Genomic DNA, 177,881 nt, shown 5'->3' with positions numbered 1-177,881 from the left:
CAAGAGTTTGCTTACAGCTTCCTTCAGATTCCACCTCACGATGGACACCCTTGCTGTTCGGCTATACACTTCCTCGTTGCCTAGGCGTGTTCGGGTAGGGTCAAGCAATGGCGCGGTAGTTTCCGTTTCCATCGCCTGCCACCTCAAACCGTGCATGAGGTTCTCCCTCACACGGCTTTCCGATAATCTTCTTCCTGTAACATTCAAAGGACTGTCTCATATCTTTTCTTATTTGGATAATAAAAGTACTCTATTCCACTGTTAGCATACCACTTCCGAAATCCATACAGCACATGTTCTCTGTATTTCTTCTGTTTTCGTCTGTAATACACCCGTCTCCATAGCTTCATCCACACGTATTCATCAAGCTGTTTAAACCGTTTTGTTGAGTTGCCGTGCTGAAAGTAGTTTCTCCATCCTCTTATGAGCGGATTTAATTTCTCCACTTTTTGCTCCAGACCCTCATAGGACGATTTTCTGCAAGTAATTACTCTGATTGCATCCTTTACCTTTTTCATCGCCTTTTTACTTGGCATCATGTAAGGCAACTTCCGCCCACATTTGGTTTTCCCAAACTTCTGATAACGGAATCCAAGAAAGTCAAAGCTCTCCTTATTCATATCTACAATCTTTGTTTTCTGCGGATTCAGCGTCAGTTTTAACTTGGTCATTATTCTTTTCAGATGTTCAAACGCTAATTCTGCATCTTTTCTTGTTCTGCACACAATCACTGCATCATCTGCATATCTGACTATAACGCCCAGTTCCTTATGATTCTCCCAGTAGGAGTCCAATACATGAAGATAGACATTTGCTAACAACGGACTAATGACTCCTCCTTGTGGTGAACCTTTTTCCGTTGGATAATATTTCCCATTTTCAATGACTCCTGCTTGTAACCATTGTCTGCATAACTTAATGACCCTTCTATCACTGATGCGACGATTTAATAATCCCAGTAGTATTTCATGATTGATGTTGTCGAAGTATCCCTGTATGTCTGCATCTACTACATACCAGTTTTTATACAATTCTTTTTTCACTTTTTCTGTAGCCTGTTTTGCATCTCTTTTAGGGCGGAATCCATAAGAACTATCTAGAAAGTTTGCTTCAAAGACAGGTTCTATCACTATCTTACAGGCTTGTTGCACAATCCTGTCTCTAATAGTCGGTATTCCCAATGGTCTTTGCTTCCCATCCGGTTTTGGAATGTATACTCTTTTTACCGGCTGAGGCCTGTATTTCTTATTCTGCAAATCTTCTTGAATATCCAACAAGTATTCTTCTACTCCGTATTCCTCAATCATTTCAAAGGTAATGCCGTCAATCCCGGCACTCCCCTTGTTTTCTCGCACTTCTTTCCATGCCCGCCACAAAATATCCAGGCGAAAGATACGGTCATACAACGCATGAAATCTGCGTTGCCTATCCTTTTTGGCTGCCAGGTATAGATTACGTTGAAGTTGTCGTGATTTTCCAATTGAGTGTTGTTGTCCAATATTTGGCATGCACTATCCCTTACCTTCCCGTTAATCTTGATTAAAGCAGAGCCCCTTTTCTCCCATTGTTTTTCTTACCAATAGTTCATAGATACTATGGGCTCCTCCGACTTCTCGTACCACTTCCCAAGGAACTTCGCATGCGTGCTTATATCCTCAGTTACATACTTGTGGTTATATGATGATATGAGACCTCTTCTGTTCCGTTATCAACTTTCATAACATTCCGCTCCCTCTACACCGAAGGGTTCTTCAATGCTGTACTCCAGTATCTGCACATCTTCCATGGTCTTCGTCAGAAAGTCAGTGACTCGACTCCCTCTTGTCCCCTTACAGGGCTAACGTAACGATGCTACAGGATTCACTTTATGTTACGGACTGCTATTTTGCACCTGTTTCTCACAGGCATACCTCGCTTCAACACAATCGGTCACCCAAAAGCATTGGAGGCTCGCTACAAGGCTCACTGGCGATTACCTTGACCAGACTTTCACTGGCTAGCTGATAACAGCTTGCAGAACACACGACTTGCACCCGTTAGAGCGCGCCCATGGCGCGCAAACAAAAAGAAGGTATTCGGAAAAACCGGATACCTTCTCTTCTATTTACATGATTTTGAACAGCTCACGCATCCACAATCGCTGCAATCACTGCAATTGCAAAACTTTCCTGACCGAAACTGGCGAATCCTTCGTAGAATGATCCACAACACATAAAGCATCAATAGTATTCCAATAATTACAGACCAAATCATCGAAACATCAACCTCCAATCAACACAGATCCCACCTGGAACACCATAACAGCCATTCCCCAGGCTACGAGTAACTGCATCAGTATCATTCCTATTGTCCACCGCCAGGAGTTTGTTTCTTTTCGAATGGTTGCAATAGTAGCCATACACGGTATGTAAAGCAGACAGAACACCATCAATGCATAAGCATTAATCGTCCCAAATCCCATATTTTCCAAAACATAGTGAAAATTTTCAATACCAATATCCGAATTGATATTCATTGCAAACAGAACGCTGCAGCTCGAAACAACCAGCTCTTTAGCTGCAATACCTGAAATCAGTGCAACCCCGATCTGCCACAGCCCCAAACCTGCCGGAGCCAGTACCGGAACGAGAAAATGTCCGATAGAAGCTGCAAAGCTGTCAGAAATATCCGACACCATACCTGCCGCTCCGAAATTCATAATGAGCCACAGGAGAACCGAACCAACAAAAATCGTTGTTCCTGCTTTTGTCAGATAGTCCTTCACCTTTTCCCATACATAAATGATGATGGTCCGGGCATTTGGCGATTTATATTCGGGAAGTTCGATCAAAAGGCAATTCTTCTCCTCATTTCGACAGACAATTTTACTGTAAATCAAAGCCACCAGAATAGCCATGATCAGTCCGATCACATACATGGAAAAGGCGGCAGCCATCGCAAATTTCCCAAAAAACATTTTAGAAAACAGAACATAAATCGGAAGCCGGGCGCTGCAGGACATAAATGGTGTCACCATAATGGTCCGAAGCCGGTCTCTTGTATCTTCCAGTGTTCTGGCACTCATAATAGCCGGGACGGTACATCCAAAGCCAAGCAGCATCGGAATAAAGGCTCGTCCGGAAAGTCCCATTTTCCCCATCAGTCCATCCATGACGTAAGCCACTCGGGACATATATCCACTATCCTCCAGAAAGGCCAATGCCAGAAACAGCATAAAAATATTCGGAAGGAACGTCAATATGCCGCCAACGCCGGCAATAATACCGTCACAGACAAGAGAAATCAATGTGGGGCTCAGATGCAAAAGTTCCATACCATACTGAATGCCATTGGCTACACCGGCAATAAAAATTTCAAATCCCCCCGCAATCCAGTCTCCGACAACAAAGGTCAGAAGAAAAACAATGGCCATTATTCCGAAAAATATCGGCATGCCCCAGACCGGATGGGTCATCCACTGGTCAACCTTTTCTGTCCACGCTTCCTTCTGAGCCTTATTCATAAGAACTTCGTCGATAACTTCTTCAATAAAGTCATACTTCTGGTTGATAATTTCATGTTCATAATTCTTATCAACGATATCTTCTGTACGTATCGGATAGTTCTTCATGACTTCCGGGTCTTTTTCAAGTATTTTAATTGCATGCCACCTCGGATTGACAATATTCGGAAACTCAGTCAGCAGCCGCTCTTCCAGGTCGTCAATCTTATCCTCGATATCATCCGAATACACCATCGCAAACTCTTTGTGATGATTGTGACGATGGACACTCTGACACACCAGATCGTGATGATGTTCCACTGGCACGCTGTTACCTTTTCCCTGATGATGGGCCACAGCATGCATCAGTACCTCGAGACCTGTCCGTTTTCTCGCCGAAACAGGCACGACCGGAATCCCCAGCATTTCAGGTAAACGATGGATGTCCAATTCCATGCCCCGCTCCTCAACGATATCCATCATATTCAGAGCCAGCACGACCGGTTTTCCAAGTTCGATAAGCTGTAAAGTTAAGTAGAGATTTCTCTCCAGGTTTGAAGCATCCGCCACGTCCACCACCACGTCCACCTCATCCCCAAGCAAATACTGTCGGGACAAAATTTCTTCCGTAGAATAGCAGGTCAAACTGTAAATTCCCGGAAGGTCTACCAGCTTGTACTGATATTCATGAAACTTAAAGGCACCTTCCTTTTTCTCTACCGTGACCCCCGGCCAATTTGCCACTTTCAGTCTGGCACCCGTATAAGCATTAAATAAAGTGGTTTTTCCACAGTTCGGATTTCCTGCAAAGGCAACATTAATTACCTGTTCGTTCATAATGACCCTCCCTTACATAAATACCCATAGAAATTTCCTTTCCGACAGCCATCCGAGTACCTCTGACCTTAAAGATCATTGTTCCGTTTTTCTTTCTATTTAAAACCTCCACCTGCGTTCCATGAATCAACCCAAGGGCCTCCAGCCTGCGACCAACTTTTTCATTCAGTCTGGTCGATTCAACAACATATTCCATTCCCGGAATACCTTCCGATAAAGTCATTTTCAATTCCTCCATCTATCATTCATATTATATTCTCATTTACCCCATACATATTACCCCGATTAGAATTAGTTGTCAATAACCTGCTATTACACTTGTTTTGGAATCATAAAAATCCCGTCCAATCGATTTTAGTAACCGTTGGACGGGACCGCCTGTCTGCCTGTCATATTCTTTAATTGAAATAAACCATATCCTCTTCCGGTTTTATTGCCTTTTCGATACGTTTTGCATAAAGTACCGGACCAATACCATGATATTCATCCCTGTGCTCCAATCGCACTGTCGCCGTCACCCGAACCCACTGCTTATTCTTTAAACGTGACGCAAACTTACTTTTACATAAAAAACCAAGGAAAGTAATATCATCGGCACAACAGGTCATGGCCATACGTCCCGGCACAAAATATCCATCCTCAAAGTTTTTCGAACGGAATACCATCCCTTTGATGATAACATCCTTACCCTCATACCGCTCACCGTGATCCAAAGCATCCAGATACCAGATACCGTAATTATCATCGTCAATCTCGATAACATCCTGGTTTACATCATAAGGCAGAATGTCTTCACCCGGGTCCAGAATATCTCCGTTTTCCGCTTCAAAAATAAGTTCGGCTTTGCTGTTGAGCACCTTTACATTACGAATCAGGTACGAAATATCTGTCGTTTCTTCATTACATCGGTTAAAAATCGCCATCTGAGTACAGGTCAGAATATCTGCCATCAGAGAACGCATATTGTTCATATATAATTGGAATGTGGATGCATCTACTGTGGTAACCACCTGAAAAAGCTCCCAACGATACGGAAGCTGCATGCGGATAAACTCACTGACCGGCCACATGCCGTTATATTCAATAATAACCTGCTGTGGGCGATGTTCCCGGCGACATTTTTTAAGGAAGTCCAGGGTGAACTCCTCTTTATCCTCTACGGTCACCACATCCACATTGTACTGTTCAAGTAATTTGGGTTCAATCTCCGCTTCGCCTTCCTCAGTGAGGATCAACAGGGTTTTTTCATCTTCTACAAAATTTCCTTCCAGAATGACCTGTTCAATGAAGGTTGTCTTACCGCTCTCCAGAAAACCGGTAATTAAATAAACAGGAACCTGCATTTGTCTTTCCTCCGTTCTAGTTCAGACCGAATAATTCTGCCAGTTTGTCTTCCTTTAATTCAGAACCGATCACACAAAGACGTCCGGTAACATCCGGTTCACCGTCCCGCAATTCAAACTCGCCCGGAACAAGGTCAAAATAAATCCAGCCGCCCTTTGTATCCGGGACCATACCCTTCGCTCTTAAAATCATACCATAATCTTCGGAATGGGCCAGCACATCCAAAGTCATCTGCATCTGATCGCGGTCATATTTCTTCGCCGTCTCCTGACCCCAACTTGTAAATACATCATCTGCATGATGATGGCCATGTTCGTGGTCGTGATCATGACAGCCACAGGTACAGTCCGGGCCATGATCATGATCGTGATGATGATGATGCTCGTGCTCATGGTCATGATGATGCTCATGCTCATGGTCGTGATGATGATGCTCATGCTCTTCTTCAAGAAGTTTCAAAACAAAATCATTTTCTCTTTCCATGGCATCCAAAATCTTTGTGCCGTCAATATCATCCCATGCCGTTGTGACAATTGTTGCTTTTGGATTATGCTCTTTGATCATTTCAAGACACTTTGTCAGTTTATCCTCGGACATCTTCTGAGTGCGGCTCAAAACGATCGTTTTTGCATGTTCAATCTGATTATTAAAGAATTCTCCGAAATTCTTCATATACATCTTACATTTCTGGCCGTCAACGACTGCTGTATAACTGTTTAAACAAATATCTACTTTTTCTCCAACACCTTCTACCGCCCGGATAACATCCGACAATTTTCCTACACCTGACGGTTCAATGATCACCCGGTCCGGTGCATAATCATGAATAACCTTTTCCAGTGCCGTACCAAAATCACCAACCAGTGAACAACAGATACATCCGGAATTCATCTCTGTGATCTCAACACCTGCATCCTTTAAAAAACCGCCGTCAATACCAATCTCACCAAATTCGTTTTCAATAAGAACAACCTTTTCATCTGCAAAAGCCTCAGATAACAGTTTTTTTATCAATGTGGTTTTGCCAGCACCTAAAAATCCAGAAATAATATCAATTTTAGTCACTATAGTCACTACCTTTCCAGTTTTAAAAACACCTTGTAAAAAAATTCCGTCTGAGAATGACGGAATTACCATCTCTTAGTGTAACACACCAGATTTGGTTTATCAAGATTTAAATCCAGTCTTTTGTTTTCAAAAAAGTCTCATAGCATTTTTCAGCCTCATAAATATCTGCCTTGCTTGTTACTTCCCACGGTGCATGCATGCTGAGTACCGGAACACCACAGTCGATGACATCCATGTCGTAAGCCGCCGGAATCCAGGCGATGGTGTTGCCGCCGCCAGCATCTACTTTTCCCATCTCAGCCATCTGATATGCCACTTTGTTCTCATCCATAATCCGGCGGATACGAGCAACATATTCAGCTCCGGCATCATTTGAGCCAGCCTTTCCGCGGGCACCTGTATATTTATTAAATACGACACCATGCCCAAAATAAGCCGTATTATTTTTCTCAAATACAGAGGAATAGGCCGGGTCATAGGCTGCATTCACATCCGAGGAGATCATTTTTGAATTTGCCAGAGTCCGTCGAAGGGTAATATCATTTAATTTGCCCATTGCCTGAAGGACTTCGGCAATGGTATTCTCAAAGAATCTGGAACCCATACTGGAAGCGCCCACGCTGCCGATCTCTTCTTTATCCACGAAAACAGCGACACTGGTCCGCATCACCTCAACTACAGACAGCATCGCCATCAAAGATGTATAGGCACATACCCGGTCATCCTGTCCATAACCCATGATCATGCTCCGGTCCAGGCCAAAATCTCTGGATTTTCCGGCAGGCACAACTTCAATCTCACCGGAGACAAAATCTTCTTCTTCAATGTCATATTTTTCTTTCAGGAGTTTTAAGATATTTGCTTTGACCTTATCCTTAGTATCTGAATCTTTCAACGGTCGGCTTCCCACAAGAATGTCCAGATTTTCCCCCTCCACAACAACAGCACCTTTTTTGTCAAGCTGTTTGGCTGACAGGTGGACAAGGAGGTCCGTTACCCCGAATACCGGGTCGTTTTCATCTTCACCGATATTGATTTCTACATGACTGCCGTCTTTTTTGACAATGGTCCCATGAAGCGCCAGCGGCAATGTTACCCACTGATATTTTTTAATACCGCCGTAATAATGAGTATCCATATAGGCCAGCTCTGTATCCTCATAAAGCGGATTCTGTTTTAAGTCCAGGCGGGGGGAGTCAATATGAGCGCCAAGAATATTTAATCCTTCTTCCACAGGGAATAATCCGATATTGATAAACATCACAGCTTTTCCTTTTGTCTGTGCATAAACTTTACTTCCATGTCTCAATATATGTCCGCCCCGGATGACATCTTCCATGGAAACATAACCGTACTGTTTGGCCGCCCCAATCATCTGGCGTACACATTCTCTTTCCGTTTTTCCATTATCCAGAAAAAATTTATATCCCTGAATCAACGCATCCATCATTTCCAAATCTTCATCTGTATAAGTATTCCATGTATTTTCCTTCATTCGTATAATCCTCCTACTGACCTGAACCTAAAAAGGAAAGCTCTTTTTCGATTCCCTGAATATCTGACATGATCGCACTCTGACGTTCGCCAAGTAATAATCCCTGATTGTACTGATAATATTTCTCACAACCATTTTCTCCGATAAACCAGAGCGCATAATGGCTTGAGTTCAATTCGGTGATAAAGACAACCATCTCCTGGCTTTCGCCGAAAGCGCCTTCCACAAAAGTAAAGGAATTATCAAAAGCTGTTTTCCACTGTTCCAGCATCGATTGACGTCCGGCAACCGCTTCATTAAATTTATTTTTAACCGTCTCAAAATCCGCACCTTCCCGGACAACCCTGAGATATTCCTCTAATGTATTCATTAAGCGGAGGGCTACACGAATCTCTGATTTTTCCATCGTCTTTCCATGCTCACTCTTCTCCCACTTATCCTTTTCCTGACGGAAGGCTTCTGAAAGTCCTTCCAGCAAATCCGGCTGGCCTTTCACAAATTTCAAAATGCCAAACAAGCGCTCTACATAAATATCCCATTCGTAACAATCCCTGGCGCCATCGCTCAAAGCACTGACAAGAAGTCCAAGGACACTCAGTTTTTCATCAAAGGGCGCTGAAGAGATCCGTTCCTCAGCTCCTGGATAAATTTTCCCATGCAAAATATCTTCCACATTATAGTCAGCCGCATATTTTTTATAAAGATCCATATACGCCGAAAATTCTCTAGCAATCCGTGGATGCTGCAAATATTGACCGATCACGCCTTCGGTCACAGGAATATCCAGTTTTTCACAGGCACGAATCATCTGGGACAAATCCTCCCAGCCACGGGCTGTCACGAAACGCTTGCCCTCCACTGTTGTTTCAACCGTATAAAAGTTTTCTTTCTTTACATCCAGATAAGAAATGATACTTCCGTGAACGCCGGCTTTATAAGCATATTCTTTCCAGACCGGAAGATTCTCCGTCACATCGATCCGTTTCACACGGTCCAGGGTAACAATATCAAACTCTTTAACCGACTTGTTATATTCCGGTGGGTTTCCTGCAGCTACGATAATCCATCCATCCGGCACTTTATGGTTACCGAAGGTCTTTCCCTGCAAAAACTGAAGCATGGTCGGCGCCAGCGTTTCAGAAACACAGTTAATTTCATCAATAAATAAAATTCCTTCTTTTAAGCCGGTGCGTTCCATTTGCTCATAGACAGAGCCAATGATCTCACTCATCGTATATTCGGTGACCGGATACTCTTTTCCCCCGAAGTCCTTATGTTCAATCATCGGCAGACCGATCGCCGACTGGCGAGTATGATGCGTAATCGTATAGGCCACCAGACCAATACCGCATTCTCGAGCCACCTGCTCCATAATGGCTGTCTTTCCGATTCCCGGTGGTCCGATCAAAAGCACCGGACGCTGATGCGTCATGCCGATCATATAGTTTCCGAATTCATCCTTCGCCGTGTAGGCCCTCACTGTATGAATAATTTCTTCCTTTGCTTCTTTAATGTTCATTTTACTCACTCCATGTTAATATATCATCCGGTTCAAGGATTACCTTCATCGCCCAGGCCGGAACCTTGATATCCGTGTAGTCTTCTTTGACAAATATAAATGCGGTGTCAAATCCCGGTTTCTTTGCCGGAAACTCACCATAACCATCGGTAAAATAAAGAACCCCTTTCAGATTTCGGAATTCGCCATCCTGCACAAGCTTTTCCACATAGGAAATACCCGCTTTAAAATTCGTCCCGCCGCGGCCCCGGATAACAAGATGCTTCATACATTCTTTCAATTCTTCTTCATTTTGAATCTTCATATCCATCTGGACCTTGGAATCGCACTGGACAATATGCAGATTCATGTTCTTAAAGAAACTGTCCATACTGTGAAGAATCTGAAAAGTTTCATGGAAAAACCGTTTCAGTATTTCATCACCGCAGGATTCGGATGTATCCACGATAATCGCCAACTCCTGTATTTTTTCCGACTCCTTATATTCCAGCGGTTCCACCAGCGGCACATTGCCATAGGTGTTCAGACCGTAAGTATAAAATATATAATCAAAGCTGTCCAAGTCCAGCTTAATTTCCTCATTCACCACAGCAAACTTTCTTAAAAACTTCCGATAATCATAAGTTTCATGCAGACTGATTTCCATTTGGAGAAGCAGATCTCCAGCCTTCTCGCCCATACTCTTTGAAAAGGTGGAGAGGTTGGTCTTCATCTTCTCGCTGATATCTTTCCACTTATTATCGTTTTCCTGCTGTCTCTGCTTTCCCTCAGGCGTATCCTCCTGGCCCTGCCAGAAAGAATGGTCATCCAGAGTAAAAATCCGTTCTGCCGCCATCAACTCCCGCGGCGACAACGGATGATTCATCATCCACCGGTAAATCGACTGGGCATTGAGAACCTTTGTCTCCTGACCAATTCGGTAATACCAGGCTTCCCGCTCATCGCTGACCACCCGTTTGACACAGACCGCATCAAACCGGTCCACCAGAGATTCGGCCGAAATATCACAGGACAGATTCCAGAGACGCTCATCCCGCTCCATCCGTCCCGTCATATGGCGGAAAATATTGTGCATGAGCATATGGACATAGACCCGGTTGATATCCTGGGGCCATTCCTTATAGGCCGATGTCAGCCAGGACGGATTAAACAAGATTTTAAACCCATCCGTCCCGATGGTCTTTGTACTCAGATTCAGTTCATAGTCCAGCGCACTCAACGCAATGTCAAAATAACGCATCGACATATAAATTTCATTCCGGGATGCTGTCAGGATCTGCAGACCGACCCGGTTGATTCTTTCTCTTATTTCATTCATTTTCAACAATCCTACAAATCAAAGGTTTTCTTCATCGACGAATAATGGACATTTTTATACTGCATCAACATACTGACAAACTCAGGTACCTGATTCTTCTGCCCAAATTCAATCCCGGCATCCAGCATTTCCTTCGGCAGCGGCTCGCCTTCTGTCAACAGAGAAAACAAAGACCACCGCTTTGTCTCAACCATATAAAAAAGTACCTGAGCTCCCATGGATTTTAAATAGTCAATATAAAATCGGCGTGCCTGAGAAGCCAGCTCATATGGATAACTCAAACGTTTCAAAGCCAGATCCATCACTGTCGTCGGCTCATCCCGGTGAATCGTCAATTCAAAAATCTCATCATATTTCATATAATCGATACCTGTACTGCTGATACAGTTCCGGTAGAGACTTCCTGAGCCGTAGGTCTTATGATTAAACTGACGGGCCTCCTCATTGGCCGTCTCTTCATAAAAGAAATCTGTAAAGACAAGCTGGGATACATTGCCATCCTTATAATGAAAGGTGACGGTCAGTTCAAAATTTGTATCACTCAAAATCGTATTAATCTGACTTTCCATTCCCTGCACCGTATATAAATGGATGTCTCTCAAATCCGAGTCATTACGAAAAGCGCCATATCCCATGTGGGTCAGCGTTCCGGGCAAAACGACACGTGCCAGCCGGGTACAATTATAAAAGGCATAGTCATCGATACGCTCTGTCCCTTTCGGGAACTCAATCTGTTCCAGAAAACGACACTCGGCAAAGGCATGATCTCCAATCACTTTCATTGACCGGGGCAAACGAATCCGCGTCATTTCCCGCTGTTCATAAAAAGCATATTCGCCGATGGCTGTCACCGGATGGTCATTCCATACATCCGGCAAAGAAACAACCTTATCCTTCCCTTCTGCCTTCACCAGACGGGCGCTGCCATCTGTCATTATCTCAAATTTGAACTCCATGAATCTTCTCCTCACACATTTTCCTGTATCTCAGCAAGTAAATCTCTCACCACGGCCGAAGCGATCAAAAGCCCCGCACTTCCCGGGACAAAGGACATGCTTCCCGGTGTCCTGTGATTCGCCACAGGCTCTTCCGTCGAAAAAACCACTTTCTGATGTTTCACACCCCGGCTTTTTAACTCCCGGCGCATCACGCGAGCCAGCGGACAGACACTTGTCTTGTAAATATCCGCCACCTGCAGTCTGGACGGGTCCATCTTGTTTCCTGTTCCCATTGAGCTGATGACAGGAACGCTCAATTCCTGACATTTCATAATAATTTCTATTTTAGCCGTCACCGTATCGACCGCATCGACCACATAATCATAATTTTCAAAAGGAAAGGTATGACTGTTTTCCGGCAGAAAAAAAGTTTCACGTGTATGCACCAGAGCTTCTGGATGAATCTCCCGGATTCGTTCCTTCATCACCCGGGTCTTCATTCGTCCTACTGTCGATTCCAGGGCAATGATCTGACGGTTCAGATTGGACATACTGACCACATCTTTATCTACCAAAGTAAATTCTCCAATACCACAGCGAGCCAATGCTTCTGTCACGTAACCGCCCACACCGCCAATGCCAAAAATTGCCACATGACACTCGGACAACCGCTTTAAACCCTCTTCACCAATCAGCATTCCTGTTCTCTGAAATCTCTCTTCCAAAAGCTTTTCCTCCTAAATTACATCGTTCCTATCATATCATATTTGAATCCAAAAATAAAGGGACACAGCAAAAAGCTGCATCCCTGAAACTATACTTAAATTAATGATGGAAAAGACGAATACCTGTAAAGGCCATAGCCATGCCGTATTTATTACAGGTTTCAATGACGTTATCGTCACGAATGGAACCGCCCGGCTGAGCCACATACTTCACGCCGCTCTTATGGGCACGTTCAATATTATCACCAAATGGGAAGAAAGCATCCGAACCAAGAGCCACATCCTGCATGCCGTCCAGCCATGCCCGTTTTTCTTCTCTTGTGAAGACTTCCGGTTTTACTTTGAAGATTTTCTCCCATTCACCATCGGCCAGAACATCCATATAATCTTCGCCGATATATAAATCGATGGCATTATCTCTGTCAGCCCGTCCGATCTTATCAACAAATTCCAGATTCAGCACCTTCGGACACTGACGCAGATACCAGTTGTCGGCTTTGCTGCCAGCCAGACGGGTACAGTGAATTCTGGACTGCTGTCCTGCACCAATACCGATGGCCTGTCCGCCTTTAGCAAAACAAACGGAATTAGACTGGGTATATTTTAATGTGATCAGAGAAATGATCAGGTCGATTTTTGCCAGTTCCGGAATTTCCTTATTCTCTGTAACAACATTGGCAAGAAGTTCATCATCCACTTTCAGTTCATTACGTCCCTGTTCAAAAGTAATACCGAACACTTCTTTATGCTCGATCGGCGCCGGAATATAATCCGGATCGATCTGAATGATATTGTAATTGCCTTTTTTCTTTGCTTTTAAAATTTCCAGAGCTTCCGGTTCATATCCCGGCGCGATCACACCGTCGGACACTTCTCTTTTGATAATTTTTGCGGTGGAAACATCACAAACATCGGAGAGAGAAATAAAATCACCAAAAGAAGACATACGGTCTGCTCCCCTGGCTCTCGCATAAGCACAGGCCAGCGGTGAAAGTTCACCCAGATCGTCCACCCAGTATATTTTTTTCAGTACATCGTCCATTGGCAGACCAACCGCAGCGCCTGCCGGAGATACATGTTTAAAAGATGTTGCCGCTGGAAGTCCGGTAGCCTTTTTCAGTTCGCTGACAAGCTGCCAGCCATTAAAAGCATCCAGAAAATTAATATAACCCGGCTTGCCGTTTAAAACAGTAATCGGCAATTCACCTTCATTCATATAAATACGGGATGGTTTCTGATTTGGATTACAACCATACTTTAACTCCAATTCTTTCATGATGTTCCTCCTATTTATTTTTATTTACAATACGTGTTTCCCAAGTACCATCTTCGAGGTTGATATAACGCACAAACAACGATACTTTGTTTTCTTCGTTCAGACTGTTCCAGATCCGATCGGTAAATGTATCGATATCTCCTTCAATATCCACCCATTCCGGTTCACCTTCAAAACTTGGCAATGGATTGCCGTCGCCCATATAAGTGTGGATAAAATGTCCCTCACCATCAAATGGGTTATTATAAGCAAATGTATAACGGTTACAGCCTTCCGGACGTCCGTTATTGCTCTTTAAAATGGACAAAGCATAATTAAAAATTCCTTTATCCTGATGGATGATTCCGGAAATCCTAGGTGTAAAGTTCGGTGCGTCCGGCTCGAACTCTCTGGTACGCAGAGACTGTTCAAAGGTCTGCTGTTTGTCCATCAGATCATAGATCGTGTCTGTCTGATCGCCGTTAGTCACAATAGTCTTATTTCCAAGAACACGTACCGGGGCATAAATGATCAGGCTCGGATCTGTCAGTTTGGACGGATCAAAGGCTTCTGTGCGGATACCGTCACCATCTTCCACAAAGACACGGTTACGGCTGTTTTCACTGCGGCCCATAATAAAATAAGCCGTTACGGCACAGGTACCGTCAGCGGACTTACCAATAATAATTCCTCTGCCAGGATAAGCATTCGCTTTCAACTGTTTTTCGATTGACAACTTTTCCATCAGTATTCCTCCTTATTAATCACCTGAATTATATCATCGATACTTATATTTGGCAACTCATTTTATTGACACTAAAAAACTTATTTGCTAGAATGTAGCTAATTATTTTCTTACAGAAAGGGACGACACAATGCCAAAATTAAATGAAAACTATCAGAATCTGAAAGAAAGCTATCTTTTTGTGGAGATTGCCCATCGTGTGGCAAAATATGCCGAAGCAAACCCGGATAAAAAAATCATCCGTCTCGGTATCGGCGATGTTACTCTTCCTTTAGAACCCCTGGCTGTAGCAGGGCTCCATGAAGGCGTGGATGCCATGACTTCCACTGAAACCTTCAAGGGCTATGGTCCGGAACAGGGTTATGATTTTCTCCGTCAGGCCGTTGTTGATTACTATGCTGAAAACGGCATATCCATCCAGGCGGATGACGTCTTCATTTCCGACGGCGCCAAGAGCGACACAGGAAATATTGGCGACTTGTTTGCTAAAGATAATATTGTCCTTATCCCGGATCCGGTATATCCGGTTTATGTGGACACCAACGTTATGACAGGCCGTGAAATTATTTATATCGATGCCAATGCGGAAAATAACTTCCTTCCAATGCCGGATAAACACGTCCATGCCGATCTGATCTACATCTGCTCCCCGAATAATCCAACGGGCGCTGCTTACAACAAAGAACAGTTAAAAGCATGGGTAGATTACGCCCTTGAAAATGATGCTGTGATCTTCTACGATTCCGCTTATGAAGCTTTCATCACAGACCCAGAACTGCCTCGCAGCATCTTCGCAGTTGAAGGCGCTAAGAAATGTGCGATTGAATTCTGCTCCCTTTCTAAAACAGCCGGATTCACAGGCACCCGCTGCGGTTATACGGTTGTTCCTCAGGAGCTTGTATTCAAAGCTTCCAATGGCGAGGAAATGTCTGTAAACGCCATGTGGAAACGCCGTCAGACAACCAAATTTAACGGAACTTCTTATATTGTTCAGAAAGGCGCCGCCGCCATCTTTACAAAAGAAGGTATGGCTCAGTGCCGTGAAAATATTGCCTACTATCAGAAAAATGCCAAAACCATTTCTGATGTTCTTTCAAAAAAAGGCATCCGCTTCTTCGGGGGTAAAAATTCCCCATACATCTGGTTTGAATGCCCGAAGGGCATGGATTCCTGGGACTTCTTTGACTATCTTCTGAATAACGCTCAGGTTGTCGGAACGCCTGGCGCCGGATTCGGTAAGAACGGTCAGAACTTCTTCCGGCTCACTTCTTTCGGTACCCATGAAAGCACCAAAGAAGCTATGGAACGTTTTGAAAAATTATTCTAAACAAATTTTTAAACCCTTCGGAAATGAAAACTTCCGAAGGGTTTTTATTCTTACTTTATATATCCTTTCCAACACTCGATCAACTGTTCCAAACTCCAGGCCGCATTGGCCGGGCTTGTGGAAGGCAGCTTCACTGCATCCATCCCCGTCGATGGCTTCACATATTTTTCATAGAGCTTCCATGCTGTCGCACCGTTGGCACAGATTCGTTCAATACAGGCAGATGAAAGTATTTTTTCAAAATCATTGGGAACCACGTCTTTGATACTGCTGTCACTGGAACCGGTAATCCGACAGGAAGCGATCACATCCCACACTGCAATGGAATGGCCCAGAAGCATCGCCTTTTTCTCATTGATCGTCACCGGAACAGGAATGCCTAAAATTCCCGCCAGGACCTTCCAGAACCGATTCTGGGGATGGCCGTAAAAGAAGCCGCTCTCCCTGGATTTAATCGATGGAAAGCTCCCAAGAATCAACACTTTTGAGTTTTCATCATAAACCGGAGCGATTTCATGAAGCACCGGTTCTTCATTTAAATTTTTATTTGCTTTCATTTCATTTTTCTCCCAATCACTCTATATAACAAATCGAAATGGCTTAAGAACCAGACCGATAAGGCGCATGATCATATATTGTCCCACAGGAAGCTCTGTCACATTCAAATGCTCTGGTACTTCATCCTTTTCGGCATCCACAACATGACGGCAGTCCCTTTCCAGAATATCCATATTGGACTGAAGCTCTGCAGCCAGTCCCGGGCTTTTGACAACAAGCATCATCTCCGTATCCATATAACTGCTCCGCAAATCAAAGTTGTAAGAACCGACAATAGCGATATCATCATCGATCACAATAGACTTCCCATGGGTCGATGTTCCGCCGTCATATTCATACAGATCAAAGCCAATGTCTATAACCGACGGTTTGTTCCACAAATAGTCGCTGGAGGCCACAATATTGTCTCCATTCTCCACCGAGTTAATCACCATCCGTGGATTTTGAACGTCATCCGCCACTTCTGCCAGTTTTTCATACATATAGTCATTGCAGACGATATAAGGCGTGTGCAGATCCACACGTTCTCCCGCCCCTTTCATCAATTCGGATATGATGTAAAAAACGACTGGCTCCTTCGCATAAATCCCTGTCGGATTCGTCACCAGCTTTACGCCATCCACCGGACAGGTGACCTCTGCATAGTCATAATCCTCAAACAGCTCGGGATGATTTTCTCTCAGGCAGGTATAACGCTCTTCTAATATCTTTCGTTGTTCCACTACCCTGGGATGTGCCGCCAGCCTGGAATCATCATGAAACAGACGGCAGATACCCATATACCACACCGAATCAAAATAGGTTTCCAACTGTTTTATAGAACCATTTGAGCCCGGGTTATAAACAAGCACTTCCCTGTCCAGACTGTTATTTTCCGTTTCATAATTCCCGATAAAATAATCAAAACTGTTCCGGCCGCCAAGTAGATAGGCTTTCTCGTCAACCATCATATATTTATCATGCATCCGTCCCTGAAGCCGCCAGGGTAATAAAATATTCACCGGGTTATAAATCTTTATTTCCACATTTGGATGGGTAGACAGTGCATAAAAAACGGGCCTTCCTTCCATCCTGAGAAACACGCTGATACCGTCGATCAGTATTTTTACTGAAACGCCTTCATCTGCTTTGTGTAAGATGACCGACAATACATCCTCTGTACTCTGTCCTTCTCGCATGTCAAAGGTCGTCAGTACGATTCTTTTTTCAGCCTTATCTATTAAACGAATACGTTCTTCCCAAGCGCTCTGTCCGGTCTCCAGAATCATGGCCCTGTCTCCCGAAGCTGTATTTTCAAAAAAATGTTCTGTACTGACCATTGCTTTTGTTTGTTCCGAGATTTCCGGATATATAGCAAAAGGCGCCATCGCCCCCACAAAAAGATACAGTACAGCGGCAATGATCAGACATCCAAATCGATGCTTTTTAAAAAAATCCAAAATTTCAATCTCCTTTTCATGAAAGACATTCTACCATGATTTCAAAGAAATTTTTATGAATAATTATCTTTTTCTTGAACTTTTTGCCATAAGCTGTTAATCTTTTCTATAGAAAAACACTTTATTACAGGAGACAAAATCATGGATAAAATAACCGAAGAGGTATTAATTCCTTTTTTATTTGAAGATATCAAAACATCCGAACGTCCGGAAATTATCCTGGCGAATGTTCCGGAATTCAAAGAGTTGATGATGCAGTATGAATGTGCGATCATGGAAGTCAATACAAAGCTCCATGTATTAAACAATGAATTCTCCCATATGTATCAACGAAATCCAATTGAATCAATTAAAACCCGCATTAAAACCCCGGCCAGTATTCTTGAAAAACTGAACCGCCGGAATCTTCCGATTTGTATCGATTCACTGGAAAATGGTCTGACCGATATAGCCGGTATCCGGGTCATCTGTCCATTTCCTGACGATATCTATAATGTGGCTGAACTATTGACAAATCAAGATGATGTAATGACCGTTGCCCGAAAAGATTACATTAAAAATCCAAAGAAAAACGGTTATCGCAGTCTCCACCTGATCATTGAGATTCCTATCTTTCTGGCCAGCGGAAAGAAACATATGAAAGTGGAAGTTCAGCTAAGAACGATTGCCATGGACTTTTGGGCCAGTTTGGATCACAAGCTCCGTTACAAGCAGAACCTGAAGAATTCCGAAGAGATTGCTCTCGAATTGAGGGAATGCGCGGATATCATCGCGGGTGTGGACCTGAAGATGCAGAACATCCGTAAAAAAATCCAATAAAATTCAATCCCCTGTTCCACTATTATCATGGCAACAGGGGATTTTTTGACACGATTTGCGTTTAATCAAGAAAAGCATCCACAATGACCGCCTCGGCCTCTTCTTCCGTCATGCCAAGCGTTCTGAGTTTAATAAGCTGTTCGTTGTTAATTCTTCCAATGGCTGCTTCATGGATAATGGAAGCATCGATATGCCGTGCATTGATTTCAGGTATAGAACAGACTTCCGCTTTATCCATAATGATCGAATCACACTGGACATGCGCATGACAGGCTGCATTTCCAATGGCCTTCGGATGAAAGGTCTGAGAAGATTGACCTTTTGCCACAGAACGTGAAGCAATCTTTGCCGAGCTGCCGTCCCCGTTCATCTGAATTTCCATATTAGATACTGCATTCTGTTTATCATGCGTCATAAGACGTTCTGTAACAAAAAGCTTCGCTCCGGCTTCCATCGTGATCTCCGTTTCACGAATACTGGAATCCACGCCTTTAATCTGAGCCGTGTCGAGAGTAAACACCGAATTTTCATCCATATAAATTTTTGTTACCGGATTTAATATACGTTCTCCTGTACCATCGCCTTCGCCGTAATGTTTTTCTTCATAACGGACATTGGCGCCTTTACCCACATGAAAGCTATGGATACCGTCATGACGGGCATTATCACAGCCCGCATTGTGAATACCACATCCGGCCACGATCACCACTTCCGCGCCTTCCGCAATATAAAAATCATTATAAACTACATCCGTCATACCGGAAGCCGTCACAACAACAGGAATGTGGACCTGCTCTCCTTTTGTGTTTCCGTCGATAAAAACATCAATACCATTTTTGTCTGTTTTACTCTTTATCTTAATATGTTCACTGTCTCCATGACAAAGGGGCTGGCCATTGTAACGGAGATTGTAAGCGCCTTCCTGCTTAAATGTGCCATTGTCAATAACATTCAGCACGCCCTGTGTAATCTTATCAATTTCCATTTTCAAAATCTCCCTTCTTAATGCTTCATGTACTTGCATCCGGCATCGCCATCACCCTCAAGCAACAGCGGCATAACTTCCTCTTTCGTTCCAATCTGCTGAACCCGTCCATCGCGGATGACCATGATGCGGTCAGCCATCTGAATGATGCGTTCCTGATGAGAAATAATGATAATGCTCTCTTTTTTCTTTTTGTGAATCTCTTCGAACTGCTGAACAAGCATCGAAAAACTCCAGAGATCAATTCCCGCTTCCGGTTCATCAAAGATACAGAGTTTATGCGGTTTAGAGAAGGCCGTAGCAATCTCTATACGTTTCATCTCACCGCCGGATAAGGAGCTGTCAACCTGACGGTCCAGATATTCTCTGGCACACAGGCCCACATTGCTCAAAAGCTGACAGCTCGCATCCTCAGATAATTCACCGCCGGAAGAAAGCTGAATCAAATGTTTGACCGTCATTCCTTTAAAACGGGGCGGCTGCTGGAAAGCAAAACCGAGTCCGGCTTTTGCTCTGTGATCGATATCATAACCGGTAATGTCCTCTCCATCCAATATAATCTGGCCAGCCGTCTGAGGTTTGATTCCCATAAGGAGAGAAGCCATCGTTGATTTACCTCCGCCATTCGGTCCGGTGATCACAAGAAGTTCACCATCCGCCACATCAAAACTGATATCATCTATAATCTTTAATTTCTGTCCATTCTCAACAACTTCATAAGACAGATTCTTTACTTGAAGCATCCTATCAACCCTTTCTTTACATCATCCGTAAATGTTCACATGTTTATATATTCACATATGTGTATTCCTAGTATCATATTATATCATTTACTTTAGATTTCTCAATAGTTTTTTTCAGATTGTCACTTTTATGAAAATCAAGTATAATAAATAAACGTGGCTATGTACCATAATCTAAAATAAAGGCGGCAATACATAATGAATAAAAAAGAAATCAGTGAAATAAAAAAACAGTTTACTCCCTCCCATTGTGCCATTACCCGTATCTGCGGCTGCTATGTGGACGGTGAAAAGGAGAAAAAATCTCAGATGAAGGAAATGTTCCTCTCTCTTCCAGAAGAAGAAATGTTTAAATACTTTGATATTTTCAGGAAAACCCTGTCCGGGACTCTCGGAAAGAATCTTGTCAATATGGAATTTCCTATGGAAAGCGAAGATTTCGGCGGCGCCCAGGCCTTTTTAATGTCTCTTCGTGAAAGCCAGCTGAATGACCCGAATCTCCTCAATGAGTTTTATGATAAGGTGATTGAATCCTATGATTATGGCGAGAATTATTTGATTCTTCTCATCCATTCAGTTTACGATGTCCCTGGTAAAACAACAGATGGTCTGGAAATGGAAGATGCTTCCGATGAAATTTACGACCACATTTTATGCGCTATCTGCCCGGTCAAGCTGTCCAAGCCCGGCCTTTCCTATCAGGCCGAAACAAACAGTTTCCACGACCGCATTCGAGACTGGATCGTCGAGCTTCCGGAAATCGGTTTTCTATTTCCTGCCTTTAATGACCGAAGTGCAGACATCCACAATATACTTTATTACACAAAGAATCCGGAAGATTTACGTTCCGGTCTGGTTGACCAGCTTCTTGGCTGCGTCCTCCCTATGACGGCAAAAAACCAGAAAGAAACCTTCCAGACGATCATCGAAGATACCCTTGGCTCTGATTGTGATTACGAAACGATTCGAAGCATCCACGAAAATCTTCACGAAATGATGGATGAGAAAAAAGAAGAACCAGAACCACTGGTTCTTGATAAAACAGACATCAAAAATCTGCTGGTCGGCAGCGGCGTTCAACCAGAAAAGCTTAAAGACTTTGAAAAGCATTATGAAGCTTCTGCGCCGGATCCAGTTCCTTTTATGGCCTCCAATATTGCCAATACACGAAAATTTGAAGTCAAAACCCCGGATGTCGTGGTTCAGGTCAATCCGGCCCGTTCTGACCTTGTTGATACTCGTATGATCGATGGTCGCCGATGCATCGTTATTGAAATCAATGACTCGGTGGAGGTCAACGGGATTCCTGTGCGCTTTCACCAGAAAGATTCCGCTACAAATAGTATTTAAAAAAATTTAAAACACGGTATACTGTTTTCTATCCAACAATATACCGTGTTTTAATACTTTTTAGTTATTGCCCCTAGTTCCCATGTCCATATCCATGGCCCTTACCACGATGTCCTTCTCCCTGATGACCAATGTCATTTTCTTCTGCATCATAATATGGTTCATCGGACAAAGCCTCTATATAATTGCGTATTTCTTTCATTGTCATCCCCTGTACCTCATCTACAGTTATATCCGGATCAAGGACTTTTAATTCCTGATAAGCTCTGTATTTTCCACAGGATAATCCCATCTCATGCGCTGAATGTGCATCCTCACTGCTGGCTGTATAGCAGTATATCCCTCTGTTTCCTTCGGTATAGGTTTCAATGTCGGAAAGTATTTTCCCGCATCGGGCTGTATCTGAACCAACGACAGTGATCGATAATTCTTCATCAGAAGACAAACAGGCCTGAATACTCTCGCTGCACAATATCCGCTCCAGGGCTTCCGTATATTTAATAAATTTCACATCCAGTGAAGCAGCCAATTCCCTTCCATCGGTATTGTAACCTTTAACAGAAATCACCCGATCGAAACGATTGATTCCTAATTCAATCGATGGATTTATATCGATACTGATTGCAGATGTTGGTATGAAATAAACCTGATAACTTCCAAAAACAATTAATATAAACAGCAGGCAGACCGCTGCCGGAACAAACCGGGATGAACTAAAGAACCGGTTTTTTTTATGATCATTTCTCTGATGCAAAAGAAATTCTTTTGTTTTTTCTTTTAACTCTTCTTCCGCATGAATTTCATCAAAGGCCTTCTTCAATCGTTCATTCATCCACATCACCCCCTAACCTTTCCTTTAGCACTTGTCTGGAACGCGTCAGGAGCGTATAGACTGTATTTACATTTTTCCCAAGAATATCGCTGATTTCCGGAGCCGTATATCCCTCATAGTAATGGAGATATATCACATCTCTGTATTTTTGCGGCAGCGACAGGACAGCTTTTAAAACCTCTCCGTACTCTGAAGACATATTTGGCGGCTGCGCCATATCCATGATTCGTTCCAGTGATACGAAATGGCTTCGAAAAAAATTTTTAAGCAAATCCTTGCAGGCATTTATTGTCACCCGGATAAACCAGGCTTTTTCATGCTCCCCATTTTCAAAGGTATTCTCATTAAGGATATATTTTAAAAATACCGTCTGAAATATATCCTCCGTATCCGCATGATTCTTCAAATAGATCATGCAAATTCGGCGTATGGTATCTGAATAACGTTCAACCGCCGCATTGACCTCTTCTTCGCTCCGCATAGTAAATCCTCACCGACTACCTTCGATGGCATCCTTGATGATGCCCCTGCCCCCGGCCTGTGCCACCCATTGTTCCTACTCTCCCGGCATAATTATCACAAACGCCATCTTTATCTGCATCCACATATTGGCAGACATTGCCCGAACAGTCACAAAGACCGTCACCATTCACATCCGTAAAGTGTCGCCCACATCCCCATCCTGATGCAAAAGTAGTTGTCACTCCAACCATAAAAACCAAAGCCGCTGTCATAACACCTGTTAGCATTTTTTTCATATTCATTTCCTCCTTTTCTACCTATAATACGATTGAAAATGAACAATCCATTCAAAATTTTTATTTTTTATTTTCAAACATACTTTCTTCCGCATTTTTTATAAGATGACCAATTTCTATCTCGCTCAAATGAAAGGTATCTGCCAACAATTGTAATTCACGCCGGACCGTCGTATTCGATACCGTCATGTTGTCTGTATTAATTGTGACTTTTATACCTTCGTCAAGAATTTTTAAAATCGGATAGTCTGTAATATTTTTAAATACTTTAGTGTTTATATTGCTTGTTGGACACAATTCTAACGGAATTTTATCTTTTTCAAGGCGCCGAACCAGCGTCCTATCCTCTAAGCACCGTATACCATGACCTATTCGTGAAGCACCGAACTCTAAAGCCGCCCATATACTCTCCGGTCCGTCAGCCTCTCCGGCATGAATTGTAAAGGGAATTCCTTTTCTTCCCGCCTCCCGAAATATACTTTCAAATTTTTTTGTAGGAAAGAGCGTCTCAGCGCCGGCCAGGTCCAAAGCCACAACACCCTTTCCCAGATATTCTCTGGCAACTTCTACTGTTTCCAAATTCAAAGCCTGATTATCTGCTCCCCTCATACAGCACAGGATAAGACTGGAAGAAAAGCCCTGCAATCCCCGGACTGCCGCCGCCACCACCTGTTCCTGCCTGAGCCCTTTTCGAATATGGAGCTGAGGCGCGAAACGAATTTCCGAATAGGTCAGCCCCTGAGCCTTTTGGATTTTTAATAATTCACAGACGCTATACGTAATGGCCTTTTCCGTCTGTAAAAGTTCCAAAGAATAATCAAACTTTGTCAGATAGTCATTTAAATCCTGACAATCTGACGGTACCACCATCAGACGTTTTAAAGCTTCTTCAGACTTTATCTCCATCCCCTGCATTTTTGCAAGTTCCCTGGCCATATCAAAGCTCAATGAACCGTCCAAATGTACATGCAAATCTATAAGTCCTTTTTTTGGAATCTCCATAAAATCCCCCCTGGATTAATTAATTTTCAAATGTCCATTCCGCTTCTTTAAATCCGACCAATACCCGATCGTCTTCCACAATGATGGGACGTTTTACGAGCATACCGTCACTGGCCAGCAGTGCAATTTGCTCTTCCTCATTCATCTCAGGCAATTTATTTTTTAATTCCATTTCTTTATACTTTTTCCCGCTTGTATTAAAAAACTTCTTCAACGGAAGGCCGCTGCGGCTAATCCACTCTTTCAATTCTTCCGCTGTCGGATTGTTTTCAATAATATGTCTGTCCTCAAAGGCCACCTGATGTTCCTCTAAATATTTCTTTGCCTTTCTGCATGTCGAGCATTTTGGATATTCAATAAACAAACGATTCATAGTCTTCCTCCTAAATATTGTTATTATCCCTATGATACCATTCATTTCTTCCCTTGCAAAGCCTGAACTTATTCGATATAATAAAGTCCGTAATTTTGCAAAGGAAAAGGTGCTTCTATGATTCTAAATGTAAAAAATCTGAGCCACGGTTTCGGTGACCGGGCTATATTTAATAATGTATCCTTCCGTCTGCTCAAAGGGGAACACATCGGTCTCATCGGCGCCAACGGCGAAGGAAAATCCACGTTTATGAATATTATCACAGGAAAACTCATGCCCGATGAAGGAACTGTCGAATGGGCGAAAAATGTCCGTGTCGGCTATCTGGACCAGCATGCTGTACTCGAAAAAGGGATGACGATCCGGAATGCGCTTCAGTCTGCTTTTCAATTTTTATATGAAATGGAAGAAAGTATGAATCAGATGTTCGAAAGCATGGCAGAAGCTTCACCAGAGGTAATGGAAAAGCTTCTGGAAGAAACCGGAACCATTCAGGACCTGCTGGAACAACATGACTTTTATCAGATTGACACAAAAGTTGAAGAAATCGGCCGTGCCCTCGGCCTGACAGAAATCGGTCTTGACCGGGATGTTACAGAACTATCCGGCGGTCAGAGAACCAAAGTCCTTCTCGGAAAACTGCTTCTCGAAAAACCGGACATTCTTCTTCTCGACGAGCCGACCAACTATCTGGATGAGCAGCACATTGAGTGGCTGAAACGCTATCTGAAGGATTATGATAATGCTTTTATTTTAATTTCTCACGATATTCCATTTTTAAACAGTGTCATCAACCTGATTTATCATATGGAAAACCAGAGCCTTGACCGCTATCCGGGAGATTATGACAAGTTCCGGGAAGTTTACGCAATGAAAAAAGCTCAGCTCGAAGCCGCTTATAACCGCCAACAACAGGAAATCAGCGCTCTGAAAGACTTTGTCGCCCGCAACAAAGCCCGGGTCTCCACACGCAACATGGCCATGTCCCGTCAGAAAAAACTGGATAATATGGACATCATTGAACTTGCTAAAGAGAAACCGAAACCGGAATTTAACTTTAAGACGGCCCGGGCCTCCGGCAAAATGATCTTTGAAACGGACGATCTTGTCATCGGTTATGACGAGCCTTTGACCTGTCCGTTAAACATCCGAATGGAACGGGGCGACAAAATTGCCCTCACCGGAGCAAATGGCATCGGTAAAACAACCCTCTTAAAGAGTATTCTTGGGCTGATCCCGGCTTATTCGGGAAAAGTCCAGCTTGGCGATTATCAATATATCGGTTACTTTGAACAGGAAGGAGAAAAGGACAATCGGACAACCTGCATCGAAGAACTCTGGAAAGACTTTCCTTCCTATACTCAGTATGAAATTCGCTCTGCCCTCGCCAAATGTGGTCTGACGACAAAACATATTGAAAGTCAGGTCCGCGTTTTAAGCGGCGGCGAGCAGGCCAAAGTCCGTCTCTGTAAGATCATTAACAAAGAGACAAACATCCTTCTTCTGGACGAACCTACCAATCATCTGGATGTGGATGCCAAAGACGAATTAAAACGAGCCCTTCAGGAGTACAAGGGCAGCATCCTGCTCATCTGTCATGAACCGGAATTCTATCAGGATGTGGTCACCCAGGTCTGGAACTGCCAGGAATGGTCCACAAAAATCATCTAAAAAAACAGGGATATTGAAGCTTCAATATCCCTTGATTATGTAGCAATTACAATGTTAAAGATGGTGCAGAGTATACGCGGGCGCCCAGTTCAGAATTCAGCATATATAATCCTTTGGCATCGGAACCAAAAAGTTCCATCTTAGTAATCATATCGCTGGCATTTTTCTCTTCTTCGCCCTGTTCTTTTACAAACCAGTCAAGAAGCTGCATTGTACGGAAATCTTTTACTTCATGAGCAGCCTCGTAAATATTGTTAATAAGAGAAGTTACATACTTTTCATGTTCAAGACCAGCTTCCAGCGGAGCCATATGACTGTCAAGCACCTTATCTGGTTTGGCAATTGCCTCCAAAGTGATCTTTTCACCGTTATTCTCTAAATACTGGAAGAAAAGCATCGCATGATCGCGCTCTTCCTGAGCCTGAATCTTATACCAGTTTGCAAAGCCATCCAGGCCGACAGAACCATAATAGTTTGCGAAATCCAGATAAAGATATGCGGAATAAAGTTCTTTGTTGATCTGATCATTAATCAGTGCTGCTACTTTTTTATCCATTTTAATTATCCTCCTGTAATTTAAATTCATTGGTTATGATTATATCCCTTAGTCATTGTCTTTGTCAATATAATAACCCCATCAGACATTTAATTTCCTGTATCTATTAAAACATGCGAAGATTTCCTGTTTTCTCGGCATAGCTAGTCCTGACGGAAGATAGCTGCTTTCACATATTTTATCCAAACCATTTTTATTGAGAATATCTGTCAGTTCATCCACGATCTGCACCATCGAACGCTGACCATCCATCAAATGTTTTTGTGCATAATTCAGTAAATATCCCAAAGCCGTTAACTGCTCACTGTCCACAAGCTGTTCCACATATCGCAGATCGATATTGTCCCGATTCAATTGGATACTATCTTTTCCCAGAACCTTTATTTTTGTCCGCTCACCCGGACGTTCTCTGACGCCTTTCGGTCTTCTGTCAAAGGATGGTTCTCTGCAGGACGGTGCTTTATCCATTTTTAATGGATATTCTGCCGCTTTAACTTTGGCAAAGTTGGTAATCTCCTCTGGTATATATTGACGCATCTGGATAATATGGTCCGCCTTGTGAAAATAAGAACCGGAACTTCCAGCGACAATAATCGAAGATATACCGTAATTTTCATACAATTCCCGCAATCGGTCAATATAGGGAGTAATTGGCTCCGATTCCCTGCCGACCACCGACTGCATTAATTCGTCCCGGATCATAAAGTTGGTCGCACTGGTATCTTCATCGATAAGAAACACTCTGCTGCCCGCTTCCATTGCTTCAATCACATTAGCCGCCTGAGAGGTACTGCCACTGGCATCATCCGTTTCAAAATGCTCCGTATTCTTACCATTCGGAAGACCATTGATAAACATTGAAATATCAATGCCCCGAATGCTCCGGCCATCCTCGGCCCGAATTTTCACAGCCGTATCATTCGTTATAACGTATTCCCTGCCATCATCCATAATATGGTTATATACGCCGCGTTCCAAAGCTTCTAGGAGGGTAGATTTTCCATGATAACCTCCGCCAACAATCAAAGTCACCCCTTTAGGAATTCCCATTCCCCGAATGTTCCCGCCATAGGGCAGATTCATCGTTACAGCCAGCGACTCGGGCGCTTTAAAGGTCACCGCCCCCCGCATTGGCTTCTGAGAAATTCCCGATTCTCTTGGAAGAACAGCGCCATCAGCTACAAAAGCACACAAGTTCCTTTCTGTCAGTATATGTCGAATATAATCCTGGTCATCCGCCAGCTCTGCGATTTTTTCCAAACGTCGTTTATCCAGGGGCCGATAGTATAAGGATTTCTGCACGCAGACGGGAATCAGTTCAAAAAATATTTTCACAGCCTCACGTCCATTAATCGTACGTCCGTTTGCAGGAAGACCTACCTCCATACGAAGTAAAATATCTCCACTGGAAGGATTTATTTCGCATGCACTTCGTTCCAGAATTTCCTGACTGCATCGACTCACTGAAATCAGCCCGCTTTTTCCCGAACCCTTTGCTTTAAAGGCCGCCTTCTCGGCCTGATGTCCAAACTGCCGAAGAAGTTCATCCTGCAAGGCAATACGCCGACATGAATTTATATATAAACTTTTTGGAAAACCAGAAACTTTCCCCTGAACTTCCACACTCACCTTTGACGGTGACGCAAAAGGATCTCCCTGGACATGATTGATTGAAAGTACATAACCACCAAACTGATAGCGTCCCCGAATATCTTTATATGCCGGATATCCCCGATGGTCAATACGTTCCAATAATTCCTTTAAATCTTCTAGTGATTTCATATAATTACGCCTTTCCTATATTTTATTTATTAAGTATATCACATTTTCGGAATCTATTTTGTCATGCGATGATCATCTCTAAATCCTCTTCCTTTTTCTTTTAAAAATCAAAATCCAGCTTAAGATGGAATAAAAAGACACTTCCTATAAAAATTTAACGATAGCGCCTTTTTATGGCTGCTATCGTTAAATCTGCATCCTCGAAATCAAAAATGCGCCAAAAATGAAATTACCAAACCTTATTTCCGAAATTCTTACCTATTTTTATGTTTCTTTCTTTTACCTTGCAGTATGAAAACTACCAGTATAGAGATTACAGTAAAGCAAGAACATCCCATGAGTATTATCCACGGAACCAGATCTGTCTCATCGCCGGTCCTCGGCATAGCATCCGTGTGATTCGTTGGTGGGTTTGAATTCGTTGACCCTCCCGGACCGATTGGCTTGTTCGGTTTTTCAGCATCCGGATTATCGCCGTTCAGGCTGCGCCACTGAGCAATCAGATTCAGGTCGCCATCCACAGTCACTTTTTCTCCCGGCTGATGCATTTCACCATTTTCATCCTTCCATCCGGCGAAGATATGATCGCCCCGCGAAGGTGCTGCCTTTACCGTATGCACAGCTCCATTCTTCACCGTTTCTGGTCCGTAAAGCTCGTTTTCAGCAGGAATGCCGTCGTTCAAATCATAAGTCACCGTATATTCCTTTTCATCGCCATCCTCATTATATCCCCAGACTGCATAGACTGTTATATCTCTGTCGCCAAGCATAACCTCGCTAATGTATTCAGGTGTCTTATCGTCCCGGCTGTAGATTTGATCCGTTGCCTGTGCTGTCCATCCAAGGAACACTACCTTTTTGCCATCTACATCACTGTGGATTGGCTTTTGGATGCTCAACGTGACCTTATCCCCGGATATATGGACGCCATCGTCGGCCGGTATGCCACTGACCGTGCCGCCCTTCTTTCCGTTTCCGTCATACAGAACTTTGACCGTTTCCATATAATCTGCGGTTCCGTTTCCGTTTCGGTCCTCTGCCCACACAGCGTATAGAATGATATTCTCCGTCTCCAAGGTAATCTGCGTTCCGGTGATCAGGATTTTCTGCATATCGTTTTCCTGACCAGCCGTAAAGGCATTTTCACATTTCGTCCGGCTCCAGCCCACAAAGACTTCTTTGTCCTTACGGGTAAAGTCTGTCTCCTGAGTCAGCGTGATACTCTGGTTCTTTTCTATGTTGCTTTCACCTTTCGGCACAGTACCTTTTCCGCCGTTCAGGTCATAGCTCAGGGAATAGGTCTCCAACACATCAGCCATACTATTACCATTTTCATCATAACCCCATGCTGCATAGACTGTCACGTCTTTTTTGCCAAGGGTGACCTCTCTGATCGTCTCAGGAGCAGTGTCTGACCGGCTGTAGATTTGATCTGTTGCCTGTGCTGTCCATCCAAGGAATACCACCTGCTTGTCGTCTGCTTCGCTGTAAGTTGGCACATCTTCGCTCAATGTGACTTTATCCTCAGGTATATGAACACCGTTGTCGATCGGTATTCCGCTGACCGTGCCGCCCTTCTTTCCGTTTCCGTCATACAGGACTTTGACCGTTTCCATATAATCTGCGGTCCCGTTTCCATTTCGGTCCTCTGCCCACACAGCGTAAAGAATGATATTCTCTGTCTCTATGGTAATCTGCGTTCCGGTGATCAGGATTTTCTGTATATCGTTTTCCTGACCAGCCGTAAAGGCATTTTCACATTTCGTCCGGCTCCAGCCCACAAACAACTCCTTGTCACCGCGGGTAAAATCCTTGTCCTTCGTCAACGTGACGATCTCGCCTTTTTTAATATCGGTTCCCTCCGCCGGAACAGTCCCATTTCCACCGTTCAGGTCATAGCTGAGGGAATAGGTCTCCAGCACATCGGCCATATCATTACCATTTTCATCATAGCCCCATACTGCATAAACGGTTATATCCCCATCGGTAAAGGTGACTTCCGTGACCGTCGCGGGTTCTTCGTCCTCCCGGCCGAGTATCTTGTTCACTGCCTTTGGTGTCCATCCGATAAATACCACGTTTTTACCATCCACACTGGCATGTAAAGGCTTCTGTTCACTCAGGGTGAGCTTATCTGTTGGGATGTAGGCATTTTTATCCACCGGTACTGTGCTACTCTCGACAGTGCCTTCACAGGCGTTCCCATCGTATGTAATACGACGTACCTCGTCATAATCCGCTGTTCCGTTGCCGTTGCGGTCCTCCGCCCAGACGGCATAAAGGGTGATATCCTCCGTTCCGAAAACGATACTGTTGCTTTCCTTCTTAATGAGGATATTTTCGATATCATCCTTTTCCCCGGCAGTAAATGCGGCAGAATGCTGTGTGGTGCTCCAACCTGCAAACAGCGCCTTGTCGCTGCGGGTAAAGCTCTTCTCCTCTGTCAGCTTGACAGTGCTGCGTTTTTCAATGCCGGTTACCTGAGCCGGGATAGTCCCCTCGCCGCCGTTGAGATCATAGGTCAATGTATACGTCTCCAGCACATCGGCAATACCATTACCATTTTCGTCATAGCCCCATGCCGCATAGACCGTCACGTCCGCATCAACAAAAGTGACCTTTGTAATCTTGTTTACCGGTACGTTGTCCGAACGTTCAAAGACATCTTCCACCGCGGCCGAGGTCCAGCAGATAAAGACCACTTTCTTGCCGTCGACATCGCTGTGGGTCGGTACCTGCGTGCTAAGGTTCACCTCGTCTTGAGGAATATAGATTGTGTTATCCGAAGGCAGATTATTAATCGTACCGCTGTCTCTGGCGTTCCCGGCATAGGTAAGTCCATAACTCTCCAGATAGTCGGCTGTTTTGTTCCCGTTGCGATCCTGCGCCCAGACAGCATACACGTTGGTGTTGCCGTCTGCATCGGCGTATTTACTGGTGTCAGAAGCATCAATATTGGAAACGTCTGCCCCCGCCTTGTCCAGCATTTTGACCTCCGTATGTATGCTGCTCTTCAAATTCTGGTAATCCTCTGGTGTAACGATAATCTTGTCCAGTATCGGTGTTGTACTCCAGCCTACAAATATGTTCGTACCGTAGGTAAATGTATGGGGTTTTATTTCGTTGTCGGCATCAGATGCAGGAGCATCATGATTTAGCATCTTACCGTAAACCTCACCGCTTGTTGAAAGCGCAGCTTTGCTGCCTGTCACATGGTGATGGGAGCAGATTACATCCCTGCGGTCATTGTTATTGCCGTGGTAACGGACATGGACAGCATCATCATTGTAATCCGGCTTACCATTGTAATTAGCATCTACCGCCCATACCGCGTAGAGGGTAACATCATGGTCGGGCATTTCGTGCTCGTCGTTGGTAATGATCTTAGCAATCGTCTCCTGAGCCGCGTCCGCCTGAAGAACAGTCGTGATCTGCTCCAGACTCCAGCCGGCAAAGATTGCAGCATCTTTTTTCAGAGCCTCCGTACCAGTATAAACCGGCGTGACTTTTTCTCCTTCGATATGCATTGAAGTTTCCGGCACGGCGCCCTCCGTATTGCCGTTGCCGTCATACCTTACGGAATAGAGCTGCTTTACCTCTGCGGTGAAGGTCTTATCCTTCGTTATGGTCGTATTCTTCAGCTGCTCGGTAGTATACGTGCTTGTTCCGTCCGACCAGTTATCGGTGAATTTATAGCCGCTGTCGGCGGTGACGCTCGGCACATCGTCATTCAGCTGATCATTGTGCCAGACATTCACCGAATATTCCGCGTCTGCCGCGAAGGCTGTGACCGAACCGCTGCCGAGGGCGGCATTGGCTGCCACAAACCTGACGGAGTGAGGCTGCTGAAGGCCGATGTCCAGCACTGCACTGCCATCGCCCTTTTTGAGCGTGACGCTTGCGGTGACCGTTTTGGAATCGCTGCTCGCCGTGAACTTACTTCCGATTTGCGGGAGAGAAAATTTCAAGGGCTTATCGGAAGCCCGATCCGGGTTGCCGGGGTTGGTGACGATGACGTGATACAAGTCCGCCATCCGTCCGGTAAACTTATAGTTTCCGTCCATCGTGGTAGTCCGGTGGCTGTCCGTATCGCCGCCGGGCGTTATCTCCGTATCCTCCACGTTGTTCCAATGAGGCGCATATATCCCGACCTCACCCTTATATAATTCATCCACAGTTTCATCATATGTGCCGTTAAAGTTCTTATCCAAAAAGACCTTGCCCTCGATAACGCCGGTCTGGAACTCCACCTGAATCCGTGGGAGCGGGTTATGCCCCTGATTGGTCGTATTTCCCACTGAGTATGGCGACACACCGCAAGGTCCAAAGTTGACAGTGCTGCCCACCAGCTCCGCGTTACTTTTGAATGCCGGTACATAGTGCAAGCAGACCTGCAATTCGGCATCTTGCCGAATGCTGGTAACATTGTCCTTAGCCGCAATCCGGATCATTTTCACCTGGCTCCAGTCAGTGATTTCACTTGCCTCCACATAGTTATCCGGATTGCTATAGTGGAGCTGATTGCCTGAAGCCGCTTTTGAATCAATCGTGGTGCTGTATTTTACCGAAATTCTATCCCTGGATTCACCTGAGAGCGTCGGCTCTCCGGTCAGTTTCATGTCAAAGTCAAAAGCCTCGTCCTGCATATGGCTGTCCCAGAAGTCACCCGCCTTGGGTACCGGGATAAAGTAATAGAAAGCCTTTGCTTCCGCCTCGGTAAAATCTCTGCCAGTTTCATTCTTGAGAGTAAACAGCATGTCAACACCATGATTTTCATCTGTCAGAAAGACCTTCTTCCCATCAACCTCATAGTTGGAATAGTCCCCCGGATTATAGTCCGGTGTTTGAGACAAATCCACCATTCTTGCACCAAAGGTGAAGGTCAGGCCCAGCCGGGCCGCCACCACAGACAGTTTCGAGCCCTTTGCGTTGACATTGAAGGTGCTGAACCGCTCCGTCATATTGTTATCTCCGTCCATATCATAGGTATCCACAACCTGATATTGGCTCAGTGTGCCGGTATTACTTGTGGATTCCAGCGACGCGCTCTTAAATCGCACACAGTCCCGCATATCCAGGGTCATGGCGTCGGCGTCCCTGGCAATCTCCATATCAAAGGAAATCCCGATCTGGTACTGCCCCAGCCCGTCCGTAAACCAGCCAACCTTTACGGGGTTACCCAGATTCGTAAATGTAATCTTGTACAGCTTGTAGGCAGTGGCGGTAGATGTTACTTCCTCTAACTTGTATGCTCCATCGGATATTTCTTCTCTTGTGGGATTCAGTTCCGTCTCCGTAACCACATCAAAGAGGAAAACCTTATCCGCCATTCTTCCGACCTCTTGGTAAAGCTTGAGGTTTTTGACCGTTATCTTTTCCGGCAGGCGGATATAGATTTCCTGGTCCGTTGTTATATTGTTGGAGGAATAGGGATAAGCGGATGAACTGAGCAGGCCGTTGAAGGTAATCGTGTCTCCCGCCGTTGCAGCGGTCTTGCTCTCCCCGGTTTCTGGATCGCTCAGGATTGGCAGCCGCTCCAAGGAATTCTCCTTGTACGCCTGTTCCATGGCCAGGGGTATCTCACCTCCGGTGCTTGTAACCTTTACGGTATACTTGGCTGTTGTGGCTGTACTCACATTGGAATCAGTGTCGTACATATTCATGAAAGCAAAGTCATTATAAGTACCCGCATCTGCGGTCAGCAGCTTGCCGAAGGTGGTGGCGTATCCAGACGTAGGGTCCTGGGCTCGGGACGCCACATAACCCACATAGTCCTTCTCAAATCCACCTACGTTGGCACGAATCTTGGTGAAATAGTCGTTCTCGCCAAGGCCTGCCATCTGGGCGGTAAAGGTGACGAAACCACCGCTACTAATGAGCGTGCCGTCATACTTTTGCTCGTTTGTATTTTGGTTGGTTGTGTACCAGACTTCCACAACATTGCCGTCATTTGCCGGAATCTTCTGGGCGGTGACGCCGATTTTGTCATTGATTGCGTATGTGAATTCCACAGTCTTTTCAGCGCTCTTATCACCACCGTGGTTGACCACGTGGAACTGTCCCAAATAATAGATAATATTGGGATCGCTTGTGTAATTATTATATATTGGATTATCGTTCGCTTTTCCGGTCACGCTCATACTCTCGCCTTCATACGCCGTGAAGCTGAGCGTATTAAACGGATTATTCCACGGATACCACATACTGTCATCCTGCCAGGTGATTTTTCCGCCCACCGCGGCGGCGGCAGCGCCGGTAGTGGGTTCCTTACCTTCGAAACATCCAGGGGCTGTATTGCCGGTGCTTAAAATCGATCCGCTGCCCCACTTGACAGCCTTATTAGTCGTAACGTCGCAATCAGACGTCCATTTAAAATAAGGGGTAAAGTAGTCCTGCCCGTATTCCAAATACAGGTTTGTCCATTTCAGCGTGACGGTATGATCGGTATCATTTCTAGTTTCCGTAAAGTTAAAGCCATTCAAATAGTTGTCGTTTTCATCTTTATGATTCTCCGGATTCAGCAGGTTAGCCCTGGTCGACATTCCCGCGGGGTCATAGGTTATGTGATCGAATTCCGCATAGACATTGCTGCCATCTTTTTCGTAGTACGGCAGGGCAATGGTGATCTCCAGCTTCTTAAAGAACTGGGGCATGTCGATGTAGTCCTTATCTGGGTTCAGCCATACCTGCCGCAGGGCAAAGGGCTGGCCTGCCGCCGTGGGCACGCCCGTCTTCACGCCAACGCTTGACAATCTGGGACCGGTTTGGATGGCTCTGGTAGCATCGTAGCTGCCCGTGATCTTGGCATTGGCAGAAACCGTCTGATATCGCGTCTGATTGGCTGTATCACCAACATCTCCGGTGTAAACCCTGATATTCAGCGGCTGGCTCAGCGGCTGCTCCTTCCGCCTGTTCCAGAGGACCGTATCCGGCTCCAGAATGATATTGAAGCTGTTCTCTTGTGCCGTGCTTTTGAGGGAATAGGTTATGGTGCCGGACTTCGGGCAATAGCCGCCGTAATTATTGCTGCTGTTCAGCTGATCAATGCTTTCAGGCGTTACGCTCTCAGCCATACCGCCTCTCTCAGGTATCGGGTACTCCACCACGGTAAGGCCGTCGGGCACGGTGATCTCCACTTTCTTATTTTGCAGGTTCAGCGTGCTCTTCACCACAATGTGCAGCGTTACCTGCCTTGAGTAGTCGACCGTAAAAGTACCGTCACTGAGCAACGATTGCTCATTCCCCTCGGCATCCCTGATCAGAGCAGTCTCAATCTCCATTGTCGCATCGCCGTCAGCCAGCAACTGTGTTTCCAATTGCTCCATCATCGCTGTAAGATATTCCGCCCCTGCAATCTGTTCCTGTTCCTCCGGCTTCAGAGCCTGATATGCCTCAAAGACAGTACGGACCTGAGCATATATTTGCTCCATACTTGCTTCATCAAGTTCATCCATCTGCCACTGCTCCATCTGAAGAAGGAGATCATCAATCTGATTCTGTACCGGGCAGACGGCACATACAAACGTACATACCGGGTTCTCCTCCGTGTAACCGCAGGCCTCGTCATGCACCGGATGATGTTTACAAGCTTCCGTCTGGGACGGCTCCTTTGATTCCAATTCTTCTGTCTCTTTATCGGATTCACCACTGACATCTTCTAAATTGCCAGAATCCTCTGTTCCAGACGATACATTTTCAACGCTTTCTGTCTCAATGCTCTCTGTTTCATTCTGAACAGGCGTTTCAACTACAGACCCGGTCTCCTGTTCTGTCTCTCCGAAAGCATCAACATCCGATAACAGGTTTGCATCATCTTCACCCGTATCTGCTACAACGCTGGTCTGGTCATTTATGGCAGCCTCGACAGTTAAAGCGCCTCCCATATTTGTACCGATCAATGCAATGCAGAGTGCTGAACCAATGATTCTGTGCCATATTTTTTTTCTGCTCTTTTGGCTGTATTTTCCTGCTGATGTTTCAATTCTTTTTTTCTTCATCCAAAAAAACACCTATAATCCCCCTTTTTAATATATGTCACGGCTGGAATCAATCAACCATATTTTCGCTGACATTGCAGAGTTTTTTCATTTTAAACATCTGCTCTGCAGCCGCTGATAATGGATAATATTCTGCCTTTTATTGTAAGGGATTTTTCTTGGATAATCAAGATATATCCGCATTATTTTACATATTCATTCCGGTTAAATACACATTTTTTTCCAACTTCAATCCTTTGTTTGTCTCCTGCATCCTTCTGCTAAAAATCCAGTTTCCGCCGCTGAATATTCACATATAAAACGGCGGTCAGGATCGCAAGAATAACCATAACCGACAAAAAAACAATCATCGCCGGAAGCTCTGGAAAAACGAGCAAAACTCCTGTTGGAATCAACCAGACGGCAAAAGCCACAAACAAAACAATAAAAGCGGCACCGCTCTGTTTAACGACCTGAACCTCGCTGTCCCATTTGAGCAATGGCAGCGCCATATTCACTCTCAATCCGGCTATCACAGAAAATACCATATAAAAAGCCGGTACAAGAAGAATAAAAATAAGTTCCTCCGGCCCCGATCTAAGGGCTGTGACGCTCAAAATGACGGACGCAACATAAAATGGCGCCGCCAGAGACAGATTGGCAAGTATTTTTCCATCGTACACCTCCTTCGCATGCAGCGGCAGAGACTGTAATCTCCAGAATTTTTTTCCTTCCATAGAGATACTGCAGGCCGTCGTCGGCATCATCGCCATCATAAATCCAAGAAGCAAAGGCCACAACCGGTACACCATTCCCGGAATTCCCACCATGGCCTCCACCTTATCCGGCCCCCAAAAAAGCAGGGCGGCCGATGCGATGACTGCTAAAATATAACCGATCAACGTATTGCTGACATAGGTACTTGAAGCAAAATACCGCCGCAGTTCCCTTTGCCATAAAGCTTTGATTCTGGACTGCTGATGCTGGGCTCCCATCTTATAATCATTTTTAGCAGAAGTTGCACTCAACAAGCTGCATATGGTGACAAAATATTTCTGTAAAATTCCTACAATGCACAGAAACAGAACCAGCATACCCGCACATAAACCCATAATCCACAGGAATCGGCCTTCCACGACAGCCCTCCCAAAAACCCAGGCCGGAGGATAGACTTTACGCAGCGCTTGTGAAACCAGCACCGCCATCCCTTTTACCATGGACATATCCATATTCCCCACCTTATTGGAAAATATTATGCTGACGGCCACGATGACGGTCGAAAATACCAGAGTCAGCAAAGCAATTCCAACGCTCTTATGTTTCATTCGGGAACCGATCGCCCGGATGACCGCGCCTATGAGAAGGGCTATGCACAAGGGCAGCATAGGCAGGAACAGGGTTCCGATCATTCCGTAAATATAAAATGAAATCGCGGGATGAAGTTTGATACCATAGATGATAAATCCCGGAATCATCACCAACAGGCTGAACATGAGGTTCGTCGCATACATGACCGTAAATCGGCTGACAACAATCGCCGCCGTGGATACGGGCCAGGAAGCCTGGAGTTCGAAACTCCTCAATGAAAAGACCAGGTCTCCCGCTTTAAAAAATGAAAAAAACAGGATGACCATACTGGCCGCCGTATAAAAATACATCGGAAGTACGTCTGCCAGCCCCATGCTGATATAGGCAAGAGATAATAAGATCATATAAAATATAAACAGCAGCCCAATGAGAATCCAGACAACACTCAATAAAGCAAACCTCTGTTTTTTTCCTGAATCTCTTGTGTGACGCACCTCATTTATCCCAAATAGATTGTACAGCCCCATACGCGTCAATAATTTAATCTGTTGAAACATCACTGACCACCTCCATGAATACAGATTCCAGAGACTCTCCCTTTGTCAGTTCATCAATATGTCCGCTGACGATCAATTGTCCCTTTTTAATGATCGCTACCTTATTGCAAAGCTTCTCCGCCACATCCAGTACATGGGTCGAAAAGAAAATTGCCGCTCCTGCATCGCACATCTGATGCATTTTATTTTTCAGCATCAGCGTCGCCTTCGGATCCAATCCCACAAAAGGTTCGTCGAGTATCAACAATTTTGGCCGATGAATCAGGGCCCCTATGATCACAAGCTTCTGCTTCATTCCATGAGAATAGGAAGAAATCAAATCTCCCAGGGCTTCTGTTATTTCAAAGTCCTCTGCTTCCTTACGAATCCGCTCTTCCCGTTCTGCGGCGGATAATCCAAAAATATCTGCCATAAAATTCAGGTATTGAATTCCGGTCAGATATTCATAGACATCCGGGTTATCCGGAATATAAGCCATCATTGATTTACAGCGAATCGGATCCTCTTTAATCGATATACCATCAATCAAAATATCTCCCGCATCAAATTCCTGAATACCGACGACACACTTGATTGTTGTCGTCTTACCGGCGCCATTGTGACCAATAAATCCGTAAATATCTCCCGACTGAACATCCAGGCTCAGATTGGACACTGCAATTTTTCCTCCATGATAGGTTTTTGTTAAATCTTTTATTTCCAGCATTCTTTTTACCTCCCTGCAATATGTGATATAAAAAACATATACCTTCCACTCTGTGGAATGTCAACCCTCATATCGGATATTGAACATAGGATTGACAATCAAAAGTCTGAAAGAGTATACTATATTATACTACATATGTAAGATTTGGAGGAAATAAAATGAATTGCCTGCCACAGATATCCGAAGCAGAATATGAAGTAATGAAAGTGGTCTGGAAAGAATCGCCTGTAAATACCAATGTTGTGACGGAAATATTAACTAAAACAACCAACTGGAGTCCGAAAACCATTCAGACACTGTTAAAACGACTGGTCAATAAAGGCGCTCTGACCTATGAAAAACAAGGCCGGGTCTTTGTCTACATGCCGCTGATTCAAGAGTCGGCCTATGTCCGCCAGAAAAGCCGCTCTTTTCTGAAACGTTATTTTGACGGCGACATGTCCCGCATGCTCTCCGCCTGTCTCGATGAAGAGACTTTGACAAAAAACGAAATCGATACACTAAGGGAAATTCTGGCAAAACACGAAAAATAGTAAGGAGGCTTATCATGACATCTTTTGGCCTGCATTTTATCCTGTGTAACCTTTTTATCGCATTCAGCATTCTGGCTGTGATCGCCATAAAACACTTGTTTAAAAACCATTTGTCGGCCCAGGCTGTTTATCGGCTCTGGTCTGTTCTTTTTTTGCTCATGGCGCTGCCCTTTGTCCCGGTGAAACTGCCCAAAACGCTCACCACTGCATCTGCCAGCCAGGGCAGATACATTTTTCCGGAAACTCCGGTTCAAACATCCGGAGCCCTGCAGACGATCATGGGCACTTCCCGGGACTGGATGAATGATTTTACTGTTTCTGTAAATAAAAAAACACCCACATTTTTTGGAATGTTCTGTCTGGTCATATGGATGACCGGTATTATTTTTATGCTGAGCATCCAGCTCAGAGCCCACCGAAAACTGTTCCTCATGAAACAGTCAGCCGTCACCGTACACCATCCTGCACTTTGCCGGCTCTTTGAACAATGCTGCACCGAACTGGGAATAAAAAAGATGCCTTCTCTTTACAGTACACTACTTTTAAAATCACCGGTAATGACCGGCATCCTCTGCCCGGCCATCTATCTTCCGTCTCATCTGATCGATGATATGGCGGACACTTCCCAGGACCTGTACCAGTCCCTGCGCCATATGCTTCTGCATGAACTGGTTCATTATAAACAAAGAGATGCACTGACCAACGCCCTGATAAATTTCTTCCACCTGCTCTACTGGCCAAATCCTCTGGTATGGTTTGCCATGGACGAGATACGGAATGATCGGGAAATTGCCTGTGATACATCGGTTCTTAACAGGCTCGGTGAAGAAAATGTTCTGGCTTACGGAAACACTTTGATTCATCTGGCTGAAAGAATGTCTCCGGATATATTTTCATCGGTCTCCGGTATCAGCGGCAATATGCGTCAGCTGACCCGGCGTATCCGTCGCATTGCCGCCTACAAAAAACCGACAAGGGCTGACGGAATAAAAAGCACCTGTATTGGGCTGAGCATTGCCGCCCTGCTTCTCTCACTGTCCCCTGTATTGGCGACTTACGCTCTTTATCCTGCCTTTTCAGCCTCCGGAAAAATCGAAGATGAAAGCTCCCTGGAGAATACAGATAAAGCATCCATTTTTGATGAAAACTCTAAAATTTCTGAAATAGATCTGTCCGCCTGTTTTGGAGATACAGAAGGAAGTTTCGTACTCTATGATTTGTCCCGGAACACCTGGCAAATCTATAATAAGGAAAAAGCTCTCGTCCGGGTATCCCCTGACTCGACCTATAAAATCTACGCAGCGCTCTTTGCTCTGGATGCCGGCTTCATCACGCCGGAAAATTCTGAGATGACATGGGACGGTGAGATTCGGGCATTTGATGCCTGGAACCAGGATCAGGATTTACATTCTGCTATGAAAAATTCTGTCAACTGGTATTTCCAGACATTGGAAGAAGGCATGGGAAAGGCCAGAACCGGGCAATACCTCGATAACATTGGCTATGGAAACCGAGATTTAAGCGGCGGTTTTCCATCCTGTTGGCTTGAATCCTCTTTGAAGATATCCCCGGCAGAACAGGTTTATTTATTAAAAGAAATTTTTGCCGATTTGACATCCCAGGATTCATCCGCCGGACAGATGTTTTCCACTTCCCATATCGCTACCGTAAAAGATGCCCTTTATCTATACAACACTCCTGGCGGCGCCCTCTACGGCAAGACTGGTACCGGAAATGTAAACGACCACAACATCCGCGGATGGTTTATTGGTTTCACAGAAAGCAACGGACAGATGTACTTCTTTGCCACTCACATAGAAGATTTGGACAATGCCTCTGGCAGCCGGGCCGCTGAAATTACCCAGGTCATTTTATCTGACCTGGGCATTATCCATTAATTTATTCATTGACTGACACGATACCGGTAAAGGGGAATCCGGCTTGCCCCTTCATTTAGAATATGATTTCCCAAATACCGGATCGTACCTTCTTCCGGAAAATCCACCGTCAATTCATGACTCAAGATTCGGTCAGTACCCTTTCTTTTACATACGGCATCCACTGTCACCGTCCACGTCCCATCCCCATTTTCATACATATCCACAACTTCCGGGATGGAAGTCCAAAAAGCGTCCGCTGAGTAATTGCCACATCCCAGATTGGCACATCCATAGCTATTTGCCGCTTCATTGTAAGCCGCATATTCTCTAAGACTTTCCCGCGTTATCGGAAGATATTTCAGCATCCGTTCCTCGAACTCTTCTGCCGGAATTCCCTTCGGAAAATCATCGCTTTCAAAAACTTCACCGCAGGAAAGCATATAGAAAGCTTCGTAAAGTCCGTTAAAATCCAGTTTTTCCATATGTTGGCTGTCCCATTCAATGCTGAACATATTATTTCGCTGATACCCGACGGGGACAAGCCACTCTTCGGTAAAATTTCTGTAATCCTCCCGCATCGGGCGCACCCGCATCATCACCTGATCCTGAATGACTTCCGATACTTCCGGCGGTTCGGGCACATCCAGAGTATAGCTAAACCATCCTTTCTCCGTATAAGACCAATTTTCTATCTGATATTCGTAATTTCCCATACTTATCGGTCCCTGTGTATCCCAGGTGACAACATCAAGGTCTACCCGCATATTTTGTCCATCAAAATGAAACCGATATTTGCCGTAGCCGCCGTCAGCATGGATTTCATAAACCTCCGCTTCACATGCCTCTCCTGCCTCTGCTTTTTCAAGAAAAGCTTCCATTCTCTCATAATTTGCCATTCCGTCATAATCACTGACTCCAAGTAGGATATTTCCTTCATCCGCCAATACTTCCCTGTCTGTTCCTGTTTTTTCGACTTTATTCGATAAATATCTGCAACTTCCATCGTCAAATGGCTCCACCAGAATTTCGTTTTTATAGGCACAGTCCGTATTATAATCGGGCCACACTGCCTCTACGAAAAGTGTCAGCGTACCGTCGCCGTTCTCCCGGTAATCCACCACCTCACCAAAAGGTGCAAACTGCTTAGCACATGCGCGCTGCAATGGATAGCTTTCACTTTCCTCCTCATAATGACAGTTGTTTCGAAGCTGTTCCACAGTTACCGGAAAGGCTTCCGTCATCACCGATTCAAAAACTTCTGCCGGAATCCTCCCATTTTCTAACTCGGGAATTCCTCCTGTCTTTATTCGGTAAATATCCAAAAAAAGAGACGTATTTACATATGCAGCAACTCGCTCCTGATCCCAGTTATTCAAAAGGAGTTCATAATCCACATAACTTAAACCAGATATGTATTTTTCTGTCAATTCCCGGCATTTCTGCGGCAACGGTTTCAATCGGAAATATTCCCTCAGACTTCCGTGCATGACTGTAAATTCATTCGTATAGATAAAATAACCTTTTTTCGTCAGATTTAAATCTACAATATTGCCATCGCCTGTCTGATAGACTTCCGCTGTCCCTTTCCGGTTCCAGTGAATCCCCACAAAGCAGGTTTGAAGCCGTCCTTCCCTGTAAGTAAATGTGATCGCACCAAATATTCCATTGTTATAGGCCCGGTACAGAGTCACCTGCCCGTCTCTTCCCTCTTTATAGGCATCATAAAACTTAACTGCGTCTTCGTACCTGTCTGCATTCATTTCATCGACCTTACTGCAGATATCTTTGTCAGCGGCGGCCAGAGCCAAGGCCTCCTCTCTCAGCCTGTTTCGCTCTTCTTCTGTCAATATACTGATGGCTGTCCGCTCCGTATACCAGTTTGGTTCTACAGCATTTTCCAGAGGAATCCCCCTATTGGACACATACTGGAAACTTCCGTCTTCCATAGGCCGAATCATGACCTGATGAGAAAAAGCACGATCCATCATCTTTGCCGGCCAGATTGCATCCACTGTCAACGTAAATGTGCCGTCGCCATTCTGAATACAGTCCACCACCTCAGGATAGGGGATATCCGTAATACGTGCCGCGTCATGCATCCCCCTCGGCCGATATTGGTATACCTGCCCCTCTTTCTGATAGACCGTACGCTTTCGGAGTGTATCTGCATCCATATTGAAATATTTTAAAAACAATCCTTCGAACTCATCTCCCGGGATTTCATAGCGGTCATCTTTCACATTGACACCATAAGGAGAATCACAGTCATAATTCATACGATACAGTGGTTCAAACAAATCATAAAAGTTCAGCGTATTAAAATCCATCTCGTCCCAGTCGCAGATGAACATATTATTGAGATAGTAATTCACCGGTATGATATATTCCCGGCAGGCTTCCCGGCACTGAGCATCTAACGGCTTTACACGGATACCCGTATACCCCATGGTTTTTTCATATCCTGCCGGTAAAGAACGTTCAAAAAACAAATATCCTTTATCCGTATATAGCCAGGACACCGCCGAAAATTCCTCTTTAAATCCGGCTTCCGGCTGATTTTCATTCCAGTTGACGACACATTTGGTAACTTTCACATCGTCACCATCGCAGGAAAATTCATAACAACTAAAGCTGGCTGTGGACATGACCACAATCAACCGCATTTCCCCTGGCTGCCCATCACTGACCTTCTGGCAAAATGCTTCCACCGGTTCCGGGTGGGTCATATTAAACTGATTTTTCTCATCCACAGCGCTGTAACCCTCGCTGCCAAGACGTTCCAGAATTGCTTCCATGGTTTCCGGATCTGTCAACTTTCCCGAATCTGAGGCCGATGCATAAATATCCTGAATACATTTGCCTGTTTCCTGACCGACTTCCAATATATCTTTTTTATCTTCCCGGACTTTTTCTGTGCATCCTGTCACACTGAACATAAGTATGAGAATGACCAGGATCAATCTTTTTTTCATGGTATATGACCTCCTTTTATCTTACAAGTGTAGGATTTATATTTTATAATATTACACTTGTAGGATAAATAAGTCAACACCCTATTTTGCTCTCCCTCTCTGAAAAAATTTAACGGTGAAATCATATGTATGACACTGACTCCACCGTTCTATCTTTTTTATTCTATAAATTTATTTCTCTGCCAGTTGGCAAATGATATCTACACAGGTATCGACGCCCAATGTGGATGAACTCAAACAGAGATCATAATAATCAGCTACACCAAACTCCGTGTTTGTGTAATAAGAGCAATACTTTCTTCGGGTCTTATCCACGGCCCGCATACGTTCAATAATCTTTGATTCTGACGAATCCGGCATTTTTTCCTTGAGATGCATGATTCGGAAATAAGGTTCCGCATGGACAAAGACATGGAGCGCATTATCAAACTCTCTCAAGATGGAATTGGCATTTCTTCCGACAATGACACAATTACCTTTTTCGCCAATGCTCCGAATCACCTTTTTCTGAGCCGCAAACAGCTTTTCATTTAAAGGTTTATTATAAAAGTCAAATAAGCTCTGGGCGAAACCGAAATTGGCCGGCACTTTCTCATCCCACCTCTGCAGACTGTCCATATCCACGTTCGAATATTTGGCAGCCTGTAAAATAATTTCTTTATTGTAAAACTCATAACCCAATCTCTCTGCGATTTTAAGGCCGATCGTCCCGCCATAAGCGCCAAACTCACGGCTGATCGTAATAATTTTCCTCATAAGGACCTTCTCCTTCCGGTTTATAAAACTTTATTCAGGAAATCAATGGTTCTTGCTTCCTTTGGATTCTTGAGAACTTCTTCCGGTGTTCCCTGCTCCACAATATAACCGCCATCCATAAAAACAATTCGATTTGCGACCTCTCTGGCAAATCCGATCTCATGAGTAACCACGACCATGGTCATGCCGCCCCTGGCCAATTCTTTCATGACCTCCAGAACTTCGCCGACCATCTCCGGGTCCAGAGCGGATGTCGGTTCATCAAAGAGCATAATATCCGGATTCATCGCCAAAGCTCTGGCAATGGCCACACGCTGTTTCTGACCGCCGGAAAGCTGCGGCGGATAAGCATCCGCTTTCGCTTCCATACCAACACGGGTAAGAAGCTGCATACTCTTTTCTCTCGCCTCTTCCTTCGTCATCTTTTTTAATTCCACCGGCGCCAGCATGATATTCTCTATAACCGACATATGAGGAAACAGATTAAAATGCTGGAATACCATTCCGATATTCTCACGGACTTTATTAATATCCACATGTTTATCCGTCACATTAAAACCGTCCACAATGATCGTACCGTCTGTCGCCACCTCAAGCTGATTCAGGCACCGCAGAAAGGTGGATTTACCGCTCCCGGAAGGCCCGAGAAGAACAACAACCTCGCCTTCCTCAATATCCATACTTATATCTTTTAAAACTTCTAACTTACCGAAGCTTTTTTTCAGATTCGCCACATGAACTTTAATATTCTTCTGTTCCACGTTTTATCCTCCTTTCCATATACTTGGCTAACTTACTGAGCAATGTAATAACAACCAGGTAGAAAAGGGCAATGACCGCCCACGTCTGTATGAGAGCCATTGTATTGCTGGCCACCGTCTTACCTGTGTTCGTAAGTTCAGGAAATCCAATCGCAGAAAGAATGGATGTATCTTTCAGTGTGATGATAAACTGATTAATAATAGAAGGAATCATCGTGCGAATCGCCTGAGGAAGAACAACGCGACGCATACTCGTCCCATAAGGAAGTCCAAGACTCCGGGCAGCCTCCATCTGACCTTTATCCACACTTTCAATACCGGCACGGATAATCTCCGCCATATAAGCGCCACAGTTCATCGCCAGTGCAGCAACACCGGCCTGCAGAGCTGTCAATCTGAAATCTGTAAATCCCAGAGATTTCACTCCCTGAGGTATGCCAAAATAGATAAAATATGCCAATACGATCAACGGCACGCCGCGCACCGCATCCACATAAATCGTGCCTATCAAATTAAATACCCGATTCTTGCCAACATTCATCAATGCAAAAATCAGACCGATGACCAGGGCAAAAACCAACGCCAGCAATGTCAGCAGCATCGTATTGCCGAGAGACTTCAACAACATGTTGAAATAAGTATTAAGTATCGCGCCCATTCACACTTCTCCTTCTGTATATATTTATTGAATACTAATAATTCTATCACATGGATAATAAAAAAACAAGAATGCCGGAAATTCTTTCAGAATCCCCGGCATTCCCCTTTAAAATATCCAATTATTATTCACCTAAATATTTTGCGATAATTTCATCGTATGTACCGTTTGCTTTAATGTTTGCAAGACCGGCATTGAACATATCCAGTAATTCCTGATCATTTTCATCCATAATAGCAAAACCATACGGCGCGCCTTCGCTCTCCATGCCTTCCGGAATCTTAAGCGCAAGTCCGCCTTCTTTAATATTGGAAGCCATAATTGGTGTATCCTCAACACATGCCGCACTGTTTCCGAGAATAACATCCTGATACATGGATGGTGAATCTTCAAATACAGTTACTGTAAAGCCATATTCATCTTTCAGGCTGTTCGCAAAATCCGCACCTGCTGTACCCTGTTTTACAGCAACATTCTTGCCGCTCAGATCTTCATAGCTTGCAATGTCACTGTCTGCTGCAACAGTAAAAGTCTGTGTTGCATTATAGTAGCCTTCGGAGAAAATCCATCCGGAATCAATACGTTCCTGTTTGATCGTTGCACCGGCAATGATGGCATCTGCCTGTCCGGCCTGTACAGCCATAGCAGCCGCATCAAAACCAAGACTCTGTAACTCGTACTTGAATCCCTGATCTTCTGCGATCGCTGCAAGAATGTCCACGTCAATACCTACAAAGTTACCGCTTTCATCGGTATACTCAAAAGGTTTAAAAACCGTATCTGTTGCGATGATCCACTCTTTATCGCTGCCTGCTGCTGCTTTGCTTTCACCGGTTTCCGCTGTTGTTTCAGCAGTCGTTTCAGCAGCCTTTGTTTCTTCTTTCTTGGAACCGCATCCAACAAGGGCACCAACGACCATAGCGGAACATAATAATAATGCTAATGGTTTTTTCATTTTATAATTCCTCCTCAAAATGATTTAAAAGCGGAACACAAGGCACACCAAACGTATCTTTTGACGCCATCGTCTTCCGCTGATTTCACTTTATTATTATAGTAAACTGAAACTCTGTTGTCAAGGAATATTACGTACAACTATTCTCACTTATTCCACTTTCATCATTCGATACCCAACGCCGATATGTGTCTGGATATACTGGGGCGAATCACTGTCCGGTTCCAGCTTCTTTCGGAGTGTCGCCATAAAAACACGCAGGGACGCAACATCATTATCCCAACTCCGCCCCCAGATATTCTGTGTGATAAAGGTATGGGTGAGTACTTTTCCGACATTCTTTGAGAGCAGACACAACAGTTTATATTCAATCGGTGTCAGATGCATTTCCTGCTCATCCAGATAGGCGCATCCACCCGCATAATCCACCCGCAGTTTTCCATTGACGAATACGGAGCTGGCCGTCAGCATTTCTGCTGTCATGATTGAAAGTCGGCGTTGTGTCACTCGCAGTCTTGCCAGTAGTTCCTCCACAGAAAAGGGTTTGGTCAAATAATCATCTGCTCCCGCATCCAGCGCCTCAATCTTGTCATTATCCTCACTTCTGGCGCTGATAACAATGATCGGAAGATTTGACCAGGTACGGATATTTTGGATTACCTGTACGCCATCCATATCCGGCAATCCCAAATCAAGTAATACAATATCCGGGTTATGCGAAGAAGCTTCCAAAACTGCAGTTTCTCCATTGGCTGCAATTAAATATCGATAGTCATTTGTTTTTAATGTTGTTGTGATCAGGTTACGTACCGGAGGATCGTCTTCCACGACCAAAATCAAAGGTTTATTCATTCAGTTCAACCTCCCCTGCTGGCAATGTAAATGTAAAAATAGCACCTTTTGGCTGGTTATCCGATATGGAAATCGTACCACCGTGGGCAGTAACGATGGATTTGCACAAAGAAAGTCCCAGGCCAAGACTTCTGCGGCTGTCTGCAATTTTATTTGTTCCGCTGTAAAACATGTCGAAAATCCGAGACTTCTGATCATCAGGAATTCCAGGGCCGTCATCGGAAACAGATACAACAATCCACTGATCTTTTTTGTCTGTACAAATTTCTATGGTTGATCCGGCCGGTGTGTATTTAATGGCATTATCCACCAGATTAATAATCACCTGAACGACCAGTTTCGCATCAATATGGGCCAAAAGAAAATCCTGTGAGAAAGAGGTGCGAATGATATGTTCTTTACTCTTGCGGTTAATGTGCCGCAGAGCTTCTGTGATCACCTCATCCATCAGTTCCACAGATTTTGTCAGATTGACCCGGCCGCCTTCAATTCTGGTAACGGCCAACAGATTTTCCACCAGATTGATCAGCCACATGGAATCGTCATAAATATCTGTAAACGTCTGTACTCTGATAGCATCATCCATTTTCTCATAGTTCGTCAATAAGTTGCTGGCACTCCCGGAAATAGATGTCAGCGGCGTACGCAGATCATGAGAAATTGCCCGAAGCAGATTCGCCCGGAGCTGTTCATTTTCAGCCATTATGGCCGCCTCTTCTTTTTCTTTGGCATTTTTTACATTTTCCAGAGCGAGAGCGCATTCGCCAAGAATTGACAAAAGAACACTATTTTCGAAAGAATCCAGGGGTACTTCATCCATAGCAATGCCCACCACGCCATATACCTGTTGGTTGACCCGGACAGCCAGATACCGGCATCTGGCATTGGATAAAGTGTCCGTTGTGGCCCCCGCATGTTTGTTATTTCGAAAAACCCATGCCGCCACCGCCTTTTCATTTTCAGAAGTCAAATCATACGTATCGCCGTGTCCCACCCGATATATGACCGGGTCAGCCAGATTCTTTCCCTCAGAAGGATAGATCACCAAATCCCGTTTCAGCAATTTTATAAGCTGTTCTGCTGTTGCGTTTAAGATGGATTGTTCATCCGTTTCTTTTTGAAAAAGCTGATTTGTTTCAAACAAAATCTTCGTTCGAAATGCCGCGCGGGCAGATTGCTTTGCATTGTCCTTTAACTTGGTAGCCAGCGAGCCTGTCAAAATTGCTACCATGAACATAATGGTAAATGTCACCAGATAATCCGGATCATAAAAATGAAATGTAAAGCGCGGGATGGTAAAAAAGAAATTAAATACCAGCACGCTGACAAACGAAGTCACAAGACTGCACAGACGATTTGTCGTAATGATCGAAGTGATCAGAACACCGAAAATATAGACAGCAATAATATTTGCTTCCGTAAATCCGAGAGAATAAAAAATATAACCAATCAATGTAGCGATCAACAGCACAAGTAGGCTGTTCCCTATATCGCGCACCGGCATAGCACCGGACATTTTTATTTTTAAATCCGAATATTTGTTTTCAGCATTGGCATCCGGAATCACATGAATATCCAGATTGGGAGCAGCATCAATCAGACGTTCCGTTAGAGTCGGCTTGCCAAATACACTTTTTCGGGTTGCTGTGCTGCGTCCGATCACAATTTTGGAAACACCGGATAGTCTCGCAAACTCGGCAATCTGATAGGGGACATCCTCTCCATAGCTGGTCTCAATAGCTGCGCCAAGCTGTTCCGCCAGACGCATATTTTCCCGCAGTCTTTTTTTATCGCTTTCATTCATGAACTTCCCACCCGGCGTCTCCACAAAAAGAGCTGTAAAGGTTCCTCGAAAGGCCCTTGCCATCCTTGCGGCTGTGCGAATGATTTTTGCATTAGAGGGCGATGAAGAAAGACATACCAGAATATGCTCATCGGTATGATATTCACTGCGGCCATGAATCCGGGCACTTTCTGTCAGAAGGTTTACCCGGTCGGCACAACGCCGCAGGGCGACCTCGCGCAAAGCAGTCAGATTTTCCGCAACGCATTCTGCCTGCTCTCTCTGACTGACACTTTCCCTTGCCATTCGTTCCAGCAGCTCTTCCGGCTCTATATCCACCAGTTCCACCTGATTCGCCTGGTCGAAGACGGAATCCGGGATACGTTCTTTTACCATTGTTCCGGTAATGGAAGCAACCATGTCATTCAGACTCTCGATATGCTGGACATTGACCGTTGTATAAACATTAATGCCGGCATTTAATAGTTCTTCCACGTCCTGATACCGTTTGGCGTGGCGGCTGCCTTCGGCATTGGTATGGGCGAACTCATCCACCAATATGATCTGAGGTCTCCGTTTCAGAGCGGCATCAATGTCAAATTCCCGTAAAATAATTCCATCATGCTGGATTTGTTTTGTCGGAATCTGTTCCAAACCGCAAAGCAAGGCCATCGTCTGCGGACGTCCATGCGGTTCTATATATCCCGCCACCACATCCATTCCGCGTTCTTTTGCCTGATGAGCCGCCTGCAGCATCGCATAGGTCTTTCCGCTCCCGGCCGCATAACCAAAAAATATTTTCAGCTTCCCCCGGCTTTCAGTGGGCGTATCCTTACGAATCGGACGTAATAATGAATCTGGATCTTGTCCTGACATTTTCATTTGTTTTTCTCCTTTTCTGACAGCAATCCCCTGAACTTTGTTCCACATATTTCCTCTTATTATAGCATGAGATGCCGATAAAAAGCCATATCGTAACTGAGGATTCAGTGTCTGACAGTGATTTTCCAGAAAAAAATCCAGTTTTTTCATTAATATCCAGCCAAGACCAAATGTTGCTGCTGCCGCTGCCAACAATAACATATCCTGCATATTTTCACCTTCTGTTTTCCTGATCTGCTCCCCGCCTTATATGCGGAAGCATTTTTGCAGATTCTTATTTCTTCCAAGCACCAGCATGGTATCTTCGGCTTCCAGTACCGTGTCGGGAGAAATTGACAATACCAGTTTTCCGCTTTTTTTAATACCCATAATATTGATATTAAATTTTTTTCGAATGTCAATTTGTCCGATCGTTCGACCGGCCCAATCTTCCGGAACTGAAACTTCAAACATTGCATGGTCTTCATCCAGCTCTATATAGTCCAGAATATGATCGGCACTATAACGTATTGCTGTCCATTTGGCAAGCTGTTTTTCAGGATAGACCACCTCATCCGCCCCATTGCGCAGGAGAAACTTGGCCTGCACATCTCTGGCTGCTCTGGCCACGACCATTTTGCCCCCAAGTTCTTTAAGCAGAGAGGTCGTCTCCAGAGAACTCTGAAAATCATTTCCAATGGCCACTATGCAGACATCATAATTGCTTATGCCCAGGGATTCAAGAAAATACGCATTTGTGCTGTCACCAATTTGGGCATTGGTCACAAACGGCAGTACCGCTTCTATGCGCTCCTCTTCATGATCGACTGCCATGACCTGATGTCCCAACTGATTCAGATGCATGGCAATATGTTTTCCAAATCGTCCCAATCCGATTAAAAGTATTGATTTCATATAACTGTTTCCTCCTTTATCCAACGGTTATTTTTTCCTTCGGAAGTTTTGCAACCCTCTTTTTCGTACTGGACAGGGCAGCAAATATCAACGTCAGCCCGCCGACTCTGCCAAAAAACATGAGCAGAATCAGAATTATCCTGGATAATATACCAAGACTCGGTGTAACCCCCATGGAAAGTCCTACTGTACCCACTGCTGAAGCAGTCTCAAACAGACAAGTGAGCATAGGAAGCCCTTCAACCATACTGATGACCAGCCCGCCAAAAAAGAATAATATAAGATACATAAGCAGAATGGTTGCCGCATTTTTGACCACATCATCACCGATTCGTCGGCCAAAAAAGTGTGTATGTTCTTTTTTGCAAAATGTAGCGATTGACGCGGCAAACAACACTGCAATCGTCGTCGTCTTCATTCCTCCTGCGGTAGAACCCGGACTTCCTCCGATCAACATCAACATGATGATTATATACTGCCCTGCTTCGTGCATAGCGGTCAGATCCACCGTATTAAATCCGGCTGTTCTTGGTGTCACTGACTGAAAAAATGAAGCTAATATTCTTTCTGACAACCCTAGATCGGCAAATTCACAAAAGAAAAAATAAATGGCTGGAACAACCAGCAAAATCACTGTTGTGCAAAGAATGACTTTGCTCTGCATCCTGTACTTATGTAAGTGAAGCCTGTTTGTCCGGATATCGTCCCACGTCAGAAAACCAATGCCGCCCACAACGATCAATGACATGATCGTCAGATTAATTACCGGATTGGCGGCATAACCGGTCAACGACGAAAATACCGCTTTCGTTCCCATCAGGTCAAATCCCGCATTACAGAATGCGGATACGGAATGAAACAACGCCATCCAAAGTCCTTTGATTCCAAAATCCCGGCAAAACACAGGAGCCATAACAACGGCTCCCGACACTTCGATTAAAAGCGTCATCTTTACAATAAAATTAGTCAGCCGGACAATGCCTCCCACCTTTGGCGCTGAAATAGCCTCCTGCATCGTGCTCCGCTGCATTAAGGAAATCTTTTTTCCTGAGATCATCGCAAAAGAAGCAGCCACTGTAATCACCCCCATGCCTCCGATCTGAATCAAAAGCATGATGACTACTTGTCCGAAGGTGGACCAATAGGTGGCAGTATCATGGAGTACAAGTCCCGTAACACATACGGCGGAAGTCGATGTAAACAATGCATCTAAAAACGATGTTGTCATTCCCGCACGATTCGAGATCGGCAACATCAAAAAAACTGCTCCTAATAGAATCACACCGGAAAATCCAAAAATAATAATCTGAGACGACGTCAATCTTTTCTTTCTTGAACAAATGTACTCATACATATACTACTCCTTTACAACACTTTATCTGCTCTTTATCATACGTCCGCCTGGATTAAGAAGGTAAAAGAATATTTATGTCCGTATTAAGATGGTCTAAAGATGGCTGTTATGCGTAGGATTCAATTTTTGTGGCTGCTTATATAAAAATAAGCGTACCACTATTTCTAATGATACGCTTATCGTATTTAACTGTTAATTACAATTCAAAGGAAAGAGAACTCCTACCTATTTGCGATAGCTGCCTGTGCTGCAGCCAGTCTTGCGATTGGCACCCGGAATGGTGAACAGGATACATAATCCAGCCCAATCTTATGGCAGAATTCTACGGAAGATGGATCTCCGCCGTGCTCACCACAGATACCGATATGGAGATTTGGATTTACCGGCTTACCTAATGTAATAGCCATATCCATCAACTTGCCAACGCCCTTCTGGTCGAGTTTGGCAAATGGATCGCTCTCCAGGATCTTAGCGTCATAGTAAGCGTCGAGGAACTTGCCCGCATCGTCACGGGAGAAACCAAAGCACATCTGTGTCAGGTCGTTTGTACCAAAACAGAAGAAATCGGCTTCTGTAGCAATCTCATCAGCGGTCAGACAAGCTCTTGGAATCTCGATCATCGTACCAACTTCATATTTCAGATCGATACCGGAAGCAGCAATCTCTGCATCGGCTGTCTCAACAACGAATTTCTTAACATATTTTAATTCTTTAATTTCGCCAACCAGCGGAATCATGATCTCAGGCACGATCGTCCAGTCCGGATGCGCTTTCTGAACATTGAGAGCTGCACGGATAACCGCCTTTGTCTGCATTACAGCAATTTCAGGATAGGTTACCGGCAGACGGCATCCACGATGGCCCATCATAGGGTTGAATTCATGAAGGCCCTGAATGATACCTTTGATCGTCTCAACGCTCTTGCTCTGAGCGGCAGCCAGTTTTTCAATATCTTCTTCCTCTGTAGGAACGAATTCATGAAGCGGCGGATCCAGGAAACGAATCGTAACCGGAGTTCCCTCAAGCGCTTCATATAATGCTTCAAAGTCGCCCTGCTGATATGGAAGAATCTTTTCAAGGGCAGCTTCTCTTTCTTCAACGCTCTCGGAACAAATCATTTCACGGAAAGCATCAATTCTGCCTTCACCGAAGAACATATGCTCTGTACGGCAAAGACCGATACCTTCAGCACCAAGTTCACGGGCTTTCTTAGCGTCAGCCGGAGTGTCGGCGTTGGTACGTACTTTAAGAACTCTGTACTTGTCCGCCCAACCCATGATACGGCCAAATTCTCCTGCAATGGTTGCATCTACTGTCGGAATGATACCGCTGTAAATGTTACCGGTCGTACCGTCGATGGAGATTTCATCACCTTCATGGTATTCTTTACCGGCCAGTGTGAATTTCTTATTCTCTTCATCCATAACGATATCGCCACAGCCGGATACACAGCATGTACCCATACCACGGGCAACAACAGCAGCATGGGAAGTCATACCGCCGCGAACTGTCAGGATACCCTGAGCAGCTTTCATACCTTCGATATCTTCCGGAGATGTCTCGAGACGTACAAGAACGACTTTTTCACCTCTGGCTGCCCATTCTTTAGCATCATCTGCAGAGAATACGATCTTACCGCAGGCAGCTCCAGGAGAAGCACCGAGAGCTTTTCCAACAGGAACTGCAGCCTTTAAAGCAGCCTGATCAAACTGTGGATGTAATAATGTATCCAGGTTACGAGGATCAATCATCGCAACAGCTTTTTCTTCCGTGATCATACCTTCATCGACAAGGTCACAGGCAATCTTCAGAGCAGCCTGAGCTGTTCTCTTACCGTTACGTGTCTGTAACATGTACAGATGTCTGTCTTCAATTGTAAACTCCATATCCTGCATATCTCTGTAATGGTTTTCCAGAGTATTGCAGATACCTACAAACTGCTCATAAACTTCAGGCATAACATCTTTTAACTGGTCGATCTTCTGTGGTGTACGAACGCCGGCTACAACATCCTCGCCCTGAGCATTCATAAGAAATTCGCCCATCAGATGTTTTTCACCTGTTGCAGGATCACGTGTAAACGCAACACCTGTACCGGATGTCTCACCCATGTTACCAAAAGCCATCATCTGTACATTAACAGCTGTACCCCAGGAATATGGAATATCATTATCACGACGATATACGTTCGCACGCGGGTTGTCCCATGAACGGAACACGGCTTTGATCGCACCCATCAGCTGTTCCTTTGGATCTGTTGGAAAATCAACACCGATTTTTTCTTTATATTCAGCTTTGAACTGATTTGCAAGTTCATGAAGATCATCAGCCGTCAGCTCAACATCCTGAGTTACGCCTTTTTCAGCCTTCATCTTGTCGATCAGCTCTTCAAAATATTTCTTGCCTACTTCCATAACTACGTCCGAATACATCTGAATGAATCTTCTGTAGCAGTCCCAGGCCCAACGTGGATTACCGGATTTTGCGGATAAAACTTCAACAACTTCTTCGTTCAGACCAAGGTTCAAAATGGTATCCATCATACCTGGCATGGATGCTCTCGCACCGGACCGAACAGATACGAGCAATGGGTTCTCTTTATCGCCAAATTTCTTTCCGGTAATGGCTTCCATCTTGGTGATAGCTTCCATGATCTGTCCCATAATCTCATCGTTGATCGCACGACCGTCCTCGTAGTACTGTGTACACGCTTCTGTTGTAATTGTAAAACCCTGTGGAACCGGCAGTCCTAAATTTGTCATTTCGGCCAGGTTTGCACCTTTGCCGCCAAGGAGTTCGCGCATATTGGCATTACCTTCTGTAAACATATAGACCCATTTGTTCATTGGTCATTCCTCCTAATTCATTATAATATTTTTGTTTTTTGTATTTTATTAAATACAATTTATATGTTAATTTTATAACATAACCCCGTGTTAGTCAAGGATTAGAACTGCATCTTTTCTTCAAAATATGCCGCCAAGTCCTCAATCTTAATGCGTTCCTGAGCCATACTGTCACGTTCACGTACGGTAACACAGCCATCCTCTTCCGATTCAAAGTCATAGGTTACACAATATGGTGTACCTATTTCATCCTGGCGGCGATAACGTTTTCCGATATTGCCTCTGTCATCATACTCACAGTTATATTTTTTACTGAGCATTTCAAATACTTTTTCAGCGCCCTCATTTAATTTCTTGGATAATGGAAGTACGCCGACTTTCACAGGTGCCAGAGCCGGATGGAAACGCAGGACGGTCCGCATATCGCCGCCTTCGAGTTCTTCTTCATCATAAGCCCCGCAAAGGAAAGCCAGAACAACACGATCAGCTCCGAGGGATGGTTCAATAACATATGGAATATATTTTTCTTTTTTCTGATCATCAAAGTATGTCAGATCCACATTAGATACATTCTGATGCTGTGTCAGGTCATAATCGGTTCTGTCGGCAATCCCCCACAGCTCGCCCCATCCAAATGGGAAAAGGAATTCGATATCCGAAGTTGCCTTACTGTAGAAGGATAATTCTTCTTTATCATGATCGCGGACACGCATCTCTTCTTCTTTCATACCGAGAGATTTCAGCCAGTTGATACAGAAATCTTTCCAGTATGCAAACCATTCCAGATCCGTATCCGGTTCACAGAAAAATTCCAGTTCCATCTGCTCAAACTCACGGGTACGGAACGTAAAGTTACCTGGTGTGATTTCATTTCTGAAAGATTTACCAATCTGTCCAATACCGAAAGGAATCTTTTTGCGGGATGTTCTCTGAACATTTTTAAAGTTAACAAAAATACCCTGGGCCGTTTCCGGTCTGAGATATACCGTATTCTTTGCATCTTCTGTAACACCCTGGAAAGTTTTAAACATCAGATTAAACTGACGGATTTCTGTAAAGTTATGAGCGCCGCAGGACGGACATGGAATCTTATGTTCTGCAATAAAGTTCTGCATCTCCTCATTGGACCAGCCATCCACGGAACTTGTCAGTTCAATGCCTTTTTCTGCACTGAAATCCTCAATGATCTTATCGGCACGAAAACGTTCGTGACATTCTTTACAGTCCATCAATGGGTCTGAAAAGCCGCCCAGATGACCGGAAGCCACCCATGTCTGAGGATTCATGAGAATCGCACAGTCCACACCGACATTGTATGGATTTTCCTGAATGAATTTCTGCCACCATGCACGTTTTACATTATTTTTCAGCTCTACGCCGAGATTGCCATAGTCCCATGTATTGGCAAGGCCGCCGTAAATTTCTGAACCTGGATATACAAATCCTCTTGCCTTTGCCAAAGCAACAATTTTTTCCATTGTTTTTTCCATAATGCTTTTACCTCACTCAATTCTTTTCGCTTGTTTTATTGTATCCTTTATCAGGGCTTTTTTCAAGATTTTTTATAGGTACAAACTCTGAAAATCTATTTATTTTAAATTCCACCTGAATTTTCCATAATATTCAGAATTTCCAGAGATTTAAATGTTTTATCGATATGCTCCCTTATGTAATACTCCATCATCTTCTGCAATTGGCGCAGGACTTCGGATGACACATTAAATGTATAAAGTTTTTCAATGGGGGATGTGATAATATACTGGGCTGCATAGAGAGCCGAAGCGTTTAAAGTCAGCACCTGCCCGGCTTGTGGAAGACATTTCTCACAGACAACACCGTTTCGCATCGGGCTGAAATGCCCCAATCCCTTTTCTTCACCGCAGCAGACACAGTGAAAACATTCCGGATACTCGCCATTAACAACAAAAATCCGCAGCTCATAAATGACCCGGATCAAAGCCTTCGGCACTGAATCCCGGCACAGAATCCGAAGTGTCTGATAAAGCAGTTTTAACAACTCTACTTCGTTATTATTCTCCCTGGCATAATATCCGGCCATTTCCAGAAAATAAGATGCATAACAGGCTCTCAGCGGTTCCTTTGGAATGGCTTCAAAATAATTGGTAATCTCCGCTGAAACAAGGGTATAGGCATTTTTGCCTTCGATCACCCGAAAGGTACCAAAAGCAAAAAGCTGAGTTCCGGCCAGCATAGCGCTGTACTGTCGCCTGGCCCCTCTGGCAAAAGCGGTAATCTTACCCCGTTCTTTTGTCAGAAGTACCACGCGCCGGTCATATTCATTTATGGGAGATGTCCCGATCACCATTCCGGTGACCGCCGTCGATTCTATCACACTATCACCTAATAATCATTCTTATCGTATCCAAAATTCTTTATAAGAAAATCACTGTCTCTCCAGTCTTTCTTAACCTTCACCCAAAGTTGGAGATTGACCTTTGTATCCAGCAGATTTTCAATTTCGAACCGGGCATTCTGGCCAATCTGCTGAAGCATCCGCCCCTGCTTGCCGATGATCATTCCCTTATGGGAATCCCTCTCACATACAATCGTTGCATGAATGTCCATTATATGCCCATGACGGCGCATTTTCATGGATTCCACAGAGACAGCGATGCCATGAGGCACCTCCGCATCCATGAGACGCAGGACTTTTTCCCGAATCAGTTCGGCCACGATCTGCCGTTCAGGCTGATCGGTCACCACGTCATCGTCGTAAAACTTCGGCCCCTCCGGCAGATATTTCATAATCGAAGCAATAACGTCTTTACAGTTTTCACCGGTGAATGCGCAGCATGGAATAATCTCCGCAAAATCCATCAATCCGCCGTATACTTTCATCACTTCCAGCAGTTCTTCTTTTTTTACCATATCCATTTTATTGATAATAAGAAGAATCGGCGTCTTTGTTTTTTTAAGCTGTTCAATGATGTGCTGCTCTCCCGCTCCCACAAAGGTGGACGGTTCCACAAGCCATAATACCACATCGACTTCATTGAGCGTCCGTTCCGCCACATTCACCATGTACTCGCCAAGCTTATTTTTCGCTTTATGGATTCCCGGCGTATCCAAAAAAACGATCTGCCCATCATCACTTGTATACACGGTCTGAATCCGGTTTCTTGTCGTCTGGGGTTTATTCGATGTAATCGCTATCTTCTGTCCGATCAACTGATTCATCAGTGTGGATTTGCCCACATTGGGACGCCCGATGAGCGTGACAAAACCCGATTTAAATTGTTTTTTTTCCATATATTGTATTCTCCCTGTCAGGCCCCAGTCAGTGGTTCAACCTTCTGGAACATCTCTTTATTTTCCTGTATTTTTGATGCGCTGCCCACAACACAGCGAATATTCGAATGCACGACTGCATCCACGATACCGGCGAGACTTCTTATCGTTTCCACATCCGCATGCAGAAGTTCTGTCCGATTCTTTTGTAGTTTTTCGTAAGATGTATGAGTCAGCCATGCGCTTAAAGAGCGGGCGCCTTTATCCGAAGCTCCAAGCGGTACATCAATGCCGCTGACAGCGCCGATAATAAACTTACGCATGGTCCGTTCGTCCGCTTCATAATTCTTCACATAATCTACAGCACCCTCATAAACCTCATAAGTTTCTTTCAGATTCGGATCCCGGTAGGAAGTAAAATATCCGGTACCATTTGGCGAAAAGCCGCACATACATCCGTAAGCGCCTCCCTGAACTCTCAGACGTATCCAGAGATAATCATAGTTCATCATCACTTTGAGAACATTTAATGCGCCATGGTAAGCATATCCGGCCCGGGCAAAGTCTCCCGCACAGGCATCGTACTGGACCATTCCCGCCGTTGCATACGCCTCCGTCGTAACGCCCTCCATGGACTGACGCAGCGCGGAGCCCACCTCCGGCAAAATTCCCTCCTCAAGCCCGGACGGCATTTTATCGGATTCAGCTAAAACCGGTCCAAGAACAGAAACCATCTCACCAACAACGGAATTTAAAGATATTTCTGAACCGGTAATATCCAAAAGAACATTTCCTTTAGAAAAAATGAGTTCTGCCGTCTCTTTAAGCTCCTTAACGATGTGTTCCTTCTGCGTATCAAAATCTTTATTTAATCTCTCGATAAACCGGTAATAAGCCAATCCTTCTTCATATTCCCTATACATACCGGCAAGGGAAATAAAACTGGTGGCCCGGTTTACAGCTACGGTGTGACCGTTGCCATTCATCATCATTTCAATACGGGATTTTAACTGACCGATGATTTCTTTCAGTCGTTTCGTATCGGAAAGTCTGCTCTCCGACATGACCTCTGCCATCAGCCGTATCCCATCGGAAAGCTTAGGGACAAGTACTTTCATCACCACTTCCAGTTTCGGATAAAAGATATTGGCACTGCCCTGCTCCGTATAAATATTGGTGTTCAACCGGATACCGCCGGTATGAATATTGATTTCATCGGCCAATTCGGTATAACTATGACGTTCCGTATCGATGTTTCCAAGCACAGAGGACAACAGACCGATATAAGGTATTTTTTCAAAGGGCACCCGACCCGTATCGAATACCCATTTCACATAGGCGATGCCCCGGCTCTCCACATCATGATAAAGCACCGGATATCCATGAATTTCTTCATACTTATTATAGAACGGCTGAGGTTTCGGCTCAATATCTTCAATTTCTAGAATCGGAATTTTCTCTAAATCCTCCGGTGCCGAAGGTTCCTCCTGATACTGTTTCAAAGCCTTTGTCTGACGCACCATAGCTTCCAGAGTTTCTTCGGACAATCCATCTTTATATTCAGCCAGTTTCTTTTCTGTCTCCGCCTCCGTCTTTTCCGTCAACCCCTTCTCCGGTGCGAGGATGAGCAGAGAACTATGGTTATTATCCAGAAGCCATGTACGAATCAGCTGTTCAAAATAACCTTTATCCACATTTTCTTTCAACATTTGAAAGGTATCGCTGGCCTGGATATGAATAAATGGCTTCGTCTCATCATAGAGCCAGCTGTCCATCATCTGAAGTCCGTACATAAGTCCGGCCGGATAACGACCGAAATCGCCTTCACGATATTTAAATTCATAATAATTAATTGCAGCCATCAATGACTTCCGGTTAATTCCTTCATCGGCAAGTCGGGTAAGCGTTTCCCGAATGATTTTCAGGAAGTCATCCTTCTGACCGGCCTCTGCATTTTTTACAATGATGCTCATATATGGCTGTAAAACACCATTGTCCAGTTCTCCAAAAACATCTTTGCCAATACCGCTCTCCAAAAGTGCTTTTTTAAGTACGGCTCCGGGAGAAGACATGAGCACATACTCAAGTATCTGCATCGCCAGATAAAGTTCCCTGTCGAGACTTGTACCAATGACCACGTTATAACTCAGGTAGGTATTTTCTTTCAATTCATTATCATCCGTAACGGCAAAAGACGAACATACTTCCTGCATTTTTTCAAAAGGTGGCTGCTTCTGAATGGAAGAATCTACGGTCATACTATCGTAATGACTCAAATAGTGTTCATCTATAAATTGGAGTTTTTCTTCCACATCCATATTTCCGTAAAGATATAGCCAGGCATTGGATGGATGATAATATCGTTTGTGAAAATCAAGAAATTCTTCATAACTTAAATCCGGAATATTCGCCGGATCGCCGCCGGATTCCACACCATAAGTTGTATCCGGGTAGAGGGTCTGACTGATTTTGCGATAGAGTACCTGTTCCGGCGATGAGAAAGCGCCCTTCATCTCATTGTAAACCACACCATTATATTTTAAAGGTGCATCCTTACTTTCCAGCTCGTAATGCCAGCCTTCCTGTAAGAAGATTTCTTTACTCTTGTAAATATTCGGACGGAATACGGCGTCCAGATAGACGTGCATTAAATTCTGAAAATCCGCGTCGTTGCAGCTGGCCACCGGATAGACGGTTTTATCCGAATAGGTCATGGCATTTAAAAAGGTATTTAATGAGCCTTTGACCAGCTCTACAAAGGGATCCTTGACCGGAAATTCATCAGAACCGCAGAGAACCGAATGCTCCAGAATGTGAGCCACTCCGGTACTGTCCTTCGGCGGTGTCCGAAACGCCACGTGAAATACTTTATTTATATCCTCATTTGATAAAACAGCAATACGTGCTCCGCTTTTTTTATGTTTTAAAAGCAGGGCCTCTGACTTTAATTCTTCTATATATGTGCTTTTCAAAATACTGTAAGTTTCCGGTATTTTTATTGTCTGATTCATACATCAACCTCCATTTATTATATAAACTGTACCATATTCCCACGATTTATACAACCGGATTACTGACGGCTTTTCTCAGTCCGAATCCACACCTTCACATCATCAATAAAGGTATCCCAGGCATCCTCATGTTCTACATAATATTTCGGACAGATTTTCCCAGTCACATCGTAATGGCGAATCACAGACTTCGGCGAAACATCCAAATACATACAAAGCCATCCTGTCAGATTCACCAGAGAACTATATGTAGAAGCGTTAAATTTACCGTCTGCGGTCTCATGACAGACTTCGATTGAAACCGTGTCAGAATTCCGTTCATTTGAACAGTAGGCAATTTCGTTCGTCGGTATACACTGAATGATCTCACCTTCCAGGCCAACAACAAAATTACTGCTGGCATAGGCCTCTCCGCTATCCTTTAATCCTTCAAAATAATCTCTGTTCGATTGAGCGCTGCTGCCCGGATTTCCCACATAGTGGATCACAATTCCTCGAACACCATCAGATGGTATGCATGGCCTTGAATATTCATTCGGTGTTAAAAGCTGGACATCTATGTACGGCCGTCCATCATCATACGCCGGGTCCGGCTGACAGTATGGACTGATTCTGTCATCTCGGGTACAGGCTCTGAAAATCAACCCGCACAGGGTAATGACAAAGATAAGCAAACAACCAAATATCGCAAAGAAACGTATTTTTTCTTCATTTATATACTTAACTTTTCTTATTTTCTTCTTTTTCTTAATAACTGCCACCCTCCCTCTTTCGACAAAAACATCTTACCATAAAAAGAAGGTGTTGCCAATTGACAACACCCAAAACAAATTTCTTTAATTTATTTTATGCACAAAAACAGATTAATCCACACTGTAGTTCGGCGCTTCTTTTGTAATCTGAATATCATGCGGATGGCTTTCTTTCAGAGAAGCCGCACTGATTTTAACAAACTGACCATTTGTTTTCAGTTCTTCAATGTCCTTTGTGCCACAGTAGCCCATACCGGCACGCAGACCGCCGATGAGCTGGAATACAGTGTCTTCCACAAGGCCCTTGTAAGCCACACGGCCTTCAACACCTTCCGGAACCAGTTTCTTGGCATCTGCCTGGAAATAACGGTCTTTACTTCCGTTTTCCATAGCGGCAATGGAACCCATACCACGGTATACTTTATATTTTCTTCCCTGATAAAGTTCAAAATCTCCAGGGCTTTCATCACAACCAGCAAACATACTTCCCATCATGCAGACATCGGCTCCGGCTGCGATAGCCTTTGTTACGTCACCGGAGTATTTAATACCACCGTCAGCGATCAGTGGAATACCATATTCTTTCGCTACGGAGTAGCAATCCATAACGGCTGAAATCTGAGGTACACCGATACCGGATACGACACGGGTCGTACAGATGGAGCCCGGTCCTATACCAACTTTAACCGCATCCACACCGGCTTCGATCAGAGCGCGTGTTGCATCAGCTGTTGCGACGTTACCGGCAATAACCTGTAAATCCGGGAAAGCATTTTTCAACATCCGTACACAATTGAGAACATTAGCTGAATGTCCGTGGGCGGAATCAACCACGACCACATCAACTTTGGCTTTGACCAGTGCTTCGGCACGTTCAAGAATGTTCTGAGTAACACCCAAAGCTGCACCACAGAGCAGACGCCCCTGAGAATCCTTGGCGGACAACGGATATTTAATCTGTTTTTCGATATCTTTAATGGTGATCAAACCTTTTAAATTGAAATTGTCATCCACGATCGGAAGCTTTTCCACACGGGCCTTGGCCAGAATAGCCTTCGCTTCTTCCAATGTGACGCCTTCCTTCGCTGTAATAAGGTTTTTGGAAGTCATACATTCAGAAATTTTCTTGGAAAAATCTGTTTCAAACTTAAGGTCACGATTTGTGATAATGCCGACCAGTTTGCCATTGTCTGTAATCGGAACACCAGAAATACGGAATTTTGCCATCAACATATCCGCATCTGCCAATGTATGTTCTGAAGATAACGAAAATGGGTCGGAAATAACGCCGTTCTCTGAACGTTTTACCTTATCAACCTCTTCAGCCTGTGCTGCAATAGACATATTTTTATGAATAATACCGATACCGCCCTGTCTGGCCATGGCAATCGCCATGCGATGTTCTGTTACAGTATCCATACCTGCACTCATTAATGGTACATTCAGAACAATTTTCTTTGTTAAATGTGTCTGAATGCTTACCTGATTTGGAATTACTTCCGAATACGCCGGCACAAGAAGCACGTCGTCAAAGGTAATGCCTTCACCGATAATTCTACCCATTCTTATCATCCTCTCTTTCTTACTATTTTATAGGTTTCTAAAGTATATCAACTCTTCCGACAAAAGTCAACATAAGGTTATCATTATAATTACTTAACTCTTTGTTAAGTTTTACTAATAGAGATTATTTTTGTCTAAAATGGTTCATTTGTTTCTTTTTTCTTATATTTTGGATATCATACAAAAAAATCAGGGATACATTCCATCCTGATAGATTTCGGAAATGTCTCCCTGATTTCATGACGCCGTATGGACGGCTTTATAATATCTTAATGCTTACACAAATGGGCACTTGGCCTGAATTACATCATTCCCATGCCGCCCTGTGGCATAGCCGGCATCGGATTGTCGGATTTGATCTCAGCAACAACGGATTCGGTTGTGAGCAATGTGGAAGCAACGCTTGTAGCGTTCTGAAGAGCGCTTCGTGTTACTTTGGCCGGGTCGATGATACCGGCATCGATCATATCCACATATTCTTCTTTCAGTGCATCAAAACCAACGCCTTGTTCGCTTTCACGAACTTTGTTGATGATAACAGCACCTTCAAGACCAGCATTGGCTGCGATGTGGAATAATGGCGCTTCAAGAGCTTTAAGAACCACATTTGCACCTGTCTTTTCATCTCCGCTGAGGTTTGCAGCCAGTTCGGCAACCTTCTTGGAAGCATGGATATATGCGGAACCACCGCCGCAGATGATACCTTCTTCAACAGCTGCACGGGTAGCTGCCAGAGCATCTTCCATACGAAGTTTCTTTTCTTTCATTTCGGTTTCTGTCGCAGCACCTACTTTGATGACACCTACGCCGCCGGAAAGTTTTGCAAGTCTTTCGAGTAATTTTTCTTTATCGAATTCGGATGTTGTCTCGTTTGCCTGAGTCTGAATCTGGCTGCATCTGGATTTAATAGCTTCCGGATCACCCATACCGTCAACGATGATGGTATTTTCTTTTTCAACTTTAACGGATTTTGCACGTCCGAGCATATCCATCGTTGCATCTTTTAATTCATAGCCCAGTTCTTCGGAAATAACGGTACCGCCTGTAAGGATAGCGATATCCTGAAGCATTGCTTTTCTTCTGTCACCAAAACCAGGAGCTTTCACAGCTACAACAGAGAATACACCTTTCAATTTATTTACAACAAGTGTCGCCAGAGCTTCACCTTCCACATCCTCAGCAATGATCACCAGTTTGGAACCTGTCTGTACGATCTGTTCCAGAACCGGAAGGATCTCCTGGATATTGGAGATTTTCTTATCTGTGATCAGGATATATGGATTGTCCAGTTCTGCAATCATCTTATCCATATCTGTAGCCATGTAAGCGGAGAGATAGCCACGGTCAAACTGCATACCTTCTACCAGTTCCAGTTCTGTCTGCATCGTTTTGGATTCTTCAATAGTGATAACACCGTTTGTGGATACTTTTTCCATAGCTTCAGCAACCATTTCGCCAACATGCTCATCGCCTGCGGAAATCGCAGCAACTTTGGCAATCTGGTTTTTGCCGTTGATCGTAGAACTCATATCTTTAATTGCTTCTACAGCACAATCTGTTGCTTTCTGCATACCTTTTCTTAAAATGATCGGGTTTGCACCAGCTGCCAGATTTTTCATACCTTCGTTGATCATGGCCTGTGCAAGAACAGTCGCTGTTGTTGTACCATCACCAGCCACATCATTTGTCTTTGTGGCAACCTCTTTAACAATCTGTGCACCCATGTTTTCAAAAGCATCATCTAACTCAATATCTTTTGCAATCGTCACACCATCATTGGTGATCAATGGTGTTCCGAAGGATTTGTCCAGAACAACGTTTCTTCCTTTTGGTCCTAATGTTACACGTACTGTATCTGCCAACTGATTTACACCGGCCTCCAGAGCTTTTCTTGCCTCTGCACCATATTTAATTTCTTTTGCCATATCTGTCTACCTCCAATATAAAATGAAATTACTCTACAACAGCTAAAATATCAGACTGTCTAACAATAATAAATTCTTCACCTTCAAGTTTCACTTCTGTTCCGGCATATTTGGAATAAATAACCTTCTGACCAACAGAAACTTCCATCTTCACTTCTTTGCCGTCAACAACACCGCCAGGACCTACAGCGATTACTTCTGCTTCCTGTGGTTTTTCTTTTGCCTGACCGGTCAAAACGATACCGGATTTTGTTGTCTCTTCTGCTACAAGCTGTTTTAATACGACTCTGTCGCCCAATGGTACTAATTTCATATCTAAATTCCTCCTGACAATGCATTTTTATTTTATTAGCACTCATTAGGTTCGAGTGCTAACCACTGGATATATAATATTTTATTATGTTCCAATATGCAACCTGTAAAAGGCTCATATTTTTAAATATATTCCGGTAAATCTTTAATTATCTCTTTTTTTCTCTTGAAATCTCTCTTTTTTATTTTATTTACAAAAAAGGATGCCAGGCTTTCGCTTCGCATCCTTTTTGTCTATTGTATATTTTACTTTCCAGGTTTATAAGAACTCTTTAATGAAACGATCCGGTTAAACACCAGCCTTTCCGGAGTGCTGTCTTTTTCATCCACACAGAAATAGCCATTACGAACAAACTGGAAGCTCTCCCCTGGTCTGGCCTCTGCCAAAGATGGCTCCAGATAGCAGTTTTCCAGAACTCTCAGAGAATTCGGATTCAAATTTAAAGAACCATCCTCATTATAAACGCCCTTTTCTTCATCTACCAGATTTTCATAAAGACGCACCGTAGCCTTCACCGCTGTCGGTGCAGCTACCCAGTGAATCGTCCCCTTCACTTTACGGCCGGTGAAACCACTGCCGCTCCGTGTCTCTGGATCATAGGTACAATGAATCTCCGTAATATTACCATCTTCATCTTTTTTGTAATCCACACATTTGACAAAATAGGCGTTCATCAGACGTACTTCATTCCCCGGATAGAGACGGAAATATTTCTTCGGCGGTTCTTCCATAAAGTCTTCTCTTTCAATATAGAGTTCACGGCCAAATGGCACCTGGCGCACACCCATTTCTTCCTTTTCCTGATTATTCATGACATCCATATACTCTATCTGATCTTCCGGATAATTGTCAATAATTAATTTCACAGGATCAAGAATCGCCATCACACGCGGCCGTTTCATCTTCAGATCCTCTCGGATACAGTATTCCAGCATTGCATAATCCACAGAGCTGTTTCCCTTGGATACGCCGACCAATTCCATAAAATTCCGGATAGATTCCGGTGTAAAGCCCCGGCGGCGCAGTGCAGCGATGGTCACCAGACGAGGGTCGTCCCATCCATCTACAATTCCTTCGTCTACCAAACGCTTAATATAGCGTTTTCCGGTAACAACATTCGTCAGATACATCTTTGCAAACTCAATCTGCTTCGGTGGTTCCGGATATTCCAACTCCCGAACAACCCAATCATACAATGGACGATGATCTTCAAATTCCAATGTACAGATGGAATGACTGATACCCTCAATCGCATCTTCAATCGGATGGGCAAAATCATACATTGGATAAATGCACCATGCATCTCCGGTATTGTGATGACTCATCCGGGCCACACGATAGAGTACCGGGTCTCTCATATTCATGTTCGGAGAAGCCATGTCGATTTTTGCCCGGAGAACTTTTGAACCATCCGGAAATTCGCCATTTTTCATCCCTTCAAAAAGTTCAAGATTTTCTTCAATAGAACGGTTTCTGTATGGACTTTCTTTTCCAGGTTCTTTTAAAGTTCCTCGGTACTCACGAATCTGCTCTGCACTCAAATCACATACATAAGCTTTGCCTTTTTTAATCAACTTAATCGCAGCTTCGTACATTTCCTGAAAATAATTGGATGCAAACCGTACTTCGCCGTCATATTTTGCGCCTAACCACTCGACATCACGGATAATGGATTCCACAAACTCTGTTTTTTCTTTTGTCGGGTTTGTATCGTCAAAACGAAGATTAAAATGTCCATGGTATTTCCGGGCCAATCCATAATTTAGTAAAATAGATTTCGCATGTCCGATATGCAGATAACCATTTGGCTCCGGCGGAAACCGTGTCGCCACCGTATGGGTATGGCCTTCCTCCAAATCCTTATCAATGATCTGCTCTATAAAATTTTTAGATACCACTTCTTTTTCTTCCATAACATCTGCCTCCTGTTAATTCTTAAATATTGATTTTATCATATTACGACACTTTTGTCTGCCATTTATTCCCATATTTCGCGTCATTTTCCCCCGGTCATTGTCCGATGTTCTTCCTGAATTTCCTGAAAAAGCTGCCAGGAATTCCAGCGGCAATTTGTCGGCGTCAAAACAGCCTTCAAATCCACACGCTCAATCCCCTCTTTGCGCATTCCCTGTAAAAGTGCATCCAGACGCTTATCAGAAAATCTGTACAAAACCATCATTTCATCATTAAAGTCTTCCACCGGCGCATTTTCATTCTCCAGCGTCACGTCCTTCATCCCGGCCAGCACGCCAAGGGGCTTGCCATAGTCTTCTTTTTCGATGACCCGGATACGCATTCCCAGACGGACAAGAAGAAAGCGAATCTTTCTGCCCTTTTCGTTATTCAGATTATACAGGAGTACCGTTTCTCCGCCCACTTTAATCATACAGAACATCTCCCTTACCAATATCATTTTCAGCCGGCCCCGAAGAAGCCTAAAACGAAATAAAGACTTTTCGAAATTATGTATCGAAAAGCCTTTATTATCGCTATTCCTTAAAGCTGATGACGGGAATTGAACCCGTGACCCCTTCCTTACCAAGGAAGTGCTCTACCTCTGAGCCACATCAGCGTGGTCTCAAATCTGTAAACCGCTTAATTAATATAATATATAAACGCTTTCTTGTCAACTGTTTTTTGAATTTTCCCCTGTCGGAAAAGATGAAACTAAACCTGATTCATGCCTTCCAGAATATCCTGAAGTTTCCCTTTGATCCGGCGCAGCGCGTTATCAATAGACTTTTCTTTTTTCCCGAGCTTATCCGCCATCTGGGCATAACTATATCCCTCAAGAAATAATTTTAAAACGGACCACTCCAGAGGACTGAGACCCTTGCCCAGTTTCTCCTGAATCATCTCCATCCGCTCCCTGTTGATAAGCGTTTCTTCCGGGCTGACTTCGGAAGCCGTCGTCTGATGCCATCGTTCTTCCCACTCTATTTCTTCCGAATCACTCAGGGAAACATAGCCATTTAACGGACTATGTTTCTTTCGTCCCGCGCTGGTCACCGCCGAATATATCTGACGATCAATACACAGCTTGGAAAATCGGTAAAATGAAGTCTCCCTGTCCGGGTCAAAATCCTGCACCGCCTTAAAAAGGCCGATCATTCCCTCCTGAATCAGGTCCTCAGTCTCCCCGCCGATCAGAAACATGGAACGGGCCTTTTTTATGACCAGCGGTTTATATTTTTCCATAATACGCTCCAGCGCCGTCCGGTCTCCCTGACGGCACCGGCTGATGAGTACTTCATCCTTCTCTCGGTCATCTGTCATTTATTTCATCCTCTGCCGAACAATTTCATAAGCCAGAATGCCTGCTGCCACCGACGCATTCAGAGAATCAATATCCCCTTTCATCGGTATGGAAGCGATATAGTCGCATTTTTCCCGTACAAGACGGCTGACGCCTTCACCCTCATTTCCAACAACAAGGCCAATCGGTCCTTTGAGATTCAAACGGTACATCATATCTCCGCCCATATGTCCGCATACAAACCAGAGTCCTTCTTTTTTGAGCTGATCAATGGTCTGCCCCAGATTGGCGACCTTCGCCACCGGCGTATAATTTAATGCTCCGGCGGAAGTTTTTGCCACAACGCCGGTCAGACCAACGGCACGGTGTTTCGGAATGATCACACCGTGTGCACCGGCCAGATTCGCTGTACGGATGATTGCTCCCAGGTTATGAGGGTCTTCAATGCCGTCCAGAAGAAAAATAAAAGGCTCTTCATTTTTCTCACGGGCAATGGCAAGAATATCCTCCACCGTACTGTAGCTGTAGGCCGCTGCCATGGCTATGACGCCCTGATGCTGATGGGTCTCCGACAACTGGTCCAGCCGCTCTTTTTTTACAAACCGGATATATGTATCCTGTTTCTTGGCCGCACGGATGATGGACTTCACCGGCCCGTCTTCGCATCCGTCCAACACAAATAATTTGTCAATCGTTCTTCCCGAACGGAAGGCTTCCATGACCGGATGCCGTCCTTCGATTTTGAATTCTTCATATCCCATGCTTTATTCTCCTAACTTATCGCCGATTCCAAGATGAATGAGGGTCACCATACGCTCATAATCCTGTTTTAAATGCAGATATCCCATGACGGCCTCAAAACCTGTCGCCATCCGGTAATCTGTCATCTCCGCATTTTTAGCCATCGTATGGGAACGGGCATTTCTTCCCCGCTTATAGACTGCCAGCTCCTCTTCCGTAAAAACATCTAAAAGTTTCACTGCCGCCTCGGCCTGGGCCTGAGCCTTCACCAGACGACTGGAACGCTTATGGAGCTTATTTACCGGAGCGTTTCCCTGCTCCACGACAAGGGAACGGATAACAAGCTCATAGGCCGCGTCGCCAATATAGGCCAGCGTCAACGGAGAATAGGTTTTGAGATCCACCGGCTCCAGATCAAAAGTCTCCCGGAATTTTTGGTTAAGACCGCTTATGCTCTCTTCCATTTTACACCTTCTCTTGTATCTTCCAGCAAAATACCCTGGGAAGCCAGCTGGTCACGGATTTCATCTGCCCGTGCGAAGTTCTTTGCCTTACGGGCTGCCTGACGTTCCTCGATGAGTTTTTCAATATCTTCGTCCAGAAGCTCCTCTTCCCGTTCGGTAATAATACCAAGGACATCGCAGAGCTTTTTGATCGTAGACCGAACTGCTTCCGCCAAGTCCGAGGAAGATTCTGCTGTTACATGAACATTGGCCAGTTTAACTAATTCAAAAATAGCCGAAACCGCATCTGCCGTATTAAAGTCATCCTCCATGGAATCTTCAAATTTTTTAACAAGGGCTTCTACCTGTGCCATCACTTCTTTTTCTGCATCACTCACAGGAAGATCCGTGCCCTGAATGCCGTCCAGACGTTCCACAGCTGTAAGGATTCGTTCCAGGCCATTTTTCGATGCTGCCATCAGATCTGCACTGAAATTCAGCGGACTGCGGTAATGAGCGCTCAGCATAAAGAAACGCAGCACCTGAAGGTCATATTTTTCACTGATTTCACGAACTGTAAAAAAGTTTCCAAGGGATTTGGACATTTTTACATTATCAATATTCAAAAAGCCGTTATGCAGCCAGTATTTTGCAAACGGTTTGCCATTGGCCGCCTCACTCTGGGCAATCTCATTTTCATGATGCGGGAAAATCAAATCCTCACCGCCGGCATGGATATCAATCTCTTCACCGAGATATTTTTTCGACATCACGGAACACTCGATATGCCATCCCGGACGTCCGTCTCCCCAAGGCGACGGCCAGGACGGTTCCCCTTCTTTTTTCGGTTTCCAGAGTACAAAATCCATCGGATCTTCCTTTTCATCGCTGACAGCGATACGGATACCTGCCGACAGATCATCCAGATTCTTTTTGGACAGCTTGCCATAGCCTTCAAACTTCCGGGTCCGATAATATACGGTGCCATTTACCGCATAGGCATAGCCCTTATCGATCAGCGTCTGAATCATCTCGATCATACCGTCAATTTCTTCCGTTGCCTTCGGATGAGTCGTTGCTTCTTTTACATTCAGCCCCGCCATATCTGTCTGAGCTTCTTTAATATAACGCTCGGAGATGACGGAAGCCGGAACGCCCTCTTCGTTGGCCTTTTTAATAATTTTATCATCTACGTCTGTAAAATTGGATACATAGTTCACATCATAGCCCTTATACTCAAAATACCGACGCACCGTATCAAAAACGATCATCGGTCGGGCATTTCCGATATGAATATAGTTATATACGGTCGGTCCGCATACATACATACGCACCTTTCCCTCTTCTACTGGAACAAATTCTTCTTTTTTCCGTGATAATGTATTATAAAGTTTCATAATCCCTGTACCTCCTCGTCAATATAGCGGGTTGCAACTGTTTTTTCATTATATTGGGTGGAAATGATGCCGCCGTCCGACATTCGGGAGTAGACTCCCTGAAACTTTCCATTATAAGTATATAATCCGGTCAGGTTACTGTAAAGTTGAAATTCATAAGGTTTGATACCAAAATTTATATTTTCCGTTTTATAAGGCCGACAATATTCCTGGGCGATATACTTCTGCCCCAGACAGCTTTCAGCAATCCGTCTCCATTCTTTATGACTATAATCTATGCCGGCATAGACACCCTTGGCCGCATAAGAATCCACGGGTTTAATAATCCATGAATCTTTATCCTCCCACAGCCCTGCCATCTCTTTCCGGGTCAACTTATCCAATTCAACCGTTTTGGGTAAATGCGCCTCAATAAATTGATTTTCCTCCGGTGTTAAGACAGCCTTTGTCATCGGATGGACAAGCACCTGACAGATGGCCTTATGATGAACGATCTGAGTCTTAAAGGCACCGATCAGACACACGCCGCCTTCCTTCACCGCCCGGATAAAATCCTGAATCTCATCATAATAATTCATCACATCACTGGTCACGGCCCGTCGATAGACCACATCCACCGCGTGACCTGTCGGTGAATAAAGTCTTCCATCTCTATAAGTCATATGACGGATATCACAAACTTCTGCCTCGATACCTCTGCTCCGAAAATGCCGCTCAAACACATAAAATTCCCGAAGATAAGCCTTATCCAGAAAGTCCACAATTGCCACATAAGGCTTCTCTCTGGCATTTTCACAGCCATGATAGGTTGCCAAAAGCGCATCGATCCAGGAATCTATCAGTTCAAACCGTTTAGCCGAAACTTCTTTTTCAAAATGTATCCAGGCATTATTCATATATAAAATATCATCCAGTACCTTATTTTCATTCATGGCGCTGGTGCCGTCCGTATTAAATTCGCAAAACTTAAAATCACCGGTTTCTTCATTAAAAAAAATATCGATCCGGCAGATCGGAACCGACACCGGATAACCAACGGGAAGCAGAATCAGTTCTTCTAATTCCTTTGAAAAGGGAAATAATCTCCGATATTCCGGATCATCCAAATATTTCTGAATGACTTTCTCAAAAATCCCATAGGTCCTATCCACGATTGCTGAAAACACATCAATGGTTTTCTTATCATATATTTTCGGAATCTGAAGCGTTCGAGTGTAATTATTGCCGCCCGCATTCAAATCCGAATGTTTAATGTACTCTTCCATACGCATGGCGGATTTCTCACTCTCTGACATATGCTCCCGAATGTAGGCGCCGATATTTTCAGTTAATTCCCGTGCCCTCATTTTTCTGTCACTCCCTGCATGTTTGTTTCATTTTCAATCAGCGGATACCAGAGTTCCAACGCTTCACGAGCTTTACCCTCCAGGTTTGCTGACGCTTCATTTAACAACCAGTATAACATAAGACGCACGTCCTGACCATAAGCCCGTCCTTTATGACCATTGGCTTTCAGACTTGTTTTCGTGTCCCTGATGGCAGATATATCCTGGGGCAATAAAGATAACACCTTAACGACAGTCTCTTCATTTCCGAAAATCCCCTTGATCAGCGCACAGTATGCCTCCACATAATTTTCCGGCATACTGTCGCCGGAACGGATTTCAATAAACTGTTTCAGCCGTACATCCGGAAAAGCCATGGATAAATAATGTTTTATCAAAGCTTCCTCTCCGCCATAAGTCTCAAAGCACTGCCCAATCGTTTTTTCCGGCTCATAGCGATAGATATCTCCATCCTTCACCACAATGACCGGGACCTTCATGAGCCATCGGGCATAGGATGCGAATCCGAAATCTTCTTCAAAGATATCCGGACATATATCTGTCCTTCCTGGGTCAACTCCCTGCCAGATCGTGTCTCTCAAAAGATGTCCGTGAAAATCTTCTCCTTCAAAATGGGAAACATTTTCCGTCAATAATGCAAACAGCGGGTCCAAAAGCCAGGCCAGACGATATTTATTGACAAAATCTTCCTCATCAAAATAATCCACGGACACATGACAGGCCGCCGTGGCCCGCATCATATTTTTCCCATATTTTCCTGTTCGTTCAAAGTACCGATCCATACACCGGTAACGCTCTTTGCCGATCAACGGAATATCCTCAGCCTTTCCATATGGCAGATAGCCCTCAGTAACCAGATCGTATTCCCAGGAATCCAGTACTTCTTCCACTTTTTTTCTGGCACTGCGATATACCTGCATCACCTTTTCCACAGAATCAAAGGGGGCCGTACTGATCTCAAGCTGACATCCCGGTTCCAGAGTGATCAGAATATCTTCGCTTTCCAGAGAAATAACAGCGCCATCTTCCATATGTTTTTCAGGATAGTCGTCAAAAATCTGTTCCATCAATGCGCCGACACCATGCTCGCCGTCAAAAACCATTGTCTTATGGGTTTTCCGGTTCAAAATAAAATGTTCCACTTCCAGACCGATGTGAAACTCCCGGTTTTCTTTACATCCCTGTATAAAATAATCCGTTAAATTTTTAATTCCTTTATTCATGATCTCCTTTTTCTTTCTCAACGAGACAGATAGCACTGGATGCAATCCCAAGTCCCCCGCCGGTGAATCCAAGTCCTTCTTCCGTCGTCGCTTTTACATTAATTTGCTGAATGTCTATATTTAAAGCTTTTGCAATATTTTCTCTCATATTCATAATGTAAGGGGCTAATTTCGGTCGCTGAGCAATAATCGTGGCATCGATATTGCCAATTTTAATTCCCTCTGCTTCAAGGAGCTGCCCTACATGCTCCAACAGCAAAATGCTTGATATTCCTTTATATGCCGGATCCGTATCCGGGAAATGCTTTCCGATATCTCCCAGCGCCGATGCGCCGAGCAGGGCATCCATGATTGCATGTAACAGTACATCCGCATCTGAATGTCCCAACAATCCTTTTTCAAAAGGGATTTCCACACCCCCAAGAATTAATTCTCTATCTTCCGTAAGACGATGAACGTCATAACCCATGCCTATTCTCATATTATTCACTCCTGACTCTTAATAATCTACCAGAAACAGGGAATATTTTCAAGTAGATGCACGAGCAATTGAAAAGCTGCCAACAACACTGTCAGCAGCCTTTATTATCACATCCTATCCGGCAACTATGGAATTATTGTAATATACAGATAAGTATGAGTGACAATATTTTATAGCAAGAAAGTCCAGAGCTCTTGAATTCACAAGATTTCTGGACTTTATCGTGTAGCGAGGAAGGGATTTGAACCCCCGACACTGCGGGTATGAACCGCATGCTCTAGCCAACTGAGCTACCTCGCCATATGAAATTTATTCAGTCTCTCGACTGAATGGGACCTACAGGGCTCGAACCTGTGACCCTCTGCTTGTAAGGCAGATGCTCTCCCAGCTGAGCTAAGATCCCAGATAAAACAACTTGCTACGACAGATTATCGCAGTTACGACCCAGAAGGGACTCGAACCCTCGACCTCCGCCGTGACAGGGCGGCGCTCTAACCAACTGAGCCACTAGGCCATCGTAGTGAACAACTCTTGTCGCCCGACTGCATAAATGATTCTACCTTAGTAATGACAATTTGTCAACCCTTTTTTTACATATTTTTCATGTTTTTTCTTTTATCTGTTTTTCATGTATTTTTCTATAATATGTGCAACTCCATCATCATCATTTGTGTCGGTAATAATATCCGCCACAGCCTTCACATCATTCTGCGCATTTTCCATGGCAACACCCAGTCCTGCGAACTGAATCATGGAAATGTCATTATAGCCATCCCCACAGCAGATCAGTTCTTCTCTCTTAATACCCGTATACTCCAAAAGCTGTTCCAGGCCAAAGGCTTTGTCAACTCCCGGCGGTGTAATTTCCATGAAATATGGCTCCGAACGGAAAATATTTAAAATATGTCCGAATTCCTTACGCATTTCAGGTAAAATCTGTTCCAGATACCATCCATCACCGACCATCAGACATTTTGTCACCGGAAAATTAATTTCTTCAGAGAAATTATTCAGTTCACGAATCTTCATTTTATTGATTCCGGCTTCCAGACGCACATATTTATCTGTTGTATCCTCCGTCAGAATATCATCCCCCTGATAAGTGACAATTGGCACTTGAAACCGCCGACTCGCCGCCCCGAGTTTTGGAATGTAAGCCGCCGGAATCTTCTGCTGAAAAATAATTTCCTTTGTTTTACAATTTTGAATAATTCCCCCGTTAAAAGAAAGTATATAGCCACCGTAAACATCCAGCTCCAACTCCCGGCTGATCGACAGTGCCCCGTTGATCGGCCGTCCCGTAGCAAGCACCACAACGACGCCTTTTTTTTGTATATCGATCAACACATTTCTCGTATGCGCTGACACTTCTTTTTTGGAATCCGTCAATGTGCCGTCCAAATCCAAGGCTATCATTTTATATTTCATCTTTGTCCCCCGTAAACGTTTTCGTTTTATATGATTAATTATATAAGATTTTCCCTTATATAACAACTGGTAAAATGCTGAAAATAGCCTATAAAGCCGGGTTTCCGCTTGCAATGCTTTTAAAAATATGCTAGTCTATGAGAAGTGATATTTAGGAGGAATGAAGATGTCAAGTGTATATGATACACTCGTGGAACGTGGTTTTATCGAACAATGTACCCACGAAAAGGAATTACGCGAATTACTTGAAAAAGAAAAAGTAACTTTTTATATTGGTTTCGATGCAACGGCCGACAGCTTAACTGCCGGACATTTTCTTACAATTATGGCGATGATGCACATGCAGAAAGCCGGTCATCGTCCGATCGCTCTTCTCGGCGGCGGAACAACTATGATCGGAGACCCTTCCATGCGCTCCGATATGCGTCAGATGATGACCATCGAACAGATTCAGCACAACGCAGACTGTTTTAAAGAACAGCTCTCTCATTTTATTTCTTTTGATAATGACCAGGCTATTCTGGCTAACAATGCTGACTGGCTGCTGGATTTAAATTATGTCTCATTTTTAAGAGATGTGGGCGTTCATTTTTCCGTAAACAAGATGCTCACAGCCGAATGCTATAAATCCCGTATGGAACAGGGCCTGACATTCTTTGAATTTAACTATATGCTCATGCAGTCCTACGACTTTCTGGAATTAAACCGCCGTTACGGCTGCTGTCTCCAGATGGGCGGCAATGACCAGTGGAGTAATATTCTCGGTGGTGTGGATCTGATTCGCCGTAAAGAACAAAAGCCAGCTTACGGTCTGACCTTTAAACTGCTCACGACCAGTGACGGCAAAAAGATGGGCAAGACTCAAAAAGGTGCCGTATGGCTTGATCCTAACCGGACATCTCCATACGAATTCTATCAATACTGGAGAAATATCGAGGACGTCAAAGTTGAAGAATGTCTCGGTCTGCTGACTTTCCTTCCAATGGATGAAGTTCACCGTCTTGGTGCTCTGGAAGGCGCCGAAATCAACAAGGCCAAAGAAGTTCTTGCTTACGAAATCACCAAAATCGTTCACGGCGAGGAAGAAGCTAAAAAAGCTCAGGAAGCGGCAAAAGCCCTTTTTGTTTCCGGCGGTGTGGCAGGCTCTGTACCAACTTTCACCTATCCAAAAGAAACTCTGGATGCAGGTGTAGATATTGTTTCCATTCTCGTGGATACAAAACTGGCGCCAACCCGTTCTGAAGCCCGTCGTCTCGTAAAACAGGGCGGCGTTACAGTCAACGATGTAAAAGTCCCTTCCTTCGATGCCGTATATGGTTCCAAAGATTTTAATGATTCCGACGCCTTTATGGTAAAGAAAGGTAAGAAGGGATTTTATCAGATTAAAGCCCAATAAATTATTTATACACTAAAAAAGCCATTATGAAAATCCAATAAAAGATTTCATAATGGCCTTTTTTATATTTACGGAAACACTTCCAGAGACAGCTTTTTAAGCTTTCTGGCTGCCGCTTCCACATCCGGCTGGGCAAAAATACCGGAAACCACAGCGGCTCCCTGAGCGCCCGAACCTTTCAGCTCACAGATATTTTCCGCGTCAATCCCGCCAATTAATACGATCGGAACGGACACTGCCTGACGAATCGCTTGAAACTCCTCCAATGTCATCGATCGGGCCTCCGTCTTGGTCGAAGAGCCAAACATGGCACCGCTGCCGAGGTAATCCGCTCCCTGACGCACCGCTTCTCTGGCCTGCTCCACCGTCTTTGCTGTAACACCGATGATCTTATCCGGACCGAGCAATGCACGGGCCTTTTCCGCACATAAATCCTCCTGTCCCACATGAACACCAGCCGCATCACAGGCCTGACAAACCTTCAGATTATCATTGATGATGAGCGGAATGCCATAGGCGTCCGTGACCTTTTTTACCTCAAAAGCCTCCTGAACAAATTCATCATCTCCCATGGCCTTTTCCCGAAGCTGCACAAGGGTAACGCCGCCCTTTATGGCCGCTTCCACAACCTCTGCAAGGCTCTGCCCTTCCCTCAGCCATTGACGGTCCGTCACAGCATACAACTGTAATAAATTTTTATCCATTTTCTTATCCTCACTGTATTTTCTCTTAAAATGCCACGTTCTCACGGACAAAGTAAACATCATACCACATCAGGAACATGTATACGACCCAGATTTTCTTGCTGTTGTCCAGTTTTCCGTTTTTATGCTGATCGAGCATTTTCACCAGTTCATCTGTATTAAAAAATGTCTTTGCGGCAGGGCTTGTAAACGCTTCCTTTACCTGGTTATAATATTTATCCTCTTTCAGCCACAGAGTGATCGGCACAGGGAAACCAAGCTTTTTTTTCATCGCTGTCGCTTCCGGAATATGCCGTTCCGCCGCCTTGCGCAAAGCATATTTTGTCGTACCGCCGGCCAGTTTATACCTGGTCGGAATCGTTTTTGACAACTTATACACTTCTTTATCCAGAAACGGCACACGGGTCTCCAGGGAATGCCGCATACTCATCTTGTCCGCCTTTAAGAGAATATCTCCCACAAGCCAGAAATTCATATCAATATACTGCATCTTTGTTGTGTCATCCACATGTTTTACTTTATCATAAAAAGGCTTCGTCAGCTTCCACGGGGACTTGGCCTGTGTGGCATTTTTAAGAATACGTTTCCTCTCTTTTACTGAAAAACGTTTCGCATTTCCAATGAAACGATGTTCCACATCCAGGGCGCCGCGCATCAGAAAGCTTCTTCCCCGCATGCCTTCCGGCAGCACCGTTTCTGCAAATTTGCCAATCATTCGACGCAATACACGCGGCAATCTCTGATAACCCTTTAAGGATACCGGCTCATGGTAAATATTATAGCCCCCGAAAAATTCATCGGCGCCTTCTCCGGAAAGCACAACTTTCACATGTTCTGCCGCCGTCTGATCTACAAAATACAGAGCCACACAGGAAGCATCCGCCAGAGGTTCATCCATATAATACTGGATTTCCGGCAGCACACTCCAATATTCTTCCTCCGTGATCAATTTACTGAAATTCTGGGTACCGATTTTTTCCGACAAATCCTTTGCGTAGGAAATTTCATTGAATTTATCATAATCAAAACCAACGGTAAATGTCTTATCCGCCTTGGAAATCGTAGCAATATAGCTGGAATCAATGCCACTGGAAAGAAGGGAGCCAACCTCCACATCACTGATCATATGGGTTTCAACAGATTCGGCCATCTGGGCATCGATCTTATCCACCAACTCATCAAAATCCACATTTTCATCAATATCATAATCCGGCTCCCAATAACGCTGAATATCGACCTCACCGTCTTTAAACAAGATACTGTGGGCCGGAGGTAGTTTAAAGATACCCTTGAAAAATGTCTCCGGAAGAACCGAATACTGGAAAGTCAGATATTCTTCCAGGGCTTCTGTATTCACTTTTTTCTCATATCCCGGGTATTCCAGAATCGACTTGATTTCAGAACCAAAAACCAGATTACCATTGACAAGGCTATAATAAAATGGCTTAATACCGAAATAATCTCTGGCACCGAAGGCAATGTCTTTATTCGCATCATAAATCATAAATGCAAACATACCACGGCAGTACTTCGGTAAATCTGTTCCATATTCTTCATATCCATGAACAAGCACTTCTGTATCCGAATTATTGCGGAACACATGTCCTTTGGCAATTAAATCCTGTCTGAGAGTTTTATAATTATAAATCTCACCATTAAAGACAATGACGATACTATTATCTTCATTAAACATCGGCTGAGAACCATGATCCAGATCAATGATGCTCAAACGCCGAAATCCCCAGGCCGCTTTATCCGTGATAAACTGACCGGCGCTGTCCGGTCCTCTATGTTTAATACGGTCCATCATCCGTGTCAATACTTCTTTGCTGTCCGGTAAATTTCCTGTAAAACCGCATATACCACACATTTTTATCGCCTCCAAATTTTGTATTTATTTATTGTAGTCTCTTTTAATTCATTTTGCAACATAAAAGTCTCATTAAATCCTCCGGCTTTTCCGCCAGTGCATGGGCATGATGCTCTATCAATTCTTTTCTGTCACGAAATCCCCAGAGAACACCAACAGTAAACATTCCTGCCCGATTTCCGGTCATCATATCGACGTTTGTATCGCCCACATACATACACTCTTCCGGTTTTACACCAAAAGCCTTCGCGATGGCCAGAGCCCCCGACGGATCCGGCTTCTTTTCAATACCTTCCTGCTGCCCCTGCACCCAGTCAAATAATTCATCTCCGAAAAGATTTGAAATAACCTTTTTGGTCTGGGCATGGGGTTTATTTGAAAGAACCGCCAGTTTTATCCCCATCGACTTTATTTTTTCAAGAGTCTCTTCCATCCCGTCATATACCGTAACTTTATAGGTACAGTCCTGATCAAAAATCGCACTGTAGGCCTGGTAAACTTCTTCAAGATGTATCAAGTCCTGATCACCCGCATCCCGCAGTACCCTTTCTACCAGGATCCTTGCTCCGTCTCCGGCATAATACTTAAAATTCTCTGTCGGCAATGGAGCATATCCAAAAGGTTCAATGACCTGATTCGCACTTACAGACATGGACTCCAGCGTATTTGCCAAGGTTCCATCCAAATCAAAAATACAAGCTTTCATTTATTTAATCTCCTGATTCTTCTATACTATATTTACCCATAGAATTATAACCCTTCCTCGCCGCATAGAGCAAGAATTATCTTGTCGAATTGTACAAAAAGTGCTACTATGAAAATAGAATTTATCTGTTAATTCAAAGGAGAAAGATGTTATGTTTAAAGAAAAATTACGCACTCAAATCCTTGGTGGCTGCCTTCAGGATTACAAAAATCATTTATCCGGTCTCTATAAGGGATTTTACATTACACTGGATGGCCTTCAGGGACAGTATCTTGTAAAAATCAGTATCAATCCTGCAAACGATGCAGATATGGCCACATTGATAAGTTTTCTGGATAATCATAAACTGAACCAGAAAAAGCTGATCAATGCTGTCACTGGCTCTCACAGCATTTCACTCACTATTAAGATGCCTTCTCTAGGCAAAAATATTCCGGATACGATCAACAGTATCGTAGACCCGGTGATTGATTATCTGATCAGTTATACATTTACTTCCGGCTGCTCTGAATGCGGAAGCACGATGGACCAGATTGACTGTTTTGAAATCAATGGCGGTCACTATTTCCTCTGTAATACCTGTAAAGATAAGATTCATGCCTCCCTGCAGACCAGTCAGCAGGAAATCCGATCCAAAAAGAGCAGCCTTGTGGCCGGACTCGTCGGTGCCTTCCTCGGTTCTCTGATCGGTGCCGCTCTCTGGATTCTCATTTATAAATTAGGTTACATTGCCGGAATCGCCGGAGCCGTTACCGCCATCTGCGCCATGAAAGGGTATACCATACTCGGAGGCCATCTGGATAAAAAAGGTGTTATCGGCTCTGTCATTATCATGTTTATTGCCATCTTCTTTGCAAACAAAATGTCCTGGTCCTGGGACGCTTACAGCGCATTAAAGGATTATGGCTGGACTTTCACAGATGTCTATAAAGAACTCGGCTATATCCTCGAAGAAACCGATCTGGTGGGCAGCTACTATGGCGAACTGGTCATCGGTTATATTCTGACGATCGCCTGCAGCGCCAGATCCATTATCAATGCTTTCCGCCAAAGTACAGGAAGCTACAGTATTAAAAAAGTCAACTAGTCTAAAAAAAGCGACGGAGCCTCATGTAAGCTTCGTCGCTTTTCAATACCATCTTATTTATCTTTAATTTCTGCATGCAAATCCTGAAGGGATTTTACTTCACTGTTTCCAAACTGTTTTATAGACTTGATACCGCTCACCGTTGCCCGGCCTGCTGCCATTGTTGTGAAGTAGGAAATCTTCTTCTTAATAGCTGCTTTCCGCAGATAGCTGTCATCCGCTTTCCGCTCCTGACCGACCGGCGTATTGATGATCAGATCAATCTTACCGTTTGTGATCAGATCAAGCATATTCGGACGGCCTTCGCTCAGTTTATTGACCATCTCAGCTTCGACACCTGCCTCACGAATCACTTTACATGTATTCTTTGAAGCAATGATCTTAAAGCCAGCTTCAGCAAATTCTCTGGCAAGTTCAGCTACTTCCGGTTTATCCTTATCGCTGACAGAAATCAGCACTGTACCTTCCAATGGAATCCGTGTCTGAGTTGCTTCCTGAGCCTTATAGAAAGCTTCTCCCCAGGATTTGGAAAGTCCGAGGACTTCACCTGTAGAACGCATTTCCGGTCCGAGTACCGGGTCTACTTCCTGGAACATATTAAATGGGAATACGGCTTCCTTAACCCCATAGTAAGGAATATGCTGTTCCTTCAATGCTGGAACCGGCGATGGTCTTCCCGTTAATTCGGATGTCACAATATCAATAGCCAAAGGCACCATACGGATATTACATACTTTTGAAACAAGCGGCACGGTTCTGGAGGCTCTTGGATTTGCTTCCAGCACATAAACCTTACCATTTTCAATCGCATACTGCATATTCATAAGGCCTTTAACGTGCATCTCTTCTGCAATCTTCCGTGTATATTCTTTAATGGTCTTTACATTTTCCTCAGAAAGATGCTTGGATGGAATAATGCAAGCCGAGTCACCGGAATGAACCCCCGCCAATTCGATATGTTCCATAACTGCCGGCACAAAGGCATGGATACCATCGCTGATGGCATCAGCCTCACACTCCGTTGCATGGTTCAGAAAACGGTCGATCAGAATCGGCCGATCCGGTGTCACGCCAACTGCTGCCTTCATATAACCAACCATACTTTCAGCATCATAGACAACTTCCATACCACGTCCGCCAAGAACATAAGACGGACGTACCATCACCGGATAACCAATCTTATCAGCAATTGCCAGTGCATCTTCTACCGTAACAGCCATACCGGATTCCGGCATAGGAATTTCCAGTTTATCCATCATGGCACGGAACAAATCCCGGTCCTCTGCCAGATCAATGACCGCAGGTGCCGTTCCGAGAATCTTCACGCCATTCTTTTCAAGAGCGCTGGCCAGATTTAACGGTGTCTGTCCGCCGAACTGGGCAATGACGCCTACCGGATTTTCTTTCTTATAGATGCTTAAAACATCTTCCAGAGTCAATGGTTCAAAATAAAGTTTATCAGACGTATCATAGTCTGTGGAAACCGTTTCCGGATTACAGTTCACAATGATCGTCTCAAACCCAAGTTTTTTCAAGGCCAGAGAAGCATGAACACAGCAATAGTCAAATTCAATACCCTGGCCGATTCGGTTTGGACCACCGCCAAGGATCATAATCTTCGGTTTATCATTGCTCACCGGATTTTTATCTTCTGCATTATAGGTGGAATAATAATAAGCACTATCCGGAGTTCCGCTGACATGAACACCCTCCCAGGCTTCCTCAACGCCAAGGGATATCCGACGTTCACGTACTTCGTCTTCGGAAATTTCAAGAATCTGGCTCAGATACTTATCCGAAAAACCATTCCTTTTCGCTGCGATAAGTGCTTCATCGGACGGCAAATGTCCCTTATTGGCTGCCAGCGCCTCTTCTTCTTCCACCAGTTCCTTCATCTGTTCGATAAAATAATGTTTTACTTTGGTGATTTCAAAAATTTCTTCAACCGTGGCACCCTTCCTCAACGCTTCATACATGATAAAATGACGTTCACTGGATGGTGTGATCAGCATCTTCAAAAGCTCTTCTTTAGACTTTGTATCAAAATCTTTTGCATGGCCAAGACCATAACGTCCGGTCTCAAGGCTCCGAATAGCTTTCTGGAAAGCTTCTTTATAGGTTTTACCAATGCTCATAACTTCGCCGACAGCACGCATCTGAGTACCAAGCTTATCTTCTACACCTTTGAACTTTTCAAAAGCCCATCGTGCAAACTTGATAACCACATAGTCACCGTCCGGTTTATATTTGTCCAGTGTGCCATATTTACCACATGGAATATCTTCCAATGTCAATCCGGCTGCCAGTTTTGCAGATACGAGAGCAATCGGGAAACCCGTTGCCTTGGAAGCCAATGCGGAAGAACGGGATGTTCTTGGATTAATTTCAATAATAATATCTCTGTCTGTTACAGGATCATGGGCCCACTGTACATTCGTCCCGCCAATAACCTCAATGGCTTCGACAATCTTGTAGGATTTTTCCTGAAGGCGCTTTTGTACTTCTTCCGAAATGGTCAGCATCGGTGCAGAACAAAAAGAGTCACCAGTGTGCACACCCAAAGGATCAATATTTTCAATAAAACAAACGGTGATCATATTGTTTTTTGCATCACGTACAACTTCCAGCTCCAGTTCTTCCCATCCGAGAATAGACTCCTCAACAAGAACCTCTCCTACAAGGCTGGCCTGAAGTCCGCGGGCACAGACAGTTTTCAGTTCATCTACGTTATACACAAGACCGCCGCCGGCACCGCCCATCGTATAGGCCGGACGAAGAACTACCGGATAACCTAATCGATCCGCAATTTCAAGCGCTTCCTCTACAGTATAGGCAACTTCGCTGCGGGCCATCTCGATTCCGAGACTTTCCATCGTCTTTTTAAATTCAATACGGTCTTCACCACGCTCGATAGCGTCTACCTGAACACCGATAACTTCCACATCATACTTATCAAGAATGCCTGCCTTAGCAAGTTCTGAGCATAAATTAAGACCTGATTGTCCTCCAAGATTTGGTAATAAAGCATCCGGTCTTTCTTTTGCAATAATCTGCTCGATTCTTTCAATATTTAATGGTTCAATATAGGTAACGTCAGCGATCTCCGGGTCTGTCATAATCGTCGCCGGATTGGAATTTACTAATACGATTTCATAGCCCAGGTTCTTAAGAGCTTTACACGCTTGTGTTCCTGAATAGTCAAATTCACATGCCTGTCCAATAATAATAGGACCCGAACCGATAATCAGCACTTTATGGATATCTTTTCTTTGAGACATCGTTATTCCTCCCGTTTGTTTAATCTTCTTAAAAATTTCCACCAAATATTATACATGAAAACGATTTGAGTATCAATGCTGTAATTCATCTTTCTTCAAAAAAATTAGACAAAATTTTCCAAAAAGAGCTTTAAAACTTTTTCATATACTATTTATGATAAGGTTCTCCCTGTATGATTCGATAGCTGCGATAAATCTGTTCCAGCAGAATCACACGCATCAATTGATGGGGAAAAGTCATTTTGGAAAAGCTCAAAAGCATATCGGCCTCTTTCACCACTTTGTCGGATAATCCCAGGGAACCGCCAATAATAAACTGAATATGGCTTTTCCCGCCGACACCTAACTGGTTGATTTTTCCGGCGAGCTGTTCCGAGGAAAGCATTTTACCATCGATGGCTAGAGCGATCACCATCGCCTCTCCTCGGATACTTTTAAGAATTCGCTCTCCTTCTTTATCCTTGATCAAAGTTTCTTCATGTTCACTGGCATTATCCGGTGTTTTTTCATCCGCCACTTCAATAATTTCCAATTTACAGTATCTTCCAAGTCGTTTCACATATTCATCAATGGCCATCCGGTAAAACTTCTCTTTTACTTTGCCGACACATATGATTGTAATCTTCATAATTCCCGCCTAACGTCCGCTCAATCTGTTTATAATCCATACAATACAGGCAATGACAATAATTGAAGGAAGCAGCCATATGATGAGTTTCGTGACCAGGGCAATAATCATAAATAACACGACAAGTACTAAAGCAATAATTCCGTATACTTTCATCTTCGTTTTCCATGTCGGTTCAACACCTTCTGCATCTCCTCCGCCGCTATAAGTCACTGTTGTCCGTCGATAAGTGTCTCTTTCTTCCTCTGCACCATCAATAATATTATGGGCTATGATCCGGGCATCACCAAGTTCCTCCAAAACATCCGCTTCTGAACGCCCTGAGGCAATCTGTTCCTCGATATACTGCCTATAATAATTTATCTGATCACTCACCTGGGCCCCACTCAATTCTTCTGAAAGTGCTTCCCGCAAAGCTGCCAAATATTCCTGTTTCGTCATGGTACCTCCTTAATAAAGTCGGGTATCACCCACAATTGCAATACCGCATCTGTCTCTTTGTAAATATTTCTCTAAAAATTGACGAATATCCTCGCCCTTCACCTGTTGAATCCGCTGCAAATCCTCTTCCAACGGAATGGCTCGATCACGAATCAATAATGATTTACCCAGTCCGCTCATCCGGTTATAACTGCTTTCATACCCTAAAATCAGTTCTGCCTGAATCTGCTGAATAGCAATGTCTAATTCCCTGTCTGTTATTCCCTCGCAAATCGCCCGGGATATCTCTGAAAACACAGCCTCCATAACCTGCTCTGTCTGAGAAGGCTGCATTGCCGCATAAATCTGAAACAGCCCCGCCTGCTCATAGGAACTTCCATAAGAATAAATGGCATAGGTCAGACCTAATTCATCACGGATTTTCATAAAAAGTCGGGAATTCATATTTCCGCCGAGTAAATTATTGGCAACCGTCAACACATAACGCTCATCGCTCAGCAAGGTACAGCAGTCAAAGGCCAGACAAATGTGGTTTTGTTCAATGTCTTTTTCTTTCTTCCATATAACTGGCCTGAATACAGGCGCTATTCCCCGATCCGAACGCTGACCCTGAGGTATACCATCGAAATAATGACTGATCCAATCCATCATCTTTTCCTCGTTAAAATGTCCGGCTACAGAAATAACAATATTTTCTCCAACATAAAACTGATTAAAAAATTCCTGAATCTTCTCTCTTGTAAAACCGGAAACGATTGGCTTTTCCCCGGAAATGAGATACCCCAACGGATGGTTCTCCCACACGGCCATTTGAAGATGCTCGTGAACCAGATCTTCCGGCGAATCCTCGTACATATCTATTTCTTCAAGAATCACACCCAGTTCTTTCTTTAATTCTTTTTCATCAAACAGGGAATTACAAAGCATATCCCCAAGTATATCCAACGCCTGTTCCGCATAAATGTCTAATGTTTTCGCATAATAACAGGTACAATCTTTGCACGTAAAAGCATCCATATTACCACCGATCGCTGTCATCTCATTGGCAATATCCGCTGCTGTTCTCCGGGATGTCCCCTTAAACAGCATATGTTCGATCACATGAGCCATACCATTATTGGCCGTATTTTCATACATCGAACCGACACGCACCCATACACCAATGGATACCGAACGGTAAGTCGGCATTTCCTCCATCACGATACGGATACCATTATTTAATCTTCGCAGAAGTGTCATTCCAATCCCTCTTATAAATTGAATTCAATAATTATGAGTATACTATAAATTTTATTAAAATAACAGTATAATTTTCACCGACACTTGTGTTATACTGATAAAGAATGTAGAATAATGTCATTTAGATAAAGGGGAGAATGTTATGAAAATCGGATTTGACCCAGAAAAATATATTCTTGAACAATCAAAATATATTTTAGAACGTGTCAATAACTATGATAAACTATACCTGGAATTCGGTGGCAAACTGATTTCAGATTTACATGCCAAACGTGTCCTTCCAGGTTTCGACGAAAATGCCAAGATTAAATTACTTCAGCAGTTAAAAGATAAATCCGAAATCATTATCTGTGTTTATGCCGGAGACATTGAACGAAATAAAATCCGTGGTGACTTTGGAATCACCTACGATATGGATGTACTCCGCCTGATTGACGACCTGCGCGAATATGGTCTTGAAGTTAACAGTGTGGTCATCACCCGCTACAGCGGTCAGCCGGCCACCACCGTGTTTATTAATAAACTGGAACGCCGGAATATCAAAGTGTATACCCATGAAGCGATTCTGGGATATCCAACAGATGTTGATACCATTGTCAGCAGCGAAGGTTATGGCCGCAATCCTTATATCACCACAACAAAACCTATTGTCGTTGTGACCGCACCGGGGCCTGGAAGCGGTAAGCTGGCAACCTGCCTGAATCAGCTCTACCACGAACACCGCCTTGGAAAATCTGCCGGATATTCCAAGTTTGAAACCTTTCCGGTATGGAATATTCCATTAAAGCATCCGCTCAATGTGGCCTATGAAGCAGCCACTGTGGACTTAAAGGATGTCAATATGATTGATTCTTTCCATCTGGATGCCTATGGTGAAATGGCTGTCAATTATAATCGGGATTTGGAAATGTTCCCTGTCATTCGAAGAATTATTGAACGTATCACTAATGAAACATCTGTCTATAAATCTCCGACAGATATGGGTGTTAATCGGATTGGATTCGGCATTATTGACGATGATGTCGTACAGGAAGCTTCCCGCCAGGAAATTATCCGTCGGTATTTTAAGACAAGCTGCGAATACAAAAAGGGGCTTATTAATGAAGATGCTATGCAGCGCATGTACCTCATTATGGAAAATATGGGGCTGAAACCCGAAGAACGTAGTGTTGTCATGCCGGCCCGGCAATTAGCAGAAAAATATAAGGGTATATTAATCAATAATGATATTTGTTCCGTTACTGCTATTCAGATGGAAGACGGTCAGATCATTACCGGAAAAAAATCCGAACTGATGAGCGCCTGCGGCGCCATGATATTAAATGCTATCAAATATCTGGCCGGTATTTCCGATGAGATTCCACTTATTTCTCACAACATCCTGGAACCAATGATTCATCTGAAGAAAAACCATCTGCACAACAAATACACCGCTTTAAACAGCGAAGAGATTTTAATTGCTCTGAGTATCAGTGCCGTAACCAATCCGGTGGCACAGGTTGCCATGGATAACTTAAGTAAACTTCGTGGTCTGCAAGCCCATTCAACAATTATGCTTACCCGAAACGATGAGCAGACGCTTCGTAAGCTGGGCATCGACGTAACCAGTGATCCTTTTTATCCGTCGGACAGCCTGTCCTATAACTAAGATTTAAGAATACTATACCCATGCAGAGCATCTGACATACAGTATACCTGAATGGGTATATTTTTTGTCCAAAAGTTCATACTAGGATTATCTTTTAATTATTCAGGAGGTAATTACTATGAAAACACATCGGACATATTTATTCTGGGTTCTTTCTCTCTTCACAGTTCTGCTGATCACCGGCTGTTCCAGTGCAGACAAAGCCGGTACGCAGGCCCGAACCGATTTAACGTCTGACCACGTTCGAGGATTGTATTCCGGCATGGCCCGGAAAGACGTCGAAGACTTACTTGGTACGGGCGATAAAAGTCTGGCAGACCATGAAAAAATTGATGTATATAGCCTTTCTGACGGTTCTACCGCCGTCCTTCGTTATCGTGATGACATATTATTAGGCGCATATCTCCGCGATAAAGATAATGTTGAAACGTCTATTTTCGGTCAGGACACAACCAATATGAGTGGTGTAAATGGCGTAACAGATACAAGCAGTTCTCTGGATAAGGACAACAAAGACAATGGAAACGTAAATAACGGTTCCTCATATGATGGAAATGCAAATAATGGTTCAGACAATAACATCGGTCTTGAAAATTCTGATTTAAACAATGCTGCAGATTCTGCCACAGAAGCCGAAAGCGAAACTGTAAAACGATAATTTAAAAACGCCGCCTGGAAAACCAGACGGCGTTTCATTATTTATTCAGATTATTCTGCTGCCATTTTAATATAACCAGCAAGTCTTTCTTTAGCGTCTTCTTCATTCTTAACAAACATTTCTTCAGCGATTTCTGGGAATGTTCTCTGTAAGGAAGAATAACGTACTTCATTCATGATGAAGTCTCTGAAGCTTCCTGTTGGTTCTTTTGTAGAATCAAGGATAAATGGATTCTTTCCTTCTGCTTTCAGCAATGGATTGTATCTCCACATATGCCAGTATCCACAAGCAACAGCTTCTTTAATTCTTGTCTGAGCACCGCTCATACCACCCTTAATACCATGGTTGATACATGGAGCATAACCGATGATCAGGGATGGACCTGGATAGCTTTCAGCTTCTTTCAAAGCTTTAACTAACTGACCCTGATTTGCACCCATAGCAACTTCTGCTACATATACATAACCATAGGAAACAGCCATCATACCAAGGTCTTTCTTCTTCTGTTTCTTACCAGAAGCAGCAAATTTAGCAACGGCACCTGTTGGTGTGGACTTAGAAGCCTGTCCACCTGTATTGGAGTAAACTTCTGTATCATATACGAATACGTTGATATCTTCGCCGGAAGCTAATACATGGTCTAATCCGCCGTAACCGATATCGTATGCCCATCCGTCACCACCGAAGATCCACTGAGATTTCTTAACGAGTAAGTCAGCGTTCTTTTCGATAGCTTCGCAAGCAGCTTTAACTTCGCCATCACACTGGCAATCTTTAACAGCTGCTAACAATGCTGCTGCAGAAGCTTTGGATTCTTCACCTAAATCCATAGTTGCAATCCAGTTTTCCATAGCTTCTTTAACAGCGCCTGTGGCTTTTTCAGCTGCAGCTTTAACTGTGTCACGAAGACCAAGTCTACGCTGTTTCTGGCCTAAGTACATACCTAAACCAAATTCTGCGTTATCTTCGAACAGGGAGTTACACCAAGCAGGACCCTGTCCTTTTTCATTTGTTGTATATGGCATAGATGGTGTGGAAGCACCCCAAATGGAGGAACATCCTGTAGCGTTTGCGATCTGCATACGATCACCAAATAACTGTGTCATCAATTTAGCATAAGGTGTTTCACCACAACCTGCACAAGCTCCTGAGAACTCGAATAATGGCTGTTCGAACTGGCTGCCTTTAACCGTAAATTTATCCATCGGATTAGCTTTCTTGGAAACGCTCATTGCATATTCCCAATTTTCTGCTTCTGCTTCCTGAGTATGAGCAGGAACCATTGTCAGAGCTTTTTCCTTAGCCGGGCAGACATTAGCACAGCTTCCACATCCAAGACAGTCAAGTGGAGATACCTGCATCTTGAACATGTACTGATCAACACCTTTACCTTTACCTGCTACTGCACCAAATCCAGCAGGAGCTGCTGCATTTTCTTCAGCTGTTAACAGGATTGGACGGATAGTTGCATGAGGACATACATAAGAACACTGGTTACACTGAATACACTTGGAAGCATCCCATGCTGGAACCATAGTTGCAACACCACGTTTTTCATATGCAGCTGTACCTAATTCAAAATGTCCATCTTCTCTTCCAAGATACATGCTGACCGGAAGGTCATCACCTTTACAAGCGTTCATCGGCTGTACGATATTCTTAACGAAATCTGGTACTTCTTTAACGTTTGTAGCTTCTGGATCAACGGCGTTAGCCCATTCAGCCGGAACAGCAACTTCTACAGCACCGTCAACACCAGCATCTACTGCTGCGTAGTTCATGTTAACGATAGCTTCACCCTTCTTACCATAGGATTTGTAGATAGCTTCTTTCATGTATTTAACTGCATCGTCAATCGGGATAATGTTAGCCAGTTTGAAGAATGCAGCCTGAAGTACAGAGTTTGTACGGTTACCAAGGCCGATTTCTCTTGCAATCTTAGTAGCATTGATCGTGTAGAATTTAACATGTTTCTGAGCAAGAGCTCTCTTAACACTTGCTGGCAGTTTCTCGTCTAATTCTTCTGCTGTCCATTCAGTGTTGAACAGGAATGTACCGCCTTCTTTAACATCTCCTAACATATCATACAGGTTAATGTATGCTTCGTTATGACATGCAACAAAGTCAGCTGTTGTAACAAGGTATGTAGAACGAATTGGTTTTTTACCAAAACGTAAGTGGGACTGTGTAACACCACCGGATTTCTTGGAATCATAGTGGAAGTATGCCTGAGCGTACATATCTGTATGGTCACCAATGATCTTGATGGAGTTCTTGTTAGCACCAACAGTACCGTCAGCACCAAGACCCCAGAATTTACAGCTTGTTGTACCTTCGCCGGCAACGTCAACCTCTGGAAGAACTGGCAGAGACAGATGTGTAACATCATCTACGATACCGATTGTGAAGTTGTTCTTCGGAGCGTCAAGTTTCAGGTTTTCAAATACAGAAATAATCTGGCTCGGAGTAACGTCTTTGGAACCAAGACCATAACGTCCGCCTACGATTGTAGCCTGTTTTCCAGCTCTGTAGTATGCAGCGAGAACATCAAGGTATACTGGTTCTCCGATGGCACCATTTTCTTTATCTCTGTCGAGAACAGCAATCTTAGTAGCTGTTTCAGGAATAGCTGCAAGGAATGCATCCTCTTTGAATGGTCTGTAAAGGTGAATCTGAACTAAACCAACTTTTTCGCCTTTAGCCATCATGTAATCAATTGTTTCTTTAGCGGCGTCACAAACAGAACCCATAGCAATGATAACGCGGTCAGCCTGTGGATCACCATAGTAGTTGAATAATTTGTAGTCGCGGCCAGTCATAGCGCTGACTTTTTCCATGTATTCTTCAACAACTTCCGGAAGAGCGTCATAGAAACGGTTACGAGCTTCACAACCCTGCATGAAAATATCCGGGTTCTGAGCAGTACCACGAACAACTGGATGTTCTGGGTTCAATGCGTTCTTTCTGAATTCAGCCAGTGCGTCGTAATCAACTAACTTAGCTAATTCATCGTAATCTGTACATTCAACTTTCTGAATTTCGTGAGATGTACGGAAACCATCAAAGAAGTGAAGGAATGGTACACGGCCTTTGATAGCTGACAAATGAGCTACTGCAGCTAAATCCATAACTTCCTGAACGGAACCGGAGCACAGCATAGCGAAACCTGTCTGACGGCAGGCCATAACGTCTGTATGGTCACCGAAGATGTTCAGCGCATGTGTCGCAAGAGCTCTGGCACTTACATGGAATACAGTAGGTAACTGCTCACCAGCAATTTTGTACATGTTCGGAATCATCAGAAGAAGACCCTGAGATGCTGTATATGTTGTTGTTAAAGCACCTGTGGAAAGGGAACCGTGTACAGTACCAGCGGCACCTGCCTCGGACTGCATCTCAACAACTTCTACAGTCTGTCCGAAAATATTCTTTCTGCCGTTTGCAGCCCATTCGTCTGTAACTTCGGCCATTGGTGAGGATGGTGTAATTGGGAAAATACCAGCTACTTCTGTAAACGCATAGGAAGTCCATGCAGCAGCAGTATTACCATCCATGGTTTTCATAACTTTTGCCATTTTGAAATAATCTCCTTTCATTTGTGTAGCATATCATAATGCAAAACGCATTATATTCCAATGATTATTTTAATACAAGTTGAACAATTACGTCAAGGAATAAACGAGTAAAAATTGTTCATATTTCAGAACAACCCTTCAGGCTGATCACATGGTTTTGACAATCGAGACATAATAAGACTCCGAATAGCCTTTGTAATAGTTAATGTATATCTCATATCCTTCTGTCTCAAAAAATACATATTCATCCTCTTCGGCAGTCTCCCGCTGCTTTCCGAATTCTTTTCTGAATTTTTCACCGTCGCCGGTCAACGCCTGCATCGTTGCTGCATAAAAAGCTTCCGCCCGCTCGCTGTCACAAACATTATAACTGACTTCATGAAGCTTTTTGCTGAACGTATCCCAGGACACATTATAATAATACCCGATATCCATATCCATGTCATACATTCGCTCCTGGACAAAATATGTATAAGAATAGTCATCATCATATTCATATGCGTAATTATTTGATTCATCCGAAAAAGATCGAATATCTACGCCAAGTGCTGATAATTCAGGTTCTACAGCCGCAATAAACGTATCTTTTGTCACTTCCATATGGGCTATGCCTGTGCATTCCTTTCCTCCGGCTATCACCTCCTCGTCGGTATACTCTCTGCGTTCTTCTCCGCCAGCGGATATATCTCCATCATCTTCATCATAAATCCACTGTGTCTCGCTGACCACGCTGTCAGCCCCTGCCCCGGTGATGTCAAAAGATACTTTTTCGGTAAAACTTTCAATCACCTCGATCGCCGTAGAGATAATCCCAAAAACCACCAGCAGAATAACGATCAGCTTCGCTTTGCCGGAAGCATTCCTCTTTCCAACTGGCGTCTCGCTCCGATATGTTTTTTGATAATCTTTATAGGATTCTTTTTCCTTCTGTCCAAAGTTCTGCGTCTGCTGCTCTTTCTTTAGTCTTTTCCTCGAAGGCATCATCGTTACAGAACCATCATCATGATACGCATAGTCATGGGGCTTCGAATCGTAGGAACAATCCTTACCATGCACCGTGTCCGTATTATAATGAATATCCATGTACTGAGGTTTCCAGACGAAGGAATGACAGTTATCACATCGATGAGCCTTTTTCATCGGCTGGTCACATAAAGGACATATACGTACTTTCATTTCATTGTTCTCGCTTTCTCTTCCAGATACTTATATTTTACAGTAAATATGCCTAAGAAACAAGAGGATTTCTCTGGATAATTTCGACAATTCGACAGTGTTTCCGCCGCAATTTACATTAAAGGAGAATGAGCGTTAACATTTTACCCTTTTGATTCATAGTCGGCCTCCATCACACATTTTTCCTCTCTATTTTCTATTATTATATCATACATCGCGCAAATTGAGTACATGCTTTTGATAAATTTCTGACAATTTTTCAAAAAAAACAGACGCATTCCTCTGTAAAATCCTTTCAGATTTTTTCAGGGGAACACGCCTTATTATTACTCAGCGTCTTTTTTACTGAAGCTGATACGTCCCATCTTGTCTTTTCCAAGACATTTAACTTTAATCACATCGCCAAGAGTAAGGACATCTTCCACGCGATTGACACGCTTCTTGTCCAGTTTGGAGATATGGACCATACCTTCCTTGCCCGGTGCAAACTCAAGGAATGCGCCGAATTCTTTGATGCTGACAACCTTGCCGACATAAATCTTGCCTTCTTCAAATTCAGAAGCGATCATCTGAATCATTTCGATAGCCTTATCAATGCCCTCTTTTTCAACGCCGCAGACGGCCACAGCGCCATCATCGGTAATATCGATCTTTACACCGGTCTCGTCAATGATCTGGTTGATGATCTTACCCTTGGAACCAACAACGTCGCCAATCTTCTGAGGATCGATCATGATCTGCTTAATCTTCGGCGCATATTTGCCAACTTCCTTACGCGGTTCGGCAATGGCCGGAGTCAGCACTTCATTGATAATATATTCTCTCGCCTCTTTTGTGCGGCGAATGGCTTCTTCAATGATCGGACGGGTCAGGCCATGAATCTTAATATCCATCTGAATTGCAGTAATACCATCATGGGTACCTGCCACTTTGAAATCCATATCGCCGAAGAAATCTTCAAGGCCCTGAATATCTGTCAATACAACATAGTCGTCATCCGTATCTCCGGTAACAAGTCCGGCAGAAATACCAGCCACCTGCTTTTTGATCGGAACACCAGCCGCCATCAGGGACATGGTAGATGCACAGATACTTGCCTGAGATGTAGAGCCATTGGATTCAAAGGTTTCGGAAACCGTACGAATCGCATATGGGAACTCTTCCACACTTGGAAGCACAGGAACCAAAGCTTTTTCAGCTAAAGCGCCATGGCCGATTTCACGACGTCCCGGTCCTCTGGAAGGTTTTGTTTCACCAACAGAGTAGGAAGGGAAATTGTAATGGTGCATATAACGTTTGGATGTCACATTGACATCGATGCCATCAATACGCTGTGCCTCGGACATTGGAGCCAATGTGGTCACTGTACAGATCTGAGTCTGACCACGGGTGAACATGGCAGAGCCATGAACTCTCGGAAGCAGATCGATTTCTGCAGCCAATGGACGGATCTGATTCAGTGCACGACCGTCCGGACGTTTATGATCCTTCAAAATCATCTTACGAACCGTCTTTTTCTGATACTGATATACAGCTTCATCGATCAGTTCCAGCCACTCTTCATTTTCGGCAAAAGCTTCGGCGAGTTTCTCTTTGATCTGACGGATATTTTCCTCACGCACCTGCTTCTCATCAGTGAACACAGCTTCTTCCATAGCTTCCTGAGGAACAATTTCTTTAATTGCTGCGAATAATTCATCCGGAACAGCACAGCTTGTATAACTGTGTTTTTCTTTTCCACATTCAGCTACGATACCGTCGAAAAATTTAATGATTTCCTGATTTAATTCATGAGCAGCAAAAATAGCTTCAATCATCTTATCTTCCGGCACTTCATTGGCTCCGGCTTCAATCATGATGACCTTTTCACGAGTAGATGCTACAGTCAACGCAAGATCCGAATGTTCTTTTTCCTCAGCCATTGGATTAAATACAAGCTTGCCGTCCACAAGGCCAACCTGTGTAGCAGCAATCGGGCCATCAAACGGAATATCTGAAATAGACACGGCAATGGCAGAACCAAGCATGGCAACAACCTCCGGATTGGCATCCGGGTCAACACTCATGACCAGGTTATTTAATGTCACATCATTCCGGTAGTCCTTCGGGAATAACGGACGCATCGGACGGTCAATAACACGGGAAGTCAGTACCGCATGCTCGCTGGCCTTTCCTTCTCTCTTGTTAAATCCTCCGGGAATCTTACCAACGGAATACATTTTTTCTTCAAATTCCACGCTCAACGGGAAGAAATCAATGCCTTCTCTTGGTTTTTCAGAAGCCGTTGCTGTGGAGAGGATAACTGTATCTCCATAATGAATAAATACGGCACCATTCGCCTGTTTAGCGACACGGCCCACATCGACACGCAGGGTCCTTCCTGCCAGTTCCATCGAATAACTCTTGTACTCTTTTGACATATTCAATCTCCTTATAAAAATATTGATAATTTTCACAGGAAGCCAATCGAAACTACTGAAAAAGACATGCCCCGCACAATTTTCCGGGGAAATTCCCGGCAGCGGCATATACTTTTCAGTGGTCTCGAGTAGAAGATTCCTGTGAAAGTTTGGATGCAAATAGTGGGATGGAAAGCTCCATCCCACTGTTTAAAATTATTTTCTTAAACCTAACTTCTGGACGATAGCTCTGTATCTTTCGATATCTGTCTTCTTGAGATAGTCGAGCATACCACGTCTCTGACCAACCATTTTTAACAGACCACGTCTGGAATGATGGTCTTTTTTGTGTACTTTCAGATGCTCTGTCAAATCACTGATTCGAGCTGTTAATAAAGCGATCTGAACTTCCGGTGAACCTGTATCTTCCGGTGTTCTTCCATAAGTAGCGATGATTTCTTTCTTCATCTCTGATGTAATCATAGTGTATTTCCTCCTAAATTTTGAAATGCCTCGTGCTAAGAACGGGTTGGAGTCTCCCACATCCGAACACGGGTTATTACTCATACCGCCATATTATATCATAGACAATTTTTATTGTAAAGATGTAATTTTACTCTGAATATTTCTTGCATTTTCATGCAAAATAAGCTAATATTGTGAAGACATACACTATATAATAGAAAGAAGTGAATCCAATATGGAATTAAAATTATGGGGCGGACGCTTTACTAAGCAGACAGATAAACTTGTACATAACTTCAATGCATCGATTTCCTTTGACCAGAAATTTTATAAACAGGATATTGACGGCAGCATCGCTCACGTGACTATGCTGGCCAAACAGCAGATTTTAACAGATGAAGAACGGGATACGATCATTGCCGCTCTGAAAGATATAAAAAACGAAATTGCCGAAGGTGCACTGGTAATCTCCCCGGCCTACGAGGATATCCACAGCTTTGTGGAAGCCATGCTCATTGAACGCACCGGCGAAACCGGCAAAAAGCTTCATACCGGACGGAGCCGCAACGATCAGGTTGCTCTTGATATGAAGCTGTATACCCGGGATGAGATCAAAGAATGTGACGCGCTCCTCCGTGATCTGCTCACCGTTATTTTGTCCATTATGGAAAAAAACACATCAACCTTCATGCCCGGATTTACTCATCTTCAAAAAGCTCAGCCATTAACACTGGCCCACCATTTCGGCGCCTATTTTGAAATGTTCAAACGGGACCGGAGCCGTCTGGCTGATATTTATAAACGTATGAACACATGCCCTCTCGGCGCGGGCGCACTGGCCGGAACAACTTATCCATTGGACCGGGCCTGCACAGCGGAACTTCTCGGATTTGATGGTCCAACCTTAAACAGTATGGATTCCGTATCGGACAGAGATTACCTTATCGAGCTTTTAGGCGCTCTTTCCACCATAATGATGCATCTGAGCCGTTTCTCTGAAGAGATCATTGTCTGGAATACCAATGAATATCAGTTTATTGAACTGGATGACGCCTATTCCACAGGAAGCAGTATTATGCCTCAGAAAAAGAATCCGGATATCGCTGAACTTGTCCGCGGGAAAACTGGCCGGGTTTACGGTGCTCTCATGTCCCTTCTCACAACAATGAAAGGACTGCCGCTGGCTTATAATAAAGACATGCAGGAAGATAAAGAACTGACCTTTGACGCCATTGACACGACCAAGGGCTGTATCAAACTGTTTACCGGCATGATTCAAACAATGAAAATCAACAAACCTGCCATGGCAAAAAGTGCCCGCAACGGTTTCACCAACGCCACCGATGCCGCCGATTATCTTGTTAAACATGGCGTACCTTTCCGTGACGCTCATGGTATCATCGGCCAGCTCGTTCTCTACGGCATTGAAAATAATAAGGCCCTGGATGATCTGACACTGGAAGAATATAAGATGATCAGTCCGGTATTTGAAGAGGATATTTATGAAGCTATCTCCCTTGAGACCTGCGTCAACACCCGAAATACCATCGGCGCTCCGGGTGTGGAAGCTATGAAAAACGTGCTTGCTCTTGAAAAGGAATATCTTGACAGGACACCGGCTTTGTGATATTTTATTTTTTGGAAAAATAATATGGATTCGTTAAGTTTATTTAGCAAATGCTTTATAAAAGGGGTACACCACCGCGGGTGTATCCCTTTTTGTGTTTAAAAAAGGATAAAGGAGGTATTTCTATGAAAGTCAACGGAGAAATCGTTACCCTTACCGAACCCGTTTCATTGAAAGAGTTTCTGGAGAAATCCGGTTATTCAACCGGACGTATTGCCGTAGAACGCAATGGGGATATTGTCCCGAAACAGACCTATGACGCCATCATGCTTACTGAGGCGGATACACTGGAAATTGTTCATTTCGTTGGAGGTGGCTGATGATCACTAAAAAAGATTATGACGCCATGCTCATTGAACGGCATGGACAGCAGGTGTTTGATACACTGGCAAAAGCTCATGTGGGTATTGCCGGCCTTGGCGGTTTAGGTTCCAACATTGCCATGATGCTGGCGCGCAGCGGTGTTGGTCATCTCCTGCTGATTGACTTTGACCGTGTAGAGCCAAGCAATCTAAACCGGCAGCACTATATGGTTTCCCATCTTGGAATACCAAAATCAGAAGCCCTTAAGGATTTGATTTTACAGGCTAATCCATTTATTCATCTGGATACACGCTGTATGCGGATTACCGGAGAAAATGCGCCGAAGCTCTTTAAAGACTGTGACTTGGTCTGCGAGGCTTTTGACAAACCTGAAGCCAAGGCTGAACTTGTCAACAGTCTGCTGGAAAACTGTCCGGGACTTCCCATTCTTTCCGGTTCGGGAATGGCCGGTTACGGAAGTTCCAACACGATTCGAACAGAAAAGGTGATGAAAAATCTCTATCTGTGCGGCGACAGGGTATCAGACATCGAATCCGTTGGTACACTTATGGCGCCCCGGGTTCAGATTTGTGCAGCCCACGAAGCCAATATGGCGCTGCGGCTGCTTTTAGGGATTACAGAAGTATAAATTTTTTGACTGGAGGAAACATCAAATGAAAGATACATTAATCATCGGAGGACATGAATTTAACTCCCGTTTTATTTTAGGCTCGGGAAAATTTTCTTTAGAAATGACAAAAGCTGTCATTGAAAATGGCGGTGTCGAAATGGCCACCCTGGCGCTTCGCCGTGCCAATGCCGGCGGAAAAGAAAACATTCTGGATTATATGCCAGAGGGAATCACTCTCCTGCCGAATACTTCCGGTGCCAGAACCGCAGAAGAAGCTGTACGTATTGCCCGTCTTTCCAGAGAACTGGGCTGTGGTGATTTTGTAAAAATCGAAGTCATCCATGAATCCAAATATTTAATGCCGGATAACTACGAAACCATCAAAGCTACAGAAATTCTGGCCAAAGAAGGTTTTATTGTCATGCCATATATGATGCCGGATTTGGTAGCTGCCCGGTCTTTAAGAGATGCCGGAGCTTCGGCGATCATGCCTCTCGGAGCTCCGATTGGCAGCAATAAAGGTCTTTGCACCCGTGATTTTGTAAAAATGATCGTAGAAGAAATCGACCTTCCAATTATTGTAGATGCCGGTATCGGACGTCCTTCCCAGGCCTGTGAAGCCATGGAACTTGGCGTTGATGCAGTCATGGCAAATACAGCCATTGCCACTGCCGGAGATGTGGCGTCCATGGCGAAAGCTTTTAAACTGGCTATTGAAGCCGGACGTCTGGCTTACCTTTCCCGGCCGGGACGGGTTCTTGAATTTCGCGGTGAAGCATCCAGCCCTCTGACGGGCTTTATGGAAAATTAGGAGGCGCAGAATATGAAAGTCACAGCAACAGACCATATGAAGTACCTGGATACAATGGAAGCCGTGGATTCCGACATTATGGACAAAGTTCTGAAGGCTATGGAACATTACGATTATCATCGTTATACCGAAGCAGACGTCCGCTCGGCCCTTGCTAAAGATATTCTGAGCCCGGAAGATTTCGCCGCTCTGCTCTCCCCGGCCGCATTCCCTTTTCTTGAAGAAATGGCTCATAAGGCTCAGTACGAAACCCGGAAACACTTTGGTAATTCAATATGCATGTTCACGCCGCTCTACATCGCCAATTATTGTGAAAACGAATGTGTCTACTGCGGATTCAACTGTAAAAATAAAATCCACCGAGCCAAACTGACCTATGAAGAAATTGACCACGAACTGGCGACCATCGCCAGGACCGGCTTAAAAGAAATTCTTATCCTCACCGGTGAATCCCGCCGTATGTCAGATGTGGAATATATCGGCGAAGCCTTAAAGCTGGCCCGTAAATATTTTTCCACCATCGGTATCGAAATCTATCCGCTGAACTCGGACGAATACCGCTATCTTCACGAATGCGGCGCCGACTTTGTCAGCGTTTACCAGGAAACCTATAATCCGGTCAAATATGAACAAATGCACCCAAGCGGTCCAAAGCGGGTGTATCCATACCGTCTGAATGCCCAGGAACGGGCTTTAATGGGCGGTATGCGGGGTGTATCCTTCGGCGCTCTTTTAGGACTTGATGATTTCCGAAAGGATGCCTTTGCTTCGGGAATGCATGCCTACTACATTCAGCAAAAATATCCTCATGCTGAGATTTCTTTCTCTACGCCGCGTCTCAGACCTTATGTGAATAACGCGGATAATAATCCAAATGACGTACATGAACCACAGCTTTTGCAGGTCATGCTGGCCTATCGTCTCTTTATGCCTTTTGCCGGAATCACTATTTCTACCAGGGAACGGGCCGGCTTTCGTGACAATGTCATCGGCATGGCGGCCACAAAAATCTCTGCCGGCGTCAGTGTCGGTGTCGGCGGCCACGAGGAAGAAGCCAAGGGTGACGAACAGTTTGAAATCTCCGACCCGAGGAGCGTCACCGAGGTCCATCAGGCCATCTTAAATCATGGATTACAGCCGGTATATACCGATTATCTGTGGGTATAAATTTGAAAAAACAAAAGGTGGAACCAAGGATTGATATTTGATTCCACCTTTTTATTGACTAAAACTATCATTTACAAGATTTATTTCTTACGTTTTTTCGCCGGAGCCAATGGGGTGCACTTAAAAATACTGATCCCCAGTGGCGGCACAATTATTTTAATTGAATCGTCCCGACCATCACATTCTTCGGCCTTTGATTGTTTTAATCTTGGATTCACATTACCTTCACCGCCGAATTTCACCGCATCACTGTTAAAGATCTCTTTGAATTTTCCACGGAACGGCACACCAATTTTATAGTTCTTTCGTACGACCGGTGTGAAATTGCAGACTACCAGCAAGGTTTCGTCTTTTTTCGATGTCTTGCGTGTAAATACGACGATGCTCTCATCCGCCGATATATTATTGATCCATTCAAAGCCTTCCGGTTCATCATCCAGGGCATAGAGCGCCGGATATTCCTTATAAAAATGAACCAGTTCCCGCATATAATCCTGCATCTTTTTATGCATTTCATGTTTCAGCATGAACCATTCCAGGCTCTTGCCCTCATTAAATTCCGTAAACTGGGCAAAATCCTGACCCATGAACAAAAGCTTCTTTCCCGGATGGCACACCATAAAACCATAGGCTGCCCGCAGATTCGCAAACTTATCTTTATATTCACCCGGCATTTTTCCAATCATGGAACCTTTGCCGTGAACGACCTCATCATGGGATAAAACAAGCATAAATTTTTCACTGTAAGCATAAATCATGCTGAACAAGAGCTGTCCATAGGCACCCTTTCGGAATAATGGATCCAGTGCCATATAACCAAGAAAATCGTTCATCCAGCCCATATTCCACTTCATATCAAAGCCAAGGCTGTCCTCTTCAACTGCTCCGGTCACCTTCGGCCAAGCTGTCGACTCTTCCGCAATCATCTGAACTTCCGGATTGCGTTTTTTCATCATGGAATTCAAATGTTTCAAGAACTCAATAGCTTCCAGATGTTCCTTGCCGCCATACATATTAGGTACCCATTCACCGTCATTCCGACCGTAATCCAAATAAAGCATGGAAGCCACCGCATCCATGCGCAGTCCATCCACATGGTACTGCTCCACCCAGTACATGGCATTGGCAATAAGGAAATTACTTACCTCTTTCCGGCCATAATCAAAGATCAATGTTCCCCAATGAGGATGTTCTCCCCGCCGTGGATCCGGATGCTCATAGAGCGGGCCGCCGTCAAATCGAGCCAGTCCATTTAAATCCCGCGGAAAATGGGCCGGCACCCAGTCCAGAATAACCCCGATGTTATGCTGATGAAGGTAATCCACAAAATACATAAAATCTTCCGGTGTTCCATAACGTGAAGTCGGTGCATAGTAACCCGTCACCTGATAGCCCCAGGATTCATCCAGCGGATGTTCCATAACAGGCATAAGTTCTACGTGAGTGTATCCCATATCCGTCACATAATCCGTCACTTTTTCTGCCAATTCCCTGTAATTATAAAATCCGGCCGGTTTTACGATCGTCTCATTACCATCCTCATCTGTCTCAATGACAGCATCCGGACGCATAAACCCCGCCAGATGAAGTTCATAGACAAATTCCGGCTTTTCTTTTTTGGCCAGCTTTTTCCTCTGAGACATCCAGGATGCATCCTGCCATTTATAGCGTTTTTCAATATTATAAATAACTGAAGCATTATCCGGACGCATTTGCATCAACGTTCCATACGGATCAGATTTTAAGACAACGGTATCGCCTTTTACCTTGATCTCATATTTGTAAATTTCTCCCTCTTTCAGGCCAGGAATAAATAATTCATGGATATCACCGTCACGGCGCTGCATCGGATGCCGCCTTCCATCCCACTGGTTGAAATCACCGACAACGCTGACACGGATAGCCTTTGGCGCCCATACAGCAAACCGAACACCTTTTACCCCCTGAACCGTCATCGGATGGGCACCGAGAACTTTATAAACTTCATAGTGAATGCCAGCCTGAAACTTCTTAATATCTTCAATCTGGATCGTTGCCGGAAAAGCGTAAGGGTCCCGACATTTTACTGTGTGATCTTCCCCATAAGTCACACGATAATGATAAACGGGAATCGTTTCTTCAGAAAGCAGAACAGCAAAATAATCCTCATCTACTTCCCGCATCTCCACAGCTTCCTGTCCTTTCACAAGAATCTCACACTTTTCTGCCCCTGGAAAATAGGCCTGCACAAGAACACCCTCATCCACCTTATGAGGACCTAAAATCTGCTTCGGTCGGTCATGCTCCGAATAAATGATCGCCTCGATTTCCGGCCATTGCATGTATCCCAGTAATTTATCTTCCATAACAACCCCTCCTTGGTCTCTGTCCACAGCAATAATGCTCAGCACTTATATCCTGTCTAAAATATCTTCGATTCTTCTCTCAAGCTCAGGCGGTAATATTCCCGAAGCAATCATAATTTCCAGTTGTTCAATTAATTCCTCCGGCATACTTGCAAGTATATCATCAGGTAACTCTTCCATAGACTCAATCATTTGCATTAACTGAGAGATATTATGATCAATGGACTCATCATTCCAGAGTTCTTCAATCATACAATCCTGTGCTTCATCAAGGTAAGAAAGGTCTTCCTCAATCCGCACCTCTATGCCCATTTGCTTTCCAAAATTCTCCAGCAAAGCGAAGGTTCGCCCGTCCCTTACCAGAAGCTTTCCCGGTCGTCTCTTATTGGCCTTCAATGCTTCCGCCATCCCTCGAAGAATTTCCTCTGGCTTTTCTTCATAATCCATGACAATATCTATTGGAAGTAATATTCCATCTTTTCTGGATACCATCATGAGCATCATCGGGAAAAACGGCTGCTCTCCTGGCTCATTTTGAACCGGCTCAGGAAGTCGGACAAGCTCGCATTCAAAAACTTCCTTCTTCTTTATTCTTTTTAACATCGATATGGTAAACTCATCGAGATCATCTGATCTTGGAAATTCTTCTTCTTTTTCTTTCGGCAATGTCGTCATTTCCGTTATGATTTTATCATTATCCCTTTTAAAGAGAATAACTTCTTCCGATTTACCATCAATTTCTTTTATACCAAAATCATGCGCTGATCTTTTATTCAATTGATCCGCAATTTCAATGATCATTTCCAGCGCTTCTTTAATATGCACCTCTTCTTTTTCGGATAATATATTCCATGGATATTTGTTTGGGACATATTTTAAAAATTGAGGATAAGCATTTTTTCCTGAAAAACGTATGCCGTGTTTTTTTGCATACGCCCTGGCCTCCGCCAGTTCTTCATCTCTCAGTGCGTCCTTACTTTCAAATGCAACCTGCAAACAATTTTGTTGAATCAAATACTCTCGTCCTTTAAAAAAGGAGCAAAATTCTGCATCATCCTCTCCAATTTTTCTAAAACTTCGAAATCCGTCATCCCCGACATAAATAGCAATCGCTGTATATGTTCCACCTTTTCCCATGATGCTCACATAACCAATTTCTCCGTCTGAAAATTTTATGGCAAACATTTCATTGTCCCAAAGTTTTTTCCAAAGTTTTGTTTTCTTATACACAAATGCAAGTTCATACAATTTATCTGACGCCATAATGTCCTGTCCCTTTCTTCAAATATAAATATAGTATACCATATATCCACGGGAAGAGGGAAAGGTTTTCCAATAAAAATACCTCTGATAAGCATTAACTTTTCAGAGGTATTTAAAACCTTATATTTTTAACTGCATTTTCAAAAAACAGGCTGCAAAATTGGATTTATTTAATCACGCGAACCTTGACAACACCTTCGAGGGCCGCAACAGATTGAATAGCTTCATCCGTAACAGCAGATTTCGTATCAGCCAGAATATACATCCAGTCACCTTTTGTGTCTTTGACAACGTTTTCGGTCTCGCCAATAATTGCAGAAAGTTTTTCTGCAACACCTGCAGAACTTTTACAGCATACGGAAATACGTCCTGCTGCTGTACATACGCCAAGATCCGCCGCCGGATAATTTACAGAATTTTTGATGTTGCCGTTTTCGATAAAATCACGAACTTCTTTTGCCGCCATGATCGCACAGTTATCTTCGGATTCTTCAGTAGAAGCTCCAAGATGCGGCATAGCAATAACGCCTTCCATATTCGCTGTTTTGAAGTTCGGGAAGTCTGTTACATATTTTGCAACCTTTCCGGCTTTGATCGCATCTTCCATTGCATCATCATCCACAAGGACATCTCTTGCATAGTTCAGGACGATAACGCCATCTTTCATCTGGTCAAAAGCAGCTTTGCCAACCATTTTCTTTGTAGAATCCATAGCTGGTACATGAATCGTAATGAAATCACTGTTTTTATAGATTTCATTCAGATCGTCCGTTGTTGCAACCGTTCCGGAAAGTTTTGCTTTCATCGCATCATTCAGGAACGGGTCGTATCCGGTAACAACCATACCAAGGGCATCACAGGCATTTGCCACCATTGCACCAATGGCTCCCAAACCGATAACACCAATCTTTTTACCGAGGATTTCTGTACCGGCAAAAGCCTTTTTAGCCTTCTCCATAGTTTTTGAGATATTCTCATCGCCTTTATTCTCTGTTACCCAGTTTGCACCGGCAACCACATTACGTGTTGCCATGAAAAGTCCGGCAATAACAAGCTCTTTAACACCGTTGGCATTGGCTCCCGGCGTATTAAAAACAACGATACCTTTTTCAGCACATTTATCCAACGGAATATTATTAACGCCGGCTCCGGCTCTGGCCACAGCCAAAAGACCTTCCGGCAGCTCCATGTCATGCATTGCCGCACTTCTTACCATTGCAACCTGCGCATCGGCAAAGTTTTCTGTCTTTTCATAGGCATCGGTAAAGATATTCATTCCGATAGCAGCAATTGGATTCAAACAATTGATTTTATACATTTTAAACACCTCTTATTTATTCTCAGCAGCAAACTTCTTCATAAATTCAACAAGAGCCTCAACACCTTCATATGGCATTGCATTGTAAATACTTGCTCTCATACCACCGACCGTACGATGACCTTTCAGATTTTCAAATCCGGCTTTCTTTGCCTCAGCAACAAATTTATCTTCCAGTTCTTTGTCACCGATAACAAATGGAATATTCATCAATGAACGGTCTTCTTTTACAACAGTGCCTTTATAAAAATCCTGAGAATCCAAATAATCGTAGAAAAGTTTTGCTTTCTTTTCATTCTTCTCTTTCATAGCTTCCAATCCACCATTTTTCAGCAGCCATTTAAACACTTTTCCGCAGATATAAATGCCATAAGCCGGCGGTGTGTTGTAAAGAGAACCATTATCGGAATGAATCTTATATCTCAACATGTTTGGCGTTCCCGGAAGAACATCTTCTGAAATTAAGTCTTTACGGATAATACAGATGACCACACCGGCAGGTCCTACATTCTTCTGAGCGCCTGCATAAATCATACCATATTTAGATACATCCACTGGTTCGGATAAGAAGCAGGAAGACTGGTCAGAGATCAGATCCTTGCCCTTTGTATTTGGAAGGGTTTTATATTTTGTTCCATAAATTGTATTATTTTCACAGATATATACATAATCCATATCGTCTGTAATCGGTAAATCCGAACAATCCGGGATATAAGAGAATGTTTTATCTTTGGAGGATGCCAATTCTACAGCTTCGCCAAAAATAGCGGCTTCTTTCCATGCCTTTGTTGCCCACTGTCCGGTAATAACATAACCGGCTTTACGATTTTTCATAAAGTTCATTGGAATCATCGCAAACTGTGTGTTTGCTCCTCCCTGAAGGAAAAGTACCTCGTAATTATCCGGAATATTCATCAAAGTTCTCAAATCAGCCTCTGCCTCATTAATGATCGTCTCAAAGGCTTTGGAACGATGACTCATTTCCATAACACTCATACCTGTTCCCTTGTAATCCAGCATTTCATCTGCTGCTTCCTGCAAAACTTCCACTGGTAAAACAGCTGGTCCTGCTGAAAAATTCCATACTCTGCTCATTTCTCTTATCTCCTTTTCTTTTAATAATACTTTACTTTCTAATCATATCCTCTTCCGAAAATGCTTCAGAAATTGAAGCTCCCGGGGCTACCATCGGCCACACCTTATCATCACAGTCAATGAAACAGTTAATGACAACCGGACCGTCGGCGGACAACGCTTCTTTAAGCGCTTCCGTCAGTTCTTCTTTATTTGTGACATTCATGCCACGGCAGCCGCAGGCTTCCGCAATCCTCGCATAGTCAAAATCACCATCTAAAATGGTGCTGGAATATCGTCTTTCATAGAACAGTGTCTGCCACTGCCGTACCATTCCCAATACACTATTATTAAAAATCACTTCAATAATCGGAATGTTATATTTCGAAGCGGTAAGTAATTCATTAAAATTCATTCGGAAACAACCGTCACCGGCAATATTGATGACCGTTTTTTCCGGACAGGCCACCTTAGCGCCAATACTTGCGCCGAGACCATACCCCATAGTCCCAAGGCCGCCCGATGAAATAAATTTTCTCGGTGCATCATATTTATAGAACTGAGCTGCCCACATCTGATGCTGACCAACTTCTGTACAGATGACAGCATCTCCGTGGGTCATCTCATAGATTGTTTCTACAATCTGAGGTCCGGTCAGACGGTCCTTAGGATATGTCAGTGGATAACGGGTTTTTAATTCATTTATATACTGCATCCACTCATTATGTTCCATCTGATTCAACTGGGCACTCAGTTTTCTCAAAACCAATTTGGCATCGCCTGCAATGCAATGGGTTACCACAATATTTTTATTGATTTCCGAAGCATCCACATCAATCTGAAGAATCTGTGCCTTGTTGCCGAAAGTTTTTGGGTTTCCAATCACACGGTCAGAAAATCTGGAACCCACGACGATAATCAGATCGCTCTGATTCAACCCATAATTCGCCGCTTTTGTACCGTGCATGCCAAGCATACCCACATAGGCGTCACTCGTTCCATCAAAAGCCCCTTTTCCCATCAGAGAATCTGCCACCGGCGCATCGATTTTTTTCACAAACCGCCGCAGTTCTTCGGATGCATTTGCCAATGTGACACCACCGCCGACAAATACAAAGGGCCGTTTGGAATGGGCGATCATTGTCACTGCCTTTTCCACATCAATCTCATTAATCACAGAGGCGTCCGGCAGAATCGGTTCCGGCTTTTTATATGTATATTCAGTTTTTGTCGCTGTGACATTCTTCGTAATATCGATAACAACGGGGCCAGGACGACCGGTCTGGGCAATCCTGAAGGCCCGTCGGATAACATCCGCCAGTTTTGTAACATCTTTAACGATAAAATTATATTTTGTTACCGGCATTGTTATCCCTAAAATATCTATTTCCTGAAAACTGTCTTTTCCAAGAAGATTTAATCCCACATTACAGGTAATCATGACCACTGGAATCGAATCCATATAGGCCGTTGCGATGCCTGTTACCATATTCGTCGCTCCCGGCCCGGAAGTCGCAAAACAGACGCCGACCTTCCCGGTCGCTCTGGCATAACCGTCCGCCGCATGGGAAGCCCCCTGTTCATGGGATGTCAAATAATGGGTAATCTCATCTCTATGCTTATACAATTCATCGTATACATTTAAAATGGCACCGCCAGGGAATCCGAAAACTGTATCTACGCCCTGCTCTTTCAGACATTCAATCACAATTTGTGCGCCTGTTAATTCCATATAATTACCTCTTTCTAATTCGCTTTAGGTATTTCAAGAATTGCTCCTCGGTTACCGGAGGTTACCATAGAAGCATATCTTGCCAGGTATCCAGTAGTTACTTTTGGCTCCCGCGGCTGCCATTTTGCCCGGCGGGCTTCAAGTTCTTCATCGCTGACATCCACATTAATCGTATTGGCCGGAATATCAATTTTAATGATATCGCCTTCTTCAATTAAAGCGATCGGACCGCCGACTGCAGCTTCCGGTGATACATGTCCAATAGATGCACCTCTGGAAGCGCCGGAGAATCGTCCATCAGTTATAAGCGCTACGCTGGCACCAAGTCCCATACCCGCAATGGCTGAGGTTGGATTGAGCATTTCACGCATACCCGGGCCGCCTTTCGGACCTTCATATCGAATAACGACCACATCTCCGGCAACGATCTGTCCGCCTTTGATGGCTGCGATTGCATCTTCTTCACAGTCAAATACCCGTGCCGGTCCTTCATGGATCATCATTTCTGGTACAACGGCAGAACGTTTAACAACACAGGAATCCGGTGCAATATTTCCTTTTAATACGGCAATACCGCCTGTCGTGCTGTATGGATTGTCAATCGGACGGATAACCTCCGGATTCTTATTGACACATCCTGCAATATTTTCACCAACGGTTTTGCCTGTCACTGTCATCAGATCTGTATATAATAAACCTTTTTTATTTAATTCGTTCATCACGGCATAAACACCGCCGGCTTCATTCAAATCTTCCATGTATGTGTATCCTGCCGGAGCCAGATGACACAGGTTTGGTGTCCTGGCGCTGATTTCATTGGCAATATCCACGTTCAGCTCCACACCGGCTTCATGGGCGATCGCCGGAAGATGAAGCATACTGTTTGTAGAACATCCAAGGGCCATATCTACAGTCAGCGCATTCATAAATGCTTTTTCTGTCATAATGTCTCTCGGACGAATATTTTTCTCAAGCATTTCCATAACCTTCATACCAGCATGTTTTGCAAGACGAAGCCGCTCGGAATAGACAGCCGGGATGGTTCCATTTCCCTGAAGACCCATGCCCAAAACTTCCGTCAGACAGTTCATGGAGTTGGCTGTATACATACCGGAACAGGAACCGCAGGTCGGACAAACCTTATTCACGAACTCGTCGACCTGATCTTCTGTCATCGTACCGGCCGCATAGGAACCTACAGCTTCAAACATACTGGAAAGGCTTCGTTTTTCACCGCTGACACGGCCGGCCAGCATCGGACCGCCGCTAACAAATACCGTCGGAATATTCAGACGAGCCGCTGCCATCAAAAGTCCCGGGACATTTTTATCGCAGTTCGGCACCATGACAAGGGCATCAAACTGATGAGCTGTAGCCATACATTCGGTAGAATCTGCAATCAAATCCCGTGTTACGAGAGAATATTTCATACCAATATGGCCCATAGCGATGCCGTCACATACAGCAATAGCCGGGAAGACGATTGGTGTGCCGCCAGCCATGGCAACGCCCATTTTTACAGCATCAACAATTTTGTCAATATTCATATGTCCAGGTACGATTTCATTATAAGAGCTCACAATACCAACCAAGGGTCTTGAAAGTTCTTCTTTCGTCATACCTAAAGCATTAAATAATGAACGTTGAGGTGCAGACTGCATCCCCTTGGTTACAACATCACTTTTCATTATCATTTTCCTTTCTTAAAGCATTAAAGTGTCACGAACAATGTATTGTTCACAGTATACCACATTTTTCTATAATTGCAATGGTTTTGTATTATTTGATACTTTTTAGTACATTTTGTATCGAATTGGAAATATATTACAACCTTTCCACAATGGCATCGCCCATTTCTTTACATCCGACAAACAGACAACCATCGGACATAATATCCACCGTACGATAACCATCTTCCAATACTTTTTGTACAGCAGCTTCAATGGCATCAGCCTCTGCATCCAGATTAAGAGAATAACGGAGCAGCATAGCTGCTGAAAGAATCGTGGCGATCGGGTTTGCCTTATTCTGTCCGGCAATATCCGGTGCAGAACCATGACTTGGCTCATAAAGGCCAAGGCTTGTTGCGCTTAAGCTTGCAGAGGACAGCATGCCGATGGAACCGGTCACTTCACTTGCTTCGTCGGAAAGAATATCGCCAAACATATTCTCTGTAAGAATTACATCGAACTGACCCGGATTTTTCACAAGCTGCATGGCGCAGTTATCAACCAACATATGTGAATAGGTGACTTCCGGATAATCCCTGGCAACCTCTTCCACGACCTTCCGCCACAGACGGGAAGAATCCAGTACATTCGCCTTATCTACACTGACAACATTTTTGCGACGCTTCATGGCTGTCTCAAAACCTTTAATAGCAATACGACGGATTTCATTTTCATCGTAAGTTAAAGAATCATAAGCTTTCAGGACCCCATTCTCTTCCACTGTTTTCCGTTCACCAAAATAAAGGCCACCGGTCAGCTCGCGCATAATGACCATATCGAAACCATCCCCGATGATTTCATCTTTTAAAGGACATGCAGCTTTAAGTTCTTTGTATAAATAAGCGGGACGGATATTCGCAAACAATCCAAGGGATTTTCGGAGTTTTAAAAGTCCGGCTTCCGGTCTCAGTGACGGCTCCAGCTTATACCAAGGGGAGGTCGTCGTATCCCCGCCGATGGAGCCTAAAAGAACCGCGTCACTTGCTTTACAGGTCTCGATCGCTTCGTCGGTAAGCGGCACTCCTGTGGCATCAATAGAGCAACCACCCATTAACACCTGGGTATAATTAAAGGTATGACCAAATTTTTCCGCTACCTTATCCATCACTTTTATAGCTTCTGTGACGATCTCCGGACCGATACCGTCACCTTTAATGACTGCAATATTAAAATTCATTCTTCTCTTCCTTTCGTTATTGAATCAGTCGTTTTTCAATGACTGATTCATGTAATTGATCAAACCGCCGGCGGTAATCAGTTCCTGCATAAACGGAGGGAAGGCCTCCCCTTTATAAGATTCATTTTTTGTACGATTATAAATCATGCCATTATCAAAATCAATTTCCACCTGATCACCGGCTTCAATCTTTTCAGCCGCTTCTTTACATTCAATGATCGGAAGGCCAATGTTGATCGCATTCCGGTAGAAAATCCGTGCAAAGGTTTCTGCTATTACACAGCTGATGCCAGAAGCCTTAATGGCGATTGGTGCATGCTCACGGGAAGAACCACAGCCAAAATTCTTGCGTGCTACCATAATATCGCCCTCTTTTACCTTTTTAACAAAGTCTGTGTCTATATCTTCCATACAGTGGGCAGCTAATCCCTTCGGATCGGTTGTTGCCAAATGTCTGGCCGGGATAATAACGTCTGTATCTACATTGTCACCATATTTAAAAACTGAACCAAATGCTTTCATTATTCAATGTACCTCCTTAATCTAATTCACATGGGCAGGAAATCTTGCCTGTAATCGCACTTGCTGCAGCAACAGCCGGACTTGTCAGATAAATTTCAGATGTCACATGACCCATACGTCCAACGAAATTACGGTTTGTGGTGGAGACACATCTTTCTCCCTCTGCAAGAATACCCATATAACCACCAAGACACGGTCCGCAGGTCGGTGTACTTACGATAGCACCGGCTTCAATAAAGTCTTTAATATATCCTGCCTCCATGGCATCCAGATAGATTTTCTGTGTGGCCGGAATAATAATCACACGAAGGCCCTTTGCAATCTTGCGTCCCCGCATAATTTCAGCAGCAATTCTCAAGTCCTCAAGACGTCCGTTTGTACATGAACCAATAACCACCTGGTCAATGGCAATATCGCTGATTTCATCGATCGGATGGGTATTTTCCGGCAGATGCGGGAATGCCACTGTTGGTTTTAATGTGCTCAGATCAATGGTATAAATCTCATCATATTCTGCATCCGCATCGGCTTCAAAGACTTTATATGGCTTGTCACTATGTTCTTTTACATAAGCCAGAGCCTTTTCGTCCACAGGGAAAATACCGTTCTTTGCACCGGCTTCGATCGCCATATTTGCAATTGTGAAACGGTCATCCATGGAAAGATACTGAATACCGTCTCCCACAAATTCCAGAGAACGATACAGTGCGCCATCCACACCGATCATACCGATCAAGTGCAGGATAATATCTTTACCGCTGATCCATTTTGCCGGTTTTCCGGACAAAACAACTTGAATAGCAGAAGGTACTTTAAACCATGCTTTTCCTGTCACGATACCACAGGCTGCATCCGTACTTCCCACGCCTGTAGAAAATGCACCGATAGCACCATATGTACATGTATGAGAGTCAGCACCGATAATTGTGTCACCTGCGGTAACAATACCTTTTTCCGGCAGAAGTGCGTGTTCAATCCCCATCTCGCCAACCTCATAAAAATGAGTCACGTCATTAGCTCTTGCAAATTCACGCATACATTTACAATTCTGTGCAGACTGGATATCCTTATTTGGTGAAAAATGATCCGGAATCAAAGCGACTTTATCCTTATCAAAAACACCCTTTTTTTCAAATTTTACCATTTCATTAATGGATACAGGGCCTGTAATATCATTTGCCAATACCATATCCAGATTGGCCATAATCAACTGTCCGGCATGAACTTCCTCAAGTCCGGCAGCAGATGCTAAAATTTTCTGGGTCATCGTCATTCCCATGATAATTCCTCCTTGATTTCTCTTTTTATTTCATAATAGTTATTGATAGAATATCACATTTAAGGCTATAATAGAAATACATATTACGAATATTTATCATGAAATGTAGTTATGGGAGGTATGTTTTATGGAACAACATTTATCCCTGTATCGGATTTTTTATACAGTAGCAAATACAGGGAATATTTCTCAGGCGGCCAAACAGCTTTATAACAGTCAGCCGGCCATCAGCAAATCCATCAGCCGTCTGGAAGAAAGTCTGGGGGTTACTCTTTTTTCCAGGAGCTCGCGGGGTGTGGCGCTGACAGAAGAAGGACGCATTCTCTACCAGCATGTCCGCGCCGCCTTTGAGGCCATTGACACGGGTGAAGAACAGATTCGCCGGATGACGGCTCTGGACATGGGTAATCTGCATATTGGAGTCAGTAACACATTGTGCAAGTTTGTCCTACTGCCCTATCTTCAATCTTTTATCGAAGCCTATCCCCATATTAAAATTTTAATTTCCTGCCTGTCCTCCAACCAGACACTTGCGCTGCTGGATTCAGGAAAAATTGATATTGGCCTGGTAGCCCATCCGGGAAGTCTCCGGACATTGGATTTTTATTCCCTGGGTACCATCCAGGATATTTTTGTGTCCTCTCCGGCTTATCTGGCAAATCTGGACTTAAGACCGGAAGAAATGAACAACGGCCGACAGCTTTTTGAAAAGGGTACGCTCATGCTTCTGGACAAGCATAACATGACCCGCCAGTACATTGATGATTACCTGACCACAAATCATCTCCAGACGCATCATACAATTGAGACCACCTCCATGGAACTTCTCATCGAATTCGCCAAAATTGGTCTTGGAGTCGGCTGTGTCATTAAAGAATTTGTACAGGAAGAACTGAAAAAAGGCCAGCTCATTGAAATTCCGCTGGATATCCCGATTCACCGGAGAGAAATCGGTTTTACCTATATTAAAAAACGACGGCAGGAAAAAGCTGTCCAGCATTTTATCGACTTTTATAAATCTATAAAGGAGAACTAAGCATTATGGAAAATTTTATATTCAGTTTAAACGCCACCATACCCATTTTTTTAATTATTATCCTTGGATGGGTACTGATGCAAGTGGGAATTTTTAACAAAGAATTCACCACTGTTGCTGACCGGTACGTATTCAAAGTGGCCCTGCCGCTGCTCGTCTTTAAAGATATTGCCACCGCAGATATTTATGAAATGTTTAATTTAAAATTTGTTCTTTTCTGCGCCATCGGAACTACACTGATGTTCCTTGGTGTCTGGCTGTTTGCCCACTGGTATTGCAAAGACAAATCCATGGTCGGTGCATTTACTCAGGCAGCCGCCCGAGGCAGTGCAGCCATTCTTGGTATCGCTTTTGTGGAAAATATTTACGGCAATTCGGGCATGGCGCCAATGATGATCGTATCGGCCGTACCTCTCTACAATATTTTTTCGGTTGTGATACTGACTTTCGGCGCTTCGGACGCTGACATGGCAGATCGCGGCGGAAATATTAAAAAAGCCTGCATCAATGTTGCCAAAAACCCAATCATTATTGGTATTCTGGCCGGCTGTATTTTTGCCTTTTTCAGAATTCCGATTCCTTATATTCCACTGAAAGCCATCAACAATATTGCGGCAACAGCAAGCCCGATTGCCCTGCTCGTAGTCGGAGCCACCTTTGAAGGCAGAAAAGCTCTGGCAAAAATCAAGCCGAGCCTCGTTGCGACTCTGATCAAACTTATCATCATTCCTGCCATCTTTTTTCCATTTGCCATCCTTTTCGGCTTCCGTAACAGTGAATTGGTGGCCATCCTCGTCATGCTCGGCTCACCGACCACAGTAAGCTGTTACATAATGGCAAAAAATATGAATAACGATGCGGTTTTAACATCGAGTATTGTCGTTATGGCAACCCTTTTGTCATCGATATCCTTAACCGCATGGATTTTTATCCTCCGCAGTTTCGGACTCATTTAAAAATATTGCTGTCTTTTCTAAACTGGAAATTTTCAAATTGACATGTTAAGATAGACAGGGCAAATGCCCATAAGTATTTAAGGTAAGAAAAGAAAGGATTTTTATATATGGCACAATCAAATCATTATGATGCCGACAGTATTTCGGTGCTTGAGGGTCTGGAGGCTGTCCGCAAACGGCCCGGAATGTATATCGGCAGCGTCTCAAGGAAAGGACTGAATCATCTCATTTATGAAATCGTTGACAATGCGGTGGATGAACATCTGGCCGGCTTCTGCGACCGGATTCATGTCACTCTGAATAAAGACGGTTCAGCCACCATTGAAGATAATGGCCGGGGTGTTCCCGTAGGAATGCATGAAAAAGGACTTCCGGCAGAACGTCTTGTATTTACCACTCTCCACGCAGGCGGTAAGTTCGACGATTCCGCTTATAAAACAAGCGGCGGCCTGCATGGTGTTGGAAGCTCTGTAGTAAACGCATTGTCCGAATGGATGGATGTGGAAATTTCAAGAGAAGGCTGCGTTCATCATGATCACTTTAAACGGGGTATCCCGGATATCGAACTGGAAAACGGCTTGCTTCCAACCCTTAGAAAAACTCGGAAAACCGGGACAAAAATATCTTTCCTTCCCGATTCTGAAATCTTTGAAAAAACGCGTTTTAAAGAAGATGAGGTCATCAGCCGTCTCCACGAAACGGCCTATCTGAATCCGGAATTAACGATCATCTACGATGACTTGCGGGAAAACACACCAGAACATCTGGAATTTCATGAGCCGGACGGTATTATCGGATTCATAAAAGATTTAAATAAAAACAAAGAAACTGTCTGCGATGTTATTTATTTAAAGGGCGAGGCGGAAGGTATTCAGGTAGAAGCGGCCTTCCAGTACGTTAATGAATTTCACGAAAATGTACTCGGTTTTTGTAACAACATCTATAATGCAGAAGGCGGTACCCATATCACCGGATTTAAAACAGCATTTACAACCGTCATGAATGCCTATGCCAGAGAACTCAATATTTTAAAGGAAAAAGATACAAATTTCACTGGTGCGGATATCCGAAATGGGATGACAGCCATCGTATCGATCAAACATCCGGATCCGAGATTTGAAGGCCAGACAAAGACCAAGCTGGACAATCAGGACGCTGCCAAAGCCACTGGAAAAATCACTGGTGATGAACTGCCAAGATACTTTGATAAAAATCTGGAGACTTTGAAAAATGTTTTGGCCTGCGCCGAAAAGGCCGCTAAAATACGCAAAACAGAGGAACGTGCTAAAACCAATCTTCTGACAAAACCAAAGTTTTCTTTTGATTCTAATGGAAAACTTGCCAACTGCGAAAGCCGCGATCCTTCTATCTGTGAAATTTTTATCGTCGAGGGAGATTCTGCCGGGGGATCGGCCAAAACAGCCCGCGACCGTCACTATCAGGCAATTTTACCGATTCGCGGTAAAATTCTAAATGTAGAAAAAGCAAGTATTGACAAAGTCCTGGCCAATGCCGAAATCAAAACCATGATCAATGCCTTTGGCTGTGGCTTCTCCGAGGGTTACGGAAATGATTTTGATATCAGCAAACTGCGTTATAACAAAATCATCATCATGGCTGATGCGGATGTGGATGGCGCTCATATTTCCACCCTTCTTCTCACCCTGTTCTACCGTTTTATGCCGGAACTGATTTTCGAAGGCCATGTGTATATTGCTATGCCGCCGCTTTATAAAGCAATGCCATCCAAAGGTAAAGAAGAATACCTTTATGATGATGAAGCGCTGGCAAAATACCGCAAGACTCATAAAGGCAGTTTTACTTTACAGCGATATAAAGGTCTGGGTGAGATGGATGCCACCCAACTCTGGGAAACAACCTTAAATCCTGAAACCCGTATTTTAAAACAGGTGGAAATTGAAGACGCCCGCATGGCTTCCGATGTCACAGAGCTCTTGATGGGGACGGACGTACCACCAAGAAAATCATTTATCTACCGGCATGCCCATGATGCCGAACTGGATATTTAGGAGGCGAACTCATGGAAAAGAAAACAACAGAAGAACAGATTATCCGTACTGAATACTCAGAAATTATGCAAAAATCTTATATTGACTATGCCATGAGCGTCATCATTGCCCGTGCTCTTCCTGATGTACGCGACGGACTAAAGCCGGTTCAACGCCGGACACTTTATGATATGTATGAATTGGGCATCCGTTACGATAAGCCCTATCGTAAATCAGCCCGTATCGTCGGTGATACAATGGGTAAGTATCACCCTCACGGCGACAGTTCGATTTATGAATCTCTGGTCGTTATGAGCCAGGATTTCAAAAAGGAAGAACCTCTGGTAGATGGTCACGGCAATTTTGGCTCCATTGAGGGCGACGGCGCCGCCGCTATGCGTTATACCGAAGCTCGTCTTCAGAAACTGACACAGGAAGCCTTTTTAACCGATCTGGATAAAAATGTTATCGACTTCCAGCCAAACTTTGATGAAACTGAAAAAGAACCGGAAGTTCTTCCCGCCCGGATTCCCAACCTTTTAATCAACGGCGCGGAAGGTATTGCCGTCGGTATGGCTACCAGTATTCCGCCTCACAATACGTGCGAAGTCATTGATGCGGTTCTTGCCTACATGAAAAATACAGATATTACCACCCAAGAATTATTGAAGATTATGCCTGGTCCGGATTTTCCAACCGGCGGAATTGTAACAAATAAAGACGAACTGATCTCCATCTATGAAACTGGTCAGGGAAAAATTAAACTCCGCGGCAAGGTCGAAGTTGAAAAAATCAAAGGCGGCCGTGAACAGCTTGTTATCACCGAAATTCCTTATACAATGATCGGCGCCGGTATCGGTAAATTTCTAAATGATGTTTATGCTCTGGTTGAGAGTAAAAAAACAAATGATATTGTCGATATTTCCAATCAGTCTTCCAAGGAAGGTATCCGTATTGTTTTAGAACTTCGCCGGAATACGGATGTGGAAAATCTCAAAAATATGCTTTATAAAAAGACGCGCCTCGAAGATACCTTTGGCGTCAATATGCTCGCTGTTGCCGGAGGCCGTCCGGAAACTCTCAGTTTAAAAGCCATCATCGAAAATTTCCTGGACTTCCAGTTTGATATCAACACCCGCAAATACCAGCATCTATTGGTAAAAGAGCAGGAAAAACGGGAAATCCAGGAAGGTTTGATCAAAGCCTGCGATGTCATAGATCTGATCATTGAAATCCTCCGAGGTTCTGAAAACATTAAACAGGCAAAAAGCTGTCTGGTTCATGGCATAACTGAAGGCATAAACTTTAAAACAAAAACTTCAGAACGGGCGGCAAAGAAATTACGCTTTACTGAAAGCCAGGCCACAGCTATCCTGGAAATGCGTCTTTACAAGCTTATTGGGCTGGAAATTGAGGCCCTTCAGAAAGAACATGAAATGACCTTAGAAAATATTGCCAAATATGAAGATATTCTGGAGAATCATTCCAGCATGTCCCGGGTGATCACAAAAGAACTCCAGGCCTTCCGTAAATCTTATGCCCGTCCAAGACGGACTCAAATTATCAATGCCAAAGAAGCAGTTTTCGAAGAAAAGAAATTCGAAGAAATTGAAATTGTTTTCCTGATGGACCGTTTTGGTTACTGCCGTACTGTCGATGTGCCAACTTTTGAACGAAATCGAGACGCCGCACTCACTGAAAACAAATATGTCATTCAATGTATGAACACTGATAGGCTCTGTCTCTTCACTGATGCAGGACATATGCACATGATCAAAGTATCGGCACTGCCTTATGGAAAATTCAGAGATAAGTCCATACCAATCGATAATTTCGGAAACTATAATAGCAGTGAGGAAAGTCTTGTCTATGTCGACTGCCTCACAAATGTCATTGGCAGTCGCCTGCTCTTCGCCACCGGACAGGCCATGTTTAAACAAGTGAACGGCGAGGAATTTAATGTTTCCAAGCGAACCATTGCTTCCACAAAACTCTCCGACAATGATAAAGTCATTGCCGTACTTCCTCTGTCAGATGCCACTCATGTGGCACTACGAACCAAAAATGGAATCTTCCTCCGATTCGACATCAATGAAGTACCAGAAAAGAAAAAAGCTGCTCTCGGCGTTCGTGGAATCAAGCTGTCCGGAGATGATATGGTTGACGAAGTTTATCTGCTTGCCAAAAACGGCGAAATGATCATTACCTATAACGATAAATCCATTTCTCTGAACAAGCTGAAACTTGGTCATCGGGATACAAAAGGGACAAAACTCCGAATCTAAAATACTTTGCCGTACCTACACAGCATTTAACTTTTGTGCAGGTAGGTACGGCAAAAAACATTACTTAAATTTTTTCTTTTTATACAATATTAAAACCATCAAGAATGCCGACATGAAGCATATTCCGACGAAGCCAGCCAAATTGTTTCGATCCCCTGTTTCTGGTGAATCAGGTACAAAATCCTCTGTTTCATCAACTTTATTTACGTCCGTTGTTTCTACTCCCGGCGGTACAATTTCGATACTCTGCTCAATATCATTCATATCTTCATGCATTGCAATTTTCTTGCCCTCATAAATTAACTTTTCAAACACGACTACTGTTTTTCCGCCCAGAAGAGAAGCATCAAAAGTAAAATCGATCTCAACCTCCCCATCCGGTTTTTCAGCAATAAATGTCCTTTCCGAAATTACCTCTTTACCATTCACGAGCAATGGTTTACCTGTAGATTTATCCATCAAAATACCCCTTACTGTATATTCGTGCCCCTGCATCAGATTCGTATAGAATACCTTATCTACGATGGCTGTATCTTCATCTGGAGATATGTTTTTATCACCATCTGCTTTATCTGAAGCCTGAGTCCATATTTCAATCAGTGTATTGGTTATCCTGATTTCACCAATTGCTTTTCCGTCAATCCGTCCATCCTCCGATACAACAAATTCACGAATCCTGTCGTCCGGTGTATACCCATAGCTACTTCCTGTCTCCTGTATACAATATGTCCCGGGCACCAGATACTCAAGCTCAATCCTACCATTTTCATCTGTTTCACGCAGTATCGCCTCTGTTATTCCAGAATCACTCGCTTCTTTATCTATTGTTTTTTTCCAAATCTTAAATTCTACTCCCGGAAGGACTTTTCCGGATTCAGCGTCTACTTTTACAATCCGTACTTTTACTGGTGAATTCGTCACATTGACTGACTTGACAACAACGGGTGTTGTCTGATTTTCATATTCCAATGTAACACTATATACTTCATCATTCAATACATAGCCTCCCGGTTGTTTTGTTTCCCTTACTTCATAGCTTCCCAGGTATAATTTTCCAGATTCGGCAGCCCCGTTCTTCGTTGTTACGTGGTCGGCCACATCCCCTTTTTTCAGTTGACGGGTTCCATCCGGCGTGATAATATCTTCAGCCGCTATCAGGTCAAATTCGGCACCGTCAACCAATTCGGATGTCATCGAATCTCTTTTTTCCAAACGAATCTTTCCCATCACTGGCTCATCGTAATATTCAACAACCAATGGTTTCTCCCATGTTGTACCATCAGTGACCTTAAATTCCAATAATTCCCCTATCAAATATCCATTTGGCGCATGAATTTCTTCCAGAAAATATGTCCCCAATTTTAACTTCTCCGGGAAAGTGAACTGACCTTTTTCATCTGTTTTAAAGGTCTCGGAGATGATTTTATCCGGATAATACGTCGTCATCGTTATTGGATTTTTGTTCGCATCCAGAAGACGGAATTCTGTGTCTGCGACTGGAATCCTATTACCGGTATTCTTATCTTTTTTGATTACAAGCACCGGGCTGACGATCAGCTTATCTTCTTTATAAATTCCTTTTAAAACAACACCTTCTTCGCATATTGTTACTTCAAAGGGTTCTATCGGTTTCACATCAACTGGATATTTCGTTTCTGTGACAATATATGTGTCAAATACTAAACTTCCACGCGGCTGGTCTGAAGACGCTGTTGTTGCAAATCCGTCCTTATCCGTCACAATCTTTTTTACAACTTTCCCGGTTGTTTTTGATGTAAAAGAAAATTCGACACCTCTGATTCCCTGAAGTGTGTCATTCTCATTGTCAATATTCTCATAAAATTTGATGATTTCCACATCCCCCCGGATGATATCTTCACCACTGATGACTCTATATTTAAATACTCTCGTTATTGTATCCTTTGGTTTCGAACCGGCTACCGTATATACATTTTCATCCACCAGATAACCTCCCGATGCGGCTGTTTCCCTGAGTTTATAAACATCTAACGGCAGCTCTTTTGAAATAGCATGTCCAGCACTGTCTGTCACCAACATATCGACTACTTTATCATTAGAATCCAGAATTTCATAAGATGCCCCGACAAGCGCCCCTGCCCCCTGGGCCGTTCCACTGTTTGTCTCACTGTCCTTTTTATCCAGCTCAATCTGAATTTTTTGCGGTGTCTCAGAAATTATAGGATAATTGTAGGTTGATGTCGTTGATGAATCTCCCGGAATTATTTTTCTTACAAATATTTCATTGTTTATCAAATAGCCCTCCGGAGCCTGCTTCTCCTGAATAGTCACTGTCCCGCAAGGCAGCGCCGCATTTCCCGAAAAATCATAGTAGAAATCATCACCTGATATTTTGTAATCATCTTGAAGTTTGCAAAAGCCATCGTCATCAGTTCTCAATATCCACTTTCTCTCAGGTATGTATCCGGATGCCGCCGGATCACTATCCATCTGTACATTATAAAATTTCACTTCAAACTCCGCTTTTTCTAAAGACTTACTCCCTGAAGGTTGATTCGAACCGGTTTCTGCATCTACCTTACTCAAAACAATATCTATTGCTTCCGTCTTTGGCACATCCAGAACGTCTGATACAGTTTTCTGTCCCGAAATAATTTTTACGTTATATGAAGATGTATTCACATAATAACCCTTTGGTGCCGAAATTTCTTTAAGAACATACGTTCCAACAGGAATATCTGTCAATTGTCCCCATCCATCAGCATTTGTGGTAATCCGGCCAATTTCCTGATCTGCAGCATCATACACTCCATAAATAGCTCCGTCTAAAGAGTAGCCATTGTTTTTATCTGTCATTTCTGGATTTGCAGATTTTTTAATAATCTCCAGCTCACCCATTCCTTCCGTTATGACTCGCACATAAGAGTAAACCTGATTCGTTATTTCTGTATATGTTGTCAAATCCTGGCTCCCGTTCTCCCCATCCCAGGTCACGACCGCATTGGCACCGCCATTATTTTCATATACCGCTTCGGCCGTCACACCATCCGAATAAAGATGATCCGTCCAGACGATAAGGGTGTTTCCATCCTTCTCAAAATGAATCCCTTCGTATATATAATTATATTGATCCAGTACACCATTTGTATCTGTGACTGTTGCCTCATATCTGTTGTTTCCTGAATTCCATGTTAACAAAATCGTCGGCGGGTCACTTTCATCACTGCCTGAAAAAGACGGAATAGTCTCGGCCTTTAAAATGGCTTCTTTCAATTGCTGATAATAAACAGCAGCGTGGTCCGGCTCATATGTATTCTGTATAATCTGATGGATAGCCGCCTCTCCTGCATCCGTTCCGAATTTTCCCTGGCTGCATGCCCAGACAACGGCCTGGGTGACTGCATATTCGGTACGGGCCATCGAACTCTCATACTGACTTTCATCGTAAGAGGCTCCCTTCTGCTTCCAACCATAAGCCAGTGCATATCCCATATATTTTTGCTGCTGTTGAGGAATGACCATCTCCGTTGCATGACTGCCCGCCGGTATCGACACGCCGTATTGTACACAATAGGCTGTACGGGTATACTCTGAATAATCAGCTCCTGTCTGAATAATATGAGAAAAGTGGGTCACCGGATTCGGTCCAAATTCAGAAATAAGAATCCGGTTCACAAACACCTCAAACATGGCCCAACTTTGGCCAACTTCGCCTAAATTTAAAGTCATAATACACTCATTTGCCTCAATGGCATTTTCCATTTCCCCGGACAGCTGTAACGCCTGTGCCCGTTCTTTCTCTGACAAAATACCATCCTGAGATGCATCTGTTTCTGATTCGAGGCTGGTTTCTATATCTGGCTCTTCCTCTGTTTGGGATTCAACTTCGGTTTCTGTTATTAATTCTGTCTCGGTTTCCGGTACAATCTCTTCCTTTGTCTCCTTTTGAATCTCAACAAAATTAACCTGTATTTTCAGATTGGATGAAACCTTCATTGTCTTTTCAAACATATTTGAACTATTTAATATATCCTTATCCTCTATTTTTTCAATTATTTCCTCATCGTTTCTGAATTCGACAATGTCTATTTCGTATCCGTCAGCCGGTACTGCCTGCAATACCAACTGGGCCTGTTCATTACATTCAAATGAAACTGCTTCCTCTGCACTTGGTATTTCATAAGCATTACCGAAGTTGTCCCTTATCGTCACTTTGCCCTGACCATGATACATTTCAGATATCACGTAGTGAACGGGTTCCAAAGGAATTCCCGATTCAGATTCACCAGCAGATTCTGCTCCTGTTTCCGCTTCCTGAATGCTCTCCGAATCATCTATCGTCTCTGCAATACTTTCTGATTGAAATTCTCCGGCATTCACATACGCTGTCAGTGACTGTAAAATACCCACGGCCAATAAAATGCCAGACATGAATCCGGCAACATGCTTTCGTCCTTGCATGATCATTCTCTCCTTTTCTGTCAAATAATATGTTTCTAAGGCTCTTTTGCTTTTGATTTTTCATTTATTCCGGATGCATCGCTTTGAATAAAGCATTTGAAAATCAGAACTGTGCTCTGTCCTGTAAAAAGTATACCTGTCCGGGCATACCATGATACATGCAGATTTCTTTCGGTCAGCCAGAATGGCTTTCCGGATATGTTTATTTTATATTATGTGTATTTAAATTTCAATCATCGTCCGTCGACCGTTTTCGTCAAATAAACAGAACGGAATCAACATAATCATTGATTCCGCCCACTTTTTTATATCAACATCTTATTTCTTCGCTTTTGGATTATCCTGTCAAAAAGTTTTCCAGGCAATCATTCGCTGCCATAAGCTTCTACCATAACTTCACTATTTTTCATAAGGCTCAGTACCTGTTGCTGGCGTTTTCTGGCCATGTCCATACTGACGGTCGGCGCATAAACCGACGGAGCATTTGGTACACCGACAAGCAGGGTACATTCATCATCGGTCATGTTCTCCGGCTCTTTTCCAAAATAGCCCAGGCTGGCTTCTCTCAGAGAATAATACCCATCGCCGTAATAAATACTGTTAATGTAAGCTTCCAGTATTTCATCCTTACTGTATTCTCTCTCAATTTTTAAAGCCATAAACATTTCTGCTGCTTTTCTGCTCAGGGTCTTTTCCTGGGTAAAATACATGTTTTTTGCCAACTGCTGCGTAATGGTACTGCCGCCCTCCACAAAGTCCATAGCCTTAAGATCATGGACAAGAGCTCTGCCCGTGGCAATCACATCCACTCCCGGATGTTCATAAAATCTGTGGTCTTCAACGGTAATCAATGCTTCTTTATAAATATCTGGAACCTGCTCTAGCGAAACATAAGATGGTTTTTGCACAATTTCCTCCATGGCCTGAGCCAGAGGTTTTTTTTCCAGTGCATCTCTATAATCAACATAACCTTGAAACAATAAAACTGAAAATCCCAGAAGGCCAATGCCCATCATCAACTTCAGTAATTTACAAAAAAACACCAATTTTATACTTTTCCAAATTATCCTCATGGCCGCTGCCTCCTCTGTTTTATCTTTAATACAAGTATAAAACTCTGGAAATTTTGCTGCCATCGATTCGCCTTACAAAAAAAGAGGCAATCTTACAAGATTGTAAGACTGCCTTAATTAATGGATTACATACTTTCGTGGAAAGTCCGTTTGATGACCTCCTGCTGCTGTTCCCGACTAAGACGGTTAAAGTTTACCGCATAACCGGACACTCGAATGGTCAGCGTCGGATATTTTTCCGGATGCTCCATAGCATCCACCAAAATCTCCCGGTTCATTACATTGACGTTCAGATGATGAGCCCCCTGAACAAAATAGCCGTCAAGAATCGACACAAGATTATTTACTCGTTCATCTTTTGTCCTTCCAAGAGCCTTCGGCACAATAGAGAATGTATTGGAAACACCGTCCTGACACACAGCCCGATATGGTATCTTGGCTACTGAATTCAACGATGCCAGCGCACCATTCATATCCCTTCCGTGCATCGGATTAGCTCCCGGTGCAAAAGGTTCTCCGGATTTACGGCCATCCGGTGTAGCCCCGGTTTTCTTTCCATACATGACATTACTTGTAATAGTCAATGCAGAAAGGGTATGGATGCCATTCCGGTACAACGGATGTTTCTTCAACTCTGCTGAAAAATAGGATACAATCTCCACTGCGATATCATCCACCCGGTCATCATCATTACCATATTTCGGGAAGTCTCCTTCCACTTCAAAATCAATGGCAATGCCCTGTTCATTTCGAATCGGACGCACTTTTGCAAATTTAATAGCAGACAGGGAATCTGCCGCAATGGAAAGTCCGGCAATCCCAAAAGCTGCGATTCGCTCAACCAGTGTATCGTGCAACGCCATCTGACTGGACTCATAAGCATATTTATCATGCATATAGTGGATGATATTGATCGTATCCACATAAAGTTCAGCCACATAAGCCAGCACCTTTTTGTAATTCGTTAAGACCTTAGAGTATTCCAGTTCCTCATCCATATCATGTTCAATATTCGGAATGACATGGGTTCCCTTTTTCTCATCCACACCGCCGTTGATTGCCAACAGCAGGCTCTTTGCCAGATTCGCCCGTGCTCCGAACAACTGCATCTGTTTTCCGACAGCCATAGCGGAAACACAACAGGAAATGCAGTAATCGTCGCCGTACATCGGCCGCATCAGATCATCATTTTCATACTGGATGGAATCGGTGCCGATACTCATTTTTGCACAATAATCTTTAAATGCCTGAGGGAGATTCTGACTCCAGAGTACCGTCATGTTTGGTTCCGGCGCAGTTCCGAGATTTGTCAGGCTGTGCAGATAACGGAAGGTATTTTTGGTTACAAGGGTACGTCCGTCAATGCCCATACCTCCCAGAGCTTCCGTCACCCATGTCGGATCGCCGCCGAAAAGTTCGTTGTATTCTGGTGTACGGAGATGACGGGCCAGACGCAGTTTAATAATAAACTGATCGATCAGCTCCTGAGCCCCCTGCTCGTCAATAAGGCCATTTTCAATATCTCTCTGAATATAAATATCCAGGAAAGTCGCCGTACGACCCAGAGAAATAGCCGCACCGTTATTTTCTTTAATGCCAGCCAAATATGCCATATAAAGGTTCTGTACCGCCTCTCTTGCATTTTCCGCAGGACGGGAAATATCACAATCATATTTGGCTGCCATACTCCGCATTTCTTCCAACGCCCGAATCTGCATCTGAACCTCTTCCCGCAGGCGGATACGCTCATCAGTCATCGGTCCGTCAATCATAATTAAATCTTTTTTCTTTTCCTCAATAAGAAAATCCGTACCATAAAGCGGCACCCGACGATAATCGCCCACGATACGTCCCCGTCCGTAAGCGTCCGGAAGGCCAGTCAAAAGTCCGGCGTGTCTTGCCAGACGGGTCCGTTCCGGATAAGCGTCAAAAACGCCGTCATTGTGGGTTCTGCGGTAAAGTCGGAAATGATGTTCAATTTCCGGATTTAATTTATAGCCATACTGTTCCAGAGCCGAAGTCGCCATACGCATACCGCCGAAAAGATTAACGATCCGTTTCAGCGGCGCATCGGTCTGCAGTCCTACAATAACTTCATTTTCTTTATCAATATATCCCGGTGCAAAATTATCAATGCCGGAAACCACATTCGTTTCCACATCGATAATACCTTTTTTTAATTCTTCAACGATCAGGTCACTGGCCTTTGACCACACCTTCTCCGTTCGTTCTGAAATTGGCGCAAGAAATCCTTCGTCGCCTTCATATGGTGTATAATTTTTCTGAATGAAATTACGTACATTCACCAGATGACGCCATTCGCCCGTCTTAAAACCTTTCCATGCCGTGCAGTTCACATCAATACTCATTTTTTTCGCTCCTCTTCTTAAAGATTAGTTCAGATGATTATTAATAAATGTCTGCCAGTCTGAGAGTTTCTGAGGGTCCATCGGTTCTACGCCCTCTAATGGATAAGGAATTCCAAGTGTTTTATATTTATGAACGCCAAGTACATGATAGGGAAGCAGCTCTGCCCGCTCCACATATTTTAACGTCCCAATATAGTTTTTCAGCCCTTCCAGGTGTTCGTCCCCATCAGTAAGTCCCGGAACGACCACATGGCGAATCCAGAGAGGAATGTGCATCCTCTGAGCTGTCTCCAAAAATGCAAGCGATTCATCCGGCGTCTGCCCGGTCACCTGCTGATATCCCCTACGGGTATAATGTTTAATATCCAGAAGAACCAAATCCGTATACTTGAGTATATCCTCATAATCTCCCATGCCACATCCCGCCGTATCCAGACAGGTATGTATACCGGCTGCTTTACACAGTTGCAGAGCCTCTGTAAGAAAATCCTTTTGAAGCAACGGCTCTCCGCCGGAAAAAGTCACGCCGCCCTTATCTCCATAATAGGGTTTAAAACGAGACAACCTCTTTACGAGAGTTTCCGCCGACATTTCCTGAATATTTTTTCCTGTCATGGACCATGTGTCCGGATTGTGGCAATACTGACATCGAAGACGGCAGCCTTGTAAAAAAACAACGGAACGAACTCCCGGTCCATCGACCAGCGCCATGGATTCAATTGAATGAATTCGTCCGAGTGTCATTGTCATTTTCTCCCTCCTCAACATTCGTACATTAAAACAGCCGACTGCCCGGGCTGTTGCCCAGACGGTCGGCTTAATATACAAACATACTTCATGTGGTTCTTCCACTAAATCCGTCAGTCATATGTTATGATACAGATTCTACCGTGATGATGTATTTTTGTCAAGTATCAAAATTAATTATCGATTAATTTTCCTTCGCCATTCCAGCTGTAAAGTTTACGGATCTCTTCTCCGATAACCTCAGATGGATGAGCTGCTGCTTTTGCACGCATCGCTTTGAAGTGAACCTGACGTCCTGCCGGAGACATATCTAACAGGAAGTCTTTTGCAAATGTACCATCCTGGATATCTGCAAGAATCTTCTTCATTGCTTTCTTTGTATCTTCTGTAACGATCTTAGGACCTGTGATGTAATCGCCATATTCTGCTGTATTGGAGATGGAATATCTCATTCCGGCAAAACCGCTCTGATAGATCAGGTCAACGATCAGTTTCATTTCATGGATACATTCGAAATAAGCATTTCTTGGGTCATAGCCGGCTTCAACTAATGTTTCGAAACCAGCCTGCATTAATGCACAGACACCACCGCAGAGAACAGCCTGTTCACCAAAGAGGTCTGTTTCTGTTTCTGTCTTAAAGGTTGTTTCAAGAACGCCGGCTCTTGCGCCGCCGATACCCAGAGAGTAAGCCAAAGCCATCTCCTGAGCTTTTCCGGTATAATCCTGATATACAGCAACAAGACAAGGGGTTCCTTTGCCTTCCTGGAACTCGCTTCTTACGGTATGGCCCGGAGCCTTTGGAGCGATCATGGTAACGTCTACATATTTTGGAGGTACGATACATCCGTAATGAATATTGAAACCATGCGCAAACATTAACATATTTCCTTCTTCAAGATTTGGCTCGATATCTCTCTTATACATATCTGCCTGTAATTCATCATTGATAAGAATCATGATGATATCTGCCTGTTTTGCAGCTTCTGCTGCTGTAAACACTTCAAATCCCTGAGCTTCTGCTTTTGCCCATGATTTACTTCCTTCATAAAGTCCGATGATAACATGACAACCTGACTCTTTTAAGTTTAAAGCATGTGCATGTCCCTGGCTGCCGTAACCGATAATCGCAATTGTCTTTCCCTCTAAGAGAGAGAGGTTACAGTCTTCCTGATAAAAAATCTTAGCCATTTTAACTTCCTCCTACTGTTAATCTTTTAAAATATGTATCTTCTAATAATACAGAGCTGTACACCTTTTCGTGCATCAGACGGAATATTATTATGGAGCTATAAATACTTTACGTCATCCATACCTCTGGACAAACCGGTCACACCGGTCCGGGCCAGTTCGAGAACTTCATAATCACTGACCAAACGGATAAACGCATCCAATTTTGATTGATTTCCTGTCAGTTCAATAATCATAGAATCAATACCCACATCCACGACCTTCGCCCGAAAAATATCAACCACTGACAGAATGGCCTGACGGTCCTCCGCATTCGCCCGAATCTTGATCATGATCAATTCACGGCAAACGGAAACGCCCTCCTTAAGTGTCTTAACATCAAGTACATCCACCATCTTGCGCATCTGTTTCTCAATCTGTTCAAAAATCAAATCATCCCCGTCAACAACAACGGTAATCCGGGTAAATCTCGGATCCATCGTCACACCGGCGGAAATACTGTGAATATTGTATCCTCTGCGGGTAAAAAGTCCTGATACACGGCTTAAAACACTGGAAGTATTATCCACCAACAGTGAAAAAACTCTCTTTTGTTCCATACCTGCACCTTCCCTTATGATTTAAAACCGGACACTTCGCCGGAGCAAAGTGTCCGCTTGTCTACTTATTATAGTGACTTCATCTAATTTTGTCAATAAAAGGATTTTCAAATCTTGCGCCTTTTAAAAGCTCCTCCTCAATTCGAAGGAGCTGATTATATTTCGCCAGACGATCTGTCCGGGACAGGGAACCGGTTTTAATCTGGCCGCAATTTAACCCGACAGCCAGATCCGCAATGGTCGTATCCTCACTTTCACCGGAACGATGCGACATAATAGCACCATAACCGGCATTTCCGGCCATCTGTACTGCCTGAATCGTTTCTGTCAGCGTACCAATCTGATTCGGTTTAATAAGGATCGCATTCGCCGCCTTCTGACCAATTCCTTCCTGAAGCCGGCGGGTATTGGTCACAAAGAAATCATCACCCACTAACTGGGTTTTCTGCCCCAGACGGGCCGTAAGATTTTTCCAGCCCTCCCAGTCATCCTGATCACAACCATCCTCAATCGACACGATCGGATATTTGCTGACGAGCATTTCATAATATTCACTAATTCCCTGACTGTCAAAGATTTTATTATTTTCTCCATAAAGAATATAATTTCCATCTTTATAAAACTCGCTGCTGGCCACATCCAAAGCCAGACATACATCTTTTCCCGGTTCATATCCGGCTTTTTCAATGGCTTCCATGATCACTTTAAGCCCATCTTCATTACTGGCCAGGTCCGGCGCGAATCCTCCCTCATCACCCACGGCTGTATTTAAACCCATACCGCTCAGAACACCTTTTAATGCATGAAATACCTCACTTCCTATTCGAAGCGCATCGGCAAAACATTTTGCTCCCGTCGGTACGATCATAAACTCCTGGAAATCAATACCGTTATCCGCATGGGCACCGCCATTTAGAATATTCATCATCGGCATAGGCAGCAGTGTTCCCGCCACACCGCCAATATAGCGATACAGCGGCAAATGATAAAATGCCGCACCAGCTCTTGCACAGGCCAAAGACACGCCGAGAATCGCATTGGCTCCCAGATTTTTTTTTGCCTCTGTTCCGTCAAGTTCTAAAAGCTTTTCATCAATCTCCTGCTGCTTTGTCACATCCATTCCACGAAGTGCCTTGGCAATATTTTCATTGACATGTTTGACTGCCTTTTTTACCCCTTTACCACCATAGCGCTTTTTATCCCCATCCCGCAGTTCCAGAGCCTCATAAATCCCGGTGGATGCTCCGGAAGGCACGATAGCCCGTCCGCTGATACCATGACGCAGAATGACTTCTACTTCTACTGTCGGATTGCCTCTTGAATCCAGCACTTCTCTGCCTTTAATTTCCTGAATTTCCTTCATCATCATAAAAAACCTCCTGTTTTTGCTTAGTATGCGCCAACAGAAGGTTTCATATACAAAATTTCAGTATGTAAATAATATCGCCTTTTTAGTGCTTCCGATGACTCAGCCACTGATAAGCCACGTAAGCAATAATACAGATCACGCCGACCACTGCCAATATCACCATAGGCCATGCACTGCCCATCCCTGGCCTGGATGATGTTTCTGTTTCCTCCGGTGCACTTTCCGGTTCGGGCAATTTTTTCCACTGGGCATAAAGTTCAATGTTTTCTTCCGGCATGTTGAACTTTAACCCTGCATCGTAGCTCTGTCCGCTGCCGTCCATCTTCGTATTCCAGCCGATAAACTCATAACCTTCCCGTTTTACCTTGTTTTCACCGAGAATCGTCACCATATCGCCCGTTTCATATTCATTGGTATCTTCCGGCAGATTTTCGACTTTGTTTGCATTGGCACGATAAGTCACCTGATATAACGGAATCCAGCGGCTGTAAAAGGAGATTCCCTGTTCTTTCATCGGTGTATCTGTTTTTGTCGCCGTTTTGATATCCTTTGTTCCAAACAATTCCTCTCCGTTCTGATACAGAGCGTCCTCACTTGACGTCAATGCCCATCCTGCAAAACGATAATGTTCAATGGCCATACTTCCCTGATCTTTGACCTTAACAATCGCACCTTCCTCGTATTTCTCCGTATCCTGAGGCAAAACGCCTGTCAGAATCGTATCCTTTGGAACAGATGCAATATAATTTACCGCATATTTGTCGGTACCGACAGCCCGCCACTGAGCATAAAATGTGATATCCGCATCCGATACCTTCACTTTGTCTCCTGTTTTTAAACGCGTTCCTGAGCCATCCTGATTGACAGACCATCCGTCAAATACATATCGTGTCCCGTCTGAGTCAACTTTTTCGAGGTTTCCCTGAGCTTCGACCGTAACTTCATCCCCCGAATAATATAAATTACTTCCTTCTTTGACCGTTCCTCCGATATCTGCAGGGAGGCTGCCGCCGCTGTTTGTATTGCCGTCATAAGTGACCGAATACACCCGAATCCAACGTCCGTATAAGGTCAGCCCTCCGTCGGTCATCGCCACCTGAGTTTCCACAGGAATTCCATGAATGGACACATCGGAATAAATCTTTTCACCCGCTTTATAGACACCGTCGCCCGCATCCAGAGCCCATCCGACAAACTGCCAGCCATCCGCTGTCATGCCATTTCCTCCCTGAACAGAAACCATGGTCCCCGGCCGATATCGATTCAGATCATAAGGTGGATTACCCACCAGACCGGAACCGCCCGGCAGATTCATGGCATAACTGACGCTATATAAACTTTCCTGATAATTATAAATGATTTTAAAAGGATTCACACCAAGAGGATTTTCCGGATTCTGTCCCTGATACCGAATAATCTCCCAACTATACTGATTATCCACAATTTCACCAATATGGAAGTCCACCCCGGCGCTGCTTCCAGTTCTGGCATTCGGCATCGAATTGTCCTTCCGTTTATCTGTCATCTCTGCAAAATCTTCTTCCGGATTTTCCGGAACCAGCGTATACCATCCGGCCGCAAGCCCATCAATTTTTAAATGCTTTTCTGCCCGGTCGCCATTTGCATCAAAGGTCAGCGAATATTCCGTAAACGGCGTGTCATCATTGATCATTTGATTCGGTTCATCAAACCGATACAGTTTAAACCGAAATGTATGAGCCACTGAATTGTTATATGGAAGCTGTTCAAGGCAAACCGCCGCATCAATACATCCGCTCACCATCTCAGTCTTAAAAGACGCCTCGTCCATCGGCGCATCCTCCGATACCGGAACTTCATGGCCATTACTGGCTTGTCTGGCTTCTTCCGTGGAAGCTTCTCCATTATAATATATTTTAAGCTTATACTCTTTTGCTTCTGTCAGTGTTCGTACTTCACTCTCCGGCAAATGGTATGGCGCCCTGGTAATCATATCTCCAATCGGCTCTTCCATACCATTAACCACCCGATACCACTGGACTTTGAGAGGCAAATCCCTCAGATTTCCATAAACACATTCCAGTTTCACAACCGCTTTATTTAAAAAGTCCGGATGATTTAAATCAATCCCCTCCATAACCGGAAATATCACATCCGAAGCATCGACCTCCGCAGCCACATTCACTTTGAAAGAGTGAGTCTCAAAAGATATATCCGCCATTCCCGAATCCGAATCCAGATAAACGCCTGACATACCATCCAGACCGATCGTCTGATTATTACCACCCACAAAATCACTGTCCGCCTGGACATAAATATTGTGTCTGCTCCATTCCCTCAGGTCGGTATCCTCCCACAGGATAAACCATCCATTAATATCACGACAAACCTCTCCGCCTTTAAAGGTTTCAGTTACATTGCCATCGGCATCAATATATGTACCCTCCGACAAAATATTGCCCTTGCTGTCGGTTATATGGAAATTCTTTCCTGAATATATCCGGATATCTCCGTTTTTGGAATCCTCAGAATCAACTTTACATTTGATCTTGTAAATTCGACGTTTCCAATTTTCCACTTCAACATCATACAATGAACACAACACTCCGTCCGACGGCTTTGCCAGAGTTTCGTTTTTTCCAGAGGTTTCATCGACTACCATAGTGTTCGTCACACCACTTGCTTCCATAGTCGTCCTGCTCTCCGGCTCACTGCCCGTCTCATCAGCGTAGACTGCCATACCTGCGAAGAGCAGGCAAGCCCCCAAACATACTAATCCCCTTTGCAAAATCCCTTTTATCTTCATCCTAATACCTCCCCGGCAGCCTCTCCTGTCAGCATTTCAGTTAATTCACAAACGGACGATACTACCACATCTGCACCAGCCCCTGTCAGTTCTTCTCTGCTGCCATATCCAAACAATACACCGATGGAGGCCAGCCCATTCTTCCTGGCGCCAATTACATCATGCTCCCGGTCACCGATCATCACCATTTCTTCCAACGTATACCTCGCTCTTTCTCCCAGAAGCTGAATCGCCCAGGCGATAACCTCTCCTTTATCGGTCCGTTCTCCATTCAACATGCTTCCTGAAACAAAATCAAAATAGTCATCAAGTCCAAAATGTTCTAAAATCTGCTTCGCATAAATTTCAGGTTTTGATGTGGCAAGGCCGATGACCTTTCCCTGTACTTTCAACGCATCCAAAAGCTGTTGAATCCCATCATAAATCTCGTTTTCAAAAATACCTCTGTCCTGGAAATACTCCCTGTACAAAGCTACGGCCCGCTCTGCCTTATTTTGATCAAATCCATAATATTTCTCAAAAGACTGCATTAAGGGCGGTCCGATAAATTTGTAAAGTTCACTTTTATCCGATACAGTGATTCCATATTTTTCGAGGGCATACATCACTGAGTTTGTGATTCCAACTCCCGGATCCGTCAAAGTACCGTCCAGGTCAAATAGAATTATCTTTTTCTTATTCCATTCTATTAACGACATAAAAATATCACCTTTCCAAATAATACCTACAGTATACCATGATTTCCGTAAAATATCATTGAAAAGGTGATTTTGTTCATAAATTCTTAAATTGAAAAATTATTTTCCTGGGCTCTCTGAATCAGATCCTCCAACGTCACACCATCCACGTAATCATTGATCACATCTGCCAGCCCCTTCCAAAACCCCAGTGTCAAACATTCCGCGGCCCTTGGACATTGATTAATATCATCCTCCAAACAGGCAATCGGTGCCAGACTTCCTTCAGCCGTCCGAAGAATATCCCCGACCGTATAAGCAGACGGCGCTTTTGCCAGGCGATAACCGCCTCCGGCTCCCCGGACGCTCCGAACATATCCCGCTTTGCTCAAAAGATTCATCACCTGCTCCAGATACTTAATCGTAATTTCCTGACGACTGGATATATCCTTTAATGGAATCAAAGTTCCTTCATCGTGCATTGCCAAATCCAACATTGTACGCAATGCATAACGCCCCTTTGTTGAAATTTTCATGATACGCCCCTCTTTATTTCCACTATTTTACAATATTGTACTATATTTTAATTTTTGCCGTCAAGAGCAAACCTCCAATTCCTGCTCATACCCCTTCGGGCATGCCCCATTGGTAAAATGTATGATACTTTTACATAGAACCGGGCGCCAATTTTTTTATCGTCCATAACTTCCTGGGATGCATTCGACAAAGAAGAATTTGAACTGACCCATGTCGAAACATGCATGGGGCCTGTGACCAAAGACTATATCTTTTCTTTTGAGCGGGAGGATTAATTTGTTTCCTTTTTCGAATTTTTGCATAAACTGGTAATGTAACCAGACAAAATTAAATCTCGAAAGGAATTTGTATCATGGAAGAAAATGTTAATCGCAGACCCTGCCCACCAAAACAGCATAATCACGAAGTTTTAGGAAGTGTCCGCATCTCCGGCTGCTGTGATCATGCGCATAACCATAGATTTGCAACTGTTTCAGGCGACGCCATTCCTTGTGATGGCAGTCATGTCCATGAAATTAAATTTACTACGGATTCCTGCAATGGCCATGACCATGAATTTTGCGGCACTTCCGGCCCGGCCATCGAAGTAGGATGTGGACGCCACGTCCATTTCATCAAAGGAACGACAACTCGCGAAGAAGGACACAAACACGACTTCATCGCCGCAACTCTGATTGAAAATCCGATATGTGAAGACTAAACATCTTATATCACTTAACAAAAGAAGGGCGTCCATACGGACGCCCTGACCATTACATATCCACTCTGACTTCTGCCACATCCCCTGTAACCCTGGTAAATATTACATCAAAATACTCTGAATCCCTCTCCAAAACATAAGGTATGCTTCCGCTTGCTTTTTCTCCTGGTTTCACAGTTTCTGCCTTACTGACATCATCGAAATACCACAAAAAAGGACTCAATACTCCTTTTTTACTATCCAGAATTTTGAACAAATCACTTTCAACTTTCACACCCTCAGAAAGAATGGATGAAAAATTAATATTTTCAACCTCATAATTCAGAAGTATCACTGACTTTTTTTGATTGTTGTATTTTCTCTCCCACCAGTCTGTTTTTTCAATACCTGTAATCGTAATAAGATAGCTTCCATACTTGGCATCAACCTGAAATGATTCGCCAACAGCAACTAATTTAAGGCCGTTTGGTCCCATCTCTTCACTTTCTTCATCAACAGCCCCAGAGGCTTCCGCATCGGTCCGGGTCTCCGTTTCCGGTATCTTTGTCTCTTTTTTCTCATTGCTACAGCCAGCCACCGTCAAACACATGGCACATACCAGCAGCAGACTTAATATCTTTTTCATTCTTCTTTTCCTCCTGTATTCTATGATTTATCTGGCAGCTCACTGATCAAAGCGGCTCCCAGTACCATAATCGCTCCTGCAATCCCTCTGATTCCAAATGGCTCTTTGAGAAACAAGGCCGATAAAAGAATTGCGACAATCGGGTCAATATAACTGAAAATAGCGATTGTCTGTGCCTCCAGATTCTTCATTGAGCCAAAGTATAGGGTATAAGAAATCCCCGTATGCAAAATGCCAACAACCGCCAATAAGATCACAGCCATTGGTGTCAGAGACAGAACAGATACTTTTTCTGTTAAAACTGTATAAGGCAATAATACAATAGATGATGCCGCAAGCTGCATCATCGTCTTATCATAGGCTGAAATACCTTGAATCTTTTTATTCAGTAAAATAACACTGGCATAAAACACCGCGGCCCCGATTCCATAAAAAACTCCCCAAAGTTCTCCAGTGCCCGATATTCCTGTATTCCAAATACCTGATACAAGAACCATGCCAACCAGGGCTCCAGTAATACAGAATATTTTTTTCTGAGTCAATCGCTCTTTAAACATAAAAGGCGCTGAAAGTGTGACAAACACAGGCGCCATATAATAACAGAGCGTTGCTGTTGCAACGGTTGTATAATGATAAGATTCAAAAAGTAATATCCAGTTGATTCCTATAAAGGCACCGGATAAACACAAATTTCGCAGATTTCTTTTTATAGCTCCCCATGAAATCCCCGGCCCTTTTTTTAAGATTACAACTGCCAAAAATGCCGTACCGATAAGGCCTCTCGACAACGCAATGACACTGGATGGCAACGGAATGTATCGAACAAAAATTCCGATCGTGCCGAACATGAGCATCGAAAAAATCAGGCTGGCCTTCGCCCTGCTTACTGCACCGGATTCATGTTCCAAAATATTCTCTCCCCCGCTTCAATCATAGTCTCTATAATATTACCACTATATTTGCTATATGATATCCTTCATCGCTCCCATTTCCCTTGTCTTATTATACGACAAAAAGAGGTGATTTCCAACAAATTTTTATCAGCTATATCTACCTGATCCTTTATCACAATAAATGTAGTTGAATCAGGCATACCCAAACGGGTATATTTTTTTAAGATTCATCCAACCTAATATCGAAAGGATGGTGCAAAACAAGGGCGCCCGATTCGGACGCCCTACATTTTTATTTTTCATTAAGTGACACGGGTATGTTCCCTCCACTAACCTCTGCCGTCACCTGTCGGCTCGGCCTCGCTAAGGGTCGGGAACGACTTTCGCACTAAATTCGAACTTCGCCTGACGGCTTGTTCTCATTAAGTGCTCAATGTCAGAATTTACCAGCTTTGGCTGCTTCTTCAACGGAAACAGCTACGGCTACTGTAGCTCCAACCATCGGATTGTTACCCATGCCGATCAGACCCATCATTTCAACGTGAGCCGGTACTGAAGATGAGCCTGCAAACTGAGCATCAGAATGCATACGTCCCATGGTATCTGTCATACCGTAGGAAGCAGGACCTGCTGCCATATTATCCGGATGAAGGGTACGGCCGGTACCGCCGCCAGAAGCAACGGAAAAGTATTTTTTGCCCATTTCGATACATTCTTTCTTATATGTACCTGCTACCGGATGCTGGAAACGGGTCGGATTGGTAGAGTTTCCTGTAATAGAAACATCAACGCCCTCTTTGTGCATGATGGCAACACCCTCAGTAACATCATTGGCACCATAGCAGTTTACCTTGGAACGAAGACCAGTGGAGTAAGCCTTGCGGAATACTTCTTTCACTTCGCCTGTATAATAATCCATTTCTGTTTCTACATATGTAAAACCATTAATTCTGGAAATAATCTGAGCTGCATCTTTTCCAAGACCATTTAAAATAACTCGTAATGGTTTTTGACGAACTTTGTTTGCTTTTTCGGCAATACCGATAGCGCCTTCTGCAGCAGCGAAAGACTCATGTCCGGCAAGAAAGCAGAAGCATTCGGTTTCTTCTTCCAAAAGCATCTTTCCAAGGTTACCATGTCCAAGACCTACTTTACGCTGATCGGCAACGGAACCTGGAATACAGAATGCCTGAAGTCCTTCACCAATAGCTGCTGCGGCATCTGCTGCTCTTTTACATCCTTTTTTGATTGCGATAGCCGCACCTACTGTATATGCCCAACAAGCATTTTCAAAACAGATCGGCTGGATTTTTTTAACCTGTGCATAAACGTCCAGTCCGGCATCCTTTGTAATCTTTTCTGCTTCTTCGATGGAAGCGATACCATAGCTGTTCAGCACAGAGTTGATTTTATCAATTCTTCTTTCATATGATTCAAATAAAGCCATTTCTCTTCCTCCTCGAATTATTCTTTTCTAGGGTCGATAATGCGAACTGCGTCATCGACACGACCATACTGACCTTTTGCTTTTTCCAGAGCCGTATTTGCATCGTCGCCAGCTTTGATAAAATCCATCATCTTACCAAAATTGATGAACTGATAACCAATAATCTGGTCTTCTTCATCCAAGGCGATGCCTGTCACATAACCATCGGTCATTTCGAGATAACGCGGACCTTTCTTCAATGTACCGTACATCGTACCAACCTGGGAACGAAGTCCTTTTCCAAGATCCTCAAGTCCGGCGCCGACAGCTAATCCGTCCTCTGAGAAAGCAGACTGGCTGCGTCCATAAACAATCTGCAAAAACAGTTCTCTCATGGCTGTGTTAATGGCATCACAAACCAGGTCTGTATTTAATGCTTCAAGGATAGTCAATCCAGGAAGGATTTCGGAAGCCATAGCGGCCGAATGGGTCATACCGGAACATCCGATAGTCTCTACCAGTGCTTCCTGAATGATACCGTCTTTGACGTTCAATGTTAATTTACAGGTTCCCTGCTGAGGTGCACACCAGCCGATGCCGTGTGTAAACCCGGAAATATCTTTAATCTCCTTTGCTTTTACCCATTTCGCTTCTTCCGGAATCGGCGCTGCGCCGTGGGCAACACCCTGGGCTACCGGGCACATCATTTCTACTTCATGTGAATAAATCATTTTAGAACTCCTTTCAATATACGGTGAGTATTTATTGTTAAAATGATATCATAGTTATATTTATTGTCTCACAAAACCCAGATTTCGTCCAGCGTTTTGATACAATTTTATTATACAAATTTCTTTTGAATAACCTCGCCCGTATTCTTAAAAATACTCCGGGCCGGAACGAAACCACGCACCATCGACGTCGGATATACGTTGGATTCACGTCCAATGACTGTTCCCGGATTCAGTACTGCATTGCATCCAACTTCTACATTATCGCCAAGCATGGCCCCAAATTTCTTCAATCCGGTTTCAATCCGCTCACTGCCGACCGAAACCTTTACAAGCGTTTTATCGGCTTTTACGTTAGAAGTAATGGAACCGGCACCCATATGCGCTTTATAGCCCAAAACAGAGTCGCCGACATAGTTATAATGAGGCACCTGAACCTTATTAAACAGCACGACATTTTTAAGCTCTGTGGAATTTCCCACTACAGCGCCTTCACCGACAATGGCATTGCCCCGGATAAAAGCACAATGACGGACTTCCGCCTCTTTGCCAATAATAGCCGGTCCATGCACATAGGCCGAAGGAAATACAGTGGCGCTTTTGGCAATCCATACATCTTCGCCAATCTGGTCATACGCGTCCTTCGGCAGTGTCGGTCCTAACTTTAAAATAAATTCTCCGATTTTCGGGAGCGCCTGCCACGGATAATCCAAACCGTCAAACAAATCAGCGGCAATAGTCTCTTCCAGATTATATAAATTTTTAATCATTAAACCTTCCATGATTCTCTCCTATTCTACCGTTACGGATTTCGCCAGATTTCTAGGCTGGTCCACATCACATCCCTTGGCTACAGCCACATAGTAGGCAAAGAGCTGCATCGGGATCGTTGCCATTAATCCGGTAAAGTTTTTATTGGTTTTCGGTATATAGAATACATAATCCGTATTCTTTTCAATGTCTTTGTTATCTTCATTGGTCACAGCCAGCACAAAGGCCCCGCGGGTTTTTACTTCTACAATATTGCTGACGATCTTACCGTAAAGCTGCTCCTGGGTTACCAGAGCCACAACAAGAGTTCCGTCTTCAATCAGAGAAATCGTGCCATGCTTCAATTCCCCGGCCGCATAAGCCTCTGAATGAACATAGGAAATCTCTTTCAACTTTAAAGACGCCTCTAACGCACTGGCATAATCAATTCCCCGCCCCAGGAAAAATACATCCTTCAAGCCGATATACTGGTTGGCAAGATACTGGATTTTTTCCTTATCCTGAAGCATCTTTTCAATTTTATCCGGCAGGGATTTCAGCTCCTGAATCATTTCCAGATAATCACTTCTGGAAATCTTTTCACGAATCTTTCCAAAATGAAGGGCAAGCAGATAGAGTGCGGATAACTGACTCGTATAGCCCTTTGTCGTTGCCACGGCGATTTCCGGTCCAGCCCATGTATATAAAACGTCATCCGCTTCTCTGGCTATGGAGCTTCCGACCACATTGACGATGGCCAGTGTCCGGACGCCATGACGTTTTGCTTCCCGCATAGCCGCCAGGGTATCAGCTGTTTCGCCGGACTGACTGATGATGATCGCCAGGGTATTATCTTCGAGAATTGGATTCCGATAACGAAATTCAGAAGCCAAGTCCACTTCCACAGGAATCCTGGACAGTTCTTCAATGACATATTTTCCTGTCACACCGGCATGATAAGCAGAGCCGCAGGCAATAATAAAAACTTTTTTCAAATCTTTAATCTGCTCATCCGTCATACGAAGTTCATGGATGAATACGTCGTCTTCCTTTATCCGTGGGAAAATGGTATCCCTTACAGCCTTTGGCTGTTCATGAATTTCTTTCATCATAAAATGTTGGTAACCGCCTTTTTCTGCTGCAGATACATCCCACTGGATTTCTGTTACTTCTTTTTCAACGACATCCAGATCCTGATTATAAACCGTCACGTTGTCCCGGGTCAGTTTGACAATCTCACCATCTTCAAGAATATAAATCTTTCGTGTATGTTTCAGTACGGCCGGAATATCAGAAGCAATATAATTACCGTCTTCGGAAAGTCCGACAATGAGCGGACTGTCTTTTTTTACTGCAATGATCTCGTCCGGATTATCTTTATTAATGATTCCAAGAGCATAAGAACCTTCGATACGGCTCATAACCTTCGACAATGTTTTTAATAAATCACCGTCAAAATAGTAATCCAGCAGCAATGTAACAACTTCCGTATCTGTCTCGGACTGAAATATGTAACCTTTAGCTAAAAGTCGCTTTTTTAATTCCAGATAATTTTCAATGATACCATTGTGAACAACGGCAATTGTCTCACTGGCATTTACATGAGGATGGGAATTTGCATCGGAAGGCTCGCCGTGAGTCGCCCAGCGGGTATGGCCGATACCCACCGTTCCCGCCAGATCTGCGCCGTCATGGGTCAATTCCCGCAAATCCTTAATTTTTCCTTTTGTTTTTACTGTTTGAATATTTTCACTATCAAAAATGGAAATTCCTGCCGAATCATAACCTCTGTATTCGAGTTTTGCCAGGCCGTCCAAAAGAATCGGCGCCGCCTGAGCTTTACCAATATATCCAACAATGCCGCACATAATCTACCTCCATACTATATATTGATTCACTAAATACTCTCATTTTAACACTCTGTAATAACAAAGTCCATCTTTTTTCATTTTTATGCATAGTGCTTAGAAATTGTCTCATACTTCTCCCGAAGCATCCACTGATTATTCAGCCGTTTCACGTATTCGGTACGCACAGTCACAAAATGGTCCAGCTTTTCCATATATTCCTCCGGTGTGATGGTGCCCTCCGCCACATAATTCAGGCCTTTTTCCCAACTGGCCGTCAGTTCCGGATTCAAAAGTGGCCGCAGTGAACTGTCCACCACATCATACACCATCTCTCCAAGTTTTGTCGGCGTGATAATCTGAGTTTTTTTGTTCAAAGCCAGATATTTAATCGTCACCAGCTTTTTTAAAATCTCTGCCCGTGTCGCACTTGTTCCGATACCGCTGCCTTTGATCATTGCCCGCAGTTCCTCATCTTCAATGAGCTGTCCCGCATTTTCCATGGCAAGAATCATACTTCCTGAATTATAACGCTTCGGCGGGGTCGTTTCCCCTTCTTTTATATATAATTCTTTCACCGGAAGAGAAATGCCTTTTTTCAATGTTTTCAAAAGTTCTAAAAAGCCCAGGTCAATCTTTTCGCTCTCATCCACAGAAGTATCCGATGGTTTATCTACCGTCTTTCCGATCACGCCTCTGTCCGACGGTTTTCCTGCCACTTTCAAATACCCTTCGGAAAGAAGCACTTTGAAGCCGGCGAAGAACCGCTCCCTATCTTTACTTACGACCAGATTGACTTTCTGATATTCAGCCGCCGGATAAAAAATACTTAAAAACCGTTTTGCAATGACCGTATATACACTCAATCCGATCCTGCTGACAGATTTTAAAGCACCAAGTCCCTGTCCTGTAGGTACAATGGCATAGTGATCCGTAATCTGTTTATCATTCACATACCGTGTTTTTGCGATATTTTTATAGCTTCCCATCTCCAGAACTTCAGCAGCAAAATCCGACACAGGTTGAAAATTCCGCAGACCACGGATATTTTTATAAATCTCTTTTGCAACTGCTGTAGAAAGGACGCGGGCATCCGTTCTCGGATAGGTCACCAACTTCTTTTCGTAAAGTTCCTGGACCACCTTCAACGTCTCATCCGGACTTAACTTAAAGAGCCGGGAACATTCATTTTGAAGCTCCGCCAGATTAAATAGTAAAGGCGGATTTTTTTTCTCCTTTTTCTTTGTCAGTTCTTCAATTGTCATAGCCCGCGGCGGCTCGGCTTCCAACATAGCAATAAGTGCTTTTGCATCCTCTTCATTTTTTAAACCATTTTCTTTATAAAGCGCCGGTGTTCCAAAATAACGGGAGCCTTCCACTGCCCGCCACTCTGCCTCAATCTCCCTTCCCTGAACTTCCAATTTGGCCAATACCCGGTAAAATGGCGTTTTAACAAAAGCCCGGATCTCCCGTTCTCTTCGGACGACCATGCCAAGAACGCAAGTCATTACCCGCCCTACTGAGAGTACAGTCCGCTTTGATTTCATAAAGCTTGAAATGGAAGGTCCGTATTTCAAAGTGAGCAGCCGTGAAAAATTAATCCCCATAAGATAATCTTCCTTGGCGCGCAGATAAGCGGAAGCCGCCAGATTATCGTAGGCCGAAATGTCCTTTGCCTCCCGGATGCCCCGCATAATCTCTTCCTCCGTCTGAGAGTCAATCCAAACCCGTTTTTTTATCTTTCCCTTCACTCCGGCCATCTGATCCACCAGGCGATAAATATACTCCCCTTCCCGTCCTGAGTCGGTACAGACATAAATCGTATCCACATCCGGCCGGTTTAACAGATGACTGACAATATCAAATTGTTTTTTTACCGAGTCAATCACCTCGTATTTAAATTCTTTTGGAATAAAGGGCAGCGTGTCCAGTGACCAGCGCCGCAGCGCCGGATCGTAAACTTCCGGATAACTCATCGTCACCAGATGACCCACACACCAGGTGACCACCGAATCTGCTGATTCCATGTAACCGTCATAACTTTTGCCTTTAATATTTAATGCCCTGGCAAACTCTCTGGCCACACTCGGTTTTTCCGCAATATATAATGATTTTGACATAAATTCTCCTTAAAAACTTTTCATAACTGTTCACAGTATACCATGATTTTGATTGGCACGAAAGTCTGACTTTTTTCTGTACCGCCAAAACAAAAGATGGTATACTATTATCAAAAAATAGAACGGAGTGTGATCTGATGAACCCGAAGAAAAAATTTTACGAAGCTGCTGCAGAAACTCTGATTAAAAATCTGGACAAACGCGGCATGGAAGCCTACTATGTGGATAACGGAGAAGAAGCCCTGAAAATGGCTCTCCGTTTTGTAACTCCTGGCTCCAGCGTATCCTGGGGCGGCTCCATGTCCATTAATGAAATCGGCCTGATTCCGGCATTAAAAGCCTCCGACTGTGTCGTTCTGGACCGCACAGTGCCCAAGACGGATGAAGAGAAGAAAGAATTTTTCAGCAAGGTGGCTGTCTGTGATTACTATTTTATGAGTACCAATGCTCTGACCATGGGCGGTGAACTGGTCAATATCGACGGCAACGGCAACCGGGTAGCCTCTCTCATTTTCGGACCATCCAACGTCATTGTCATCGCTGGTATGAACAAAGTGACCGATAACCTTGAAGCTGCTATTGCTCGTGCCCGCAACACCGCAGCTCCGATGAATACCATACGTCTGGATAAAAACACACCGTGTACTCAGGTGGGCCGCTGCTGTAACTGCATGAGTGCGGACTGCATCTGTAATCAATTTGTCGTTACACGCCGCAGTGCTCCGGCCGGAAGAATCAAAATTATTCTTGTCGGCGAAGAACTGGGTTATTAAAAACTACCCGCCATATTCTTTCATAAAGCTTGAAACGCTTTTTTTCAGAATATGGCGGGTTTTTATCAGGCTTTCTTTCGAAATATCGCCAATTTATTTGACACTTTTCTTCGGAATATACCTGTTTGTCATATGCTCATTCGGACATACCGCACGGGTATTATTTATTCATGTTCTTTATCATATCCAAATATTTTTGTCTCTCGGCTTCCGGCACTTTCAGAGCATTCATCGCCTGCTCCACAGGCCAGTCCATCGTTTCCATTAAATTCTTTATAGATTCCATGCGTTCCGCTTCAAATCCTTCTGCCACTCCAGATTCATGTCCTTCGCGACGGGCCTCATCCAGTTCCTCCCATAACCGCATATACTTAACACCTACTTCCTGACTGTTCTTTAACATCTCAATCTGGTCTGCAAGTTTTCGTACACGACTATCTTGAATATTTTTTTCATATCGGTCAGGATTTTCCACATATTTAAGGAACTCGACCAATCCAGCCGGCACCTCAATATCATTCTTGCCATGAGTATTTAAAAATATTCTTACCGCTCCGTCTTCCATGGACAGCCCCGGCACTTCATCGCAAGTCATACGAAACGTGTACATATACTTGCTTTTTCCAAACAAATCAAATGGCGCAATAAAAATAACATAGACATCATTCATCTTACCAAAATCAATTTCCCCCGGCTCTAAAAGATTTACATCAATTGCAGACTGATACAGACGACTACGTCTCAGCAAAAAACGTTTTCCCTTATTCTCCTTCTGTGCTTCCGCATCATAAATGACATCATTATCATCAATGGCCAGCAAATCCATCCGTACCGCCCTCGAATCATAAAACGGCTCCTGAGTCTTTTCAGCAATCCCCATTCGAATTTTTCCTCCTTCATTGTAACATAAGTTATCTTGCGTCACAATAAAAGATTACCATAAAACCCATGAAAAGCCTGTCGAAACATCATGTAGAAACGTATTTACTTTACGACAAATTTTAAAGATCCAATTCCCATTTTTCTTCAAGAACCGGAACACCCCAGTCTTCGTTTTTGCTTGTTTGAGTTATTTCAAACCCGGCATTTTTATACAATACCCTGGCTGTTTCCTGGGCGCTGACGGTCCACAGAAAAATATGTTTATAGTTTTTCTCCCGGCAGAAATTCAAAGCCATATCCATCAATTTATGACCAGCTCCCAATCCACGCAGTTCAGGTTCCAGAAAAAAGTAACGAAACTGGGCTGTATCGTCCCGGGTATGGGTAATCGCCACACATCCGGCAGGATTTCCGTTAAACTCCAGAATATACATACAGTCTTTTTCCGGATTAAATTTTTCAATCAACGCCATGACACCTTTAACGAGATATTTTTTCCATATTTCTGATGTAAAATGACGTTCCGATTCATATAAAGATAACTGTCTGTCAATGACATACTCGACATCGTCCTCTATATAAGGACGAATTTCGATATTTGATGTGGCCACAGTCAGATATTTCTTAATTGTCCTCATGGCTTCCCAGATTTTTTTCTGTTGTTCATCATCCAGTTTTGTGAGAAGCTCGCCAATCTGCCTGTTTGACCGATTGTTTAACTCGTGAAAAAGTTTCATTCCCTCCTCTGTCAAACGAATTTCCATATGACGATTGTCTGTCGGACTCTGATGTCTGGTCAGCAGCCCCCTTTTCTCAAATTTTGTTATCATTCGACTCATATAACTCCGGTCAACCTTTAAGGAGGAACAGAGCTGATTGGCCGTACACCGCTCTGTTTTACTGATTTCAAATAATACCCGGGCCTCTGTCAGGGAATAACCCGAATCTAAAATATGCTGATCCAGCAATCCTAAAATATTCGTATAAAACCGATTAAAGCCCCGTATCTCTGTAATTAAATCAATTTTCTCTTTCATCCACTTATTCCTCTTTCACAAACATGTTGTATTTGTCCTCAATTATATCAAAACAAGTGGACTCAGTCAACTATAATATCTCTTTTTTTCTTAAAATCCTTTTTTCTTCCACTGACGAAACTCAATCACCGCCAAAGTAAGTGCAAGGATAAACACCAGTGTATCGGTCACCGGCGCTGCCATCAACGCACCGTCCAGACCAAATCTTCCGGATAAGATAAGAGATAACGGAATCATCAATACGGCCTGGCGGACAAGCGAGATGATGAGGGCTCTCGACGGCTTTCCAATCCCCTGAAAAAATGAAGCTGTTGTCATATGAAGACCATAGAGGAAAAAAGCCAGCATATAAATCCGGAAGCAGTGGACCGCACATTCCTTATACAAAGGATTTCCTGATACGAAAAGTCCGGCAATCTGTCCCGGAAGCAGCTGATAAACAGTAAACCATATCACAGAAATAATAATCCCGATTACTGCAGCCGTCTTATAGGTTTTTCGTACCCGGTCATAATGTTTTGCCCCGAAATTATATCCATTGATTGGTTGAGTAGCTGATGAAACACCGACAAACATGGCATGGGCAATCTGGTAAACCTTCATCATCATCCCATAGACAGACAGCGCAATATCGCTGCCATAGACACTTTGCGCTCCATAAATCGTCATCAGATTGTTCATAATGATCTGCACAGTTGCTGTCATAATCTGAGTAATCAGGCTCGGAAAACCCAGGGACAATATTTTCCCTGCCAGTGAACTGGTCAATTTTAGCGCATCTTTTCGAATATGTACGGTTTTCAACTTTCTAAGATAGGCAAAACAAAGGCTTCCGGAAACGATCTGGCCAATGACCGTGGCCAGTCCGGCGCCAAACACACCCATATGGCATGGAAAAATAAACAGCCAGTCCAACACGATATTAATGACCGCGCCTGCCATCATGCATTTCATCGTGTACTGTGGATTGCCATCGGCACGGATAATCGCCGTCAGCGATGTACACACCATTAAAAATGGCAATCCCCAGGCAATCGTCCGGGTATACATCAGAGAATCCTGAAAAGCCGTCTCTGTTGCCCCAAAGAGCTGAACAATTCCCGGTGCAAACAGGCTGCACACAAGCCACAGCGCCGCACCGCAGAGTATGAGCATTGTCACAGCATGGCTGGCTATTTTATCTGCTGTTTCCTGTTCTCTCCGTCCCAGGCACAGACTGATATTGGCAGCCCCGCCATCCCCAATCAGGAGCCCTAAAGCCGTCGCAATGATCGTCAGCGGAAAAGCCACATTCGTCGCCGCCATTCCTGTAATTCCGACGCCCTGGCCCACAAACATCTGGTCGACAATATTGTAGAGATAATTCACCATCAGCGTCAGGGCCGTCGGTACGGAATATTTAAAAATCAATCGACTGATTGGCTCTGTTCCCAACGGGTTTTGATTTTCTTTTAATTGATCCATAAAACTCTTCCTCTCTTTCTTTGAAAAACGATTTTCAGGGATATAACCTCACAATCTTCTATACATACAAAAACATCCAGTAAAAACCTGAACACAGGTTTGATTACTGGATGTCATGTTTATTTTTTATCTTGTTCAGCTGCACAGAAACAGAAGATTATATCCAGTAATTATGATACATCCTCTTCTCCCGTCCAGACCAACTGTTGGCTCCGGAATTACACCGGATTGGCTTTTGCTCGCGGGCTTTACCGCCAGTAGAGAAATTCTCATTTCCGAAGAAAGATTATATTATTTTTATAATACTACACTCAAAGGAAACTGTCAAAGGATAAAGTTTGTTTTAATCTTGGCCTCAATTTCCGGAATGCCAATACCTGCCCTTTTACCGGCCTCAATACAGTTCAGCATCCATGCCATATTTTTTCCCAGGGTCCGCATCGTCTGAAGTCCTTCCAAATCCTTCTCCACATCCTCCGGACATGAACCATGAACCATATTCCAATACTGGGAAGATACAACCGGCATCTGACTGATCGTAAAATACTTCTGAATAATATCCAAAGTCGCTGTCGTTCCTGCCCGACGTGCGGAGGTCACGGCTGCTGCCGGTTTATGATGAAAACAAGCTCCGGCACAAAACATTCGATCCAAAAAAGCACTCAAAGCACCGTTTAAAGACGCATAATAGACCGGAGAACCTACAATCAGGCCGTCCGATTGCTGCATTTTTACAAGAGCTTCATTGACCGTATCATCAAACACACAGTGATTGCTGTTTCCACCACACTGACCACAAGCAATGCAGCCATGAATCGCGCCTTTGCCAATCCAGAAAATTTCACTGTCCACACCATTGGTCTTTAAGGACGCTGCCACTTCCTCCAATGCACGATTTGTACATCCATGCTCATGAGGGCTTCCGTTAATCAACAATACTTTCATTTAAATCACTTCCATTCAGTTTAATGGGTACTTTGCTGTAATTCCATCAATGATTGCTTTTGCCTTCTCTTTATTCGCCTCAAAATCTTTCAACGTCAAGGCAATGGCCTCTGCGATCTGATCCATATCCTCTTCTTTTAACCCACGGGTCGTCGCTGATGGTGTTCCAAGACGAACACCGCTTGTAACAAACGGAGACTGAGGGTCGTTTGGAATCGTATTTTTATTACATGTAATATTCACTTCATCCAGCATCTTTTCAGCCTGTTTTCCAGTCAGATTCAAACTCTTTAAATCAACCAGCATCAGATGATTATCCGTGCCGCCGGATACAATATCCACGCCTCTCTTCATCAGGCCATTCGCCAATGCCTGCGCATTGTCGATGATCTGTTTCTGATAAGCTTTGAATTCATCTGTAAGAGCTTCCTTAAAACATACAGCTTTTGAAGCAATGACATGCATCAGCGGGCCACCCTGAATACCAGGGAATACAGCTTTATTAAAATTAAATTTTTTTGCTGCTTCCTCATTAGCCAAAATCAGACCGCCACGAGGTCCGCGCAGTGTCTTGTGAGTCGTTGTGGTTACCACGTCTGCATAGGGAATTGGACTTGGATGAAGTCCTGCTGCGACAAGACCGGCAATATGAGCCATATCCACCATCAAATAAGCGCCCACTTCATCGGCTACTTCTCTGAATTTTTTGAAATCAATAGTTCTCGCATAAGCACTGGCACCGGCTACGATCAACTTTGGTTTTGCTTCCAAAGCAATACGACGCAATTCGTCATAATCAATGAAGCCTTCATCATTAACACCATAAGGTACAATCTTAAAATATTTACCAGATATATTTACCGGGCTTCCATGAGTCAGATGACCGCCATGGTCAAGGTTCATCCCCATAACCGTATCTCCAGGCTCTAACATGGCAAAAAATACAGCCAGATTCGCCTGTGCGCCGGAATGAGGCTGAACATTTGCATAGTCACAGCCAAAAAGTTCTTTTGCCCGCTCAATTGCCAGATTTTCAGCTACATCAACGCATTCACAGCCGCCATAGTAGCGTTTTCCGGGATAACCCTCGGCATATTTATTGGTCAGCGGGCTTCCCATGGCCGACATAACCGCATGACTTACCCAGTTCTCAGATGCAATCAACTCAATATGAGAATTCTGTCTGGCCAATTCGTCTTCAATCACCTGAGCAATCGCAGGATCTGTGTTTCTCAACTCATCTAATGAATACATTTTGTACCTCCATGATTTATTATTAATAGCACTTTACCGTAACAGAATATCACATCTGTTCTTCTTCGGCAATATCAATTCCAAGTTCTTTTAACTGAACCGCATCTACCACATTCGGCGCATCTGTCATCAGACAAGAAGCATCTTTCACTTTCGGGAAGGCGATAACATCACGAATACTGTCCATACCGGCCATGATCATGATCAATCGGTCAAATCCATAAGCCAGACCGGCATGGGGCGGAACACCATATTTAAAGGCATTTAGAAGGAAACCAAAACGCTCATAGGCATCTTCCTTTTCAAAGCCAAGAACTTCAAACATTTTTTCCTGTACATGGTTCTGGAAAATACGGACGCTGCCGCCGCCGATCTCCGTACCGTTTAAAACGATATCATAAGCTTTGGCACGAACCCGGCCCGGATCACTGTCCAGATATTGCAGATCTTCTTCCATTGGCATTGTAAACGGATGATGCATGGCTGTATAACGGCCTTCCTCATCGGACCATTCTAACAGTGGGAATTCGGTTACCCAGAGGAAATTGAATTTATTCTTGTCGATCAATTCCATCTTTTCTGCCAGTTCCAGACGCAGAGCACCGAGCACATCATAAACTACTTTATTCTTATCTGCTGCAAAAAGAAGTAAATCGCCGTTTTCACCGCCCATAGCCTTAATAAGAGCCCTCATCTCTTCATCTTTCATAAACTTGGCAAAAGAAGATTTCACAGTGCCGTCTTCCTGAATGGCAATATAAGCCAGACCCTTGGCGCCATAATCCCGGGCAAATTTCACAAGAGCATCAATCTTCTTACGAGGCATGCTGCCCTGCCCCTTGGCATTGATACCACGGACAGAACCGCCGTCCTCAAGAGCTCCCTTGAATACGACAAACTCACAGTCTTTTACCACATCGCTCACATCCTGAAGCTCCATGCCAAAACGAGTATCCGGCTTGTCTGAGCCAAAACGATCCATGGCTTCCTGCCAGGTCATCCGAGGAATCGGAAGCTGTACATCCAGATCGATAATTTCTTTAAAAAGCCGGGCCAGGAGACGTTCATTCACTTCGATAACATCATCCACGTCCACAAAAGACAACTCCATGTCCACCTGAGTAAACTCCGGCTGACGATCCGCACGCAGATCTTCATCCCGGAAACATTTTGCAATCTGGAAATAACGATCGTATCCGGAGCACATCAAAAGCTGTTTAAATAACTGAGGTGACTGAGGAAGACCATAAAAATTTCCCGGATGTACACGGCTCGGCACAAGATAATCTCTGGCACCCTCCGGCGTACTCTTTCCGAGAATCGGCGTTTCAATCTCAAGAAATCCTTCTTCCGAAAGAAAATTCCGAATAACCGCCGCAGCTTTGCTGCGCATTATAATATTTCTCTGCAAATCCGGGCGTCTTAAATCCAGATAACGATATTTCAGACGCAGATCCTCTTTCGTTTTACTGTTCTCCTCAATCGGGAACGGTGGTGTCTCCGATTCAGACAAAATACGAAGCTCTGTCGCACGGATTTCAATTTCTCCTGTTTTCAGATTTTTATTGATCCCGCCGGCCCGCTGTTCAACACGGCCGACAACAGCCACAACAAATTCAGCCCGAAGTTTTTCGGCTTTAGCGAAGTTCTCACTTCCGGCATCTGCTTCTTCAAAAATAATCTGGAGAAGACCGGAGCGGTCTCTTAAATCGACGAAAATAATACCGCCCTTATTCCGGCTTTTCTGCACCCATCCCATCACGGTAACAATTTTGCCCACATTGGCACTGTCCAGCTCCGCACAGCGATGGGTTCTCTTTAATCCCTTCATTGATTCAGACATTGTTATTCTCTCCTTATGATTAATCCTTATAGATTTTTCTGAAATTATTAAAGCCTTCATTTTCAAGCTTTGTAATCTGCTGTTTGACATTCTTGCGCATCGGCTGGATCGTAACGACCGTTCCGTCTTCACGCAGAGTCTTTGCTTCCTTAAATAAAGCAATCTTTTTATCCAACGGCACATCCTTTGCGATTAAAATAGCCAGATTATCTGTGCCGAGTTTGGCTCCATTGTCCATTTTATCTTTTAAGATCGTAATGATTCGTTCAAATCCAATAGAAAATCCTGTAGCATGGACATCCTGTCCACTGAATTTACCAATCATTTTATCATATCTTCCGCCGCCGGCAATGGAAAAATTATAACCGTTAATGCTGACCTCAAAAATCGGCCCGGTATAATAGCCCATCCCCCGGACAAGGGTCGGATCAAAAGATATCGTCACCTGATCAGAAATCATCGCTTTGGCACAGGAGATAATCTCCTCGACGTTCTGAATCACCGATCTTTCCAGGAACTTTTCACTGATATTGCTGCAAAACGCCGCACAATCAACAGATTCCGTTGCCTTATATACAGAAAGATAGCACTCTACAATATCCTCTCCGTAACCGTTTTCAACCAGTTCCGCATGAATACCATCCAGACCGATCTTATCAAACTTATCCAGGGAAATCAAAACCGATGGGATTTCTTCTTCTTTGAATCCGGCCTGCAATGCAATCGCTGATAAAATCCGACGGTCATTAATGTGTATCGTAAATTCGGAAATACCGACTTCAGCAAAAATCTGGGACAACATATCTGAAGTTGCGGCAATAAGCTCAATTTCAGCAAGATTGGTATCGTCGCCGAGAATATCAATATCACACTGGGTAAACTGACGGAAGCGGCCTTTCTGCGGTTTATCTGCCCTCCAGACATTGCCGATCTGCAATGCCTTAAACGGTGTTGGAAGATTCTCCTTATTATTCGCATAGTATCTGGCAAGTGGCACGGTCAGATCATAACGCAGACCATTGTCCGCAAATTCCTGATTTCCAGAATCAATGGCCCGCTGTAAATCAGCGCCTCGCTTCATTACTTTAAAAATAAGCTTTTCGTTATCTCCGCCCTGCTTGGATGTCAGATTTTCAATATGCTCCATCACAGGTGTCTCTATCTGCATAAAACCATATTTGGCATAGCTTTCCTTGATCATGCCTAACACATGCTCCCGCATACGCATATCCGCTGGCAGCATATCACACATTCCCTTAACAGGTGTTTTAATAAACTTCATCGTTTTTACTCCTTTTCATCAGATACGTTCTATTATATCGCAAGAAAATCGGCATATCAAGACCGTATTCCGCACATTATACCGCCCCGGAATCGACAATTTTAAATTCTCGTGTCTTCAATATGTATTTATATACATGATCTGATAAAATTTCCTCTGGCAGTACCACCTGACGATTGGCATCTCGAATCATGGCTTCCAACTCACGAATCTCTCCGGCCGAAGCTTCTGTCAACACGAGCCACTCGTGGATGCTGCTTGGAAGTAAAATTAAATCCGAATTTTTTTCCGCCGCAAAATGCTCCAGAACATCCGTATAAAAAATAACAGCCGCTCCCTGAATTCGAAGTTCATTACTGATCACATATATCTCCGGCACGGCATCCGCCTGATTCCCAAAAAGTTTTTGATAGTTTTTTTCGGCATTATCCAAAGCCTGTTCCATGTTATCTTTTGCCGACTCCAAAAATTCTTCCATTAAAAAACCTTTGATCACATCGCTCATCGGCTCCACAATTGGCGACAATTGTTCTCTGGAATCATCACCTGCCCTCCGAAATAGCTCTTCCGGCGACATGTCCCACTGTTTTAACATGTTCCAGGTCACCCGATTTGTCATCATTTCCCGCGGTGTCAGATTCACCAGCAGGCTACAGCTTAAAGCCAGATCCATCTGTCGTATGTAGGGGCCCTCCTCCAGGACTTCCTTATGTCGTTCATAATTTTCTACCTGTACAATAAAATTATTTTTCGTTATCATTCATTCCTTTCTGTATGACAGTCTTTCGGAAAAAACTACTGCTTTTGTATTTATAAACTTTGGAATCCGTTTCTGATCTGAAACGTTTGGAAATGTATCTAAAAATGATATATCATAAAAGATGTTATTATTATAGCATACAGAATAGTAAATTCAATCATTATCCGTTGATGGATTTCGACAAAAAAACTGTTCTCTGCCCGCGCATCAGCGCCTAGGGAACGACAGAGAACAGTTTTATGTGGCAGGGCAATTTTTCAATCCCTCTTGCTTCATTTTATCAAAATATTAAAGATTTGTATAGCCCATCAGATATTTGTCGACCTCTTTCGACACATCTCGTCCTTCACGAATAGCCCAGACGACAAGGGACTGCCCCCGATGCATATCTCCAGCAACAAAAATCTTTTCCTTACTTGTCTTATACTCTCCCGGTACGGTGGCTACATTGGTCCGTCCATCCACATCCACCCCAAATGCTCTGGTAACATATTCCTGACTTCCGAGGAATCCGGCAGCAATAAGCACCAGATCCACATCTTCAATATATTCACTGCCCGGAACCTCGCACATATTCATCCGTCCCGTCTCCGGGTCTTTTTTGAATTCCAGTTTCACAAGTACGGCTTTACATACATTACCCTTTTCATCCGCAATAAATTCTTTAACGGTGGTCTGATAAACCCGGGGATCGTGACCGAAGACCGCGATACTCTCTTCCTGGCCGTAATCTGTCTTGCAGATTTTCGGCCATTCCGGCCACGGATTATTATCCGCCCGTGTATCCGGCGCTTTCGGCATCATCTCCAGCTGGATGACCGACGCGGCTCCAAGGCGGATAGACGTTCCGACACAGTCATTGCCTGTATCGCCGCCGCCGATGACCATCACTTTCTTATCTTTGACCACCGGAATCTTTCCATCCTGAAGGCCGGAGTTTAAAAGACTCTTTGTGACTTTGGTCAGATAATCAACAGCAAAATAGATGCCTTTGCTTTCCCGACCCGGTACTTTGATATCTCTCGGATTTGAAGCACCGCAAGCAAGAATGACCGCGTCATATTCCCGCAGGATACGGGATGGTTTTATATCAACACCCACGTTTGTATTTGTCATAAACGCCACGCCCTCGGCTTTCATAATATCCACACGCCGATCAATGACCTGTTTTTCCAGCTTCATATTCGGAATTCCATAACGGAGCAAGCCGCCAATCCGGTCATTCCGCTCAAAGACAGTCACATAATGTCCACGGTGATTCAGCTGGTCGGCAGCAGCAAGGCCGGATGGACCGGAACCAATCACCGCAATCCGTTTTCCGGTACGTACTTTCGGAGGCTCAGGCTGAATCAGGCCCTTTTCGTAACCATATTCAATAATACCATGCTCATTTTCCTTAACAGAAACCGGAAGTCCGTTAATATTGCAGGTACAGGCAGCTTCACAAAGAGCCGGACACACTCTGGATGTAAATTCCGGGAAATTATTCGTCTTTTTCAGACGTTTGAGAGCCCGCTCCCAGTTTCCCCTGTAGATCAAGTCATTCCACTCCGGAATCAGATTGTTCAGAGGACAGCCGGAGGTCATGCCACCGATCATCTGTCCGTACTGGCAGAACGGTACGCCGCAGTCCATACAGCGACCACCCTGTGTCTGCTGGCACTCTTTGCTCAGAGGAATGTGAAATTCATCAAAATTTTTAATCCGCTCTTCAGGGGCAATGATCGTACTGCTCTGTCTCTCATCGTCCATAAATCCTGTTGGTTTTCCCATGACGCCTTACCTCCTATCCTCTCTTATTGGCATAAAATGCTTCAATCTGTGCCTGGTCAACGCTTAAACCTTTTTCTTCCATATGGGCGATGGCTGTCTGCATCTTGCTGTAGTCATGCGGAAGGACTTTTTTAAATTTCGGCAGATAATCTACAAAATTATCCAGTACCTTTTTACCCATCTCCGATCCAGTCGCCTCCACATGTTCCGTGATCATCTCTTTTAATTCCTGAACATCATATTTGGAAGTAACAGCCTCCAGAGAAACAAGTTCTTTATTTACTCTCGTATAGAAGTCACTCTTTTCGTCCAATACATAGGCAATACCGCCGCTCATACCGGCGGCAAAGTTCTTACCTGTACCACCGAGAATGACAACCCGCCCGCCAGTCATATATTCGCATCCATGGTCGCCGACGCCTTCAACAACCGCCAGAGCGCCCGAATTACGAACGCAAAAACGTTCTCCGGCTATACCATTTATAAAGGCTTTGCCGCTGGTCGCTCCATAGAGGGCCACATTACCGACGATGATATTTTCATGGGGTTTGAACTTCACATTCTTCGGCGGAGCCAGTGTCAACTTACCGCCGGACAGCCCTTTACCGAAATAATCGTTGCTGTCACCGATCAGGTTCAACGTCAGTCCCTTTGGAATAAAGGCGCCGAAGCTCTGACCGCCGCTGCCATTACATTTAACAACAAATGTATCATCTTCCAACGTATCCTGATACCGTTTTGTAATCTCCGAACCAAAAATTGTTCCAAGGGAACGGTCCGTATTCTTTACATTGATTTCAATTTTCTTTTTCTTCTTATTATGAAGGGCCGATTTAAATTCTTTCATCAGCACCTGCATATCCAATGTCTTTTCCAGTTCAAAATCATAAACCTGAGCCGGATCAAATTTCATGCCATTGTCCGTATCCAGATATGGATTATTAATAATCGCTGACAGATCAATCTTATCTGCCCATTTTCCTGCCGCACATTCTTTCACTTTCAGCAGGTCACTTCGACCAACCAGTTCATCCACGGTACGCACGCCCAGTTTTGCCATATACTCCCGAAGTTCCTGAGCCACAAAGTACATAAAGTTAATGACATATTCCGGTTTTCCTTTGAAACGCTTCCGAAGGTCCGGATTCTGTGTGGCTACGCCCACCGGACAAGTGTCCAGATTACACACACGCATCATAACACAGCCCATTGTTACCAACGGCGCTGTGGCAAAACCGAATTCTTCCGCACCAAGCATCGCAGCAATGGCTACATCACGTCCGGTCATCAATTTTCCGTCAGTTTCCAGACGGACTTTCGAACGCAGATCATTCATGATCAGTGTCTGATGGGTTTCAGCCAGACCAAGCTCCCACGGAAGGCCCGCATTATGGATAGACGTTCTCGGGGCAGCACCCGTGCCACCGTCATACCCGGAAATCAAAATAACCTGAGCACCGGCTTTCGCTACACCGGCAGCAACCGTACCCACACCGGCTTCAGATACCAGTTTAACAGAAATCCTTGCCTCCCGATTGGCATTTTTAAGGTCATAGATCAATTGGGCCAGATCCTCGATGGAATAAATATCGTGGTGTGGCGGCGGCGAGATCAGAGAAACTCCCGGTGTGGAATGCCTTGTTTTTGCAACCCAGGGATATACCTTGCCTCCCGGCAGATGACCGCCTTCACCCGGTTTTGCCCCCTGAGCCATCTTAATCTGAATTTCATTGGCACTCACAAGATAACGGCTCGTCACGCCAAAACGGCCGGACGCTACCTGCTTAATGGCGGAACATTTATTTAATCCATCCTTACCGATCGTCAAACGTTCCAGGCTCTCACCGCCCTCACCGCTGTTGGATTTACCATGAATCTTATTCATGGCAATGGCCAGGGTCTCATGGGCCTCCTGGGAAATGGAACCATAGGACATGGCCCCTGTCTTAAACCGCTGAACAATGGAATCCACACTCTCTACTTCTTCCATCGGCACGCCGGTTTCCGGATAATTGAAATCCATCAATCCCCGTAAATTCATCGTACGGGACTCATCATTGATGGCGGCACTGTATTCTTTAAAGAGATCATAATCACCGCGGCGAGTCGATTCCTGAAGAAGGTGAATGGTATTCGGATCGTAAAGATGTTCTTCCTTACCACTGCGGAATTTATGGCTGCCCGAACTGTCCAGAGACAGATCAATTTCCAGATCCAAGGGGTCAAAGGCTTTGGAATGAAGGAAATTAACTTCTTTTGCAATATCTTCCAGACCAATGCCGCCGATACGACTGACTGTGTTTGTAAAGTATTTGTCGATAACATCTTTATGAATACCGATGGCCTCAAAAATCTGAGAACCCTGATAGGACTGGATCGTCGATACCCCCATCTTGGAAGCGATTTTGACAATACCATGAAGCACCGCGTCATTGTAATCATCAACGGCTGCATAATAATCCTTATCCAGCATATTGGAATCGATCAGTTCTTTAATGGATTCCTGAGCCAGATATGGGTTGATGGCCGAAGCACCGTAACCAAGCAGTGTTGCAAAATGATGCACCTCTCTCGGTTCCGCGCTTTCGAGAATCATAGCCAGTGCAGTTCGTTTTTTTGTCCGCACAAGATAATGTTCCAATGCAGAAACAGCCAGTAGTGACGGAATAGCCACATGGTTTTCATCCACACCTCTGTCAGAGAGAATCAACATATTCACGCCGTCCCGGTAAGCCCGGTCAGCTTCTACAAACATATGGTCAATGGCTTTCTCAAGAGATGTATTTTTATAGTAAATGATCGGAATGGTCTGAACTTTAAAACCCGGAATATTCATATTTTTAATTTTCAGTAAATCTGTGTTTGTCAAAATCGGATTTTTAATTTTAACAACCTTACAATTTTCTTCTTTTGCTTCAAGAAGGTTACCCTCCGGTCCGATATAGACAAATGTGGAGGTGACCACCTCTTCTCGAATCGCGTCAATCGGCGGGTTTGTTACCTGCGCAAAACGCTGTTTAAAATATTTGAACAAGGGCTGATGCTTTTCGGATAATACAGGCAGCGGACTGTCAATACCCATGGCTGCGATTGGTTCGCTTCCGGTCTGAGCCATCGGTAAAATGGAAGTCTTTAATTCTTCATATGTATAGCCAAAAGCTTTCTGGAGACGAATCCGCTCTTCTTTTGTATAACTTTCCACCCGTTTGTTCGGGATTTTTAATTTCTCCAGCTCTACAAGGTTTTTATCAACCCATTCACCGTAAGGCTTCCGTGACGCATAATACTCTTTTAATTCATCATCATCGATCAGTTTTCCCTGAACCGTATCTACGAGAAGCATTTTCCCCGGATGTAGACGTTCTTTTAAGACGATCTTTTCCGGCGGAACTTCCAGTGCACCCACTTCGGAGGAAAGAATCAATGTATCATCATCCGTCACATAATACCGGGAAGGCCGGAGACCGTTCCGGTCGAGAATCGCGCCGAGCAGATCGCCATCGGAGAATACGATAGATGCCGGTCCATCCCACGGTTCCATCATGGTCGCATAATACTGATAAAAATCCTTTTTCGCCTGACTCATGTTCCGGTTGTTGATCCAGGGCTCCGGAATCAGGACCATGACTGCCAGCGGCAAATCCAGACCATTCATGACAAGAAATTCCAGCGTATTATCAAGCATGGCTGAATCAGAGCCCGAGCTGTTGATGACCGGAAGGACCTTACCCATATCTTCTGAACGCATGATCTGTGAACACATGGTTTCTTCTCTGGCCAACATACGGTCCGCATTTCCCTGAATGGTATTAATCTCACCATTATGGACAATGAAACGATTTGGATGGGCACGCATCCAACTCGGTGTCGTATTCGTGCTGAAACGCGAATGGACCGTTGCGATCGCAGATTCATAATCTTGATCCTGCAGATCCGCAAAAAACTGGCGGAGCTGGCCGACGAGGAACATACCTTTATAGACAATCGTACGGCTGGACATGGAAACCACATAGGTATTTTCATTTGACTGCTCGAAAATACGACGAGCTATGTAAAGCTTGCGGTCAAAGTCGATGCCCTTGTTCACATTTGCCGGTTTCCTGATAAATCCCTGCATGATATATGGCATACAGTCTAAAGCTTTATGCCCGAGAACTTCCGGAACAATTGGCACTGTACGCCATCCCAGGAATTCCAGTCCTTCTTTTTCCACAACAATTTCCAGCATCTTTTTCGCCTGGTTCCTTTCCAGCTCATCCTGCGGGAAGAAAAACATACCGACTCCATATTCTCTCTCGCCGCCGATTTCGAAACCAAGTTCCTTCGTCACTTTGCTGAAAAAGCGATGGGAAATCTGAAGCAAAATACCAACACCGTCTCCGGTCTTTCCTTCCGCATCTTTTCCTGCACGGTGTTCCAATGTCTCAACGATAGTGAGCGCCTGTTCCACTGTCGCATGAGTTTTGATACCTTTAATATTTACAACTGCTCCGATACCGCAATTGTCATGTTCAAATTCAGGTCTGTATAAAGGCGGCTGAACAGGGATTCCTGTGGTCTCTTTGCTCATCTATGATCATTCCTTTCTTTCAAATTCAAATAAAAAAAGACAAGGATAGCCTCTTTCGACTTCCTTGTCTTAATGTAGATTAGCACAACCCTTTTACTTTTTCAAGTCCTTTTTTCAAATATTCCATTTTTTGGAAAATTATGGTGCTTTCTTTCGATCATTTCATCGATGCGCTCAATATAGTCTTTCACACTTTTCACGTTCTCCACCCGCTCGATTCGGTTCTCGGCCGGATAGAGGATTTTTGACGAGCCGCCGGCGCCGACGGCTACAATACTCTGCTTTTCCTCCATAATAAGAATATTGTACAGGCATTCCTTTCCCGGTTTTGCATAGCCTACATTTTCCAGATTGCCGGCCATATTTTTCTGACGATACAGATAATAAGGCTCCATCCCCATAGCTTCGGCTTCATGCCAGGCCATATTGATCATCTGGTTCACCTCTTCCTGTTGAGCCGGCGGATAGAGTTCCAGATTCTGATTCAGTCGGGATGCCCGCTTCACTGCCAGAGAATGGACTGTCATACTCTCAGGAGCCAACCGCCGAATTCCCTCCAAAGTTCTCTCCACATCCCCGGAGTTTTCACCCGGAAGTCCCAGAATCAAATCCATATTGATATTGGAAAATCCGACCTGACGCGCCATATTAAAAGCCCTCTCCACGTCTTCTACACTATGCCGGCGCCCGATGACATCCAGTGTTTTCTGATTCAATGTCTGAGGATTGATAGAAATCCGCTCAATGCCATGACCTTTCATAACCCTGAGTTTATCCAGATCGATACTGTCCGGACGCCCCGCCTCAATGGTAAACTCCCGGGCAATATTCAAATCAAAATTCTCTTCTAATGTGCACAACAGTCGGTCCATCTGCTCTGCATTTAAAGAAGTCGGCGTCCCGCCGCCCATATAGACTGTCGTCAGACAGCTTTGATCGACCATACGGCTGACCTGACGAATTTCTTTAAATAGAGCTTCCAGATAATGATCCACTTCCTTCGCCCACACATCCAGTGGGTAGGATGAAAAGGAACAATACAGACAGATTGTTGGACAGAAAGGAATCCCCACATAGAGGCTAAAGGAACGTTCCTTATCGATTCCCTCCAAAATCCGTTTTTCATTGGCTGCCACCTTTGTGCAGAGACAAATCTTTTCTTCGGACACCTTATAAGTCCGCCGCAGGTGTTCAGCAGCTTCTTCTCTGGATTGACCGCTATCATAAAAGGCCATGGGGATTTTTGTCGGACGTATCCCAGTCAAAGTCCCCCAGGGCAGTGTCCGGCCTGTCACTTCACTGAGCAGCTCATAGAGAGCTGTTTTCAGGCAGTTTTTCCCGGCCGTATGGTCTTTCGGGAAATCTTCGATCCACTTACTCCCTAAAACCTGTCCCTCATTGTTCTTCAACGTCAGATTCAGATGATTTGCGACATACATCGCTTCCATCGTCTGATAAACCTGTTCCCGGTCTTTTGTCCTCCCGGATACACATGCATTTTCCGGTTTCCGGGCCAAAATTTTCTCCCCATGGTAAAATGCCATGAGGAGAGCCCGAATATCATTTTCATATCTTTCTTCGTTTAATATTAATTCAATCATCGTTTCTTTTAATAAATAAATGGATTATGTGCCTTTTCATAGGCAATGGTCGTTGTTCCGCCGTGTCCTGGAAATACATCCGTATCATCCGGAAGCACAAACAGACGTGTCTTAATGGACTCAATCAGCTGACGACTGCTTCCTGTAGGAAAATCCGAGCGTCCCACCGATGCTTCAAACAGGGTATCGCCGCTGATCAATACCTTCTCTTCTTCCATATAGAAGCATACGCTTCCGATCGTATGTCCCGGCGTGGAAATAACTTTTAACTTCATTCCTGCCAGTTCCAATACATCTCCGTCAGAGAAAAGCTCATCCGCTTTCATCGAAAGATATGCCCCCATCATAGTTGAGACATTAATCTGAGGTTCTGCAAGAACTTCCACTTCGTCTTTGCTGGCATAAATCGGAATATCGTATTCCTTTTTAACTCCCTGTACCCCCATAATATGGTCAAAATGACCATGAGTCAGGAGAATCGCCACCGGTTTCAGACCTTCACTGTTGATCCACTCAATAATTTTCTGTGCCCGGTCGGCCGGGTCAACGATCAAAACCTCTTTGGTATCTTCATTAATCAAAAAATAGCAGTTTGTCTGGACTGGTCCAAGGACCATCATTCGAATTGCAAGATTCATGGATATCAGCCTCCTGTTGTTCGTTCAATATCGTAAACACATTCCAGATTTCGCAGTTTATCAATGACTTTATTCAACTGGGTCACGCTGTGTATGTCAAATGCCGCATTGATCGTCGCCGTATTATTTTTGCCGGAACGGCTGGACATGGCCGTTACATTAATTTCATTTTCCGTAAACACTCTGGCCACTTCAACAAGAACACCCATACGGTCTTCCACGTAAATATTGATATCTGCCTTATAGGCTTTTCCTGTCACTTCATCTGGTGAAGCCATCCATTCGGCTTCCAGAATCCGTGCCCGGTCTTCCTCAGAAATGTGAATCATATTGACGCAGTCTGTCCGGTGAATGGACACACCACGCCCACGGGTAACAAAGCCAACGATTTCATCCCCTGGTACCGGATTACAGCATTTGGAAAAACGCACAGCCACATCGTCCAGCCCTTTGACAATAATGCCGCTCTTACCCTTTTTCTCCCGCTTATCTTCTGTAGTCTTCTTGCTGATCTCCGAAATGTTTTTGAGTACCTGAGTATCTGTGACTTCTTTTTTCTTCTTTTTGTTATCCTCTTCAACGAGTTTATTAACAACCTGGCCCTCTTTCAGACCTCCGTGTCCGACAGCCGCCAATACGGCATCCCAATCCCGGAAACCATATTTGCGAATAACTTTTTCCATATATTCCGGTTTAAGAATCTCACTCAGCACAATGCTCTTTGTCTTACAGTACTTATCCAACTGCTCTTTTCCCCGAAGAATATTATCCTCTTTGTACTGGGTCTTAAACCACTGATTAATCTTATTTTTTGCCTGAGTACTCTTAACAATATTCAGCCAGTCCCGGCTTGGGCCCTTGGAATTCTGGGAAGTAATGACCTCAATACGATCCCCGTTCTGAATCTGATAATCAATCGTCACAAGCTTGCCGTTCACTCTGGCGCCAACCATCTTATTGCCGACCGCACTGTGGATACTGTAGGCAAAATCAATCGGCGTCGAACCGTTCGGAAGATTTTTCACATCACCGGCCGGCGTGAAACAATAAACACTTTCTGAGAACAGATCCAGATCGTTTTTCAGCAGGCTCATAAATTCCTTATTGTCGGACATATCCCTCTGCCACTCCAGAATCTGCCGCAGCCAGGTCAATTTAGCTTCTTCATTATTCTCTATATTCTTTCCATTCGGATCTTCTTTATATTTCCAATGAGCAGCAATACCATATTCCGCAGTCTTATGCATCTCGAAAGTGCGAATCTGAATTTCAAAAGGCTGTCCCGACGGTCCGATCAGCGTCGTATGTAACGACTGATACATGTTCGGCTTCGGCATAGCAATATAATCCTTGAAACGTCCCGGAATCGGCTTATACATCTCATGAATCAATCCCAGGGCCGCATAGCAGTCCTTCACCGAGTCCACGATAATACGTACTGCAAACAAATCATATATCTGATCCAGTGTTTTATCCTGATTGACCATCTTACGATAAATACTAAAAAAATGCTTTACACGGCCGCTGACCTCTGCCTTGATACCGCCATTTTTCATGTGCTGGCTGACTTCGTCTACAATGGAACGCACGAAAGCTTCTCGTTCGCTTTTCTTTGACGCAATATTTCTGGCCAGCTCATAATACACATCCGGCTCCAGGTATCTGAGCGCCAAGTCATCCAACTCAATCTTAATCTTAGAAATACCAAGACGCTGAGCAATCGGCGCATAGATATCCATCGTCTCTCTCGCTTTTTCCCTCTGCTTTTCCGGCTTCATATATTTTAATGTCCGCATATTGTGCAGACGGTCTGCCAGTTTGATCAATATAACCCGGATATCCTTTGCCATGGCCAAAAACATTTTCCTTAAATTTTCCGCCTGAACTTCGACCTTGTCGGAAGAATAGGATAACTGTCCCAACTTGGTTACACCATCCACGATCAAAGCAACCTCTGAACCAAACTCCGCCTCAATATCTTCCCGCGTCATCACCGTATCTTCCACCACATCATGAAGAAGACCGCCCACGATCGTCTCTTTATCCAATTCCAGATCCGCCAGGATCATTGCCACACAGATTGGATGAATGATGTAAGGCTCGCCGGATTTACGCACCTGCCCGTTATGGGCATTAAACGCAATCTGATAAGCCTTCTCAATCTGAGTCACATCCGCTGACGGATGATATTTCTTTACTTTTTCAATAAGTTCATCATAAAGAATCTCCGGGGGTATAAAATCTTTTTTCTCGGACTTATCCCTTTCGTCCTCGATAATGTCCACATCAATGACTTTATCCATCAAATCCCCTACTTTCCATCATATACGATAACAGAATCTACGTTGTATCCCTCAAGCTTTGCCCGTCCGTTCAATCCGGCCAGTTCCATCAGGAAAAGATTTTTCACTACAATTCCGCCCAGACTTTCCACCAGCTGGATCATAGCTTTAGAAGTTCCTCCGGTAGCGATCAGATCATCGATAAGAACGACCTTTTGTCCCGGTAAAATCGCATCTTTATGAATTTCTATTTCCGCAGTTCCATATTCCAGTTCATAAGAAGCAGATACCGTTTCTCTCGGAAGTTTTCCTTTTTTACGCACAGGAATAAACGGTTTATGAAGATTATAAGCCAATGGCATACCAAAGATAAAACCTCTGGATTCGGCTCCGGCAATCACATCAAAGTCCAGACCTTCCAGCTTTTCCATCAATAAATGTATGGCAAGATTTAAACCATCCGCATCCTGCAAAACACTGGTAACATCTCTGAAAATAATCCCGGGCTCCGGAAAATCTGGTATACTGACAACGTAATCCTCTAATTTCTTCATACTTTTCTCCCTCTCTTCTGGAATAATCGATACCAACCATTTTACCACAGGTTACTCTAAAAAAACAACATTTAACGGGGAATTCTCTGGAAATTATGTATAATTATCTGTAAGATCCGCCGTCCGCCGTACTCATTCAGTGATGGATAATAGGTAAATGCCATATCTACCGGATTTGAAAGGCCCGCATACATACGATTTTTCCCGTCTGCACCGTACATCTTTTCCACATAGTCGTCAAACTCCCGGATATCTCCAAAATACAGAGCATCCATACGGACACCGCTGTCGTTACACACCTGCATTTTGAGAACATTCCGATTCTTTCCGATAACAGAAGCCCGAAGTATTCTAAAATGCTTTTCCGCAAATATTGGTTTCGGATTTCCCTTTCCAAAGGGCTCCAGTAAGTCCAGCTCCTGGATAAACCCTTCACTGATATAATCCAAAGGCATTGGAACATCGATATGTACGACTGGTATTAAATCCTCTTCCAACAAACCACAGTTTTCATTTAACCGCTCTCGCAATACCGAAAAATTTTCTTTTTTTAAACTCATTCCGGCCGCCATCGCATGTCCACCGAAGCGTTCAAACAAATTTCTGCATGCACTCAGGGACTCATACATATTATAAGCTTCGATGGAACGGCCGGACGCCTTGATCATCCCGTCTTTTTCTGTACCGGCAATGACCGGCCGGTGATATTTTTCCTTTAATCTTCCCGCAATGATTCCCGCCAGACTTTCATGGCAGTTTTCCAGACAGATAAGAATGATCTTATCCTTGTACAGCCCCTCTTTTTCAATCTGTTCAACAGCTCGTTCATAGCCCAGGGCCGTCATTTCCTTCCGACTCTGATTTAAGGCAACCAAATCCGCCGCCAGCCGCTCCGCCTCTTCCCTGTCGGTTGTCTGTAAAAGACGGATGGCCATATCCGCCCTGTCCAGCCGCCCTGCCGCATTAAAGCAGGGACCAATCACAAAACCGATATGATATGCCGAAATATAATTTTTATTCAAACCGCTATGACGAATCACAGCCTGCAGCCCCGGATGCTCTGTCTTTGCCATCCCATGCAGCCCGTATTTAACGATGATTCGGTTTTCATCCACCAAATCCATCACATCAGCCACTGTTGCCACCGCCGAAAAAGGTAAAAGCTCATAAAATTCCGACTTTGGCACACCATAAGTTTCATATAAAAGTTCTACAAACTTCCAGGCCACTCCGGCACCGCAAAGCCCTTTAAAGGGATATCCACAATCCTCCCGCTTTGGATCGATGACCGCATCGGCCGGGGGCAGCTTATATATTCGTTTTTCTGTCCCATCCTCATCCGTGTCTATCTCATAGACTGGCTCATGGTGATCAGTGACGACCACATCCATTCCCAACCCTTTTGCCATGCCGATCGCATCCATGGCCGCGATTCCGTTATCACAAGTCAGAATACACCCGGCCCCTCTTCTATAGGCTTCCCGTACAATCCGGCTGTTTAAGCCATACCCTTCCTGTATCCGGTCCGGAGCCACCACATAAGCCTGTCCGCCAACCCGATGGATACCACGCCAGAGAATATAGCCGGAGAACACACCATCCACATCAAAATCACTGGCAATACAGATAAGATGCCCGCCATCAACAGACCGTCGGATACATTCAACTCCCCGCTCCATATCCTTCATTTTTTCCGGTCGATGGAGCGCACTTAAGTCTCCATATAAAAACTGCTGAAATTCCTCATCTGTTTTTAATCCCCGGTTGACCATGATTCGAGCCAGAACCGGGCTGATTGAAAAAGTTTTTGCCAAGCGATTAAAATTCGCTTTTTTCGCAGCAACCATCCATTTTTCCATAGTTTCTCCACTCATTCCTATAAAGTTCTTTTTAAATGCAGAAAACTCCACAGGAAAATTTCTTCTCCGGCAGAGTTTCTGACATCCTTGTTTTTAATTCTTTTTTCCAATCTTTTTCAGCAAATACCAGAGTGTGCCTGTAATAAAGATAGAAGACCATGCTCCGGCTATAATACCGGCCATCAACGGCATGGCAAATTCACGAATAGAAGCGACCCCCATAATATACAGTACAAACACACTGATAAAGGTTGTCACAGATGTATTGATGCTTCTCGACAATGTCTGAGTGATACTGGAATTTACAATTTCCTCCAGAGATGCCTTATACATCATCTGACGATTCTCTCGGATACGGTCAAAAATAACAATCGTTGCATTGATTGAATAACCAACAATGGTCAGCATACATGCGATAAATGTGTTGCCGACAGGAATACGGACTAATGCATAAACGGTTAATACACAAAGTACATCATGCAACAGCGCAAATACAGCACTGGCGCCAAATTTAATATCCTTGAACCGGAACCAGATATAAATCAGCATACATATACCGGCAATGACAACTGCGATGACCGCATCTTTCTGCATTTCACCGCTGACTACCGCACTGATACTCTGCTCTTCGATGGATTTTTCATCCACACCGTATTTTTCAACAAGAGTATTCTTTAAATCACCCCGAGTCTCCTTATCCAATACCTGCGTCTTGATGACAATATCATTGGATCCCTGAACATTCTGAAGCTGCACATCGCCAGTACCTATGGTTTCTGTAATCGTCTTCAGCAATTCCGCACCATTTTCACCGGTAACATCAATATTTTCATTAAACGGCACCGTCATAGAAGTACCGCCGGTAAAGTCCAGACTGTAATTCATCGCACCTTTGCCATTGGAATGATTTAATCCCATGCCCACAAAGCCTGCAATAATTACAACGGCAGAAATAATGTAGAAAATTTTTGCCCTCTGAACAAATGGAATAGCCTTTCTCGCTTTCTGTCTTCCATAGTATTTTTCATCGGTAAATCCCAGGCCGTAAAGCACATTGACGATAAAATGAGTCACAACAAGGGCTGTAAGCATGGACAAAACGATACCTAATGCCAATGTGACGGAAAAACCTTTGATAGTTCCTGAACCTTTAATATAAAGGACAGCAGCTGCGATCAATGTTGTGATATTACCATCTAAGATGGCAGAACGTGCCTTTTTAAATCCAGTCTGAATCGCATTCCGCACATTCATACCTCCGGCAATCTCCTCACGAATACGGGTAAAGATAATGACATTGGCATCTACCGCCATACCGATGGACAAAATAATACCTGCGATTCCCGGAAGGGTCAGGGTCACATCCAGACCATTCAGCAGGCACAGCATTACCGCAACATAGAGAACAAGTGCAAGACCAGCCGCAAGACCAGGTACAAGGTACATAATGATCATAAAGATAATAATGATCGCCAGACCAATGGCACCAGCTTTTAAGCTGGTGGCGAGAGCTTCCTCGCCAAGCTTGGCACCGACCACATTGGAACGGATTTCATTCAGATTCAGTTTCAGTGCTCCCAAACGAATATAAGTTGCTAAAGAACTGGCAGATTCATAAGTAAAATTCCCTTCGATGATCGCCTGTCCATTTTCAATGGTCGTATTTACTTTTGGATAGCTGATCACTTCATTATCATAAACAATGTAGATTGGCTTTCCGATATTCCGTGCGGTGGCTTCTTTAAATTTTTCCGATCCTTCCGCATTCATTGTCAGTTCTACCACATACTGGGAGTTACCATAACTGTCATTCTGGGTCATCACCTGGGCATCAACAAGATCATTACCGTCCATGACCAGATTAAATGTAGAACTGTCCGACAGACCAGCGGCTTCTGCAGCTTTCTTTGCCTCAGCCTTTTCTTCATCAGAAATATCGACGGCAGAAGCATCCGTCACCTCATAAAACGCAACTGTTCCCGGATTACCCAATTCGTTGAGAATCCTTTCCGCATCATAAACACCCGGAATTTCAACGTTGATCCGGTTGGTTCCTTCCTGATAAACCTCGGCTTCTGTACTGTAACTTTCAACACGCTTCTGAAGCTTATAAACTGTATCATTCATATCCTCCGCCGAAGGATTTTCTTCATCAGCCTCATAGGTAATGCTGACCCCGCCGGCCAAATCCAGACCGAGCTTTATATTTTTGGCACTTCCCTGTCCGCTCTCATCCACACCTTTCCAGGATACAAACCCGCAGGCAGCGATGATGATCAGAACAAGGAAAAGACCAATCAGACTTTTTCCTTTATTATTCTTCATTTTACAACTCTCCTTCTCTGGCTGCTTTCAGCATGATCGCACATTCCACACGCTTACGCATCATCTCACAGCCAATGTCATATGTATCTGTTATTCTGCCTGTAAAATTGTAAGAATTTGCAGCGCAGCCGCCGCTGCAATAAAATTTTGCAAAACAGTCCTGACATTTCTCGCGGGCATAGACATTACAACATTTGAATTCTTCCTGGAGATCTGTCCGCACAATGCCCTCATCCACGTTGCCCATAAGAAATTCTTCCTGCCCGACAAACTGGTGACACGGATAAAGATCGCCCCATGGTGTCACTGCCAGATATTCTGTCCCCGAACCACAGCCCGAAAGACGTTTGGCAACGCATGGGCCGCCGGAAAGGTCAATCATAAAATGGAAGAAATTAAAGCCGCGGCCCTCTTTCTCCCGTTTCAGCATTTCCTTTGCCAGATAATCATATTCCTCCATAATTTTCGGCAGATCTGATGCTTTAATCGCATAATCCTCCGTCTCCGGTGCCACTACCGGCTCAACAGAAATCTGCTTGAAGCCCTCATCCGCCAGACTCAGCACATCGGAAGCAAAATCCGTATTATAATGGGTAAATGTCCCTCGGACATAATAATTGGTCTGGTTCCGGCTCTCCGCCATCTCCTTAAATTTCGGAATAATATAGTCATAACTTCCCTGTCCGCCCCGGAATGGACGCATAAAGTCATGAACCTCTTTTCTTCCGTCCACGCTTAAGACCACATTCGCCATTTCTTTATTGGCAAATTCCTGAACCTCTTTATTTAAAAGCACGCCGTTGGTCGTCAACGTAAACCGAAACTGCTTGTCGTGAAGCTTCTCCTGTTCCCGTCCATAAGCCACCAACTGTTTTACCACATCAAAATTCATCAAAGGCTCGCCGCCAAAGAAATCCACTTCCAGATTCCTCCGGGAACCGGAATTTGCAATGAGGAAATCCAATGCTTTTTTTCCGACTTCAAAACTCATTAATGCCCGGCGTCCATGATATTCACCCTCTTCGGCAAAACAATACTTGCATGCCAGATTGCAATCATGGGCAATATGCAGACATAAAGCTTTAACAACTGTCGGGCGCTTTTTAAAATCAAATATATAATCTTTGTAAATATCCTCGGTGAAAAGACATTCCTCTTTAACCAGCTCCTTGATTTCGGAATAAGCCTCCCGAATATCTTCCGGAGAATACTTCCCTGCAAGCTTCTCTGCGATCTCATCTTCAGAAGCGGTCTCATATAAAGCAATAATGTCGTATACCAGGTCGTCCACCACATGGACCGACCCGCTGTTCACATCGAGTACAATATTATAACCATTATTTTTATACTGATGAACCACGTTTTATACTCCTTACATTTAATAAGCAGCGACTTAGCTGACTAAATCGCTGCTTATGTATTATTTGTTATTTTCACAGCTCTGATTTCCCACTGTACAGGAAGTTTTGCAGGCTGACTGGCAGGATGTCTGACATTCACCGCATCCGCCTTTAACCATAGAATCCTTTAAAGAACGTGTGTTTAAAGATTTAATATGTTTCATTGGAAAGCCTCCTTTTTCTTTTATTCGCAATACATTGCATTCACGAACAGTATATCATACTTGTTTTTATTTTAAAAGCTATTTTTTTATTTTATCCTGTCAACTCAACATACCGCCCATCATGCCGCTTCCCATGCACAGCAATGCCAACGCCGTTCCCGGCACAATACGTTCCGGCTGCACACCCTCCACGGCGATGACCGCCGCAATATGAATGCTGTAATAAAGGACTCCAACGATCAATCCCCATAGAAACTCTCTTTTTTTTATCTTCCTCCCCACATAAAATCCACCAACGGCACAGGAGCCGATATAGGTGACTATCATACCGATCTGGAGTTGGGCTGCCGCAATGTCCAGCCAACAGAGAAGTCCGGCAAGTGCCAGCAGCGAAGCCGCAGAGATTACATAACTAATGATCAACGCCTTTAATATCGAAATCGTATAGGTCCTCAAAATATATCCCGTCCATAAACCTTTTTTTAACTATATGTTTTTTTCTTTCTGAAAATGCTATACTATTATACAGATATTACGCTGGCCCCAAAGTCCGGCCCATGACAGAAAGGAAAGCTACTTATGAAACAAATAGATCTGCATACCCACTCCAAAGCCTCCGACGGAAGCTGTACACCGACAGAAGTTATGGAAGCCGCTGCGGCTGCAGGACTGGCCGCCGTAGCCTTAACTGACCATGACACGATGAAGGGCATACCCGAAGCCCTTGAAGCTGCAAAAAAATTAAATATTGAATGTATCCCCGGCATAGAACTGTCCGCTGTTTACGGCGGTGACCGGGAAATCCATATCGTCGGCCTTTTTCTTGACCCGAAGGACCCGTTGCTGGCACAGCGCCTTGATGCTTTTCAACAAATTCGAGAAGAGCGAAATCTACGAATGATTGCAAAAATGCAGGCAGCCGGCGTGGATATTTCCATGAAAAAACTCCGGGCTCTTGAAGGCGATGCCGTCATCACCCGAGCAAATCTTGCCCACTATCTTGTGTATACAGGCTATGCGGCTTCTATCAAAGAAGTCTTTGATAAATATCTTTCTCCCGGTATGCCTTTTTATGTCCCGAAAACCGGCGTGACCCCAAAAGACGCCGTTCGTACCATTTGCGACGACGGTGGTGTAGCCATTCTGGCCCATCCCCTTCTTTATGGTTTCACTCCGGCTCAGCTTGACACCTGCATTGAAGACTTAAAAAGCTATGGTCTGCGTGGCATAGAAACCTACTACAGCACTTACTCTCCGGCAGATGAACGAAATATGAAACGACTGGCAGACCGGCACCAATTACTCTGGTCCGGTGGTTCTGACTTTCACGGTTCCGTAAAACCCCACATCCGGATTGGAAAGGGCATAGGAAATCTGGTCATTCCTTATGATGTATTGGAAAAATTGCGGCCATAAAACGACACATCCTATTTTTCAATCTCAGCTGTCTCAATAATGAATTTTACGCTGCCCGTCTGGTTTTCCCGGATTCCGGCAAAATTGTCATACCGGCTATCCGCTTCTTTTAAAGCCCGAATGCGTGTCAGGATGTTTTCAAGATCCCTGCCTGCCAAATCACCGAGACTTTGTATACCTTCCTCATCAAAGGCCGCGACACCTTCTTTCAAAGTCAGAGCACCCTGAGTTAATGTGCTGAAACCGGTATTTAAGGACTCTCCTGCCGTCGTCAGTTCGGAAGCACCGTTGCTAAGTGCGGCAGCCCCTTCATAGAGCTGTGCAATGCCTTCGTTAAACGTCGTAATGCCTTCTGTGTGCTGTCTGCTTCCGGTTTCCAACTGGGCTACGCTGGATTTCATTGTTTCCAATGCACTGCCCATAGCGGCAAATTTTTCCTTCACACCGGACAGGCTGTCCGAATAGGATTTGAGAATTTCCAGTTTGGCTGTCATGTCACTGACCACCCCTTCGATTCCGGCAGCATTAACCGTCAGCTCCGGCACCTCAAAATCCGGAATTCTGGCAAGCTTTTCGGCGGCAGCATCAACATATCCCTGAGCTTCAGAGGCTGTACCGCTCACATCAATACCACCGACAACTGCTGCCCGAATCCCCGCCTTTTCCTCTGCGGAAAGCTGTTCATCCGGAATCGCTGCAAGCGCCGCATCCAGCGCACTGCCTGCTCCCTTGCCGATGCATTGGCGGCTGCCTCCATGTCGGATAAATTCACTAACGATAAATTGTTCTGTGCCGCCCCAATATTTTCCCTGACAGCCGTAACATAGGCCGATGCATTTTCTGTAAAGGCCTGCATCTGAGTCAGGCTTTCCTGAATGGATGTTAAAAGTCCGGCAAGTTTCTCGCCATCCATTGCCAGTGCTTTGGCTGCTTCAGTAACAGCCGTATTATCTATTCCTTCTTCCGTCGGCAGGCATATGCTCCATTCAGGCTTTCCAGCCCGCTCTGTAGCGCCTCTGCTCTGGTTTTTAAAGCTTCTTTATTTTCATTCAAGGTCGCCAATCCTTCTGTCAGTGCATTCGAGCCATCCTTTACCGCACCAACACCCTTGATATACTTGGCCATATAGGTTTCAAAAGTCTTCATTCCTGAAAAAAATTCGGATGTGCCGCTGACGAGCTGGCCGGAAGCATCGGTAAGCGCCCCCATATCATCAATCAGCTCATTCACATCGTTCAGGTCCTCCGTATCCATATCAGCAAAAACTCCCGGTGTAACCACAGTGGCTGTAAATTCCAATTCAAATTCGGACGCATCCGCTGTGATTTCCACATATTCTGGCACAGATATATCCTCCGTTGGACCATAACTTTCCAGTTTCAAACTGGCAGCCAGCCCCGGACTGGCATAGCCGATCACAATATTATCATCTCCACTGGTCATCACCTTTCCATTGGATACCTTAATATTTGAAAATGTATCCGAAGGCAGAAACATCACAGACATCAAAACAAAAGGCGTCTGCACATCCACCGTCTTGCCACCCACCGTCACCGTCTCGGAGGTATGATTTTCATAGTCATGACCACCCGTAAAACGGGTGGCTTGTTCCAGGGCTATAAGCCCATGATACTAGGCCAGCGTCTCAAGGCGCTAGCTTTCTCTTTCGACTGTGGGAATTCTGCTTACGCATTTTTCCCACAGCTCCGTTCAAGCCATACTGCTCTTGACTCGTCGCCACCCCTTAAGGGGTATTGATACTACTTAGCCTTAACCCTTAAAAGGGTCTTCATATTCTTTCACGCTTAACTTATCCATTGCAATATCATGCTTTTCCTGCTCCTGGATATATTTCCTGATAGTGGCTTCATTTAATCCCACTGTACTAACATAATATCCCTCTGCCCAGAAATGCCGATTTCCAA

Annotated in this window: 136 protein-coding genes, 4 tRNA genes and 2 riboswitches; of the genes, 22 read left to right on the top strand and 118 right to left on the bottom strand. The window is 44.0% G+C overall.

Annotated features, from left to right (window positions below):
* Positions 1–203: 203 nt before the first annotated feature.
* The 12 genes from ltrA to EV212_RS07265 all read right to left on the bottom strand — a co-directional run bounded on the left by ltrA (position 204) and on the right by EV212_RS07265 (position 14,725).
* Positions 204–1,508 carry a group II intron reverse transcriptase/maturase gene (ltrA, locus tag EV212_RS07320; protein WP_132091077.1) on the bottom strand — a complete coding sequence of 435 codons (1,305 nt, stop codon included), beginning with the start codon at positions 1,506–1,508 and terminating at the stop codon, positions 204–206.
* 752 nt (positions 1,509–2,260) lie between these two features.
* Positions 2,261–4,318: a ferrous iron transport protein B gene (gene feoB / locus EV212_RS07315; protein WP_132091074.1), complete on the bottom strand. Its 2,058-nt coding sequence runs from the start codon at positions 4,316–4,318 to the stop codon at positions 2,261–2,263.
* Entirely contained in the window at positions 4,299–4,541 is a 243-nt protein-coding gene (locus EV212_RS07310; RefSeq protein ID WP_132091071.1) for a FeoA family protein, read from the bottom strand. Before EV212_RS07310 ends, feoB begins: the two co-directional genes overlap by 20 nt.
* 175 nt (positions 4,542–4,716) lie before the next feature.
* The gene (locus tag EV212_RS07305; protein WP_132091068.1) at positions 4,717–5,661 is read right to left on the bottom strand and encodes a TIGR03943 family putative permease subunit; all 945 of its coding nucleotides are present in this window, start codon (positions 5,659–5,661) and stop codon (positions 4,717–4,719) included.
* Positions 5,662–5,677: 16 nt separating this feature from the next.
* On the bottom strand, positions 5,678–6,727 hold the full coding sequence (locus EV212_RS07300) for a CobW family GTP-binding protein (RefSeq protein ID WP_207669080.1): 1,050 nt from the start codon (positions 6,725–6,727) through the stop codon (positions 5,678–5,680).
* A 109-nt stretch (positions 6,728–6,836) separates the two neighbouring features.
* The gene (locus tag EV212_RS07295; RefSeq protein ID WP_132091062.1) at positions 6,837–8,225 is read right to left on the bottom strand and encodes an aminopeptidase; all 1,389 of its coding nucleotides are present in this window, start codon (positions 8,223–8,225) and stop codon (positions 6,837–6,839) included.
* 13 nt (positions 8,226–8,238) lie between these two features.
* The gene (locus tag EV212_RS07290; protein WP_132091059.1) at positions 8,239–9,744 is read right to left on the bottom strand and encodes an AAA family ATPase; all 1,506 of its coding nucleotides are present in this window, start codon (positions 9,742–9,744) and stop codon (positions 8,239–8,241) included.
* A 1-nt stretch (position 9,745) separates the two neighbouring features.
* Entirely contained in the window at positions 9,746–11,062 is a 1,317-nt protein-coding gene (locus tag EV212_RS07285; protein WP_132091056.1) for a vWA domain-containing protein, read from the bottom strand.
* 11 nt (positions 11,063–11,073) lie between these two features.
* Positions 11,074–12,018 carry a leucine-rich repeat domain-containing protein gene (locus EV212_RS07280; protein ID WP_132091053.1) on the bottom strand — a complete coding sequence of 315 codons (945 nt, stop codon included), beginning with the start codon at positions 12,016–12,018 and terminating at the stop codon, positions 11,074–11,076.
* Positions 12,019–12,029: 11 nt separating this feature from the next.
* Entirely contained in the window at positions 12,030–12,725 is a 696-nt protein-coding gene (locus tag EV212_RS07275) for a tRNA threonylcarbamoyladenosine dehydratase (protein ID WP_207669079.1), read from the bottom strand.
* Positions 12,726–12,825: 100 nt separating this feature from the next.
* Complete coding sequence (locus tag EV212_RS07270; protein WP_132091050.1) at positions 12,826–14,001, bottom strand: phosphoribosylaminoimidazolecarboxamide formyltransferase; 1,176 nt, start codon at positions 13,999–14,001, stop codon at positions 12,826–12,828.
* 10 nt (positions 14,002–14,011) lie between these two features.
* Positions 14,012–14,725, bottom strand: coding sequence for an IMP cyclohydrolase (locus EV212_RS07265; RefSeq protein ID WP_132091047.1), 714 nt, complete (start codon positions 14,723–14,725; stop codon positions 14,012–14,014).
* Positions 14,726–14,855: 130 nt separating this feature from the next.
* Here EV212_RS07265 and EV212_RS07260 point away from each other — a divergent pair, with 130 nt between their 5' ends.
* Positions 14,856–16,052 (top strand): LL-diaminopimelate aminotransferase, encoded by a 1,197-nt coding sequence (locus EV212_RS07260; RefSeq protein WP_132091044.1) that lies wholly within the window; start codon positions 14,856–14,858, stop codon positions 16,050–16,052.
* A 50-nt stretch (positions 16,053–16,102) separates the two neighbouring features.
* On the opposite strand, the gene EV212_RS07255 is transcribed toward EV212_RS07260, so the two are convergent.
* The gene (locus EV212_RS07255) at positions 16,103–16,609 is read right to left on the bottom strand and encodes a DNA-deoxyinosine glycosylase (RefSeq protein WP_132091041.1); all 507 of its coding nucleotides are present in this window, start codon (positions 16,607–16,609) and stop codon (positions 16,103–16,105) included.
* A 21-nt stretch (positions 16,610–16,630) separates the two neighbouring features.
* Positions 16,631–18,049 carry a phospholipase D family protein gene (locus tag EV212_RS07250; protein WP_243115500.1) on the bottom strand — a complete coding sequence of 473 codons (1,419 nt, stop codon included), beginning with the start codon at positions 18,047–18,049 and terminating at the stop codon, positions 16,631–16,633.
* Between the two features lie 141 nt (positions 18,050–18,190).
* On the opposite strand from EV212_RS07250, the gene EV212_RS07245 reads away from it, so the two are divergent.
* Positions 18,191–18,868 (top strand): GTP pyrophosphokinase, encoded by a 678-nt coding sequence (locus EV212_RS07245; RefSeq protein ID WP_132091038.1) that lies wholly within the window; start codon positions 18,191–18,193, stop codon positions 18,866–18,868.
* A 61-nt stretch (positions 18,869–18,929) separates the two neighbouring features.
* Here EV212_RS07245 and EV212_RS07240 read toward each other — a convergent pair whose 3' ends face one another.
* Both EV212_RS07240 and EV212_RS07235 read right to left on the bottom strand, forming a co-directional pair.
* Entirely contained in the window at positions 18,930–19,853 is a 924-nt protein-coding gene (locus EV212_RS07240; protein WP_132091035.1) for a SufB/SufD family protein, read from the bottom strand.
* A 17-nt stretch (positions 19,854–19,870) separates the two neighbouring features.
* Positions 19,871–20,596 (bottom strand): ATP-binding cassette domain-containing protein, encoded by a 726-nt coding sequence (locus EV212_RS07235; RefSeq protein WP_132091032.1) that lies wholly within the window; start codon positions 20,594–20,596, stop codon positions 19,871–19,873.
* 198 nt (positions 20,597–20,794) lie between these two features.
* Here EV212_RS07235 and EV212_RS07230 point away from each other — a divergent pair, with 198 nt between their 5' ends.
* The gene (locus tag EV212_RS07230) at positions 20,795–21,946 is read left to right on the top strand and encodes a DUF4317 domain-containing protein (RefSeq protein WP_132091029.1); all 1,152 of its coding nucleotides are present in this window, start codon (positions 20,795–20,797) and stop codon (positions 21,944–21,946) included.
* A gap of 73 nt (positions 21,947–22,019) precedes the next feature.
* Here the strand turns inward: EV212_RS07230 and EV212_RS07225 are convergent, their stop codons facing one another.
* Genes EV212_RS07225 through EV212_RS07205 form a run of 5 tightly spaced genes read right to left on the bottom strand, consistent with a single transcriptional unit; the run spans position 22,020 to position 24,956 of the window.
* Complete coding sequence (locus EV212_RS07225; protein WP_132091026.1) at positions 22,020–22,778, bottom strand: anti-sigma-I factor RsgI family protein; 759 nt, start codon at positions 22,776–22,778, stop codon at positions 22,020–22,022.
* Positions 22,771–23,259 carry an RNA polymerase sigma factor gene (locus tag EV212_RS07220; RefSeq protein ID WP_132091024.1) on the bottom strand — a complete coding sequence of 163 codons (489 nt, stop codon included), beginning with the start codon at positions 23,257–23,259 and terminating at the stop codon, positions 22,771–22,773. The genes EV212_RS07225 and EV212_RS07220 overlap by 8 nt, the downstream gene beginning before the upstream one ends.
* A gap of 16 nt (positions 23,260–23,275) precedes the next feature.
* Positions 23,276–23,536 carry a hypothetical protein gene (locus EV212_RS07215; protein WP_132091021.1) on the bottom strand — a complete coding sequence of 87 codons (261 nt, stop codon included), beginning with the start codon at positions 23,534–23,536 and terminating at the stop codon, positions 23,276–23,278.
* Positions 23,537–23,596: 60 nt separating this feature from the next.
* A complete protein-coding gene (gene add / locus EV212_RS07210) occupies positions 23,597–24,538 on the bottom strand; it encodes an adenosine deaminase (RefSeq protein ID WP_132091017.1) in 942 nt (313 codons plus the stop codon).
* A 19-nt stretch (positions 24,539–24,557) separates the two neighbouring features.
* Complete coding sequence (locus EV212_RS07205; RefSeq protein ID WP_132091014.1) at positions 24,558–24,956, bottom strand: arsenate reductase family protein; 399 nt, start codon at positions 24,954–24,956, stop codon at positions 24,558–24,560.
* 72 nt (positions 24,957–25,028) lie between these two features.
* Between EV212_RS07205 and EV212_RS07200 the strand changes: the two genes are divergently transcribed.
* Positions 25,029–26,582 carry an ABC-F family ATP-binding cassette domain-containing protein gene (locus tag EV212_RS07200; RefSeq protein ID WP_132091011.1) on the top strand — a complete coding sequence of 518 codons (1,554 nt, stop codon included), beginning with the start codon at positions 25,029–25,031 and terminating at the stop codon, positions 26,580–26,582.
* A gap of 46 nt (positions 26,583–26,628) precedes the next feature.
* On the opposite strand, the gene EV212_RS07195 is transcribed toward EV212_RS07200, so the two are convergent.
* The 5 genes from EV212_RS07195 to EV212_RS07175 all read right to left on the bottom strand — a co-directional run bounded on the left by EV212_RS07195 (position 26,629) and on the right by EV212_RS07175 (position 39,467).
* Complete coding sequence (locus EV212_RS07195) at positions 26,629–27,138, bottom strand: ferritin (protein ID WP_132091008.1); 510 nt, start codon at positions 27,136–27,138, stop codon at positions 26,629–26,631.
* An 81-nt stretch (positions 27,139–27,219) separates the two neighbouring features.
* Positions 27,220–28,920 carry an ABC-ATPase domain-containing protein gene (locus EV212_RS07190; protein ID WP_132091005.1) on the bottom strand — a complete coding sequence of 567 codons (1,701 nt, stop codon included), beginning with the start codon at positions 28,918–28,920 and terminating at the stop codon, positions 27,220–27,222.
* A 254-nt stretch (positions 28,921–29,174) separates the two neighbouring features.
* Positions 29,175–36,917, bottom strand: a complete 7,743-nt coding sequence (locus EV212_RS07185) for an InlB B-repeat-containing protein (RefSeq protein WP_132091002.1) — start codon at positions 36,915–36,917, stop codon at positions 29,175–29,177.
* A gap of 260 nt (positions 36,918–37,177) precedes the next feature.
* The gene (locus EV212_RS07180; RefSeq protein ID WP_132090999.1) at positions 37,178–38,761 is read right to left on the bottom strand and encodes a hypothetical protein; all 1,584 of its coding nucleotides are present in this window, start codon (positions 38,759–38,761) and stop codon (positions 37,178–37,180) included.
* On the bottom strand, positions 38,745–39,467 hold the full coding sequence (locus tag EV212_RS07175) for an ABC transporter ATP-binding protein (RefSeq protein ID WP_132090996.1): 723 nt from the start codon (positions 39,465–39,467) through the stop codon (positions 38,745–38,747). The genes EV212_RS07180 and EV212_RS07175 overlap by 17 nt, the downstream gene beginning before the upstream one ends.
* A 158-nt stretch (positions 39,468–39,625) precedes the next feature.
* Between EV212_RS07175 and EV212_RS07170 the strand changes: the two genes are divergently transcribed.
* Together EV212_RS07170 and EV212_RS07165 are read left to right on the top strand one after the other, a co-directional pair.
* The gene (locus EV212_RS07170; RefSeq protein ID WP_132090993.1) at positions 39,626–40,000 is read left to right on the top strand and encodes a BlaI/MecI/CopY family transcriptional regulator; all 375 of its coding nucleotides are present in this window, start codon (positions 39,626–39,628) and stop codon (positions 39,998–40,000) included.
* 14 nt (positions 40,001–40,014) lie between these two features.
* Entirely contained in the window at positions 40,015–41,898 is a 1,884-nt protein-coding gene (locus EV212_RS07165; RefSeq protein WP_132090990.1) for a BlaR1 family beta-lactam sensor/signal transducer, read from the top strand.
* Between the two features lie 5 nt (positions 41,899–41,903).
* On the opposite strand, the gene EV212_RS07160 is transcribed toward EV212_RS07165, so the two are convergent.
* The 32 genes from EV212_RS07160 to EV212_RS07005 all read right to left on the bottom strand — a co-directional run bounded on the left by EV212_RS07160 (position 41,904) and on the right by EV212_RS07005 (position 77,721).
* Entirely contained in the window at positions 41,904–44,852 is a 2,949-nt protein-coding gene (locus EV212_RS07160) for a DUF6070 family protein (protein ID WP_132090987.1), read from the bottom strand.
* Positions 44,853–45,023: 171 nt separating this feature from the next.
* A complete protein-coding gene (locus EV212_RS07155; protein ID WP_132090984.1) occupies positions 45,024–45,608 on the bottom strand; it encodes a cytidylate kinase-like family protein in 585 nt (194 codons plus the stop codon).
* Between the two features lie 20 nt (positions 45,609–45,628).
* Positions 45,629–46,369 (bottom strand): amino acid ABC transporter ATP-binding protein, encoded by a 741-nt coding sequence (locus tag EV212_RS07150; RefSeq protein ID WP_279221986.1) that lies wholly within the window; start codon positions 46,367–46,369, stop codon positions 45,629–45,631.
* Positions 46,350–47,027, bottom strand: coding sequence for an amino acid ABC transporter permease (locus EV212_RS07145; protein WP_132090981.1), 678 nt, complete (start codon positions 47,025–47,027; stop codon positions 46,350–46,352). The genes EV212_RS07150 and EV212_RS07145 overlap by 20 nt, the downstream gene beginning before the upstream one ends.
* 124 nt (positions 47,028–47,151) lie before the next feature.
* Positions 47,152–47,982 carry a transporter substrate-binding domain-containing protein gene (locus tag EV212_RS07140; protein WP_132090978.1) on the bottom strand — a complete coding sequence of 277 codons (831 nt, stop codon included), beginning with the start codon at positions 47,980–47,982 and terminating at the stop codon, positions 47,152–47,154.
* Between the two features lie 150 nt (positions 47,983–48,132).
* Positions 48,133–48,834 (bottom strand): response regulator, encoded by a 702-nt coding sequence (locus EV212_RS07135; RefSeq protein WP_132090975.1) that lies wholly within the window; start codon positions 48,832–48,834, stop codon positions 48,133–48,135.
* A complete protein-coding gene (locus EV212_RS07130) occupies positions 48,827–51,499 on the bottom strand; it encodes a DUF4118 domain-containing protein (RefSeq protein WP_132091098.1) in 2,673 nt (890 codons plus the stop codon). The genes EV212_RS07135 and EV212_RS07130 overlap by 8 nt, the downstream gene beginning before the upstream one ends.
* Before the next feature lie 246 nt (positions 51,500–51,745).
* Complete coding sequence (locus tag EV212_RS07125; protein ID WP_132090972.1) at positions 51,746–52,393, bottom strand: potassium channel family protein; 648 nt, start codon at positions 52,391–52,393, stop codon at positions 51,746–51,748.
* A gap of 16 nt (positions 52,394–52,409) precedes the next feature.
* Positions 52,410–53,747 (bottom strand): TrkH family potassium uptake protein, encoded by a 1,338-nt coding sequence (locus EV212_RS07120; protein WP_132090969.1) that lies wholly within the window; start codon positions 53,745–53,747, stop codon positions 52,410–52,412.
* Between the two features lie 221 nt (positions 53,748–53,968).
* On the bottom strand, positions 53,969–56,593 hold the full coding sequence (ppdK, locus tag EV212_RS07115; protein ID WP_132090966.1) for a pyruvate, phosphate dikinase: 2,625 nt from the start codon (positions 56,591–56,593) through the stop codon (positions 53,969–53,971).
* A gap of 101 nt (positions 56,594–56,694) precedes the next feature.
* Positions 56,695–58,083: a glycine--tRNA ligase gene (locus EV212_RS07110; RefSeq protein ID WP_132090963.1), complete on the bottom strand. Its 1,389-nt coding sequence runs from the start codon at positions 58,081–58,083 to the stop codon at positions 56,695–56,697.
* Positions 58,084–58,187: 104 nt separating this feature from the next.
* On the bottom strand, positions 58,188–58,946 hold the full coding sequence (gene recO / locus EV212_RS07105; RefSeq protein ID WP_243115498.1) for a DNA repair protein RecO: 759 nt from the start codon (positions 58,944–58,946) through the stop codon (positions 58,188–58,190).
* 8 nt (positions 58,947–58,954) lie between these two features.
* The gene (gene era / locus EV212_RS07100) at positions 58,955–59,863 is read right to left on the bottom strand and encodes a GTPase Era (protein WP_132090960.1); all 909 of its coding nucleotides are present in this window, start codon (positions 59,861–59,863) and stop codon (positions 58,955–58,957) included.
* Positions 59,864–59,880: 17 nt separating this feature from the next.
* Positions 59,881–62,853: an insulinase family protein gene (locus EV212_RS07095; RefSeq protein ID WP_132090957.1), complete on the bottom strand. Its 2,973-nt coding sequence runs from the start codon at positions 62,851–62,853 to the stop codon at positions 59,881–59,883.
* Between the two features lie 59 nt (positions 62,854–62,912).
* Entirely contained in the window at positions 62,913–63,614 is a 702-nt protein-coding gene (locus tag EV212_RS07090) for a peptidoglycan recognition protein family protein (protein WP_243115497.1), read from the bottom strand.
* 102 nt (positions 63,615–63,716) lie between these two features.
* A complete protein-coding gene (gene guaB, locus EV212_RS07085; RefSeq protein WP_132090954.1) occupies positions 63,717–65,168 on the bottom strand; it encodes an IMP dehydrogenase in 1,452 nt (483 codons plus the stop codon).
* A gap of 302 nt (positions 65,169–65,470) precedes the next feature.
* Complete coding sequence (gene groL, locus EV212_RS07080) at positions 65,471–67,093, bottom strand: chaperonin GroEL (RefSeq protein WP_132090951.1); 1,623 nt, start codon at positions 67,091–67,093, stop codon at positions 65,471–65,473.
* A gap of 28 nt (positions 67,094–67,121) precedes the next feature.
* Entirely contained in the window at positions 67,122–67,406 is a 285-nt protein-coding gene (locus EV212_RS07075) for a co-chaperone GroES (protein WP_132090948.1), read from the bottom strand.
* Positions 67,407–67,651: 245 nt separating this feature from the next.
* Entirely contained in the window at positions 67,652–69,319 is a 1,668-nt protein-coding gene (locus tag EV212_RS07070) for a glutamine--tRNA ligase/YqeY domain fusion protein (protein ID WP_132090945.1), read from the bottom strand.
* An 83-nt stretch (positions 69,320–69,402) separates the two neighbouring features.
* Positions 69,403–69,792, bottom strand: a complete 390-nt coding sequence (locus tag EV212_RS07065) for a DUF3783 domain-containing protein (protein WP_165873326.1) — start codon at positions 69,790–69,792, stop codon at positions 69,403–69,405.
* 114 nt (positions 69,793–69,906) lie between these two features.
* Positions 69,907–69,978 (bottom strand) — tRNA-Thr (locus EV212_RS07060).
* Between the two features lie 95 nt (positions 69,979–70,073).
* The gene (locus tag EV212_RS07055) at positions 70,074–70,682 is read right to left on the bottom strand and encodes a sigma-70 family RNA polymerase sigma factor (RefSeq protein ID WP_132090939.1); all 609 of its coding nucleotides are present in this window, start codon (positions 70,680–70,682) and stop codon (positions 70,074–70,076) included.
* Positions 70,683–71,423 carry a 23S rRNA (guanosine(2251)-2'-O)-methyltransferase RlmB gene (gene rlmB, locus EV212_RS07050; protein WP_132090936.1) on the bottom strand — a complete coding sequence of 247 codons (741 nt, stop codon included), beginning with the start codon at positions 71,421–71,423 and terminating at the stop codon, positions 70,683–70,685.
* 3 nt (positions 71,424–71,426) lie between these two features.
* Positions 71,427–71,867 carry a Mini-ribonuclease 3 gene (locus EV212_RS07045; RefSeq protein WP_132090933.1) on the bottom strand — a complete coding sequence of 147 codons (441 nt, stop codon included), beginning with the start codon at positions 71,865–71,867 and terminating at the stop codon, positions 71,427–71,429.
* Entirely contained in the window at positions 71,852–73,243 is a 1,392-nt protein-coding gene (gene cysS, locus EV212_RS07040; RefSeq protein ID WP_132090930.1) for a cysteine--tRNA ligase, read from the bottom strand. Before cysS ends, EV212_RS07045 begins: the two co-directional genes overlap by 16 nt.
* Entirely contained in the window at positions 73,240–74,589 is a 1,350-nt protein-coding gene (locus EV212_RS07035; protein ID WP_132090927.1) for a circularly permuted type 2 ATP-grasp protein, read from the bottom strand. The genes cysS and EV212_RS07035 overlap by 4 nt, the downstream gene beginning before the upstream one ends.
* Positions 74,586–75,812 carry a glutamate-cysteine ligase family protein gene (locus tag EV212_RS07030; RefSeq protein WP_132090924.1) on the bottom strand — a complete coding sequence of 409 codons (1,227 nt, stop codon included), beginning with the start codon at positions 75,810–75,812 and terminating at the stop codon, positions 74,586–74,588. The genes EV212_RS07035 and EV212_RS07030 overlap by 4 nt, the downstream gene beginning before the upstream one ends.
* Positions 75,805–76,293: a 2-C-methyl-D-erythritol 2,4-cyclodiphosphate synthase gene (gene ispF / locus EV212_RS07025; protein ID WP_132090921.1), complete on the bottom strand. Its 489-nt coding sequence runs from the start codon at positions 76,291–76,293 to the stop codon at positions 75,805–75,807. The genes EV212_RS07030 and ispF overlap by 8 nt, the downstream gene beginning before the upstream one ends.
* A gap of 226 nt (positions 76,294–76,519) precedes the next feature.
* Positions 76,520–76,593 (bottom strand) — tRNA-Met (locus EV212_RS07020).
* 30 nt (positions 76,594–76,623) lie between these two features.
* A tRNA-Val gene (locus EV212_RS07015) sits at positions 76,624–76,696 on the bottom strand.
* A 37-nt stretch (positions 76,697–76,733) separates the two neighbouring features.
* A tRNA-Asp gene (locus EV212_RS07010) sits at positions 76,734–76,807 on the bottom strand.
* Between the two features lie 101 nt (positions 76,808–76,908).
* Positions 76,909–77,721, bottom strand: a complete 813-nt coding sequence (locus EV212_RS07005; protein ID WP_132090918.1) for a Cof-type HAD-IIB family hydrolase — start codon at positions 77,719–77,721, stop codon at positions 76,909–76,911.
* Positions 77,722–77,887: 166 nt separating this feature from the next.
* On the opposite strand from EV212_RS07005, the gene tyrS reads away from it, so the two are divergent.
* A complete protein-coding gene (tyrS, locus tag EV212_RS07000; RefSeq protein WP_132090915.1) occupies positions 77,888–79,117 on the top strand; it encodes a tyrosine--tRNA ligase in 1,230 nt (409 codons plus the stop codon).
* Between the two features lie 68 nt (positions 79,118–79,185).
* On the opposite strand, the gene thiE is transcribed toward tyrS, so the two are convergent.
* From thiE to EV212_RS06985, 3 genes are read right to left on the bottom strand one after another with little or no spacing between them, the layout of a single operon-like run.
* Positions 79,186–79,821: a thiamine phosphate synthase gene (gene thiE / locus EV212_RS06995; protein ID WP_243115496.1), complete on the bottom strand. Its 636-nt coding sequence runs from the start codon at positions 79,819–79,821 to the stop codon at positions 79,186–79,188.
* 25 nt (positions 79,822–79,846) lie between these two features.
* The gene (gene asnB / locus EV212_RS06990) at positions 79,847–81,691 is read right to left on the bottom strand and encodes an asparagine synthase (glutamine-hydrolyzing) (protein WP_132090912.1); all 1,845 of its coding nucleotides are present in this window, start codon (positions 81,689–81,691) and stop codon (positions 79,847–79,849) included.
* Positions 81,692–81,734: 43 nt separating this feature from the next.
* Entirely contained in the window at positions 81,735–82,397 is a 663-nt protein-coding gene (locus EV212_RS06985; protein WP_132090909.1) for an HAD family hydrolase, read from the bottom strand.
* Positions 82,398–82,548: 151 nt separating this feature from the next.
* Between EV212_RS06985 and EV212_RS06980 the strand changes: the two genes are divergently transcribed.
* Positions 82,549–83,484 carry a hypothetical protein gene (locus EV212_RS06980; protein ID WP_132090906.1) on the top strand — a complete coding sequence of 312 codons (936 nt, stop codon included), beginning with the start codon at positions 82,549–82,551 and terminating at the stop codon, positions 83,482–83,484.
* Positions 83,485–83,537: 53 nt separating this feature from the next.
* On the opposite strand, the gene carB is transcribed toward EV212_RS06980, so the two are convergent.
* The 4 genes from carB to EV212_RS06960 form a co-directional block, all read right to left on the bottom strand.
* A complete protein-coding gene (gene carB / locus EV212_RS06975; protein ID WP_132090903.1) occupies positions 83,538–86,762 on the bottom strand; it encodes a carbamoyl-phosphate synthase large subunit in 3,225 nt (1,074 codons plus the stop codon).
* A gap of 148 nt (positions 86,763–86,910) precedes the next feature.
* Positions 86,911–87,390, bottom strand: coding sequence for a 23S rRNA (pseudouridine(1915)-N(3))-methyltransferase RlmH (gene rlmH, locus EV212_RS06970; RefSeq protein ID WP_132090900.1), 480 nt, complete (start codon positions 87,388–87,390; stop codon positions 86,911–86,913).
* A 9-nt stretch (positions 87,391–87,399) separates the two neighbouring features.
* Positions 87,400–87,831, bottom strand: a complete 432-nt coding sequence (locus tag EV212_RS06965) for a DUF1700 domain-containing protein (RefSeq protein WP_132090897.1) — start codon at positions 87,829–87,831, stop codon at positions 87,400–87,402.
* A gap of 9 nt (positions 87,832–87,840) precedes the next feature.
* Entirely contained in the window at positions 87,841–89,070 is a 1,230-nt protein-coding gene (locus EV212_RS06960; protein WP_132090894.1) for a M16 family metallopeptidase, read from the bottom strand.
* Between the two features lie 142 nt (positions 89,071–89,212).
* Between EV212_RS06960 and EV212_RS06955 the strand changes: the two genes are divergently transcribed.
* Positions 89,213–90,718 (top strand): DUF1846 domain-containing protein, encoded by a 1,506-nt coding sequence (locus EV212_RS06955; RefSeq protein ID WP_132090891.1) that lies wholly within the window; start codon positions 89,213–89,215, stop codon positions 90,716–90,718.
* Between the two features lie 118 nt (positions 90,719–90,836).
* The gene (locus tag EV212_RS06950) at positions 90,837–91,376 is read left to right on the top strand and encodes a hypothetical protein (RefSeq protein ID WP_132090888.1); all 540 of its coding nucleotides are present in this window, start codon (positions 90,837–90,839) and stop codon (positions 91,374–91,376) included.
* A gap of 50 nt (positions 91,377–91,426) precedes the next feature.
* On the opposite strand, the gene nifJ is transcribed toward EV212_RS06950, so the two are convergent.
* The 4 genes from nifJ to rpsO form a co-directional block, all read right to left on the bottom strand.
* Positions 91,427–94,951: a pyruvate:ferredoxin (flavodoxin) oxidoreductase gene (gene nifJ, locus EV212_RS06945; RefSeq protein ID WP_132090885.1), complete on the bottom strand. Its 3,525-nt coding sequence runs from the start codon at positions 94,949–94,951 to the stop codon at positions 91,427–91,429.
* Positions 94,952–95,098: 147 nt separating this feature from the next.
* Complete coding sequence (locus EV212_RS06940) at positions 95,099–96,127, bottom strand: hypothetical protein (protein ID WP_132090882.1); 1,029 nt, start codon at positions 96,125–96,127, stop codon at positions 95,099–95,101.
* A 326-nt stretch (positions 96,128–96,453) separates the two neighbouring features.
* Complete coding sequence (locus tag EV212_RS06935) at positions 96,454–98,547, bottom strand: polyribonucleotide nucleotidyltransferase (RefSeq protein WP_132090879.1); 2,094 nt, start codon at positions 98,545–98,547, stop codon at positions 96,454–96,456.
* 195 nt (positions 98,548–98,742) lie between these two features.
* Entirely contained in the window at positions 98,743–99,009 is a 267-nt protein-coding gene (gene rpsO / locus EV212_RS06930) for a 30S ribosomal protein S15 (RefSeq protein WP_132090876.1), read from the bottom strand.
* A gap of 217 nt (positions 99,010–99,226) precedes the next feature.
* Between rpsO and argH the strand changes: the two genes are divergently transcribed.
* The 5 genes from argH (at position 99,227) to thiH (ending at position 103,530) form a co-directional block, all read left to right on the top strand.
* Positions 99,227–100,618 (top strand): argininosuccinate lyase, encoded by a 1,392-nt coding sequence (gene argH, locus EV212_RS06925; protein ID WP_132090873.1) that lies wholly within the window; start codon positions 99,227–99,229, stop codon positions 100,616–100,618.
* 125 nt (positions 100,619–100,743) lie between these two features.
* Positions 100,744–100,938: a sulfur carrier protein ThiS gene (gene thiS / locus EV212_RS06920; protein ID WP_132090870.1), complete on the top strand. Its 195-nt coding sequence runs from the start codon at positions 100,744–100,746 to the stop codon at positions 100,936–100,938.
* A complete protein-coding gene (gene thiF / locus EV212_RS06915) occupies positions 100,938–101,570 on the top strand; it encodes a sulfur carrier protein ThiS adenylyltransferase ThiF (RefSeq protein ID WP_132090867.1) in 633 nt (210 codons plus the stop codon). Before thiS ends, thiF begins: the two co-directional genes overlap by 1 nt.
* 25 nt (positions 101,571–101,595) lie before the next feature.
* Complete coding sequence (locus EV212_RS06910) at positions 101,596–102,363, top strand: thiazole synthase (protein ID WP_132090864.1); 768 nt, start codon at positions 101,596–101,598, stop codon at positions 102,361–102,363.
* 12 nt (positions 102,364–102,375) lie between these two features.
* Positions 102,376–103,530 (top strand): 2-iminoacetate synthase ThiH, encoded by a 1,155-nt coding sequence (gene thiH, locus EV212_RS06905; protein WP_132090861.1) that lies wholly within the window; start codon positions 102,376–102,378, stop codon positions 103,528–103,530.
* Positions 103,531–103,610: 80 nt separating this feature from the next.
* Here thiH and glgB read toward each other — a convergent pair whose 3' ends face one another.
* The 9 genes from glgB to leuC form a co-directional block, all read right to left on the bottom strand.
* Complete coding sequence (gene glgB, locus EV212_RS06900; protein WP_132090858.1) at positions 103,611–105,875, bottom strand: 1,4-alpha-glucan branching protein GlgB; 2,265 nt, start codon at positions 105,873–105,875, stop codon at positions 103,611–103,613.
* Between the two features lie 45 nt (positions 105,876–105,920).
* Positions 105,921–107,138 carry a DUF7309 domain-containing protein gene (locus EV212_RS06895; protein ID WP_132090855.1) on the bottom strand — a complete coding sequence of 406 codons (1,218 nt, stop codon included), beginning with the start codon at positions 107,136–107,138 and terminating at the stop codon, positions 105,921–105,923.
* 166 nt (positions 107,139–107,304) lie between these two features.
* A complete protein-coding gene (locus tag EV212_RS06890; RefSeq protein ID WP_132090852.1) occupies positions 107,305–108,456 on the bottom strand; it encodes a 3-phosphoglycerate dehydrogenase family protein in 1,152 nt (383 codons plus the stop codon).
* A gap of 12 nt (positions 108,457–108,468) precedes the next feature.
* Positions 108,469–109,551 (bottom strand): 3-phosphoserine/phosphohydroxythreonine transaminase, encoded by a 1,083-nt coding sequence (gene serC, locus EV212_RS06885; RefSeq protein WP_132090849.1) that lies wholly within the window; start codon positions 109,549–109,551, stop codon positions 108,469–108,471.
* 31 nt (positions 109,552–109,582) lie between these two features.
* Positions 109,583–111,262, bottom strand: a complete 1,680-nt coding sequence (gene ilvB, locus EV212_RS06880) for a biosynthetic-type acetolactate synthase large subunit (protein ID WP_132090846.1) — start codon at positions 111,260–111,262, stop codon at positions 109,583–109,585.
* A gap of 14 nt (positions 111,263–111,276) precedes the next feature.
* Positions 111,277–112,950: a dihydroxy-acid dehydratase gene (gene ilvD / locus EV212_RS06875; RefSeq protein ID WP_132090843.1), complete on the bottom strand. Its 1,674-nt coding sequence runs from the start codon at positions 112,948–112,950 to the stop codon at positions 111,277–111,279.
* Positions 112,951–113,086: 136 nt separating this feature from the next.
* Positions 113,087–114,169 carry a 3-isopropylmalate dehydrogenase gene (leuB, locus tag EV212_RS06870; RefSeq protein ID WP_132090840.1) on the bottom strand — a complete coding sequence of 361 codons (1,083 nt, stop codon included), beginning with the start codon at positions 114,167–114,169 and terminating at the stop codon, positions 113,087–113,089.
* A 24-nt stretch (positions 114,170–114,193) separates the two neighbouring features.
* A complete protein-coding gene (leuD, locus tag EV212_RS06865) occupies positions 114,194–114,691 on the bottom strand; it encodes a 3-isopropylmalate dehydratase small subunit (RefSeq protein ID WP_132090837.1) in 498 nt (165 codons plus the stop codon).
* Between the two features lie 16 nt (positions 114,692–114,707).
* Positions 114,708–115,970, bottom strand: a complete 1,263-nt coding sequence (leuC, locus tag EV212_RS06860; RefSeq protein ID WP_132090835.1) for a 3-isopropylmalate dehydratase large subunit — start codon at positions 115,968–115,970, stop codon at positions 114,708–114,710.
* A gap of 127 nt (positions 115,971–116,097) precedes the next feature.
* On the opposite strand from leuC, the gene EV212_RS06855 reads away from it, so the two are divergent.
* From EV212_RS06855 to EV212_RS06840, 4 genes are all read left to right on the top strand, one after another.
* Positions 116,098–117,006, top strand: a complete 909-nt coding sequence (locus EV212_RS06855; protein ID WP_132090832.1) for a LysR family transcriptional regulator — start codon at positions 116,098–116,100, stop codon at positions 117,004–117,006.
* Positions 117,007–117,011: 5 nt separating this feature from the next.
* The gene (locus EV212_RS06850; RefSeq protein ID WP_132090829.1) at positions 117,012–117,962 is read left to right on the top strand and encodes an AEC family transporter; all 951 of its coding nucleotides are present in this window, start codon (positions 117,012–117,014) and stop codon (positions 117,960–117,962) included.
* Between the two features lie 107 nt (positions 117,963–118,069).
* Positions 118,070–119,992, top strand: coding sequence for a DNA gyrase/topoisomerase IV subunit B (locus EV212_RS06845; RefSeq protein WP_132090826.1), 1,923 nt, complete (start codon positions 118,070–118,072; stop codon positions 119,990–119,992).
* An 11-nt stretch (positions 119,993–120,003) separates the two neighbouring features.
* Positions 120,004–122,256: a DNA gyrase/topoisomerase IV subunit A gene (locus EV212_RS06840; protein ID WP_132090823.1), complete on the top strand. Its 2,253-nt coding sequence runs from the start codon at positions 120,004–120,006 to the stop codon at positions 122,254–122,256.
* A 60-nt stretch (positions 122,257–122,316) separates the two neighbouring features.
* On the opposite strand, the gene EV212_RS06835 is transcribed toward EV212_RS06840, so the two are convergent.
* The 10 genes from EV212_RS06835 to EV212_RS06790 form a co-directional block, all read right to left on the bottom strand.
* Positions 122,317–126,696, bottom strand: coding sequence for a SpaA isopeptide-forming pilin-related protein (locus EV212_RS06835; protein WP_132090820.1), 4,380 nt, complete (start codon positions 126,694–126,696; stop codon positions 122,317–122,319).
* A 365-nt stretch (positions 126,697–127,061) separates the two neighbouring features.
* The gene (locus tag EV212_RS06830; protein WP_132090817.1) at positions 127,062–127,769 is read right to left on the bottom strand and encodes a transglycosylase domain-containing protein; all 708 of its coding nucleotides are present in this window, start codon (positions 127,767–127,769) and stop codon (positions 127,062–127,064) included.
* Positions 127,770–127,894: 125 nt separating this feature from the next.
* The gene (gene pflB, locus EV212_RS06825; RefSeq protein ID WP_132090814.1) at positions 127,895–130,138 is read right to left on the bottom strand and encodes a formate C-acetyltransferase; all 2,244 of its coding nucleotides are present in this window, start codon (positions 130,136–130,138) and stop codon (positions 127,895–127,897) included.
* Between the two features lie 24 nt (positions 130,139–130,162).
* Positions 130,163–130,888 (bottom strand): pyruvate formate-lyase-activating protein, encoded by a 726-nt coding sequence (gene pflA / locus EV212_RS06820; protein WP_330570479.1) that lies wholly within the window; start codon positions 130,886–130,888, stop codon positions 130,163–130,165.
* A gap of 45 nt (positions 130,889–130,933) precedes the next feature.
* Positions 130,934–131,016, bottom strand: a riboswitch (ZMP/ZTP riboswitch).
* A 42-nt stretch (positions 131,017–131,058) separates the two neighbouring features.
* Entirely contained in the window at positions 131,059–132,075 is a 1,017-nt protein-coding gene (gene ilvC / locus EV212_RS06815) for a ketol-acid reductoisomerase (protein ID WP_132090811.1), read from the bottom strand.
* A gap of 98 nt (positions 132,076–132,173) precedes the next feature.
* Positions 132,174–132,674 (bottom strand): acetolactate synthase small subunit, encoded by a 501-nt coding sequence (ilvN, locus tag EV212_RS06810; protein WP_132090808.1) that lies wholly within the window; start codon positions 132,672–132,674, stop codon positions 132,174–132,176.
* Positions 132,675–132,753: 79 nt separating this feature from the next.
* Positions 132,754–134,043, bottom strand: a complete 1,290-nt coding sequence (eno, locus tag EV212_RS06805) for a phosphopyruvate hydratase (RefSeq protein WP_456298270.1) — start codon at positions 134,041–134,043, stop codon at positions 132,754–132,756.
* Positions 134,044–134,125: 82 nt separating this feature from the next.
* Positions 134,126–136,828: an InlB B-repeat-containing protein gene (locus tag EV212_RS06800; RefSeq protein ID WP_132090805.1), complete on the bottom strand. Its 2,703-nt coding sequence runs from the start codon at positions 136,826–136,828 to the stop codon at positions 134,126–134,128.
* Positions 136,825–137,526 carry an HAD family hydrolase gene (locus tag EV212_RS06795; RefSeq protein ID WP_132090802.1) on the bottom strand — a complete coding sequence of 234 codons (702 nt, stop codon included), beginning with the start codon at positions 137,524–137,526 and terminating at the stop codon, positions 136,825–136,827. Before EV212_RS06795 ends, EV212_RS06800 begins: the two co-directional genes overlap by 4 nt.
* Positions 137,527–137,612: 86 nt before the next feature.
* A complete protein-coding gene (locus EV212_RS06790) occupies positions 137,613–138,041 on the bottom strand; it encodes an RrF2 family transcriptional regulator (protein WP_132090799.1) in 429 nt (142 codons plus the stop codon).
* 353 nt (positions 138,042–138,394) lie between these two features.
* Here EV212_RS06790 and EV212_RS13945 point away from each other — a divergent pair, with 353 nt between their 5' ends.
* Positions 138,395–138,742 (top strand): YmaF family protein, encoded by a 348-nt coding sequence (locus tag EV212_RS13945; protein WP_132090794.1) that lies wholly within the window; start codon positions 138,395–138,397, stop codon positions 138,740–138,742.
* A 52-nt stretch (positions 138,743–138,794) separates the two neighbouring features.
* Here EV212_RS13945 and EV212_RS06780 read toward each other — a convergent pair whose 3' ends face one another.
* The 7 genes from EV212_RS06780 to EV212_RS06750 form a co-directional block, all read right to left on the bottom strand.
* On the bottom strand, positions 138,795–139,367 hold the full coding sequence (locus EV212_RS06780; protein WP_132090791.1) for an LptM family lipoprotein: 573 nt from the start codon (positions 139,365–139,367) through the stop codon (positions 138,795–138,797).
* Positions 139,368–139,387: 20 nt separating this feature from the next.
* On the bottom strand, positions 139,388–140,275 hold the full coding sequence (locus EV212_RS06775; RefSeq protein WP_243115495.1) for a DMT family transporter: 888 nt from the start codon (positions 140,273–140,275) through the stop codon (positions 139,388–139,390).
* Between the two features lie 421 nt (positions 140,276–140,696).
* The gene (locus EV212_RS06770) at positions 140,697–141,707 is read right to left on the bottom strand and encodes a GGGtGRT protein (protein ID WP_132090788.1); all 1,011 of its coding nucleotides are present in this window, start codon (positions 141,705–141,707) and stop codon (positions 140,697–140,699) included.
* A 17-nt stretch (positions 141,708–141,724) separates the two neighbouring features.
* Positions 141,725–142,417, bottom strand: a complete 693-nt coding sequence (locus tag EV212_RS06765; RefSeq protein ID WP_132090785.1) for an iron-sulfur cluster assembly scaffold protein — start codon at positions 142,415–142,417, stop codon at positions 141,725–141,727.
* A 110-nt stretch (positions 142,418–142,527) separates the two neighbouring features.
* A complete protein-coding gene (locus EV212_RS06760) occupies positions 142,528–143,199 on the bottom strand; it encodes an acyltransferase (protein WP_132090782.1) in 672 nt (223 codons plus the stop codon).
* Positions 143,200–143,208: 9 nt separating this feature from the next.
* Complete coding sequence (gene glmS / locus EV212_RS06755; protein WP_132090779.1) at positions 143,209–145,035, bottom strand: glutamine--fructose-6-phosphate transaminase (isomerizing); 1,827 nt, start codon at positions 145,033–145,035, stop codon at positions 143,209–143,211.
* 83 nt (positions 145,036–145,118) lie between these two features.
* Positions 145,119–147,134 carry a DNA topoisomerase gene (locus EV212_RS06750; RefSeq protein ID WP_132090776.1) on the bottom strand — a complete coding sequence of 672 codons (2,016 nt, stop codon included), beginning with the start codon at positions 147,132–147,134 and terminating at the stop codon, positions 145,119–145,121.
* A 137-nt stretch (positions 147,135–147,271) separates the two neighbouring features.
* On the opposite strand from EV212_RS06750, the gene EV212_RS06745 reads away from it, so the two are divergent.
* Positions 147,272–147,907: a lactate utilization protein gene (locus EV212_RS06745; protein ID WP_207669078.1), complete on the top strand. Its 636-nt coding sequence runs from the start codon at positions 147,272–147,274 to the stop codon at positions 147,905–147,907.
* A gap of 160 nt (positions 147,908–148,067) precedes the next feature.
* Here EV212_RS06745 and EV212_RS06740 read toward each other — a convergent pair whose 3' ends face one another.
* The 19 genes from EV212_RS06740 to EV212_RS06650 form a co-directional block, all read right to left on the bottom strand.
* The gene (locus EV212_RS06740; RefSeq protein WP_132090770.1) at positions 148,068–148,787 is read right to left on the bottom strand and encodes an Rpn family recombination-promoting nuclease/putative transposase; all 720 of its coding nucleotides are present in this window, start codon (positions 148,785–148,787) and stop codon (positions 148,068–148,070) included.
* 121 nt (positions 148,788–148,908) lie between these two features.
* Positions 148,909–149,826: a bifunctional helix-turn-helix transcriptional regulator/GNAT family N-acetyltransferase gene (locus EV212_RS06735; RefSeq protein WP_132090768.1), complete on the bottom strand. Its 918-nt coding sequence runs from the start codon at positions 149,824–149,826 to the stop codon at positions 148,909–148,911.
* Positions 149,827–149,916: 90 nt separating this feature from the next.
* The gene (locus EV212_RS06730; RefSeq protein WP_132090765.1) at positions 149,917–151,290 is read right to left on the bottom strand and encodes an MATE family efflux transporter; all 1,374 of its coding nucleotides are present in this window, start codon (positions 151,288–151,290) and stop codon (positions 149,917–149,919) included.
* A gap of 178 nt (positions 151,291–151,468) precedes the next feature.
* Positions 151,469–151,577: riboswitch (FMN riboswitch) on the bottom strand.
* Between the two features lie 37 nt (positions 151,578–151,614).
* On the bottom strand, positions 151,615–152,235 hold the full coding sequence (locus tag EV212_RS06725; protein ID WP_132090762.1) for a flavodoxin family protein: 621 nt from the start codon (positions 152,233–152,235) through the stop codon (positions 151,615–151,617).
* Positions 152,236–152,250: 15 nt separating this feature from the next.
* Positions 152,251–153,489 (bottom strand): serine hydroxymethyltransferase, encoded by a 1,239-nt coding sequence (gene glyA, locus EV212_RS06720; protein ID WP_132090759.1) that lies wholly within the window; start codon positions 153,487–153,489, stop codon positions 152,251–152,253.
* A 49-nt stretch (positions 153,490–153,538) separates the two neighbouring features.
* Positions 153,539–155,332, bottom strand: a complete 1,794-nt coding sequence (aspS, locus tag EV212_RS06715) for an aspartate--tRNA ligase (protein ID WP_132090756.1) — start codon at positions 155,330–155,332, stop codon at positions 153,539–153,541.
* Positions 155,333–155,351: 19 nt separating this feature from the next.
* The gene (gene hisS, locus EV212_RS06710) at positions 155,352–156,614 is read right to left on the bottom strand and encodes a histidine--tRNA ligase (protein ID WP_132090753.1); all 1,263 of its coding nucleotides are present in this window, start codon (positions 156,612–156,614) and stop codon (positions 155,352–155,354) included.
* Positions 156,615–156,690: 76 nt separating this feature from the next.
* Complete coding sequence (locus tag EV212_RS06705; protein WP_132090750.1) at positions 156,691–157,374, bottom strand: DUF5688 family protein; 684 nt, start codon at positions 157,372–157,374, stop codon at positions 156,691–156,693.
* 288 nt (positions 157,375–157,662) lie between these two features.
* Positions 157,663–159,147 carry a glutamate synthase subunit beta gene (locus EV212_RS06700; protein WP_132090747.1) on the bottom strand — a complete coding sequence of 495 codons (1,485 nt, stop codon included), beginning with the start codon at positions 159,145–159,147 and terminating at the stop codon, positions 157,663–157,665.
* 13 nt (positions 159,148–159,160) lie between these two features.
* On the bottom strand, positions 159,161–163,717 hold the full coding sequence (gene gltB / locus EV212_RS06695) for a glutamate synthase large subunit (protein WP_132090744.1): 4,557 nt from the start codon (positions 163,715–163,717) through the stop codon (positions 159,161–159,163).
* 101 nt (positions 163,718–163,818) lie between these two features.
* A complete protein-coding gene (gene hemZ / locus EV212_RS06690) occupies positions 163,819–165,318 on the bottom strand; it encodes a coproporphyrinogen dehydrogenase HemZ (protein WP_132090741.1) in 1,500 nt (499 codons plus the stop codon).
* A gap of 8 nt (positions 165,319–165,326) precedes the next feature.
* Positions 165,327–165,956, bottom strand: a complete 630-nt coding sequence (locus EV212_RS06685; protein WP_132090738.1) for an MBL fold metallo-hydrolase — start codon at positions 165,954–165,956, stop codon at positions 165,327–165,329.
* Between the two features lie 5 nt (positions 165,957–165,961).
* Complete coding sequence (locus tag EV212_RS06680; RefSeq protein ID WP_132090735.1) at positions 165,962–168,259, bottom strand: RelA/SpoT family protein; 2,298 nt, start codon at positions 168,257–168,259, stop codon at positions 165,962–165,964.
* An 8-nt stretch (positions 168,260–168,267) separates the two neighbouring features.
* Positions 168,268–168,792 carry an adenine phosphoribosyltransferase gene (locus EV212_RS06675; protein WP_132090732.1) on the bottom strand — a complete coding sequence of 175 codons (525 nt, stop codon included), beginning with the start codon at positions 168,790–168,792 and terminating at the stop codon, positions 168,268–168,270.
* Positions 168,793–168,863: 71 nt separating this feature from the next.
* A complete protein-coding gene (recJ, locus tag EV212_RS06670) occupies positions 168,864–170,651 on the bottom strand; it encodes a single-stranded-DNA-specific exonuclease RecJ (RefSeq protein WP_132090729.1) in 1,788 nt (595 codons plus the stop codon).
* Between the two features lie 93 nt (positions 170,652–170,744).
* Positions 170,745–172,976 (bottom strand): protein translocase subunit SecD, encoded by a 2,232-nt coding sequence (gene secD, locus EV212_RS06665; protein WP_132090726.1) that lies wholly within the window; start codon positions 172,974–172,976, stop codon positions 170,745–170,747.
* A 1-nt stretch (position 172,977) separates the two neighbouring features.
* Positions 172,978–174,336 (bottom strand): thioether cross-link-forming SCIFF peptide maturase, encoded by a 1,359-nt coding sequence (gene scfB / locus EV212_RS06660; RefSeq protein WP_132090723.1) that lies wholly within the window; start codon positions 174,334–174,336, stop codon positions 172,978–172,980.
* A 60-nt stretch (positions 174,337–174,396) separates the two neighbouring features.
* Entirely contained in the window at positions 174,397–174,540 is a 144-nt protein-coding gene (scfA, locus tag EV212_RS06655; RefSeq protein ID WP_132090720.1) for a six-cysteine ranthipeptide SCIFF, read from the bottom strand.
* A gap of 99 nt (positions 174,541–174,639) precedes the next feature.
* Positions 174,640–174,996: a TIGR04086 family membrane protein gene (locus EV212_RS06650; RefSeq protein ID WP_165873325.1), complete on the bottom strand. Its 357-nt coding sequence runs from the start codon at positions 174,994–174,996 to the stop codon at positions 174,640–174,642.
* A gap of 123 nt (positions 174,997–175,119) precedes the next feature.
* On the opposite strand from EV212_RS06650, the gene EV212_RS06645 reads away from it, so the two are divergent.
* Positions 175,120–175,956 carry a PHP domain-containing protein gene (locus tag EV212_RS06645; protein WP_132090714.1) on the top strand — a complete coding sequence of 279 codons (837 nt, stop codon included), beginning with the start codon at positions 175,120–175,122 and terminating at the stop codon, positions 175,954–175,956.
* 11 nt (positions 175,957–175,967) lie between these two features.
* Here the strand turns inward: EV212_RS06645 and EV212_RS06640 are convergent, their stop codons facing one another.
* The 4 genes from EV212_RS06640 to EV212_RS06625 all read right to left on the bottom strand — a co-directional run.
* On the bottom strand, positions 175,968–176,579 hold the full coding sequence (locus EV212_RS06640) for a hypothetical protein (RefSeq protein ID WP_132090711.1): 612 nt from the start codon (positions 176,577–176,579) through the stop codon (positions 175,968–175,970).
* Positions 176,576–176,869: a hypothetical protein gene (locus EV212_RS06635; RefSeq protein WP_132090708.1), complete on the bottom strand. Its 294-nt coding sequence runs from the start codon at positions 176,867–176,869 to the stop codon at positions 176,576–176,578. The genes EV212_RS06640 and EV212_RS06635 overlap by 4 nt, the downstream gene beginning before the upstream one ends.
* Before the next feature lie 38 nt (positions 176,870–176,907).
* Complete coding sequence (locus tag EV212_RS06630) at positions 176,908–177,504, bottom strand: hypothetical protein (RefSeq protein WP_132090705.1); 597 nt, start codon at positions 177,502–177,504, stop codon at positions 176,908–176,910.
* Between the two features lie 222 nt (positions 177,505–177,726).
* Positions 177,727–177,881 (bottom strand): transposase (locus EV212_RS06625; RefSeq protein WP_207669081.1); only part of this gene is annotated, 155 nt, incomplete at its 5' end.

Source organism: Frisingicoccus caecimuris (assembly GCF_004340975.1).
Taxonomy (GTDB): domain Bacteria; phylum Bacillota; class Clostridia; order Lachnospirales; family Lachnospiraceae; genus Frisingicoccus; species Frisingicoccus caecimuris.
Note: the sequence above shows the minus strand (reverse complement) of the source record. Positions and strands in the feature narration are given on the sequence as shown.

Bases quoted from the DNA above. Each gene is read 5' to 3' on its own strand.
- ltrA (WP_132091077.1), bottom strand. From the start codon at position 1,508: ATGCCAAATATTGGACAACAACACTCAATTGGAAAATCACGACAACTT.
- feoB (WP_132091074.1), bottom strand. From the start codon at position 4,318: ATGAACGAACAGGTAATTAATGTTGCCTTTGCAGGAAATCCGAACTGT.
- EV212_RS07310 (WP_132091071.1), bottom strand. From the start codon at position 4,541: ATGACTTTATCGGAAGGTATTCCGGGAATGGAATATGTTGTTGAATCG.
- EV212_RS07305 (WP_132091068.1), bottom strand. From the start codon at position 5,661: ATGCAGGTTCCTGTTTATTTAATTACCGGTTTTCTGGAGAGCGGTAAG.
- EV212_RS07295 (WP_132091062.1), bottom strand. From the start codon at position 8,225: ATGAAGGAAAATACATGGAATACTTATACAGATGAAGATTTGGAAATG.
- EV212_RS07290 (WP_132091059.1), bottom strand. From the start codon at position 9,744: ATGAACATTAAAGAAGCAAAGGAAGAAATTATTCATACAGTGAGGGCC.
- EV212_RS07285 (WP_132091056.1), bottom strand. From the start codon at position 11,062: ATGAATGAAATAAGAGAAAGAATCAACCGGGTCGGTCTGCAGATCCTG.
- EV212_RS07280 (WP_132091053.1), bottom strand. From the start codon at position 12,018: ATGGAGTTCAAATTTGAGATAATGACAGATGGCAGCGCCCGTCTGGTG.
- EV212_RS07270 (WP_132091050.1), bottom strand. From the start codon at position 14,001: ATGAAAGAATTGGAGTTAAAGTATGGTTGTAATCCAAATCAGAAACCA.
- EV212_RS07265 (WP_132091047.1), bottom strand. From the start codon at position 14,725: ATGGAAAAGTTGTCAATCGAAAAACAGTTGAAAGCGAATGCTTATCCT.
- EV212_RS07260 (WP_132091044.1), top strand. From the start codon at position 14,856: ATGCCAAAATTAAATGAAAACTATCAGAATCTGAAAGAAAGCTATCTT.
- EV212_RS07255 (WP_132091041.1), bottom strand. From the start codon at position 16,609: ATGAAAGCAAATAAAAATTTAAATGAAGAACCGGTGCTTCATGAAATC.
- EV212_RS07245 (WP_132091038.1), top strand. From the start codon at position 18,191: ATGGATAAAATAACCGAAGAGGTATTAATTCCTTTTTTATTTGAAGAT.
- EV212_RS07240 (WP_132091035.1), bottom strand. From the start codon at position 19,853: ATGGAAATTGATAAGATTACACAGGGCGTGCTGAATGTTATTGACAAT.
- EV212_RS07235 (WP_132091032.1), bottom strand. From the start codon at position 20,596: ATGCTTCAAGTAAAGAATCTGTCTTATGAAGTTGTTGAGAATGGACAG.
- EV212_RS07230 (WP_132091029.1), top strand. From the start codon at position 20,795: ATGAATAAAAAAGAAATCAGTGAAATAAAAAAACAGTTTACTCCCTCC.
- EV212_RS07225 (WP_132091026.1), bottom strand. From the start codon at position 22,778: ATGAATGAACGATTGAAGAAGGCCTTTGATGAAATTCATGCGGAAGAA.
- EV212_RS07220 (WP_132091024.1), bottom strand. From the start codon at position 23,259: ATGCGGAGCGAAGAAGAGGTCAATGCGGCGGTTGAACGTTATTCAGAT.
- EV212_RS07215 (WP_132091021.1), bottom strand. From the start codon at position 23,536: ATGAAAAAAATGCTAACAGGTGTTATGACAGCGGCTTTGGTTTTTATG.
- add (WP_132091017.1), bottom strand. From the start codon at position 24,538: ATGGAGATTCCAAAAAAAGGACTTATAGATTTGCATGTACATTTGGAC.
- EV212_RS07205 (WP_132091014.1), bottom strand. From the start codon at position 24,956: ATGAATGGTATCATAGGGATAATAACAATATTTAGGAGGAAGACTATG.
- EV212_RS07200 (WP_132091011.1), top strand. From the start codon at position 25,029: ATGATTCTAAATGTAAAAAATCTGAGCCACGGTTTCGGTGACCGGGCT.
- EV212_RS07195 (WP_132091008.1), bottom strand. From the start codon at position 27,138: ATGGATAAAAAAGTAGCAGCACTGATTAATGATCAGATCAACAAAGAA.
- EV212_RS07190 (WP_132091005.1), bottom strand. From the start codon at position 28,920: ATGAAATCACTAGAAGATTTAAAGGAATTATTGGAACGTATTGACCAT.
- EV212_RS07185 (WP_132091002.1), bottom strand. From the start codon at position 36,917: ATGAAGAAAAAAAGAATTGAAACATCAGCAGGAAAATACAGCCAAAAG.
- EV212_RS07180 (WP_132090999.1), bottom strand. From the start codon at position 38,761: ATGTTTCAACAGATTAAATTATTGACGCGTATGGGGCTGTACAATCTA.
- EV212_RS07175 (WP_132090996.1), bottom strand. From the start codon at position 39,467: ATGCTGGAAATAAAAGATTTAACAAAAACCTATCATGGAGGAAAAATT.
- EV212_RS07170 (WP_132090993.1), top strand. From the start codon at position 39,626: ATGAATTGCCTGCCACAGATATCCGAAGCAGAATATGAAGTAATGAAA.
- EV212_RS07165 (WP_132090990.1), top strand. From the start codon at position 40,015: ATGACATCTTTTGGCCTGCATTTTATCCTGTGTAACCTTTTTATCGCA.
- EV212_RS07160 (WP_132090987.1), bottom strand. From the start codon at position 44,852: ATGAAAAAAAGATTGATCCTGGTCATTCTCATACTTATGTTCAGTGTG.
- EV212_RS07155 (WP_132090984.1), bottom strand. From the start codon at position 45,608: ATGAGGAAAATTATTACGATCAGCCGTGAGTTTGGCGCTTATGGCGGG.
- EV212_RS07145 (WP_132090981.1), bottom strand. From the start codon at position 47,027: ATGGGCGCGATACTTAATACTTATTTCAACATGTTGTTGAAGTCTCTC.
- EV212_RS07140 (WP_132090978.1), bottom strand. From the start codon at position 47,982: ATGAAAAAACCATTAGCATTATTATTATGTTCCGCTATGGTCGTTGGT.
- EV212_RS07135 (WP_132090975.1), bottom strand. From the start codon at position 48,834: ATGAATAAACCTTTGATTTTGGTCGTGGAAGACGATCCTCCGGTACGT.
- EV212_RS07130 (WP_132091098.1), bottom strand. From the start codon at position 51,499: ATGAAAATGTCAGGACAAGATCCAGATTCATTATTACGTCCGATTCGT.
- EV212_RS07125 (WP_132090972.1), bottom strand. From the start codon at position 52,393: ATGAAATCAATACTTTTAATCGGATTGGGACGATTTGGAAAACATATT.
- EV212_RS07120 (WP_132090969.1), bottom strand. From the start codon at position 53,747: ATGTATGAGTACATTTGTTCAAGAAAGAAAAGATTGACGTCGTCTCAG.
- ppdK (WP_132090966.1), bottom strand. From the start codon at position 56,593: ATGAACAAATGGGTCTATATGTTTACAGAAGGTAATGCCAATATGCGC.
- EV212_RS07110 (WP_132090963.1), bottom strand. From the start codon at position 58,083: ATGGAAAAAACAATGGAAAAAATTGTTGCTTTGGCAAAGGCAAGAGGA.
- era (WP_132090960.1), bottom strand. From the start codon at position 59,863: ATGGAAAAAAAACAATTTAAATCGGGTTTTGTCACGCTCATCGGGCGT.
- EV212_RS07095 (WP_132090957.1), bottom strand. From the start codon at position 62,853: ATGAATCAGACAATAAAAATACCGGAAACTTACAGTATTTTGAAAAGC.
- guaB (WP_132090954.1), bottom strand. From the start codon at position 65,168: ATGGGTAGAATTATCGGTGAAGGCATTACCTTTGACGACGTGCTTCTT.
- groL (WP_132090951.1), bottom strand. From the start codon at position 67,093: ATGGCAAAAGAAATTAAATATGGTGCAGAGGCAAGAAAAGCTCTGGAG.
- EV212_RS07075 (WP_132090948.1), bottom strand. From the start codon at position 67,406: ATGAAATTAGTACCATTGGGCGACAGAGTCGTATTAAAACAGCTTGTA.
- EV212_RS07070 (WP_132090945.1), bottom strand. From the start codon at position 69,319: ATGGAAGAAAAAGAAGTGGTATCTAAAAATTTTATAGAGCAGATCATT.
- EV212_RS07065 (WP_165873326.1), bottom strand. From the start codon at position 69,792: ATGATTAAAGTGGGCGGAGAAACGGTACTCCTGTATAATCTGAATAAC.
- EV212_RS07055 (WP_132090939.1), bottom strand. From the start codon at position 70,682: ATGACAGATGACCGAGAGAAGGATGAAGTACTCATCAGCCGGTGCCGT.
- rlmB (WP_132090936.1), bottom strand. From the start codon at position 71,423: ATGGGATATGAAGAATTCAAAATCGAAGGACGGCATCCGGTCATGGAA.
- EV212_RS07045 (WP_132090933.1), bottom strand. From the start codon at position 71,867: ATGGAAGAGAGCATAAGCGGTCTTAACCAAAAATTCCGGGAGACTTTT.
- cysS (WP_132090930.1), bottom strand. From the start codon at position 73,243: ATGAAACTTTATAATACATTATCACGGAAAAAAGAAGAATTTGTTCCA.
- EV212_RS07035 (WP_132090927.1), bottom strand. From the start codon at position 74,589: ATGAGGGCACGGGAATTAACTGAAAATATCGGCGCCTACATTCGGGAG.
- EV212_RS07030 (WP_132090924.1), bottom strand. From the start codon at position 75,812: ATGAATAAAGGAATTAAAAATTTAACGGATTATTTTATACAGGGATGT.
- ispF (WP_132090921.1), bottom strand. From the start codon at position 76,293: ATGAGAATAGGCATGGGTTATGACGTTCATCGTCTTACGGAAGATAGA.
- EV212_RS07005 (WP_132090918.1), bottom strand. From the start codon at position 77,721: ATGAAATATAAAATGATAGCCTTGGATTTGGACGGCACATTGACGGAT.
- tyrS (WP_132090915.1), top strand. From the start codon at position 77,888: ATGTCAAGTGTATATGATACACTCGTGGAACGTGGTTTTATCGAACAA.
- thiE (WP_243115496.1), bottom strand. From the start codon at position 79,821: ATGGATAAAAATTTATTACAGTTGTATGCTGTGACGGACCGTCAATGG.
- asnB (WP_132090912.1), bottom strand. From the start codon at position 81,691: ATGTGTGGTATATGCGGTTTTACAGGAAATTTACCGGACAGCAAAGAA.
- EV212_RS06985 (WP_132090909.1), bottom strand. From the start codon at position 82,397: ATGAAAGCTTGTATTTTTGATTTGGATGGAACCTTGGCAAATACGCTG.
- EV212_RS06980 (WP_132090906.1), top strand. From the start codon at position 82,549: ATGTTTAAAGAAAAATTACGCACTCAAATCCTTGGTGGCTGCCTTCAG.
- carB (WP_132090903.1), bottom strand. From the start codon at position 86,762: ATGTCTCAAAGAAAAGATATCCATAAAGTGCTGATTATCGGTTCGGGT.
- rlmH (WP_132090900.1), bottom strand. From the start codon at position 87,390: ATGAAGATTACAATCATATGTGTCGGCAAAGTAAAAGAGAAGTTTTAC.
- EV212_RS06965 (WP_132090897.1), bottom strand. From the start codon at position 87,831: ATGACGAAACAGGAATATTTGGCAGCTTTGCGGGAAGCACTTTCAGAA.
- EV212_RS06960 (WP_132090894.1), bottom strand. From the start codon at position 89,070: ATGACACTTCTGCGAAGATTAAATAATGGTATCCGTATCGTGATGGAG.
- EV212_RS06955 (WP_132090891.1), top strand. From the start codon at position 89,213: ATGAAAATCGGATTTGACCCAGAAAAATATATTCTTGAACAATCAAAA.
- EV212_RS06950 (WP_132090888.1), top strand. From the start codon at position 90,837: ATGAAAACACATCGGACATATTTATTCTGGGTTCTTTCTCTCTTCACA.
- nifJ (WP_132090885.1), bottom strand. From the start codon at position 94,951: ATGGCAAAAGTTATGAAAACCATGGATGGTAATACTGCTGCTGCATGG.
- EV212_RS06940 (WP_132090882.1), bottom strand. From the start codon at position 96,127: ATGAAAGTACGTATATGTCCTTTATGTGACCAGCCGATGAAAAAGGCT.
- EV212_RS06935 (WP_132090879.1), bottom strand. From the start codon at position 98,547: ATGTCAAAAGAGTACAAGAGTTATTCGATGGAACTGGCAGGAAGGACC.
- rpsO (WP_132090876.1), bottom strand. From the start codon at position 99,009: ATGATTACATCAGAGATGAAGAAAGAAATCATCGCTACTTATGGAAGA.
- argH (WP_132090873.1), top strand. From the start codon at position 99,227: ATGGAATTAAAATTATGGGGCGGACGCTTTACTAAGCAGACAGATAAA.
- thiS (WP_132090870.1), top strand. From the start codon at position 100,744: ATGAAAGTCAACGGAGAAATCGTTACCCTTACCGAACCCGTTTCATTG.
- thiF (WP_132090867.1), top strand. From the start codon at position 100,938: ATGATCACTAAAAAAGATTATGACGCCATGCTCATTGAACGGCATGGA.
- EV212_RS06910 (WP_132090864.1), top strand. From the start codon at position 101,596: ATGAAAGATACATTAATCATCGGAGGACATGAATTTAACTCCCGTTTT.
- thiH (WP_132090861.1), top strand. From the start codon at position 102,376: ATGAAAGTCACAGCAACAGACCATATGAAGTACCTGGATACAATGGAA.
- glgB (WP_132090858.1), bottom strand. From the start codon at position 105,875: ATGGAAGATAAATTACTGGGATACATGCAATGGCCGGAAATCGAGGCG.
- EV212_RS06895 (WP_132090855.1), bottom strand. From the start codon at position 107,138: ATGGCGTCAGATAAATTGTATGAACTTGCATTTGTGTATAAGAAAACA.
- EV212_RS06890 (WP_132090852.1), bottom strand. From the start codon at position 108,456: ATGTATAAAATCAATTGTTTGAATCCAATTGCTGCTATCGGAATGAAT.
- serC (WP_132090849.1), bottom strand. From the start codon at position 109,551: ATGAGCAGAGTATGGAATTTTTCAGCAGGACCAGCTGTTTTACCAGTG.
- ilvB (WP_132090846.1), bottom strand. From the start codon at position 111,262: ATGGAATTAACAGGCGCACAAATTGTGATTGAATGTCTGAAAGAGCAG.
- ilvD (WP_132090843.1), bottom strand. From the start codon at position 112,950: ATGAAAAGTGATGTTGTAACCAAGGGGATGCAGTCTGCACCTCAACGT.
- leuB (WP_132090840.1), bottom strand. From the start codon at position 114,169: ATGAATTTTAATATTGCAGTCATTAAAGGTGACGGTATCGGTCCGGAG.
- leuD (WP_132090837.1), bottom strand. From the start codon at position 114,691: ATGAAAGCATTTGGTTCAGTTTTTAAATATGGTGACAATGTAGATACA.
- leuC (WP_132090835.1), bottom strand. From the start codon at position 115,970: ATGGGAATGACGATGACCCAGAAAATTTTAGCATCTGCTGCCGGACTT.
- EV212_RS06855 (WP_132090832.1), top strand. From the start codon at position 116,098: ATGGAACAACATTTATCCCTGTATCGGATTTTTTATACAGTAGCAAAT.
- EV212_RS06850 (WP_132090829.1), top strand. From the start codon at position 117,012: ATGGAAAATTTTATATTCAGTTTAAACGCCACCATACCCATTTTTTTA.
- EV212_RS06845 (WP_132090826.1), top strand. From the start codon at position 118,070: ATGGCACAATCAAATCATTATGATGCCGACAGTATTTCGGTGCTTGAG.
- EV212_RS06840 (WP_132090823.1), top strand. From the start codon at position 120,004: ATGGAAAAGAAAACAACAGAAGAACAGATTATCCGTACTGAATACTCA.
- EV212_RS06835 (WP_132090820.1), bottom strand. From the start codon at position 126,696: ATGCAAGGACGAAAGCATGTTGCCGGATTCATGTCTGGCATTTTATTG.
- EV212_RS06830 (WP_132090817.1), bottom strand. From the start codon at position 127,769: ATGAGGATAATTTGGAAAAGTATAAAATTGGTGTTTTTTTGTAAATTA.
- pflB (WP_132090814.1), bottom strand. From the start codon at position 130,138: ATGAGTATTGATGTGAACTGCACGGCATGGAAAGGTTTTAAGACGGGC.
- pflA (WP_330570479.1), bottom strand. From the start codon at position 130,888: ATGACAATGACACTCGGACGAATTCATTCAATTGAATCCATGGCGCTG.
- ilvC (WP_132090811.1), bottom strand. From the start codon at position 132,075: ATGGCTAAGATTTTTTATCAGGAAGACTGTAACCTCTCTCTCTTAGAG.
- ilvN (WP_132090808.1), bottom strand. From the start codon at position 132,674: ATGGAACAAAAGAGAGTTTTTTCACTGTTGGTGGATAATACTTCCAGT.
- eno (WP_456298270.1), bottom strand. From the start codon at position 134,043: ATGATGATGAAGGAAATTCAGGAAATTAAAGGCAGAGAAGTGCTGGAT.
- EV212_RS06800 (WP_132090805.1), bottom strand. From the start codon at position 136,828: ATGAAGATAAAAGGGATTTTGCAAAGGGGATTAGTATGTTTGGGGGCT.
- EV212_RS06795 (WP_132090802.1), bottom strand. From the start codon at position 137,526: ATGTCGTTAATAGAATGGAATAAGAAAAAGATAATTCTATTTGACCTG.
- EV212_RS06790 (WP_132090799.1), bottom strand. From the start codon at position 138,041: ATGAAAATTTCAACAAAGGGGCGTTATGCATTGCGTACAATGTTGGAT.
- EV212_RS13945 (WP_132090794.1), top strand. From the start codon at position 138,395: ATGGAAGAAAATGTTAATCGCAGACCCTGCCCACCAAAACAGCATAAT.
- EV212_RS06780 (WP_132090791.1), bottom strand. From the start codon at position 139,367: ATGAAAAAGATATTAAGTCTGCTGCTGGTATGTGCCATGTGTTTGACG.
- EV212_RS06770 (WP_132090788.1), bottom strand. From the start codon at position 141,707: ATGGCTTTATTTGAATCATATGAAAGAAGAATTGATAAAATCAACTCT.
- EV212_RS06765 (WP_132090785.1), bottom strand. From the start codon at position 142,417: ATGATTTATTCACATGAAGTAGAAATGATGTGCCCGGTAGCCCAGGGT.
- EV212_RS06760 (WP_132090782.1), bottom strand. From the start codon at position 143,199: ATGGAAGGTTTAATGATTAAAAATTTATATAATCTGGAAGAGACTATT.
- glmS (WP_132090779.1), bottom strand. From the start codon at position 145,035: ATGTGCGGCATTGTTGGATATATTGGTAAAGCTCAGGCGGCGCCGATT.
- EV212_RS06750 (WP_132090776.1), bottom strand. From the start codon at position 147,134: ATGTCAAAATCATTATATATTGCGGAAAAACCGAGTGTGGCCAGAGAG.
- EV212_RS06745 (WP_207669078.1), top strand. From the start codon at position 147,272: ATGAACCCGAAGAAAAAATTTTACGAAGCTGCTGCAGAAACTCTGATT.
- EV212_RS06740 (WP_132090770.1), bottom strand. From the start codon at position 148,787: ATGGGGATTGCTGAAAAGACTCAGGAGCCGTTTTATGATTCGAGGGCG.
- EV212_RS06735 (WP_132090768.1), bottom strand. From the start codon at position 149,826: ATGAAAGAGAAAATTGATTTAATTACAGAGATACGGGGCTTTAATCGG.
- EV212_RS06730 (WP_132090765.1), bottom strand. From the start codon at position 151,290: ATGGATCAATTAAAAGAAAATCAAAACCCGTTGGGAACAGAGCCAATC.
- EV212_RS06725 (WP_132090762.1), bottom strand. From the start codon at position 152,235: ATGAAAGTATTGTTGATTAACGGAAGCCCTCATGAGCATGGATGTACA.
- glyA (WP_132090759.1), bottom strand. From the start codon at position 153,489: ATGTATTCATTAGATGAGTTGAGAAACACAGATCCTGCGATTGCTCAG.
- aspS (WP_132090756.1), bottom strand. From the start codon at position 155,332: ATGTCTGAATCAATGAAGGGATTAAAGAGAACCCATCGCTGTGCGGAG.
- hisS (WP_132090753.1), bottom strand. From the start codon at position 156,614: ATGAAGTTTATTAAAACACCTGTTAAGGGAATGTGTGATATGCTGCCA.
- EV212_RS06705 (WP_132090750.1), bottom strand. From the start codon at position 157,374: ATGATAACGAAAAATAATTTTATTGTACAGGTAGAAAATTATGAACGA.
- EV212_RS06700 (WP_132090747.1), bottom strand. From the start codon at position 159,147: ATGGGAAAACCAACAGGATTTATGGACGATGAGAGACAGAGCAGTACG.
- gltB (WP_132090744.1), bottom strand. From the start codon at position 163,717: ATGAGCAAAGAGACCACAGGAATCCCTGTTCAGCCGCCTTTATACAGA.
- hemZ (WP_132090741.1), bottom strand. From the start codon at position 165,318: ATGATTGAATTAATATTAAACGAAGAAAGATATGAAAATGATATTCGG.
- EV212_RS06685 (WP_132090738.1), bottom strand. From the start codon at position 165,956: ATGAATCTTGCAATTCGAATGATGGTCCTTGGACCAGTCCAGACAAAC.
- EV212_RS06680 (WP_132090735.1), bottom strand. From the start codon at position 168,259: ATGGATAAAGTCATTGATGTGGACATTATCGAGGACGAAAGGGATAAG.
- EV212_RS06675 (WP_132090732.1), bottom strand. From the start codon at position 168,792: ATGAAGAAATTAGAGGATTACGTTGTCAGTATACCAGATTTTCCGGAG.
- recJ (WP_132090729.1), bottom strand. From the start codon at position 170,651: ATGGAAAAATGGATGGTTGCTGCGAAAAAAGCGAATTTTAATCGCTTG.
- secD (WP_132090726.1), bottom strand. From the start codon at position 172,976: ATGAAGAATAATAAAGGAAAAAGTCTGATTGGTCTTTTCCTTGTTCTG.
- scfA (WP_132090720.1), bottom strand. From the start codon at position 174,540: ATGAAACATATTAAATCTTTAAACACACGTTCTTTAAAGGATTCTATG.
- EV212_RS06645 (WP_132090714.1), top strand. From the start codon at position 175,120: ATGAAACAAATAGATCTGCATACCCACTCCAAAGCCTCCGACGGAAGC.
- EV212_RS06635 (WP_132090708.1), bottom strand. From the start codon at position 176,869: ATGGATGGCGAGAAACTTGCCGGACTTTTAACATCCATTCAGGAAAGC.